Source organism: Streptomyces puniciscabiei, assembly GCF_006715785.1.
GTDB classification, from domain to species: domain Bacteria; phylum Actinomycetota; class Actinomycetes; order Streptomycetales; family Streptomycetaceae; genus Streptomyces; species Streptomyces puniciscabiei.
Genome location: NZ_VFNX01000001.1, coordinates 1,992,816 through 2,217,853 on the forward strand (window position 1 = coordinate 1,992,816; position 225,038 = coordinate 2,217,853).

Annotated in this window: 215 protein-coding genes, 5 pseudogenes and 1 riboswitch (2 of these 221 cut by a window edge); of the genes and pseudogenes, 102 read left to right on the top strand and 118 right to left on the bottom strand. The window is 71.2% G+C overall.

Annotated elements, in window-relative coordinates; all coding sequences use genetic code 11:
* Positions 1-2,649, bottom strand: the beginning of a protein-coding gene (locus FB563_RS08855) for a non-ribosomal peptide synthetase (protein ID WP_055705534.1). It extends 2,787 nt beyond the left edge of the window; only the first 2,649 of its 5,436 coding nucleotides appear in the window; the start codon lies at positions 2,647-2,649; the stop codon falls past the left edge of the window.
* Positions 2,650-2,790: 141 nt separating this feature from the next.
* Positions 2,791-3,873: a winged helix DNA-binding domain-containing protein gene (locus FB563_RS08860; protein ID WP_159045481.1), complete on the bottom strand. Its 1,083-nt coding sequence runs from the start codon at positions 3,871-3,873 to the stop codon at positions 2,791-2,793.
* A 400-nt stretch (positions 3,874-4,273) separates the two neighbouring features.
* Between FB563_RS08860 and FB563_RS42830 the strand changes: the two genes are divergently transcribed.
* Positions 4,274-4,441 carry a hypothetical protein gene (locus tag FB563_RS42830; protein ID WP_159045482.1) on the top strand — a complete coding sequence of 56 codons (168 nt, stop codon included), beginning with the start codon at positions 4,274-4,276 and terminating at the stop codon, positions 4,439-4,441.
* Positions 4,442-4,693: 252 nt separating this feature from the next.
* A complete protein-coding gene (locus tag FB563_RS08865; RefSeq protein WP_142218574.1) occupies positions 4,694-5,089 on the top strand; it encodes a hypothetical protein in 396 nt (131 codons plus the stop codon).
* 122 nt (positions 5,090-5,211) lie between these two features.
* Here the strand turns inward: FB563_RS08865 and FB563_RS08870 are convergent, their stop codons facing one another.
* Positions 5,212-5,778, bottom strand: a complete 567-nt coding sequence (locus FB563_RS08870; protein WP_280116576.1) for a LysR substrate-binding domain-containing protein — start codon at positions 5,776-5,778, stop codon at positions 5,212-5,214.
* Between the two features lie 29 nt (positions 5,779-5,807).
* On the opposite strand from FB563_RS08870, the gene FB563_RS08875 reads away from it, so the two are divergent.
* Positions 5,808-6,323 (top strand): YfbM family protein, encoded by a 516-nt coding sequence (locus tag FB563_RS08875; RefSeq protein ID WP_055710354.1) that lies wholly within the window; start codon positions 5,808-5,810, stop codon positions 6,321-6,323.
* A 26-nt stretch (positions 6,324-6,349) separates the two neighbouring features.
* On the opposite strand, the gene FB563_RS08880 is transcribed toward FB563_RS08875, so the two are convergent.
* A protein-coding gene (locus FB563_RS08880) for an IS5 family transposase (protein ID WP_411573236.1) occupies positions 6,350-7,158 on the bottom strand; the annotation gives its coding sequence in 2 pieces (ribosomal slippage) (positions 6,350-6,801 and positions 6,801-7,158; 810 coding nt in all).
* Between the two features lie 7 nt (positions 7,159-7,165).
* A complete protein-coding gene (locus FB563_RS08885) occupies positions 7,166-7,630 on the bottom strand; it encodes a LysR family transcriptional regulator (protein ID WP_142218575.1) in 465 nt (154 codons plus the stop codon).
* Positions 7,631-9,340: 1,710 nt separating this feature from the next.
* Here FB563_RS08885 and FB563_RS08895 point away from each other — a divergent pair.
* Positions 9,341-9,922, top strand: a complete 582-nt coding sequence (locus tag FB563_RS08895; RefSeq protein ID WP_055706895.1) for a Uma2 family endonuclease — start codon at positions 9,341-9,343, stop codon at positions 9,920-9,922.
* Between the two features lie 109 nt (positions 9,923-10,031).
* On the opposite strand, the gene ychF is transcribed toward FB563_RS08895, so the two are convergent.
* On the bottom strand, positions 10,032-11,120 hold the full coding sequence (ychF, locus tag FB563_RS08900; protein WP_055706896.1) for a redox-regulated ATPase YchF: 1,089 nt from the start codon (positions 11,118-11,120) through the stop codon (positions 10,032-10,034).
* 184 nt (positions 11,121-11,304) lie between these two features.
* Here ychF and FB563_RS43480 point away from each other — a divergent pair, with 184 nt between their 5' ends.
* The gene (locus tag FB563_RS43480; RefSeq protein ID WP_199832853.1) at positions 11,305-11,889 is read left to right on the top strand and encodes a DUF6542 domain-containing protein; all 585 of its coding nucleotides are present in this window, start codon (positions 11,305-11,307) and stop codon (positions 11,887-11,889) included.
* Between the two features lie 23 nt (positions 11,890-11,912).
* Here the strand turns inward: FB563_RS43480 and ppgK are convergent, their stop codons facing one another.
* Positions 11,913-12,659, bottom strand: a complete 747-nt coding sequence (ppgK, locus tag FB563_RS08910) for a polyphosphate--glucose phosphotransferase (RefSeq protein WP_055706898.1) — start codon at positions 12,657-12,659, stop codon at positions 11,913-11,915.
* 29 nt (positions 12,660-12,688) lie between these two features.
* Complete coding sequence (locus tag FB563_RS08915; RefSeq protein ID WP_055706902.1) at positions 12,689-13,696, bottom strand: 4-hydroxy-3-methylbut-2-enyl diphosphate reductase; 1,008 nt, start codon at positions 13,694-13,696, stop codon at positions 12,689-12,691.
* Positions 13,697-13,770: 74 nt separating this feature from the next.
* Here FB563_RS08915 and FB563_RS08920 point away from each other — a divergent pair.
* From FB563_RS08920 to FB563_RS08935, 4 genes and pseudogenes are all read left to right on the top strand, one after another.
* A pseudogene (locus FB563_RS08920) lies at positions 13,771-14,025 on the top strand (amino acid permease); the annotation flags it as partial.
* 125 nt (positions 14,026-14,150) lie between these two features.
* Positions 14,151-15,359, top strand: a complete 1,209-nt coding sequence (gene xseA, locus FB563_RS08925; RefSeq protein WP_055706900.1) for an exodeoxyribonuclease VII large subunit — start codon at positions 14,151-14,153, stop codon at positions 15,357-15,359.
* Positions 15,356-15,586, top strand: a complete 231-nt coding sequence (locus FB563_RS08930) for an exodeoxyribonuclease VII small subunit (RefSeq protein ID WP_055706901.1) — start codon at positions 15,356-15,358, stop codon at positions 15,584-15,586. The genes xseA and FB563_RS08930 overlap by 4 nt, the downstream gene beginning before the upstream one ends.
* A 149-nt stretch (positions 15,587-15,735) precedes the next feature.
* On the top strand, positions 15,736-16,326 hold the full coding sequence (locus FB563_RS08935) for a malonic semialdehyde reductase (RefSeq protein ID WP_055710551.1): 591 nt from the start codon (positions 15,736-15,738) through the stop codon (positions 16,324-16,326).
* A gap of 75 nt (positions 16,327-16,401) precedes the next feature.
* Here the strand turns inward: FB563_RS08935 and FB563_RS08940 are convergent, their stop codons facing one another.
* Positions 16,402-16,929: a DUF4245 domain-containing protein gene (locus FB563_RS08940; protein WP_055710550.1), complete on the bottom strand. Its 528-nt coding sequence runs from the start codon at positions 16,927-16,929 to the stop codon at positions 16,402-16,404.
* Positions 16,930-17,057: 128 nt separating this feature from the next.
* Between FB563_RS08940 and glpX the strand changes: the two genes are divergently transcribed.
* A complete protein-coding gene (glpX, locus tag FB563_RS08945) occupies positions 17,058-18,092 on the top strand; it encodes a class II fructose-bisphosphatase (RefSeq protein WP_055710549.1) in 1,035 nt (344 codons plus the stop codon).
* A 66-nt stretch (positions 18,093-18,158) separates the two neighbouring features.
* Here the strand turns inward: glpX and FB563_RS08950 are convergent, their stop codons facing one another.
* Together FB563_RS08950 and FB563_RS08955 are read right to left on the bottom strand one after the other, a co-directional pair.
* Positions 18,159-18,536, bottom strand: coding sequence for a WhiB family transcriptional regulator (locus FB563_RS08950; protein ID WP_055710548.1), 378 nt, complete (start codon positions 18,534-18,536; stop codon positions 18,159-18,161).
* Positions 18,537-18,708: 172 nt separating this feature from the next.
* Entirely contained in the window at positions 18,709-19,425 is a 717-nt protein-coding gene (locus FB563_RS08955; RefSeq protein WP_142218576.1) for a DUF1707 SHOCT-like domain-containing protein, read from the bottom strand.
* Positions 19,426-19,592: 167 nt separating this feature from the next.
* On the opposite strand from FB563_RS08955, the gene FB563_RS08960 reads away from it, so the two are divergent.
* The 4 genes from FB563_RS08960 to FB563_RS08975 all read left to right on the top strand — a co-directional run bounded on the left by FB563_RS08960 (position 19,593) and on the right by FB563_RS08975 (position 25,985).
* Entirely contained in the window at positions 19,593-21,263 is a 1,671-nt protein-coding gene (locus FB563_RS08960) for a fumarate hydratase (protein ID WP_055704796.1), read from the top strand.
* 114 nt (positions 21,264-21,377) lie between these two features.
* Positions 21,378-22,769 carry a class II fumarate hydratase gene (locus tag FB563_RS08965; RefSeq protein WP_055704795.1) on the top strand — a complete coding sequence of 464 codons (1,392 nt, stop codon included), beginning with the start codon at positions 21,378-21,380 and terminating at the stop codon, positions 22,767-22,769.
* 95 nt (positions 22,770-22,864) lie between these two features.
* Positions 22,865-23,581, top strand: coding sequence for a cytidylyl-2-hydroxypropylphosphonate hydrolase (gene fomD / locus FB563_RS08970; protein ID WP_079048606.1), 717 nt, complete (start codon positions 22,865-22,867; stop codon positions 23,579-23,581).
* 244 nt (positions 23,582-23,825) lie between these two features.
* Positions 23,826-25,985 (top strand): SpoIIE family protein phosphatase, encoded by a 2,160-nt coding sequence (locus FB563_RS08975; protein WP_411573167.1) that lies wholly within the window; start codon positions 23,826-23,828, stop codon positions 25,983-25,985.
* A gap of 89 nt (positions 25,986-26,074) precedes the next feature.
* Here FB563_RS08975 and FB563_RS08980 read toward each other — a convergent pair whose 3' ends face one another.
* The gene (locus tag FB563_RS08980; RefSeq protein WP_055704793.1) at positions 26,075-28,453 is read right to left on the bottom strand and encodes a transglycosylase domain-containing protein; all 2,379 of its coding nucleotides are present in this window, start codon (positions 28,451-28,453) and stop codon (positions 26,075-26,077) included.
* A 215-nt stretch (positions 28,454-28,668) separates the two neighbouring features.
* Here FB563_RS08980 and FB563_RS08985 point away from each other — a divergent pair, with 215 nt between their 5' ends.
* From FB563_RS08985 to FB563_RS09005, 5 genes are all read left to right on the top strand, one after another.
* Positions 28,669-29,598: an SPFH domain-containing protein gene (locus FB563_RS08985; protein WP_055704792.1), complete on the top strand. Its 930-nt coding sequence runs from the start codon at positions 28,669-28,671 to the stop codon at positions 29,596-29,598.
* The gene (locus FB563_RS08990; RefSeq protein WP_055704791.1) at positions 29,595-29,828 is read left to right on the top strand and encodes a type II toxin-antitoxin system antitoxin; all 234 of its coding nucleotides are present in this window, start codon (positions 29,595-29,597) and stop codon (positions 29,826-29,828) included. Before FB563_RS08985 ends, FB563_RS08990 begins: the two co-directional genes overlap by 4 nt.
* Positions 29,829-29,922: 94 nt before the next feature.
* Positions 29,923-30,447 carry a PadR family transcriptional regulator gene (locus FB563_RS08995; protein WP_055704790.1) on the top strand — a complete coding sequence of 175 codons (525 nt, stop codon included), beginning with the start codon at positions 29,923-29,925 and terminating at the stop codon, positions 30,445-30,447.
* A complete protein-coding gene (locus tag FB563_RS09000) occupies positions 30,444-31,133 on the top strand; it encodes an ABC transporter ATP-binding protein (RefSeq protein ID WP_055704789.1) in 690 nt (229 codons plus the stop codon). The genes FB563_RS08995 and FB563_RS09000 overlap by 4 nt, the downstream gene beginning before the upstream one ends.
* Positions 31,130-33,472 carry an ABC transporter permease gene (locus FB563_RS09005; protein ID WP_055704788.1) on the top strand — a complete coding sequence of 781 codons (2,343 nt, stop codon included), beginning with the start codon at positions 31,130-31,132 and terminating at the stop codon, positions 33,470-33,472. The genes FB563_RS09000 and FB563_RS09005 overlap by 4 nt, the downstream gene beginning before the upstream one ends.
* 116 nt (positions 33,473-33,588) lie before the next feature.
* Here the strand turns inward: FB563_RS09005 and FB563_RS09010 are convergent, their stop codons facing one another.
* Positions 33,589-34,527: a LysR substrate-binding domain-containing protein gene (locus tag FB563_RS09010; RefSeq protein WP_055704787.1), complete on the bottom strand. Its 939-nt coding sequence runs from the start codon at positions 34,525-34,527 to the stop codon at positions 33,589-33,591.
* Between the two features lie 138 nt (positions 34,528-34,665).
* Here FB563_RS09010 and FB563_RS09015 point away from each other — a divergent pair, with 138 nt between their 5' ends.
* The 3 genes from FB563_RS09015 (at position 34,666) to FB563_RS09025 (ending at position 36,326) form a co-directional block, all read left to right on the top strand.
* Positions 34,666-35,220 (top strand): peroxiredoxin, encoded by a 555-nt coding sequence (locus FB563_RS09015; protein WP_055704786.1) that lies wholly within the window; start codon positions 34,666-34,668, stop codon positions 35,218-35,220.
* 3 nt (positions 35,221-35,223) lie between these two features.
* Positions 35,224-35,757: an alkyl hydroperoxide reductase gene (locus tag FB563_RS09020; protein WP_055704785.1), complete on the top strand. Its 534-nt coding sequence runs from the start codon at positions 35,224-35,226 to the stop codon at positions 35,755-35,757.
* Between the two features lie 116 nt (positions 35,758-35,873).
* Positions 35,874-36,326 carry a hypothetical protein gene (locus FB563_RS09025; protein WP_142218577.1) on the top strand — a complete coding sequence of 151 codons (453 nt, stop codon included), beginning with the start codon at positions 35,874-35,876 and terminating at the stop codon, positions 36,324-36,326.
* Positions 36,327-36,349: 23 nt separating this feature from the next.
* On the opposite strand, the gene FB563_RS09030 is transcribed toward FB563_RS09025, so the two are convergent.
* From FB563_RS09030 to FB563_RS09050, 5 genes are all read right to left on the bottom strand, one after another.
* On the bottom strand, positions 36,350-37,690 hold the full coding sequence (locus tag FB563_RS09030; RefSeq protein WP_142218578.1) for an AI-2E family transporter: 1,341 nt from the start codon (positions 37,688-37,690) through the stop codon (positions 36,350-36,352).
* Positions 37,691-37,841: 151 nt separating this feature from the next.
* Positions 37,842-38,537 carry an aggregation-promoting factor C-terminal-like domain-containing protein gene (locus FB563_RS09035; RefSeq protein WP_234357757.1) on the bottom strand — a complete coding sequence of 232 codons (696 nt, stop codon included), beginning with the start codon at positions 38,535-38,537 and terminating at the stop codon, positions 37,842-37,844.
* A gap of 400 nt (positions 38,538-38,937) precedes the next feature.
* Entirely contained in the window at positions 38,938-40,263 is a 1,326-nt protein-coding gene (gene phoH2 / locus FB563_RS09040) for an RNA 5'-3' helicase PhoH2 (RefSeq protein WP_055706300.1), read from the bottom strand.
* A gap of 348 nt (positions 40,264-40,611) precedes the next feature.
* Entirely contained in the window at positions 40,612-41,385 is a 774-nt protein-coding gene (locus tag FB563_RS09045) for an isoprenyl transferase (protein ID WP_055706301.1), read from the bottom strand.
* A gap of 782 nt (positions 41,386-42,167) precedes the next feature.
* Positions 42,168-42,950, bottom strand: a complete 783-nt coding sequence (locus tag FB563_RS09050; RefSeq protein ID WP_167528476.1) for a methyltransferase domain-containing protein — start codon at positions 42,948-42,950, stop codon at positions 42,168-42,170.
* A 53-nt stretch (positions 42,951-43,003) separates the two neighbouring features.
* On the opposite strand from FB563_RS09050, the gene FB563_RS09055 reads away from it, so the two are divergent.
* Positions 43,004-43,501: a DinB family protein gene (locus FB563_RS09055; protein ID WP_055706303.1), complete on the top strand. Its 498-nt coding sequence runs from the start codon at positions 43,004-43,006 to the stop codon at positions 43,499-43,501.
* A gap of 25 nt (positions 43,502-43,526) precedes the next feature.
* Here FB563_RS09055 and FB563_RS09060 read toward each other — a convergent pair whose 3' ends face one another.
* Both FB563_RS09060 and FB563_RS09065 read right to left on the bottom strand, forming a co-directional pair.
* Positions 43,527-44,033, bottom strand: a complete 507-nt coding sequence (locus tag FB563_RS09060) for a GNAT family N-acetyltransferase (protein WP_055706304.1) — start codon at positions 44,031-44,033, stop codon at positions 43,527-43,529.
* Between the two features lie 47 nt (positions 44,034-44,080).
* Positions 44,081-44,989: an LLM class flavin-dependent oxidoreductase gene (locus tag FB563_RS09065; protein WP_267888647.1), complete on the bottom strand. Its 909-nt coding sequence runs from the start codon at positions 44,987-44,989 to the stop codon at positions 44,081-44,083.
* 60 nt (positions 44,990-45,049) lie between these two features.
* Here FB563_RS09065 and FB563_RS09070 point away from each other — a divergent pair, with 60 nt between their 5' ends.
* Positions 45,050-45,424, top strand: a complete 375-nt coding sequence (locus FB563_RS09070; protein ID WP_142218579.1) for a DUF192 domain-containing protein — start codon at positions 45,050-45,052, stop codon at positions 45,422-45,424.
* A 151-nt stretch (positions 45,425-45,575) separates the two neighbouring features.
* Positions 45,576-45,998, top strand: coding sequence for a DUF3224 domain-containing protein (locus FB563_RS09075; protein ID WP_055710005.1), 423 nt, complete (start codon positions 45,576-45,578; stop codon positions 45,996-45,998).
* Between the two features lie 136 nt (positions 45,999-46,134).
* Here FB563_RS09075 and FB563_RS09080 read toward each other — a convergent pair whose 3' ends face one another.
* From FB563_RS09080 to FB563_RS09145, 14 genes are all read right to left on the bottom strand, one after another.
* Positions 46,135-46,749, bottom strand: a complete 615-nt coding sequence (locus FB563_RS09080) for an OmpA family protein (protein ID WP_055710006.1) — start codon at positions 46,747-46,749, stop codon at positions 46,135-46,137.
* Positions 46,750-46,756: 7 nt separating this feature from the next.
* Positions 46,757-47,341 (bottom strand): hypothetical protein, encoded by a 585-nt coding sequence (locus FB563_RS09085; protein ID WP_055710007.1) that lies wholly within the window; start codon positions 47,339-47,341, stop codon positions 46,757-46,759.
* Between the two features lie 16 nt (positions 47,342-47,357).
* Entirely contained in the window at positions 47,358-47,954 is a 597-nt protein-coding gene (locus FB563_RS09090) for a pilus assembly protein TadG-related protein (RefSeq protein ID WP_079049102.1), read from the bottom strand.
* Positions 47,951-48,148, bottom strand: a complete 198-nt coding sequence (locus FB563_RS09095) for a Flp family type IVb pilin (RefSeq protein ID WP_055710009.1) — start codon at positions 48,146-48,148, stop codon at positions 47,951-47,953. Before FB563_RS09095 ends, FB563_RS09090 begins: the two co-directional genes overlap by 4 nt.
* 98 nt (positions 48,149-48,246) lie before the next feature.
* Positions 48,247-49,002: a response regulator gene (locus FB563_RS09100; RefSeq protein WP_142218580.1), complete on the bottom strand. Its 756-nt coding sequence runs from the start codon at positions 49,000-49,002 to the stop codon at positions 48,247-48,249.
* Between the two features lie 11 nt (positions 49,003-49,013).
* Positions 49,014-50,450 carry a sensor histidine kinase gene (locus tag FB563_RS09105; protein WP_079049143.1) on the bottom strand — a complete coding sequence of 479 codons (1,437 nt, stop codon included), beginning with the start codon at positions 50,448-50,450 and terminating at the stop codon, positions 49,014-49,016.
* Positions 50,451-50,457: 7 nt separating this feature from the next.
* A complete protein-coding gene (locus FB563_RS09110; protein ID WP_055710511.1) occupies positions 50,458-51,345 on the bottom strand; it encodes a DUF5936 domain-containing protein in 888 nt (295 codons plus the stop codon).
* Positions 51,346-51,361: 16 nt separating this feature from the next.
* Entirely contained in the window at positions 51,362-52,306 is a 945-nt protein-coding gene (locus FB563_RS09115; protein WP_055710509.1) for a type II secretion system F family protein, read from the bottom strand.
* A 7-nt stretch (positions 52,307-52,313) separates the two neighbouring features.
* Positions 52,314-53,651 carry a TadA family conjugal transfer-associated ATPase gene (locus FB563_RS09120; protein ID WP_055710508.1) on the bottom strand — a complete coding sequence of 446 codons (1,338 nt, stop codon included), beginning with the start codon at positions 53,649-53,651 and terminating at the stop codon, positions 52,314-52,316.
* A 16-nt stretch (positions 53,652-53,667) separates the two neighbouring features.
* The gene (locus FB563_RS09125) at positions 53,668-54,021 is read right to left on the bottom strand and encodes a TadE/TadG family type IV pilus assembly protein (protein WP_055710507.1); all 354 of its coding nucleotides are present in this window, start codon (positions 54,019-54,021) and stop codon (positions 53,668-53,670) included.
* 1 nt (position 54,022) lies between these two features.
* On the bottom strand, positions 54,023-54,352 hold the full coding sequence (locus tag FB563_RS09130; RefSeq protein ID WP_055710510.1) for a hypothetical protein: 330 nt from the start codon (positions 54,350-54,352) through the stop codon (positions 54,023-54,025).
* Positions 54,353-54,422: 70 nt separating this feature from the next.
* Positions 54,423-55,664, bottom strand: coding sequence for a CpaE/TadZ family protein (locus FB563_RS09135; RefSeq protein WP_142218581.1), 1,242 nt, complete (start codon positions 55,662-55,664; stop codon positions 54,423-54,425).
* Positions 55,665-55,679: 15 nt separating this feature from the next.
* The gene (cpaB, locus tag FB563_RS09140) at positions 55,680-56,387 is read right to left on the bottom strand and encodes a Flp pilus assembly protein CpaB (protein ID WP_055710117.1); all 708 of its coding nucleotides are present in this window, start codon (positions 56,385-56,387) and stop codon (positions 55,680-55,682) included.
* 58 nt (positions 56,388-56,445) lie between these two features.
* On the bottom strand, positions 56,446-57,327 hold the full coding sequence (locus tag FB563_RS09145) for a hypothetical protein (RefSeq protein ID WP_142218582.1): 882 nt from the start codon (positions 57,325-57,327) through the stop codon (positions 56,446-56,448).
* 309 nt (positions 57,328-57,636) lie between these two features.
* On the opposite strand from FB563_RS09145, the gene FB563_RS09155 reads away from it, so the two are divergent.
* On the top strand, positions 57,637-59,361 hold the full coding sequence (locus FB563_RS09155) for a chitinase (protein WP_055709397.1): 1,725 nt from the start codon (positions 57,637-57,639) through the stop codon (positions 59,359-59,361).
* An 82-nt stretch (positions 59,362-59,443) separates the two neighbouring features.
* Here FB563_RS09155 and FB563_RS09160 read toward each other — a convergent pair whose 3' ends face one another.
* The 5 genes from FB563_RS09160 to FB563_RS09180 all read right to left on the bottom strand — a co-directional run bounded on the left by FB563_RS09160 (position 59,444) and on the right by FB563_RS09180 (position 63,896).
* Positions 59,444-60,016: a hypothetical protein gene (locus tag FB563_RS09160; RefSeq protein ID WP_055709398.1), complete on the bottom strand. Its 573-nt coding sequence runs from the start codon at positions 60,014-60,016 to the stop codon at positions 59,444-59,446.
* Between the two features lie 73 nt (positions 60,017-60,089).
* Positions 60,090-61,568, bottom strand: coding sequence for a GntP family permease (locus FB563_RS09165; protein ID WP_055709399.1), 1,479 nt, complete (start codon positions 61,566-61,568; stop codon positions 60,090-60,092).
* A gap of 122 nt (positions 61,569-61,690) precedes the next feature.
* Complete coding sequence (locus tag FB563_RS09170; RefSeq protein ID WP_055710553.1) at positions 61,691-62,110, bottom strand: RidA family protein; 420 nt, start codon at positions 62,108-62,110, stop codon at positions 61,691-61,693.
* Positions 62,107-62,868, bottom strand: a complete 762-nt coding sequence (locus tag FB563_RS09175) for an IclR family transcriptional regulator (RefSeq protein WP_055710554.1) — start codon at positions 62,866-62,868, stop codon at positions 62,107-62,109. The genes FB563_RS09170 and FB563_RS09175 overlap by 4 nt, the downstream gene beginning before the upstream one ends.
* Positions 62,865-63,896 (bottom strand): sugar kinase, encoded by a 1,032-nt coding sequence (locus tag FB563_RS09180; protein ID WP_208766320.1) that lies wholly within the window; start codon positions 63,894-63,896, stop codon positions 62,865-62,867. Before FB563_RS09180 ends, FB563_RS09175 begins: the two co-directional genes overlap by 4 nt.
* 170 nt (positions 63,897-64,066) lie before the next feature.
* Here FB563_RS09180 and FB563_RS09185 point away from each other — a divergent pair, with 170 nt between their 5' ends.
* Positions 64,067-65,350 carry an amino acid deaminase gene (locus FB563_RS09185; RefSeq protein ID WP_055707259.1) on the top strand — a complete coding sequence of 428 codons (1,284 nt, stop codon included), beginning with the start codon at positions 64,067-64,069 and terminating at the stop codon, positions 65,348-65,350.
* A gap of 36 nt (positions 65,351-65,386) precedes the next feature.
* Positions 65,387-66,997: an N-acyl-D-amino-acid deacylase family protein gene (locus FB563_RS09190; RefSeq protein WP_055707258.1), complete on the top strand. Its 1,611-nt coding sequence runs from the start codon at positions 65,387-65,389 to the stop codon at positions 66,995-66,997.
* 3 nt (positions 66,998-67,000) lie between these two features.
* On the opposite strand, the gene FB563_RS09195 is transcribed toward FB563_RS09190, so the two are convergent.
* The 3 genes from FB563_RS09195 to FB563_RS09205 form a co-directional block, all read right to left on the bottom strand.
* Positions 67,001-67,840: a trypsin-like serine peptidase gene (locus FB563_RS09195; RefSeq protein ID WP_055707257.1), complete on the bottom strand. Its 840-nt coding sequence runs from the start codon at positions 67,838-67,840 to the stop codon at positions 67,001-67,003.
* Between the two features lie 151 nt (positions 67,841-67,991).
* A complete protein-coding gene (locus tag FB563_RS09200; RefSeq protein ID WP_055707256.1) occupies positions 67,992-68,276 on the bottom strand; it encodes a DUF1707 SHOCT-like domain-containing protein in 285 nt (94 codons plus the stop codon).
* 97 nt (positions 68,277-68,373) lie between these two features.
* Positions 68,374-68,985: a hypothetical protein gene (locus FB563_RS09205; RefSeq protein WP_055707255.1), complete on the bottom strand. Its 612-nt coding sequence runs from the start codon at positions 68,983-68,985 to the stop codon at positions 68,374-68,376.
* Positions 68,986-69,440: 455 nt separating this feature from the next.
* Between FB563_RS09205 and FB563_RS09210 the strand changes: the two genes are divergently transcribed.
* On the top strand, positions 69,441-70,652 hold the full coding sequence (locus FB563_RS09210; RefSeq protein ID WP_055707254.1) for a pyridoxal phosphate-dependent aminotransferase: 1,212 nt from the start codon (positions 69,441-69,443) through the stop codon (positions 70,650-70,652).
* A gap of 99 nt (positions 70,653-70,751) precedes the next feature.
* Positions 70,752-71,171 (top strand): SCO4983 family protein, encoded by a 420-nt coding sequence (locus FB563_RS09215; RefSeq protein WP_055707253.1) that lies wholly within the window; start codon positions 70,752-70,754, stop codon positions 71,169-71,171.
* A gap of 412 nt (positions 71,172-71,583) precedes the next feature.
* On the opposite strand, the gene FB563_RS09220 is transcribed toward FB563_RS09215, so the two are convergent.
* Positions 71,584-73,404, bottom strand: coding sequence for a phosphoenolpyruvate carboxykinase (GTP) (locus tag FB563_RS09220; protein WP_055707252.1), 1,821 nt, complete (start codon positions 73,402-73,404; stop codon positions 71,584-71,586).
* Positions 73,405-73,710: 306 nt separating this feature from the next.
* On the opposite strand from FB563_RS09220, the gene trhA reads away from it, so the two are divergent.
* From trhA to FB563_RS09240, 4 genes are all read left to right on the top strand, one after another.
* A complete protein-coding gene (trhA, locus tag FB563_RS09225; protein WP_055707251.1) occupies positions 73,711-74,421 on the top strand; it encodes a PAQR family membrane homeostasis protein TrhA in 711 nt (236 codons plus the stop codon).
* Positions 74,422-74,490: 69 nt separating this feature from the next.
* Positions 74,491-75,126, top strand: coding sequence for a TetR/AcrR family transcriptional regulator (locus FB563_RS09230; protein ID WP_079048865.1), 636 nt, complete (start codon positions 74,491-74,493; stop codon positions 75,124-75,126).
* Between the two features lie 33 nt (positions 75,127-75,159).
* Entirely contained in the window at positions 75,160-75,891 is a 732-nt protein-coding gene (locus FB563_RS09235) for a Mut7-C RNAse domain-containing protein (protein WP_055707249.1), read from the top strand.
* A gap of 48 nt (positions 75,892-75,939) precedes the next feature.
* Positions 75,940-76,272, top strand: a complete 333-nt coding sequence (locus FB563_RS09240) for a hypothetical protein (protein WP_055707248.1) — start codon at positions 75,940-75,942, stop codon at positions 76,270-76,272.
* Here the strand turns inward: FB563_RS09240 and FB563_RS09245 are convergent.
* The 6 genes from FB563_RS09245 to FB563_RS09270 form a co-directional block, all read right to left on the bottom strand.
* Positions 76,256-78,667, bottom strand: coding sequence for a galactose oxidase early set domain-containing protein (locus tag FB563_RS09245; RefSeq protein ID WP_055707247.1), 2,412 nt, complete (start codon positions 78,665-78,667; stop codon positions 76,256-76,258). The genes FB563_RS09240 and FB563_RS09245 overlap by 17 nt on opposite strands.
* Complete coding sequence (locus FB563_RS09250; RefSeq protein WP_055707246.1) at positions 78,664-79,833, bottom strand: glycosyltransferase; 1,170 nt, start codon at positions 79,831-79,833, stop codon at positions 78,664-78,666. The genes FB563_RS09245 and FB563_RS09250 overlap by 4 nt, the downstream gene beginning before the upstream one ends.
* The gene (locus tag FB563_RS09255; RefSeq protein WP_055707245.1) at positions 79,830-81,476 is read right to left on the bottom strand and encodes an ArnT family glycosyltransferase; all 1,647 of its coding nucleotides are present in this window, start codon (positions 81,474-81,476) and stop codon (positions 79,830-79,832) included. The genes FB563_RS09250 and FB563_RS09255 overlap by 4 nt, the downstream gene beginning before the upstream one ends.
* Positions 81,473-82,741: a glycosyltransferase gene (locus FB563_RS09260; protein WP_055707244.1), complete on the bottom strand. Its 1,269-nt coding sequence runs from the start codon at positions 82,739-82,741 to the stop codon at positions 81,473-81,475. The genes FB563_RS09255 and FB563_RS09260 overlap by 4 nt, the downstream gene beginning before the upstream one ends.
* Before the next feature lie 217 nt (positions 82,742-82,958).
* Positions 82,959-84,992 carry a thioredoxin domain-containing protein gene (locus FB563_RS09265; protein ID WP_055707243.1) on the bottom strand — a complete coding sequence of 678 codons (2,034 nt, stop codon included), beginning with the start codon at positions 84,990-84,992 and terminating at the stop codon, positions 82,959-82,961.
* Positions 84,973-85,563 (bottom strand): ArsR/SmtB family transcription factor, encoded by a 591-nt coding sequence (locus FB563_RS09270; RefSeq protein ID WP_055707242.1) that lies wholly within the window; start codon positions 85,561-85,563, stop codon positions 84,973-84,975. The genes FB563_RS09265 and FB563_RS09270 overlap by 20 nt, the downstream gene beginning before the upstream one ends.
* Before the next feature lie 134 nt (positions 85,564-85,697).
* Here FB563_RS09270 and FB563_RS09275 point away from each other — a divergent pair, with 134 nt between their 5' ends.
* Positions 85,698-86,093: a hypothetical protein gene (locus FB563_RS09275; RefSeq protein WP_055707241.1), complete on the top strand. Its 396-nt coding sequence runs from the start codon at positions 85,698-85,700 to the stop codon at positions 86,091-86,093.
* Between the two features lie 176 nt (positions 86,094-86,269).
* Positions 86,270-89,473, top strand: a complete 3,204-nt coding sequence (locus FB563_RS09280) for a tetratricopeptide repeat protein (protein WP_055707240.1) — start codon at positions 86,270-86,272, stop codon at positions 89,471-89,473.
* Between the two features lie 8 nt (positions 89,474-89,481).
* Here FB563_RS09280 and FB563_RS09285 read toward each other — a convergent pair whose 3' ends face one another.
* On the bottom strand, positions 89,482-89,724 hold the full coding sequence (locus FB563_RS09285) for a hypothetical protein (RefSeq protein ID WP_199832867.1): 243 nt from the start codon (positions 89,722-89,724) through the stop codon (positions 89,482-89,484).
* On the bottom strand, positions 89,717-90,577 hold the full coding sequence (mca, locus tag FB563_RS09290; protein ID WP_055707238.1) for a mycothiol conjugate amidase Mca: 861 nt from the start codon (positions 90,575-90,577) through the stop codon (positions 89,717-89,719). The genes FB563_RS09285 and mca overlap by 8 nt, the downstream gene beginning before the upstream one ends.
* Before the next feature lie 137 nt (positions 90,578-90,714).
* On the opposite strand from mca, the gene FB563_RS09295 reads away from it, so the two are divergent.
* Entirely contained in the window at positions 90,715-91,113 is a 399-nt protein-coding gene (locus tag FB563_RS09295; RefSeq protein ID WP_055707237.1) for a DUF4307 domain-containing protein, read from the top strand.
* 188 nt (positions 91,114-91,301) lie between these two features.
* Positions 91,302-91,802: a transcription elongation factor GreA gene (greA, locus tag FB563_RS09300; RefSeq protein ID WP_055707236.1), complete on the top strand. Its 501-nt coding sequence runs from the start codon at positions 91,302-91,304 to the stop codon at positions 91,800-91,802.
* A gap of 333 nt (positions 91,803-92,135) precedes the next feature.
* Here greA and FB563_RS43950 read toward each other — a convergent pair whose 3' ends face one another.
* A complete protein-coding gene (locus FB563_RS43950) occupies positions 92,136-94,751 on the bottom strand; it encodes an amino acid permease (protein WP_055707235.1) in 2,616 nt (871 codons plus the stop codon).
* A gap of 382 nt (positions 94,752-95,133) precedes the next feature.
* Between FB563_RS43950 and FB563_RS09310 the strand changes: the two genes are divergently transcribed.
* On the top strand, positions 95,134-95,472 hold the full coding sequence (locus FB563_RS09310) for an STAS domain-containing protein (RefSeq protein WP_159045544.1): 339 nt from the start codon (positions 95,134-95,136) through the stop codon (positions 95,470-95,472).
* Positions 95,473-95,506: 34 nt separating this feature from the next.
* Here FB563_RS09310 and FB563_RS09315 read toward each other — a convergent pair whose 3' ends face one another.
* From FB563_RS09315 to ilvA, 3 genes are all read right to left on the bottom strand, one after another.
* On the bottom strand, positions 95,507-96,307 hold the full coding sequence (locus FB563_RS09315) for an ABC transporter permease (RefSeq protein WP_055707233.1): 801 nt from the start codon (positions 96,305-96,307) through the stop codon (positions 95,507-95,509).
* Entirely contained in the window at positions 96,304-97,290 is a 987-nt protein-coding gene (locus FB563_RS09320; protein ID WP_055707232.1) for an ATP-binding cassette domain-containing protein, read from the bottom strand. The genes FB563_RS09315 and FB563_RS09320 overlap by 4 nt, the downstream gene beginning before the upstream one ends.
* A gap of 227 nt (positions 97,291-97,517) precedes the next feature.
* On the bottom strand, positions 97,518-98,747 hold the full coding sequence (ilvA, locus tag FB563_RS09325; RefSeq protein WP_055707231.1) for a threonine ammonia-lyase: 1,230 nt from the start codon (positions 98,745-98,747) through the stop codon (positions 97,518-97,520).
* 162 nt (positions 98,748-98,909) lie between these two features.
* Here ilvA and FB563_RS09330 point away from each other — a divergent pair, with 162 nt between their 5' ends.
* The 3 genes from FB563_RS09330 to FB563_RS09340 all read left to right on the top strand — a co-directional run bounded on the left by FB563_RS09330 (position 98,910) and on the right by FB563_RS09340 (position 100,496).
* Positions 98,910-99,416, top strand: a complete 507-nt coding sequence (locus FB563_RS09330; protein ID WP_199832868.1) for a MarR family winged helix-turn-helix transcriptional regulator — start codon at positions 98,910-98,912, stop codon at positions 99,414-99,416.
* A gap of 143 nt (positions 99,417-99,559) precedes the next feature.
* On the top strand, positions 99,560-100,063 hold the full coding sequence (locus tag FB563_RS09335; RefSeq protein WP_055707230.1) for a sigma factor-like helix-turn-helix DNA-binding protein: 504 nt from the start codon (positions 99,560-99,562) through the stop codon (positions 100,061-100,063).
* Between the two features lie 184 nt (positions 100,064-100,247).
* A complete protein-coding gene (locus FB563_RS09340) occupies positions 100,248-100,496 on the top strand; it encodes a hypothetical protein (RefSeq protein WP_142218583.1) in 249 nt (82 codons plus the stop codon).
* Between the two features lie 69 nt (positions 100,497-100,565).
* Here FB563_RS09340 and FB563_RS09345 read toward each other — a convergent pair whose 3' ends face one another.
* The gene (locus FB563_RS09345) at positions 100,566-101,720 is read right to left on the bottom strand and encodes a cystathionine gamma-synthase (RefSeq protein ID WP_142218584.1); all 1,155 of its coding nucleotides are present in this window, start codon (positions 101,718-101,720) and stop codon (positions 100,566-100,568) included.
* A gap of 186 nt (positions 101,721-101,906) precedes the next feature.
* On the opposite strand from FB563_RS09345, the gene FB563_RS09350 reads away from it, so the two are divergent.
* Positions 101,907-103,025 carry a hypothetical protein gene (locus FB563_RS09350; protein WP_055707044.1) on the top strand — a complete coding sequence of 373 codons (1,119 nt, stop codon included), beginning with the start codon at positions 101,907-101,909 and terminating at the stop codon, positions 103,023-103,025.
* 24 nt (positions 103,026-103,049) lie between these two features.
* Here the strand turns inward: FB563_RS09350 and FB563_RS09355 are convergent, their stop codons facing one another.
* Together FB563_RS09355 and FB563_RS09360 are read right to left on the bottom strand one after the other, a co-directional pair.
* Entirely contained in the window at positions 103,050-103,658 is a 609-nt protein-coding gene (locus FB563_RS09355) for a hypothetical protein (RefSeq protein ID WP_055707045.1), read from the bottom strand.
* A gap of 134 nt (positions 103,659-103,792) precedes the next feature.
* Positions 103,793-104,149, bottom strand: a complete 357-nt coding sequence (locus FB563_RS09360; RefSeq protein ID WP_142218585.1) for a MerR family transcriptional regulator — start codon at positions 104,147-104,149, stop codon at positions 103,793-103,795.
* A 101-nt stretch (positions 104,150-104,250) separates the two neighbouring features.
* Here FB563_RS09360 and FB563_RS09365 point away from each other — a divergent pair, with 101 nt between their 5' ends.
* On the top strand, positions 104,251-105,051 hold the full coding sequence (locus FB563_RS09365; protein ID WP_142218586.1) for an amidohydrolase family protein: 801 nt from the start codon (positions 104,251-104,253) through the stop codon (positions 105,049-105,051).
* Between the two features lie 129 nt (positions 105,052-105,180).
* Positions 105,181-105,903 (top strand): type 1 glutamine amidotransferase family protein, encoded by a 723-nt coding sequence (locus FB563_RS09370; RefSeq protein ID WP_055709512.1) that lies wholly within the window; start codon positions 105,181-105,183, stop codon positions 105,901-105,903.
* A gap of 306 nt (positions 105,904-106,209) precedes the next feature.
* Here the strand turns inward: FB563_RS09370 and FB563_RS09375 are convergent, their stop codons facing one another.
* Positions 106,210-107,250: an NAD(P)-dependent alcohol dehydrogenase gene (locus FB563_RS09375; protein WP_055709511.1), complete on the bottom strand. Its 1,041-nt coding sequence runs from the start codon at positions 107,248-107,250 to the stop codon at positions 106,210-106,212.
* 170 nt (positions 107,251-107,420) lie between these two features.
* On the opposite strand from FB563_RS09375, the gene FB563_RS09385 reads away from it, so the two are divergent.
* Positions 107,421-108,332 carry a helix-turn-helix transcriptional regulator gene (locus tag FB563_RS09385; RefSeq protein ID WP_055709510.1) on the top strand — a complete coding sequence of 304 codons (912 nt, stop codon included), beginning with the start codon at positions 107,421-107,423 and terminating at the stop codon, positions 108,330-108,332.
* A gap of 73 nt (positions 108,333-108,405) precedes the next feature.
* Here FB563_RS09385 and FB563_RS09390 read toward each other — a convergent pair whose 3' ends face one another.
* The 3 genes from FB563_RS09390 to FB563_RS09405 all read right to left on the bottom strand — a co-directional run bounded on the left by FB563_RS09390 (position 108,406) and on the right by FB563_RS09405 (position 113,937).
* A complete protein-coding gene (locus tag FB563_RS09390) occupies positions 108,406-111,705 on the bottom strand; it encodes a S8 family peptidase (protein WP_199832991.1) in 3,300 nt (1,099 codons plus the stop codon).
* 420 nt (positions 111,706-112,125) lie between these two features.
* Entirely contained in the window at positions 112,126-113,373 is a 1,248-nt protein-coding gene (locus FB563_RS09400) for a L,D-transpeptidase (protein WP_055709508.1), read from the bottom strand.
* A gap of 219 nt (positions 113,374-113,592) precedes the next feature.
* A complete protein-coding gene (locus tag FB563_RS09405; RefSeq protein WP_055709507.1) occupies positions 113,593-113,937 on the bottom strand; it encodes a hypothetical protein in 345 nt (114 codons plus the stop codon).
* Between the two features lie 109 nt (positions 113,938-114,046).
* Between FB563_RS09405 and FB563_RS09410 the strand changes: the two genes are divergently transcribed.
* Together FB563_RS09410 and FB563_RS09415 are read left to right on the top strand one after the other, a co-directional pair.
* Entirely contained in the window at positions 114,047-114,382 is a 336-nt protein-coding gene (locus FB563_RS09410; protein ID WP_055709506.1) for an LPXTG cell wall anchor domain-containing protein, read from the top strand.
* A gap of 42 nt (positions 114,383-114,424) precedes the next feature.
* Positions 114,425-115,201 carry a hypothetical protein gene (locus FB563_RS09415; protein ID WP_055709505.1) on the top strand — a complete coding sequence of 259 codons (777 nt, stop codon included), beginning with the start codon at positions 114,425-114,427 and terminating at the stop codon, positions 115,199-115,201.
* A gap of 53 nt (positions 115,202-115,254) precedes the next feature.
* Here the strand turns inward: FB563_RS09415 and hutH are convergent, their stop codons facing one another.
* From hutH to FB563_RS09430, 3 genes are all read right to left on the bottom strand, one after another.
* Positions 115,255-116,793 carry a histidine ammonia-lyase gene (gene hutH / locus FB563_RS09420; protein WP_055709504.1) on the bottom strand — a complete coding sequence of 513 codons (1,539 nt, stop codon included), beginning with the start codon at positions 116,791-116,793 and terminating at the stop codon, positions 115,255-115,257.
* Positions 116,794-116,901: 108 nt separating this feature from the next.
* Complete coding sequence (locus FB563_RS09425) at positions 116,902-118,047, bottom strand: GGDEF domain-containing protein (protein WP_055709503.1); 1,146 nt, start codon at positions 118,045-118,047, stop codon at positions 116,902-116,904.
* A 165-nt stretch (positions 118,048-118,212) separates the two neighbouring features.
* A complete protein-coding gene (locus tag FB563_RS09430) occupies positions 118,213-119,007 on the bottom strand; it encodes an enoyl-CoA hydratase/isomerase family protein (protein ID WP_055709502.1) in 795 nt (264 codons plus the stop codon).
* Positions 119,008-119,217: 210 nt separating this feature from the next.
* On the opposite strand from FB563_RS09430, the gene FB563_RS09435 reads away from it, so the two are divergent.
* On the top strand, positions 119,218-119,817 hold the full coding sequence (locus FB563_RS09435) for a hypothetical protein (RefSeq protein WP_234358005.1): 600 nt from the start codon (positions 119,218-119,220) through the stop codon (positions 119,815-119,817).
* A 19-nt stretch (positions 119,818-119,836) separates the two neighbouring features.
* On the opposite strand, the gene FB563_RS09440 is transcribed toward FB563_RS09435, so the two are convergent.
* Positions 119,837-120,982 (bottom strand): adenylate/guanylate cyclase domain-containing protein, encoded by a 1,146-nt coding sequence (locus tag FB563_RS09440; RefSeq protein ID WP_142218587.1) that lies wholly within the window; start codon positions 120,980-120,982, stop codon positions 119,837-119,839.
* Between the two features lie 349 nt (positions 120,983-121,331).
* Entirely contained in the window at positions 121,332-122,225 is an 894-nt protein-coding gene (locus FB563_RS09445; RefSeq protein ID WP_142218588.1) for a biotin--[acetyl-CoA-carboxylase] ligase, read from the bottom strand.
* Positions 122,226-122,336: 111 nt separating this feature from the next.
* On the opposite strand from FB563_RS09445, the gene FB563_RS09450 reads away from it, so the two are divergent.
* From FB563_RS09450 to FB563_RS09460, 4 genes are all read left to right on the top strand, one after another.
* Positions 122,337-123,938: an acyl-CoA carboxylase subunit beta gene (locus tag FB563_RS09450; RefSeq protein ID WP_055707877.1), complete on the top strand. Its 1,602-nt coding sequence runs from the start codon at positions 122,337-122,339 to the stop codon at positions 123,936-123,938.
* Between the two features lie 11 nt (positions 123,939-123,949).
* The gene (locus FB563_RS09455; protein ID WP_079048919.1) at positions 123,950-124,159 is read left to right on the top strand and encodes an acyl-CoA carboxylase epsilon subunit; all 210 of its coding nucleotides are present in this window, start codon (positions 123,950-123,952) and stop codon (positions 124,157-124,159) included.
* Between the two features lie 137 nt (positions 124,160-124,296).
* On the top strand, positions 124,297-124,425 hold the full coding sequence (gene mmpB / locus FB563_RS44890; protein ID WP_267888658.1) for a morphogenic membrane protein MmpB: 129 nt from the start codon (positions 124,297-124,299) through the stop codon (positions 124,423-124,425).
* Between the two features lie 56 nt (positions 124,426-124,481).
* Positions 124,482-125,099 carry a Maf family protein gene (locus FB563_RS09460; RefSeq protein WP_079048920.1) on the top strand — a complete coding sequence of 206 codons (618 nt, stop codon included), beginning with the start codon at positions 124,482-124,484 and terminating at the stop codon, positions 125,097-125,099.
* Between the two features lie 168 nt (positions 125,100-125,267).
* Here FB563_RS09460 and FB563_RS09465 read toward each other — a convergent pair.
* Positions 125,268-125,658 (bottom strand): annotated as a pseudogene (locus FB563_RS09465) (hypothetical protein); the annotation flags it as partial.
* A gap of 365 nt (positions 125,659-126,023) precedes the next feature.
* Between FB563_RS09465 and FB563_RS09470 the strand changes: the two are divergent.
* On the top strand, positions 126,024-127,796 hold the full coding sequence (locus FB563_RS09470; RefSeq protein WP_055707879.1) for an acetyl/propionyl/methylcrotonyl-CoA carboxylase subunit alpha: 1,773 nt from the start codon (positions 126,024-126,026) through the stop codon (positions 127,794-127,796).
* A gap of 92 nt (positions 127,797-127,888) precedes the next feature.
* On the opposite strand, the gene FB563_RS09475 is transcribed toward FB563_RS09470, so the two are convergent.
* Positions 127,889-128,824, bottom strand: a complete 936-nt coding sequence (locus tag FB563_RS09475; RefSeq protein ID WP_079048921.1) for a DeoR/GlpR family DNA-binding transcription regulator — start codon at positions 128,822-128,824, stop codon at positions 127,889-127,891.
* Between the two features lie 166 nt (positions 128,825-128,990).
* Complete coding sequence (locus FB563_RS09480; RefSeq protein ID WP_055707881.1) at positions 128,991-130,439, bottom strand: NAD(P)H-quinone dehydrogenase; 1,449 nt, start codon at positions 130,437-130,439, stop codon at positions 128,991-128,993.
* Between the two features lie 95 nt (positions 130,440-130,534).
* On the opposite strand from FB563_RS09480, the gene FB563_RS09485 reads away from it, so the two are divergent.
* From FB563_RS09485 to FB563_RS09510, 6 genes are all read left to right on the top strand, one after another.
* Positions 130,535-130,972 (top strand): gamma-glutamylcyclotransferase family protein, encoded by a 438-nt coding sequence (locus FB563_RS09485; protein WP_055707882.1) that lies wholly within the window; start codon positions 130,535-130,537, stop codon positions 130,970-130,972.
* A gap of 51 nt (positions 130,973-131,023) precedes the next feature.
* Entirely contained in the window at positions 131,024-131,305 is a 282-nt protein-coding gene (locus FB563_RS09490) for a type II toxin-antitoxin system RelE family toxin (protein ID WP_055707883.1), read from the top strand.
* A 108-nt stretch (positions 131,306-131,413) separates the two neighbouring features.
* Positions 131,414-132,238: a purine-nucleoside phosphorylase gene (locus FB563_RS09495; RefSeq protein ID WP_055707884.1), complete on the top strand. Its 825-nt coding sequence runs from the start codon at positions 131,414-131,416 to the stop codon at positions 132,236-132,238.
* A 125-nt stretch (positions 132,239-132,363) separates the two neighbouring features.
* Positions 132,364-133,995: a phospho-sugar mutase gene (locus tag FB563_RS09500; protein WP_055707885.1), complete on the top strand. Its 1,632-nt coding sequence runs from the start codon at positions 132,364-132,366 to the stop codon at positions 133,993-133,995.
* 465 nt (positions 133,996-134,460) lie between these two features.
* A complete protein-coding gene (locus tag FB563_RS09505; protein ID WP_055707886.1) occupies positions 134,461-134,997 on the top strand; it encodes a hypothetical protein in 537 nt (178 codons plus the stop codon).
* A 301-nt stretch (positions 134,998-135,298) separates the two neighbouring features.
* A complete protein-coding gene (locus FB563_RS09510; protein ID WP_142218589.1) occupies positions 135,299-135,778 on the top strand; it encodes a hypothetical protein in 480 nt (159 codons plus the stop codon).
* Positions 135,779-135,880: 102 nt separating this feature from the next.
* On the opposite strand, the gene FB563_RS09515 is transcribed toward FB563_RS09510, so the two are convergent.
* Positions 135,881-136,585 (bottom strand): PH domain-containing protein, encoded by a 705-nt coding sequence (locus FB563_RS09515; RefSeq protein WP_055710046.1) that lies wholly within the window; start codon positions 136,583-136,585, stop codon positions 135,881-135,883.
* 135 nt (positions 136,586-136,720) lie between these two features.
* On the opposite strand from FB563_RS09515, the gene deoC reads away from it, so the two are divergent.
* The 3 genes from deoC to FB563_RS09530 are packed head-to-tail and all read left to right on the top strand — an operon-like array spanning position 136,721 to position 139,994.
* On the top strand, positions 136,721-137,680 hold the full coding sequence (gene deoC / locus FB563_RS09520) for a deoxyribose-phosphate aldolase (RefSeq protein WP_055710045.1): 960 nt from the start codon (positions 136,721-136,723) through the stop codon (positions 137,678-137,680).
* Positions 137,681-137,686: 6 nt separating this feature from the next.
* Positions 137,687-139,117 carry an aldehyde dehydrogenase family protein gene (locus FB563_RS09525; protein ID WP_055710044.1) on the top strand — a complete coding sequence of 477 codons (1,431 nt, stop codon included), beginning with the start codon at positions 137,687-137,689 and terminating at the stop codon, positions 139,115-139,117.
* Entirely contained in the window at positions 139,110-139,994 is an 885-nt protein-coding gene (locus FB563_RS09530; RefSeq protein ID WP_055710043.1) for an aldehyde dehydrogenase family protein, read from the top strand. The genes FB563_RS09525 and FB563_RS09530 overlap by 8 nt, the downstream gene beginning before the upstream one ends.
* 66 nt (positions 139,995-140,060) lie before the next feature.
* On the opposite strand, the gene FB563_RS09535 is transcribed toward FB563_RS09530, so the two are convergent.
* The gene (locus tag FB563_RS09535) at positions 140,061-140,444 is read right to left on the bottom strand and encodes a hypothetical protein (RefSeq protein ID WP_055710042.1); all 384 of its coding nucleotides are present in this window, start codon (positions 140,442-140,444) and stop codon (positions 140,061-140,063) included.
* A 125-nt stretch (positions 140,445-140,569) separates the two neighbouring features.
* Here FB563_RS09535 and FB563_RS09540 point away from each other — a divergent pair, with 125 nt between their 5' ends.
* A complete protein-coding gene (locus FB563_RS09540; RefSeq protein WP_234358064.1) occupies positions 140,570-141,205 on the top strand; it encodes a uridine kinase family protein in 636 nt (211 codons plus the stop codon).
* Between the two features lie 141 nt (positions 141,206-141,346).
* Here FB563_RS09540 and FB563_RS09545 read toward each other — a convergent pair whose 3' ends face one another.
* Positions 141,347-142,087: a SigE family RNA polymerase sigma factor gene (locus FB563_RS09545; RefSeq protein ID WP_142218590.1), complete on the bottom strand. Its 741-nt coding sequence runs from the start codon at positions 142,085-142,087 to the stop codon at positions 141,347-141,349.
* Between the two features lie 242 nt (positions 142,088-142,329).
* On the opposite strand from FB563_RS09545, the gene afsQ1 reads away from it, so the two are divergent.
* The 5 genes from afsQ1 to FB563_RS09570 all read left to right on the top strand — a co-directional run bounded on the left by afsQ1 (position 142,330) and on the right by FB563_RS09570 (position 146,275).
* Positions 142,330-143,007 (top strand): two-component system response regulator AfsQ1, encoded by a 678-nt coding sequence (gene afsQ1 / locus FB563_RS09550; RefSeq protein ID WP_067041772.1) that lies wholly within the window; start codon positions 142,330-142,332, stop codon positions 143,005-143,007.
* Positions 143,004-144,617: a sensor histidine kinase gene (locus tag FB563_RS09555; protein WP_167528478.1), complete on the top strand. Its 1,614-nt coding sequence runs from the start codon at positions 143,004-143,006 to the stop codon at positions 144,615-144,617. The genes afsQ1 and FB563_RS09555 overlap by 4 nt, the downstream gene beginning before the upstream one ends.
* Complete coding sequence (locus tag FB563_RS09560; RefSeq protein ID WP_234357629.1) at positions 144,617-145,234, top strand: hypothetical protein; 618 nt, start codon at positions 144,617-144,619, stop codon at positions 145,232-145,234. Before FB563_RS09555 ends, FB563_RS09560 begins: the two co-directional genes overlap by 1 nt.
* A 142-nt stretch (positions 145,235-145,376) precedes the next feature.
* Positions 145,377-145,940: a VanZ family protein gene (locus FB563_RS09565; RefSeq protein ID WP_055704975.1), complete on the top strand. Its 564-nt coding sequence runs from the start codon at positions 145,377-145,379 to the stop codon at positions 145,938-145,940.
* Between the two features lie 77 nt (positions 145,941-146,017).
* Complete coding sequence (locus tag FB563_RS09570; protein ID WP_055704974.1) at positions 146,018-146,275, top strand: PspC domain-containing protein; 258 nt, start codon at positions 146,018-146,020, stop codon at positions 146,273-146,275.
* 92 nt (positions 146,276-146,367) lie between these two features.
* On the opposite strand, the gene FB563_RS09575 is transcribed toward FB563_RS09570, so the two are convergent.
* Positions 146,368-146,724 (bottom strand): hypothetical protein, encoded by a 357-nt coding sequence (locus FB563_RS09575; protein WP_055708512.1) that lies wholly within the window; start codon positions 146,722-146,724, stop codon positions 146,368-146,370.
* Positions 146,725-146,872: 148 nt separating this feature from the next.
* A complete protein-coding gene (locus tag FB563_RS09580) occupies positions 146,873-148,036 on the bottom strand; it encodes an adenosine deaminase (RefSeq protein WP_055708511.1) in 1,164 nt (387 codons plus the stop codon).
* Positions 148,037-148,170: 134 nt separating this feature from the next.
* On the opposite strand from FB563_RS09580, the gene FB563_RS09585 reads away from it, so the two are divergent.
* The gene (locus FB563_RS09585) at positions 148,171-148,932 is read left to right on the top strand and encodes an alpha/beta fold hydrolase (RefSeq protein WP_055708510.1); all 762 of its coding nucleotides are present in this window, start codon (positions 148,171-148,173) and stop codon (positions 148,930-148,932) included.
* Positions 148,933-148,935: 3 nt separating this feature from the next.
* Here FB563_RS09585 and FB563_RS09590 read toward each other — a convergent pair whose 3' ends face one another.
* A complete protein-coding gene (locus FB563_RS09590; RefSeq protein ID WP_055708509.1) occupies positions 148,936-149,898 on the bottom strand; it encodes a LysR family transcriptional regulator in 963 nt (320 codons plus the stop codon).
* A gap of 63 nt (positions 149,899-149,961) precedes the next feature.
* Here FB563_RS09590 and FB563_RS09595 point away from each other — a divergent pair, with 63 nt between their 5' ends.
* On the top strand, positions 149,962-151,257 hold the full coding sequence (locus FB563_RS09595) for an MFS transporter (protein WP_055708508.1): 1,296 nt from the start codon (positions 149,962-149,964) through the stop codon (positions 151,255-151,257).
* A 235-nt stretch (positions 151,258-151,492) separates the two neighbouring features.
* The gene (locus tag FB563_RS09600; protein ID WP_055708507.1) at positions 151,493-152,506 is read left to right on the top strand and encodes a sigma-70 family RNA polymerase sigma factor; all 1,014 of its coding nucleotides are present in this window, start codon (positions 151,493-151,495) and stop codon (positions 152,504-152,506) included.
* Here FB563_RS09600 and FB563_RS09605 read toward each other — a convergent pair.
* On the bottom strand, positions 152,390-152,776 hold the full coding sequence (locus tag FB563_RS09605; RefSeq protein WP_142218591.1) for an STAS domain-containing protein: 387 nt from the start codon (positions 152,774-152,776) through the stop codon (positions 152,390-152,392). The two genes, FB563_RS09600 and FB563_RS09605, sit on opposite strands and share 117 nt — an antisense overlap.
* A 67-nt stretch (positions 152,777-152,843) precedes the next feature.
* Between FB563_RS09605 and FB563_RS09610 the strand changes: the two genes are divergently transcribed.
* Complete coding sequence (locus FB563_RS09610) at positions 152,844-153,758, top strand: AEC family transporter (protein WP_055708506.1); 915 nt, start codon at positions 152,844-152,846, stop codon at positions 153,756-153,758.
* A 7-nt stretch (positions 153,759-153,765) separates the two neighbouring features.
* Here the strand turns inward: FB563_RS09610 and FB563_RS09615 are convergent, their stop codons facing one another.
* The 8 genes from FB563_RS09615 to FB563_RS09650 form a co-directional block, all read right to left on the bottom strand.
* Positions 153,766-154,359 carry a Uma2 family endonuclease gene (locus FB563_RS09615; RefSeq protein WP_055708505.1) on the bottom strand — a complete coding sequence of 198 codons (594 nt, stop codon included), beginning with the start codon at positions 154,357-154,359 and terminating at the stop codon, positions 153,766-153,768.
* Positions 154,360-154,452: 93 nt separating this feature from the next.
* Positions 154,453-155,730 (bottom strand): thymidine phosphorylase, encoded by a 1,278-nt coding sequence (locus tag FB563_RS09620; RefSeq protein WP_199832929.1) that lies wholly within the window; start codon positions 155,728-155,730, stop codon positions 154,453-154,455.
* Between the two features lie 80 nt (positions 155,731-155,810).
* Positions 155,811-156,215, bottom strand: a complete 405-nt coding sequence (locus tag FB563_RS09625; protein WP_055708503.1) for a cytidine deaminase — start codon at positions 156,213-156,215, stop codon at positions 155,811-155,813.
* Positions 156,212-157,498 carry an ABC transporter permease gene (locus tag FB563_RS09630; RefSeq protein WP_055708502.1) on the bottom strand — a complete coding sequence of 429 codons (1,287 nt, stop codon included), beginning with the start codon at positions 157,496-157,498 and terminating at the stop codon, positions 156,212-156,214. The genes FB563_RS09625 and FB563_RS09630 overlap by 4 nt, the downstream gene beginning before the upstream one ends.
* On the bottom strand, positions 157,498-158,625 hold the full coding sequence (locus FB563_RS09635) for an ABC transporter permease (protein ID WP_055708501.1): 1,128 nt from the start codon (positions 158,623-158,625) through the stop codon (positions 157,498-157,500). The genes FB563_RS09630 and FB563_RS09635 overlap by 1 nt, the downstream gene beginning before the upstream one ends.
* The gene (locus FB563_RS09640) at positions 158,622-160,148 is read right to left on the bottom strand and encodes an ABC transporter ATP-binding protein (protein WP_107100734.1); all 1,527 of its coding nucleotides are present in this window, start codon (positions 160,146-160,148) and stop codon (positions 158,622-158,624) included. Before FB563_RS09640 ends, FB563_RS09635 begins: the two co-directional genes overlap by 4 nt.
* 236 nt (positions 160,149-160,384) lie before the next feature.
* Positions 160,385-161,443, bottom strand: a complete 1,059-nt coding sequence (locus FB563_RS09645) for a BMP family lipoprotein (protein WP_055708499.1) — start codon at positions 161,441-161,443, stop codon at positions 160,385-160,387.
* Between the two features lie 287 nt (positions 161,444-161,730).
* The gene (locus tag FB563_RS09650) at positions 161,731-162,966 is read right to left on the bottom strand and encodes an amidohydrolase (RefSeq protein ID WP_199832928.1); all 1,236 of its coding nucleotides are present in this window, start codon (positions 162,964-162,966) and stop codon (positions 161,731-161,733) included.
* Between the two features lie 234 nt (positions 162,967-163,200).
* Here FB563_RS09650 and FB563_RS09655 point away from each other — a divergent pair, with 234 nt between their 5' ends.
* Together FB563_RS09655 and FB563_RS09660 are read left to right on the top strand one after the other, a co-directional pair.
* Positions 163,201-163,854: a class I SAM-dependent DNA methyltransferase gene (locus tag FB563_RS09655; RefSeq protein ID WP_055708498.1), complete on the top strand. Its 654-nt coding sequence runs from the start codon at positions 163,201-163,203 to the stop codon at positions 163,852-163,854.
* Between the two features lie 403 nt (positions 163,855-164,257).
* A pseudogene (locus tag FB563_RS09660) lies at positions 164,258-164,813 on the top strand (DUF5701 family protein).
* A gap of 21 nt (positions 164,814-164,834) precedes the next feature.
* Here the strand turns inward: FB563_RS09660 and FB563_RS09665 are convergent.
* The 4 genes from FB563_RS09665 to FB563_RS09680 all read right to left on the bottom strand — a co-directional run bounded on the left by FB563_RS09665 (position 164,835) and on the right by FB563_RS09680 (position 169,752).
* On the bottom strand, positions 164,835-165,986 hold the full coding sequence (locus FB563_RS09665) for a hypothetical protein (protein ID WP_055708497.1): 1,152 nt from the start codon (positions 165,984-165,986) through the stop codon (positions 164,835-164,837).
* A 67-nt stretch (positions 165,987-166,053) separates the two neighbouring features.
* The gene (locus FB563_RS09670; protein WP_055708496.1) at positions 166,054-166,992 is read right to left on the bottom strand and encodes an N-acetylneuraminate synthase family protein; all 939 of its coding nucleotides are present in this window, start codon (positions 166,990-166,992) and stop codon (positions 166,054-166,056) included.
* Positions 166,993-167,005: 13 nt separating this feature from the next.
* Positions 167,006-168,415, bottom strand: coding sequence for an N-acylneuraminate cytidylyltransferase (locus FB563_RS09675; RefSeq protein WP_055708495.1), 1,410 nt, complete (start codon positions 168,413-168,415; stop codon positions 167,006-167,008).
* A gap of 23 nt (positions 168,416-168,438) precedes the next feature.
* Positions 168,439-169,752 carry a DUF6716 putative glycosyltransferase gene (locus FB563_RS09680; RefSeq protein ID WP_055708494.1) on the bottom strand — a complete coding sequence of 438 codons (1,314 nt, stop codon included), beginning with the start codon at positions 169,750-169,752 and terminating at the stop codon, positions 168,439-168,441.
* A 198-nt stretch (positions 169,753-169,950) separates the two neighbouring features.
* Between FB563_RS09680 and FB563_RS09685 the strand changes: the two genes are divergently transcribed.
* The 3 genes from FB563_RS09685 to FB563_RS09695 are packed head-to-tail and all read left to right on the top strand — an operon-like array spanning position 169,951 to position 173,421.
* Positions 169,951-170,928: a glycosyltransferase family 2 protein gene (locus FB563_RS09685; RefSeq protein ID WP_055708493.1), complete on the top strand. Its 978-nt coding sequence runs from the start codon at positions 169,951-169,953 to the stop codon at positions 170,926-170,928.
* Positions 170,925-172,259, top strand: a complete 1,335-nt coding sequence (locus FB563_RS09690) for an alpha-2,8-polysialyltransferase family protein (RefSeq protein WP_055708492.1) — start codon at positions 170,925-170,927, stop codon at positions 172,257-172,259. The genes FB563_RS09685 and FB563_RS09690 overlap by 4 nt, the downstream gene beginning before the upstream one ends.
* A gap of 25 nt (positions 172,260-172,284) precedes the next feature.
* Positions 172,285-173,421 carry an acyltransferase family protein gene (locus FB563_RS09695; protein ID WP_199832927.1) on the top strand — a complete coding sequence of 379 codons (1,137 nt, stop codon included), beginning with the start codon at positions 172,285-172,287 and terminating at the stop codon, positions 173,419-173,421.
* Here FB563_RS09695 and FB563_RS09700 read toward each other — a convergent pair.
* A complete protein-coding gene (locus FB563_RS09700) occupies positions 173,414-174,064 on the bottom strand; it encodes a TetR/AcrR family transcriptional regulator C-terminal domain-containing protein (protein ID WP_055708491.1) in 651 nt (216 codons plus the stop codon). The genes FB563_RS09695 and FB563_RS09700 overlap by 8 nt on opposite strands.
* Positions 174,065-174,135: 71 nt before the next feature.
* Here FB563_RS09700 and FB563_RS09705 point away from each other — a divergent pair, with 71 nt between their 5' ends.
* On the top strand, positions 174,136-175,506 hold the full coding sequence (locus FB563_RS09705) for an FAD-dependent monooxygenase (RefSeq protein ID WP_055708490.1): 1,371 nt from the start codon (positions 174,136-174,138) through the stop codon (positions 175,504-175,506).
* 7 nt (positions 175,507-175,513) lie between these two features.
* Here FB563_RS09705 and leuE read toward each other — a convergent pair whose 3' ends face one another.
* Together leuE and FB563_RS09715 are read right to left on the bottom strand one after the other, a co-directional pair.
* Positions 175,514-176,170 (bottom strand): leucine efflux protein LeuE, encoded by a 657-nt coding sequence (leuE, locus tag FB563_RS09710; protein WP_055708489.1) that lies wholly within the window; start codon positions 176,168-176,170, stop codon positions 175,514-175,516.
* Positions 176,171-176,200: 30 nt separating this feature from the next.
* A complete protein-coding gene (locus tag FB563_RS09715; RefSeq protein ID WP_142218592.1) occupies positions 176,201-177,781 on the bottom strand; it encodes an acyl-CoA mutase large subunit family protein in 1,581 nt (526 codons plus the stop codon).
* A gap of 82 nt (positions 177,782-177,863) precedes the next feature.
* Between FB563_RS09715 and FB563_RS09720 the strand changes: the two genes are divergently transcribed.
* Entirely contained in the window at positions 177,864-178,703 is an 840-nt protein-coding gene (locus FB563_RS09720) for a L,D-transpeptidase family protein (RefSeq protein ID WP_142218593.1), read from the top strand.
* A 211-nt stretch (positions 178,704-178,914) separates the two neighbouring features.
* Here the strand turns inward: FB563_RS09720 and FB563_RS43485 are convergent, their stop codons facing one another.
* The 7 genes from FB563_RS43485 to FB563_RS09755 all read right to left on the bottom strand — a co-directional run bounded on the left by FB563_RS43485 (position 178,915) and on the right by FB563_RS09755 (position 185,559).
* Positions 178,915-180,063: a hypothetical protein gene (locus FB563_RS43485; RefSeq protein ID WP_208766288.1), complete on the bottom strand. Its 1,149-nt coding sequence runs from the start codon at positions 180,061-180,063 to the stop codon at positions 178,915-178,917.
* Positions 180,063-180,725 (bottom strand): RNA polymerase sigma factor, encoded by a 663-nt coding sequence (locus FB563_RS09730; protein ID WP_142218594.1) that lies wholly within the window; start codon positions 180,723-180,725, stop codon positions 180,063-180,065. Before FB563_RS09730 ends, FB563_RS43485 begins: the two co-directional genes overlap by 1 nt.
* Positions 180,726-181,096: 371 nt before the next feature.
* The gene (locus FB563_RS09735; protein WP_411573175.1) at positions 181,097-181,717 is read right to left on the bottom strand and encodes an RNA polymerase sigma factor; all 621 of its coding nucleotides are present in this window, start codon (positions 181,715-181,717) and stop codon (positions 181,097-181,099) included.
* 178 nt (positions 181,718-181,895) lie between these two features.
* The gene (locus FB563_RS09740; RefSeq protein ID WP_079048675.1) at positions 181,896-182,282 is read right to left on the bottom strand and encodes a hypothetical protein; all 387 of its coding nucleotides are present in this window, start codon (positions 182,280-182,282) and stop codon (positions 181,896-181,898) included.
* Between the two features lie 193 nt (positions 182,283-182,475).
* The gene (locus FB563_RS09745) at positions 182,476-183,030 is read right to left on the bottom strand and encodes a hypothetical protein (protein ID WP_055705350.1); all 555 of its coding nucleotides are present in this window, start codon (positions 183,028-183,030) and stop codon (positions 182,476-182,478) included.
* A 92-nt stretch (positions 183,031-183,122) separates the two neighbouring features.
* Positions 183,123-183,821 (bottom strand): DUF4328 domain-containing protein, encoded by a 699-nt coding sequence (locus FB563_RS09750; RefSeq protein ID WP_055705351.1) that lies wholly within the window; start codon positions 183,819-183,821, stop codon positions 183,123-183,125.
* Between the two features lie 127 nt (positions 183,822-183,948).
* The gene (locus FB563_RS09755) at positions 183,949-185,559 is read right to left on the bottom strand and encodes a beta-N-acetylhexosaminidase (protein WP_055705361.1); all 1,611 of its coding nucleotides are present in this window, start codon (positions 185,557-185,559) and stop codon (positions 183,949-183,951) included.
* A gap of 205 nt (positions 185,560-185,764) precedes the next feature.
* Here FB563_RS09755 and FB563_RS09760 point away from each other — a divergent pair, with 205 nt between their 5' ends.
* The 9 genes from FB563_RS09760 (at position 185,765) to FB563_RS09800 (ending at position 192,334) form a co-directional block, all read left to right on the top strand.
* Positions 185,765-186,337, top strand: a complete 573-nt coding sequence (locus FB563_RS09760) for a 2-oxo-4-hydroxy-4-carboxy-5-ureidoimidazoline decarboxylase (protein ID WP_055705352.1) — start codon at positions 185,765-185,767, stop codon at positions 186,335-186,337.
* A gap of 192 nt (positions 186,338-186,529) precedes the next feature.
* Positions 186,530-186,910, top strand: coding sequence for a succinate dehydrogenase, cytochrome b556 subunit (gene sdhC, locus FB563_RS09765; protein WP_079048673.1), 381 nt, complete (start codon positions 186,530-186,532; stop codon positions 186,908-186,910).
* Between the two features lie 5 nt (positions 186,911-186,915).
* On the top strand, positions 186,916-187,398 hold the full coding sequence (locus FB563_RS09770; RefSeq protein ID WP_055705354.1) for a succinate dehydrogenase hydrophobic membrane anchor subunit: 483 nt from the start codon (positions 186,916-186,918) through the stop codon (positions 187,396-187,398).
* 19 nt (positions 187,399-187,417) lie between these two features.
* Complete coding sequence (sdhA, locus tag FB563_RS09775; protein ID WP_055705355.1) at positions 187,418-189,172, top strand: succinate dehydrogenase flavoprotein subunit; 1,755 nt, start codon at positions 187,418-187,420, stop codon at positions 189,170-189,172.
* A complete protein-coding gene (locus tag FB563_RS09780) occupies positions 189,172-189,951 on the top strand; it encodes a succinate dehydrogenase iron-sulfur subunit (RefSeq protein WP_055705356.1) in 780 nt (259 codons plus the stop codon). Before sdhA ends, FB563_RS09780 begins: the two co-directional genes overlap by 1 nt.
* 124 nt (positions 189,952-190,075) lie before the next feature.
* Positions 190,076-190,486 carry a VOC family protein gene (locus FB563_RS09785; protein WP_055705357.1) on the top strand — a complete coding sequence of 137 codons (411 nt, stop codon included), beginning with the start codon at positions 190,076-190,078 and terminating at the stop codon, positions 190,484-190,486.
* An 83-nt stretch (positions 190,487-190,569) separates the two neighbouring features.
* A complete protein-coding gene (locus FB563_RS09790) occupies positions 190,570-190,977 on the top strand; it encodes a hypothetical protein (RefSeq protein WP_055705358.1) in 408 nt (135 codons plus the stop codon).
* 5 nt (positions 190,978-190,982) lie between these two features.
* Positions 190,983-191,522 carry a thiol-disulfide oxidoreductase DCC family protein gene (locus tag FB563_RS09795; RefSeq protein ID WP_055705362.1) on the top strand — a complete coding sequence of 180 codons (540 nt, stop codon included), beginning with the start codon at positions 190,983-190,985 and terminating at the stop codon, positions 191,520-191,522.
* 32 nt (positions 191,523-191,554) lie between these two features.
* Positions 191,555-192,334, top strand: coding sequence for a TetR/AcrR family transcriptional regulator (locus FB563_RS09800; RefSeq protein ID WP_055705359.1), 780 nt, complete (start codon positions 191,555-191,557; stop codon positions 192,332-192,334).
* Here FB563_RS09800 and FB563_RS09805 read toward each other — a convergent pair whose 3' ends face one another.
* The 3 genes from FB563_RS09805 to FB563_RS09815 all read right to left on the bottom strand — a co-directional run bounded on the left by FB563_RS09805 (position 192,335) and on the right by FB563_RS09815 (position 195,671).
* On the bottom strand, positions 192,335-193,879 hold the full coding sequence (locus FB563_RS09805) for an ABC transporter substrate-binding protein (RefSeq protein ID WP_079048674.1): 1,545 nt from the start codon (positions 193,877-193,879) through the stop codon (positions 192,335-192,337). It lies immediately after the preceding gene.
* A 245-nt stretch (positions 193,880-194,124) separates the two neighbouring features.
* Positions 194,125-195,423: a metallophosphoesterase gene (locus tag FB563_RS09810; RefSeq protein ID WP_142218595.1), complete on the bottom strand. Its 1,299-nt coding sequence runs from the start codon at positions 195,421-195,423 to the stop codon at positions 194,125-194,127.
* 8 nt (positions 195,424-195,431) lie between these two features.
* Positions 195,432-195,671 (bottom strand): SCO4848 family membrane protein, encoded by a 240-nt coding sequence (locus FB563_RS09815; protein WP_142218596.1) that lies wholly within the window; start codon positions 195,669-195,671, stop codon positions 195,432-195,434.
* A gap of 91 nt (positions 195,672-195,762) precedes the next feature.
* On the opposite strand from FB563_RS09815, the gene FB563_RS09820 reads away from it, so the two are divergent.
* The gene (locus FB563_RS09820) at positions 195,763-196,992 is read left to right on the top strand and encodes a D-alanyl-D-alanine carboxypeptidase family protein (RefSeq protein WP_341874413.1); all 1,230 of its coding nucleotides are present in this window, start codon (positions 195,763-195,765) and stop codon (positions 196,990-196,992) included.
* On the opposite strand, the gene FB563_RS09825 is transcribed toward FB563_RS09820, so the two are convergent.
* Positions 196,940-197,854, bottom strand: coding sequence for a YihY/virulence factor BrkB family protein (locus FB563_RS09825; protein ID WP_055705347.1), 915 nt, complete (start codon positions 197,852-197,854; stop codon positions 196,940-196,942). The genes FB563_RS09820 and FB563_RS09825 overlap by 53 nt on opposite strands.
* A gap of 116 nt (positions 197,855-197,970) precedes the next feature.
* On the opposite strand from FB563_RS09825, the gene dprE2 reads away from it, so the two are divergent.
* Positions 197,971-198,717 carry a decaprenylphospho-beta-D-erythro-pentofuranosid-2-ulose 2-reductase gene (gene dprE2 / locus FB563_RS09830; RefSeq protein WP_055705346.1) on the top strand — a complete coding sequence of 249 codons (747 nt, stop codon included), beginning with the start codon at positions 197,971-197,973 and terminating at the stop codon, positions 198,715-198,717.
* A 9-nt stretch (positions 198,718-198,726) separates the two neighbouring features.
* Here dprE2 and FB563_RS09835 read toward each other — a convergent pair whose 3' ends face one another.
* From FB563_RS09835 to FB563_RS09845, 3 genes are all read right to left on the bottom strand, one after another.
* Positions 198,727-199,308 (bottom strand): 2'-5' RNA ligase family protein, encoded by a 582-nt coding sequence (locus FB563_RS09835; RefSeq protein ID WP_055705345.1) that lies wholly within the window; start codon positions 199,306-199,308, stop codon positions 198,727-198,729.
* Positions 199,309-199,476: 168 nt separating this feature from the next.
* Positions 199,477-200,493: a tryptophan--tRNA ligase gene (gene trpS / locus FB563_RS09840; RefSeq protein ID WP_055705348.1), complete on the bottom strand. Its 1,017-nt coding sequence runs from the start codon at positions 200,491-200,493 to the stop codon at positions 199,477-199,479.
* Positions 200,494-200,662: 169 nt separating this feature from the next.
* On the bottom strand, positions 200,663-202,111 hold the full coding sequence (locus tag FB563_RS09845) for a glycine hydroxymethyltransferase (RefSeq protein ID WP_055705344.1): 1,449 nt from the start codon (positions 202,109-202,111) through the stop codon (positions 200,663-200,665).
* Between the two features lie 32 nt (positions 202,112-202,143).
* Positions 202,144-202,232: riboswitch (ZMP/ZTP riboswitch) on the bottom strand.
* Between the two features lie 93 nt (positions 202,233-202,325).
* Here FB563_RS09845 and rocD point away from each other — a divergent pair.
* Entirely contained in the window at positions 202,326-203,531 is a 1,206-nt protein-coding gene (rocD, locus tag FB563_RS09850) for an ornithine--oxo-acid transaminase (RefSeq protein WP_055705343.1), read from the top strand.
* Here the strand turns inward: rocD and FB563_RS09855 are convergent.
* Positions 203,528-204,712 carry a glutathionylspermidine synthase family protein gene (locus FB563_RS09855; RefSeq protein ID WP_055705342.1) on the bottom strand — a complete coding sequence of 395 codons (1,185 nt, stop codon included), beginning with the start codon at positions 204,710-204,712 and terminating at the stop codon, positions 203,528-203,530. The two genes, rocD and FB563_RS09855, sit on opposite strands and share 4 nt — an antisense overlap.
* 13 nt (positions 204,713-204,725) lie before the next feature.
* Complete coding sequence (locus FB563_RS09860) at positions 204,726-205,067, bottom strand: hypothetical protein (RefSeq protein ID WP_055705341.1); 342 nt, start codon at positions 205,065-205,067, stop codon at positions 204,726-204,728.
* A 129-nt stretch (positions 205,068-205,196) separates the two neighbouring features.
* On the opposite strand from FB563_RS09860, the gene FB563_RS09865 reads away from it, so the two are divergent.
* Positions 205,197-206,027 (top strand): DMT family protein, encoded by an 831-nt coding sequence (locus FB563_RS09865; protein ID WP_055705340.1) that lies wholly within the window; start codon positions 205,197-205,199, stop codon positions 206,025-206,027.
* A 106-nt stretch (positions 206,028-206,133) separates the two neighbouring features.
* On the top strand, positions 206,134-206,661 hold the full coding sequence (locus tag FB563_RS09870; protein ID WP_055705339.1) for a hypothetical protein: 528 nt from the start codon (positions 206,134-206,136) through the stop codon (positions 206,659-206,661).
* 15 nt (positions 206,662-206,676) lie between these two features.
* Here FB563_RS09870 and pdxR read toward each other — a convergent pair whose 3' ends face one another.
* On the bottom strand, positions 206,677-208,065 hold the full coding sequence (pdxR, locus tag FB563_RS09875; protein ID WP_142218598.1) for a MocR-like pyridoxine biosynthesis transcription factor PdxR: 1,389 nt from the start codon (positions 208,063-208,065) through the stop codon (positions 206,677-206,679).
* A 47-nt stretch (positions 208,066-208,112) separates the two neighbouring features.
* Between pdxR and FB563_RS09880 the strand changes: the two genes are divergently transcribed.
* The 3 genes and pseudogenes from FB563_RS09880 (at position 208,113) to FB563_RS09890 (ending at position 209,807) form a co-directional block, all read left to right on the top strand.
* A complete protein-coding gene (locus FB563_RS09880; protein WP_055710473.1) occupies positions 208,113-208,613 on the top strand; it encodes a carboxymuconolactone decarboxylase family protein in 501 nt (166 codons plus the stop codon).
* A 38-nt stretch (positions 208,614-208,651) separates the two neighbouring features.
* Positions 208,652-209,079 (top strand): annotated as a pseudogene (locus FB563_RS09885) (carboxymuconolactone decarboxylase family protein).
* Positions 209,076-209,807, top strand: coding sequence for an isocitrate lyase/PEP mutase family protein (locus tag FB563_RS09890; RefSeq protein ID WP_055710472.1), 732 nt, complete (start codon positions 209,076-209,078; stop codon positions 209,805-209,807). The pseudogene FB563_RS09885 and the gene FB563_RS09890 overlap by 4 nt, the downstream one beginning before the upstream one ends.
* Positions 209,808-209,813: 6 nt before the next feature.
* Here FB563_RS09890 and FB563_RS09895 read toward each other — a convergent pair whose 3' ends face one another.
* The 5 genes from FB563_RS09895 to FB563_RS09915 are packed head-to-tail and all read right to left on the bottom strand — an operon-like array spanning position 209,814 to position 216,914.
* Positions 209,814-210,779, bottom strand: a complete 966-nt coding sequence (locus FB563_RS09895) for an ABC transporter substrate-binding protein (protein ID WP_055710471.1) — start codon at positions 210,777-210,779, stop codon at positions 209,814-209,816.
* Position 210,780: 1 nt separating this feature from the next.
* A complete protein-coding gene (locus FB563_RS09900; protein ID WP_055710474.1) occupies positions 210,781-212,718 on the bottom strand; it encodes an ABC transporter permease in 1,938 nt (645 codons plus the stop codon).
* Positions 212,718-213,818 (bottom strand): quaternary amine ABC transporter ATP-binding protein, encoded by a 1,101-nt coding sequence (locus FB563_RS09905; protein ID WP_142218599.1) that lies wholly within the window; start codon positions 213,816-213,818, stop codon positions 212,718-212,720. Before FB563_RS09905 ends, FB563_RS09900 begins: the two co-directional genes overlap by 1 nt.
* A complete protein-coding gene (locus FB563_RS09910; protein ID WP_142218600.1) occupies positions 213,815-215,347 on the bottom strand; it encodes a GMC family oxidoreductase in 1,533 nt (510 codons plus the stop codon). Before FB563_RS09910 ends, FB563_RS09905 begins: the two co-directional genes overlap by 4 nt.
* A gap of 46 nt (positions 215,348-215,393) precedes the next feature.
* On the bottom strand, positions 215,394-216,914 hold the full coding sequence (locus tag FB563_RS09915) for an aldehyde dehydrogenase family protein (RefSeq protein WP_142218601.1): 1,521 nt from the start codon (positions 216,912-216,914) through the stop codon (positions 215,394-215,396).
* A gap of 263 nt (positions 216,915-217,177) precedes the next feature.
* On the opposite strand from FB563_RS09915, the gene FB563_RS42835 reads away from it, so the two are divergent.
* Together FB563_RS42835 and FB563_RS09920 are read left to right on the top strand one after the other, a co-directional pair.
* Positions 217,178-217,348, top strand: coding sequence for a hypothetical protein (locus FB563_RS42835; protein ID WP_167528479.1), 171 nt, complete (start codon positions 217,178-217,180; stop codon positions 217,346-217,348).
* A gap of 23 nt (positions 217,349-217,371) precedes the next feature.
* On the top strand, positions 217,372-217,983 hold the full coding sequence (locus FB563_RS09920) for a DUF2637 domain-containing protein (protein WP_055709601.1): 612 nt from the start codon (positions 217,372-217,374) through the stop codon (positions 217,981-217,983).
* A gap of 52 nt (positions 217,984-218,035) precedes the next feature.
* Here the strand turns inward: FB563_RS09920 and FB563_RS09925 are convergent, their stop codons facing one another.
* Positions 218,036-218,611, bottom strand: a complete 576-nt coding sequence (locus FB563_RS09925; RefSeq protein ID WP_142218602.1) for a mycothiol transferase — start codon at positions 218,609-218,611, stop codon at positions 218,036-218,038.
* Positions 218,612-218,721: 110 nt separating this feature from the next.
* Between FB563_RS09925 and FB563_RS09930 the strand changes: the two are divergent.
* Both FB563_RS09930 and FB563_RS09935 read left to right on the top strand, forming a co-directional pair.
* A pseudogene (locus tag FB563_RS09930) lies at positions 218,722-219,351 on the top strand (helix-turn-helix transcriptional regulator); the annotation flags it as partial.
* A gap of 420 nt (positions 219,352-219,771) precedes the next feature.
* On the top strand, positions 219,772-220,695 hold the full coding sequence (locus FB563_RS09935; RefSeq protein ID WP_055709262.1) for a bifunctional helix-turn-helix transcriptional regulator/GNAT family N-acetyltransferase: 924 nt from the start codon (positions 219,772-219,774) through the stop codon (positions 220,693-220,695).
* Here the strand turns inward: FB563_RS09935 and FB563_RS09940 are convergent.
* Complete coding sequence (locus tag FB563_RS09940) at positions 220,672-221,598, bottom strand: LysR family transcriptional regulator (RefSeq protein ID WP_055709260.1); 927 nt, start codon at positions 221,596-221,598, stop codon at positions 220,672-220,674. The genes FB563_RS09935 and FB563_RS09940 overlap by 24 nt on opposite strands.
* A 98-nt stretch (positions 221,599-221,696) precedes the next feature.
* Between FB563_RS09940 and FB563_RS09945 the strand changes: the two genes are divergently transcribed.
* Positions 221,697-223,178 carry an MFS transporter gene (locus FB563_RS09945; RefSeq protein ID WP_234357971.1) on the top strand — a complete coding sequence of 494 codons (1,482 nt, stop codon included), beginning with the start codon at positions 221,697-221,699 and terminating at the stop codon, positions 223,176-223,178.
* A gap of 12 nt (positions 223,179-223,190) precedes the next feature.
* Here FB563_RS09945 and FB563_RS09950 read toward each other — a convergent pair whose 3' ends face one another.
* Positions 223,191-224,180, bottom strand: coding sequence for a malate dehydrogenase (locus FB563_RS09950; RefSeq protein ID WP_055709261.1), 990 nt, complete (start codon positions 224,178-224,180; stop codon positions 223,191-223,193).
* Positions 224,181-224,686: 506 nt separating this feature from the next.
* Positions 224,687-225,038 carry the final stretch of a helix-turn-helix domain-containing protein gene (locus FB563_RS09955; RefSeq protein ID WP_142218603.1) on the bottom strand. 1,232 nt of this gene lie beyond the right edge of the window, so 352 of the gene's 1,584 nt are visible here — the last part of the coding sequence; its start codon lies beyond the right edge, outside the window — the gene reads right to left on this strand; its stop codon occupies positions 224,687-224,689.

Below are 225,038 nucleotides of genomic sequence, written 5' to 3' on the forward strand. Positions count from 1 at the left end.
GCCGACCAGCACGGCCTCGTCGCGGCCGTCGAGGGCCGCGAGAACCCGGGGCAGCAGGTCGGCGGCGGCCGCGGCCACCGTGCGGTGCGGCGGCTCGCCGAACCGCTTGTCGTGCCCGGCCAGGTCGGGCGCGATGATCTCGACGTCCCCGTGAACCTGCCAGGGGCGGAAGAACGACGCGCCGGCGCCGGTGTGCGGAAGACAGATGACCGGCAGCCGGGTCGCCGGGCCGGCGGGGGTCGTCGCGCTGATGACATCAGCCAGCTCCGCGGCATGGTCCCGGGCGAAGTAGTGACCGCCTCCCTCGACAAGGTCGAGCCGCACCGTGTCGGCGAACACCGACCAGCCGCGGTAGCCGTGTTCCGGATCCGGGGTGACCGGATCGGCGGTGCCGAGCACGCAGTGCAGCGGGGCGCGCAGCCGTGACCCCGGCGCGCTGTGCGCTGCGGCCTGGAACCTCGTCGCGCCCTCCATGTCGTGCCGTACCGCGGCGAGCACCTGCTCGCGATCGGCGTCGTCGAGCGGGCCGTCGAAGCCGCCGATGGCCTTGATGTAGCTGTAGAAATCGTCGCCGGAGCTGTCGGTGACGCGGGCCAGATTCACTTCGGCGTCCGGGTCGGTCAGGCTGGCACCGACATGGACGGCGCGCAGGTCGGCGCCCCGGGCCTCGAGTTCGCGGGCCACCGCCACCGCGAGGGACGCGCCCGCGCAGTGCCCGTAGACCATGACGGCTCCGGTCACGCGCTCCTGGACCTCGCCGACCAGTCGCGAGACGGCCGTGTCGAAGTCCAGGAAGTCACCGGCGTCGCCTTCATGTCCGGGCAGACTCGCCGCCCACAGCCGGAACCGCGGCGGCAGGGCGTCCGCGAGCGGCTGGTAGGCGGTCGCGGCCCCACCGGCGTAGGGAATCGCGATGACGGTGATGTCGGCCTCGGAGTCGTCGCTGGTGAGTGGCCAGAGCAGCTGGTCGGTCGACGGCCGTGCCCCATCGGCCAGATAGGCGGCGAGCGCGGCGGCGGTCCGGTGGCGGAACAGCGCGGCAAGCGGCACGTCGCCACCGAGCAGCCGGCGTACCTTGAGCGCGGCGAAGGAGTTGCCGCCCAGGTCGAAGAAGTCGCTGTGCGGCTGCACGTCGTCCGTGCCCAGGACTTCCTGCCAGGCGTGGCGAACTCGCTCCAGCATCTCCGGGGCCGTGGAGGAGACGGCCTCCGGCGCCTTCTTCTCGACGGCCTCCAGCTCCGGGGCGGCGGCCGACGCGGCCGTGGTCACCCGGGCCGGGGGGCGCGGCGGCTCGGGCAGCAGGAGGTCCTCGATCCCCAGATCCGGGTCGGCCGCCACCGCGTCGGCCACCCGCGCGTAGAACGCGGCGAGCCGATCGGCGGACGCCGGGGCGAACAGATCCCGGGCGTAGACGAGGTCCAGTACGAGCGCTCCCGCGTCGGCGCGCACCATGAAGTTGAGGTCGAACTTGGCGGCCCTCAGCTCCGGGACGAGCCCCTCCGCAGTCAGTCCGTCGTAGGCCGGCAGCTTTTGGTACGCGGTGGACTCGCCGTCCGACTCCTCGAGCTGGACGTGAACCCGGATCAGCGGCATCCGGGTACCGGACCGCTCCGTCCGCAGGGCGTCGACGAGCAGTCCGAACGGCAGCGCGCTGCCCTCGTAGTCGGCGATCAGGTCGCGCCGCGTACGCGCGAGCAGCTGCCGGAACGTCGGGTTTCCCGAGAGGTCGGCACGGACCGGGAACGCGTTGGTGAACAGCCCGATCAGGTGGCGCAGTTCAGGCTGCTCACGCTGGGCGACGGTGGAGCCGAACAGCAGGTCGCGCTGCCCCGTGTAGCGGGTGAGCAGCACACCGAGCAGCGCGGCGACGGTCATGAACCGGGACGCGCCCTCTCCCCGGGCGATCTCGTCGAGGCGGTCCACGGTGGGCTGGGGAATCGTCGCCCGGCACAGGTCGCCCTCGGCCGTCTGTGCCGGACCGGCGGGGCGGTCGGTCGGCAGCGTCATCTCCGCGCCATCGAGCCGGGTACGCCAGTAGCCGGTCAGACGGTCCAGTTCCGCCGCGTCGAGCCGGTCTCGTTGCCAGCAGGCGAAGTCCGCGTACTGGACGGGGAGCGGGGGCAGCGCCGAAGGGACGCCGCGCAGCGCCGAGTTGTAGCGGTCCGCCAGTTCGGCGTGCAGGAGCGGTACGGACCAACCGTCGCAGGCGATGTGATGCACGGTGAGCAGGAGCAGGTGCGCCTCCGGGCCGAGCCGGAGCAGCTCCGCCCGCAGGAGAGGACCGGCACCCAGGTCGAACCGGGCCGCCTGCGACGCGGCGACCCGCCGGGAGACCTCGCCGTCAGCCGCGCCGGTCAGGTCGAGGACCGGCAGCGGCACCGGAGCGGGCGCGCCGACGACCTGGTACAGCACGCCGTCCTGCTCGGTGAACGTGGTGCGCAGCGCCTCGTGCCGCTCGACCACCCCGGTCAGCGCGCTGCGCAGCGCGTCGGTGTCGAGGCGGCCGCGCAGCGACACGGGCAGCGGCACGTTGTACGCGGACGAGCCCTGCTCCAGCTCGGTGACCATCCACAGCCCGGCCTGCGCGTAGGAGGCGGGGACGAGCGCCCCGGCCGGGTTCCGCCGAGGAATGCCGGTCTGCCGGCTCACCCGGCGCTCTGCGAGAGCCTCCAGCAGCCGAGCACGTTCCGGTGATCGGGCCGGCGACCCTGGGCGAGGGGCGATCGTCACCTGTTCTCCTTGGACTCGGCAAGTCTCCCAAGACCGTAGAGAGGTGCGGTTAGCCCGAGGTTATGCAGCGAGAAAGCGGGAGATGTCGCGGAGCTCCCCGTCGAGGGCCTCTATGCCGACGCCGCCCAGATCGGCGTCGAACGGCTCCAGGGCGATGCCACGTGTCCGGTCCCGGCGCCAGACTCCGCGGACCAGACCGTCCACCACGATGGTGGGGCTGATCTGACCGCCGCCCGGCCAGACCTTGCGCTCGTGCTCGGGCTCGACGGACATCCGGCGATCCGTGAACCCCACCAGATAGTTGTCGTAGGCCGGCAGCAACCGGACGTCGCCGGTCGGCTCCGGGCAGGGCGCTGCGTCCGCCGGCAGAGCGTACTCGTCCAGACCTCCGACGCGGCACGGTTCGATCAGACCGCCCTCGAGCAGTTCCTTCCACACGGAGCGCACAGCAGGCAGCCCGAGCCCCGACCACGTGGCGAAGTCGGCCACCGTCGCCGGCCCGTGCGCCGCCAGGTACCTGAGCAGCAGCTCTCTGACCGCATCCGCCCCGGAAGGTCCGGCGGATGCAGGCAGCCAGTCCTTCGCGAGCACGTAGGTGGCGCAGCCGTCCTCCCTGACCGGACCAAAACAAACAACCCCGAGCAGAGCGGATCGGCGGACGAGGTGGAACGGCACCTGCCCAGAGGCGTCGAGGCCCTCCTCCTTCATCCGCACCGCGAGCTCGTCCCGGGTCAGGGGGCCGCCGGCAAGAGCCTCGGTGATCACCCGCTCCCCCAGTGCCAGCTCGGCCGCCCCGAGCCCCAGCTCCCGATACCGGCGCTCGCTGCGACGCAGCAGCTGCGGAGCGAGCAGTTCACGGAGCCAGCCCGCGTCGGCGGCCGGGACGATGTACAGCGTGCCGCGCATGAACCAGCCCCGGACCAGACTGCGTTCGGCACCGAGCGCCCGGAACACGTCCGCCTCGGTCAGCCCGGAGCCGCGCGCCCTGACTCCCAGCGCGGCCGCCCTCAGATCCTGCGCCTGCACCGCCAGGCACCGCTCCAGCACGGCGGACGCGGACGTCGCGCGCAGGTCGCCGCTTACGCCCTGCGACCATGCTCGGAGCAGTCTGGCCTGAGACGGGCCGAGCTCCCGCACGTTCATCCCCCTCATCGTTCCCCCAGCGCTGCCGCCGGTTCCCGAACCGTAGCCGATGGCCGTCTCCCACGAACAGTGAACGGGTCCAACCCCGGTCGCCGGACCTCGGGTTGCAGCCCTGACCAGGGCACGAGGCGAATTCCGGTGATGCTCCTGGCCGGGGCGTTCCGTCATGTCGTGCGTCAGTTCCAGGGCCCTGTCACCGTCGCGAACCAGGAGCGTGGTGATCTGGGCCTGCTGCCCGACCGGACCGGCGAGCATCGTGCGCGTCAGCGCCTCGTCGCCGAACCTCCGTGCCACCTCGAGCGGCTTGTGCGGATCACCGGCCGGTCCCACCACCTCTACAGGTATCTCCTGATCGCTGATGCTGACGGTCCACGAGGCGCACTGGGCGTACACCTGTCGCATGTCAGCCATCCAGCTCACGGCGGCCCCGGCCACCCGCCCTGACCAGCAGGCGCTCAAGGTCCCCGGACGGGTGGTCGTTGACGAAGCCTCAGGTGTGCTCACCGCCTACGAATCCGTACGCCTCCGCGACCTGGAAACCAGCAGACCGGCGTCGACCGTCGCCTGACGGTCAAGAGCACAGACTGCCGACCATCTCGCCGCCGACGTGTCATGAATTAAGGCTCTGTCCCATTGGCTGGACAGACCCGATTCATGCGGAGTCGCGACCGTCCAGAAACTTATGAACAACGGGCATAAGTTTCCACGCGGCCCTCGATAAGCACTCTTGATCGGCACTTCTCCGAAATCACTGGGCGGGGCAATGCATTCATGGTTGAGTGCTGGCAGCAACTCGACGAACCAAGGAAAGGAAGCAGTCATGTTTTCCAGGAAATGGATTGCCCGAGCGGTGGCAGTATGTGCGCCAGTAGCCTTCATGGCCGGCCTCTCCAATCCGGCGTACGCAACTGGCGACGACAAGGTCAACCTCGTCATGGACGGTCACACGGTCGGAAGCGTCGCCTACAAGGACTACGGCGACAAGTTCACTCTTTGCGACACCTATGCCGACGGTCATGGCGTCACGGGTGATATCTACATGTACTACGCCGGCCTGAATACCTGGCACAAGGAGAAGGAGTGGGGCGTGGGCGGCTCCGGCAACTGCAGCACCATCAGTTATGACATCCTGCAAAATCAGCGGTACTGGGTGACAATCCATCGGAATGGCAGCGATAAACTCGCGAGCTTCGAAGTTTATGGATCTGGTGAATAGTCGCTGACGGCATCTCACCGAACGAGCCCCCATTCAATGATTGAGTGGGGGCTGTCGGTGTACATGTGAACGTGGCGCTGGCGAGTTTTTGCAGCTGGAACTTGAGGTGAGGGTCGCCCGGATCATGGCGCCCGGTTCATGGTCGGTTTCGGTTTCGGGTTCACGGGCGGTGGCGTACTGGTGTGGCCGATCTCGGCGAACGGGTAGCCGTCCAGCGCTTGGCGGAAGGCCTTCTTCACGATCGCGGGGACACCTGAGGTTGTTGCTCCCGCGGGAAGCGCCATCATCACCGGGATGGGATCCGGTGGGGAGGGGAGCCCAAGCTTCGCCGCCCGCGGCAGCCCCCACAAGTCGTCACCGTTGGCAACGAGGCAGGCCAGCCCCAGCCCGGCCTTGACCGCTGCACGCAGCCCAACGAATTCAGCTCCCTCATACGAGATGCGCCAAGAGATGCCGGATGCGTCAAGGGCGTCCACCAGCCGGCCACGCAGGATGCAGGGCTCAGTGAAGAGCGCCAATGGCAGTCCAGCCTCCGTACCGTGGACCGGCTGCCCGAACCACGCCATCCGTATACGACCGAGTTCTTCCTCTGCGGCGACCGTCTCCGAGGTTTGCCGTCGAAACAGCAGGGCTAAGACGTCGTTTCTTATGGCTATCGGCAGGCAGTAGGCGGATGTGACCGGAGCGATGTCAGAGTCTGCGGTTAGGGTTCGCGTCCATGGGCATCCACTGCGAGTACGTCCGTCTCTCCCCTGCTGAGCTGCAGCGGTCGTTGAGCGATCCGTCCTGGGCGCAGGAACACATCGACGAGCTGGGTGATGCCTGGGCCGAAGAGGACCCGCTTCCACCCGAGAAGGCGCCCTACTTCAGCATCGAGAAGTCGTGGCACAAGCTGCACTACCTCATTGCCGCCCACGGTGGCATGCCGGTCGATGTCATCCACGGAGGGGCTGAGCTTCCGTTGGAGGACGACATGGACTTCGGCCCCGCCAGGTATTTGAGCCCCGAGGACGTCGCCCGGGCCAGCGGCTGCCTCGCCACCACACCGTTTGACGAGTTGGCCCGACACTACGACTTGGCGGCCATGCGCAGCGCCGAGATCTACCCCCTGCCGGAATCCGAAACCGAGGTCCCCTCGGACCTGGACACCCTGCAGCACCGCTACGAGGAGCTGACCCGGTTCTTGTCCGCTGCCGCCACCGCAGGCGATGGCGTAGTCCTCATGCTGGTCTGACGCGGCTCCCAGCCTGTCTGCTCGGATCATCTGTCCAGACGGCGTTGGCAGATGAGGGCTGCGGCTATGCCGACGAAGGCGAGGAAGTGCTCGGCCTTGCGTTCGTAGCGGCGGTGCAGGCGGCGGCATCCGGCCAGCCAGGAAACCGTCCTCTCGACCACCCAGCGGTGGCGGCCCAGCCGTGTGGAGGACTCGATGCCCTTGCGCGCGATGCGGTGACGGATGCCTCGCTTGCGGAGCCATCGGCGCAGGTGGTCGTAGTCGTATCCCTTGTCGCCATGGAGCTTGGCCGGTCGCCGGCGGCGCGGGCCGCGCCGGGAGCGGATGGGCGGTATCCCACGCACGAGCGGTTCCAGGCCGAGGCTGTCGTGCATGTTGGCGCCGGAGATGCCCAGTGACAGGGGCAGACCGTTCCGGTCGGTGATCAGGTGGATTTTCGATCCGCTCTTGCCGCGGTCGGTCGGATTCGGTCCGGTCAGTGGCCCCCTTTTGCCGCCCGGACACTGACAGAGTCGATCGCGCACCGCGACCAGTCCAGTTCACCGCGGGCGCCGAGTTCGTCGAGGACGACCCGGTGGAGACGAGCCCACACCCTGGCCCGGCTCCACTGGGCGAAGCGCCGGTAGACCGTGGGCCAGGCCGGACCGAACACGGGCGGCAGTTGACGCCAAGTGCAGCCCGAGGTGGCTACAAAGATGATCGCCGCCAGAGTCTCTCGGTCACCTGCCCGCCGTCGACCCCCGCCCTGCGGACGCTTCACCTCAGTCGGTGGGACCACCCGCCGGAACAGGACCCACAACTCATCCGGCACCAACCGCTCAACCAGATCCGTCATGCACGGTTCAACGAGCGACCACACCAAAAGAAACGACCTCTAAGTCAAGCTGCCCTGTGGTGACTTGACCGGCCAGCGACTCGCTGTGCCCGGTTCGCACGCTCACTTGGGCTTCAGGCAGGCTCGCTGATAGCAGCCGCAGGAACTCTGGTAGCACTTCGGCGAGTTGGTCCACTACGCCGATCGAAAGTCTGGTCGTGCCCGTTCTCGGCATCAAGCGGTCGACTACCTCGTCGTTGAGGGCCACAACGCGGCGTGCGTAGCCGAGCAGCTCCTCGCCCCGTTCGCTGAGCTGAAGGTTATGCCCGGTGGACGTAAAGACGGGTCCCTGGATGAAGCTCTCCAGCTGACGGATCTGTTGGCTGACAGCAGGCTGGGTGATGTGCAGGATCGCTGCAGCCCTCCGGAATCCACCGCATTCCACCACGGTCACCAGGGTTCGCAACCGAGTAATTTGCAGATCGTGGTACATGTCCCCCCTCGGAATCATGATGCGTTGACCTCGTCGCTGCCTGCAGGCGGCAATCTCGGCACGCAATTCCTGTTGGTGCGTTTGGATGGCCGCAGGCCCTCGGCGTTGAGCTGTTCGGCGATCTGGTTGACGGTCAGGCCCTGGTCGGCCAGGCCCTCCAACCGCTGAAGCAGGTGCGGAAAGTACGACAGGTGGTCATAGAGCTGAACCGGCCGGGAGGCGCGGCTTGCGGTGGTGTGCTCTCCGGCCCACCGCTACCGTGACAAGCCGGCGCCATCGCCGCGGCACAGATCTCTCACCACCGGGGGCCGCGACCAGTTCCGCAGACTCGGCCGCCGGTTCCTCGGCCCCCGAACTGGGGTGGGTAGATTCGGTCGCCCTGTCCAGGGCGCAACGCTAGGTCGCCACGACCGGCTCAGGGTTGCGGACGCAGCCGTCGACCATCTGCTCGTACGGTGCTTGGAATTAGGCTACGGTAGCTCGGCTCGTGGTACGGATCGATCTGGGGGATGCACCGAGGCCACCCCAGGGTTCCGGCCGGATCATTGCGGTTGGCTACCGTGCGGCGCGACGCCCCGAGGGCTTCCAGTACCTGGGACCGGTACCGTTGGCGACCCTCCTCGATCCAGTCGCCGGTGTCTTGGCCGAGACAGTCACCTCGGTAGAGGGCGATCGCCCAGAATAAATGAGCCACACCCCCCGCTTTCAGGTTCTCGACGGCCGTCGCGTTCTCGATTGAGACATAGTGAAACAGGCAGCCGAGAGTGTCGCGGCGAAACCGACGAACATCCCTTCGACTGAATTATCAACCAACAGACCGGAGGCTCGGCAGTTCGGTGTTACAGGAGTACGACACCGAGCCGTTCAGCCCCGCCGAGGCACCGCTTCCCCTTCGCGGGTTCGACCACGCCGTGTTGGCGCCGTGGTCGTAGCTCCACGTGCCACGACCCACGTCGACGGTGGTAGCCAAGGCCGGCGTGGCCGCGGCCATGATGATGACAGGGAGCCGTTGCAACGCTGGCCAACACCCGCCTTGAACCCACGCCCATGACACACCCTTTCCATGGACCGCCCCCCGTGGCGATCAGGCACTCAGACACTAGATTCACGCCATGCACGCAACAACCAATTGACCGTCGTTCTGAGGAAAAATTGAGCCTCGCGCGCTCCGACCGCCGCCGCGAACCGCTCCGGCCGCGCCGGAGGTGGCGCGGGTACGGGCCGCCTGCTGCCGGCGCTCCCACAGCCGGCATCCCAGAGCACGCCGCGGATGCGCTCCCGGTTGTTCGCCCGTCTCGCCGGCCCGGTAGGCGGGACGGTGGGATGCGGGAGAGGCGGCAGCCTCTGAGACGTCCTACCCGGAACAGGCCGAGGACACCCGAAACACTCGGCTCACGCGGGCATATGCGCCACCCCCTACGTCCAGCCACGATCCAGCCACGGGCACGCGAACGGGGTCGGCCCGAATCCGGGCCGACCCCGCTGACCTGGCGTTTTGCTAGTTCGCCGGAGCCACGGTAATGCGTGGCTTATACATTGAAGCGGAACGACTGCGGCAACGCTCTCACCCGCGGAAACGAGCTTCTGAGAGATCCCAGTCAGCACAGAATCAGCACGGGCGGCAGGCCCGAGGGTTCAGGACGGCCGGGAAGGCGGTCGCTCCTTGACGATCTCGTGGCCCGGACCTCGCCGAGTCGCTACGGTTTAGCCATGACCGCACTGCCCGACTGGATGCGCCCGCCGCGCGAGGAAGGCTGGTTCGCGGAGGACCTGGACCGCCTTCCCGAGGCACCCCGCCACACAGAGCTGATCGACGGAGCGCTTGTCTTCATGATGTCGCCGCAGAGGTGGTGGCACGGCCACCTCGTCACCATGCTCACCGTCGCTCTCATGGAGCAGGCGCCCGGCGATGTCAGGGTCAGCCGCGAGATGACCATAAAACTCGACGAGCGAAACCGGCCCGAGCCGGATCTGCTGTTGACGACGGCCGACTACGACGGAGACCGCACCTGGTTCGCGCCGGACGAGGTGCGACTCGTCATCGAGGTCGTCTCACCCGAGTCCGCGCACCGGGACCGCACGGTCAAGCTCCGCAAGTACGCGGAGGCCGGCATCCCGCACTACTGGTGCATCGAGGACGAGGCCGGCACCCCCGTCGTCCATGTCTATGAACTCGACGAACCGACTGGCGCCTACGCGCCCGCCGGCATCTTCCGGGGCACCCTGAAGCGGCCTGTGCCGTTCGAGATCAGCCTGGATCTCGACAAGCTCACCCCGCCGAGGAGCAAGTAGGAGTCAGCACCACGTCAGCACGGGAACGCAGATGGGGCCGGACTCACAGAGCCCGGCCCCATCTGGCCTGCACGTTTGACGAACCGTTTAGCTCACGGTAACGAACCACTCACACGTTGAAGCGGAACTCCGCCACGTCCCCGTCCTGCATGACGTAGTCCTTGCCCTCCATGCGGGCCTTGCCCTTGGCGCGGGCCTCGGCGACCGAACCGGTCTCGACCAGGTCGTCGAAGGAGATGACCTCGGCCTTGATGAAGCCCTTCTGGAAGTCGGTGTGGATGACACCGGCCGCCTCGGGGGCCGTGGCGCCCTTCTTGATCGTCCAGGCGCGGGACTCCTTGGGGCCGGCCGTCAGGTAGGTCTGCAGGCCGAGGGTGGCGAAGCCGACGCGGGCGAGGGTGGCGAGGCCGGGCTCGTGCTGGCCGACGGACTCCAGCAGCTCCAGGGCCTCCTCCTCGTCCAGCTCGGCGAGGTCCGCCTCCAGCTTGGCGTTGAGGAAGATGGCCTCGGCGGGGGCGACCAGGGCGCGCTGCTCGTTCTTGAAGTCCTCGTCGACCAGTTCGTCCTCATCGACGTTGAAGACGTAGAGGAAGGGCTTGGTGGTGAGCAGGTGCAGGTCGTGCAGGAGTTCGTTGCGCTCGGTGCCCTGGACGATGCCGTGCGCGAAGAGCGTGTCGCCCTTCTCCAGGATCTCCTTGGCCTCCTCGACCGCCTTGACCTTGGGGGCGACGTCCTTCTTGATGCGCGACTCCTTCTGGAGGCGCGGGAGGACCTTCTCGATCGTCTGGAGGTCCGCCAGGATCAGCTCGGTGTTGATCGTCTCGATGTCGTCCTTCGGCGAGACCTTGCCGTCGACATGCACGACGTTCTCGTCCTTGAAGGCGCGGATGACCTGGCAGATCGCATCGGACTCACGGATGTTCGCGAGGAACTTGTTGCCGAGGCCCTCGCCCTCGGAGGCGCCGCGCACGATACCGGCGATGTCGACGAAGTCGACCGTGGCCGGCAGGATGCGCTCGGAGCCGAAGATCGAGGCCAGCTTGGCCAGCCGCGCGTCGGGGACGCCGACCACACCGACGTTGGGCTCGATCGTGGCGAACGGGTAGTTGGCCGCCAGCACGTCGTTCTTGGTCAGGGCGTTGAACAGGGTCGACTTGCCGACATTGGGCAGGCCGACGATTCCGATCGTGAGCGACACGTTGCGACTTCCCGTAGATGAGTGGGCCAGGGGCTGCCAGGGGCCAGAGACTGACACTGACCGATCCACCAGTCTACGGCGTCCGCGCCGGGCGGCTCCCGGGAGCTTCGAACGCCCGGCCAAGCGCTCCCCACCGGCGTGTCTGATGGGCTATTCGGCACATAAACAGACCTAAGTTGGTCCAGTGGAGCAACACGGATCGCGACCCCCGAACGACGGACCGCGACGCGGCACGCCGCACCAGCCCGCGCACCTGCCTCCGCAGGGCCGCCGTGGGCCCGGCGGCGGGCGCGGGCCGGGCCAGGGGCAGGAGGCGCGGCGGTCGGGGCGGCAGGAGCGGGGCGGGCGACAGGCCTGGTCCGCCGCCCGGCCGTCCGCGCCCGAGCCACGGGTGCCCGGGCCCCGGCTCACCGGGCTCGGCAGCGGACTGTTCTGCGTCCTCGCGATGTTCCTGCTCGGCTGCCTGGATGCACTGTTCGGCGGGTCCCTGAGCGCGTACGGCGTACTGTTCCTGCCCGTGTGCGTACTGACCGCGCTGTGGGTGCGGGCGGGGGACGTGCTGACCGCTCCCGTGGTCGTGCCCATCGCGTTCGCCGTGGGCATGGTGCCCGTCGCCGAAGGTGGCGGGGGGGTGGTCGGGCGGCTGATGGGGCTGTTCACCGGGCTGGCGACCCAGGCCGGCTGGCTGTACTGCGGGACGCTGGTCGCCGGGGTGATCGTGCTCGTACGCCGGGTGCGGTGGGTACGGCGGCGCCGGCGGCGGAGCTGAGCCGACGCCTACGGACGCCCCGGTCATCTCTCCTGGGCCGCTCTCATCGCCGCCCCCACGATCCCCGCGTTGTTCTGCAGCTGCGCGGGGACGATCTCGGCCTTGATGCCGTCGATGAGGTGCAGGAACTTGTCGGCCTTGCGGCTGACCCCGCCGCCGACGATGATCAGCTCCGGCGAGAACAGCATCTCCACGTGCGCCAGGTACTTCTGGACGCGGCGGGCCCACTGCTCCCAGCTCAGGCCGTGGTCGTCCTTGGCCTTGCTGGAGGCCTTCTTCTCCGCGTCGTGGCCGCCCAGCTCCAGGTGGCCGAGCTCCGTGTTCGGCACGAGGAGGCCGTCCATGAAGAGGGCGCTGCCGATGCCGGTGCCGAAGGTGAGCAGGATGACCGTGCCCCTGCGGTCGCGGCCGGCGCCGAACTGCATCTCGGCGACGCCCGCCGCGTCCGCGTCGTTGACGACCGTCACCGGCAGGCCGCCCAGCTTGCCGCTGAACAACGCGCGCGCGTCGGTGTCGATCCAGCTCTTGTCGACGTTCGCCGCCGTACGGACCGTGGCGCCGCCGGTGACCACTCCCGGGAAGGTCAGGCCGACGGGGCCGGTCCAGCCGAAGTGGTCGATGACCTGTTTGACCCCGTCGGCCACGCCGTCCGGTGTCGCCGGATGGGGGGTGAGCACCTTGCAGCGCTCCTGCGCCAGGGCGCCCCTGTCCAGGTCCACAGGGGCGCCCTTGATCCCGGATCCGCCGATGTCCACGCCGAAGATCTGCATGGCACTACGTTACGACGGACCACTGACAGTCACGCCTGGGCCGTACCGCTTCCGCCGCGCTCGGCGACCATGGCGGCAGCCTCCTCGCGCAGGTCGCGGCGGAGCTCCTTGGGCAGCGAGAAGGTGATGGACTCCTCGGCGGCCTTGACGATCTCCACGTCGCCGTAGCCGCGCTCGGCGAGCCACTGAAGGACCTGCTCGACGAGGACCTCCGGGACGGAGGCGCCGGAGGTGACACCGACCGTCGTCACACCCTCCAGCCAGGCCTCGTCGATCTCGTCGGCGAAGTCCACCAGGTAGGCCTCGCGGGCACCGGCGAGCTTGGCGACCTCGACCAGCCGCTTGGAGTTGGAGGAGTTGCGCGAGCCGACGACGATGACCAGCTCGGCCTCGGCACCCATCTGCTTCACGGCGAGCTGCCGGTTCTGCGTGGCGTAGCAGATGTCGTCGCTGGGCGGGGAGACGAGACCGGGGAACTTCGTCTTCAGGGCGTCGACGGTCTCCATGGTCTCGTCCACGGACAGGGTGGTCTGGGACAGCCAGACGACCTTCGAGGGGTCGCGGACCTCGACCTTGTCGACGTCGCCGGGGCCGTCGACGAGCTGGATGTGCTCGGGGGCCTCGCCGGAGGTGCCGATGACCTCCTCGTGGCCCTCGTGGCCGATCAGGAGGATGTCGTAGTCCTCCTTGGCGTAGCGGACGGCTTCCTTGTGGACCTTGGTGACCAGCGGGCAGGTGGCGTCGATGGTGGCGAGGCGGCCCTGCTCGGCCTCCTCGTGCACGACGGGGGCGACGCCGTGCGCCGAGAACATGACGATGTTGCCCGGCGGCACCTCCTCCGTCCGCTCGACGAAGACGGCGCCCTTCTTCTCCAGGGTCTGCACGACGTACTTGTTGTGGACGATCTCGTGCCGGACGTAGATCGGGGCCCCGTACTGCTCGAGGGCCTTCTCGACGGCGATCACGGCGCGGTCCACACCGGCGCAGTAACCCCGGGGGGCGGCGAGCAGGACACGGCGGCCAGGCGAAGCGGTCATGCGTCCCATCGTAAGGCCGCGTTCGGCGGCGCCGAGATCGCGTGTCCGGCGCCGCGCGGGGAAGACTGAGGACCATGCCCGACCCGGACACGGCGACGCCGTCCCCGACTCCCTCTTCGAGCGCGGCCGACGAACACCACCGGCTGCGGCGCGGTCTCGGCCTGCGGGACCTCGTGGTCTACGGACTTCTCTTCATCGCCCCCATGGCGCCGGTCGGCGTGTTCGGCACGCTGGACGCCAGGTCGCACGGGGCGGTGGCGCTGGTGTACGTGGTGGCGACGGTCGCCATGGCGCTCACCGCTTTCAGCTACGCGCAGATGGTGCGGGTGGGGCAGCGGGGCCGGGTGCGGTCGCCCGAGTAGCTGAGCCGGGTCGGCTCCGGGCGGGGCCGGGTGGCTTGCCCGCAGCGGCGACGGGAGACCGGTTGTCGGCACCCCCCGTTACTCTCAACCGCATGGCTGCCAAAACCACCCCCGAAGCCCCGCTGCCCGTAGGTGAGGTCTCCCGGCTGATCGGGGGCTGGATCGACCGGCTCGGTGCGGTGTGGGTCGAGGGGCAGATCACGCAGTTGTCGCGGCGGCCGGGCGCCGGTGTCGTGTTCCTGACGCTGCGGGACCCGTCGTACGACATCTCCGTGAGCGTGACCTGCTACCGGCAGGTGTTCGACGCCGTCGCCGATGTCGTCGGGGAGGGCGCCCGGGTCGTCGTACTGGCGAAGCCGGAGTGGTACGCCCCGCGCGGGCAGCTGTCCCTGCGCGCCGCCGAGATGAGGCCCGTCGGCGTCGGTGAGCTGCTGGCCCGGCTGGAGCGGCTGAAGAAGGCGCTCGCGGCCGAGGGACTGTTCGCGCCGGAGCGGAAGAAGCCGCTGCCCTTTCTGCCGCAGCTGATCGGGCTCGTCTGCGGTCGCGCCTCCGCCGCGGAGCGGGACGTGCTGGAGAACGCCCGCCACCGCTGGCCCGCCGTCCGCTTCGAGGTGCGCAACGTCCCGGTGCAGGGCGTGCACGCGGTCCCGCAGGTCGTGCAGGCGGTGAAGGAGCTGGACGAGATCGAGGACGTCGATGTGATCATCGTCGCCCGAGGGGGCGGCAGCGTGGAGGATCTGCTGCCCTTCTCCGACGAGCAGCTGGTGCGGGCCGTGGCCGAGTGCCGTACGCCCGTGGTCTCCGCCATCGGGCACGAGCCCGACAACCCGTTGCTCGACCACGTGGCCGACCTGCGCGCCTCCACCCCCACCGACGCGGCCAAGAAGGTCGTGCCGGACGTGGGTGAGGAGTTCGAGCGGGTGCGGATGCTGCGGGACCGGGCCCGGCGCTGCGTGAACGCGTTCGTCGAACGGGAGGAGCGGGGGCTGGCGCATGCTCTCGCCCGGCCCTCGATAGAGGATCCGCACCGGATGATCGACGAGCGCGCCGACCAGGTGGCCTCCCTCGTCGAACGCAGCCGGCGGACCCTCGGTCATCTCCTGGACCGCGCGGACTCGGAGCTGACGCACACGCACGCGCGCGTGGTGGCCCTCTCCCCCGCGGCGACGCTCAAGCGCGGCTACGCCGTGCTGCAGAAGACGGACGGGCACGTGGTACGCGGTCCGGACGAGGTGACCGGAGGCGAGGCACTGCGGGCCCGCGTCGCCGACGGCGAATTCACAGTGAAGGTAGGCGAATGACCGGCAAGGTGGACGAGGCGCTCTCCTACGAGCAGGCGCGGGACGAGTTGATCGAGGTCGTACGGCGCCTGGAGGCGGGCGGTACGACGCTCGAGGAGTCCCTGGCGCTGTGGGAGCGCGGCGAGGAGCTGGCCAAGGTGTGCCGACGCTGGCTGGAGGGGGCGCGGGCGCGCCTGGACGCGGCGTTGGCGGAGGAGGAAGCGGAGGAGGAGGCGGACGCCGAGTAGGCGTCGGCGGCCGATGCCGCTGTGAAGAGGGTCACCGCACCCCGACCTTTGTTGAAACTTGAACTTCACTGTCGTAGGGTCATCACGTCAGCCGATCCGGACCGCGGTCCGGTACGTCGGATCAAAGGCGCCACCTAGGAAGTTCACGCATGTCTCTCGTTCTTGACCCCGCCGCCCAGGACCTGCTGTTCCGTGAGGCCCGCACCGCGAACGCCTTCACCGACGAGCCGGTCACCGACGAGCAGGTCCAGGCGATCTACGACCTCGTCAAGTACGGCCCCACCGCCTTCAACCAGAGCCCGCTGCGCATCACGCTGGTCCGCTCCCCCGAGGCCCGTGAGCGCCTGGTGAAGCACATGGCCGAGGGCAACCAGCCGAAGACGGCCGCCGCCCCGCTGGTCGCCATCCTCTCCGCGGACAACGAGTTCCACGAGGAGCTGCCGACCCTCTTCCCGCACTTCCCGCAGGCCAAGGACCTCTTCTTCAGCGAGCGCCCGGCCCGTGAGGGCGCCGCCGCGCTGAACGCCGCCCTGCAGGCCGCCTACTTCATCATCGGCGTCCGCGCCGCGGGCCTCGCCGCCGGCCCGATGACCGGCCTCGACTTCGAGGGCGTCCGCAAGGAGTTCCTGGACGGCGACCACACCCCGCTGATGGTGGTCAACATCGGCAAGCCGGGCCCGGACGCCTGGTTCCCGCGCTCGCCGCGCCTGGCGTACGAGGACGTCGTCACGACCGTCTGAGTCATCACCGTTCGAGCGGATCCGCATGTGCAGAGGCCCCCGGCACCGCCGGGGGCCTCTGCACATACGGGGAGGTCACTGCATCTTCAGCGCCGCCGCCATCTTCGTCAGCTCCGCGAAGGACGCCGTGCCGGCCACCACCGTGGTGGAGCCGTGCGTGCCGTTCAGGACCAGGGCGTCGTAGCGGCCGCCGCTGTAGCGGGTCCAGGTGCGGCCGTCGATCGTCTCCGTCCGCTTCGTCGCCGACGCGCCCTGGCTCGCCTGGTCGATGAAGTCGGCCGGCTTCTGCGTGGACTGCTCGATCTGCACGTACTGGCTGTCCGGGGTCTGGAAGCCCAGGTGCCAGCGGTCGCCGTTCTCGCCCTCGAAGCGTACGGAGGTCGCCTTCCAGGTACTCGGCAGGCCCTCGGGCGCGGCCACCGGGTAGCTCGCCGCGCGACGGGCGGTGAGCAGCTCGACCCGGTAGTCGACCCGCTTGAGGTCGGGAGCGTGATCGTCGTGCGGGATGGCGAGGAAGTACACGACCAACGCCGCGATGCCGATCAGGGCCAGGGAGAGAACCATGTCCCGGGCCGTCTTCTGCTTGCCGTTCGAACCTGCCACGCCCCCTATCGTCGCAGGTGCCCCAAGCGCTCATCCGTGGGGTCCCCTGCTCATTTTGTCTGCCTAACGATAGAGTCGGGTCCACAAACCCTCATCCGGCCGTCGTCGTATCAGAAAGGTGCGCTCCGATGACCGAAAATCATCACCTGCCGTCCGAGCTCGATGTTCCCTCCGAGGCTCCCGACCGCAACCTCGCCCTGGAACTCGTCCGGGTGACCGAAGCCGCCGCGATGGCCGCGGGCCGCTGGGTGGGGCGCGGTGACAAGAACGGCGCCGACGGTGCCGCGGTGCGCGCCATGCGGACCCTCGTCTCCACCGTGTCGATGAACGGCGTCGTCGTCATCGGCGAGGGTGAGAAGGACGAGGCCCCGATGCTCTTCAACGGGGAGCACGTGGGCGACGGCACCGGTCCGGAGGTCGACATCGCCGTCGACCCGATCGACGGCACCACGCTGACCGCCAAGGGCATGCCCAACGCGATCGCCGTCCTCGCCGCGGCCGAGCGGGGCGCCATGTTCGACCCGTCCGCCGTGTTCTACATGGACAAGCTGGTCACCGGCCCGGAGGCCGCCGAGTTCGTCGACATCGACGCGCCCGTGGCCGTGAACATCAAGCGGATCGCCAAGGCGAAGAAGGCCACGCCCGAGGACGTCACCGTCGTCATCCTCGACCGGCCGCGGCACGAGGGGCTGATCAGGGAGGTCCGCGAGGCCGGCGCGCGCATCAAGCTGATCTCCGACGGTGACGTGGCGGGCTCCGTCTACGCGCTGCGTGAGGGCACCGGCGTCGACCTGCTGCTCGGCATCGGCGGTACGCCGGAGGGCATCATCTCGGCCTGCGCCGTGAAGTGCCTGGGCGGGACCATCCAGGGCAAGCTGTGGCCCAAGGACGACGAGGAGCGGCAGCGGGCCATCGACGCCGGGCACGACCTCGACCGTGTGCTCACGACGGACGACCTGGTCTCCGGTGAGAACGTGTTCTTCGTGGCCACCGGTATCACCGACGGTGAGCTGCTGCGGGGTGTGCAGTACCGGTCGGAGACCGCGCTGACCGAGTCGATCGTGATGCGGTCGAAGTCCGGGACGGTGCGGAGGATCTATTCCGAGCACCGGCTCAGCAAGCTGCGGGCCTACAGCGCGATCGACTTCGACCGCGCCAAGTAGTTCCGGAGTCGAGCAGGAGGTGGGGACACGCCCTCTGTGCGGAGAGGGCGCCCCTCCTCCACTCTCCTAACCCGCTATGCGGTTGGCAGCCGTCGCCCGTGCCGCCTTCTTCAGTTCGAGCTCTCGCCTGCGCCGCCTTGCCAGGACCACGCGGCGCTCGGCCGCGGTGAGACCGCCCCAGACGCCGTACGGCTCGGGCTGGAGGAGGGCGTGTTCGCGGCACTCGACCATCACCGGGCAACGGGCGCAGACGCGCTTGGCCGCCTCCTCGCGGGACAGCCGGGCGGCGGTCGGCTCCTTCGACGGGGCGAAGAACAGGCCCGCCTCGTCGCGCCGGCACACGGCCTCGGTGTGCCAGGGAGCGTCTTGGTCCCTGTCTCGCACAGGCACCCGCTGGGCCGGAAGGGCAGCGACCTGCAGGGACGAATGCGGCGGTTGCAGCACGGTCTACTCCTGACGACGGCTTCGCGAGCGAGAGACGATGCAGCAAGCCCTACCCGCTGTGCGCGCGCCTATGCACAGCGTTCCCAGTCGCAGGCGCGCGGCGGCTTGTTCGCGCCCCTCGCGACAGCACAGGAGGAGCGGAACCTTCCACTCACCGGCGGATTCGCGACCGTCAACGGCCCAGGTGTTTGCGCATCTTCCGGTCGACCTTGTCCTGGACCCGCTCCAGCTTGCGGTCGATCCTGCTCTGCACCCGGTCCAGGATGTCCGCCACGCGCTTGCCGCGCCTCGGGCGGGCCTCGACATTGCCGAGCACGGCCCAGCCGTCGACGTAGACGACCGGTGCGTCGGAGTCGACCGAGTCCAGCGTGTCCACCTCGAAGTTGCCGAGGACGCCGCCTCCGGTGCCGCGCAGCGACACGTTCTCCGGGACGCGGATCTGGACGTCGCCGAAGACCGAGACGGCCTTGATCACGACCTGCTGGTACTCGAAGATCGCCTCGCTGAGGTCGATCTCGACGCTGCCGAAGACCGAGTACGCGTGGATCCGGCGGCCGGCCCGCCAGCGGCCCCGGCGCACCGCGCTGCTGAAGACCGCGACAACATTGGCGTCCGCCTCGTGCGGTATCGCACCCGGGGTGGGCCGGGGCGGGACGGGCGTGTAGGCGGGAGCGGCCGGGGGCTGGTGGGCCGCGGGCAGGTCCCGGATGAAGACCTCCAGCTCACCCACCGTCTTGGCGGCGAGCACGCCCTCGACCCGCTCGGCATGCTCGTCGGCGGTCAGCCGGCCCTCGGCCAGGGCCTCACGGAGGATCTCGGCGATGCGGTCACGGTCGGCGTCCGAGGCACGCAGCCCGGCGACAGGTGCGGTGTGCTTCTGAAGGTCCACGAACACAGCGTACCGAAACGCGATAGATCGCGACTAGGGGCTGTGGAAAACCTCGGCGTGTCGAACTGAGCCTTACCTCACAGGTCCCGTGTCGGCGGCAGGTTCTAGGCTGGTGAGGCCCGCCAGCGTCGGCGGGCGCCGTCCGTCAGAGTGAGGAATGGGCTGAGATGCCTGAGTTCGCGTACACCGATCTGCTCCCCCAGGGAGAGGACACCACCCCGTACCGGCTGGTGACGTCCGAGGGCGTCTCCACCGTCGAGGGCCCGGACGGGCGGACGTTCCTCAAGGTGGAGCCGGAGGCGCTGCGCAAGCTGGCCGAGGAGGCCATCCACGACATCCAGCACTACCTGCGCCCGGCCCACCTCGCCCAGCTGCGCCGGATCATCGACGACCCGGAGGCGTCCGGCAACGACAAGTTCGTGGCACTGGACCTGCTGAAGAACGCGAACATCGCGGCGGCCGGCGTGCTCCCGATGTGCCAGGACACCGGCACGGCGATCGTCATGGGCAAGCGCGGCCAGAACGTGCTGACGGAAGGCCGCGACGAGGAGGCACTCAGCCGCGGCATCTACGACGCCTACACCAAGCTGAACCTGCGCTACTCGCAGATGGCTCCGCTCACCATGTGGGAGGAGAAGAACACCGGCTCCAACCTGCCGGCCCAGATCGAGCTGTACGCCACCGACGGCGGCGCGTACAAGTTCCTGTTCATGGCGAAGGGCGGCGGCAGCGCCAACAAGTCCTTCCTCTACCAGGAGACGAAGGCCGTCCTGAACGAGGCCTCCATGATGAAGTTCCTGGAGGAGAAGATCCGTTCGCTCGGTACGGCCGCCTGCCCGCCGTACCACCTGGCGATCGTCGTCGGCGGCACCAGCGCCGAGTACGCCCTGAAGACCGCGAAGTACGCCTCCGCGCACTACCTGGACGAGATCCCGGCGGAGGGCTCGGAGCTCGGCCACGGCTTCCGCGACAAGGACCTCGAGCAGAAGGTCTTCGAGCTGACCCAGAAGATCGGCATCGGCGCGCAGTTCGGCGGCAAGTACTTCTGCCACGACGTCCGCGTGGTCCGCCTGCCCCGGCACGGCGCGTCCTGCCCCGTCGCCATCGCCGTCTCCTGCTCGGCCGACCGCCAGGCCGTCGCGAAGATCACCGCCGAGGGCGTCTTCCTGGAGCAGCTGGAGACGGACCCGGCGCGCTTCCTGCCGGAGACGACCGACGAGCACCTGGACGAATCCTCGGACGTCGTCAGGATCGACCTCAACCAGCCGATGGACACGATCCTCGCCGAGCTGACGAAGTACCCGGTGAAGACCCGCCTGTCCCTGACCGGCCCGCTGGTCGTGGCCCGTGACATCGCGCACGCCAAGATCAAGGAGCGGCTGGACGCGGGCGAGGAGATGCCGCAGTACCTGAAGGACCACCCGGTGTACTACGCGGGTCCGGCGAAGACCCCCGAGGGCTACGCCTCCGGTTCCTTCGGCCCGACGACGGCCGGCCGCATGGACTCCTACGTGGAGCAGTTCCAGGCGGCGGGCGGCTCGAAGGTGATGCTGGCGAAGGGCAACCGGTCGAAGCAGGTCACGGACGCGTGCGCGGCCCACGGCGGCTTCTACCTGGGTTCCATCGGCGGCCCCGCCGCCCGCCTCGCCCAGGACTGCATCAAGAAGGTCGAGGTCCTGGAGTACGAGGAGCTGGGCATGGAGGCCGTCTGGAAGATCGAGGTCGAGGACTTCCCGGCGTTCATCGTCGTGGACGACAAGGGCAACGACTTCTTCACCGACCCGGCCCCGCAGCCGACGTTCACGTCGATCCCGGTGCGGGGTCCCGGGCTCGCGTAGCCGCGTCCCAGCTGCCGTACCAGGGACTCCGCTCCCTGGTACGGCAGACCGCGACGTCGCTCACTCAGCGTAACGAAGGGGAACAACGCCGCGTGCCCGATCGCTATAGCTGCCATGAGCGACAGCGACTACCGCATCGAGCACGACTCCATGGGCGAGGTCCGCGTCCCCGCCACCGCCAAGTGGCGCGCCCAGACCCAGCGCGCCGTCGAGAACTTCCCGATCTCGGGCCAGCGTCTGGAACGCGCGCACATCGAGGCGCTGGCCCGGATCAAGGGCGCCGCCGCCAAGGTGAACGCCGAACTCGGCGTGCTCGACAAGGAGGTGGCCGAAGCGGTCCAGGAGGCCGCGGCCGAGGTCGCCGAAGGCCGATGGGACGAGCACTTCCCCATCGACGTCTTCCAGACCGGCTCCGGCACCTCGTCCAACATGAACACCAACGAGGTCATCGCCACCCTCGCCAGTGAGCGGTTGGGCCGGGACGTGCACCCGAACGACCACGTCAACGCCTCCCAGTCGTCCAACGACGTCTTCCCCTCCTCCCTCCACATCGCCGCCACCGCCGCCGTCACCCGCGACCTGATCCCGGCCCTGGAGCACCTCGCCGGCTCCCTGACCCGCAAGTCCGAGGAGTTCGCCGACGTGGTCAAGTCGGGGCGGACCCATCTCATGGACGCCACGCCGGTGACGCTCGGTCAGGAGTTCGGCGGATACGCCGCCCAGATTCGTTACGGAGTCGAGCGGCTGCGGGCCTCCCTTCCCCGGCTCGCCGAACTCCCCCTCGGCGGCACGGCCGTGGGCACCGGTATCAACACCCCGCCCGGTTTCTCCGCCGCCGTCATCCAGGAGGTCGCCCGGGCCACCGGGCTGCCGCTCACCGAGGCCCGTGACCACTTCGAGGCGCAGGGCGCCCGGGACGGGATCGTGGAGACCAGCGGGCAGCTCAGGACCATCGCGGTCGGACTGACGAAGATCGCCAATGACCTGCGGTGGATGGCGTCCGGGCCGCGCACCGGGCTCGCCGAGATCCGGCTGCCCGACCTGCAGCCGGGGTCGTCCATCATGCCGGGCAAGGTCAACCCGGTGATCCCCGAAGCCGTCCTCATGGTGGCCGCGCAGGTCATCGGCAACGACGCCACCATCGCCACGGCCGGCGCCGCCGGGAACTTCGAGCTGAACGTCATGCTGCCGGTCATCGCCAAGAACGTGCTCGAGTCCATCCGGCTGCTCGCCAACGTCTCCCGGCTGCTGGCCGACCGGACGGTCGACGGCATCACGGCCGACCGGGAGCGGACCCGGGAGTACGCGGAGTCGTCCCCGTCCGTGGTGACCCCGCTGAACAAGTACATCGGCTACGAGGAGGCCGCGAAGGTCGCCAAGAAGTCCCTCGCGGAGCGGAAGACGATCCGTGAGGTCGTCCTGGAGAGCGGCTATGTCGAGCGCGGCGACCTGACGCGGGAGCAGCTCGACGAGGCCCTGGATGTCCTGCGGATGACGCACCCGTAACCGCGAGCGAACCTTTTCGGCCACCGGTCACGCGGCCGTCCGGAACCGTGACGTGCACCGCAGCGTCGTATGCCTGCGGCACCTAATATCTGTCCATGACGGACGACGGAGCGACGACACACGTGGACACGGCGGACGCGGCGGGGACGGCGGGTACGGGACCTGCGGCCCACTGGGCCCCCGGGAGCCAGATCCTGTGGCGCTACCGGGCGAACGCCGGTGCGCGCATCCACATCGCCCGGCCCGTCACCGTCGTCCGTGACGACGCCGAGCTGCTGGCCGTGTGGATGGCCCCCGGCACCGAGTGCGTGAAGCCGGTCCTCGCCGACGGCACGCCCGTGCACCTGGAGCCGCTGCGGTCCCGCTACACCAAGCCGCGCTCGGTGCAGCGGGACCACTGGTTCGGCACGGGTGTGCTGAAGCTGGCCCAGCCGGGCCGGCCCTGGTCGGTGTGGCTGTTCTGGGAGCCGGGCTGGCGGTTCAAGAACTGGTACGTCAACCTCGAGCAGCCCCTGACCCGTTGGGCGGGCGGGGTGGACTCCGAGGACTACTTCCTGGACATCTCCGTGCATCCCGACCGCAGCTGGCACTGGCGCGACGAGGACGAGTTCGCCCAGGCCCAGCGGGACGGGCTGATGGACGCGGCCACCGCCGAGCGGGTCCGGGCGGCCGGGCGGGACGCGGTCGAGGTGATCGAGGCGTGGGGGACGCCGTTCTCGGACGGCTGGCAGCACTGGCGCCCGGATCCGTCCTGGGCGGTACCTTCTCTCCCGGAGGACTGGGACCGTACGCCCGCGCATGTGTCCTCATGAGACCCTTGATGCGCCCCCGGGCAAGAAACGTAGGATCGTCCTCCGCAAGGGCGCACAACAGCAACTCCCGGGGCATCTGCCGGGCTTGACCGATCGTCACCGAGGGGCGGCAGCACGTGAGCGAGGGGCACCAGGGCACAGGAACCACCTCTGACCACGCGGGAATTCCGTTCCTGGGGCACGTATTGCGGGTATCGGGACTTCTGCGGGAGCAACTGCGCGCCCGGCGCGCAGTGCCGTACGGATGGATGCGACACGCGTGACGGAGCAGCCCACCTCCTTCGAGCGCCCTCAGGGCGCCGACCCCGCGGAGGGCCGCGGGGCGCTCACGCGTGCCCCGAAACCGGCCGGCAGCCCGGCCTTACCGGCGCAGGCCCGGCCGGAGGGAGTGTCCTGCGCACCGGGCACGGCCACACCGTGTGGCCAGGGACAGGACGGCAGGGGGACGCAGTCCCCGGTCGGCAAGGGGAAGGAGCCCCCAGTCAACGGCCCCGAGCACTCCCAGCCCGCCACCACCGAGCCCGGCGCGCACCGCCCGCGTCCGGCGCCCGAGGCGGCCCTCCCGGCGCGCCCCGGGCCGGAGGCCATCCCGCCGCAGCCCGGCGCCGAGCAGGAGCGGGTGCCGGGCGGTCAGGAGCGCCGTACCGGGCGCGGTCTGCCGCCGGGCCGCCCGATGCCGATGCGGCGCGACGGCGACCGGCTGCGCTTCGTGGGCGCGGCCACCCGGCGGATCGCGCGCGGACTGGACCTGGACGAGATCGTGATGGGGCTGTGCCGGGCGACCGTGCCGACGTTCTCGGACGCGATCCTGGTCTATCTGCGCGACCCGCTGCCGGTCGGCGACGAGCGGCCCACCGGTCCGGTGGTGCTGCGGCTGCGCCGTACCGACCGGATTCCGGAGGACCGGGACACCGACGGGGTGCTGCTGCCGCCCGCCTTCGACCCCGAGCCGGAGCCGAGTGCGCTGGCCGAGCTGTCCGCGCTCACCACCGAGCTGTGCGAGGTGCGCCCCGGCGGTGCGCTGAACGAGGTGCTGCGCGGGGTGCGTCCGGTGTTCGCCGACTCGCCCGCCGCCCGGGCCGCGCTGCCGGAGCTGCTCGGCGAGTGCGCCGAGACGGTCGTGCCGTCGGGGCAGCACGCGATCCTCGCGCCGCTGCGCGGCCGGCGCCGGGTGATCGGGGCGGCCCTGTTCCTGCGCCGCCCGGAGCGGCTGGCGTTCGAGGCCGACGACCTGCTGGTGGCGGCCCAGCTGGCCACGCACAGCGCGCTCGGCATCGACAAGGCGGTGCTGTACGGCCGTGAGGCGTACATCGCCGACGAGCTGCAGCGCACCATGCTGCCGGAGACCCTGCCCCGGCCGACCGGCGTGCGGCTCGCCTCCCGGTATCTGCCGGCCGCGGAGACCGCGCGGGTCGGCGGGGACTGGTACGACGCGATCCCGCTGCCCGGCAGCCGGGTCGCGCTCGTGGTCGGTGACGTCATGGGGCACTCCATGACCTCGGCGGCGATCATGGGCCAGCTGCGGACGACCGCGCAGACCCTGGCCGGGCTCGACCTGCCGCCGCAGGAGGTGCTGCACCACCTGGACGAGCAGGCGCAGCGGCTCGGTACGGACCGCATGGCGACGTGTCTGTACGCCGTCTACGACCCGGTGACGCACCGCATCACCATCGCCAACGCCGGCCATCCGCCGCCCGTGCTGCTGCACCTGGGCGGCCGGGCCGAGGTGCTGCGGGTGCCGCCGGGGGCGCCGATCGGCGTCGGAGGTGTCGACTTCGAGGCCGTGGAGCTGGACGCGCCCGCCGGGGCCACGCTGCTGCTGTACACCGACGGGCTGGTGGAGTCCCGGCTGCGGGACGTGTGGACCGGCATAGAGCAGCTGCGGGAGAAGCTCGCCGCGACCGCGCGGCTGACCGGCCCGGACCATCCGCCGCCGCTGGAAGCCCTGTGCGACGAGGTGCTGGACATGCTCGGCCCGGGCGACCGGGACGACGACATCGCGCTGCTCGCGGCCCGCTTCGACGGGATCGCGCCGAGCGATGTCGCGTACTGGAAGCTGGAGCCGGACGACACGGCCCCCGGCCAGGCCCGCCGCCTGGCCCGGCGCGCACTCGCCCGCTGGGACCTGGAGGATCTGTCGGACTCGGTGGAGCTGCTGGTCAGCGAGGTCGTGACGAACGCCGTACGGTACGCGTCCCGGCCGGTGACGCTGCGGCTGCTGCGCACCGACGTGCTGCGCTGCGAGGTCGGTGACGACGTGCCGCAGCTGCCGCGGCTGCGGCAGGCCCGGGCCGACGACGAGGGCGGGCGCGGCCTGTACCTGGTCAACAAGCTGGCCCGGCGCTGGGGCGCGACCCGGCTGAGCACCGGCAAGTCGGTGTGGTTCGAGCTGAACCGGGGCTGAGCGAGCCGTAGCTGCGCGAAGGGCGCCCGGGGAGTTCCCGGGCGCCCTTCGCGTGTGCGCTCCACCGATCTACCGGCCTACCGGCGGGCCTACTGGCCGAAGTTCTGGCCGCCGCCCGGATCGAGCGGGTTGTCCGAGACGCCGCCTGTCGGCGTCTGCGTCGGCGTCTGCGTGGGGGTCTGCGTCGGCGTCTGCGTGGGCGTCTGGGTCGGCGTCTGCGTCGGCGTCCTCGACGGCGGCGCGGAGCTGGTCGGCGGCTTGCTGGTCGGCGTGTGCGACGGCGTCTGGGTCGGGGTCTGGCTGTGGGTCGGGGTCTGCGTCGGCTGGACGGCCGCGCCCTGGTCGGTCTCCAGGTCGAACTCGGCCCTGTGCGTCACCCCGAAGGTGTACGCGGCCCAGATCTGCGCCGGGTAGCCACCGCCGTTGACGCGACCGGGGGCGCCGGTGGAATCGAGCAGGCCGCCCGCGCCCGTCAGGGAGACATGTGCCTGGCTCTTCGCGTCCTCGCCGAAGAGGCCGACGGAAGTGACCAGGTCGGGCGTGTAGCCGGTGAACCAGGCGGACTTGTCCTCGTCGGAGGTACCGGTCTTGCCGGCCACCTGCTGGCCGTCGCGCAGCGGATTGTTGGCCACGTACTTCTGCGCCGTGCCGTCGTCGACCACGCCGGTCAGCACCGAGGTCACGGTGTCGGCGGCGTTCCGGCTGATCACCTCGCCGCCGATCGGGCTGGGCAGCTGTACGGAACGGGTGCTCTGCTGGGCCGACTTGAGGATGCTCGGTGTCACCTTGTTGCCGTGGTTGGCGAGGGTGGCGTAGATCCCGGCCATCTCCAGCGGGCTGGCGCCCATGGAGCCGAGGGTCTGCGCGTACACCGGCTGCATGCCGGTGGTGTCCATGCCGAGCTTGTCGGCGGTACTCATGACGTTCTTCATGCCCACGTCCACGCCCATCTGCGCGAAGACGGAGTTCACGGAGTTGTTCATGGCCTGCTGGACGGTGATCGGGCCGTAGTCGTGGTGGTCCTCGTTCGGCGGGCCGAAGCCGACCTTGCTGCCGTGGTCCACGACCTGGCGGCCGCTGGTGCCGTCGTAGACCGTGTTGGCGGTGATGGGCTTGCCGTCCTGCGTGGTGGAGCCGTTCTCGAGAGCGGCGGCGAGGATGACCGGCTTGAACGTCGAGGCGGGCTGGTAGTCCCGGCGGGTGGCGTTGTTGGTCCAGTGCTTGAAGAGGTCCTCACCGCCGTAGAGGGCGACGATCTTGCCGGTCTTGGGATCCACCGAGACCGCGCCGGCCTGCACGGCGCTGTCGACCTTGCGCTTCTTGGCATCCAGTTTGCCGGTCAGCTGGGACTTGACGGCCTGTTCCAGCTTGGCCTGCTTCTTCTTGTCGATGTTCAGCGTGATGGTCCAGCCGCGGTCGATCACCTCGGCCTCGGCCTGGGAACGGCTGATGTTCTCCTGCTTCATCAGCTGCTGTTCGAGCTGCTGGTTGGCGAGGTCGATCAGATAGCCCTTCCGCCCCTCCTGACCCGGCGTCCCCTTGGGGTCCTTGGGATACGGGAACTTCATGGCCTGCCGCTTGGCCGGGTCCAGCCAGTGCTGCTTGACCATGTTGTCCAGGACGTAGTTCCAGCGGGCCTGCACCAGCTTCTTGCCCGTGGAGGTCGCGACCGCCCAGTCGTACTGGCTCGGCGCCTGGAGGAGGGCGGCGAGGTAGGCGCCCTGCTCGACCGTCAGCTTCTGGGCGTCGGTGCGGTAGTAGGCCTGGGCGGCGGCCTGGATGCCGTAGGCGTTGCGGCCGTAGTAGCTGGTGTTGATGTAGCCCGCGAGGATCTGGTCCTTGGTCAGCTTCTGGTCCACCTTCAAGGAGATGACCATCTCCTTGAGCTTGCGGCTGACGGTCTGGTTCTGGTTGAGGTAGTAGTTCTTGACGTACTGCTGGGTGATCGTGGAGCCGCCCTGGGCGCCACGGCCCATCGCCGTGTTGTACAGACCGCGGGCCAGGCCTCTGAGGTCGATGCCGGAGTCGGTGTAGAAGGTCTTGTTCTCGGCGGCGACGAAGGTGTGCTGGACGTCCTTGGGCACGTTGGCCAGGTCCACGCTCTCGCGGTTGGTCTTGCCGACGCGGGCCATGATCGAGCCGTCGCTGTACTTGTAGATGTTGCTCTGCTGCCTGGCGGCGGCGTTGCCCTGGGGGATGTCGACCATCATGTACAGGGCGATGAAGCCGCCGATGCCGAGCAGGCACAGGCCGAAGAACGTGCCCAGGATCTTCTTCCAGGTGAACAGGCGGCGTATGCGGCCCTTGGGCGGCTTGGCGGCCTTGCCGGCGGCTCTGCGGCCCGGGGCGGGCCCGGCGCTGCCGCCGGGCGCGGGCGCGGCGCCGCCTGCGGGGGCGGAGCGGCGGCGCTTGGGCGCCGCGCGGTGGCCACCGCGCTGGCGCGCTCGTCTCTCTTCCGCTCGTCCCATGGGTTCCTTCGCTCCGCTTCCGTCTCAGTGGTCAGCTCCGAAAGCTAACACCCGTCTATATGACAAAGGGCGTCCGATCCGTTCTTTTACGGACGTGACAATCAGCACCTGCTCCAAGGGAACCGACGGATCTGGAGGTCATGGGGTTGCTTCCGGCCGGAAAAGTGATATCACTTAGCTAGACCGAAGTGAGCACAACCTGAACGGGGATCACCATGACCGCCAACGACTCCGCCCTCGACGTACCCGAGATGCCCGCGCCACAGGTGCGGGAGTTCACCGCGCACAGCATCGGCGGCGGGCTCGCCCTGCTGCTCGGCCTGCTCGGGCTCGGCGCCACCGCCGGACTGCTCGCCGCCGCCTCGGCCGTCTCCGCCGCCGGCGCCAAGGCCGGGCTCATCGTCACCGGGATCGTCGTGTTCCTCGCCGCGATCATCTCGCTGCGCGGCCTGAACACCGTCGCGCCCGGCGAGGCCCGGGTCGTCCAGCTCTTCGGGCGCTACCGGGGCACGGTCCGGCAGGACGGCCTGCGCTGGGTGAACCCCTTCACCTCGCGGACCCGGATCTCCACCCGGGTGCGCAACCACGAGACCGCCGTACTGAAGGTCAACGACGCCTACGGCAACCCGATCGAGCTGGCCGCCGTCGTGGTGTGGAAGGTCCAGGACACCGCGCAGGCCACCTTCGAGGTCGACGACTTCACCGAGTTCGTGGCCACGCAGACCGAGACGGCCGTACGGCACATCGCGATCGAGTACCCCTACGACGCCCACGACGAGGACGGCCTGTCGCTGCGCGGCAACGCCGAGGAGATCACCGAGAAGCTGGCCGTCGAGCTGCAGGCCCGGGTGGAGGCGGCCGGGGTGCGGATCGTCGAGTCGCGCTTCACGCACCTCGCGTACGCTCCCGAGATCGCCTCGGCGATGCTCCAGCGGCAGCAGGCCGGTGCGGTCGTGGCCGCGCGGCGGCAGATCGTGGACGGCGCGGTCGGCATGGTCGAGGCGGCGCTCGGCCGGATCGCGGAGGCGGACATCGTGGAACTGGACGAGGAGCGCAAGGCGGCGATGGTGTCCAACCTGATGGTGGTGCTGTGCGGTGACCGGGCCCCGCAGCCGGTCCTCAACACCGGGACGCTCTACCAGTGACGGAGCCTTCGGGGACTCCGAAGCGTCGGCCTCAGCAGCGCAAGCAGGTACTGCTGAGGCTCGACCCGTCGGTGTACGAGGCACTGGCGCGCTGGGCCGGGGACGAGCTGCGGTCGGCCAACGCGCAGATCGAGTTCCTGCTCAGGAAGGCACTGGCCGAGGCGGGACGGCTGCCGAAGGAGACGGGACCGCTGCCGCGCAGAGGCAGGCCACCTGTTTCGGAACCGTGACAATCGGTTCCCACCTGCACCCCCGTACACCCCGCCATGATCTACACACTGCGCGTATACATGCGACGTATACACCGTGTGTAGAGTGCGGTGCATGTCCATCGGTCACACTCTCCTGGGACTCCTGGAGTCCGGCCCGCGGCACGGTTACGACCTGAAGCGGGCCTTCGACGAGAAGTTCGGTCACGACCGGCCGCTGCACTACGGCCAGGTCTACTCCACGATGTCCCGACTGCTGAAGCACGGCCTCGTGGAGGTCGACGGGATCGAGGCGGGCGACGGCCCGGAGCGCAAGCGGTACGCCATCACCGGCGCCGGCATCACGGACGTCGAGCGCTGGCTCGGCACCCCGGAGAAGCCGGAGGAGTATCTGCAGTCGACCCTGTACAACAAGGTCGTCCTCGCCCTCCTCACCCACCGCGACGCCTCCGTCATCCTCGACACCCAGCGCGCCGAGCACCTGCGCAGCATGCGGATCCTGACCGACCGCAAGCGCAAGGGCGACCTCGCGGACCAGCTGATCTGCGACCACGCGCTGTTCCACCTGGAGGCCGACCTGCGCTGGCTGGAGCTGACCGCCGCGCGCCTCGACAAGCTCCGTGAGGCGGTGGCCAAGTGACTCCTCCCCCCGGCTCCCTGCTCGCCGCCGAGAACCTGCACAAGGCCTACGGTCCCACGGTCGCGCTCGACGGCGCCGAGTTCTCCATCCACCCCGGCGAGGTCGTCGCCGTGATGGGCCCCTCCGGCTCCGGCAAGTCGACGCTGCTGCACTGCCTCGCCGGCATCGTGCCGCCCGACTCCGGCTCCATCGTCTACAACGGCCGCGAACTGGCCGGCCTGAGCGACGCCGAGCGCAGCGCGCTGCGCCGGTCGGAGTTCGGTTTCGTCTTCCAGTTCGGCCAGTTGGTGCCCGAGCTGACGTGTGTGGAGAACGTGGCACTGCCGCTCCGGCTGAACGGCACCTCCCGCAAGCAGGCCGAGAAGGCCGCGCTCACCTGGATGGAACGCCTGGAGGTGGACGACCTCGGGGGCAAGCGGCCCGGCGAGGTCTCCGGCGGCCAGGGACAGCGCGTCGCGGTGGCGCGGGCCCTGGTCACCGGGCCCCGGGTGGTCTTCGCGGACGAGCCGACCGGCGCGCTCGACTCCCTCAACGGCGAGCGCGTGATGGAGCTGCTGACCGACGCGGCCCGCACCACCAACGCGGCCGTCGTGCTGGTCACGCACGAGCCCCGGGTGGCCGCCTACTCCGACCGCGAGATCGTCGTACGCGACGGGAAGTCCCGCGACATGGAGCGGGCCATATGAACGCCCGGCAATGGTGCCGAGACCTGGGAATGGGCGTGCGGTTCGCGTTCACCGGCGGGCGCGAGGGCTGGGTGCGGATGCTGCTGACCGCGGTCGGTGTCGGCCTCGGCGTGGCGCTGCTGCTGCTGACGACCGCGCTCCCGAACGCGATCGCGGTGCGGCACGACCGCGACCAGGCGCGCCTGGACTACACCTACGGCCCGCACCGGCCGAAGGCCGCGAACACGCTGGTGATCTCCGACGCCGACTCGACGTACCACGGCACGGACGTCCGCGGCCGGCTGGTGGAACCGGAGGGGCCGCGGGCACCGGTCGCGCCGGGCCTGACGGCGTATCCGGCGCCGGGTGACATGGTCGTCTCCCCCGCGCTGAAGAAGCTGCTCGGCTCCGCCGACGGCAAGCTGCTGCGCGAGCGGCTGCCGTACCGGATCGTCGGGACCATCGCCGAGCCCGGGCTGATCGGCTCGCACGAACTCGCCTACTACGCCGGCGCGAAGGACCTGGCCTCGCACATCAACAACTGGCGGACCGCCCGGATCGACCACTTCGGGCCCCCGCAGGCATCCCCGGCGGAAAAGGCCGACCCGGTGCTGATCCTGCTGGCGCTCGTCGTCTTCGCGGTGCTGCTGATGCCGGTCGCCGTGTTCATCGCCACCGCCGTACGGTTCGGCGGCGAGCGGCGCGACCGCAGGCTGGCCGCGCTGCGGCTGGTCGGCTCCGACAGCCGGATGACCCGGCGGATCGCGGCCGGGGAGGCACTCGCCGGATCGCTGGTCGGACTGGTCTTCGGCACCGTCTTCTTCCTGCTCGGCCGGCAGCTCGCGGCCTCGGTCGAGATCATGGACGTCAGCGTGTTCCCCAGCTATCTCAACCCCTCCCCGGCGCTGGCCGCCCTGGTCGCGGTCGCCGTCCCGGCGGCGGCGGTCCTGGTCACGCTGTTCGCGCTGCGCGGAGTGGTCATCGAGCCGCTGGGCGTGGTCCGTACGGCCAAGCCCGCGCGCCGCCGGCTGTGGTGGCGGCTGCTGCTGCCGGTCGGCGGACTGGCGTGCCTCGCGCCGATGATCGGCCAGGGCCGGAGCAACGGCACCTTCAACGAGTACCTGGTGATCGGCGGCGTCCTGCTGCTGCTCGTCGGCGTGACCGCGCTGCTGCCGTGGGTCGTCGAGGCGGTCGTGGCCCGGCTCGGGCGCGGCGGGGTGGCCTGGCAACTGGCCGTACGGCGGCTGCAGTTGAGCAGTGGCTCGGCGGCGCGCATGGTGAACGGCATCGCGGTCGCGGTGGCCGGTGCGATCGCGCTGCAGATGCTGTTCGCGGGCGTGCAGGGCGACTACACCAAGTCCACCGGCAAGGACACCGCCAGCGTTCAGATGCAGGTCAACCTGTCACGGGGCGTCCCCTTCGTGCCGGCCGCCGGCAAGTTCGCGGCGACCAAGGGGGTACGGGAGGCCACCGCGCTCGGCAGCACCGAACTGGGCGACCGGCCCTGGCGCCGGAATGCCGGTCCGGACAACACGGTGGGCCTCACCGTCGGCACCTGCGCCTCCCTGCGCAAGGTGGCCGCGCTGACCTCCTGCCGCGACGGGGACGTCTTCGTCGCGAAGGGCGGGGACGAGGACTCCGAGGTGGACACCTACGCCCGGCCGGGCCGCACGCTCCACGTCAACACGAGCGACGGCCTGGGCGACGGCCCGGACGTCGTCTGGACCGTGCCGCACGGGCTGAAGCAGGCCCGCGCGATCACCGGGCCGAACGGCACCAAGGACAGCGGGGTGCTGATGACGCCGGCGGCGCTGACCGGCCGGATGAGCAGCGCGCTGACCGGAGGGGTGTACCTCAGGCTCGACGAGTCGGTGCCGGACGTGCACGAGTACGTCCGCAACACGGCGGCGCGGATCGACCCGCTCGCGGACGCGATGGTGTGGTCGTCGACCGAGCAGTCGAACAAGTTCACCTCCATCCGCACCGGTACGTTCGTCGGCGCGGTCTGTGTGCTGGCGCTGATCGGCATGAGCCTGCTGGTCTCCCAGCTGGAGCAGTTGCGCGAGCGCCGCAAGCTGCTGTCCTCGCTGGTCGCCTTCGGCACCCGGCGGCGCACCCTGAGCATGTCGGTGCTGTGGCAGACGGCGATCCCCATCGCCCTGGGCCTGCTGCTCGCCTCGGCCGTGGGCCTGACGCTGGGCGGTGTGCTGCTGAAGATGGTGGGCGCGACGGTGAGCGTGGACTGGCCGGGCGTGCTGTCGATGACGGCGGTGGGCGCGGCGGTCGTCGTGGCCGTGACCTTGCTGAGCCTGCCGCCGCTGGTGCGGTTGATGCGGCCGGAGGGATTGCGTACCGAGTAGCTGAGCGCCCCGAAGGGGCGCGGGGCTGTGTCGATATGCGGCTCCGCCGCGTGGGCGCGAGAAACCACGACGCGGCCGCAGACGCTCGACCGCGTGGCGCGGCTCTTCGGCTGGCGCTACGCCAGCACCCGTACCGGCAACGAACCCAACGCCCCCCGCAGAGCCACGGCCAGCTCCTCGTACTCCGCGGAGCGCGCCGCCCCCGCCCGCATCGCGAAGGCGACCCGGCGGCTCGGGGCCGGGTCGGCGAAGGAGCCGGTGAGCAGCTGGCTGCTGCGCGCGGTCTCCAGCTTCAGGGCCGTACGGGGCAGCAGCGTGCAGCCGAGGCCGCCGGCGACCAGCTGGACCAGCGTCGACAGCCCGGCGGCGGTGGTCGTGACCGGGGCGTCCTCGCGGCCCGCCTCCCGGCAGATGTCGAGCGCCTGGTCCCGCAGGCAGTGGCCCTCGTCCAGGAGCAGCAGGTTCAGCTCCTTGAGCGCCGCGCGCGGGATGCCCTCGCGGCCGCCGAGCCAGTGGTCGAGCGGGGTGACGAGCACGAAGTCCTCGTCGAACAGCGGGAGTTCGACGACTCCGGGCACGCCGAGCGGGACGGCGAGCAACAGCAGGTCGAGGCGGCCGGAGCCCAGGCCGTCGATCAGGCTGGCGGTCTGCTCCTCGTGCACCTGGAGGTCGAGGTGCGGATAGCGCTCGTGGACCAGCCGCAGCACGGTCGGCAGGAGGTACGGCGCGACCGTGGGGATCACCCCGAGGCGCAGGACGCCCGTGAACGGCGCACGCACCGCCTCGGCCTCCTCCAGCAGCGCCCCGACCGCGTCCAGCACCGCCTTCGTCCGTACGGCGAGGCGCTCACCGGCGGGCGAGAGCAGCACCTTGCGCGTCGTACGCTCGAGGAGGGTCACCCCGAGGGTCTCCTCCAGCGCCGAGACCGCGCCGGACAGGGCGGGCTGGCTCATCCCGATGGCGGCCGCCGCGTCCCGGAAGTGCAGATGCTCGGCGACGGCGGCGAAGGCACGCAGCTGTGCGAGGCTCGGCTGCCTCCGCTTGCCGTTACTCATAGTCACTGATAACTACCTCCGATCAACATGACCGAGTGTAGCTATTTCACTAATCAATGCAGCCTGTGCCACCATCGACACAGTCCAACCCATGGGAAACGCCCCCAAAAGGGGTGTTCCTCGCTGCAAGGAGAGCGTGTGCTCACTGTCGGTGACAAGTTCCCCGAGTTCGAACTGACCGCCTGCGTCTCGCTGGAGAAGGGCAAGGAGTTCGAGCAGATCCACCACAAGTCCTACGAGGGCAAGTGGCTGGTCGTCTTCGCGTGGCCGAAGGACTTCACCTTCGTCTGCCCGACCGAGATCGCCGCGTTCGGGAAGCTGAACGACGAGTTCGCCGACCGCGACGCCCAGATCCTCGGCTTCTCCGGTGACTCCGAGTTCGTCCACCACGCCTGGCGCAAGGACCACCCGGACCTGACCGACCTGCCGTTCCCGATGATGGCCGACTCCAAGCACGAGCTGATGCGCGACCTGGGCATCGAGGGCGAGGACGGCTTCGCGCAGCGCGCCGTCTTCATCGTCGACCCGAACCGCGAGATCCAGTTCACGATGGTCACCGCCGGTTCCGTGGGCCGTAACCCCAAGGAGGTCCTGCGGGTCCTGGACGCCCTGCAGACCGACGAGCTGTGCCCGTGCAACTGGACCAAGGGTGAGGACACCCTGGACCCGGTCGCGCTGCTGGCCGGTGAGTGACCCATGTCGCTCGACTCGCTGAAGTCCCGCGTGCCGGACTACGCCAAGGACCTGAAGCTCAACCTGGGCTCGGTCATCGGCAACTCCGACCTCCCGGCGCAGCAGCTGTGGGGCACGGTGCTGGCGACCGCCATCGCCTCCCGTTCCCCGATCGTGCTGCGTGAGCTGGAGCCGGAGGCGAAGGCGAACCTCTCGCCGGAGGCGTACCAGGCCGCCAAGTCGGCCGCCGCGATCATGGCGATGAACAACGTCTTCTACCGGACGCGGCACCTGCTGTCCGACCACGAGTACGGCACCCTGCGCGCGGGCCTGCGGATGAACGTCATCGGCAACCCGGGCGTGGAGAAGGTCGACTTCGAGCTGTGGTCGTTCGCGGTCTCCGCGATCAACGGCTGCGGTATGTGCCTGGACTCGCACGAGCAGGTGCTGCGCAAGGCGGGCGTGGAGCGCGAGGTCGTCCAGGAGGCGTTCAAGATCGCCTCGGTGATCCAGGCGGTCGGCGTCACCCTCGAGGCCGAGGCCGTACTGGCCGAGTAGCCCGACCCGGCGCATCGCGACGGCCCCCTGCCCATCCGCTGGGCAGGGGGCCGTCGTCCGTCTTCTGAGTATCCGTACTCAGGTCCTGCGGCCGCCGGTTGCGGAAGGCTGCGGGAATGGACACTCCCCGCGCGGAACCAGGATCCGTGCTCCCGCGCCTGCTGGGCGCGGCCGCCACCGGAGCGCTGCTGGCCACCGGCGCCGACCGCTACCTCTCCTGGGCCATCCACCGCAACGACCTCGAGTGCGAGACGGTGGACACCCTCTGCTTCACCTGGTGGGGTCTGACGGCCGTCCCCCTCGTCCTCACCGTCTCCGCGATCGTCCTGAGCGTCGTCTACAAGCGGCTGGACATCCGGCCGCGGCTCGCCATCGTCCCGCCGACGGTGCTGCTGGGGGTAATTCCCCTCTCGGCCGCCCAGGTGCTGCACGGCCGGCCTGCCGTCGCCCTCACCGGCGGGGCGTGGGCATGCTCCCTCGCCCTCGCCGCGTGGCAACGCCACCGCGTGCCGGCGTTCGTGGCCTGCACCGCCCTGCTGCTCGCCGCCCTGACCGTCCTCTACGGATGAACACGCGCGCGGCGGCGGTCCGTCTAGGCGTCCGGGCTCTCGTCCGCGGCGGCCGGGGCCGGCTCTCCGGCGGTCTCGTCCACCGGTGCGACCCCGGCCTTCTGCCGCTGCAGCTCCTCCGAGTACTGCCGCAGATACCCCACGACTGTGTTGGCCACCGCCACCAGCGGTACGGCCACCACCGCGCCGCCGATGCCGGCCACCATGCCGCCGGCGGCGACCGTGAGGACGACCGCGAGCGGGTGGACGCGGACCGCGCGGCCCAGGATGAACGGCTGCAGGACGTGGCCCTCGATCTGCTGGACCGCGAGGACGACGATCAGGGTCATGACGGCCGTGAAGACGCCCTGGGTGACCAGCGCCACGATCACCGCGAGCGCGCCGGAGGCGACCGCGCCGACGAGCGGGATGAAGGAGAACAGGAAGATGAAGACGGCCAGCGGTACGGCCATCGGCACGTTGAGGAAGTAGATGCCGAAACCGATGAAGATCGCGTCTATCAGGGCGACCAGGACCGTGCCGCGCACATAGGCGGTCAGGGTGCGCCAGGCACGCGGGCCGGCGCCGGCCACGCCCGGACGGGCCGCGGCGGGCACCAGCTTCAGGAACCACTCCCAGATGCGCTTGCCGTCGTAGAGCAGGAACAGCGTCGAGAAGAACACCAGCAGGATGCTGGTGAGGGTCTCGATGACAACCTGGACGCCCTGCAGGCCGGCGGACGTTATCTGGTCGGCGTTGGCGCCGATCGCCTCGCGGAGGTTCTTGGCGATCTGGTTGATCTGCTTGTCGGTGACGTGCAACGGGCTCTTCAGCAGCCAGTTGCGCAGGTCGTCGATGCCGTGCTGGATCTGGTTGGAGAGCGTGTCGATGTTCTCCACGACCTGCCAGGTCACGAACCAGCCCATCAGCCCTATCACGACGAACCCGCTGATCGCGGTGAGCGCGGTGGCAGGGCCGCGCGGCACTCCGCGGCGGGTGAGCCGGGCGACCGTCGGCTGCAGCAGCGCGGTGACGAGCAGGGCGATGACGAAGGCGAACACCACGAGCTGCACGGCGCTGATGACCTTCATCAGCACCCAGACCGTGCCGGCGAGGACCAGCAGCCGCCAGCCGGCCTCGGCCGCGACCCGCACACCCCAGGGCACGGCCTCGGCGGGGTCGGGACGGGGGCCGGCCGCCGGCGTGGGCCGGCGGGCGGGCGGTACGGGAATCGGGTCGGGGCCCGGGGCGGCGGGTTCGGGCGGGGTGTCCGCGGAGGCCGCGGCGTCCTCGCGCGCCACCTCCGCACGGCGCTCGTCCAGGCGCTCGCTCATCTCGGTGAGACCGGCACCGAGCTTGCCGAGCCACCCTGGCACTCGCGACATGATCCGTCCTCTTCCCCCGCGTCCCCGCGTGCTCGCCACCTCTCCTCCCCCTGGAGGCGTTCGGCTACGACCGTACAGGGCGAAAGCCCCTCACCTGAGGACGGGGAGGGGCTGCGCGAGGTTGAGTACGACCGGTGCGGACCGGGCTGGTCTAGTACCAGTGGTTGGCCGCCCAGAACGACCAGGCCTGGCAGGGGCTGCCGTACCGGCTGTTCATGTAGTTGAGGCCCCACTTGATCTGGGTCGCCGGGTTCGTCTGCCAGTCGGCGCCGGCGGAGGCGTACTTGCCGGCGGGCAGGGCCTGGAAGAGGCCGTAGGCACCGGAGGAGGCGTTCGTCGCCTGGTAGTTCCAGCTGGACTCGTGGTCCACGATGTTGCTGAAGCACTGGAACTGGTCGGACGCCACCATCTGACGCGCCATCGCCTGGATCTGCGCGACGGTGTAGCTGCTCTGGACCGGGAAGCTGGAGGAGTCGCGGGCGCTGTCGCGGCTGGCCGCGGACTTGGCCTCGGCGCGCGCCTTGGCCTCCTTGGCCGCCTGCTCGGCCGCCGCCTTCTTCGCGATGGCGGTCTCGGCGGCTGCCTTGCGGGCCGCCTCCTCGGCGTCCTTCTTGGCGCTCGCGTCCGCGGCGATGGCCTGGGCGTCGGCCTGCTGCGTCAGGGACGCGGACTGTACCTGGGCCTGCTGGCCCGCGGGTATGTCCGCGAGGAGCGTGGTGTCGGCGGCCGTCGGCTCGGCGTCGTTGTTCTGCGCGACGCTGCCCGAGGCAACTCCGACGACGCTTCCGACGGCGGTGACCGCGGTGGCCGAGGCCACTGCGAATCCCCGGACCGAAATCCGGCTCACACGGTTTCCTTCCAGCATCGCCCGCTTCGGTGACCCTGGCGGACGCAATCGTGCCCCTGACACTGGCCTCCCAACTGCGGGGTCACGGGAGGCACGGGCCCGGTGGGCAACTCCCCCTCCGGGGAGCGCCGCGTGGTGCTCGGGCGGCATACGACGAACTCTATGGAGTTGGTGGTGCTTCTGTGGTGCTGTACCGCTGGGGGTACAGGTGTGTCGTATGCGGGGCCTGACAGGACTGAGACTCTGCCGTAACCGGACGCCGGGAGGCAATTCTGCGTTGAGTGTGAAAGCTCACATCCCGTTTGGCCCCGGGGATTTCCGGAAAGCTCCACACGCCGAGGCGCCGCCCGGCTAGGCTCTTGGCCTTTGCCGGACGGCGCCAACTGCCGTACGGGTGCGGTCAGATGTGACCGTCCTCCAGCATTTCGGTCACAAGCGCCGCAATCTGGGACCTCTCGGACCGGGTCAGCGTGACATGGGCGAAAAGCGGATGCCCCTTGAGCTTCTCGACGACGGCGACCACCCCGTCGTAGCGTCCCACGCGCAGATTGTCCCTTTGTGCCACGTCATGGGTGAGAACGACCCGTGAATTCGCGCCGATTCGGGACAGAACGGTGAGCAGCACATTCCGTTCGAGCGACTGCGCCTCGTCCACGATCACGAACGCGTCGTGCAGCGAGCGGCCGCGGATGTGGGTGAGCGGGAGCACCTCCAGCATCCCGCGCGCGGTGACCTCCTCGATGACCTCGCGGCTGGTGACCGCCGACAGCGTGTCGAAGACGGCCTGCGCCCACGGGCTCATCTTCTCCGCCTCGGTGCCGGGCAGATAGCCCAACTCCTGCCCGCCGACCGCGTACAGCGGCCGGAACACCATCACCTTCTGGTGCTGACGGCGCTCCAGGACCGCCTCCAGGCCCGCGCACAGCGCCAGCGCCGACTTGCCGGTGCCGGCCCGGCCGCCCATCGAGACGATGCCGACGTCCGGGTCGAGCAGCAGGTCGAGGGCGATCCGCTGCTCGGCACTGCGGCCCTTGATGCCGAACGCCTCACGGTCGCCGCGCACCAGACGGACATTGCCCTCGGCGGTGACCCGGCCGAGCGCCTTGCCGCGCTCGGAGTGAATGGTCAGCCCCGTGTGCACCGGCAGCTCGGTGACCTCGGGGACGTAGAGGTGCCCTTCCTCGAAGAGGATGTCCACCTGCTCGCCGGAGAGGGTCAGTTCGGACATTCCGGTCCAGCCGGAGTTCTCCGTGATGGCGAGCTCCGCGCGGTACTCCTCGGCGAGGAGACCGACGGAGGAGGCCTTGATCCTGAGCGGGAGGTCCTTCGACACGACGGTGACGTCGTACCCCTCGGCCTGCAGATTGCGGGCCACCGCGAGGATGCGGGAGTCGTTGTCCCCCAGGCGGTAGCCGGTGGGCAGCACGCTGGGGTCCGAGTGGTTGAGCTCGACACGGACGGTCCCGCCCAGGTCCCCGATGGGGATGGGGGCGTCGAGGCGACCGTTCTTCACCCGGTAGTCGTCCAGCAGGCGCAGGGCCTGGCGGGCGAAGTAGCCGAGTTCGGGATGGTGCCGCTTGGCCTCCAGCTCCGTGACCACCACGATGGGGAGCACGACCTCGTGCTCGTCGAAGCGGGTCAGGGCGTTCGGGTCGGCCAGCAGGACGCTGGTGTCGAGAACATAGGTGCGCCGGTCTGGCTTGTGGCGCTTTGTGCTGGTCACCACGGAAGGACGTACCCCCTCGGATGAGGTCGGGGAGCGACGAGGCTGAGCTGGACCGGTGTCTGGCCCCCGCGTACGGCGGGCCGTGAACCGGCCCTCCGCGGCTGCTTCCGTGCAGTGACCGCACGATCGGGCTGGTGCAAAGGGCCTCCCGGGCGGACGGCCCCGTGCCGCCCGCTGAGATCCGACACCCGTGGTTCGGGTGTCGACCTGACTGGCTTATGCCCTCGAACATGCACCGCCATGCAAAAGCGGCCAACGGCGTGCCGGTGAACTCCTTGTTAAGTCCGCCGGAACCGGGGTATACGAAGCGCCCCGCTGCCGTGGCGGCCAGCGGGGCGTCAGGCGAGTTCAGCCGCCGTAACGTCGGTGACGTGCGGCGTAGTCGCGCAGGGCGCGCAGGAAGTCGACCTTCCGGAAGGCGGGCCAGAAGACCTCGCAGAAGTAGTACTCGGAGTGCGCGGTCTGCCACAGCATGAATCCGGACAGCCTCTGCTCGCCGCTGGTGCGGATGACGAGGTCCGGGTCGGGCTGGTCGCCGGTGTAGAGGTGACGGCCGATCATGTCGACGTCGACGGACTCGGCGAGGTCCTCCATCGTCACGCCCTTGTCGCGGGCGTCGAGCAGCATGGCGCGCACGGCGTCGGCGATCTCCTGCCGGCCGCCGTAGCCGATGGCCACGTTGACGAGTATGCCGTCGATGTGGGCGGTGGCCTCCTCGGCCTCCTTCAGGGTGCGCTGCATGCCGCCCGGCAGCAGGTCCATCGTGCCGACGTGGTGCACGCGCCAGCGGCCGTCGGCGGCGAGCGTGCGGACGACGTCCTCGATGATGCCGAGCAGCGGGACGAGTTCCTCCTGCGGCCGGTCGAAGTTGTCCGTGGACAGCAGCCACAGGGTGACGACCTCGACGTCGGTCTCGGTGCACCAGCCGAGGAACTCCTCGATCTTTTCCGCACCGGCCCGGTGGCCGTGGACGGTGGTGGAGCCGGACGCCTTCGCCCAGCGGCGGTTGCCGTCCATGATGACGCCGATGTGCTTGGGCACCTGGGCGTGGTCCAGGTGGCCCTCCACCCGGCGTGCGTAGAGCCTGACGAGCAGGCTGCGCAGGTTGTCGCGCAGGTTCACGTGGCCCTCCGGGGGGTTGGCGGCGGGTTGGGGGTGCGGGAGTTGTTCGAGCCTACCCCCCCCTGGGGCCTTTGGTCCGGCCCGGGGTTTGGGGACGGGGGTTCGGGGGACGTGCGGTTTCGCCCTGTCCTGCCGCTGTGTGGGGGCTTGTCGCGGCCGCGCGGCGGCGCCGCGCGGGAGCCGCGTATGGAGCACAGCCCCGCGCCCCTTCGGGTGGGGACGCCGGACCGGTGCCGAGCGGTTCCCGGAGCCGCCGTCGAGGGTCCCGTCGCCCGGGGACGAAAAACGGGCCGGTCCGTGGGGGGGAGACGGACCGGCCCGAGGGGGGGTTTCCACCATAACCCTTCGTAAGGAATGGTGGGTGCATTGGCGGGACACAACTACTCTCCGGAATCATCCGGCGACGCCGTGGTGGGCGCGGAATGCTGGATTCAGGGGTGTCACATGGCCGGTTCACAGGGGAATCCCAGGGAAAACCGATCAGATGCGAAACGATTCGGAGAAATTCAGCCGATTTACGCCGTCTGGGCCCATGGCGGCGAGTCGCCCCCGGGTCCCCCCGACGGGCTACCCGGTCAGCGAACGGTGACTTGACGGTTCCGCTACGGCGGCGGGGGAGGATCCCTCGGTTTCACGGCACCGCGCAGCCCCCTCCACTGCGCGGTGCCACCCGCGCGGGTTTGCCGACGCGAATTACCTTGGTCTGAACTTATGTGGCAGATGAGGCTGACGTGAACCGCATCGGATAACGATGTGGAAACCGTTGGCAAACTCCGGGTGAATCAGCCGGGTTTACGGACGTCGAAGAGGTGCCGGGTGCTGTGCGCCACGAACGGCCCCTGCTTCTCGATCCGGTCATGCAGCGCCCGGAGCCGGGGCTCGTAGGCCTCCACCGTGAAGCCCGGCACCATCCACACCACCTTGCGCAGGAAGTGAACGACGGCGGCGATGTCATGGAACTCCATCCGCAGCCGCTCCGCCCGCAGCCCGGCCACCTCCAGGCCCGCCGCCTCCGCGTCGGCCCGCTCGCGCTCGGGGTCCCGGCCGGAGCGCACCTCCTGCGGCAGCGGCCCGAGGAAGTACTCCACCAGCTCGAAGACGCTGGCGGGCCCCACATGCTGGGCGAAGTACGTGCCACCCGGCCGCAGCACCCGGGCGATCTCGTCCCAGGACGGGCGCACCGGGTGCCGGCTGAGCACCAGGTCGAACGTCTCGTCGGCGAACGGCAGCGGCGCGTCGTCCGCGGCGGCGACGACCACCACCCCGCGCGGCCGCAGCAGCGCGGTGGCCCTGGCCACATTCGGCGGCCAGCCCTCCGTGGCGGCCGCCAGCACCGGCCGGGCGGGCTCCGCCCTGCCCAGCGCGAAGTCCAGCACCTCACCGCCGCCGGTCTGGATGTCCAGCACGGCCTCGGCCCGGGCCAGCCGCTCCCCCGCCGACACGGCGTACCCCCATGAGGGCCGCTCCTCACTGGCCCGCCCCTCGAACCAGGAGAAGTCCCATCCCTCGGTGGGGACGGCGGCACCCTCGGCCACGAGGTCCTCGAACGAGCGGTTCCCTGACATGCCCGCCATGATCGCAGGGTGACTACGGCGTGTGCCTGCTAATTTCCGCCCGCATGACGACTTACTCCGCCGGAGAGAAGCAGACCCTGCACGCGAGTCTGAACCGGCACCGCGACGCCGTGCTGTGGAAGCTGGACGGCCTGGACGACGAGCAGCTGCGCCGGCCGATGACACCGTCCGGAACCAATCTGCTGGGCCTGGTGAAACACCTGGCCAGCGTCGAGTACGGCTGGTTCGTGGAAACGTTCGGCGGCGAGCCCGAGCCGCTGTGGTTCGACCCGCACGACGACATGCGGGTCACCCCCGGAGAGACGACCGAGCGGATCGTCGCCTTCTACGGTCGCGCCCGCGCCGCCGCCGACGCCGTGATCACCGGGCTGCCGCTGGACGCCCAGGGCAGCCCGGCCTGGCGGGACATCACCGTCAGCCTGCGCTGGACCCTGGTCCACATGGTCGAGGAGACCGCCCGGCACGCCGGCCACATGGACATCCTGCGGGAGCTGATCGACGGCGCCACCGGCGACCACCCGCCCGCCGCCGACCGGCGCTAGCCGAGGAGCGGGGGCGAGGGCGCGGTCATGGGCTCTCGCTCCCTGCTCCGGTGAGGACGAGCAGCACGTGTTCGTCATCCCCGTGCCGGACCGTGCCGGCCCGCTCGAAGCCGCGTCTCTCCAGCAGTCGGACCGAGGCGGTGTTGCCGCCGAACGGGTCGGCGTACAGCGGCCGTACACGATCCAGCTCCAGGAAGAGGCCGAGCGCGCGGGTGCCGACGCCGCCGCCCCAGTACGGCCGCCCGAGCCAGTACCCGACGAACCGCCGCTCGCCCTCCGTCCAGGAGACGACGTGCCCGGCAACCTGATCCCCCACCGTGACGGTCCGCACCAGGCAGTCGGGATCACCCAGCACGCGCTTCCGCCAGTGCGTGAGGAAGGCCTCCCGCGGCCGGGGCGTGAATCTCGACCGGCGGACGGCTTCCGGGTCGTGCTCATAGGCGAGGAAGACGTACAGATCGTCGTCGGTGACGCCCCGCAGGCGCACTTCACGGTGCTCGCCGCTGTGCCGGCCACTGTGCTCGTCCGTCATGCCAGGCAGTGTGGCAGCCGCCACTGACAACGCCCCGCCACCTGCGGTCACGGCACCAGCGGCCGGACCTCCTCGGCGGCGAACCGAACGAACCCCTCCGGGTCGGGCTCGTCCCCGGTCGGCTGCAGCACGACGGTGTCGGCGCCGGCCTCGGCGAGCCGGCGTACCGCCGCGGCAACGGCGCCCGCGTCCCCCGCCACTCCCACGCCCGTGGCCGACTCCAGCCCCTCGTCGGACAGTTCGGCACGCAGCCGGGATTCGGCGCCGGGGCCCGTGGCGGCGAGCAGATAGACGACCACGGGGTGCTGCTCCCCACGCCCGGCCTCCTTCTGCCCCTCCTCGATGAGCTGCCGGGCCTGCCGTACGCCGTCCGGCGAGGTGGCGGAGGTGAGGACCGTACCGTCGGCCCTGGCGCCGGAGAGGCGGAGGGTGCGCGGCCCGGTGGCACCGGCGAGGACGGGCACCGCCCGCTGCGGCGGCCAGTCGAGCGCCACATCGTCGAGGGAGACGTACCGCCCCCGCACGGTGAGCCGCTCCCCGCCCAACAGGCGGCGCAGGGCGTCGAGATGCTCGCCGAGGAGCGTGAGGGGCGAGGCGGCGCGGGCCCCGACCTGCCCCATCCAGTCCTGCACCCCGTGCCCGACGACGACGGTCGCCCGCCCCGGGAACATCCGGTGCAGGGAGGCGACCTCCATGGCGGTGAGCGCCACGTTCCTCAGGGGCACGGGCAGCAGCCCGACGCCGACCCGAACCCGCTCGGTCCAGGCGAGTGCCGCGGCGGCGGTCGTCAATCCGCCCTCCCGGAAACAGTCCTCCCACAGCCACAGTTCTTCCAGCCCCACGTCGTCCGCCGTACGGGCCACGGCCCGCAGCCGCTCGGGCGGAAGCTGGGGGCGGAAGACGACACCGAGTCCAGTCATGGACTTCTTCCTAGTGGGGAGGAGGTGTGATGGCAACCGGCTTTCGCACTGGGAGAGTTGGCCGCACGTGGCGGATGTGGGAGGGGACGGGCGGATATGGGGCGACGCTGGCGGGACGGGTCCGGAAGGCTGATCGTGCCGGGAGACGGCGGAGGAAAAGACCCGGTCACCCTCCCCCTGGAGATCGCGGCCTCCTACCGGGCCCGGACGAGGGGTCTGCTGGGCCGGGACTCGGTCGCCGGGGCGATGCTGCTGTCACCGGCGAGCGGTGTGCACACCTTCGGCATGCGCATCCCGATCGACGTCGCCTACCTGGACCGCCGTCTGACCGTCCTCGCCGTCCGCACGATGAAGCCGGGCTGCCTGGGCCGACCCCGCCTGCGGGCGCGGCATGTGCTGGAGGCGGAGGCGGGGGTGATGGCGGCGTGGGGGCTGCAGGCGGGGGTGCGAGTGACGGTGGAGCTGGGATAGGGGCGTAGCCGGCCAAGAGGAAAACCACCTCGCCGACAGCCGTGACGCTCTCCGCGCCCTCAACCTGGAGACCGGGGCGGGGAAGGCAGACCACCTGCTGTGGCCGCCTGCGGACATCCCTGTTGTCAGTGGCGCGCCATAGCATCGCGGCATGAGAGCTTCAGGGACGTTCAAGGTCGAGGGGTTCACTCCGGCGGATGTGCGGCTGCCGGAGCCGGTGGTCGAGACGGCGGTGCCGGTCGGGGTGGCCACGATGTGGAAGCGGTACGAGGGTGAGGTCGCCGGGGTGTCGCAGACGCTGTTCACCGCGGCGTACGACCAGGCGAGCGGGACCGGCACGTATGTCGCCATGGAGTCCTTCGAGGGGACGCTGGGCGAGCTGAGCGGCTCCTTCAACTTCGCCCACTCGGCTACGACCCTCGGGGAGGGCAGAGAGGCCGAGTTCTTCGTGATCGTGCCGGGGAGCGGCACGGGGGCGCTGGCCGGGATCCGAGGGGCCGGTGGTCTGCGGATCGACACGGACGGCACCCATCGGATCTGGTTCGAGTACGAGCTGGGCGACGGCGGTTTCTAGCGGTCCGACGACCGCGACCGACGCGGAGATGGCTCGGCTGCACAGGGCGGCTCTGGCCAGGGAGTACGACCTGAGAGGCAGCGGGGCGGTTGCGCGCACGGCTGGGTCCGCGCTCCGCGTCCGCAATGGGCTCGTGTCAGTCCTTCGTACGCGGGAACGACACCTCCACCCGGCGGTTCTTCCTTCGGCCCTCCTCCGTGGAGTTGTCGGCGATCGGGTACTGCTCGCCGTAGCCCCGGACCTCGAAGGTGACGTTCGGGTCGTTCAGGTCCTGGTCCAGGACGGCCTGTACGGCGTTGGCGCGCTGCCTGGACAGGACGTCGCCGTGGGCGGACGAGCCGAGGTTGTCCGTGAAGCCGAAGACGCGGACCTGGGTCGCGTTCTGCTTCTTGATCTCCTCGGCGATGGTGGCGATGCGGGACTTCGCCTCGTCGCTGAGTTTCGCGCTGTCCTTGCTGAAGAGGACCTCGGCCTGGAGCGCGAACGTCACGTCGGCGTTGGTGTCCTCCCGCCGCTCGTCCCCGCTCTGGTCCTCCACGACCGACTTGATGTCCAGCACCTTGGGCGCGGCGAGAGTGGCGCCCTCCGGGAGCTTGAGGTCGGGATCGGTGGGGTCGATCTTCACCGGGGCGGCGGCGGAGGGCGCGGTGTCCGGGGGCTGACTGGGGTCCGTGCCGTCGGCCTGGGCCGGGGTGGCGGCGAGGAGGAGGGTGACGGCGGTGACGGTGAGGGCGAGACGGGTGGGGGTCACTTCGGCCTCACCCGGAGATCTTGATGGTGGCGGAGGAGAAGGTGGGCAGCTGGAACTCCACGTCAGTGGTGTTTGCGGGTGGGGCTGGGAACTGCATGAAGACAGCCAGGGTCTCGCCGGCCTTGAGTGTCGAGAAGCCGGTGGTTGTCAGCGGGCGGCCTTCGGTGTCCCGCAGCACGTAGTACCGCTTCTTGCCCTGCGCATCGACCAAGGTGGCCCCGCCCAGAGACCTGCCGTTCTTGATGATCTCGGTTTCGTTGCCGCTCAGGGCCGAGGGAATCGCAACGGTCTGGGCCCCGTCGTTTTTCAGGGCGCCGTTGATCGTGACGAAACCGCCCGTATCGCGCTGGGCCGAGGTGATCTGGAGCAGCAGGCCGTCCGAACCCTTCAACTCGGCAAGCGGCTGGTCCGACTGACCCTCCTGCGCGGTCGGGTTGGAGCCGCCTGTCCTGGAAGCGGACGCCGAGCTGCCCGGCTTCTTGTCGCCACCACCGCCGCTTCCACCGCAACCGGCCACACCGGCGGCCAGACCAGCCGCAACGACCAATGCGACCATCCCCCTGCGGGCCTTCGCAGTGAACCGAATGCTCATCGCTCCGCTTCCTTCGTCATTGATCGTTCGCTGGTGAGTCGGCCAGGTGGACGTCGAAGAGGTCATTGGGCTTGGGCAGTCCGGACGGATCATCCGGCTTCAGGTCCCACACCTTGTCCCGGCAGATGAGTTGGGGCAGATCATTGCCCTTGACGCCGGCATCGGGGGGTTTGCAGAGAGGTTCGATCACGGCCGTCGCGTGCGCGGTCGAATACACGTTCTCGGTGCCGGGCACGACGGAGTCGCCCACAGGCTTGTTCGTCTTGACCTCGACCGTGTAGCTCAGCGGTGGTTGGAAGTGGCACTGCGCCGTCGCGCCGTTCTGCTCTGCCAGTCGGTCGGCTCGCGAGCAGAAATCCACACCGCCGTCACCGGCGAAGATGGGCCCCCATTTGGCTGGGTCGCGTACGTCGTCCACCCACATGCCGGCGAGCTGGTCACGGGTCTTCTGAGCAGCCGCCAGAGCCGCCGCGTCCGCAGCGGTCTGCGCACCGCTGCGGTTCACCGTGGCCTGGCCGACCGCGAGGTAGGCCAACGCAAGAAAGAGCAGGCCTGCCACCACCGTGATGTAGATGGGGAAGGCCTGCCCGGCGTCGCTGCTCGGAAGGATCAGCCGCCGGTTACCTGAGCGATCTTGTTCGTGATCGCGTCGAAGATCGTCTGACCGATGCTCGTGCCCGTGATCGCCAGCACGATCGCCACCACCACCGCGATGATGCCCAGGTATTCCACCGCGGTCTGCCCCCTGTCGCTGCGAGCGGCTCGGGCCTGCAGATACGCGACGGTGGTGTTGAACCAGTTGTTCATGGTGGTCCCCTCCGGACTCGCCTCCGATCTCGGCAACGTACGACCCGGCGCTCCCGCCGCCCAAGGGCCCCAGGGCCCAACCGCGGACCCATTCCACCTCAGGCCACCCCCAACCACTTCGCCGCCGCCTGGGAGCGGGTGGTGGTCTGGAGCTTGGCGAAGATGCGGTTGATGTGGTTCTTGACCGTCTTCTCGGAGATGAAGCAGGCGGCGGCGATCTGCTGGTTGGTCATGCCGGACGCGATGAGGTCCATGATCTCCGCCTCCCTGGTACTCAGCCGGAAACTTGAACGGAATGACTGTCCCACGGTGGGTTGCAGTTGCGAAAGGCCTTTGATGGAGTTTTCCCCTAGGACGTCTGACTGTTGAGGTTCCGCGTGTGCAGGTGCACTTCCTCGCAACTCCGTCAGCAACGCCTTCGCCGCCCCCGGTGTCACATGCGGCCGGCCCTCCCGGACATCCCGTACCGCGCGCACCAGTTGCTCCGTCGTGAACTCGCCGTGGACCAGGTATCCCCCGGCCCCCAGCCGCAACGCCTCCCGCACGGTCTCCGTCTCGTGGCTGTAGGTGAGCATCATGACCGGCGCCAGCCGTACCAGGTGCGGCAACGCCGAGATTCCGTCGACCCCGGGCATGCGGACGTCGAGGAGGATGACGTCCGGCCGGTGTCGTACGGCCGCCTCGTACGCCTCGCGGCCGTCCGTCGCCTCCGCCACCACCGTGGTGTCCTCGCGGCCGGAGAGCAGTGCCGTCAGGCCCGCCCGGACCACGGGGTTGTCGTCGGCCACCAGCAGACGCAGCGGAGGGGGCGGCGGTGGCGTGGGGGCCTCCGGCCAGGGGTGGGTGTGCTGCATGGTGCCTCCTCTCAGGGGTTCCGGGATGCGGGGTCGGGGCCGCTCGGGGACGACAGGGACGACACGGGGAGTTCCACGCGCACCTCCGTGCCCCGTTCGTGGTCGCCCCTGCCGATGCGGATCCTCGCGCCCATCTGCGCCGCCCGCTCCACCATGCCGAGCAGGCCGAAGTGGCCGGCCTCGCGGAGCCGTTCGAGCGTGGTGCCGGGCGGGAGGCCGCGGCCGTCGTCGTGGATCGTCAGGCGCAGCAGGTTGCCGTGCACCTCCGCTCCCACCTCCACCCGGGTCGCGGACGCGTGGCGGTAGGCGTTCTCCAGCGCTTCCGTGGTGATGGCGAGGAGGTGCCGGGCCAGGGGGGCGGCCAGCGGGGGGAGACGGTTCGGGTCCAGGTCCGGGCAGGTGACCCGCAGGCCCGTGCGGGCCGTGAAGTCGTCGGCCGTCTCGGCAAGTTCGTGCCAGACCGTCGTGCCCCCGCCGTCGACGCCGCCCGCGTCCAGCCGGTCCGGCTGCTGTCGCCGCAGGTCCATGAGCAGTTCCCGCGACTCCGCCGCGGCCCTGCGCGCCGAGCGGGACACCAGTTCCGCCTGTTGCCGGATGCGGCCGGGGTCGGGGGCGTCGGCCGAGGCCGTGGCCGCCAGGCCGTCCGCGGCGAGGGCGACGCCGTACAGGGTCTTGGCCACGGAGTCGTGCATCTCGCGGGCCAGCCGGGCGCGTTCCGCGCTCACCGCCTCCGCCGCCGCGAGGCGCGCCTGGACCGTCGTCAGGGCGTGGGTCGCGGCGCCGAAGCGGAGCATCAGGTTGCGCAGTGTCGAGCCCATGGCACCGGCGATGACGCACAGGCCGGGAAGGAGGAGCGCTTCCGCCACCGGGGCGTGGCGGTCGGCCTTCAGGGTGGCGTGGACCAGCAGCAGGATCAGGGACTGGAGGGAGGCGAAGAACGCCGCGCCCCGCCAGCTGTAGACCAGGCCCGCCAGGAGGGGGGTGCAGACGCTGACGTAGGCGAGGGTGGTGTCCGGGCCCGCCGAGACGAGGAGGAACGAGCCGAAGAGGGTGTCGGCGGCCAGGAGGCTGGGGTGGCGCAGCAGGAGGGGGCCGAAGCGTTCCCAGTCGCGGAACAGGACGTACGACACCATGAAGGTGACGACCACCGCCGCGCCCACCAGGCGGGCGCCCAGGCCGGGGGCCGCGTGGAGCAGCGCGGCGGGGGCGGCCAGGGCGATCATGGCGAGGCGGAAACCGAAGACCTGCCGGCACATCGCCTGCAGCGCGCTGATCTGGATCTTCTCGGAGGGTTCGGGGGCGGGTGCGGTACGGGTCGTCGCCCTTCGGTGGCGCAGGAAGCGGCCCGTGGTGACCCTCGACCGCTCCCGGAGCCGGCCGAGGACCTCTCTCGCCCTGCCGCCGGAGAACGTCCCTCCCCCGCGCCCCGTCAGCCCCGTCACCGTCACGTCCGCCTCACTTCCCCGTCAGCGAGCCGAAGTCCACGCCGGAGCCGAGGATCAGGCCGGCGCCCAGCAACAGCATCGTGGCCGGGACCATGAAGGTGGTGATCATCAGCGTGGCCTTGGGCACCGCGCGGGCGGCCTTGCGGCGGGCGTTCTGCGCGTCGGTGCGGCGCATGTCCTTGGCGAGGGAGACGAGGGTGTCGACGATCGGTGCGCCCAGCTCCTCCCCCTGCTGCAGTGCCGTCACGAACATCGCGACCTGTTCGGAGTCGTTGCGCCGACGAAGCTCCGCGAAGGCCTGGCGGCGGCTCATGCCCAGGTCCATCTGGCGCAGCGTGATGCGCAGTTCGTCCGCCCAGGGACCCTCGTAGCGGGAAGCGACGCGGTCGAGGGCCTGGCGGAAGCCCAGCCCCGCGCTGACCACCACCGCCAGCACGTCCAGGAAGTCCGGCAGCGTGCGCTCGATGACGTCCTTGCGGACCCGGATCGCCGACCAGATGCCGACCTCCGTCCAGAACGCGCCGAAGAGCAACAGCAGCAGGGCCACGAACCACTGGCCCCGCAGCAGGAACACGAGGAATCCGACCGCGCCCAGCGCGCCGTACACCGCCCGCCGGGCCGCGTAGCGGTCGATGGTAAGGCCGCCGGGGTTGCCGGCGAGGTCGATCCTGCGGCGGTACTTGGCCACCAGGCGCGGGCCCATCAGGCGCAGCACGGCGGGGGCGTAGCGCATGCCCATCCGGTCGATGACCGAGCCGACCGCGCCGGTGCGGGTGGCGCCGACCTCCAGGGCCACCGCCAGGTCGCCGGGGAGTTTCGCGTCCGCCCGGTACATCCGGATGCCCGCGAAGGCACCCCAGACGCCGAGGCCCATCAGCAGGGCGAGCAGGAATCCGATCACCGGGCCGCCCTCCTCACACGTCGATCCGGCTCAGGCGCCGGATGAGGACGAATCCGACCGCGTACATCGCGAAGGCGATGAGCACGCAGGCCTGGCCGACGGGTGAGCCGGTCATGCGGGCCAGCGCTCCGTCCTTCACCCCGTTCATCAGGAACAGCGCGCCCACGCCGAGGACGGGGACGGCGTACGACGTCATCGTCACCTGGCTCAGCTGGGTGCGGATCTCGCGGCGGGTCTCCTTGCGTTCCTCCAGGGTCTCGGTCAGGTTCCGCAGCGCACTCACCACCTGGCCGCCCGCTCTGTTCGACAGCACCAGGGTGGTGACGAGGACGACCAGTTCGCGGGAGGGGAGGCGGTCGGCCAGCTCGCCGAGCGCGTCGTCGAGGGAGTGGCCGATGGCCAACTGGTCGGACACCTTGGCCAGTTCCTCGCCCGCCGGGGCCTCCAGCTCCTCGGCCGCCATGCCGATCGCGGTGCGCAGGGCGAGGCCCGCCTGGGTGGCGTTGGCCAGGATGCGGGCGAGTTCGGGGAGTTGGTTGATGAACCGCTCGATGCGTTTCTGGCGCTGCCAGTTGAGGAACTGGACCGCTGCCCAGATGCCGAGCAGGCCGGCGAGCGGGCCGAAGAAGGGGGCCAGGGTGGCCTGGCCGATCAGCCAGAGCGCGGCGACGGTGGCGACCATGTAGACGAAGAACTCGCCCGGGGTGACGTCCAGGCCGGTGGCCGCCAGGCGCAGCTCCAGCCGGCGGCCGAGGCGGGTGCGGCGCAGTCGCCGGTCCAGGTCGCGGAAGCGGCGCGTGCGGCCGGTCGCCGGGACCGGGCCGGTGTGGGTGAGGCGGTCCACGAGGGCGGCGCGATGGGCCCGGCCCGAGGCGTAGGTGTGCACGCCGGCCACCGCCAGGACGCAGGTCAGCAGCGTCACGCCGGTGGTGAGCTGTGCGAGGGTGTGGAGTTCCATGGGTGGCCTACCTGGCTTCTCGGGTGGCGAGCTGGTCCACGGAGTGGGCGACTCCGAAGGCCTGCGGGACGGGCTGGCTCGCCATGTAGAGACGGTCGGCGGTACGGCGGGGCAGCGGGAAGTACTGGAAGGTGCCGTACACGCGGCCGTCGGGCGTCATGGGCCGGGCGTCGAACCGGGCCGCGGTCGCGAGCCGGTACGGCTCTCCGCCGTGGCTGTCGAGCAGCGCGATCTCGGTGATCCGGCGGGCGCCGTCGGCGAACCGGGTGAGCTGGACGATGACGTCGACCGCGCTGTTGATCTGGTCGTGCAGGGCCACGAAGGGCACCTCGACGTCGGACATGGAGGCGAGGGTCTGCAGCCGGGTCAGCGCGTCCTCAGCGCTGTTGGCGTGCACGGTGGCCAGCGAGCCGTCGTGGCCCGTCGACATCGCCTGGAGCATGTCGAGGGACTCGCCGCCGCGGACCTCGCCGACCACGATCCGGTCCGGGCGCATGCGCAGGGAGTTGCGGACCAGGTCGCGGATGGTGACCTGGCCCTTGCCCTCGACGTTCGGCGGCCGCGACTCCAGGCGGACCACGTGTGTCTGCTGGAGCTGGAGCTCGGCGGAGTCCTCGATGGTGATGATGCGTTCGTGGGGCGGGATCAGCCCCGAGAGCGCATTCAGCAGGGTGGTCTTCCCGGTGCCGGTGGCGCCGGAGACGATGATGTTGAACTTCGCCTGCACCAGCCCCGCCAGCAGATACACCATGGGCTCGTCCAGCGAGCCGAAGGCGACCAGCTCCTGGAGGGTGAAGGAGCGCGGGAAGCGGCGGATGGTGAGGATCGGGCCGGTCAGTGACAGGGGCGGGATGATGACGTTGACGCGCTCGCCGGAGGGCAGGCGGGCGTCCACCATCGGGTTCGACTCGTCCACCCGCCGGTTGACGGTGGACACGATCCGCTCGATGGTCTGCATCAGCTGGTCCGAGGAGGCGAACCGGAGCGGCAGCTGCTCGACGCGGCCGCCGCGCTCGACGAAGATCGCGTCGGGGCCGTTCACCATGATCTCGGTGATCGACGCGTCCTCCAGCAGCGGCTCCAGGATGCCGAGGCCCAGCGCCTCGTCCACCACCCGGCGGATCAGCTGCGAGCGCTCGACCGTCGACAGCACCGGGCCCTCACGGCTGATGATGTGCCCGAGCACCCGCTCCAGGCGCGCCCGGCGCTCGGCGGCCGCGAGCGAACTCATCTCCGCGAGGTCGATCTCCTCCAGCAGCTTGGCCCGGTAGGAGGCGACCAGGTGTCCGTCCTCGCCCCGGCTGCCGTGGTCCTCCGGAGTGCTGATGCGTGCCCGCAGGCTCATGTCGGCACCTCCTCGGTCAGTGGTCGAGCGGCATGGTGGCGGACTTGACGGCGGGGTCGAAGGGCCAGCCGGGGACGATCCGGGGGATGTCCACCGTGGCGGTGACGGTCACGGAGCCGTCTCCTCCGCCCGCGGTCGAACAGGTCACGGTGAGTCCGCCGCTGACGGCCTCGGAGCACGCCTGCTGGGCGTCCTGCCGCAGAGAGGCCGCCCGCGCCCCCGCCCGGGCCGCCGTACTGGCCTGCTCGGCGGCGTAGGCGACGGCCCCGATCTGGATGCCGGCCAGGGCCACGATCAGGAGGACCGGGATGAAGCCGAGGTACTCGATGGCGACTTGGCCCCTGTCGCGCGGTTCTCGCCGATACGACATCTCAGCGCTTCACCTCCTCGACGGCACCGGCGTGGCCCGTCACGTGGGCCGGGAAGTCGATCAGGCCGGGGAAGAGGACGGGAACCCTGAGCCTCACGTCCACGCTCACATAGCCGGTCTGGTCGCACCCGCTCACCTCGGCACCCCCTTGCCACGCCCCCGACAGATGCTTCAGCGCCGCCTGCCGGCAGACCCCGGCCCGTTCCCCTCGCGGCGCCGCCGTCCCCGCCCGCACCCCCTCGTCCGCAGCATTCCCGGCGAGCGTGAAGGTGTACCCCACGAGCACGGCCTGCCACAGGAGCACCAGCGTCAGGATGATCAGCGGCGTCATACCGAGAAACTCGATGCTGACCTGCCCCCGGTCCCGATCCCGGTCCCCACCCGACCTGCTCACCGCCCCCTCACTCCTTCCGCCGCCGGAATCCGCCCGGACCACGCCCGCTCCCCCGGTGGCCCGCAGCACCCTCGGCCGCCTTCACCAGCCCCAGCTCCCCCGCGAGCCCCCACAGTGCCTGCTTCACCGTGCTCTTGCTGTCGAGCTCATGGACCCGGCCGGCGTCCACAACGGCCTGAAGTTCCTTGAAGTTGGCGGGAATCGCCGTACGCGCGAGCGCGGTCCCGGTGATGCGCTGCACGAGCGCGGGCTGGATCTCCGTACTGCGGCTGTGCCGGTTGACGACCACCGTGGTCTCCTCGGCCTTGCGGATCTGCAGCCGGTCCCACATCCGTACGGTCCGCTTGGCGGCGCGGACGGCGATGACGTCCGGCGTGGTGAGAAGCAGTGCGATGTCGGCCATCTCCACCACGGCGGCGCCCGCACCGCTCAGCTGGGCGCCGCAGTCGACGACGACCACCTCGTAGCGGGAGCGCAGGGCGCTGACGATCTGCCGGGCGGCGCGGTCGGTGACCTCCTCGCCGCGTTCGCCCTCGCCGGGCGCGAGGAGCAGGGCGAGCCCGGTGTCGTGGCGGAAGACGGCGTCGGCGAGGACGCGGGGGGAGATGTCGGTGATGGCGGCGAGGTCGACGACGGAGCGCCGGAACTGGATGTCCAGGTAGGAGGCGATGTCCCCGGTCTGCAGGTCGAGGTCGACCAGGGCCGTCGGCCGGCCGGAGGCCTGTGCGGCGAGGGCCAGTTGGAGCGCCGTCAGCGTCGCGCCGGTGCCCCCCTTGGCGCCGCTGACCGTGACGACCGTACCGCCGACTCCGCCGAGCATGTCGGAGGCGCCGTGCCCGAGATGGCGCCGTACGCCGGTCGACCACTGGGCGACCGCCTGGACCCGGCTGGCGAGTTCCTCGTACGACAGCGGGAGCGCGACCAGGCCGCGGGCGCCGGAGTCCATGGCGGCGGAGAACAGGCCGGGGCCGGCGTCGGTGGTGACGAGGATGACGCCGACGGCGGGGAAGCGCAGGGCGACCTCGCGGATCAGCTCCAGGGCCGGGACCGGTCCGATGCGCTCGTGGACGACGACGACTTCGGGGAGTTCGTCCACGGACTCGGCGGCGAGCCGGGCGAGGGTGTCGACGAGCTGGGTGGAGTCGCCGACCGGTGGCTGCGGTTCGGCGTCGGGGAGCTGGCTGAGCAGGGTGGTGAGGGAGCGTACGGCGTCCGGGTCGGCTCCCGCCGGGAGGATCCTGGTGGGCATGCGGGCCACCGCCTCTCACTTGTCCGTCGCGAGTTCGTAGGTGCGGTCCCGGTCCGGGACGCCGGTCTCGCTGCCGGGCGCCACCAGCGCGAGCCGGACGCGCTGGGCGAAGGACTCGGCGTAGGTGATGCGCTGGGCGTCGAGGGTGGACAGCGCGAAGGTGATGGGGACGGCCTCGCTGGGCTGCTGCTGGTTCTTGCTCTGGTCCGGGTCGAGGGCGGTGATCTGGCCGACGTCGAGGACACGGGCGTTGGCGACGATGATCTTCGACTGGTCCGGGTCGCCCTCCTTCTTTCCGGCGAAGGTGGCGTACACGTTGACGTGCGATCCCGGGGTGATCTTCCCTGCCACGCCGGTCGCCGCGTCGATCATGATGGCGACCTCCTGCTGTCCGGGCTGGAGGGCGGGCTGGTCGACGATCATGTCGGTCTGGAGCAGGGAGCCCGCGCGCAGGGTGGTGACGGCGATCTTGCCCTGGATCTGCCGCAGGTCGGTGACCGCGTTGCCGGACAGCCACCGCCTGGGCATCTTGATCTTCTCGAACTGGCCGGCGCCGAGGGTGGTGTACGGCTTCACGTCGGACCGCACCCGGTAGGCGGTGACCTCCGGCCCGACCTTGGAATCGACGTTGTGGACGACGGAGAGCACGCCGGCGAACGCGCCGAGAGCGCACAGGACCGAGAGGATCAGGAGTATCACGCCGCGGCGCTGACGGGAGTTCATGAACCGTGCAACCTCATTGGGGGAATCGGTCGAGCGGGCTGGGGACGTACGGGTCGGGTCAGGCGGGCGTGCGCTGTTCCAGGGCGCGGGGCGCGGCTGCTTCGCGGGCGGGCGGGGTGGCGGAGCAGAAGACGCAGCGGTCGCCGATGACGTCCAGGCCGCACCAGTGGCAGGTGGTCTGCCGCACCGAGGTCACCAGCTGATACAGGACGGACAGATCGGCGAGGTAGCTGCAGAACTCGGTCATGCGGCCCGTCCCCCACCACACCGGGGACTCGGCGGGCAGCGGGACCTCGCGCAGCCCGTGCACGCTCCACTGCCCCGCGAGACCGGCGACCCAGTCCCCCTGCAGCTGCCCCTTGGCGACGAGCATCCAGGTGTTGAACTCGGGGCCTTTGAGCGTGACACCGGGTCCGGTGCGCACGAGCTGCGGCTCGGGGTGCGCGAGCACGGCGAACTGGCTGCCGGGCACCCAGGACTTGGCGTGCGCCTTCAGTCCGACCGGCACCCGGTCCAGCCTGGAGACCGAGGCGAGTACGGCCCCGGCGTGGATGTAGTGGGTGAGCAGCCGCCCGGCGGAGGCGAGGACGCCCGGGCTGAGGTCGCAGGAGGCCAGCTGCCGCAGCTGCCGGGCGAGCACGGCGATGCCGAGGGGCGGCAGTTCAGGGCGGAAGACGGCGATGCGGTCGCTCTCCAGCAGCGAGCGCAGGGTGTGCAGCCGCCGTACGACGGGCTCGGGGGTCGCGGTCGAGCAGACGACGATGACGTATCCGTACTGCTCGGTCAGGGTGTGGAGTTCGGTGAGCGCGTGCTCCAGGGGCCGCTGGTCGAGGCCGCCGAGCACGACGGCCGGCATGGTCCGTTCGTCCTGCGCCGGCAGCGCCATGTCGGCACTGGTCACGGCAATGGCAGTTGGCACGCGCAGCTCCCCGCTCTTCACACCCGCCGGCCCACGGAGGTGACTCCCGTGCGCCAGGACGACTTCACTGCGTGACTACGTGAGCACTGTATCCACGGCCGTATGACCGGAGAACAGCGTTTGTGAAGCTCGCATGGAACTCTCCGGTCACAACTCAGGCCATATCCGGACAGCTTGAGCCGCGATCCGGAAACGGTTTTGGTCTGGACCTCTTGACACCCGGATTGGTCTGGACCAACTTGTATGCCCAACGGTGGCCACCGCATCTCTCCCCCTCCCTCCCTCGCCAAGGCTCCCTCGCCGACGCCCCCTTCCCCACCGGAGGCCCCAGTGGACCATGCACCAGGCATACCCAGACCCCGTGGACGGCGAATCACCCTGTGGTCCGCCGCCACGGCCCTCGCCCTGTCCGTAGCGGGCCTCACCGCGGCCGCGGGCCCGGCCTCCGCCGCGGACGTCAACAACGTCAGGAACGCGGGCTTCGAGTCGGGCCTGTCCAACTGGACCTGCACCGCCGGCAGCGGCACGACGGTCTCCTCCCCGGTGCACTCCGGCACCTCCGCACTGAAGGCGACCCCGGCCGGCCAGGACGACGCCCAGTGCACCCAGACGGTCGCGGTCAAGCCCAACTCGACGTACACCCTCGGCGCATGGGTCCAGGGCGGTTACTCCTACCTGGGCGTGACCGGCACGGGCACGACGGACGTGTCCACGTGGACGCCGGACACCTCCGCCTGGAAACAGCTGTCCACGACCTTCACCACAGGCGCGTCGACGACCTCGGTCACGGTCTACACGCACGGCTGGTACGGCCAGGCGGCCTACTACGCCGACGACGTCTCGGTCTACGGCCCCGACGGCGGCGGGGGCGGCGACCCGGCCCCCACCATCCCGGCGGCTCCGGCCGGCCTGACGGTCACCGGTACGACCTCCTCCTCCGCGTCCCTGTCCTGGTCCCCGGTGACGGGCGCGACGGGCTACAACGTCTACCGCGACGGCACGAAGGTGACGGCGGTGACGGGGACGTCGGCCACGGTGACGGGCCTGACGGCGTCCACGTCGTACTCCTTCCAGGTGACGGCGACGAACACGGCGGGCGAGTCGGCGAAGTCGGCAGCGGTGACCGCCACGACGTCCTCCGGAGGCAGCAGCGGTGGTGGCGGTGGCTCCCTGCCCAGGCACGCGGTGACCGGCTACTGGCAGAACTTCAACAACGGCGCGACGGTCCAGAAGCTGTCGGACGTCCCCTCGTCGTACGACATCATCGCGGTGGCCTTCGCGGACGCCACGTCGACTCCGGGTGCCGTGACCTTCAACCTGGACTCGTCCGGCCTGGGCGGCTACACGGTGGACCAGTTCAAGGCGGACATCAAGGCCAAGCAGGCGGCCGGCAAGAAGGTCGTCATCTCGATCGGCGGCCAGAACGGCACGGTGTCGATCAGCGATTCCGCCTCGGCGACGAACTTCGCGAACTCGGTGTACGGCCTGATGCAGACGTACGGCTTCGACGGCGTGGACATCGACCTGGAGAACGGCCTCGACGCGACCTACATGACACAGGCCCTGCGCGCCCTGTCGGCCAAGGCGGGCTCGTCCCTGATCATCACGATGGCCCCGCAGACGATCGACATGCAGTCGACGTCGAACGCGTACTTCCAGACGGCGCTGAACGTGAAGGACATCCTCACGGTCGTCAACATGCAGTACTACAACAGCGGTTCCATGCTGGGCTGTGACGGCAAGGTCTACAGCCAGGGATCGGTCGACTTCCTCACCGCCCTCGCCTGCATCCAGCTCCAGGGCGGTCTGGCCCCGTCCCAGGTGGGCCTCGGCCTCCCGGCTTCCACGAGCGCGGCGGGCAGCGGCTACGTGTCCCCCACCGTGGTGAACAACGCCCTGGACTGCCTGACGGCCGGCACCGGCTGCGGCACCTTCAAGCCGTCCAAGACCTATCCCGACCTGCGGGGCGCGATGACCTGGTCGACGAACTGGGACGCGTCGGCGGGCAACGCGTGGTCGAACGCGGTGGGGGCGCATGTGCACGCGCTGCCGTGACCCGAGATCCCTCTGGTGAGACGACGACGCCCGGGCCTTCAGCGGCCCGGGCGTGATCACCGGCAGGTTCGCGGCCGGACCCCTATGCGGACTCTTCGTCCGCGGAGCCTTCCTCGAAGTACGCGTCCAGCACCGCGTCCAACTGCTCGTCCCACTCCTTGAAGCGGGACCTCGTCGTCGCCTCGATCTCGATGGGGTACCAGCGCCGCTCGGGGGTGTGCACGGTGATCGTGTAGCGCTTGCCGAAGCGGGGAGTCTCCGTCTCCACCGCCGCGATCTCGTCCCAGCGGAACTCGCAGGACTCCTCGTCCAGACGGAGACGGACGCCCTTGCGGTCGGCCACGAACTTCGCCCGGCGGTCGGAGGCCTCGAAGGCCGGGCCGTCCTCGGGGCCGTCCTCCGGGCCGTCGTCAAGGCCGTCGACGTCCGTCGTCTCGCCGGGCTCCGCGGTCTCCTGGGGCGCCTTCGAGTCCTCCGGTTCCGACGACCCCGCCTCCGCCGGCACCGCCGCGTCCTCCGGCTCATCGGACTTCGCCGGTGCCGGGGCCGTGATTCCGGGGATGAACGCCGGGTCGAAACCGGCGCCCGTCACGGGCTCGGCCTTCAACGGCTCGGCCCCCGACGGCTTGCTGCTCGCTCCTATGCGCTGCTCCACGGCGGCAGTATGGACGACTTCCCTGTGCCGGAACCAGTCAGCCCGCTCATCCCCGGTTTCACTCACGTCACGTTCACACGAACAAACCGACCACCGCCGCCACCGTGAACCCCGTCACCGACAGCACCGACTCCAGGACCGTCCAGGTGCGCAGCGTGTCGCGTTCGGTGATGCCGAAGTACTTGGCCACCATCCAGAAGCCGCCGTCGTTGACATGTGACGCGAAGATGGATCCCGCGGAGATGGCCATGATGACCAGGGCCACGAAGGGCTGGGAGTGGTGGCCCTCCGAGAGCAGGGGCGCCACGATGCCCGCCGTGGTCACGATCGCCACCGTCGCCGAGCCCTGCGCCACCCGCAGGACCAGCGAGATCAGGTACGACAGCACGATCACCGGCAGACCCACGCCGTGGAACGTGTCCGACAGGGCCTGGGCCACGCCGCTCGCCTTCAGTACGGCGCCGAAGACCCCGCCCGCGCCCACCACCAGCAGGATGTTGCCGACCGGCTTGAGGGAGGAAGTGGACACCGCCTCCAGGGACTTGCGCGACCAGCCGCGGCGGATGCCCAGGAGGTAGTAGGCGAGGAGGAGGGCCAGGGTCAGGGCCAGGAAGGGGTGGCCGAAGAACTCCAGGACCGAGCGGGTGGGGGACGGGTCCAGGGCGATCGAGGAGAAGGTGGCCGCGAGGATCAGGACGAGGGGTGTGCCGATGATGGCCAGGACCGTGGCGAGCGGCACCGGACGCTCCTGCGGTTCCACTCCCTGGGCGCGCTGTTCGGCCACGACCGCCCGCTTCGCCTCCTGAGCCGCTTCGACCATGTCCTGCGGTACGGCGACGAAGATCCGCTGTCCGATCCAGGCGGAGTACGCCCAGGCGGCCAGTACGGCCGGGATGCCGCAGACGATGCCCATGAGGATGATCCAGCCGAGCTGGACGTGGAGGAGGCCGGCGGCGGCGACCGGGCCGGGGTGCGGGGGCAGGAAGGCGTGGGTCATGGAGAGGCCCGCCAGCAGGGGCAGGCAGTAGAGCAGGATCGACTTGCCGCCCCGCTTGGCCGCCGCGTAGACGAGCGGGGCCAGGACGAAGATGCCCACGTCGAAGAAGACCGGGATACCGAAGATCAGGCCCGTCATGCCCATGGCCAGGGGGGCACGCCGCTCGCCGAACAGACCCAGCAGGCGGGCCGCCAGCACCTCCGCGCCGCCGCTGACCTCGAGGATCGCGCCGAGCATCGTACCGAGCCCGATGATGATCGCGACATGGCCGAGGATGCCGCCCATGCCGGACTCGATGGTGGAGACGGCGTCGGAGCGCTGGACCGTGCCGAAGAGCTCGGTGACCGACAGGCCGGCCAGCAGGCCCACGGCCATGGAGACGGCCAGGAGGGCCACGAAGGGCTGCAGCCGGACCTTGATGATCAGGAACAGCAGCAGGGCTATGCCGAGGGCCGCGACCGTGAGGAGGCCGGGCGTGCCGTGCAGGAGGAGGAGCAGGCCTCCGGTGTGGGGTGGGGTGGCGGGCGCGGCAGCAGCCGCGGAAACATCGGACATACGGGGGTCCTCTGCGTGAGTTCATGGTGCTTTCGGGCAGGGGGGATCGCGGTGCGGCGGCCCGGGGGTGGGGGCCGTCGTACCGTGAGAGGACGTGCGGGAGGTGAGGGACCGTCAGGCGCTCAGCCGAGTACGGCGAGCGCGTCGATCTCGATGAGGAGGCCGGCCGGGAGACCGACGTACACCGTGGTCCGGGCAGCGGGCGGCTGGGTGAGGCCCTGCTCCTCGAAGTAGGCGTTGTAGATCTCGTTCATCTCGGCGAAGTGGTCCACGTCGGTGAGGTAGACGCGGATCATCATCACGTCGTCCCAGGTGGCGCCGCCCTCTTCGAGGATCGCCTTGACGTTGGCGAGGGTCTGGAGGGTCTGCTCGCGCAGGGTGGGACCGGCCGGTGTCGGGGGCTTGCCCTCCTCGGCGGGCAGGAAGCCGACCTGGCCGGCGACCTGGAGGATGTTGCCCTTCTTCACGCCGTGGGAGAACTTGGCGGGCGGGGTGGTGTGGGTCTTCGGGGTGAGGGCGGTCTTTTCCGTCGTGTCCGTCATTCGGGGTCCCTTACTGGCGTTCTTCCGGAGTACTCGCCGCTGATCGCGTCCGCGGTACGGCGGACCTGCGGGAGCAGGGTGAGGAGTTCCTCGGCGGTGACGACCACGTTCGGCGCGGACACCGACATCGCGGCGACCACGCGGCCGTCGGCGCCGCGGATGGGGGCGGCGACGCAGTTGATGGACTCCTCGTGGCCACCGAGGTCGGTGGCCCAGCCCTGTTCGCGGACCTTCTCCAACTCCCGCAGGAAGGCAGCGGCGTTGGCGGTCGAACGGGGCGTGTACAGGGGGTATTCGAGCTTGTCGGCGAGGGCGCGGCGCTCGGGTTCGGGCAGGTCGGCGAGGAGGAGTTTGGCCACGGCCGCGACGGTGATGGCGACGGGTTTGCCGATCCGCGAGTACATGCGGACCGGGTAGCGGCTGTCCACCTTGTCGATGTAGAGGACCTCGCCCTCCTCGTACACGGCGAGGTGCACGGTGTGGCCGCAGGCCTCGTTCAGCCGTACCAGGTGGGGGTGGGCGATCTCGCGGATGTCGAGGTTCTCCATGGCCTCCTGGGCGAGGGCGAAGAGGCGGGCGCCGAGGCGGTAGCGCTGGTCGGACTGGCGGTACACCAGGCCGTGCTCGTGCAGGGTGCGCAGGAGGCGGAGTGCCGTGGACTTGTGCACGCCCAGGCGGTCGGCGACCTGGCCGAGGTCGGCGGGGCCCTCGGCGAGGAGCGGCAGGATGCTCAGGGCGCGGTCTACGGTCTGGCTCATGGGGTGTTCGCCTCCTGTGTGGCCCGCTCGGCCTGCGTCCAGCCGGGGGCGAGTCGAAGTCTCCCCCATGCGGTGTCGTCCAGGGCGGCCAGGCGGTCGGCGTGGTCCCGGGCGGGGGGTGCGGCCAGGTCGCCGGGGGTGGTGAGGGCGGCGGCGGCGAAGAGGTGGCCGTGGCGGAGGCGGTCCCGGACGGGCAGGTCGCGGAGGGTGGCGGAAAGGAAGCCGGCGGCGAAGGCGTCTCCCGCGCCGACGTGGGCGACGACGTCCACTCGGGGAGCGCGGACGAACGTCGCGGTGCCGTCGGCGTCCTCCATGCCGTCGCTGGTCGTGCCGAAGGCGGTCGCGCCGCCCTTGCCCTGCTTGACGACGACCATCGCCGGCTCGGGCAGCGCCCCGACGATGGACCGTCCGCCGTGCAGCCCCCAGGCGTCACGTGCCTCGTCGTCCCCCACGAACACGATGTCCGCGCGCCGCGCCAGGTCCAGCAGGACGCGCGGTCCGTCGGTGCCGCGCCACAGCGCGGGCCGGTAGTTGACGTCGAAGGACACCAGCGGACGGCCGGGGCGGAGTGCCGTCAGCTCGCGCATCAGGTCCAGGCACTCGCCTGACAGTGCGGCCGTGATCCCCGACAGGTGCAGCACGCGGCCCGCCCGTACCGCGCCGAGGTCCACGTTGCCCACCGACATCGCCGAAGCCGCCGATCCCGCCCGGTAGTACGCCACCTCGTGGGCACCCGTGCCCCGGTCGCCGGCGGTACGGAAATACACCCCCGTCGGACGCTCGGGGTCGCGGGAGACGGACGAGACGTCGACGCCGTACCCGGCGATGCGCTCCACCAGGTGGTCGCCGAAGCCGTCCGCGCCGACCCGGCCGATCCAGCGGGCGCTGTGCCCGGCGGCGGCCAGCACGCAGGCCACGTTGGACTCGGCGCCGCCGATCGCGCGGTGGAAGGAGGGCACGTCCGCGAGGCGGCCCGGGCGGCTGGGCAGGAAGGTGACCATGGACTCGCCGAGCGCCACCACGTCCACGTCATGCACGGCCGAACCCTTCACGGGGTAAGCAGCGTCCTTGATGATGACTCCTGATCCGATACCCGGGTACGGCTCCGTTGACCCGGCGTCGGCGAGATGCTAGACACCAAGCAGCAACACACGCAATGACCGTTGCAGAGAGTGCAACGCGTCGAGAGAGGGGCTCCATGAGCAGCAGTGAAGCGCTCGCCCGGCTGGCCGAGGAACGCGTCGACCACCGCTTCAAGGGCCTCCCCCCGGACGCCGACGGCCTCACCGTCGGCGAGCTGACCGCCCAGCGCCGCAACCTCTTCTCGGAAGAACCCGGAAGCGGCGGCTTCACCACTCCCCTGCTCGTCCTCTCGGCGGAGCGGCTCGCGCACAACCTGGCGCTCATGGAGACGTACGCCGCCCGGCACGGTCTGGCCTTCGCCCCGCACGGCAAGACCTCCATGGCCCCGCAGCTCTTCCAGCGCCAGATCGAGCACGGCGCCTGGGGCATCACGCTGGCGGTCCCCCACCAGGTGCGGGTCGCCCGGGCGTTCGGCGTCCAGCGGGTCTTCCTCGCCAATGAGCTGGTCGACGCCCCGGCGCTGCGGTGGATCGCCGCGGAACTCGCCGCCGACCCGGACTTCCGGCTCGTCTGCTACGTCGACTCCGTGCGCGGCGTCGAGCTGATGGACGCGGCCCTGGAGGGCTCCGCGCGGCCCGTCGACGTCGTCGTGGAGCTCGGCGCCGGCGAGGGTGCGCGCACCGGGGTGCGCACGGAGGCCGAGGCCCTCGCGGTGGCCGGTGCCGTGGGCCGTACCCGGACGCTGCGGCTCGTGGGCGTCGCCGGTTACGAGGGCGAGGTGCCGCAGGCCGATCCGGAGCGGGTGCGGTCGTATCTGCGGCGGCTGGTCGCGCTGGCCGCCGGCCTCGACAGGGCCGGACACCTCAAGGACGCGGAGGAGATCGTGGTGAGCGCGGGCGGCAGCGCCTGGTTCGACGCGGTGGCCGACGTGTTCGAGGAGATCCCCGAGCTGTCCCTGCCCGTGCTGAAGCTGCTGCGCTCGGGGGCGTACGTCTCGCACGACGACGGGCACTACCGCAGGCTCACCCCCTTCACCCGCGTCCCCGAGGAGGGGGCCCTGGAGCCCGCCTTCCGGCTGTGGGCGCAGGTCGTCTCCCGGCCGACCCCGCAGCAGGCCTTCGCCGACGCGGGCAAGCGCGACGCGGCCCACGACCTGGACCTGCCGACCGCCCAGGTGGTACGCCGGAACGGTGCCGAGCGCCCGGCGGACGGCATCACGGTGACCGGCCTGTCCGACCAGCACGCCTGGCTGCGCACGGAGCCGGGCGCGGACGTCGAGGTCGGCGACTGGATCGGGCTCGGCCTGTCCCACCCGTGCACGTCGTTCGACAAGTGGCAGCTGATCCCGGTGGTCGAGGCCGACGGGACGGTCGTCGAGTACATCCGTACGTTCTTCTAGACCCTCGCTCGTGGACCTCGGGAGGAGGCACCGGCCGTGGAGCAACTCGTCATCCGGGACGCCGACGTCGTCGACGGCAGCGGCGAACCGTCGTACCGGGCCGATGTGGTGATCGACGGCGGCCGGATCGTCTCCCTCGTCAAGGAGGCCGCCGCGGCCGGCTGCCAGCGTCCGCGTGCCGTGCGGGAGCTGGACGCGGAGGGCCTGGTCCTCTCCCCCGGCTTCATCGACATGCACGCCCACTCCGACCTGGCCCTGCTGCGCGACCCCGACCACAGCGCGAAGGCCGCGCAGGGGGTCACGCTGGAGGTCCTCGGGCAGGACGGGCTGTCGTACGCGCCCGTCGACGACCGCACGCTTCAGGAGGTGCGGCGGGCGATCACCGGGTGGAACGGGTACGGCGACGACCTCGACTTCGACTGGAGGTCGGTCGGTGAGTACCTGGACCGGCTCGATCGGGGCATCGCCGTGAACGCCGCCTACCTCATCCCCCAGGGCACGGTCCGGGCGCTCGCCGTCGGCTGGGAGGACCGGGAGGCGACGCCCGAAGAGCTGGACCGGATGCGGCAGTTGGTCGCGGAGGGCATGGAGCAGGGTGCGGTCGGGCTGTCCTCCGGGCTGACGTACACGCCGGGCATGTACGCCCCCGACGCCGAACTGACCGAGCTGTGCCGGGTGGTGGCGTCGTACGGCGGCTACTACTGCCCGCACCACCGCTCCTACGGCGCGGGCGCCCTGCAGGCGTACGCCGAGATGGTCGCCCTGACGCGGGACGCCGGGTGTCCGCTCCATCTGGCCCACGCCACCATGAACTTCGGCGTCAACGAGGGCCGCGCGCCGGAGCTGCTGGCCCTGCTGGACCAGGCGCTGGACGCCGGCGCGGACATCACCCTCGACACCTATCCCTACACCCCCGGCTGCACCACCCTGGCCGCGCTGCTGCCGAGCTGGGCGAGCGAAGGCGGCCCGGAGGAGGTCCTGGCGCGGCTCGGCGACCCGGCGACGGCCGCGCGGATCCGGCACGACCTGGAGGTGACCGGCTCGGACGGCTGTCACGGCGTGCCCGTGGAGTGGGAGACGATCGAGATCGCCGGGGTCGGCGACCCGGCGCTCGCAGAGCACGTGGGCCGTACCGTACGGGAGTCGGCCGCCGTGCGCGGTGAAGCCCCGTGGGACACCGCCCGCCGGCTGCTGGTCGAGGACCGGCTCGGTACGACGATCCTCCAGCACGTCGGCCACGAGGACAACGTCCGCACGATCATGCGGCACCGCACCCACACCGGCGGCTCGGACGGCATCCTGCGGGGTGACAAGCCGCATCCGCGCGCCTACGGCACTTTCCCGCGCTATCTCGGCCACTACGTACGGGAGTTGGGGATCCTGTCGCTGGAGGAGTGCGTCGCCCATCTCACGTCCCGGCCCGCGGCCCGGCTGCGGCTGCCGGACCGGGGGCTGGTGCGCGAGGGGTACCGGGCCGACCTGGTGCTGTTCGACCCGGAGACGGTGGCGCCCGGCGCGACGTTCGCCGAGCCCCGCACGCTGCCGACCGGTATCCCGTACGTCCTGGTCGACGGCCGGTTCGTCATCGAGGACGGGAAGCGGACGGACGTGCTCGCGGGCCGGTCCGTCCGCCGTACGCCCGTGTGACCGTTACGGCTTGGGCAGGACGCAGCCGGCCGCACCGAGGTCCAGCTTGTTGCCCGTGGTGAAGCAGGCGGGGATCTGGTAGGTCTCCTCGGCGTAGTTGATGCCCTGGTGGATGGTGACATTGCCGCTCTCGTCGACCTCGCACGGGTTGTTCTCCGTGCAGGTCTCGCCGTCCTCGTTGCCCGTGTTGTTGACGGCGACGACCTTGCCGGTGGTGGTGTCGATCACCGGGGAGCCCGAGGTGCCGCCGATGGTGTTGCAGGAGGAGGTGTAGCGGACCGAGTCCTTCCAGGTCCAGTCGCCCTCCTTCAGCCGGTACACGAAGCCGTCGATGCTGCAGCTGTAGGTGCGCTTCCAGTAGCCGGAGACGACCTTGATGGCGGTGCCGGCGGTGGGGTGGGTGTCGTTCACGGTGAGCGGGCTGATGCCGTAGGCGCTCTTGATCTGCGCGTACGTGGTGGTCAGCCGGTAGATCGTGACGTCCGTGTCGGTCATGGTCGAGTAGACGACCTGGTTGGCGCGGAGGGTGGCGACCCTGCTGCCGGAGGCGTTCAGCAGACCGAAGGTACGGCTGGAGGACTGGCCGGTGATGACCTGGCCGGGGTCCGGGAAGCCGGTCTCCAGGCAGTGCCCGTTGGTGAGCACGAGCGCCGGGTCGCTGTCGGCGGAGTTGGGGAAGCGGATGACGGAGCCGGAGCAGTTGCTGAGCGCGACGGTGCCGGCGAAGTTGACGGTGGCCTTGGGCTTGGCGGCAGTGGTGGTGTGCGGCGCGGCGACCGCGGGGGTCGCGCCCAGCCCGGCTATGGCCAGGGAGGAGAGCGCGGCAAGGAGAGGCTTGTTCATGTGGGGGTCCCCTCTGACGACTTGGGCGACCGAAGTCCTCCGGCCGCCCGCTCGCTTGTCATGCACATCATCAGTGCACGAGGGGGACGGGAACAAGAAGCCCGCTCAGGTCATAGGGGTTTCCCTGTGCCTCCCGGCCCGAGCAACTCCGTTACCGGTCCGGGGGTTTGGTGACGACGGCCCCGAACAGGGCGAGACCCAGGGAGTCCCTGGGCCCGGGCTCGGGCAGTCCACACGCGGCCTCCGCCGGCTCGCCGAGAGTACGGGCGCCGTGGACCCGGTCCGGCCGGTCGTCCCGCCCGCTCAGCACCAGCCGGCCGTCCGCCACGGCGGCCCGGACCCGCTCGACGGCCCGCTCGCGGTCCTCGTCGGAGGCGAGCACGTCGGAGTGGGGCACCGGTTGCCGAGACGGGGAGAGGTGGGGCTGCTCGGTCATGCGGGCAGTCCTCGCCCGTCGGCGTGTCGGCACGGCTCACCGACAGGCCGAGCGGCCCGGACTGGACCGTGGCGGGCGAGAAAGTGATCTTCGCCGGTCAGTGCGGGTGTTTCGTGGCTCCGTGACCGTGCCCCTGGCCGCCGGGGAAGGCGGGCCCGGAGGTGGTCGGGGCGGCCGTGGTCGCCGTGGGTGCGGGCGCCTGGGACGTCGTGGGGGCCGGAGCGGACGCCGAGGCGGTCGGGCCGCCGGTCGCCCGGCCCCGGCCCTGGCTCTGGGACGCCTGGACGTCCGGGGAGGGGGACGAGGGGGACGGCGAGGACGAGGGGGAGCCGCCGGCCGCCGTCGACGTGCCCTGGGCCGCGGAGCCGGTGTCCGTGCCGGGGCTCGCGGTGGCGGACGTGCCGACGGCCGGACCGGACCCGTCCGGGGCGGGGGAGTCCGAGCCGCCCGCCAGAGCGGCGATCACCGCGACGGCGCCGGCCGCCCCCAGCGCCCCGGCGACGAGCACCACCCGGCGGCGGCCGCTCGGCTGCCGCCGTTGCTGACGCCGCCGCGCGGCGCGCCCCCCGACGGGCGCGCCCGGCTCGGCCGCCGCCGGGACCGTGGGCAGCTCGCGGGTCCGGTCGAAGGCGTTCTGCCAGCCGTGGGCGGCCGCGGGGTCGGCGTACTCGTCGTACGCCGGAGCAGAGACCGACTGCGGGAGGTACACGTTGGGCGGCGGCGAGCCGGGGGACGCGTGACCCGCCTGCGGCGGAACCGGGGCCGGAGCCGCATCCGGCCCTCGCTCGTGTCCCGGGTGGGGCCGGGCGTCCGGGAACGACCGGGGGTGCCCCGGGTCCGGCGTCGGGGCAGTCGGGAAGGGGTGCGCCGAAGGGCCGGCCGGCGGTGCCGGGAGCGGCTGTGTGGCGGCCGCGTCGGAGCCGTGCCGGGAGGCGGGACCCGGTGTCCCGCCGCCGTCCGGTCTGTGTCCGCCGTCCATCCCCATCCCTGTGTACCTCCCCGCCCCACTTCCGTCGCCGTGCGGGATCCGGCGCCCGGCGGCACCGCATTCTAGGGACGCGGGTGACCGCCGAGACAGCCGATGGAGATATCGGGGCAAACCGATGTGTCTCACGTGTCGGAAAACACGACCCATGAGGCATTACCGGGCCGTAAGCTCACGTCATGCAGGTGATCCAGTCGACCAAGCTCGCCAACGTCTGTTACGAGATCCGGGGCCCGGTTCTCGAGGAGGCCATGCGGCTTGAGGCGGCGGGCCACCGCATCCTCAAGCTCAACACGGGCAACCCGGCCGCCTTCGGCTTCGAGTGCCCCCCGGAGATCCTGGAGGACATCCTCCGCAACGTCTCCACGGCGCACGGCTACGGCGACGCCAAGGGCCTGCTGGCCGCCCGCCGCGCCGTCGTCATGCACAACCAGACGATCGGCATCGAGACGGACGTCGAGCACGTCTTCATCGGCAACGGCGTCTCCGAGCTGATCGTGATGGCGATGCAGGGCCTGCTGGACGACGGGGACGAGGTGCTCGTACCCGCCCCGGACTACCCGCTGTGGACCGCCGCCGTCTCCCTGTCCGGCGGTACGGCGGTGCACTACCGCTGCGACGAGCAGTCGGACTGGATGCCCGACCTCGCCGATGTCGAGCGCAAGGTCACCGACCGCACCAAGGCCATCGTCATCATCAACCCCAACAACCCGACGGGGGCCGTCTACGACGAGGCCATGCTCAAGGGGCTCACGGACATCGCCCGGCGGCACAACCTCCTCGTCTGCTCCGACGAGATCTACGACAAGATCCTCTACGACGGCGCCACGCACACCCCGACCGCCAAGATCGCCCCCGATCTGCTCACCCTCACCTTCAACGGCATGTCGAAGGCCTACCGGGTGGCCGGGTACCGGGTGGGGTGGATGTCGATCTCCGGGCCGCGCGCGCACGCCGACTCCTACATCGAGGGCCTGACGATCCTGGCGAACATGCGACTGTGCGCCAACATGCCGGGACAGCACGGGGTGGTCGCCGCGCTCAGCGGACGCCAGTCGATCAAGGACCTGGTGCTGCCGGGCGGGCGGCTGAAGGAGCAGGTGGACACGGCGTACGAGCTGCTGACGCAGATCCCGGGCGTCAGCTGCGTCCGCCCCAAGGGCGCGCTGTACCTCTTCCCGCGGCTCGACCCCCAGGCCTTCAAGATCAAGGACGACCGGCAGATGGTCCTGGACCTGCTGCGCCAGGAGAAGATCATGGTCGTCCAGGGCACGGGCTTCAACTGGCCCGAGCCGGATCACTTCCGGGTGGTGACCCTGCCGTCGGTCGGCGACCTCCGGGACGCGATCACCCGGATCGGCAACTTCCTGGACGGCTACAGCCAGCCGTAGCGGAGAGAGTCCCGGGGACTCCTTTCCGTGACTCGACTCAACTTTAGACGAAATCCAAGCTAGGATGGCTTCCTGTCAGAGCACAGGAGGCCATCCCCCATGTACGAACCGATCCGCAGCAAGTCGGTCCACAGCACGATGGCCGGCACCGCCTCCGACTTCCCCCACCGCTCGCGCGAGGAGGAGCTCGACATCCAGCTCGCCGGCCACCTCGCCGCGCTGCTCGCCGTGACGGACGAGCTGCGCGGGCTGACTCCGTCGGCCGACCTGGAGACCGCCGGTGAGCGGCTCGCCGAGCAGGTGGCCCGGCTCCGAGGAGGGCGCTCTCCGCTGCGGGCGACGCCGTCCGCGACCGGCGATCCCGCGGCGCTGCACCGGCGTGCGCACGCCCTGGCCGGACGCGCGCTCGTGGTCGCCGCGTCGCGCGCCGACACCGCGGCGGCCATCCTCGCGGCCGAGCGGATGGACGCGCACGCCGACGCGGGATCCGATCCGAAGGAACTCAGCTCCACCCACTGACCCCTGCCCGGGGTCCCCTCGACGGCCCCGGTCCGCGTGCACCCGCAGCGACGCGCGGACCGGGCGCCATGACACTGCGTTCGCTCCGGCCGACTTCTCGGGGTGCGGGGCGTGTCGTCGGTGCGGTGGGGCGGGCCGCGTTTCGCCGCGGGAGCCTGTGTCGTCCGGCGGCTGTCGGCCGTGCGTGGTTCTCGCGCAGTTCCCCGCGCCCCTTCGGGGCGCGTTGCAGTACACGGGCGAAGGCCTGCCGTCCTGCTCCCGCGGGCGAGCGGGAACGTGACGACAGGCCCAGAGCCCCCACGCCGTTGTGCGGGCCTCGCCGGTATGTCACCACGGCCGGCCGTGACGATCGCTGGTCAGGGCACGGCGGCCGGCCGTGGAGTCTTTCGGGATCTCTTCCGAGGTGCGGGCCTCAGCCCAGGCGCTCCACCAGCGCGTGGTACTGGTCCCACAGTTCCTTCGGGGTGTGGTCACCGAAGGTGCCCAGGTGCTCGGGGACCAGGGCGGCCTCCTCGCGCCAGACGTCCTTGTCGACCGTGAGCAGGAAGTCCAGGTCGGAGTCGGAGAGTTCCAGGCCCTTGGTGTCGAGGGCCGTCTTGGTCGGCAGCACGCCGATCGGGGTCTCGACGCCCTCGGCCTTGCCGTCCAGGCGCTCCACGATCCACTTCAGGACGCGGGAGTTCTCGCCGAAGCCGGGCCAGACGAACCTGCCCTCGTCGTTCTTGCGGAACCAGTTGACGTAGTAGATCTTCGGCAGCTTGGACTGGTCCTTGTCCTTGGCCACGTCGATCCAGTGGGCCATGTAGTCGCCCATGTTGTAGCCGCAGAACGGCAGCATCGCGAACGGGTCGCGGCGCAGCTCGCCGACCTTGCCCTCGGCGGCGGCGGTCTTCTCGGAGGCGACGTTGGCGCCGAGGAACACGCCGTGGTTCCAGTCGAAGGACTCCGTCACCAGCGGCACCGCGGAGGCGCGGCGGCCGCCGAAGAGGATCGCCGAGATCGGCACGCCCTTGGGGTCCTCCCACTCCGGCGCGATGATCGGGCACTGGGAGGCGGGGGTGGTGAAGCGGGCGTTGGGGTGCGCGGCGGGCTCGGCGGAGTCCGGGGTCCAGTCGCGGCCCTTCCAGTCCGTGAGGTGGGCCGGGGTCTCCTCCGTCATGCCCTCCCACCACACGTCGCCGTCGTCGGTGAGGGCGACGTTGGTGAAGACCGAGTTGCCCCACAGGGTCTTCATCGCGTTGGCGTTGGTGTGCTCGCCGGTGCCGGGCGCGACGCCGAAGAAGCCGGCCTCGGGGTTGATCGCGTACAGGCGGCCGTCCTCGCCGAAGCGCATCCAGGCGATGTCGTCGCCGATGGTCTCCACGGTCCAGCCGGAGATCATGGGCTCCAGCATGGCGAGGTTGGTCTTGCCGCAGGCGCTCGGGAAGGCGGCGGCGACGTACTTGGACTCGCCCTGCGGCGGGGTGAGCTTGAGGATCAGCATGTGCTCGGCCAGCCAGCCCTCGTCACGCGCCATGACGGAGGCGATACGCAGCGCGTAGCACTTCTTGCCGAGCAGGGCGTTGCCGCCGTAGCCGGAGCCGTAGGACCAGATCTCGCGCGACTCGGGGAAGTGCGAGATGTACTTGGTGGAGTTGCACGGCCACGGAACGTCCTCCTGGCCCTGCTCCAGCGGGGCGCCGAGGGAGTGGACGGCCTTCACGAAGAAGCCGTTGTCACCGAGCTCGTCCAGGACGGCCTGGCCCATGCGCGTCATCGTGCGCATCGAGACGGCGACGTAGGCGGAGTCGGTGATCTCCACGCCGATCGCGGACAGCGGGGAGCCGAGCGGGCCCATGCAGAACGGGACGACGTACATGGTGCGGCCCCGCATGGAGCCCCGGAACAGGCCCTTCTCGCCGCTGAAGATCTCCCGCATCTCGGCGGGGGCCTTCCAGTGGTTGGTGGGGCCGGCGTCCTCCTCCTTCTCGGAGCAGATGAAGGTGCGGTCCTCGACGCGCGCGACGTCGGTCGGGTCGGAGGCCGCGTAGTAGGAGTTGGGGCGCTTGATCGGGTCGAGCTTCTTGAAGGTGCCCTTCGCGACCAGCTCCTCGCACAGCCGGTCGTACTCGGCCTCGGAGCCGTCACACCAGACCACGTCGTCCGGCTGCGTGAGTTCGGCGATCTCGTTGACCCAGGAGATCAGTGCCTGGTGGTTGGTGGGAACGCTGGTAGCCGAGTTGTCGCGCGCCACGGTTGCTCCTAAGTGAGGGATTTATACCCTGGTGAGGGATTTTGTCCTGTTGCCCCGTGGGGGCTGCGACCCGGATGCTTCACGGGATGCTCATCCGGTGCCGACCGCACTCATTTGATCATCCGCCCAGAGTGCGCATCTGTCCAGGGGACCTCACAGGTGAGCGAAGTGAGGAAGACCACGGTTTCCAGGCCTGTTTGCGTTCCCTTTACGTCCAGGTTTGCGTCACCTGAAGGTCTTTTTGCGTTCGATCAACCAAGACCTCCCTGACACCCGACTTACGGCGCCGTAGGTACCATGCCGCCCATGACTGCGTCCGTCCCCGACGCGCCCACGGACACGCCGGCCCCCGCCCGCGGTCCCGCGCTCTCACTGCCGCAACAGGTCAAGCCCAGGCTCCGCGGCTGGCTGCACCTCGGTATGTTCCCGGCCGTACTCATCGCGGGCCTCGTGCTCACCGCCCTCGCCGACTCCACCAGAGGCCGGATCGCGTGCGGCATCTACGTCCTGACGGCCTGCCTGCTCTTCGGCGTCAGCGCGCTGTACCACCGGGGCAACTGGAGCCCCCGGATGGACGGCGTCCTGCGCCGCCTGGATCACGCCAACATCTTCCTGATCATCGCGGGCACCTACACCCCGCTGACCCTGCTGCTCCTGCCCGGGGCCAAGGGCCAGTGGCTGCTGTGGGGCATCTGGGCCGCCGCCGCGGCCGGCATCGTCTTCCGCGTCTTCTGGGTCGGCGCCCCACGGTGGCTCTATACGCCCTGCTACATCGCGATGGGCTGGGCGGCCGTGTTCTTCCTGCCCGACTTCATGCGTACCGGCGGCATAGCGGTCCTGGTCCTGGTGATCGTCGGAGGCCTGCTCTACAGCGCCGGTGGCGTGGTCTACGGCATCAAGCGCCCGAACCCGTCACCGCGCTGGTTCGGCTTCCACGAGGTCTTCCACTCCTTCACCCTCGCCGCGTTCGTCGTCCACTACGTCGGCATCTCGCTGGTGGCCTACCAGCACGCGTAAGCCCCTTCCGCCCCCACGGCCACGGCTCATCCGAGCCGTGGCCGTCTTTCGTGCCTGACAATGACCGGCATGACGGCCGCACGCACCCCCAGCACCTCCCCCGCCGACCGGCCCCGCCTCGGCCTGCGGGAACGCAAGAAGATCAAGACCCGGGAGGCGATCCGCGCGGCGACGTACGCACTGGTCCGGGAGCAGGGGTACGACGCCACCACGATCGACCAGATCGCCGAGCGGGCCGAGGTGTCGCCGTCGACCGTCTTCCGGTACTTCCCGACCAAGGAGGACATCGTCCTCACGGACGAGTACGACCTGATGATGGCCGAGGAGCTGCGGGCACGCCCGGCCGACGAACCGCTGATCCAGTCCCTGCGGTACGTCATGCACCGGGCGCTCGACCTGTCGCCGGCCGAGGACCCCGAGGTGACCCGGTTGCGCGTGCGCCTCGGGGTCGAGGTACCGGCCGTCCGCAGCCGGATGTCCGAGAGCATGGCGAGCACCGGCGTCCTGCTCCGCCAGGTCGTCGCGGACCGCACCGGCCTCGATCCGGAGAGTCTCGAGGTGCGGGTCTACGCCATGTCGCTCATCGGCGGGCTCATGGAGGTCATCCGGTACTGGGGCGAGAACGACCAGCAGGGCGACCTCAGCGAGCTGATGGAGCGTGCCCTCGACGTCCTGGAGCGCGGCCTGCCCAGGGAAAACCACTGAGGTCACGGCGGTCCGGCGTGCGATGCTGACGGGGTGAACGGACCCGAGATCCACGTCGAAGTCGCCCCCGCGCTCCATCTGTTCGTGCCGGCCGCCCGCCGCACCGGCGCCACGCCGCTCGGCACGGACGGTGTCTCGACGCTCGGCCATGTCATCGAGTCCCTCGGCGTCCCGCTGACCGAGGTCGGCGCGCTGGAGGTGGACGGCCGCGAGGTGCCGGTGTCGCACATCCCGCGGGCGGGCGAGACGGTGCGGGTACGCCCCGTCGACCGCCCCCAGCGGGTCCCCGGTGCCCCGCTCCGCTTCCTCCTCGACGTCCACCTGGGCACGCTCGCCCGCCGCCTGCGCCTGCTCGGCGTGGACACGGCGTACGAGTCGACGGACATCGGCGACGCGGCGCTGGCCGCGCGCTCGGCGTCGCAGAAGCGGGTGATGCTGAGCCGCGACCGGGGCCTGCTGCGCCGCCGCGAACTCTGGGCCGGCGCGTTCGTCTACAGCACCCGCCCCGACGACCAGCTGCGCGACGTCCTCGACCGCTTCGCCCCGGACCTGAACCCCTGGACCCGCTGCACCGCCTGCAACGGCCTGCTGAAACAGGCCACGAAGGCCGAGGTCGCCGACCAGCTCAAGCACGGCACCCAGCGCTCCTACGACGTCTTCGCCCAGTGCACGGAGTGCGGCCGCGCGTACTGGAAGGGCGCGCACCACGGCCAGCTGGAGGCGGTCGTGGAGCGGGCGTTGAGCATGCGTACCCAGGGGCACTGAGTACGCGCCCAGATTTCCGGGGCCGGGCCGGGCGGGTTGGCTGAGGGCATGACGACAGCGAACTCCGTGCGACCGCCGGCTCCCGGCCGCGCTCTGACCCGGTGGTCGGCCTGGGGCCTGGTCCTGCTCGTCCCGAGCGTGCTCGCGGCGGCGATCGCCACTCTGGCCACCGAACAGGGCACCCGGTGCTTCGAGTACAACGAGTGCCGCCCGATTCCGGGGGCGCTCACCGCCGGCTGTCTCATCACGGCCGTCGGCGCCGGCGTCGCGGCCCTCGTGTGGCCGCGACGCCGGTGGACCGGCGGGCGGACCTGGGCCGTGGTGCTCCAGTGGAGCGCCCAGGTCCTGCTCGTCCTGCTGGTCCTCAGCTCCGGCGCCTGACGTCCCCCTTCCCGCACGCCACCCCGTCCCGGTTCCGGTCCAAGCCCAGGGGGTCGTCCGTGCCGTTGACCTTCAGGCGGCCGTAGTTGTTCTCCTTGAGCCAGGCACACCGTGCGGCCGCCGTCCTCCTCACCTCGGGCGGGAACACCGTCGGCACGCACACGTTGGCCGAGCCGTAGTGCCGGTCGCAGCCGGAGATGGCCGGGCTGACCTGCTGTGAGGTCCTCTTCCTGCCCGGGCCCGACACCTTGCCGGACAGGGAGTCGGCGAAGGCGTGGACGTGCGGGGAGGCGGCGGTGAGGGCCGAGGGGCCGGTCAGATGGACCCACTTCGCCGCCGACGGCACCCCGTTCGCGTCGACCGCGAAGAGCATGTACCAGCCGGGCGGGGCGACGTTCGGGTTGTTCGTCACGTTCACGTCGACGTTGTCGCCGTCCACCGACAGGGGCAGGTCCACGAACCGCTGGTTCGGGTCGGAGGAGTGCGTGACCGCGGCCGGGCGGATGAGTTCCGCCTTGGCGATGGGGCGGTCGACGGTGATCCGCTGGGTGTCGCCGTACTTCCACTCCTGGTTGATCACGGAGGTGATCGTGGGGCGGGTGCCCTTGTAGAGGTAGGGCGGGGTGTAGATGGACACGTTGTGGTTCCAGCTGCCGTTGCCCGGGTTGTCGCCCGTCGCCATCACACGGCCGTCGGGGAGCAGGAACGCCGAGGAGTGGTAGCCGCGGGACTCGGGGTCGGCCGCGACCGGGTCGAAGGCGTTCGTGTCCGGGTCGTAGAGCGAGGACTCGTACACCGGGTCGGCCCGGTTGTGCAGGGCGCCGCCCGTCTCCAGCACCTTGCCGTCGGGCAGCAGGACCGCCGAGACGTACATCTTGCCCTGATTGCCGGTCTCCGGCCGGGGCCCGCCTCCGAGGTCGACGGTGCCCTGCGGGATCGGCGGCCCGGCGACGTACGACGGGTTGGCCTGCTTGAGGTCGATCAGGTCGGTGAGGCGGTTCGCGTCCGGGTTGGAGTCGATGTTGCCGCCGCCGATCGTCAGCACCCGCTGGTCCTGCGCCGGGGGCAGCAGGACGGACGCCGACTGGTCGCGCTCGTCCTTGTTCTGCAGGCCGGGGATCTGGGTGATCGTGTTGGCGCCGTAGTCGTAGACCGCCGAGCCGGTGCCGGGGATGTTGTTGCCGAAGACATGGCTGCCCGTGTAGAAGAGGCGGCCGTCCTGCATGAGGATCATCGCCGGGTACAGGCCCCAGTACGACCAGGTCTGGTTGACCTGCCACAGCGGCAGCCACTGGTTCTGCGCGTAACTGAACTTCTCGGCGGTCACCGAGCCGGTGGAGTCCTCGCGGAGTCCGCCGAAGGAGATGACGTCACCGTTGCCGAGCTCGGTCGCCGACGGGTACCAGTGGCCGTCGTTCAGGTCGTTGGTCTTGCTGTAGGTCTCGGTCTTCGGGTCGAAGACGTACGAGTCCTTGAACCCCTCGTAGCCGTGCCCGCCCGCGACCGGGTACGCCTTGTTGCCGCTCAGCACCAGCACCCGGCCGTCCTGCAGCTGGACATGGCCCGCGCAGAACATGTCCTTCGGGGTGGGGATGACCTTGTAGGTGCCGTTGGCCGGGTCGTACACCGCGCTGGTGAACGTGCCCGCGTTGAAGTTCTCCTCGCTGTTGCCGGAGCCGGCGATCAGCAGCACCTTGCCGTTGTTCAGCACGACGGAGTGCATGGAGCGGACCGGGTTCTGTGTCGGAAGCACCGACCAACTGCCGTTCGCGCACTGGTCGTTCGTGCCTGTGCACGGGGCGGGCGGAAGCGGGTCCGGGACCTGGTCCATGGTGTAGTCGTCGGTGGTCGCCGAGCCGGTGCCGTAGACGGAGACGCCCCAGGTGATGCGGTCGGTGCCGGCCGGGACCTCCGGGGTGCGGACGGTGGCCTGCGTCCAGGCCGACGCCATGCCGAGGGTCTTCAGGTCGGTCCAGTACTGCCAGCCGGCGGTGGTGTCGTACCGGAAGAGGGTGATGTTGGCGTCCGGGGTCGTCGTCTTGTACCAGAGCCCGAGGTCGTACTGCTTTCCGGCGGTCACGCCCGGCGCGCAGTCCGTCGACTCGGTGATCATCGCCTTGCGGTCGCCGGAGACGCGGCGGGTCAGCGTGACCTTCATGGCCCTGGCCCCGGAGTGCGCGTCCGACGTCGTCTCGAAGGTGAAGTCGTTGTCGCCCCAGCCGGATTTCTCCCAGCAGTACGGCATGCCGTCGCTGCCGGCGGTCTCGAAGCCGGGGTTCTTGATCAGGTTGGCGGCCTCGGCCGGCTGGGGCGCGGTCAGAAGCAGACCGGCGGTCAGGGCGCCCACCCCGGCCAGCGCGGTCCGTCTGCGGCGTCTTCGATACGTGGTCCTCACACGGCTCTCCTTGCTCGGCTCCCCCGGCGGCGGGGGAGGTAGACCAGCGCCTCGGTACCGACGAAGCGCAGGACGAACGTCATGACCAGCGCGAGCGCGGTGGCCGGCAGGGCGCCCATCCCGAACCGGCCGACGAGCAGGGCGATCAGCGGGATCCGCAGCACCAGGTCGGCGTTGGCGAGCAGCGCGAACCGGCCGAGCCGGTCCCACATGCGGCGGTGTGCCCGCCGGTCGCGGAACAGCAGCTGTTCGATGAGCAGGAAGTTCCAGGCGACCCCGAGCTGGTTGGCGAGGATCTCGGCCGTCAGGTAGTGCACTCCTGGCGCGGTCAGTGCCCACAGCCCGAGGAGGTTCGGTGCGAAGCCGCTGGCGCCGATCAGGCCGAAGCCGACCATCCGGGCGGCCGGGGAGGCGGTGCGCAGGCCCGCCAGGTGGCGCAGGAAGCGGAAGCCCTCCTTGGCGGTGGACTTGGACTCGCCGGCGAACCGGTCCTGGAAGACGAACGGCACCTCGGCGACCTGCCGGGGGCGGCTGCGGACGGCCAGTTCGAGGAGGATCTTGTAGCCGAGCGGTTGGAGCACGTCCGGCGTGACCGCGCTGCGCCGGATGGCGAAGAAGCCGCTCATCGGGTCGCTGATGCCGCGCAGCCGGCGCGGGAAGAGAGCCTTGGCGAGCCAGGTCGCGCCGCGCGAGACGGCCACCCGGTAGCCACCGGCGAGCCCGGCCCGGCTGCCGCCCTCGATGTACCGGGAGGCGACGACGAGCCCGGCGTTCGTCCGCTCCCCCGTGGCCACCAACTCCGGTATCAGCGACGGCGGATGCTGGCAGTCGCCGTCCATGACGACGATCCACTCGGAGGTCGCCGCCCTCAGCCCTTCGACGACCGCCCCGCCGAGCCCGCCGACGGGTTTCTCACGGTGCACCACGGCCACCGGGAACGGGCAGTCCTGTGCGGCCGCGCGGATCACCTCGGGGGTGTCGTCGGTGGAGTCGTCCACGAAGAGGACCTCGCAGGGCAGCCGCGCCGGCACCGACTCGGTGATCCGGTGCAGCAGCTGCCGGATGTTCGCGGACTCGTTGAAGGTCGGTACGACGACGGTGACGGCGCCCGGTTCCGGCACCTCGGTGGCGTCAAGACCGGAGACCGGCGCGGTGTACTCGCTCATCGGGTGCCCCCCGCCGCCTGGACCCGGCGGATCTCGATGCGGTCGGCTCCGGTGCCGAAGGTGGCGACCGGCGTCGAGTGCCGGATCGCGGCCCGCACATTGGGCAGGTCCTTGGCGTCGCGGCGGACGGTCGGCGAGGCGACGACGTAGTCGATGTCCCGCCAGCCGTGCGGCATCGTCCTGGTGACGGCCGGGTCGAGGTCGGCCTTGTAGAACCAGACGGCGCCGAGCCCGGGCCGGTATCCTGCGTGCACGAGGTCCAGCCAGAGGGCGTCGTCGACGAGCACGCGGGTGTCCTTCGGGTCCGCCACCTCCGTGCTGAGCCAGTGGGAGGCCTGCCGGTAGGACCGGTTGGCGTCGGCGGTGACGGCGGTGCGGTCGCCGTCGTACCAGTGCGGTACGACGTAGGCGCCGGCGGCGAGGGCGAGGGCGGCGGCGAGCGCGTACCGGCCGCCGGTGAGGTACCGCCGCTCGCCCTCCTCGCGCCACCTGGTGAGGACCGCGTGGGCGACGGAGGCGGCGCCGCCCGCGAGGACCAGGGCGAGGAAGGGCAGCGCGCCGATGATGTACATGGCGGGCAGATAGCCGCCCGGGCGCAGGGCCACCGCGGCCAGGATCGCCACGGTCAGGGCCGGTCCGGCGAGGGCGCGGGCGGTGACCGACCAGCGCCGGGTGAGCAGCAGGAGCAGGGCCGCGGCGAGGCCGCCGAGGGGCAGGACGCGGTCGTAGTACAGCCAGGAGTGCAGGACGCCGTAGGAGCCGGAGTGCTGGTCCAGGATGAATCCGGAGCCCGGTCTGGACATCTGGTAGGTGATGCCGTCCCACAGGGAGACGTGCCCGGCGCCCGGGAACAGCTCGCCCTTGAGCAGGGCGAACAGCGGGTAGGAGAAGCCGGTCAGGGCGCAGGCGGTGACGGCTCCGGTGAGGGCGAACTTGCGGGTGTCGCGGTGGCCGTGCCGCCACATGGTGACGAGCAGGGCGGGCAGGACGACGAGCATCGTCTCCTTGGTGAGCACGCCCGCGGCGGCGGCGAGGCCCGCGCCGAAGTGGTGCCAGAGGTGGCGGCTGGGCGAGGCGGCCAGGCAGAACGCCAGCAGCAGCCACATCACGGCGATGTTGTCGAGGAAGATCTCCCGGCTGAGGACGACCGCGAGCGGGGACAGCCCGAACAGCGCCATGCCGAGCCCGGCGGCCCAGCGGGGCAGGGAGAGCCGGCGGCCGAGGACGTAGACGAGGACCGCGCTGATGCCGCTGACCAGCAGCATGGTGAGCCGCATGGTGCCGACGGTCATCGAGCCGGGGCTGAGGGCCGAGGGGATCCAGCTGAGCAGGGCTATCTGGATCCAGCCGAGCGGCGGGTGGTCGTACCAGTAGGTGTAGTGGGCGAGGCCCCGGCCCTGCTGGACGGCCCAGGCCTGGGCGAGGTAGGTGCCCTCGTCGTCGCTGAGGGTCGGGTAGGCGGCGATGTTCCAGCCCTGGACGACGAGGATCGCCGTGAGCAGGAGGCCGCAGAGCAGCAGGTCGGGGCGGGAGGAGCGGAGCCGTACCGGCGGGTCCGTCCGACCGGTCGAACGGCCTTCCGGCACAGGTGGGCGCTGCGCGGGGACCTTCGGTACGGTCACCGCGGGAAGTGTGGAGGTCACGCAGGAACGTCCTCTCGGAGGGGCTCGGCCGCGGTGAGGTGTGCGCCGACGTGCGTGGTCAACTCCCAGTCGTTGCGGCCGCGTTGCTCGCGCCAGACGGCGCGGATCGCGGCACCGGCGAGGAGGACCTGGTAGAAGGGGCCGCCCACGATGAGCTTCACATAGTGGACGGGACGGACCTTCAGCCCGTACTGCGTGCCGAAGTCGTGCAGCCCGACCACCTCGAAGACGAACGTGACGGCGGCGGTGACCAGCGGCAGGAAGGTGAGGAAGGCGATCCCGACGGGCACGTCGAGGAAGAGCGCGACGGCCGCGTTGAGCGGGATGATCACGCCGGAGAAGGCCTGCATGAACGGGGTCATGAGGGTGTACCGGGCGAGCAACCGCTGTCCGAGTGCCGGGAGTTGCTTCCAGTCCTTCTTCCGGTACACCTGCAGGAAGCCCTGGTTCCAGCGGGTGCGCTGCTTGAGCAGCGACATGAGGGAACCCGGGGTCTCCTCCCTGGTCACCATGTCGGAGTCGTAGGCGACGACGACCTTCTTGCCGACGCTGGACAGCCGGACCCCCAGGTCGCAGTCCTCGGCGAGGCAGTTCGGGTCCCAGCCGTCCGCTTCCCTGAGGACGTCGGTCCGCACGAACACGGTGTTGCCGCCGAGCGGGATGAACCCCTTCTGGGCGTGCAGGTGCAGCCGGGAGCGGAACCAGAAGAAGTACTCCAGGCAGTTGCGCAGGCTGTACCAGCTGGAGTGGAAGTTGATGAGCTGGACCCCGCCCTGGACGACGTCCGCGCCGGTGGTGCGGAAGGCGTGGTCGACGTGGGCGAGCAGCTCCGGGTGGACCTGGTCCTCGGCGTCGAAGACCCCGACGACGTCACCGCGGCAGTGCGGCAGCGCCGTGTTCATGGCCTTCGGCTTGTTCTTCTTCTCGTGGGTGTCGACGACGACCCGGACGCGCGGGTCCCGTGCGGCGGCCTTCTCGGCCACCTCGGTGGTCTCCGGATCGTCGTGCCCGACGATCACGATGATCTCGAAGTCGGTGTGCGTGGATTCCAGCAGCCGCTGGATGGTGTGGTCCAGCACCGCCTGCTCGTGCCGGGCGGGCAGCAGCAGTGAGAACGACAGGTGTTCGTCGCCGTCCGGTCTGCCGAACCGGGTGGAGGCCAGCACCTCGGGCGTACGCCACGCGTGCATCTGCCACCACAAAGTGAACGCCGCCATCCAGAACAGGGCCAGTGAGACGGCGGCGATGAAGACGGACGTGAGCAAAAAGATCCCCCCAGATCCCCGATTACCCCCAGTGCGGGCGACGTTGAGTGACCACCCGTCGACCCGCTGTGGAGAGACTAGGGGGGATCTGTGAAGCGCGAGAGCTCTTCCGATAAAATGCTTGTTTCGTAACGGTGCTACGGGTACCGGTACTTAACCGAACACCCGCTCACACTCGGACACTTCACCCGTTCATGTTTTCGGACGTCTGCGCCGCTCACCGACTGCTGAGCGCCGCTCGCAGCCGTTCCGGATCGGGCGTCGGCGCGTCACAGGTGAAGTTACGGCAGACGTACGCGGCCGCTCCGCCTTGGTGCAGGGGCCGGTCGGCGAGGAGCGGGAACTCGTCACTGTCCGCGGTGCCGACGGCGACGACGGCGCCCGGTGCGGTGCCCAGAAGGGCCGTACGGTGCAGGGCGGCCGTCCTCTCCTCGTCGAGGCCGGGACCGACGACGGCGATTTCCCTCGGCCCGTCGAGCAGGGCCTCGGCGACGGCGAGTCCCCAGCCGATGAACCGGGGCACGCGCGGCCCGAGGGCCTTCACGACCCCCAACGCCCGCTCGGCCGCCGTACGGTGGGGCTCCGACCCGGTGTGCGCCGCATAGCTCAGCAGCGCGCCCGCCGCCGCGGTCCAGCCGGACGGGGTGGCGTTGTCGGTGGGGTCCTGCGGCCGGCGGATCAGCCGCTCGGCGTCGGCGGCGGTGTCGTAGAGCGCGCCGGTCCCGGGGTCGGTGAAGCGGGCGAGCACATGGTCCAGGAGCAGCCCGGCGAAATCGAGCCAGACGCCCTCGCCGGTCACGGACGCGAGCGCGAGGAAGCCCTCGGCGACGTCGGCGTAGTCCTCCAGCACGCCCGCGTTGGGGCCGACACGGCCGTCCTTGCTGGTCCGGGCGAGCCGGGCGTGCTCGTCGAGGTGCACCCGCACGAGCAGGTCGGCGGCGCCGACGGCGGCCTCGACCAGGTCGGGCCGGTCGAAGTAGGCACCGGTCTCGGCGAGCGCGGCGACGGCGAGGCCGTTCCAGGCGGCGACGACCTTGTCGTCCCGGCCGGGGGCGGGGCGTCCGGCGCGCTCGGCGAGCAGCCGTTCCCTGATGGATGCGATCTTCCCCGCCTCGAAGACGGCGTTGCTCTGCGGCAGTTGGAGAACGGACTGGCCGTGCTCGAAGGTGCCCTCGTCGGTGACGCCGAAGTACTGGGCGGCGAGGTCGCCGTCCGCGTCCCCGAGGACGGCGCGCAGCCGCTCGGGCGTCCACACGTAGTACGCGCCCTCGACGTGCCGCCCGCTCCCGTCGTCACTGTCGGCGTCGAGCGCCGAGGCGAACCCGCCTTCGTCCGTGCGCATTTCACGCACGAGGAAGTCGGCGGTCTCCAGGGCCACGCGCCGGGCGAGGTCCGATCCGGTGGCCCGCCAGAGATGGGCGTAGACGCGGCAGAGCAGCGCGTTGTCGTAGAGCATCTTCTCGAAGTGCGGCACGACCCAGTCGCGGTCGACCGAGTAGCGGGCGAACCCGCCGGCGAGCTGGTCGTAGATCCCGCCGCGGGCCATCCGCTCACACGTGTCCTGCGCCATCTGCAGCGCGCCCTCGGCGCCGGTACGGGCGTGGTGCCGCAGCAGGAACTCCAGCACCATGGACGGCGGGAACTTGGGCGCCCCGCCGAATCCGCCGCGCTGCGGGTCGTACTCACGGGTGAGCCCGAGGAGGGCCTGGGCGAGCTCCTGCTCGCCGGGCGGCTGCGCGGCCTGGTGGCCGATCTCCCGCTGGGCGAGGTCGCGGACGATCTTCCCGGCCACCTCGCTCACCTCGTCGCGCCGGGTGGCCCAGGCCTGCTGCACGCCCTCCAGCACCTGCCGGAAGGAGGGCATGCCGTGGCGGGGCGCGGGCGGGAAGTAGGTCCCGAAGTAGAAGGGCTCGGCGTCCGGGGTGAGGAACACGGTCATCGGCCAGCCGCCGTGCCCGGTGGCGGCCTGTACGGCCTCCATGTAGACGGCGTCGACGTCGGGGCGTTCTTCGCGGTCCACCTTGATGTTGACGAAGTGCTCGTTGAGGTAGTCGGCGGTGGCCCGGTCCTCGAAGGACTCGTGAGCCATGACATGACACCAGTGACAGCTCGAATACCCGACACTCAGCAGGACGGGTTTGTTCGCGGTGCGCGCCTCGTCGAAGGCCTCGGCCGACCAGGGCCACCAGTCGACGGGGTTGTCGGCGTGCTGGAGCAGGTACGGGGACGTCTCATGGGCCAGTCGGTTCACCGTTCCACTCTCCCACGGGCTCGGGGACGGCGTAGAAACGCATCAGTACCGGGCGTGCCCCGTCCGGGGCCTCCTCGCGCGGGTGGCCGTAGCGTTCCAGCAGGGCGCGGTACTCCCGCATGAAGGCGAGCAGTTCCTCCCTGGTCAGCCAGGTGCCGTGGCGCTGGACCTGGGCCCAGCCCTCGGGGCCGCGGTACTCCTGGTGGGCACGGCGGTACAGGGCGGTGTCGCACTCGATCTTCAGGTGGGCGAGCCGGGCGGCGGCCTGGTACTCCTCGGGAGTCATCGTCGCCGGGTCGGGCGTGGTGTGCCGGAAGGGCAGCGACCGCCACCAGCGCTCGCGCCCGCCGGACTTCTCCGGGATCTCCTCGATGAGCCGCTGCTCGGCGAGTTTGCGCAGGTGGTAGCTGGTGGTGCCGGAGCTCTCGCCGAGTTCTCGGGCGAGGACGGTGGAGTTCGCCTCGCCGTGCCGGCCGAGGTACTCGAGGATCCGGCGGCGCAGCGGGTTGCCGAGGGATTTGTAGAGGGCGGTGCGCTCCAGGCTGGTCATCTCGGACATGCCGTCGGTCATGCGGCCACGGTAGCCCTGAGAACCCCGAGAAGTCCCCGATGTCTGCCGAATTTTCTTTGCAGAGTTTTCTCTGCGGTCTACGGTGGTGACAGTCGACGGGACGCGTAGAGGGAGGACGGGATGGTGAAGGGACGATGAGGGCGACCGCGACCGTCCGGAAGAAATGGCCGTGGGTCCTGCTGGGGGCGGCGGCCCTGCTGGTGCCGTGGATGGTGGTGCTGGCGGTGACCCTGCCGGGCAGCGCGCGGGTCGACAACTGGCCGCTGGCCTGGATCGGCCTCGACGCCCTCATGGCGACGGGCTGCGCGGCAACGGCCCTGCTCGGCCTGCGCGGCGACCCGCGGGCCCGCCTCACGGCATCGGCGACGGCGTCGGTGGCGGTGCTGGACGCGTGGTTCGACATAACGACCTCGCCCACGGGCGCCCCGCTGGCCGAGGCGCTGTTGTGCGCGGTGGCGGAGGGGGCGCTGGCCGGGGCATGCGTGTGCCTGGCGGTGGGCAAGGGCCGGGGCCACCGGCAGGCGCCCTAGCTCTGCGCACGAGATCGGCCGGGCCACATGCCGAACGCCGCGGGGGGCTGGACCGCCGCGCTCCGACGCCGGTCACGAAACCCTCACCGCACCCGCTGATCGTCACCCCCTCGCCATCCCGCCTTCCCCGAAGGACACTCGTGGACAACGGAGTTGACGCCGGAGGGGGACGGGACATGCGGGACGGCCATCGGGTGGAGGCCGAGCGACTGCTGGTGCGGGCCGTCGAGGAGGAGGTACGGCGCTCGGGCGGGCGGATCGACGGGCAGGTGCTGCTGGCGCGGGCGCGCGGCGCGCTGGACACGATGGCGGGGGCGGCCGGGGAGGAGTACGAGGCCTACGTCCGCGCACTGGACGAGACTGAGGCGGGCCGGCTGACCTTCGGGCAGCGCTACGCGCGCGAGGGCGCCGGAACCGCCCTGCTGGCGGCGCTGGTTGCGGCGGTGGCCGCGGCCGTGGCCGACGTCTCCCTCGGCACCGGCGCCGGCACGGCCGTCGGCGCGGGTGTCGCCGCGGGCGTGGCCGGTGCCACCGCCTCCGTGGTGAAGGTGGCCGGCGCCCATCTGCCCGCCGCGCATCACCGCGCCGGCGCCGCCGGGCAGCCCGGCGGCCCCCAACAGCTGCGGCTGCAGTGGCTGACCGCGCTGGAAGTGCGCGGCATCCGCCCGTTCCTCGACCAGCAGCGGGTACTGACCGCGTCCACGGCCCCGAAGAAGAAGGGCGGCCCGGCGCTGCGCGGCACGGACAAGAGCGCGGCGGCCCGCCGGCGTTCGGTGCTGGAGCAGTCGTTCGGGCAACTCCCGGACGCGGACCGGGCGTTCGCGGGGCGGCGGGCGGAGCTGGCGCGGATCCGGCAGTGGGCGCAGGCCGCCCGGGCGGCCACGGAGACCCGGCCGACGGTGGTCGTGCTGCACGGCGAGCCCGGATCGGGCCGGACCACGCTCGCGGTGCGCGCGGCGCACGAGCTGCGGGACCACTTCCGCGGCGCGGTGGTCGTCGATCTGCGCGGCGGCAGGCGGGAGGAGGCCCCGCTCGCGACCCGGGACGCCCTGCTGCACCTGCTCAACCGGCTCGGCGCGCCCCGCGAGCAGCTGCTGTTCCGGGAGCGCTCCTCCCCCGACCAGCAGGTCAAGCGGCTCGGCGAGCTGTACCACCAGCATCTGTCCGGTCTGCCGGTGACGATCGTGCTGGACGACGCCGCGGACCCGGAGCAGGTGCGGGCACTGGTGCCCGAGCGCTCCGACAGCCTGGTCCTGGTCACCGCCCGCGACGCCCTGGAGCTGCCGGCGGACCTGCCGGCCTGGGTGCACCACCTGCCGGTCGAGGCACTGGACGCGGCAGGAGCCGAGGAACTGCTCGGCGCCGTCGCCGAGGACGCGTCGGGGCCGTACGACGCCGAGTCCGCCGACCGGATCCGGGACCTCACCGGCGGGCTGCCGCTGGCGCTGAGGATCGCGGGCTCCGCGCTCGGCCCGCGCTCACCCCGGCAGCTGGCCACGGACCTGGGCGCGTACGGCCCGGTGGAGCCGGTGGAGCGGGCCCTGTGGCTGCGCTACACCGACCAGCCGGAGCCCGCGCGCCGGCTGCTGCGCAGGCTCGCGCTCGCGGGCCGGGCCTCGCTGGGTGCCGCGGCGGCCGCCGCGCTGCTCGCCACGGACGAGGCCGAGGCCACCCGCCACCTGGTCGCCCTCGCCCGGGCCGGCCTCCTCGACCATGTGCGCGGCAGCCGCTACCGGCTGCACGACCTGGTGCGCGCCTTCGCCCAGGCCCGGCTGCTGGACGAGGAGGACCCGGCCGAGCGCGCGGCCGCGCAGGAACGGCTGATCGTGAACTACGCGGACCTGGCCGACTCGGTGCTGCGCCTGGTCGACGGGAACATGTCGACGCGCTCGCACCAGTTCGGCCCGCACGGCTTCACCTCGCTGGACGAGGCGCTGCGCTGGCTGGACGACGAGTCCAGCTTCATCACCGCGGCCCTGCGGCACGCCGAGGGCGTCAACCAGGCGGCGGTGCAGAACCTGCTGGGCGCGCTGTGCGACTACTGCCTGCTGCGCGGCGACCTGTACCGGCTCGGGGAGATCAGCGAGCTGGCCGAGGCCGTGGACCAGGGGCTGCTGGTGCGCTCGGTGCAGTGGCGTACCGGTATCGCGGCCCGGCAGCTGGGCGAGCTGGACAAGGCGCGCTCCACGCTGGCGTCGGTGGTGGACCTGTACCGGGAGGCGCACCACGAGGCGGGGGCGGCCCGGGCCCTGTGCTCGCTCGGGATCACCCTGCACCACCAGGGCAACCTCACGGACGCCGCCGCCAAGCTGCGGGAGGCGCTGGACATGCAGGCGGCCCCCGAGCTGGCCACCGACCGGGCCTGGACGATGCACGCCCTGGCCGCCGTCCAGCGCGACCGGGCCCGGCCGGCCGAGGCGCTCGAGCTGCTCACCCGCTCGCTGGTGCTGCACCGCGAGGGCGGCTCGGTGCACGGCGAGGCCTGGGCGTACTTCCAGCTCGGCCAGCTGGCGCTGCGGATGGGGGACGTGCCGCGTGCGGAGACCGAGCTGCGGGCGGCCCTGGAGCGGTACGGCCGGACACAGGACGCGCGCGGCGAGGCGTGGGCGCTGACCCAGCTGGCCCGGGCCCGGCTGGTGGCCGGCGACGCCTCACCGGCCGTGGAGGGCCTTGGGCAGGCAGCCGCCCGGCACCGGGAGAACGAGGACGCGCGCGGCGAGGCGTGGACGCTGTACTACCGGGGCCAGGCGCTGGAGGAGGCCGGGGACCTGGACCTGGCGGTGCGCGACCTGGAGCGGTCCCGCACGATGTTCTCCCGCATGCGGGACGTGTACGGCCTGGCCTGCGCCCGGCACCACTCGGCGCGGGTCACCCGCGACCAGCGGGCCGCGCAGACCGGCTCGTTGCGCAACTCCGGCTTCGCCCGGCAGCTCCTGGTGGACGCCCGCGCCGACTTCCAGCGCATCGGCGTCGCCCACGGCGAGGCGTGGACCTGCCTGGAGCTGGCCGTGGTCGACGCGGGCAACGCCCGTACGCAGGCCGCGCTGGCCCTCGCCGACGAGGCGCTGGACCTGTTCGCCTCCTACGGCGACCGGCGCGGCGAGGACTGGGCCCGCTTCCTGCGCTGCACCCTGCTGCCGTACGCGGCGCCGGGCGGGGCGGAGGTGGGCACGGCGGTCGCCCAGGAGGAGCTGGCCCAGCTGGCCCGCGCCGGCCATCCCCTGCGGGACGAGAAGCTGGCCGAGTACGTCCCGGCGTACGCCCTGCTGCTGGAACGCGGGGTCAGCCTGGAGGACGGCTGGCAGGCCTGGCGGCTGCACATGACACCGGACCGCCACGCCCGGGAGGTGATGGGGGTGGCGGTGGCGGCGGGGCGCTGACGCCCGGGTCAGTGCCGCCGTGTGGCGGAGTCGGCGTTCTCGGTCTGCTTCGCCTCGGAGTCCGGGGACTCCTTGAAGTCGACCTTGTTCATGTGCTTGCTCATCGACTTCATCAGGCCCCACACCGCCAGGGCCATCACCGCGAAGACGATGAATCCGAGGACACCGGGGGTGACCTTGTTCTGGTCGAGGTCGGCCAGGGGGACGAGGTGCGTCACTGCCGGGCTCACGCTTGCGCTCATGTCAGGCATTGTCCCGGATGCCCGCGAAGAGGTCGTCCTCGGGGAGGGAGGTGTCGACGAGGGACTTCGCCAGCTCGTACTCCTCCGTGGGCCAGACCTCCTTCTGCAGCTCCATCGGGACCTTGAACCAGCCGCCGTCGGGGTCGATCTGCGTGGCGTGCGCGATCAGCGCCTTGTCGCGGATCTCGAAGAAGTCCGCGCACGGGATGTGCGTGGTCAGGGTGCGTTCGACACGCTGCATCTCGTCCCAGCGCTTGAGCCACTCCCCGTACGGCGACTCCATGCCGCGCTCGAGCATCGCGTGGTGCAGCGCCTCGGTGCGGGGACGGTTGAAGCCCTGGTTGTAGTACAGCTTCAGCGGCTGGTAGGCGGGCCCGTACTCGGCCTCCGGGTACTTCTCGGTGTCCGCCGCACCCTCGAACGCCACCATGGAGATCTTGTGGGTCATGATGTGGTCGGGGTGCGGGTAGCCGCCGTTCTCGTCGTAGGTGGTGATCACCTGCGGCCGGAAGGAGCGGATCTGCTTCACCAGCTCGCCGGCCGCCTTGTCGACGTCCTCCAGGGCGAAGCAGCCCTCGGGCAGCGGCGGCAGCGGGTCGCCCTCGGGCAGGCCGGAGTCGACGAAGCCCAGCCACTCCTGCTTGACCCCGAGGATCTCGCGGGCCTCGTCCATCTCCTTCTTGCGTACCTCGTGGATGTGCTCCTCGATGTACCTGTCGCCCTGGAGCTTCGGGTTGAGGATGGACCCGCGCTCTCCGCCGGTGCACGTCACCACCAGCACGTCCACCCCCTCGGACACGTACTTCGCCATGGTGGCCGCGCCCTTGCTCGACTCGTCGTCGGGGTGCGCGTGAACGGCCATCAGTCGCAGCTGGTCAGTCAAGACTCAATCCTCGGTAAGTCGGCGCCCCCGTGGCTCCGGGCGCAGTCGGCGACTTCTATAGTGACGGAATCGGGGGGCGAATAATTCCGGGACCGGTTCCGGCCGAGAGGACGATCATGAGTACGGCGAGCACGCGGCTGCCCGAGGGCCGCTACGGCCGTTCCTCGGACGAGCGCACGGACCGCAGGCTCAAGGTCGCCGGTGCGGTGCTCGGTGCGGCCCTGCTCGCACTGGTCGGTTACTTCGCCTACCACTATGTCGCGGAGAGCAGGATCAGCGCCCAGGTGATCGCCTTCGACGCCACGGACAACGCGGTCGAGGTGCATCTGGAGGTCCGCAAGGACTCCGGCACCTCGGGCTACTGCACCCTGCGCTCCCAGGCGGCGGACGGCTCCGAGGTGGGCCGGGCCGACTTCCGCTTCACCGGGCCGGCCACGCGCATCGACCGGGTCGTCACGCTGCGTACGACGGCGAAGGGCACGACGGCGGAGCTGCTCGGCTGTCACACGGGCTGACGGGGCCGGACATCCCCGGCATCACCCGGAATACGTACGCGCTGACCTGCGTTGATGTAATTCTGATGGCTTATGTCCTCCCCCTTCCGGCCTCGAATTGTTAGGCTCGTGGTTTCGCCCACCCGAGAGGGAACATTCTTCTGGGTAGGGCGATGCTTTGTATTCCCAGTACCGACGAGGAGCACCCTGTGACCCAGACCAGCGAGAACGTCACCTGGCTGACCCAGGAGGCGTACAACAAGCTCAAGGACGAGCTTGAGTACCTTACTGGTCCTGCGCGCACGGAGATCGCCGCCAAGATCGCGGCCGCGCGCGAGGAGGGCGACCTGCGCGAGAACGGCGGGTACCACGCGGCCAAGGAGGAGCAGGGCAAGCAGGAGCTGCGCGTGCGGCAGCTGACCCAGCTTCTCGAGAACGCCAAGGTGGGCGAGGCTCCGGCCTCCGCCGACGGTGCCGTCGCGCCGGGCATGGTCGTCACGATCGCCTTCGACGGTGACGAGGACGACACGCTGACGTTCCTGCTCGCCTCCCGCGAGTACGCGAGCTCCGACATCGAGACGTACTCGCCGCAGTCCCCGCTCGGCGCGGGCGTGATCGGCCACAAGGTCGGCGAGGACGCGGAGTACGAACTGCCGAACGGCAAGAAGGCCTCGGTGCGGATCCTGAAGGCCGAGCCGTACTCGGGCTGAGCCCCCACCCGATGTGACCTCGGGCCCCCGGTGGCCGGCGGACCCCCGCCCGGCCCCGGGGGCTTCGCCGTGCCCGGCGCCGGGTGCCTAGGTCCTGTCGTCAAACTCCCGTCGTCGCCCGGAGGGCGGCCCTGCGGCGTCAGGTGCGTGCTCTGGGGGTCCCCCCGGCCGAAGGCTGGGGGAGTGCCGGGCGCTGACCCTCGTACTGGATGTACTTGGGTCTGCGCCCGGTGCGGCGAGTGGGGGTGCCCCCTTTGGGGGAGCGTGCATGGCGTCGCGGGGCTGGGGGCACCGCCCGGCCGAAGGCTGGGGGAGGGAGTTTGACGACAGGGCCTAGCGGACGCCCGGTCGCGGGAGGTCCTGTTCGGTCCAGATGGTCTTGCCGGCGCTGGTGTAGCGCGTGCCCCAGTGGTGGGTCATCTGGGCGATGATGAACAGGCCCCGCCCTCCCTCCTCGTCGCTCGCGGCGTGCCGCAGATTCGGCGAGGTGTGGCCGGTGTCGGAGACCTCGCAGATCAGGGCCCGGTCGCGGATCAGGCGTACCTGGATCGGACCGCCGACGTAGCGGATGGCGTTGGTGACCAGTTCGCTGACGACGAGTTCGGTGGTGAACGCCAGGTCGTCCAGCCCCCAGTCGCCGAGCTGCTTGCCGACGGCGGTGCGGATGGTGGCCACCGCCGCCGGGTCCGGGAGTACCGACCACTCGGCGAACTGGTTCCGGTCGAGCAGGCGGGTGCGGACCACGAGCAGCGTCGCGTCCACGTCCACCGGCCCGGGCAGCAGCGTGGCCACCGCCCTGTCGCACAGCTCCGCCAGGGACCCGTGGCCGCCGGTAAGGACGCGGGACAGCCGGGCGAGCCCGGCGGCACGGTCGTCGGCCGCCTGGAGGAGGCCGTCCGTGCAGAGGGCGAGGAGACTGCCCGGCGCGAGGTCCAGTTCCGTGCTCTGGTAGGGCGGCCCGCCGATTCCCAGCGGCGGCCCGCTCGGCAGCTCCGGAGAGTCGACGACGCCCGTGCGCGCGTCGACGACCGCCAGCACCGGCTCCCCGGCCCGCGCAAGCGCGCAGCTGCCCGAGACCGGGTCGTACACCGCGTACAGGCAGCTGACGCCCATGGCCTCGTCGGTCTGCGGTTTCGGGTGGCCCGGGCCCCGGTCGGCCCCGCCCTCGTACGAGGTCTGCTCGACCAGGTCGGCCAGGCGGGACAGCAGCTCGTCCGGGCTCAGGTCCAGCCGGGCCAGCACGCGCACCCCCGTACGCAGGCGTCCCATGGTGGCCGCGGCACGCAGGCCGTGCCCGAGCACGTCTCCGACGACCAGGCCGACGCGTGTGCCCGACAGGGGAATGACGTCGTACCAGTCGCCGCCCACCCCCGACCCGCTGTCGGCCGGCTGGTAGCAGCTCGCCGAGTCGACGGCGGCGTGGGCCGGCAGGCGGCGCGGCAGCAGGCTCCGCTGCAGCTTGAGGGCCACGGTGTGGCCACGGGTGACCACCGGCATGAGCAGCAGACCGATCAGCAGGGCGCCGAGGCCCAGGACGGTGACCCCGCCCGTCCTCCCGATCAGCGGCAGGTCGACGGCGGTCATGCCGTACCCGGGTTTCGCGTAGACGGCGAAGGCGGCGTAGAGGAACAGCGAGAACATCATCAGCGCGCCCAGCGCCGGCAGTACGCCCTTGAAGACCAGGTCCCTGGTGCTGCGGGTCAGGACCTTGCGGTAGTACCAGAGGCAGGCGAAGCCGGTCACTCCGTACTGGAACGCGATCGCGAGACCGACCGATTCGACCGAGTCGGCCAGGATGTTCTGGCTGAACGACGTCAGCAGGACGAACAGGGCGATCGAGGCCGCTCCCATGCCGACCGTGCCCCAGGTCGGGGTGAGAAACCTGCGGTGGAGCCGGGCGAACCGGGCGGGGACCGCCTTGTGGACCGCCATGGAGAAGACGGTCCTGGACAGGGGCAGGATGGTGGTCTCGGCGGAGGCCAGCGCGGAGGTCAGCACCATCAGGACGAGCATGCGCGACAGGAGCAGCCCGGTGCCGTCCGTCCCGAACACGGCCTCGCCCAGCTGGGAGAGCACATCGTCCGAGTTGCGCGTGTTGCCGAGCCCGATGCCCGAGGTGCCGACTCCCGCGAACGACTGCGCCGAGGTGGACACCAGGCCGTACATGACCAGCAGCAGCACGGTGGACATGACCGCGGCGCGCCCAGGGACGCGCGTGCTGTCGACGGTTTCCTCATTGACCGAGAATGCCGTGTCCCAGCCCCAGTAGATGAAGACCCCCGCGAGGATGCCCGAGGTCAGAGCCCTGGCCGAGGGCACCTCGAACGGGTTGAACCAGGAGGCGGAGACATGGATCGCCGTCGGGGGCGGGTCGGTGTAGACCCTGACCAGCGCCGCGACGGCGAACACGATCAGCATCAGCACTTCCAGGCACAGCAGCCAGCGCTGGACGGCCGCCGAGAACTCGATGCCGACGTAGCAGATCGCGGTGAGCACGGCGATCCAGGCGATGCCGACCACGGTGGTCCACAGCCGGCTCTCCGCCAGTGCGTCCAGGCCCACCAGCCGGAAGCCGTAGGCCGCGGAGATCTCGGCGAGGTTCGCCATGACGATGGTGTTGGCGACGATGAGTCCCCAGCCGCCCATCCAGCCGACGCGCGGTCCGAGGGCGCGCGTGGCCCAGGTGAAGGTGGTCCCGCAGTCCGCGTTGCTCGCGTTGAGCTCCCGGAAGGCGTACGCGATCAGCAGCATCGGGATGAACGCCAGCATCGTGACGATCGGGGCCTGCAGCCCGACCCCGGCCACGATGACGCCGAGCGTCGCGGCCAGGCTGTAGGCCGGGCCGGCGGAGGCAAGGCCCATGGCCACCGAGGAGAAGATGCCCAGGGCGTCGGTCTTCAGCCCCTTCCGGCCGGCGCCCGTCCCGGGAGCGGGGAGGTCTGCGGGCACGACGCCGCCAAAGTGCCTCACACTTGATTGCAACGCCGGGCCCTTGCCTCCGCAACAGCGCGGGGGCCGCGGAGGCCTCGGGAACGCCTTCGGTCACGCGTCCCGCGGCGCGGGTGATGCCCGTCGGCCGCCCGGCCGGGGCCGTCACCCGTCACCGTCACCAGGCACGAGGGCGGTCCGGCCGTTCTGCGGGACGAGCCTCGACCCGTGCCCGTGCCATGGGCCGAACGGCCTGCCGCACCAGGGACCTGCAGCACCCCGCCGGGGACCGGCCGCCCCTACCGGCACCCCTCGACCCGCATCAACCTACCGGTAGCGGCGTGAGCGGAGGTGCGCCATGGACAGCGAGGACCGACGGGGGGACGGGCACAGGGAGCTGAGGGTGTCCGTCGACCGCCTCGACGGCTGGACGTTCACCAGCCTGGCGGGCACGATCGACATCTTCACCGTGCCGGGGCTGCGGACGCACCTGGGAGCACTCGTGGCCGACCATGGCGGGCGTCCCCAGGTGATCATCGACCTCGGCGGCGTCACCTTCTGCGACGCGCATGGACTGGGTGCGCTCATCGGTGCCCACCGGACGGCCGTCCGGCGCGGAGGCACGGTGCGCGTGGTGGTTCCCCAGGGGCGCGTGCGCAGGCTGCTGCGCATCGCCAGACCGACGCATGACCTCGAGCTCCACGAGACCCTGAGCGACGCGGTCGCAGTCGGCCCCCGGTGACCGGGCTTCGGCTCCGGCAGGGCCCCCGGAGCCGTCAACCGGCGGCCCGGCGGTACTTGCGCACCGCGAGCGTGCGGAAGATCAGGATGATCACGACCGACCAGATCAGCGAGGCCGGCACGGGGTGCTGCATGGGCCAGGCGCCGGACGTCTGGAAGCCCGGGGGAAGGTTGCCGAACAGCTCGCGGCACGCCTGCACGGTGGCGCTGAACGGGTTCCACTCCGCTATGTGCCGCAGGAAGGCCGGCATCTTGTTCGCGTCCACGAACGCGTTGGAGATGAAGGTCAGCGGAAACAGCCAGATCAGACCGCCCGAGGTCGCCGCTTCGGGAGTGCGTACGGACAGGCCGATGAGCGCGCCGATCCACGAGAACGCGTACCCGAGCAGCAGGAGCAGGGCGAATCCGGCGAGCACCTTGCCGAGGTTCTCGTGCGTGCGCCAGCCGACGATCAGGGCGACGATCGCGAGAACGAGCAGGGTCAGAGCCGTCTGGACCAGGTCGGCGAGGGTGCGCCCGGTCAGCACCGCACCGCGCGCCATGGGCAGGGAGCGGAAGCGGTCGATGAGGCCCTTGTGCATGTCGTCGGCGATGCCCGCACCTGCGCCCGCCGTGGCGAACGTGACGGTCTGGGCGAAGATGCCGGCCATCAGGAACTCGCGGTACGCCTGGGTGGAGTGGGACGCGCCGACCTGGATCGAGCCGCCGAAGACATAGGTGAACAGCACCACGAACATGATCGGCTGGATCAGCCCGAAGACCAGCATCTCGGGAATCCGGCCCATGCGGATCAAGTTCCGGTGGGCGACCACCAGGGAATCGCTGACGGCGCTCATTTCACAGTCTCCTCGGCGGTCGTCTCGTCGTCCTGGGCGGCGGTCTCGGCCACGTGTCCCGTCAACGACAGGAAGACGTCGTCGAGGGTGGGGCGGCGCAGCCCGATGTCGTCTATCTCGATCCCGCGGGTGTCCAGCTCGCGGATGATCTCGGCGAGCAGCTTGGCACCGCCGGTCACCGGGACCGTGAGCCCGCGGGTGTGCTCCTCGACCGTGACCTCGCCCTTGCCCAAGCCGCTCAGCACCTCTGCGGCGCTCGCGATGTGCTCGCGCTCGTGCACCACGACCTCGACGCGCTCGCCGCCGGTGCGGGCCTTGAGCTGGTCGGAGGTGCCCTGGGCGATGACCCGGCCGTGGTCGACCACCGCGATGTCGTGGGCGAGGTGGTCGGCCTCCTCCAGGTACTGCGTGGTCAGGAGCAGGGTGGTGCCGCCGGAGACGAGCTGTTTGATGACCTCCCACAGCTGCTGGCGGTTGCGCGGGTCCAGGCCGGTCGTCGGCTCGTCCATGAACATCACCGGCGGCGAGACCACGAGGGCCGCGGCGAGGTCGAGCCGGCGGCGCATGCCTCCGGAGTAGGTCTTGGTGGGCCGGTCGGCGGCGTCCGCGAGGTTGAACTGCTCCAGCAGTTCGGCCGCGCGCGCCTTCGCCGCCCTGCCCTTCATCTGGTACAGCTGCCCGACCATCACCAGGTTCTCCCGGCCGGTCAGATACTCGTCGACCGCCGCGAACTGGCCGGACAGGCCGATGGAGCGGCGTACCGCGTCGGGGTCCTTGAGCACGTCCACACCCGCGACGACCGCCTTGCCGCTGTCGGGGCGCAGGAGCGTGGTCAGGCAGCGGACGGTCGTCGTCTTGCCTGCGCCGTTCGGCCCGAGGAGGCCGAGGACCGTGCCCTCGGGCACGTCCAGGTCTACGCCGTCTAGAGCCCTTACGTCACCGAAGGTCTTCACCAGGCCTTCGGCATGGATGGCGCCTGGCATGTCTGTCTCCACGTCATCGGGGATCGTCGTCCGGGATTCTTCGGAAAGGTTAGGTTTGCACGTTCAAACGCGCCTGCGTTTTTTCCGAGGACGGGCAAAGAACCCGCGAGCAGCGCGCCTTCAGCACACACCATAACGCGATATATCGCGTTCCTCAATGGACTTCACCTGATCGAGTGCCGAAGGGGTACGAGAGGCGGCCCGGCCTCAGTCGATGCGGCCCGGCCTCAGTCGATGACGGTGTAACCCGCGTCCCGCAGGGCCTGGCCGACCTCGGCGCAGTGCACCGGGCCCTTCGTCTCGAGGTGCAGCTCCACCTCCGCCTCCGTGAGCCCGAGCCGGGGGTCGGTGCGAACGTGGCTCACGTCGAGGACATTGGCGTCGACCGCCGACAGCACCCCGAGGAGCGTGGCGAGGGCGCCCGGGCGGTCGGTCAGCCGGAGCCGAACGGCCAGGTAGCGGCCCTGCGCGGCCATGCCGTGCCGCAGCACGCGCTGCATCAGCACCGGGTCCACGTTCCCGCCGGAGAGCACCGCGACGACCGGCCCCTCGAAGGTGTCCGGTGCGGCCAGCAGCGCCGCGACCGGGCTCGCCCCGGCCGGTTCCACGACCAGCTTGGCCCGTTCCAGGCACAGCAGCAGCGCGGCCGACAGCTGGTCCTCGCTGACCATGCGCACCTCGTCGACCAGGTCCCTGACGATCACGAACGGCACCAGGCCCGGCCGCCCCACCTTGATGCCGTCGGCCATCGTCGCCGGGTTCCGGACCGCCACCGGGTGCCCGGCGGCCAGCGAGGGCGGGTAGGCCGCCGCGCCCTCCGCCTGCACGCCCACGATCCTGACGTCCGGCCGGATCGCCTTGACCGCGACCGCGATCCCCGCCGCGAGCCCGCCGCCGCCGATGCCGACGACGATCGTGCGCACCTCCGGGCACTGCTCCAGGATCTCCAGGCCGACCGTACCCTGACCGGCGATGATGTCCGGGTGGTCGAAGGGGTGGATGAACACCGCGCCCGTCTCGGCCGCGTACTCCTCGGCGGCGGCCAGCGTCTCGTCGACCACCTGGCCGTGCAGGCGCACCTCGGCGCCGTAGTCGCGCGTAGCGCTGATCTTCGGCAGTGGCGCGCCCTTCGGCATGAACACCGTGGAGTGCACACCGAGCAGCGAGGAGGCCAGCGCCACACCCTGCGCGTGGTTCCCGGCGCTCGCGGCCACCACCCCGGCCGCCCGCTCCTCCGGCAGCAGCCCCGAGATCCGCACATAGGCGCCGCGCAGCTTGAACGAGCCGGTCCGCTGCAGGTTCTCGCACTTCAGATGCACCGGCGCGCCGACCAGCTGGGTCAGGTGCCGGCTGCCCTCCATCGCGGTCACCCGTGCCACGCCGGAGAGCATCTTCTGCGCTCCTCGCACATCGTCCAGGGTGACGGAACGCAAGGAGTCAGCCGTGCCGTAGCTCATGACTCCAGCATCGCAGTTCACGGTCGTACACGACGGGTGTGACCAAGCGGCGAGACCGGTTTGCGCAGCGCCGGTACGGTCCGCCGCCGGGCCGCGTACCCTGTCCCCCAACCCAGCAGCCCTTCATGAAGCGAGCCTCCGGCCATGCCCACAACACCTGAAATGTCGATGGACATGACGACCGTCGGTGACACCGGTCTCCTCGACACCCTCCAGCACGAGGTGGCGGTGTTCGCCCGCCGTGCCGAACAGACACGGCTCGGCGGCGTCGGGCAGGTGCGCAACTCCATGGACCGCGCGGCGTATCTGCTGCTCAACCGCCTCGACAAGGAAGGCCCGATGGGCGTCAAGGCGCTCGCCGCGAGCATGGGCATCGACTCCTCCACGGTCACCCGGCAGGTGGCTCCGCTGGTCGACACCGGGCTCGTCAAGCGCACCTCGCACCCCGAGGACGGGCGGGCGGTGGTCCTTCAGCTGTCCCCGCGCGGGACCGCGCGGCTGGAGGAGGTGCGCTCCTCCAGGCGTCAGCTGATGGCCGAGCTGACCCAGGACTGGGCACCGGAGGAGCGCGAGCAGTTCTGCACGCTCCTGACCCGGTTCAACCGCGCGCTGTCCGCACGGATGACGGTGCAGGGGCCCGCGCCGGCGGAACAGCAGCCGACGTCCTGAACCCCGTCGGCCACGCCCGGCATCGGTCGCTTCCGAAGGCTTGACCCCGGGCCGCCGCTGGCCTCATATGAGACCGGGTCCTGCGTCGTACGCGGTTCGCCTTTTCCCGTACCCGACGGGGCCCCGTCAAGGGGGGAGGCTCGGTGCGTGAGCGGCAGGTGTCCCGAAGTTCCCGCAGGGCCCGCGAGTTCGAGGCCTTCGTCGCGGGCGCGGCCGGACGTCTGCTGCATGCCGCCACGCTGCTGACCGCGGAGGCGCCGGACGCCAACCCGCGCGCGCGGCGCCTGCTGACGCTCGCGCTCGCGCACACCTACGCGCGCTGGGACCGGCTGCGCGGCGAGGACCCGTACGACTGCGCCCGCCAGTACCTCGCCACCCGCTTCGCACGCGCGACCTGGCACCAGTACGGCGCCTTCGGCCGCACCCGCCCGGATCCCGGCAGCCCGCTCGCCGCGCTCACCCCGCAGGAGCGGCTGATCCTGGTGCTGCGCCTGTACGAAGGCGTCGCCGAGCAACAGGCCGCGGCCCTCCTCGGGCTCCCCCGAGAGCGCGTCCACACCATCTGCGACCGCGCGACAGCCACCTTGCTCCACCCGCCGAGCCGCCCCACGCCGCGGGCGGCGGGCAGGGAGGTGGCACCGTCGTGAGGGGGCGCGGAGCGAACAGCGCGTGGCGTGTACCGGCCGTCGGGGGCGTTCCGGCCGTGGGGAATGCTCCGGCCGGGTGGAGTGCTCCGGCCGGGGGGAATGGACGGGGCGGGGGGAGCGCCCTGCGTGCGGGCGGGCCCGGCAGCGTGTGGATGTCGGGGCACCGGCGCAGCGGGAGGGCGGGATGAACCGGCCCCAACGGGAGGCCGCCGCGCGGCAGATCATGGAGCGGGCCCCGGCACCGGTGCCGCCGGACCTGTGCGCGGAGGCGGTGCGCCGCGGCGAGCGCCTGCTCAGGCGCCGGCAGCTCGTCCGCCGGGTGCTGTGGCTGCTGGCCTGCGCCGCGGTCGTCGCGTTCAGCGTGTGGGCGGCCCGAGTGCACCCGTGGACGGAGCCGCCCTCCCAGACGACTCCGCCGATCACCGGCTGGTGACGTCCGACAACCGTCCACCTGCCACGGGCCCGCCCCACGAGGCCCTGCGCCTTCCGGCGTTCGTCTCCGTCAGCCCAGCGCCTGCTGGAGGTCGGTCAGCAGGTCGTCGACGTTCTCGATGCCCACGGACAGGCGTACCAGGTCACCGGGTACCTCCAGCGCGGAGCCGGCCGCGGAGGCGTGCGTCATCCGGCCGGGGTGCTCGATGAGGGACTCGACGCCGCCGAGCGACTCGCCGAGGGTGAACACCTTGGCGCGGTTGCACACCTCGACGGCGGCCTCCTCGCCGCCCTGCACCCGGAAGGACACCATGCCGCCGAACGCCTTCATCTGCTTCGCGGCGACCTCGTGGCCGGGGTGCTCGGGCAGGCCCGGGTAGAGCACGCTGGTCACGCGCGGGTGCCGGGTCAGCATGTCGGCGATCTTGGTGGCGTTGTCGCTGTGCCGGTCCATCCGCACCGCGAGCGTCTTGGTGCCGCGCAGCACCAGCCAGGAGTCGAAGGGGCCGGCGACGGCGCCCATCGCGTTCTGGTGGTAGGCCAGCTCCTCGCCGAGGCCCTGGTCGGAGACGATCAGCGCGCCGCCCACGACGTCCGAGTGACCGCCCATGTACTTGGTCAGGGAGTGGACGACGACGTCCGCGCCGAGCGACAGCGGCTGCTGCAGGTAGGGCGTGGCGAAGGTGTTGTCGACGACGAGCTTCGCGCCCGCGTCGTGCGCGACAGAGGCGACGGCGGCGATGTCGGTGATGCCGAGCAGCGGATTGGAGGGGGTCTCCACCCAGACGGCCTTGGTCTTCGGGGTGATCGCGGCCCGTACGGCGGCCGGGTCGCTGGTGTCGGCGACGGACCACTCCACGCCCCAGCGGGTGACGACCTTGGCGAAGAGCCGGAAGGTGCCGCCGTAGGCGTCGTTCGGGATCACCACGTGGTCACCGGGGCTGAGCAGCGTGCGCAGCAGGGTGTCCTCGGCCGCCAGGCCGGACGCGAAGGCGAGGCCGCGGCGGCCGCCCTCCAGCGCGGCGAGGTTCTCCTCGAGGGCGGTGCGGGTGGGGTTGGCGCTGCGGCTGTACTCGTAGCCGCCGCGCAGCCCCCCGACGCCGTCCTGCTTGTAGGTCGAGACCTGGTAGATCGGCGGGACGACCGCGCCGGTGAGGGGATCCGCGGTGTTGCCCGCGTGGATCGCGAGGGTCTCGAAGTGCTGACTGATGTGCCTGTCGCTCATGTGCACCGAGCGTAGTGCGCCTGACCGGATCCTGACGCCCACCGGGCTCGAGCGGCACAGGACGAAGGGTTTCCCCTCGCTCTGTGCGCGCCCCGCGTCCCCGTGCCGTCATGAACAGACCCGGAGTTTTCCACAGCCTCGTGGCGGGGTTGGCCAATTGTCGGCGGCGTCTGGTTCGCTTGTGGCATGGCGATTCTCTGGCTGCTCATGGCGCTGCTCATGCTGAGCTTCGTGCTGCTGTCGTTCATGCGGCGCAGGCGCGGGGTGATCGAGCAGGTCCCCCCGGGACACCCCGACGCCGCCGACCCGGCGGCCTACGGCTTCGTGCGTCAGGAGGAGCTGGACCTGCGCATGCCGGGCCCCGACCAGGATCTGCTGGACGTGCTGGAACTGGTGCAGCGCACGCAGGACTATCACGCGGCCTCCCAGCTGCTGGCCGGCACCGAGACCGAGGGCGAGCCGCGCTGGCAGCGCGTGCAGGCCTTCGCGGGCGCGGCCGCGCTGGAACTGCAGCAGCGGCCCGGCGGGATACACGAGACGCCGGGCGGCCAGTGGCTGCGCGTGTGGCGGGCCGAGCGGCCCAAGGACGCGGGCTGCGCCGCCGTCTACGCGGAGTTCCTGGTCCAGCAGGCCTGGCGGACCTCGACGCCGGGCACGGACGACTTCCGGATCATCATGGAGGAGGCCCGGGACGCGTGCGCACAGGCCGCCCTGCTCGCTCCCGGCGACCCGGTGCCGTACATCGTCGAGCTGTCCATCGCCCGTGGACTCGCCTATTCCCAGGACGAGTTCGAGCAGCTGTGGCTGAAGATCCTCGACCGCGCCCCGCATCACATGGGCGCGCATCTGGCCGCGCTGCACTACTGGTGCGAGAAGTGGCACGGTTCGCGCGAGCAGGCGTACTCCTTCGCCGAGGCCGCCGCGGCCCGGGCACCGCAGGGCTCGCTGCTCGCCGCGCTGCCCCTGTTCGCGGTCTTCGAGCACCTCCCCGAGGTGAACCTGGTGGCGAGCTTCTACCAGAGCGAGGTCGTCACCAAGGCGATGCACGGCGCCCTGCACGCGGTGCACTCGGCCCGCCCCGACGACCCGATGCTCGCGCACGTCCGCCATCTGCTGATCTTCTTCCTGGTCCGCGCCGAGCGCTGGCAGGAGGCCATGCACCAGCTGATACACGTCGACGGGCACGTCGGGGCGCTGCCCTGGACGCTGTCCGCCGACCCGGCCGCCGAGTTCGCCCTCTACCGCGCCCTGGCGGTGGCCGGTTACGAGGCCAACGGCGGCAGCCCGGCCGCCCTCCCCGGCTGAGCCGCGACCCCGGCCCCCCAGCCGTCACTCCAGCGGCTCACGACGCGGTTCCGGCGGGAGGACGCGGTGGCTCGGTCCGGGCTCCCGGGCCGACCTGGCGGTGCGCCACAGCAGCAGGCAGCACAGAGCCGTCACGGTCAGACCGAGCAGCCATACGACGGCCAGGCCGACCGCCACAGCCAGCGGCCGCCGACCGTGGTCGGTCGTGAACGCGGCAGGAGCCGAGGCCCCGAGGGCGAGTACTGCCACACCCGGAAAGGTGACGAAGTACGCGTAGATCCACGACAACCACGGAATGCCGAAACTCACGGGGTTCCGGGCGATCCAGGACTCCCAGCCGAGGCCGCCCGGTATGCGGGGACCGAGATGCTCGCCGATGTAGCGGCCCAGCTGTCCGATGCCGACATGGTCCTCGACGAAGCGCGAGCACAGCATGTACGTGCTGACCGGAATGATCAGCAGGAACCCGCTCCGGGAGGTACCGGTGAGGGCGAAACTGAACACCGCCCCGGAGATGGTCAGTTGTAACGCGAGAACGTTGTGCTGAGTGGCCTGCCGCTGAATGATCTCCTGTCTCAGGGCCGCGAACTCCGCCAGCGGCCCTTCGGTCCCCTGATCCGCTGATGCGCTCACCCACTACCCCCGGTTGTCCGCCCGACAGCTCCCTCTGATCGCGCAGGGCCCAGCATCACCAGGCGGCGGGGGCTTCGCAAGACGACCATCAGCCGGTATCGGCACCTGGGCAGGGACGCCGGGTCGGACGGGACTCAGGTCAGGTCGGCGAGCAGGCGGCGTAGTTCGGTGCGCTCGGTCTCCAGCCGGGCGACCCGCTCGTCGAGTTCGGTCAACCGGTGGCGCAGGGCCTCGGGGACGCCGGGGCAGGGGGCTAGGGTGGGGCCGCTCGTGGGGTCGTCGGCGGTGCAGGGCAGCAGAGCGGCGACCACCCGGGTCGGCAGGCCCGCCGCGAGGAGGGTGCGGATGCGCCGGACCCGGGGGATGTCGGCCTCCGTGTACTCGCGGTAGCCGTTGACGCGGCGGTGCGGGGTGAGCAGGCCGGTGTGTTCGTAGTGACGCAGCAGGCGGGGGCTCGTGCCGGTGCGGGCGGAGAGTTCACCGATCAGCATTCGCCGCCGCCCCTCCCGCTCCGCCCGCCGCTTGACCTTCTCACGGTGTCAGGCTGCAACTCTCCCCCGGCGATCACTATTCCGCGTCCCGGAGGAGAGACATGATCATCGATGCGCACGGGCATGTGCACGACCCCGTCCGTCTTCACCTGGAGGCCCTCGACGCCGCCGGCGTCGACAAGGCCGTCCTGTTCCCCACTCGCCCCCATCCCGAGCGCGCCACCGATCTGGCGGGCCTGCGCCGTGAATTCGCCGTGCTCGACAGCGCGCTCGGCGGGACGGGCGGATCGCGGGAGGCCTTCGCCGGTGCTCTGGACGAGGTGAGCGCGGCGGTCACCGACCATCCGGAGCGGTTCATCGGATTCGGCTCCGTGCCCCTGGAGTTGCCGGACGCCCAGGTGGAGCGTGCCGTCGCCGAGGACGTGGTGGGGCGGGGGCTGCACGGCATCGGCGAGCTGACGCCCGCGCCAGGACGGGCGGACCGGCTGGAGCCGGTGCTGCGGGCCGCCGCCGATCACGGCGGGCTGCCGGTCGTCGTGCACGGGTTCGCCCCCACCACCGCCGAGGACCTGCGCACGCTCGCCGCCCTCTCCCGCCGCCACCCGCGCGTCCCCCTCGTCGTCAGCCAACTGGGCGGCCTGCACTGGATGGAGGCGGTCGAGCTGGTCCGGGACACGCCCGGCATGTACCTGGAGCTCTCCACCGCCTTCCTGGTCATCGCCGTACGGGTCGCCGTCCGCGAACTCCCCGAGCGCACGCTCTTCGGCTCCGACGCGCCGTACGGCGACCCGGTCGTGGCTCGCGCGATGGTGGAGCGGGCGACGGATTCCCCCGAGCTCCGAGAGCGCGTCCTCGGCGGCAACGCGGCCGAACTGCTGGGGCCGGCGGGGCGGGCCGGGTAAATCCGGCGACGGGTGCGGCCCCTCCCCCGTACATTCACCGTTCGCGAAGCCACGGAAGCCGCGGAAGCCACGGAAGCCGCGCAAGCCGCGCGAGCTGCCGGAAGCCGTACGACAAGGGGGAGGAAAGCGATGGGCACGTTTCTGATCGGTGGTGGATGGGACACGGCCGAGGTGTACGAGCCGTTCGTCCGCGCGCTCGGAGGGGACCGGCGCGTCGGGTGCCTGATCGTCGACGAGGGGGACGGGGCGGCACAGTTCGAGCGGTACGCCGAGGTGCTGCGGAAGGCGGGGGCCGGCACGCCCGTGCCGCTGCTCGTGCCGCTCGGCGGCCGGTTCGAGCCGGAGGCGAGGCTGGCCGGGGTCGACGGGCTGCTGGTGTGCGGTGGGCTGACGCCCGCGTACCAGGAGGCGCTCGGCGACTGTCTGGAGCGGCTGCCGGCGCTGCTCGCCGGGCGTGGGATGCCGTATGCCGGGTTCTCCGCCGGTGCCGCCGTCGCCGCGCGGCGGGCCGTGGTCGGCGGGTGGCTGGTGGACGGGGTGCCGGTGTGCCCGGAGGAGACCGGGGAGGACCTGGCGGAGGTCGAGGTACGGCCGGGGCTCGGGCTGGTGCCGTTCGCGGTGGACGTCCACGCCGCCCAGTGGGGGACGCTCGCGCGGCTGATCGCGGTGGTCGCGCGCGGAGCGGCACCGTACGGGGTCGCCGTGGACGAGAACACCCTGCTCCACGTGGTGGACGGCGAGGTCCGGGTGGCGGGGCTGGGCCGCGCCCACGTCGTACGGCCGGGCGCGGACGGGGGTGCGCTCGTGCGGGCCTACCGCGCCGGAGAGGGCTTCTCGATCGACCAGGGCTGACCGTGCTCGGTGTCGTCCTCGCGGGCACGCGACCGGTGCGACAGCAGGTGCGGCCGGGCCGGCCGGGTTCGGCCGCTGACCGCACCCCAGCTGCCCGCCGCCTCCCCCTCACTCGGCACCCGCACCGCCCCGCACCCGCCGATGCCGTGTCCGGCACCGACGGGTGCGGTGGTGGCCCGTCCCCGCTTCGGCTGCCCGGCCGCTCTCCGCACCAGGGCATCGGATGGCGGCCGTGCCGATCATGGACCCGGGACCACATGACCGCCGTGCCGATCACGACCCGGAGGACCAGGAGGGTCAGGAGGGTCAGATGGTCGCCGTGTCGATCACGAAGCGGTAGCGGACGTCGCTCGACAGCACCCGCTCGTACGCCTCGTTGATCTCCGCGGCGCTGATCAGCTCGATCTCGGCGCCCAGGCTGTGCTCGGCGCAGAAGTCGAGCATCTCCTGGGTCTCGGCGATACCGCCGATCATCGAGCCCGCGAGGGTCTTGCGGCCGCCGATCACCGAGAACAGGTTCAGGGCGATGGGCTCCTCGGGCGCACCCACGTTGACCAGCGCGCCGTCCACCTTCAGCAGCGACAGCAGCGCGCCGAAGTCCATCGGTGCCGAGACGGTGGAGACGATCAGGTCGAAGGTGCCGGCCAGCTCCTCGAAGGTCTTCGGGTCGCTGGTGGCGTGGTAGTGGTCGGCGCCCAGCTTCAGGCCGTCGTCCTTCTTGCGCAGGGACTGCGAGAGGACGGTCACCTCGGCGCCCATCGCGTGGGCGATCTTGACGGCCATGTGGCCCAGGCCGCCCAGTCCGACCACGGCGACCTTCTTGCCGGGGCCCGCGTTCCAGTGCTTGAGCGGGGAGTAGGTGGTGATGCCGGCGCAGAGCAGCGGGGCCGCCACGTCCAGCGACAGGCCGTCGGGGATGCGCACGACGTAGTTCTCGTCGACGACGATCTTCTCGGAGTAGCCGCCGTAGGTGGGCTCGCCGTCCTTGCCGACGGCGTTGTACGTGCCGACCATGCCCTTGAGGCAGTACTGCTCCAGACCCTTGAGACAGTTCTCGCACTCGCGGCAGGAGTCGACCATGCAGCCGACGCCCACCCGGTCGCCGACGGCGAACCTGGTCACACCGGGGCCGACCTCGGAGACCACCCCCGCGATCTCGTGGCCGGGCACCATCGGGAAGATGGCCTCGCCCCAGCCCTCGCGGGCCTGGTGGATGTCGGAGTGGCAGATGCCGGCGAACTTGATGTCGATCAGGACGTCGAACTCGCCGACCGCGCGCCGCTCGATGGTGGTCCGCTCCAGCGGAGCCTTCGCGGCGGGCGCGGCGTACGCAGCAACAGTGGTCATGCCGGGGTTCTCCTAGCAGGTGTTCCGTGCCCGGTTGCCTTCCGACCGGGTACGGCTCCCAGCCTGCCGCGATCCGGGCCGGCCACCCAGACCACGCCTTTGCGTACGACCGCTGTGCCTACCACTGGCGGGGTCAGGCTCGCGCACGTACGACCAGGAATACTGGACGTATGGAGCACAGGGACTCAGAACCGCTGGGCGCGGCCGCCACCGGAGGGCCGCTGGACCGGCGGGCCGAGCTGAGCGAGTTCCTGCGCAGCCGGCGGGCCCGGCTGAAGCCGGAGGACGTGGGGCTGCCGGACTTCGGACGGCACCGGCGGGTGCCGGGGCTGCGCCGCGAGGAGCTGGCACAGCTGGCCGGGGTGTCGGTGGCGTACTACACCCGGCTGGAACAGGGCAACGGGCGGAACGTCTCGGCTGAGGTCCTGGACTCGATCGCCCGGGCGCTCAGGCTGACGGACGCCGAACACGCGCATCTGACGCATCTGGCCAAGCCGAAGTCGCACAAGAAGAAGCCGGCGGCACGGCAGCAGCAGGTCCGGGTCGCGCTGCGGCAGCTGCTGGACACGATGGACGGCGTACCGGCGTACGTCGTCGGGCGCCGCTCGGAGATCCTCGCCTGGAACCGGATGGCGGCGGCGCTCTTCGGCGACTGGGCGGAGCTGCCGGCGGGCGAGCGCAACTGGGCGCGTCTGGTGTTCCTGCACCCGGACTACCGCGAGCTGTTCATCGACTGGGAGCAGAAGGCGATCGACATCGTCTGCGCCCTGCGGATGGACGCGGGCTGCCACCCGGACGACCCGAAGCTGTCGGCACTCGTCGGCGAACTCTCCGTCAAGAGCGAGGAGTTCCGCCGCCTGTGGGCGACGCACGACGTCAAGGAGAAGAGCCATGGCGTCAAGCGCTTGCACCACCCGCTGGTCGGCGATCTCTCCTTGAACTTCGAGGGCTTCCGCCTGGCGGCCGACTCCGAGCAGTCGCTGATCACCTATCACGCCGAGCCGGGCTCCCCGTCCGCCGACTCCCTGCGCCTGCTGGCCAGCTGGGGCACGGACGCGAGCCGGGCGGTGCCGTCGGCGTAGGCCCTCGTACGACGAAGGGGCACCCGGAGCCTGTGCTCCGGGTGCCCCTCGCTCGTTCAGCGGGCGCTACGGCTCACTTGCCGAAGTACGCGTCGTAGATGGTGATCTGCGACGTATTGCCCTTCTTGTCCGTGATCTCGGAGCGGAAGGAGAGGGACTTGCCCTTCGCCGGGTTCTTCACGGTGACCCTGCCACCTCGGACGTCGACCTTGGTGAAGGTCCTGCCGTCGTAGGAGACGTACACCGCGAGGGACTTCAGGTTGCCGCCCGCGGCGGAGCCCTCGACGGTGACCGGGAAGGTGACCGTCTTCCCGGCCGCGACCCGGCTGTCCAGGTCGGTCGTGACGCCATAGTGCAGGACGGAGGCCGGGAGCCGGCTCGCGGTGCCGGACGTCTTCCGGGAGCGGAAGGTCCAGGTCGCGTCGATCCGCGAGGAGGCCTGGGCGACCTTCGCCGAGCGCCTGACCGAAGTGGTCAGCCGGTACGCGGCGTCACCGGCCGGGACCTTGAAGGTCTGCTCACCGAACAGCGGGTCGTCGGTGGAGCCGACCTTGGCGCCGTCGCGGTACAGGGTCGTGTTCACCGAGGTGAACTCCGAGTACCCGGCGTGCCTGGCGGAGTCGGCGAACAGCGGCAGCGCACCGTAGATCTCGTTGCCGGTGCGGAACAGGCCGAGGTCCTTGCTGAGGTGCGGGCCGAAGACCGCGGTGCCGACCGTCTTCGTGTAGCTGTGGCCGGCCTTGTAGGAGGACTGGCCGAGCGTGTAGCCCGCGTCCTGGATCGGGAAGCCGTCCTGGTCGCGCCCGCCGTACTGGCTGAAGTCCAGGTTCCAGAGGACCCCGCCGCCCGCGGACAGGTGCAGGGTGCGGGTGCCGGGCAGCTGCTGCGGGATGTCGATGGAGGAGGCGCCGGAGCTGCCGGGCAGCCAGCCGGTCGCGGAGATCGAGCCGGTCTTGCCGCGCGCGGAGGCACCGAGCCGGGCCTTGACGGTGGCCAGCTCACTCGCCTTCCAGTGCTTGGTGTAGCCGGTGGCGAGCTGCTTGACGGGGCCGCCGGAGGTCACGTCGTACTCCTCGTTCGCCCCCTTGCTCCAGTGGCCGTCCCACTGCTGGAACAGCTCGCCGGTGGGCAGCCGCGGGCCCAGGTGGGCGGTGCGGAAGTTCTTGTACGAGTCCAGGAACCAGCTGTAGCTGTACTCGTTGTCGGCGAGCGTCAGGGAGTACCCCGGGGAGGCGAACTCCGGCTTCGCGCCCGGGGCCGGGACGGTGATGTCCACCGGCTTGGCCCTGCGCGCGTCGATCGTGACGGTCTGCTTCTTGGCGACGGTCAGCTTCGGCTGGACGATCCAGTCGGCGCCCTTGGTGCCGTCCTTGTCCACGAAGACCGCGGAGTTGAGCAGGTACGTGCCCTTCGGCAGGCGCACCTTCACCGTGCCGGACGGGTCGTACGGGCTCACCTGCGTGCCGCTCGCCAGGCCGGACACACCGCTGAGGTCGGCGTTGTAGTACCTGCCCGGCTTGCCGTCACGGCCGATGACCTTCACCGTGACGTCGTACGACTCCACCTCGCGCTGCACCGCGGCGGCCGTGCGGACCGTCTGGCCGGCGCCGGTCGCGGTGACGTACGCGGAGTAGGCGCCGTCGAGGGTGCCGCCCAGCCTGGTGTTCGCGGTGAGGCCGACGGAGGCCCTGCCGTGCGCCGGGACCGTCAGCGTGGTCGCGCCGAGCGTGAACAGGCCCGACGGTGCCGCGTGGCCCTTGGGGTCGAGGGCGGTGCTGCTCAGCGTGAGCGTGACGTCCTTGTCTCCGAGGTTGCGGTACGTCACCTTCTTGGTGACCGGCTTGTCGTCGGTGTGCGGCCACTGCTGCAGCCCGAAGTTCACCGACACCGGGTCGGCGATGACGGTCTGCCGGTAGGCCCTGTCCACCGCGATGCGGCCCGAACCCTGCTGGTACGGCGTGTAGTTGCCGCCCTTGGCGGAGCCGGTCAGCGCGCCCTTCAGCTCGGCGTAGCCCCAGTCGGGATGCTCCTGCTTCAGGATCGCGGCGGCGCCCGCGACGTGCGGGGTGGCCATCGAGGTGCCGGAGATGGTCAGGTAGCCCTCGGGCTTCTCGCCGACCTCCTGGTCGATGACGCTGCCCTTGGCCGCGGCGGCGGTGATGTCCACGCCGGGCGCGGTGACGTCCGGCTTGATGGCGTAGTCGCCGAGGCGCGGGCCGGTGGAGGAGAAGTCGGCGAGCTTGTCCTTCTTGTCGACGGCGCCGACGGTGAGCGCGGCGTCCGCGCTGCCCGGCGAGCCGATCGAGTGCGGGCCGTCGTTGCCCGCGGCGATCGCGAACAGGATGCCCTTGGTGGCGGACAGCTTGTTGACCTCGGCCTCGAGCGGGTCGATGCCCGGGCTGTCGTAGCCGCCGAGGCTGAGGTTGACGACGGACGCGCCCTGCTGGGCCGCCCACTCCATGCCGGCGAGGATGCCGGAGTCGTCACCGGAGCCGGTGTCGTCGAGGACCTTGCCGTTGAGGATCCTGGCGTCCGGGGCGACTCCCCTGTACGTGCCGCCGGACTTGGCGCCGGTGCCCGCCACGATCGAGGCGACGTGGGTGCCGTGCCCGTAGTGGTCCTTGGCGTCGGCGGCGCCGGAGAAGTTCTTGGACGCGATCACCTGGTCCTTGAGGTCCGGGTGGCTGGTGTCCACACCGGTGTCCAGGACGGCGACCTTCACGCCCTTGCCGGTGTATCCGGCCTTCCACGCGACCGGGGCGCCGATCTGCGGCACGGACTTGTCGAGGGAGGCCTTGCGGACGCCGTCGAGCCAGACGTGGGCGATGCCGGAGGCGGTGTCGTCCCCGTGGGTGACGGCGTGCCAGAGCGCGGCGGTGCCGTTGACCGGCGTCTGTACGGCGTCGGCGTCGAGGGCGCGCAGGGTGCGCCGCAGATGGCCCGTGCCCCGGACGCCGGCCTTGGCGGCCGCGGCGGAGCCGCGGTAGCCGACGATGACCTTCAGGCCGTTCTTCTGGGCCCGGCGGGTGGCCGCCTTGTTCAGCTCGGTGACGTCGAACAGGCGCTGGTCCAGCTTGCCGGAGGCGACCAGGTGGGCCGCGTCGGCCGGCACGACCAGCGTGTGGCCCTCGGTCCTGCGGATCTGGACGGGTATGTGCTCACGGCCCCTGGCCCGCTGAAGGCCGACGATCCGGCCCTCGGCGTCGAGGGCGACACGGTCACCGGTGATGAGCGTGACATGGGTCCTGGCGGTGAGCGCGGAGGCGGCGGCCGTGGTGGGCACCGCGGGCTTCGCCGACGCCGGGCTGGTCATACCCGCTGCGAGGGCGACGGCTGCGGCCGTGGCGACGCCGGCCGCAGCAGCTCTTTTCACTTGTCTGCGCAAGTTCTCCCCCTGGAGATGGAGTACCGGGCGAATTCCCCGTTCGCACGGTCGGGGGGAGTGTCGTGGATATATGAACGTCGACGATCGTCAACCCCCCGGGGTCACGCTGAGTATGCCGGGGGGTGATCAGACGGCTCAATAGACGAGAGGACGGTAAGAAATGATGAAGGAAAACTGTTACGCCGCGTCCGGGTCGCCGTTACACAACTGAGGGATCAGGCACCGGCGTTCTCCCTTACCGTGATCTTTCCCAACATGAGGGCGGCGCCTGGCACAAGGCCGAAGGAGGCGACGAGGGCTGCCCTTCTCCAGCTCCGCTGGGCGCGAAGGTGAAGGAGAAGGCCGGCCAGGCCCGGAAACACCGGTGCCGCCCACTGGGGGCGGCACCGGGTGGCTGTGGACGGGCCGTCAGACGGCCGAGCCGGCCTTCCACTGGGCCCAGTCCATGTTCCAGCCGTTGAGGCCGTTGTCCGGGGCGACGGTCTTGTCGCCGGTGTTCTGGACGACGACCACGTCACCGATCAGGGAGTGGCTGTAGAACCAGGCGGCCGGGGTGTTCGGGTCGCCGGCGCCCTTGGCGTCCTGCAGGCCGACACAGCCGTGGCTGGTGTTGACGTTGCCGAAGACGGACGGCGCACCCCAGTAGTTGCCGTGGATGAAGGTGCCGGAGGTGGTCAGGCGCATGGCGTGCGGCACGTCCTTGATGTCGTACTCGCCCTTGCCGTCGGAGTCCTTGAAGCCGACGGTCGCGCCGTTCATGCGGGTCTGCTTGAACTTCTCCGAGATCACCATCTGCCCCTGGTAGGTGGTGTGGCCGGGGGCCCCGGCGGAGATCGGGATGGTCTTGACGACCTTGCCGTCCTCCGTGACCTTCATCTGCTTGGTCTTCGCGTCGACGTAGGAGACCTGGTTGCGGCCGATGTGGAAGGTGACCGTCTTCTGCTGCACGCCGGTGATGCCGGGCGCGCCCTGGACGCCGTCGAGGGCGAGCTTCAGGGTGACGGTGGAGCCTTCCTTCCAGTACTGCTCCGGGCGGCAGTCCATGCGGTTGGCGTTGAACCAGTGGCAGGCGACCTCCTGGCCGCTGGTGGAGGTGACCGTGACGCCCTTCTGCACGGCCGCCTTGTTGGTGATCGCCTTGTCGAAGTTGATCGAGACCGGCATGCCGACGCCGACCGTGGAGCCGTCCTCCGGGGTGTAGGTGCCGATGAAGCTGTTGGCCGGGGAGACGGTGGTGAAGGTCGCGTTCTCGTTGGCTATGCGGCCCTGGGAGTCCTTGGCCTCCGCGGCGACCTTGTAGGTGGTGGAGCGCTGCAGCTGGACGGTGGGCTTCCAGCTCGTCCGGTCGGCGGAGAGCTGACCGGCGACGGCCTTGCCGTCCTGGGTGGTCATCGTGACGCCGGTGAGGGTACCCTTGCTGACGGTGACTGCGGCGGAGTTGTTGATCGAGGCGTTGTCGGTGCCGTCCTTCGGCGTGATCGTGATCTGCGCCTGCGAGGACTTCTTCGCCGCCGCCGCGTCGGCCTGGGCCTGTGAGGATTCGCCCTTGTCGGACGCCTTGGCGTTGCCGCCGCCGGAACAGCCCGTGAGGGCCAGGACACCACCGAGCAGAGCGGACGCGGCCATCAGGCCCTTGCGCCGCTTACTGTCCGTCATCACACGCTTCTCCATCGTTGCCGAGTCGCCAAAAACCCCGAGAGCCCCCGTAGAAACCGTCAACGCTACGGCCGTGCCGTCCCGTTCCACATCCTGAGGATCTGTGGGGCACACCACGTCCACGGTGCGCGGGTGTTGCGGGAGTCGGTCCGTGCGCCCCCCAGGACGACGAAACCCCGGACGGCGGTTGCCGTCCGGGGTCAGGGTGCCCCGGGACGCTCAGCCGATGCCGTCCTCTTCTTCGTCGTCCGCTCCATCTTCCTCATCCAGGTCCCAGTCCGGCGAGTCCGGGTCGTAGTCGATCCGCTCACTCGACCAGGACGCCTGCTGGAGTTCCACCCCGGGCACCTCGCTGACCAGGTCGAACGGGTCCACGAGATACGCCAGGGCCTCCGCGGTGTCTTCCGTCACAGCACCCTCGGCCTGGGCCCGCTCCGCCTCCGGCAGCTCCGGATCGGCGGCGAGCCGGCGCAGCGCGGCCTTGCTCACCTCGTCCTCGTCCTGCACCTCGAGGACGATCTCCACTCGAAGCCGTACATAACGTGATGTCTCTTCAGCGTTCATGGCGCGAGCGTACGACCGAAACCTCCCGTGACTTTCCTGTGACCCGCGACTTTCACTAACATCGCTCCCCACGGCCAATTCGCCAGCCTCACAAGGGGATCGATATTCCGTGTCATCCGCTCGCCGTCCGCTGCTGACCGCCACCGCCGCGGGCACTCTGCTGTGCGCGCTGTGGTTCGTCCCGTCCGCGAACGCGTCGCAGGACTCCCAGGCGGACACCACGGCGAGAGCGAGCGCGGAAGCCTCTGCCACGCACCTGACCGAGCAGGCCAGGGCCGTGTCGCAGGCGACCGCCGAGACCGCGCAGGAGGCGGCGGACGGCACCGAACTCGCCGACACCGGAAGCATCGACACCACGCCGTACGTCGTCGGCGGCACCCTCTTCCTCGGCGTGGGCGCCGGCTTCGTGGTCTATTCGGTGCGCCGCGAACGCATGGGGTTTTAATTCCCCTTGACGATCCTTTGACGGGCCGCACATAGTTCGGCCATGAAGAGATCATCGGGCGTACGGCTGTGCGCCGCCGCGGTTCTGGGTGCACTGTCGTTCGCCCTTGTCACGGGCTGTTCCGGCGGGGGTTCGGGCGGGGACGCGAAGGACTCCGGTACGGCCGCGAAGGCGCTGAGCGCCACGGAGTTGAAGAAGCTGATCGTCGCCCAGGGTGAGGTGCCCGGCTACAAGGTGGCACCGGTTCCCGCCACCCGCGCCGAGCCGATCACGACCGCCAGCGATCTGTGCCGGCCGCTGGCCCGCGTGATGAGCGGGCTCCCGCCGGTCGAGGCGGCGGCGCAGACCGACCGGCTGGCCACGGAGAACCAGGTGAAGGACCCCACGGACAAGGCGACTTCCATGAAGGACCTGGCCGACGGGAAGTTCGAGGAAGCGATCCACAAGTCCCTGGACCGGGACGTCACCACGGTCACCCTGGCCTCGTACGACGGGGCCGGCGCCGAGAAGGCGCTCGCCACGGTCCGCACCGCCGTGCAGGGCTGTGCGAGCGGCTTCCCCGCCGCACAGTCGGGCACGAGGACGAAGTTCACCAAGGTCGCCGAGGAGAAGGCCACGGCCACCGGGGACGGGTTGGTGGCGTTCACCGCGACCATGGACACCGGCGACGGGGACCCGGCGCCCGTCCACGCCGAGGTGGTCCGGACCGGGACCACCCTGTCGGTCTACTTCACGTCGAACCTGGGCGCGATGATGGACAAGAAGGCGTACGCGGTGTCACCGGAGGTCGTCAAGGCCCAGCAGGCGAAGCTGAAGTGACGTGACGACAGGGGCCCCGCACACGGCGGGGCCCCTCTTGTCCTGCCGGGACGTTACTGCAGCGGGCCGGTGACGGCCTCCACCGCGGCGACGAGGTGTCCGCCGCGCACGAACGCGTCGGCGGCGGCCAGGTCGGGCGCCAGGAACCGGTCCGGGCCCGGACCCTGCACCCCGGCGGCACGCACGGCCTCGATCACGGCCTGCGAGGCGGGCGCCGGGGCGAGGCCCTCACGCAGCTCGATGGCGCGGGTGGCCGCGTACAGCTCGATCGCGATGATCCGGGTGAGGTTGCCGACGGCGGTGCGCAGCTTGCGCGCGGCCGACCAGCCCATGGACACGTGGTCCTCCTGCATGGCGGAGGACGGGATGGAGTCCGCGGAGGCGGGTACGGCGAGCCGCTTCAGCTCGCTGACCAGCGCGGCCTGCGTGTACTGGGCGATCATCAGCCCGGAGTCGACCCCCGCGTCGTCGGCGAGGAACGGCGGCAGCCCGTGGCTGCGGTTCTTGTCCAGCAGCCGGTCGGTGCGGCGCTCGGCGATGGAGCCGAGGTCGGCCGCCGCGATGGCGAGGAAGTCCAGGACGTAGGCGACGGGCGCGCCGTGGAAGTTGCCGTTGGACTCCACGCGGCCGTCGGGCAGCACGACCGGGTTGTCGACGGCGGAGGCCAGCTCCCGCTCGGCGACCAGCCGGGCGTGCGCCATGGTGTCGCGCCCGGCGCCGGCGACCTGCGGGGCGCAGCGCACGGAGTAGGCGTCCTGGACGCGGGGGGCGTCGTCCTGGTGGTGCCCGGTGAGCTGCGAACCCTTCAGCACGGCCAGCATGTTGGCGGCGGAGGCACCCTGCCCCGGGTGCGGGCGGATCGCGTGCAGCTCGGGCGCCAGCACCTTGTCGGTGCCGAGCAGCGCCTCCAGGCTCAACGCGGCGGTCACATCGGCGGACTTGTACAGGGTGTCGAGGTCGGCGAGGGCCATGACCAGCATGCCGAGCATGCCGTCGGTGCCGTTGAGGAGGGCCAGGCCCTCCTTCTCGCGCAGTTCGACCGGCTTGATGCCGTGCGCGGCGAGCAGCTCACCGGCGGGGCGGACGGTGCCGTCGGGGCCCTCCGCGTCGCCCTCTCCCATGAGGGTCAGGGCGCAGTGGGAGAGCGGGGCCAGGTCGCCGGAGCAGCCGAGGGAGCCGTACTCGTGCACGACCGGGGTGATCCCGGCGTTGAGCACATCGGCCATGGTCTGCGCGACCTCGGGCCGCACGCCGGTGTGTCCGGAGCAGACGGTCTTCAGCCGCAGGAACATCAGCGCCCGTACGACCTCGCGCTCGACCCGCGGGCCCATGCCGGCGGCGTGCGAGCGGACGATGTTGCGCTGCAGCTGGGCGCGCAGTTCCTGGCTGATGTGCCGGGTCGCCAGGGCGCCGAAGCCGGTCGAGACGCCGTAGACCGGGTCCGGCTTGGCCGCCAGCGCGTCCACGATCTCGCGGGCCGCCGCGAGGGCCGTCACCGCCTCGGCCGACAACTCGACGCGGGCACCGCCGCGCGCCACGGCGAGCACGTCGGACGCCGTGACACCCGACGTCCCCACCACCACAGTGTGCATATCCATATTCAGGAGCGTACGCATTGAATGCCACGCTGTCACTAGTGGAGTACGGGAGCGACCCTTACCGGTCCGTGTGGGCTTCGCCTCACCCCGGGGAACCCCGCCCTACGGCCGGCGCCCCCGGAACCGGCGCCGCTCGGCGGGCGCCACGTGCGGCGGCTCGTCGGCCAGCCGTACGACCGGATCCTCCGGCCCCTCCCGGCCCGCCACCACCGGCCGGTCCGCCCGCAGGGCCTTGGCCCGGTACTGGGCGGCGTCGGCCAGCCGGAACAGCCGCCGCGCGTCACGCACCTCCCCGACCGGATCCTCGGTCGAGGCGACCCCGCAGGCCACGCCCTCCCCCAGCTCCAACTCCCCTGCCCTGCGGCACAGTTCGTCGGCCGCCTTGACGACCTCGTCGGCGGCCGGCCCGACGGCCAGCAGACAGAACTCGTCCCCGCCGAGCCGCGCGACCAGCGCGCCCGGCACCATGGCACCGCACAGCGACAGCACCGAGCCGAACCGCTCCAGCAGCCGGTCCCCGACGGCATGCCCCAGGGTGTCGTTGACCCGCTTGAGCCCGTTGAGATCGCAGACGACGAGACTGACGACGACGCCCTCCGTACGGTGCCGCTCGACCGCCTCCTCCAGGCGTACGTCCACGGCCCGCCGGTTGGCGAGTCCGGTGAGGGCGTCGGTGTACGCGAGCCGGCGGGCCTCCTCCAGCCGCTCGGTCTGCGCGAGCCCGGCGGCGGCGACGGCGGCCAGCACGGTGGCGAAGTCGGCGTCGGCCCGGCCGAACACGGGGTCACCGACGGCACGGGCGACGTACAACTCGCCCCATGCCCTGCCGTGCAGCAGGACCGGAGCGACGACACAACAGCCGCGCCCCCGGCGGCGCAGGGCGGCGACGCGCTGATGGAAATAGCCAGGGGTTCCGGCGGCGGTGCCCTCGGCGGTCTCCACCCACGCGTTCGGCCCGCCCCCGCCGGCCCACCGCTCGTGCAGGAACTCGGTGATCTCCGGGAACTGGTGCACCGGATAGGCCTCGGACTCGGGGAACTCCTCCTCGTCCGGGCGCCGGTCGCCCACGTTCACGAGGACCCGCAGCCGGCCCAGTTCGCGCTCCCACACCGACAGCGCGGCGAAGCTGCCGTCCAGCGCCCGGCAGGCGCCGAGCGCGGCGGCCTGCCACGAGTCCCGCGGGGTGTGCGCCGCCGCCATCCCCTGCGCCAGCGCCACGACCGCGGCCAGCCGCCTATCCTCGCCCATTACTCCAGGTTAGGGATGATTTGCCGGTTGCGGGACATTGATGCGGCGATCAGGGGGGAGTGCGCGGCCGACAGCTCGGGACCGCGGGCCGTCGCCGGGTGCGGTTCCGTCGCGGCCGGTCGCGCCCACGCGGCGGAGCCGCACATCGACACAGTCCCGCGCCCCCTACTCCCCCGGCCACTCCGGCTTGCGCTTCTCGTTGAAGGCCGCCACTCCCTCCGCGCGGTCGCCCGAGAAGGCCACCGAACGCCATGCGGCGTCCTCCACCTCCAGGCCCGCCCGGAGATCGAGCCCATGCCCCAGCCGAAGTGCGCGCTTGGCGGCGCGGAGGCCGACCGGGGAGTTGCCGGCGATGGCGGCGGCCAGGGCCAGCGCCTCCTCGCGGTCGCGGCCCTCGTCCACGAGCCGGTCGACGAGCCCCAGCCCGGCCGCCTCCGCCGCCTCCACCCGCCGCGCGGAGAAGATCAGCTCGGCCGCCCGCGCCGCCCCGACCCGCCGGGGCAGCAGCTGGGTACCGCCACCGCCCGGGATCACGCCCACGGACACCTCCGGCAGCCCGACCACCGCCGTACGGTCGGCCACGATCAGGTCGCAGGACAGGGCGAGTTCGAAACCCCCGCCCAGCGCGAAACCGTGCACCGCCGCGATCGTCGGCATCGGCAGCTCCAGCACCCCGGTGTACGCGCCGCGCGTCACCGGCCGCTGCCGCAGCAGATCCGGGTCGCTGAAGGAGTTGCGCTCCTTCAGGTCCGCGCCGACGCAGAACGCCCGCTCGTGGGACGAGGTCAGCACCACCACGCGCGCGTCCCGGTCGGCGGCCAGCGCCGCGCACGCGGCGGAGAGGGAGCGGGCCATCTCCGTCGAGACGGCGTTCATGGCCTTGGGCCGGTCCATGACCAGCTCCGCGACATGCCCGTGCCGCCGCACCAGCACGAACTCCCCGAACCGCTCCTCGCTCATGACACCCTCCGGCTCACGTGTTAACGCGGGTTAACGCACCGCTCGGACCGATCATCGCAGCCGAACCCGATCCCGGGAAAGTCCAGGGGGCTACGCCCGTTCGAGTGACATCCCGGCCGTCTCACCCCACATCGCCCACAGGAACGCATAGCGTGCGTCCGCCACGGCCCGCCCGGGGCGCGGCCGGGAGGGGAACCGGGGAGGGGAACCATGGCACCGATACCTGAAGAGGCCCGTACGGAAGACGGGGAAGAAGGGCCCGTACGGCGTGGGCGGCACCGCAAACCGCGCCCGCGCAAGGTGCTGCTCGCCGCCGGCGGTCTCGCCCTGGCGGCGGGCGTGCTCAGCCTGGTCCGTGTCTCGTCGGAGTCGGGGGTCGGCGCCCCGGGCACGGCGGAGGCCGAGCCCCGCTCCGGCGCGGGCGGCGGCGCCACGGACCACGCGGCGGACACCGCTGCCTCGGTCACCGCCGGCCCGACCGCGCTGCCCTCGGCGACCTCCGTCATGGGCGGCAGAAGCCTCGCGCCGACACCCACGGCCACACCCACCGGCCCGGCCTCGCCCAGCGCATCGGCAGAGACCACCGCCGTACCGACCGCGCCCGGCCTGCCGACCACCGCGGTCTCCACCCCGGGCAGCGCACCCCTGCCCTCGGGGACGACGTCCGCCCCGGACCCGGCCCCGACGACCGGCCGCCCGGCCCCGACCACCCCGACGCCCACCCACAGCACCACGGACCCGGGCCCGGGCGGGCTGTGCGTACCCGTGCTGGGCCTGTGCGTGAACACCACCCGCGGCACCGACCGCTAGCGAAGCGCCCGGAGAAGCGTCACGGCTGACTGTCGCGGCGGGCCAGCAACCAGGGCTCGACCACGCCGAGTCCGCGCACCGGGCGCTGCCACATCGGCTGGAGCGCGAAGCGGTACTTCGGCGGCTCCTCGCCCTCCTTCTCGGCGGCCGCCGCGGCCTCGGCCGCCTCCGCCTCGGAAGCGGGCGCCTCACCGGTGCGGATCAGCTCCTCGGCGAAGGCGCTGTCCACCAGCACGGCGTCCCGGGGGGCTATCGACGTCAGCCGGGAGGCCAGGTTCACCGTCGTACCGAACACATCACCCATACGAGTGGTGACCGTGCCGAACGCCATGCCGACCCGCAGCTCCGGCATCGTCTCGTCGTTCGACAGCGTCTCCACCAGCCGCAGCGCGATGTCCGCAGCCGTACCCGCGTCGTCCGCCGCGTACAGCACCTCGTCACCGAGGGTCTTGATGAGCCGGCCACCACGCGCCGCCACCAGATCCGCCGCGGTGGTCTCGAAGGCCTCGACCAGTTCCCCGAGCTCCTCCTCCTCCATCCGGCGGGTCAGCCGGGTGAACCCGACCAGATCGGCGAAGCCGACGGCGAGCCGCCGGTCCACCATCTCCTCGTCGTCCGCCGACTGCACGACCCGCCCGGCCGAGGCGGCGAGCTGGCGCCGCCACACATAGACCAGGAACTCCTCCAGCTCGGGCAGGAGCAGCTCGACGATCGGGTACGTCACCTCGGTGCGGGTCATCCCGGGCTCGGGCGGCTCGGTCAGGCCCTCCAGGAAGGAATCCATCTGCCACTCGGCCAAACGGGCGGTGGTCTGCCCGGTGGACCGGGCCACCTGCACCGCCATGGCCTCGCTGAGCAGCCCCGCCTCCACCAGACCCGCGAGCCGGCGCAGAGCCAGCACATCGGCCTCCGTCAGCGCCTTGGCCTGTCCGATGTCCGCGAAACCCATGGCCCGCCAGAACCGGGACGCCAGCTCCATGGAGACACCGGCGCTGCGGGCCGCCTGGAACGGCGTGTAACGGCGCTCGGCGCCCAGGATGAGCTGTTCGAGGCGCAGGGCCAGCGGGTCCTCGCCGGGACCGGCGGCATGGGCGTCCCCCCGCTCCTGGGGAGGGTCCACCCGGCCGTCCGCGTCCGCGCCGGAGCCCGTGTCGTCGACGGTCACGCCTGCTGCCCTTCCGATCTGCCGCGGTCAGGTATCGACCGGCCTCAACTCTACGGCAGGTGTGCGCCAGCTCACTCCGTTGGGTTCGGCCGCGGGTTCCCTTCCCGGTGCCGGGTGCGCGTGCGGGTGCCGCTGCCGGCCACCCCGGGGGCTGCCGCCCCCAGACCCCCGCATCGGGGCAGGTCCGGAGGCGCCCCCGCCGTCGCCGGCCGCGCGTCCGTCGTGGCCGGTCGCGCAGTTCCCCTCGCCCCCTACGGGGCGCTGCAGTGCAGGCGCGCTCGAAAGCACCGGCACCCCGCAAGCGCGGGCAAGCGACCCAACCCCCGCCCCGCACCGGCGCAGGGCACCGTCACGCAGGCCGCAGGTGCACGATGTCCCCCGCCCCCACCGGCTCCTGCACGCCGGCCTCCGTCGCGATGACGAGACGCCCGTCCCCGTCGACCGCCACCGCCTCGCCCACGATCGAACGCTCCCCCGGCAACTCGGCCCGCACGGTGCGCCCCAGCGTCGCGCACCCCGCCGCGTACGCCTCCTGGAGCCCGCTCACCGACGGATCACCCCCGGCCGAGCGCCACCGCCCGTACCAGTCCTCCAGCGCCCGCAGCACCGCCCGCAGCAGCGGATCCCGGTCCGTGCTCACCGCACCCGCCAGCGCCAGCGACCCCGCCTGCGGCACCGGCAGCTCCTCCGCCCGCAGCGTGACGTTGATGCCGACGCCGATGACCACACCGTCCGCACCGGCCCGCTCGGCGAGGATGCCCCCCGCCTTGCGCTCCTCTCCGCTCACGGTCACCAGCACGTCGTTCGGCCACTTCAGGGCCGTGTCCACGCCCGCCGCCCGGGCCAGCCCGGTCGCCACGGCGACACCCGTGAGCAGCGGCAGCCAGCCCCACCGGGCCACAGGCACCTCGGCGGGCCGCAGGTACACGGAGAAGAACAGGCCCGAGCGCGCCGGCGCCGTCCACCGGCGGTCCAGCCGCCCCTTGCCCGCGGTCTGCTCCTCCGCGACCAGCACCGCGCCCTCACCGGCCTGCCCCGCGGCGACCCGGGCGACCAGGTCCGAGTTGGTGGAGCCGGTGCGCTGCACCACGTCCACCGCGCTGTACAGGCTCCCCTCCCGGACCAGCCCGCGGCGCAGCGCCACGGTGTTCAGGGGCGGACGGTCCAGATCGGACCAGCGGCCGTCACCGGGACCACGGCTGTCATCGGAACGGCTGTCATCTGATGCATTGTGCGGCGTCATGCAAGTCACCCTAGGTGTGGGAAACGCCGCACTGCCGACACCCAGGCCCAGCACTACTCTACGGATGAGTAACCGTCCCCCCTTTTGAGCAGGCAGGGAGCCGCGATCCCGATGTCCGAGCCGGAAGAGCGCCACGAGATCGACATCCACACGACCGCGGGCAAGCTCGCGGATCTGCAGCGCCGTATCCATGAGGCGACGCACGCCGGCTCGGAGCGCGCCGTCGAAAAGCAGCACGCGAAGGGCAAGCTGACGGCCCGTGAGCGGATCGAGCTCCTCCTCGACGAGGGTTCCTTCGTCGAGCTGGACGAGTTCGCCCGCCACCGTTCCACGAACTTCGGCCTGGAGAAGAACCGCCCCTACGGCGACGGCGTGGTCACCGGCTACGGAACCGTGGACGGCCGGCCGGTCGCCGTGTTCTCCCAGGACTTCACCGTCTTCGGCGGCGCCCTCGGCGAGGTCTACGGCCAGAAGATCGTCAAGGTCATGGACTTCGCGCTGAAGACCGGCTGCCCGGTCATCGGCATCAACGACTCCGGCGGCGCCCGCATCCAGGAAGGTGTGGCCTCGCTCGGCGCGTACGGCGAGATCTTCCGCCGCAACACCCATGCCTCGGGTGTGATCCCGCAGATCAGCCTGGTCGTCGGCCCCTGCGCGGGCGGCGCGGTCTACTCCCCGGCCATCACCGACTTCACGGTCATGGTCGACCAGACCTCGCACATGTTCATCACCGGCCCGGACGTCATCAAGACCGTCACCGGCGAGGACGTCGGCTTCGAGGAACTGGGCGGCGCCCGCACCCACAACGCGACCTCCGGTGTCGCCCACCACATGGCCGGCGACGAGAAGGACGCCATCGAGTACGTCAAGCAGCTGCTGTCGTACCTGCCGTCCAACAACCTCTCCGAGCCCCCGGCCTTCCCCGAGGAGGCCGACCTCACGGTCAACGACGAGGACCGCGAGCTGGACACCCTGGTCCCGGACAGCGCGAACCAGCCGTACGACATCCGCACGGTGGTCGAACACGTCCTGGACGACGCCGAGTTCTTCGAGACGCAGGCCCTGTTCGCGCCGAACATGGTCACCGGGTTCGGCCGGGTCGAGGGCCACCCGGTCGGTGTCGTCGCCAACCAGCCGATGCAGTTCGCCGGCTGCCTGGACATCGACGCCTCCGAGAAGGCCGCCCGCTTCGTGCGCACCTGCGACGCCTTCAACGTCCCGGTGCTGACCTTCGTGGACGTCCCCGGCTTCCTGCCGGGCGTCGACCAGGAGCACACCGGCATCATCCGGCGCGGCGCCAAGCTGATCTACGCGTACGCCGAGGCCACCGTCCCGCTCATCACGGTCATCACCCGCAAGGCCTTCGGCGGCGCCTACGACGTCATGGGCTCCAAGCACCTGGGCGCCGACCTCAACCTGGCCTGGCCGACCGCCCAGATCGCCGTCATGGGCGCCCAGGGCGCGGTCAACATCCTGCACCGCCGCACCATCGCCGAGGCGGAGTCCGCCGGACAGGGTGAGGCCACCCGGGCCCGGCTGATCCAGGAGTACGAGGACACCCTCCTCAACCCCTACATCGCGGCCGAGCGCGGCTACATCGACGCCGTGATCATGCCGTCCGACACCCGCGCCCACATCGTCCGCGGCCTGCGTCAGCTGCGCACCAAGCGGGAATCCCTGCCTCCGAAGAAGCACGGCAACATCCCCCTGTAAAGGAGCCCGCTGTGACGATCAGAGTCGTACGGGGCAACCCGACCCCGGAGGAGCTGGCCGCCGCCCTGGCGGTGGTCCGCGCCCGCGCCGCGGCGGCAGCGGCAGCGCCGCCCGGCGCTCAGGGCCCGAGGGACGCGTGGTCCGACCCGAGCAGGATCGCCTCGGCCCGGCTTCCCCAGCCTGGGCCGGCGTCATGGACCCGCACCTACTGGCCAGGCTGAGGGGTATCACCCTCAGGGGCGCGAGGCTGTACCGCTGTGCGGCTCCGCCGCGTGGGCGCACAGGGGAGCGAACACGGGCGCCAACTTGAGTACGTCTACTCAGGCGCCCTCCACGGCCGAGGCCGCACGCTGGTGGCGTGCTGTGGTCAGACCCCGAAGACGAGCCGCCGGAGGACATGCGCGAAGCGCATGACATGCTCCGGCGGCTCGGCTTCCTCATGGCCCTGGCCATGATCCTGGCGATGCTGGTCATCGGCCTGAGATGACTCGGCCTGCGATGACTCGGCCTGAGCAAGCGCGGCGCCGCCGCTACCCTGACCGCATGACTGCCAAGCCACGCCGCCGCTTGATCCTCGCCTCCCAGTCCCCCGCCCGCCTGGGCCTGCTGAAGCAGGCCGGCCTCTCACCGGAGGTGATCGTGAGCGGCGTCGACGAGGACGCCGTCACCGCCCCCACCCCGGCGGAGCTGGCACTCGCCCTGGCCGAGGCGAAGGCCTCGGTCGTGGCGGCGAAGCCGGAGGTGCAGGGCGCCCTGGTGATCGGCTGCGACTCGGTGCTGGAGCTGGACGGGCAGGCCCTCGGCAAGCCCGCCGACGCCGAGGAGGCGACCGCCCGCTGGAAGGCGATGCGCGGGCGCGCCGGGACCCTCCAGACGGGGCACTGCATCTGGGACACGACCGCCAAGCGGTACGTGTCCGGGACCGCCTCCACCGTCGTCCGCTTCGGCGAACCGACCGACGAGGAGATCGCCGCGTACGTCGCCTCGGGCGAGCCCCTCTACGTCGCCGGCGCGTTCACCCTGGACGGCCTGTCGGCGCCGTTCATCGAGGGCATCGACGGCGACCACGGCAACGTGATCGGCATCAGCCTGCCCCTGGTGCGCAAGCTGCTGGCCGAACTGGGCGTCGGGATCACGGAGTTGTGGTCACCGGCCGAGTGACCTGGGCGGGCACGGCGTCCTGCGGCTCGTCGTCCCCGTCCTGGGGTTCGTCCGTACGGGGGGCCGGTACGGCCGCCGCATCCGGGGCCGTGGCCGGTTCGGGCCCGGCCTCGGCCTTCGGGTCACCGCCCTGCCCCGCGCCGCCGGGCCCGGCCGGCTCCGGCCCGCCGTCACGGTCGTACGTCACCAGCAGCAGGACGATGAGGCCGAGGACCACCACCATGAACAGGAACGCGCTCACGCCGACCGGGCCCCACGTGAAGGCGCCCAGCAGGCCGTGGACGACCGCCGCGCTGATCAGCAGGATCCGGCCGAAGCCCGCGGGGGCGCGGTCGCGCACGGCGACCAGGACGGCGACCAGCGCGCACAGCGCGAAGTAGAGGCCGAAGACGACGCCGCCGATCTTCGAGGACATCGACATCACGTGCGGATCGAGGCCGGCCAGCGACATCTTCTGCCGGTCGACGACCACTCCGAGGAACCAGTTCAGCGCCGCGATGAAGAACGCCTCCGCCAGGAGGACGATCGCCACGACCCATGCCACCGGTCTGCGCACCACCGGTCCCCACCCACTCTCGAGCCAGCGTCTTGTTACTGCAGGTACGTTCGAGTCGTCATGAACGCTACTAACGGGTAAACCGTGGGACAAGGGTTCGCGCGGCAGCAAAGAATCATTGGGCCATTCGTAGGGACTCGACAAAGAAACAGAGTGGGCCGCGGCACGCTCTCACAGAGACCTTGACCACATGACCGGGCTAGGGTTTTCCGGAGGACCCCTGCGTACAACCGGTGCGACACGGGTTTTCGCCGGTCGAGCGAGCCTCGAATCACGCTCCGTGTGGGCAAGCTCACCATTGGGGATGGGTCGAAGTGCCGTGTCGGCAGTCCCTAAACTCGGCTTGTTTCAAGGAGGGAGCCTCAATCGTGCGCAAGGTGCTCATCGCCAACCGTGGCGAAATCGCTGTCCGCGTGGCCCGGGCCTGCCGGGACGCCGGGATCGCGAGCGTGGCCGTCTACGCCGACCCGGACCGGGACGCTCTGCATGTCCGCGCCGCGGATGAGGCGTTCGCCCTGGGCGGTGACACCCCGGCCACCAGTTACCTGGTCATCGACAAGATCCTGAACGCCGCGCGCGAGTCCGGTGCGGACGCCGTCCATCCGGGCTACGGCTTCCTGTCGGAGAACGCCGACTTCGCGCAGGCGGTCCTGGACGCGGGCCTGATCTGGATCGGCCCGCCCCCGCAGGCCATCCGCGACCTGGGTGACAAGGTCGCAGCGCGGCACATCGCCCAGCGTGCCGGCGCCCCCCTCGTGGCCGGCACCCCCGACCCGGTCTCCGGCGCCGAGGAGGTCGTCGCCTTCGCCGAGCAGCACGGTCTGCCCATCGCGATCAAGGCGGCCTTCGGTGGCGGCGGCCGCGGCCTGAAGGTCGCCCGGACCCTCGAAGAGGTCCCCGAGCTGTACGACTCGGCGGTCCGCGAGGCGGTCGCCGCCTTCGGCCGCGGCGAGTGCTTCGTCGAGCGCTACCTGGACCGCCCGCGCCACGTGGAGACCCAGTGCCTGGCGGACAAGCACGGCAACGTGGTCGTCGTCTCCACCCGTGACTGCTCGCTGCAGCGCCGCCACCAGAAGCTCGTGGAGGAGGCCCCCGCGCCCTTCCTGTCCGACGAGCAGGTCGCCGAGCTGTACCGCGCCTCCAAGGCCATCCTGAAGGAGGCCGGCTACGAGGGCGCCGGCACCTGCGAGTTCCTGGTCGGCCAGGACGGCACGATCTCCTTCCTGGAGGTCAACACCCGCCTCCAGGTCGAGCACCCGGTCACCGAGGAGGTCGCCGGAATCGACCTGGTGCGCGAGATGTTCCGCATCGCCGACGGCGAGGAGCTCGGCTACGACGACCCGGCGCTGCGCGGCCACTCCTTCGAGTTCCGCATCAACGGCGAGGACCCCGGCCGCAACTTCCTGCCGGCCCCGGGTACGGTCACCAGGTTCGACGCGCCGTCCGGCCCCGGTGTCCGCCTGGACGCGGGCGTGGAGTCCGGCAGCGTGATCGGCCCGGCGTGGGACTCCCTGCTGGCCAAGCTGATCGTGACGGGCCGTACCCGCAAGGAGGCCCTGGAGCGCGCCGCCCGCGCCCTGGACGAGTTCCAGGTGGAGGGCATGGCCACGGCGATCCCCTTCCACCGCGCGGTGGTCAGGGACCCGGCGTTCGCCCCCGAACTCACCGGCTCCGCCGACCCGTTCACGGTCCACACCCGCTGGATCGAGACCGAGTTCGTCAACGAGATCAAGCCGTTCGCCGCCCCCGCCGACGTCGAGGCGGAGGAGGAGACGGGCCGCGAGACGGTCGTCGTCGAGGTCGGCGGCAAGCGCCTGGAGGTCTCCCTCCCGTCCTCCCTCGGCATGTCCCTGGCCCGCACCGGCCTCGCGGCCGGCGCCAAGCCCAAGCGCCGCGCGGCCAAGAAGTCCGGCCCCGCCGCCTCCGGTGACACCCTCGCCTCCCCGATGCAGGGCACGATCGTCAAGGTCGCGGTCGAGGAGGGCCAGGAGGTCAAGGAGGGCGACCTGGTCGTCGTCCTGGAGGCCATGAAGATGGAACAGCCCCTCAACGCCCACAAGGCGGGCACCATCAAGGGCCTCAGCGCGGAGGTCGGCGCGTCCGTCACCTCCGGCGCGGCGATCTGCGAGATCAAGGACTGAACAGCCGTCGTACGACGGTGAGTCGGCCCCCGGTACCCGCCGGGGGCCGACCCGTTTCCGGGTTCCGGGTTTGCGGCGCGGACGCCCGCCGGCTAACGCCGCCGCAGATCGGCGACGCGCCCCCGCTCGGCCCCCGCCGGCTGGTCCCCCAGCACTCCACGCAAACCACCTCCGGGGACGCCGCGCCTGGGCCCCGGCAGGGACGCGCGCCGCGCCGGGGCCTGCTCACCCCCCGGAGGGGCTCCGCTCGCCCCGGCCACGGCGATCTGCACCCCTTGGTCGGCAAGGGCCTGCAACTCGGTGGCCGCACGGTCGTCGTGAGGCGGGGGCTCGTCGGTGACGAGCCGCGTGATGAGGTCGGTCGGCACGGTCTGGAACATGGTGTCCGTGCCGAGCTTGGTGTGGTCCGCGAGGACCACGACCTCCGCGGCGGCCTGGACGAGGGCCCGGTCGACGGACGCCGAGAGCATGTTGGAGGTGGACAGCCCGCGCTCGGCCGTCAGACCGCTGCCCGACAGGAAGGCCTTGGACACCCGCAGCCCCTGCAGGGACTGCTCGGCACCGGAGCCCACGAGGGCGTAGTTGGAGCCGCGCAGGGTGCCGCCGGTCATCACGACCTCCACCCGGTTGGCATGGGCCAACGCCTGGGCGACCAGCAGGGAGTTGGTGACCACCGTCAGGCCGGGCACCCGTGCGAGCCGGCGGGCCAGCTCCTGCGTGGTGGTACCCGCGCCGACCACGATGGCCTCGCCCTCTTCGACGAGGCCCGCCGCGAGGTCGGCGATGGCCGTCTTCTCGGCGGTCGCGAGATGGGACTTCTGCGGGAAGCCCGACTCGCGGGTGAAACCGCCCGGCAGTACCGCACCGCCGTGCCGGCGGTCGAGGAGTCCTTCTGCCTCCAGTGCCCGCACGTCCCGCCGTACGGTCACTTCGGAGGTCTGGACGACGCGGGCGAGCTCACGGAGCGACACGGCTCCGTTCGCTCGCACCATTTCGAGGATCAATTGGCGACGTTCAGCAGCGAACACGAAACTGACAGTAACCCCAGCGACCGTCTGGTTTCAGCAGTTTGCGCCGAATAACAGAAGTTGTTCGCATGGCAGGGCGGGAAGTGGTATAGGACCTAGTCGCCCCGCCTATGCCGTACGCACACGCGGCAACTCCCCGTGACCAGCGGGAAGTCGGATCCGGCCGTCAGGCCTCCGCGCCCGCCTTGCGGGTGTGCAGCTGCCGGGCCACCTCCGCGATCGACCCCGAAAGGGAGGGGTACACCGTGAACGCGTTCGCGATCTGTTCGACCGTCAGATTGTTGTCGACGGCGATCGAGATGGGGTGGATCAGTTCCGAGGCGCGCGGTGCCACGACCACACCGCCGACGACGATGCCCGTGCCCGGCCGGCAGAAGATCTTCACGAAGCCGTCCCGGATGCCCTGCATCTTGGCGCGCGGGTTCCGCAGGAGGGGGAGCTTGACGACCCTCGCGTCGATCTTGCCCGCGTCCACGTCCGCCTGCGAGTAGCCGACGGTCGCGATCTCGGGGTCGGTGAAGACGTTCGAGGAGACGGTCTTCAGGTTCAGCGGGGCCACCGCGTCGCCGAGGAAGTGGTACATGGCGATACGTCCCTGCATGGCGGCGACGGAGGCCAGGGCGAAGACCCCGGTCACGTCACCGGCCGCGTACACGCCGGGAGCGGTCGTCCTGGACACCTTGTCGGTCCAGATGTGCCCGGAGTCGCGCAGCTTGACGCCCGCCTCCTCCAGGCCGAGCCCGGCGCTGTTCGGAATGGCGCCGACGGCCATGAGGCAGTGGCTGCCGCCGATGACCCGGCCGTCGGCCAGCGTCACCTCGACCCGGTCGCCGACGCGCTTGGCGGACTGCGCGCGGGAGCGGGCCATGACGTTCATGCCCCGGCGACGGAAGACGTCCTCCAGCACGGCGGCGGCGTCCGGGTCCTCGCCGGGCAGCACGCGGTCCCGGGAGGAGACGAGCGTGACCTTCGAGCCCAGGGCCTGGTAGGCGCCTGCGAACTCGGCACCCGTCACACCGGACCCGACCACGATCAGCTCTTCCGGCAGCTCGGTGAGGTCGTAGACCTGGGTCCAGTTCAGGATGCGCTCGCCGTCGGGCTGGGCGTCGGGCAGCTCGCGCGGGTGACCGCCGGTGGCGATGAGGACGGCGTCGGCGGTGAGGGTCTCCTCGGAGCCGTCGGCGGCGGTGACGACGACCTTCCGGGACCCGTCGAGGCCCTGCATGCCCTCCAGCCGGCCGCGTCCGCGCATGACCCGGGCGCCGGCCCGCGTGACGGAGGCGGTGATGTCGTGGGACTGCGCGAGAGCCAGCCGCTTCACCCGGCGGTTGACCTTCCCCAGGTCCACCCCGACCACCCGGGCCGCCTGCTCCAGCGGCGGGGTGTCGTCGGCGACGATGATGCCGAGCTCTTCGTACGACGAGTCGAAGGTGGTCATCACCTCGGCCGTGGCGATGAGCGTCTTCGACGGCACGCAGTCGGTCAGCACCGACGCTCCGCCCAGACCGTCGCAGTCGACGACGGTCACCTCCGCACCGAGCTGGGCGGCCACCAGGGCCGCTTCGTATCCGCCGGGTCCGCCACCGATGATCACGATCCGAGTCACGTACCCCATTGTCCCGCACGCTTCAAGGTGCTACTGCCCGGGGGCGCACGCGAGTGTCATACGGGGCGCGAGTGACGGGACTTTCCCTGCCGTACGCTCTCCCCATGTCGCTCTATGCCGCGTACGCCGGCAACCTCGACGCGCGCCTGATGTCCTTCCGCGCCCCGCACTCCCCGCTGCGCGCCACGGGCTGGCTGAACGGCTGGCGGCTGACGTTCGGCGGCGAGCACCTGGACTTCGAGGGGGCGCTGGCGACGATCGTCGAGGACCCGCTGGCACAGGTCTTCGTCGGCCTGTACGACATCGCACCCCTGGACGAGGAGTCCCTCGACCGGTGGGAGGGCGTGGGCGACGGCCTCTACCGCCGGGTACGCGTACGCGTGCACACCCTGGACGGCGAGGAGGCCGCGTGGACGTACGTCCTCAACGGCTACGAGGGCGGCCTGCCCTCCGCCCGCTACCTGGGCGAGATCGCGGACGCGGCGGAGTCGGCCGGGGCGCCCCACGACTATGTGATGGAGCTGCGGAAACGCCCCTGCTGAGCGGGCGCCGACTCTAGAATTGGCTGCACCGACGCACCAACGGGAGAGCGCATGCCCCCCACGACCACCTACGACGTCTACTACACGGTCCAGGCCGCACAGGCTCGCGATCGCCTCGACGACCGGCAGCGGAACGCGTTCGACAAGGGCATCGCCATGCTGGCCCGCGACCCCTTCCTTCCGGTGTCCCGGCCCATAGGGTCCACCGGCGACGACCGCACGATCCGTCTCACCCAGAACATCCTGGTGGAGTACACGGTGAGCCGCGGCCGTCTGCTCATCTTCATCGTCGAGGTGTTCAACGACAAGGACATCCTCATCACCGACGAGTGACGGCACCGCCCGCGCGGCTGCCTTCGTCGGAAACGACAAGACAACGATCGCGATCCCGTGACGTCTGTCATCTACGCGCGTAGGCGAACACCGGCTACCCTCGACCTCGTGAACGCATCTCTTCTTCCGGACGACATCCAGGGCGACCCGTACGCCGCCGCCGACGCCGCCGCCGCGCGCCTTCGCGCACTCACCGGCGCCGAGACCCACGACGTCGCCCTCGTGATGGGCTCCGGCTGGGCTCCGGCCGTCGACGCCCTGGGCGCACCCGACGCCGAGTTCCAGGTCACCGAGCTGCCCGGCTTCCCGCCGCCGGCCGTCGAGGGGCACGGCGGCAAGATCCGCTCGTACTCCTTCGGTGACAAGCGCGCCCTGGTCTTCCTGGGCCGCACCCACTACTACGAGGGCCGCGGCGTCGCCGCCGTCGCCCACGGCGTCCGCACCGCCGTCGCCGCCGGCTGCAAGACCGTGGTCCTCACCAACGGCTGCGGCGGCCTGCGCGAGGGCATGCGCCCCGGCCAGCCGGTCCTGATCAGCGACCACATCAACCTGACGGCGACGTCCCCGATCGTCGGCGCCAACTTCGTCGACCTGACCGACCTGTACTCGCCCCGCCTGCGCGCCCTGTGCAAGGAGATCGACCCCTCCCTGGAGGAGGGTGTCTACGCGCAGTTCCCCGGCCCGCACTACGAGACCCCGGCCGAGATCCGCATGGCCCGCGTCATCGGCGCGGACCTGGTCGGCATGTCCACGGTCCTGGAGGCCATCGCCGCCCGCGAGGCCGGCGCCGAGGTGCTGGGCATCTCCCTCGTCACCAACCTCGCGGCCGGCATGACCGGCGAGCCCCTCAACCACGAGGAGGTCCTCCAGGCGGGCCGCGACTCGGCGGCACGGATGGGGCAGCTGCTGGGCCAGGTGCTGGGCAAGCTGTAAGCGGACGCTGTACTCCTGCCCCGCCCGCCTTCCGGCCGGCGACAGTTTCCGGGCGGGCGGGAAACGGGGGTCTGGGGGCGGCGCCCCCAGTGGACCAGGCAAACCACGGAGAGGTTGATCCCAAGGTGCACGACGATCTCATGGCCAAGGCCAGCGCATGGCTCGCCGAGGACCCGGACCCGGAGACCCGGGACGAACTGGCCAAGCTGATCGAGGCCGGTGACGTCACGGAACTGTCGGCCCGTTTCAGCGGCACCCTCCAGTTCGGCACCGCGGGTCTCCGCGGCGAGCTGGGCGCCGGCCCGATGCGCATGAACCGCAGCGTCGTCATCAGGGCAGCCGCCGGCCTCGCCGCGTACCTGAAGAAGAACGGCCAGAGCGACGGACTCGTCGTCATCGGCTACGACGCCCGCCACAAGTCCGCCGACTTCGCCCGCGACACCGCCGCCGTGATGACCGGCGCCGGCCTGCGCGCCGCCGTACTCCCCCGCCCGCTGCCCACTCCGGTCCTGGCCTACGCCATCCGGCATCTCGGTGCGGTCGCGGGCGTCGAGGTCACCGCCAGCCACAACCCGCCCCGGGACAACGGCTACAAGGTCTACCTCGGCGACGGCTCCCAGATCGTGCCGCCCGCCGACGCGGGGATCGCCGCCGAGATCGACGCGATCGCCTCCCTGAACGACGTACCGCGACCGGACGCCGGCTGGGAGACCCTGGACGACGCGGTCCTGGACGCCTATCTGGCCCGTACGGACGCCGTGCTGGCCGAGGGCTCCCCGCGCACCGCCCGCACCGTCTACACGGCGATGCACGGCGTCGGCAAGGACGTCCTGCTGGCCGCCTTCGCCCGGGCCGGCTTCCCGGAGCCGGTGCTGGTCGCCGAGCAGGCCGACCCGGACCCGGACTTCCCTACGGTGGCCTTCCCGAACCCGGAGGAGCCGGGCGCGATGGACCTGGCCTTCGCCCGGGCCCGCGCCACGGACCCGGACCTGGTCATCGCCAACGACCCCGACGCCGACCGCTGCGCCGTGGCCGTCAAGGACGGCGCCGACTGGCGCATGCTGCGCGGTGACGAGGTGGGTGCCCTGCTCGGCGCCCACCTGGTCCGCCGGGGCGCGACCGGCGTGTTCGCCGAGTCGATCGTCTCCTCCTCCCTCCTCGGCCGGATCGCCGAGAAGGCGGGGCTGCCGTACGAGGAGACGCTGACCGGCTTCAAGTGGATCGCCCGCGTGGACGGCCTGCGCTACGGCTACGAGGAGGCCCTCGGCTACTGCGTGGACCCCGAGGGCGTGCGTGACAAGGACGGCATCACGGCGGCCCTGCTCGTCACCGAGCTGGCCTCGCAGCTCAAGGAGGAGGGCCGTACCCTCCTGGACCTCCTCGACGACCTCGCCGTCGACCACGGCCTGCACGCCACCGACCAGCTCTCCGTCCGCGTCCAGGACCTCTCCCTCATCGCGGACGCGATGCGCCGCCTGCGCGAGCAGCCGCCGACCGAGCTGGCGGGCCTGGCCGTCGTCCGGGCCGAGGACCTCACCCGGGGCACGCAGACGCTGCCGCCCACGGACGGCCTGCGCTACACCCTCGACGGCGCCCGCGTGATCGTCCGCCCGAGCGGCACGGAGCCGAAGCTGAAGTGCTACCTGGAGGTCGTCGTGCCGGTCGCGGACCACGCGGCGCTTCCGGCCGCCCGTGCCCGCGCGACGGAACTCCTCACCGCGATCAAGCGGGACCTGTCGGCGGCCGCCGGCATCTGACCCGTACGACACCGATCCCGTAAGACACCGATGGGGTGCCCCCGGCCCGGGGCACCCCATTCGTCGTTCCAGGGCCCCGGTTTCCCTCGACTCCCCGGAGGAGAACCGCCCTTCACCTCCCGCAAAGCCTTCGCGCGGCACCGAGCGGCGCGCCCCTCTTAGCACGACTCGCCCCCACCGCCACGGCGACACGCTGCGGCGCGGTGCGACACGCTGCGACACGACGGAGGTGAGCATGCGTCAGAAGATCCGCCGGAAGGCCTAATAGTCGGTCAATCTGCTTTTATTCACGGCAATTTGATGGACCGCCGAGGCTCCCCGGGAGAGCGGATACACCACTGAAAATACCCCTATTGGCCCCTCGTACCTGTCTTCCTATATGACCAATATGACTGGTGTGGGTACTTTTACTCACGAGCCGGCTGACGGGCCGGTATCTCTGAAACCGGAGACAGGAGAAGCGATATGAAGCTCCCCCGTTCCACCGTGGTCACTGCTGGTGTCGCATCCGCCGCCGCCCTGGCCGCGACCGGCATCACCTACGCCTCGGCGGCCTCCGCCCCGGCGCCCCAGTCAGCCCCGGCAGCTGCCGCCGCGGCGCCCCTCGGCGGCGACAACGGGCAGGGCAAGGGCAACGAGGGTTGGAGCAAGCGCGAGGAGGGCGACTGGGGCCGGATCCAGATCAACGAGCGGTCGTACTCCGCCCACCCGGGCGACTGCATCACCGTGGTCAGCGGCCTCGGCGCCCGGAGTCTGAACATCCGCAACGACAGCCACAAGACCGTCGAGGTCTTCCGCGGAGTGGTCTGCGACAACGGCGCCCCCATCGCCACCGTCGGCCCCCACAGCTCCGCGGACGGTGTCCACGTGGGGAAGGTCGACGACATCCGCATCAAGGACGGTGTGGTGGCCAGCTTCCGCGTGATCCACCGCGACGGCTGGGGCGGCGGCGACTGGGACGGCGGGAACTGGGGCGGCGGGAACTGGGGCGGCGGCAAGTAGCCCAGCACCCGCGATCTCGGGGAGCTCCGGCCCGCCGGAATCGGGCCGGAGCACCGGTTGTGCCCATTGTCCGACGGCCCACGCGCCGTGCGCATCCCACCATGGCCGGGCACCGGGCGCCGTACGCCGGGTGTCCGGACGGCCGTCCCTTCCGTCACCGGCCGATCCGCCGGTGGTGCCCGCCCGAACGCCTTCCGTCGGCGCCCGCGCCGACGGCACGGCCGTCGGCTTCCTTCCCATCGTTTCCCCACGCCCGAACGGGTGAAGGGGCGTTCGTATTCGACACTGCGGGGTGAGTGAGATGAGTGTGGCCCTGGTGGAGGACATCAGCGACGACACCTACGTCCTGGACCTCCTCACCATCACACTGACCCCCGCCCTGCCGTGGCTCGGTCACCAGGTCCGCTGCGAGATGGACGGCCACCTCAAGGAGACCGTCGACCTGACCCTGGTCACCTGCCACGTGATCATGAAGTTCGGTCCGGTGAAGATGCTGGACCGGTGGTACCGGCTGCCCGACCTGCTGGCGCGCATGGGCGCCAGCATGCCGCGGGACCTCAATCCCCCGGCCGGGCCCTGGAAGCAGGCCTGGATCCTGCAGCTGCCCGAGGCGGTGCCGGTGGCCGAGCACCAGATCCGCGTGCGCGCGCGGACGGGGGACGGAAAGAACTTCTTCGCGCTGGACATCCCGATGAACTTCAACCGCAGGTTCCATCCGTCCAGGGCGAACGGCGGCGGAGGCTCACGCATGTTCCAAAGCCCACGCTGCCGCGTGCCATGAGCCCCGGCCGACACCCCACGCCGCCGCGTGCCGCGAGCCCCGGCCCACCCCGGCCGGCCCCCGCTGATCCCTTCGACGCCGATCCCTTCGACCGGGACAGCCTCACCCCGCGGCGAGCAGGATCAGCAGCAGCACCGCACCCGCCAGCGTGGGCGCGATCACCTCGTACGCCCAGCGCACGGTGACCTCCCCCCGCGCCGACTCCGCCTCGCCACGCCGGTCCAGCAGGTCCCGCAGGTCGTCCATGGCCTGGTCGGCCTCCGCGCGGGTCGGTCCGGCCGCGACGTCCGCGGCGCCGGCGCCGCCGAAGCCGCCCGTGCCGCCGAAACCGAAGCCGAGGCCGCGGCGCGCCGGCGCCCCGCCGCGGCCCGGCTGACCCGCGGCCCGCGCCTTGCGCATCTCCGCCTTCTTGCGGGCCCGCAGCGATACCGGGATCGACCACAGCTGGTATTTGCCGCCGGACTTCACGACGACCTCGTTGGAGTAGCCGGAGCGCAGCGAGGCGATCTCTCCCCAGGGCAGGCTGATCACCCGGAACGGGTTGCGCACCCGCAGCCGGTCCTCGCCCGCGAAGACCGCCGGGCGGAGCGTGAAGGCGATCACCAGCGGCACGATCAGGATCATCGCGGCGAGCGCCAGCCACGGCGTGCGGCCATGGCCCCGGAACAGCGCGTCGAAGCCGAGCCAGCCGACGACGGCGAGCAGCAGCACGCCGCCCACGAGCGCCATGGGCGAGCGGTAGATCCGGTCCTTGACGGCGGGGCCCGGGGGCTGTGACGCGGGAGACTGGTGGTCGGGGGTGGTCATGGGCCCAGTCTGCACGACCCCGGCGGCGGTGCCGCCACGCGCCCCGGAACCGGCGCTCAGCTGTGATCTTCGGCCGGGATATGAGCACCGGGGCTATACATCTGCTACGCGCGTAGATATGCTCGTCTGGTGACCATGCCCACCACTGCACCCACAGCACACGCTCTCGCTGACGTCACCGCGTCCGACAGCACGCTGCGCCGCTTCCTGCACGGGCTGCCCGGCGTCGACGCGGTCGGCCTGGAGGCGCGCGCCGCGTCTCTCGGCACCCGTTCCATCAAGACCACCGCGAAGGCGTACGCCATCGACCTCGCCATCTCGATGGTCGACCTGACGACGCTGGAAGGCGCGGACACCCCGGGCAAGGTCCGGGCGCTCGGCGCCAAGGCGGTCCACCCCGACCCCACCGACCGTACGGCCCCGACGACGGCCGCGGTCTGCGTCTACCCGGACATGGTGGCCGTCGCCAAGGAGGCCGTCGCCGGTTCCGGCGTCAAGGTCGCCTCGGTCGCCACCGCGTTCCCGGCCGGCCGTGCCGCCCTCGACGTGAAGCTGGCCGACGTGCGGGACGCCGTCGCCGCGGGCGCCGACGAGATCGACATGGTCATCGACCGTGGCGCGTTCCTCGCCGGCAAGTACCTGAAGGTGTACGACGAGATCGTGGCCGTGAAGGACGCCTGCGGCGACAGCGCCCGGCTGAAGGTCATCTTCGAGACCGGCGAGCTGTCGACCTACGACAACATCCGCCGCGCCTCCTGGCTCGGCATGCTGGCCGGCGCCGACTTCATCAAGACCTCGACCGGCAAGGTGGCGGTGAACGCGACCCCCGCCAACACCCTGCTCATGCTGGAGGCCGTACGGGACTTCCGCGCCCAGACCGGCGTCCAGGTCGGCGTGAAGCCGGCCGGCGGCATCCGCACCTCCAAGGACGCCGTCAAGTTCCTGGTCCTGGTCAACGAGACCGCGGGCGAGGACTGGCTGGACAACCACTGGTTCCGCTTCGGCGCCTCCTCGCTGCTGAACGACCTGCTGATGCAGCGTCAGAAGCTGGCCACCGGCCGCTACTCCGGCCCCGACTACGTGACGGTGGACTGATCCCCCATGGCTTTTGAGTACGCACCCGCGCCCGAGTCCCGCGGAAACGTCGACATCGCTCCCTCGTACGGCCTGTTCATCGACGGGGAGTTCACGGAGGCGGCCGACGGCAAGGTCTTCAAGACGGTGTCGCCCAGCACCGAAGAAGTGCTGTCCGAGGTCGCGCAGGCCGGCGAGGCGGACGTCGACCGCGCGGTGAAGGCCGCCCGCAGGGCCTTCGAGAAGTGGTCGGCGCTGCCGGGCTCCGAGCGCGCCAAGTACCTGTTCCGCATCGCCCGGATCATCCAGGAGCGCAGCCGCGAGCTGGCCGTCCTGGAGACGCTGGACAACGGCAAGCCGATCAAGGAGACGAGGGACGCCGACCTCCCGCTGGTGGCGGCGCACTTCTTCTACTACGCGGGCTGGGCCGACAAGCTCGACCACGCCGGTTTCGGCGCGAACCCGAAGCCGCTGGGCGTGGCCGGCCAGGTCATCCCCTGGAACTTCCCCCTCCTCATGCTGGCGTGGAAGATCGCCCCGGCGCTGGCGACCGGCAACACGGTCGTGCTGAAGCCGGCGGAGACCACCCCGCTGAGCGCGCTGTTCTTCGCGGACATCTGCCGCCAGGCGGGCCTGCCCAAGGGTGTCGTGAACATCCTCCCGGGCTACGGCGACGCGGGCGCCGCGCTGGTCGCGCACCCGGACGTGAACAAGGTCGCCTTCACGGGCTCCACGGCCGTCGGCAAGGAGATCGCGCGCACGGTCGCGGGCACGCGGAAGAAGCTCACCCTGGAACTGGGCGGCAAGGGCGCCAACATCGTCTTCGACGACGCCCCGATCGACCAGGCCGTCGAGGGCATCGTGACCGGCATCTTCTTCAACCAGGGCCAGGTCTGCTGCGCGGGCAGCCGGCTGCTGGTCCAGGAGTCGATCCAGGACGAGCTGCTCGACTCCCTCAAGCGCCGCCTCACCACGCTCCGCCTCGGCGACCCGCTGGACAAGAACACCGACATCGGCGCGATCAACTCCGCCGAGCAGCTGGCCCGGATCACCGCGCTGGCCGAGCGGGGCGAGGCGGAGGGCGCCGAGCGCTGGTCCCCGGCCTGTGAACTCCCCTCCTCCGGCTACTGGTTCGCCCCGACGCTGTTCACGAACGTCACCCAGGCGCACACCATCGCCCGCGACGAGATCTTCGGCCCGGTGCTGTCGGTCCTCACCTTCCGCACCCCGGACGAGGCGGTCGCCAAGGCGAACAACACGCAGTACGGCCTGTCGGCGGGCATCTGGACCGAGAAGGGCTCGCGGATCCTGGCGGTCGCGAACAAGCTCCGCGCGGGCGTGATCTGGTCCAACACGTTCAACAAGTTCGACCCGACCTCGCCGTTCGGCGGCTACAAGGAGTCGGGCTTCGGCCGCGAGGGCGGCCGCCACGGCCTGGAGGCGTACCTCGATGTCTGACCGACTTTCTGTCTTCAAGACCTACAAGCTGTACGTCGGCGGGAAGTTCCCGCGTTCCGAGAGCGGCCGGGTGTACGAGGTGACCGACGCAAAGGGCAACTGGCTGGCCAACGCACCGCAGTCGAGCCGTAAGGACGCCCGGGACGCGGTGGTCGCCGCGCGCAAGGCGTTCGGCGGCTGGTCCGGTGCCACGGCGTACAACCGCGGCCAGGTCCTCTACCGCGTCGCGGAGATGCTGGAGGGCCGCAGGGACCAGTTCGTCCGGGAAGTGGCCGACGCCGAGGGCCTGTCGAAGTCGAAGGCCGCGGCGGTCGTGGACGCCACGATCGACCGCTGGGTCTGGTACGCCGGCTGGACCGACAAGATCGCCCAGGTGATCGGCGGCGCGAACCCGGTCGCGGGCCCGTTCTTCAACCTGTCCTCGCCGGAGCCGACGGGTGTGGTGGCCGTCGTGGCCCCGCAGGAGTCGTCCTTCCTGGGCCTGGTCTCGGTGCTCGCGCCCGTCATCGCCACCGGCAACACGGCGGTCGTCATCGCGAGCGAGAAGTCCCCGCTCCCGGCCCTCTCCCTGGCCGAGGTGCTGGCCACCTCCGACGTGCCGGGCGGTGTGGTGAACATCCTCTCCGGCCGTACGGCGGAGCTCGCGGCACCGCTGGCCGCGCACCAGGACGTCAACGCGATCGACCTCGCGGGCGCCGACGAGGAGTTGGCCAAGGAGCTGGAGGTCGCGGCGGCCGACAACCTGAAGCGCGTCCTGCGTCCACAGCCTGTGGATTACTCCGAGACGCCCGGCATCGACCGTCTGACGGCGTTCCTGGAGACCAAGACGGTGTGGCACCCGACGGGCTCCCTGGGCGCATCCGGCTCCTCCTACTGACGCCCACCACAGCCGAGAGCCGCGCCACCCCTCCGTCCAGGGGCGGCGCGGCTCTCTCACCCGTGGTCAGCCCTCGGCTCCGGTCAGGCCGCCCAGTACGCCGCTGAGGCCCTCCGCCGCCGGGGCGACGCCGATCGGGCCCATGCGGGCGACCGGGCCGGTCAGGCCGCCGAGGTCGCCGTCGTCGCCCGGCGCGACACGGGTGTGGGCGAGCGGGGTGTACCGGAGCGCCTGGACGGGGATGGCGGCGTAGTCGGTCAGCCCCGGCACCTCGGCGCCCGCCTGCGGGGTCATCGCCCCGAACGAGGCAGGCCGCCAGGGCACGTCCGGGACACGGGCGACGTCCGCGGATGCCGTCGCCACGCCCGCACCCAGCGCCGCCGAGGCGGTCGCGAGGACGATCAGGGCGCGCCGCGCGGTGTGGTGGCGGGGAGGCGTGTGTCGTGTCATGCGGGGTCACCTTCTGATACTCAGGGTGAAACGGTCGACACGAAGGGTAGTTGAGGCGGGAGTCACGCTCAAAAGCCGACCCGCGGGGTCGGCAGGCGGGCCGCCATGCGTCAAACTGGTGTTCCGTGAGCATTCATCCCCCGTCCCCCGCCCGCGTCGTGCTGCTGTGCGGCCCCTCGGGTTCGGGCAAGTCCCTCGTCGCCGCCCGTTCCGGGCTCCCCGTCCTGCGCCTGGACGACTTCTACAAGGAGGGCGACGACCCGACTCTGCCCTTGGTGGAGGGGAGTTCGGACATCGACTGGGACCATCCGGAGTCGTGGGACGCGGATGTCGCCGTCGAGGCCATCGCCCGGCTGTGTGCCACCGGCTCGACGCCGGTTCCGGTGTACGACATCGCGCTGAGCGCCCGCACCGGCGAGGAGACACTCCGCATCGGCCGTACCCCGCTGTTCATCGCGGAGGGCATCTTCGCCGCGGAGATCGTCGAGCGCTGCCGGGAACGGGGCCTGCTCGCGGACGCGCTGTGCCTGAGCCGCGGGCCGGTCACCACGTTCCGCCGGCGGTTCCTGCGGGATCTGAAGGAGGGCCGCAAGTCGGTGCCGTTCCTGCTGCGCCGCGGCTGGCGGCTCATGCGCGCGGAACGCTCGATCGTCGCCCGCCAGGTGTCGCTGGGTGCGCATCCCTGCGACCGCGACGAGGCGCTGGGGCGGCTCGCGGCAGCGGCGGCGGGGCGGCAGGCGCGTCGGCAGACGGTGGCGTAACCGCCGTACGGAAACGAGAACGCCGGACGGCGGAACGCGAAACGGGACTGGACAGGCCCCCCGGCCCTCCAGTCCCGCTTCTCGTGCTCCCCCGTTTCCCCCGTGTCCCCCCGCGGGTCACCCCCCAGTGACCCCGGACCTTCAGGCGACCAGCTCGCCGAAGGCGTTCTCCTCGTCACGGCCGAAGCTGAGGACCTCGTCCTCGCGCAGCCGGCGCAGCGAGCGCCAGATGCTGGACTTCACCGTGCCGACACTGATGCCGAGGATCTCCGCGATCTCCGGGTCCGTACGGCCCTCGTAGTAGCGCAGGACCAGCATGGTGCGCTGGAGCTCGGGCAGCCGGGCCAGCGCCTGCCACAGGACCGCGCGCAGCTCGGTGCCGCGCATCGCGTCCGTGTCGGAGGGCGTCTCCGGCAGTTCCTCGGTCGGGTACTCGTTGAGCTTGCGGCGCCGCCAGGCGCTGATGTGCAGGTTGGTCATGGTACGGCGGAGGTAACCGCCGACCGCGGCCTTGTCGCTGATCCGGTCCCAGGCCTTGTACGTCGAGAACAGCGCGCTCTGCAGCAGGTCCTCGGCCTCGAAGCGGTCGCCGGTGAGGTGGTAGGCGGTGGCGTACAGGGAGGCGCGGCGCTCCTGGACGTAGGCGGTGAACTCCGCCTCCGTCAGGGAGCGGCGCTGCTCCCCCGAGTCCTCCCTGTACGCGGATCCCCCGTGCGTGTCCCCCGTGTGCGCGTCGACCACCGTCATGTAGGCCGCGTGCTGGCGCCCGGTGCCGCGAGCGCACCCCCGCCCGCTCACGGCACCGGACTTCTCGGACCCCCGGTTCACATCGTGCAGACGCGTGACTACGGCGCTGGTGCTGATGCTGTGCAGCGTGTTCATCTCGCGCTCCCCCTGGTGGACTTCCGGTGGTTCGGTCTTGCCGGGCCGGCTCTCGGTTCCCCCGTCCGGCCCGTGCCCAAAAGACTGCCGGGGCGACTTCATCGCCGTGTCCGCCGACTGTCACAGACCTGTCACAGGGGTCGGGCCCAGGGCCGTCACAGGAAGTGCACAGATGGTGGCGGTGGGAAAGGCCCGGTGTCGGCGGGTCGTACGACGGCCCGTCCATGGGCCAGAATGAGCGCGTGCCTTCCCTGTTGCTGATCGAGGACGACGACGCCATCCGTACGGCCCTGGAGCTCTCCCTGACGCGCCAGGGACACCGGGTGGCGACCGCTGCCAGCGGTGAGGACGGTCTGAAGCTGCTGCGCGAGCAGCGGCCCGACCTGATCGTGCTGGACGTGATGCTGCCCGGCATCGACGGCTTCGAGGTGTGCCGTCGCATCCGGCGCACCGACCAGCTGCCGATCATCCTGCTGACCGCGCGCAGTGACGACATCGACGTGGTGGTCGGGCTGGAGTCCGGCGCCGACGACTATGTGGTCAAGCCGGTGCAGGGCCGGGTGCTGGACGCCCGGATCCGCGCCGTACTGCGGCGCGGGGAACGCGAGTCCAGCGACTCGGCGACGTTCGGCAACCTCGTCATCGACCGGTCGGCGATGACCGTGACGAAGAACGGCGAGGACCTGCAGCTGACCCCGACCGAGCTCAGGCTGCTGCTGGAGCTGAGCCGGCGGCCCGGTCAGGCGCTGTCCCGGCAGCAGCTGCTGCGGCTGGTGTGGGAGCACGACTACCTCGGTGACTCGCGGCTCGTGGACGCCTGTGTGCAGCGGCTGCGCGCGAAGGTCGAGGACGTGCCCTCGTCCCCGACGCTGATCCGTACCGTCCGTGGTGTCGGCTACCGCCTGGACACGCCTCAGTGACCGACACGCAAGGGGGGCTGCGCGGCTGGGCCGCGGGGCGCAGGGGAAATCTGTCACGGCTCAGGTTCACCAGCCTCAGGCTGCGCCTGGTCGTCGTCTTCGCGCTGGTGGCGCTGACGGCCGCCGTCTCGGCGTCCGGCATCGCCTACTGGCTCAACCGGGAAGCGGTGCTCACCCGGGCCCAGGACGCGGTGCTGCGCGACTTCCGGCAGGAGATGCAGAACCGCGCGGGCGCGCTGCCGGCCCACCCCACACAGGACCAACTCCAGCGCGCGGCGGGCCAGATGGCTGCGAGCAGCCAGCACTTCAGTGTGCTGCTGGTCGCCCAGGACGCGGCCGGAAAGACGGTGTACGGCAACTCCGGCGGCATCAACGGCTTCTCGCTGGAGGACGTGCCGAAGTCGCTGCGCGCCGCCGTGAACAAGCAGCAGAAGGTCACCGACGCCAACAAGGAGCCGTACCACCTGTACTGGCAGCGGGTCGTGGACCACGGCACGCCGTATCTGGTGGCCGGTTCGCGCGTGATCGGCGGCGGGCCCACGGGCTACATGGCCAAGTCGCTGGAGCCGGAGGCGAAGGACCTCAACTCGCTGGCCTGGTCGCTCGGCATCGCCACCGGGCTCGCGCTGATCGGCGCGGCGCTGCTCGCCCAGGCCGCCGCCTCGACCGTACTGAAGCCCGTGCAGCGGCTCGGGATCGCCGCCCGGCGGCTCGGCGAGGGCAGGCTGGACACGCGGCTGCGGGTGTCGGGTACCGACGAACTCGCCGACCTGTCCCGGACGTTCAACAACGCCGCCGAGGCGCTGGAGAAGCGGGTCGCGGAGATGGCCGCGCGGGACGAGGCGTCCCGCCGCTTCGTGGCGGACATGTCGCACGAGCTGCGGACCCCGCTGACCGCCATCACCGCCGTGACGGAGGTGCTGGAGGAGGAGCTGGAGGCCGAGTCCGGATCCATGGATCCGATGATCGAGCCCGCGGTCCGGCTGGTGGTCAGCGAGACCCGGCGCCTGAACGACCTGGTCGAGAACCTGATGGAGGTCACCCGCTTCGACGCGGGCACCGCCCGGCTGGTCCTGGACGACGTCGACATCGCCGACCAGATCACCGCCTGCATCGACGCCCGGGCCTGGCTGGACGCGGTCGAGCTGGACGCCGAGCGCGGCATCCACGCCCGCCTCGACCCGCGCCGCCTGGACGTCATACTCGCCAACCTGATCGGCAACGCGCTCAAACACGGCGGGTCGCCGGTACGGGTGTCGGTCCGCATAGACGGCGAAGACCTGGTCATCGCGGTGCGTGACCACGGACCGGGCATCCCCGAGGACGTGCTCCCCCACGTCTTCGACCGCTTCTACAAGGCGAGCGCCTCCCGGCCGCGCTCCGAGGGCAGCGGGCTGGGCCTGTCCATCGCCATGGAGAACGCCCACATCCACGGCGGCGGGATCACCGCCGCCAACTCGCCCGACGGGGGCGCGGTGTTCACCCTGCGGCTGCCGCGGGACGCCTCCCGGCTGACGGAGGAGACCGGCGAGGGCGGGAAGAGCGACAAGGACGCTTCCGGGAACTCCGGAAGCCCGGGAAGTCCAGGAAGTTCAGGAGAGGAGGGGTGATGTCCGTACGACGCCTGACCGTGCGACGCCTGCTGGCGCTGCCCCTCCTCGGCCTGCTGGTCTCCGGCTGCGGTATCCGGGCCACCCAGGTGCCGACCGACTTCGGGGCGGCGCCGTCCCGGGTTCCGTGCTCGCTGGCCGGGCCGGACCTGGCCACACAGTCCGCGCGGGGCGTGCCCGTGCAGGTCTTCCTGCTCTGCGGGGCGTCCCTGGTGGCCGTCGACCGGTCGGTACGGGTCCCCGAGGGCACCCCGGACGCGCGGCGCCGCGTGATCGTGGCCCAGGGACTTCTGGACCAGCTCGCCGCGTCCCCGTCCGCCGCGGAGCGCTCCGCGGGCTACACGACGTACGTGCCGGGCGGGCTCACCGTGCGCGGGCCCGGCCGCGGCGACCCCGAGGACGCGCTCCGCCTGAGCACGGCGCCGTCCCAGCTCACCTCCTACGCCCTGGCCCAGCTGGTGTGCACCCTCTCCGACTCGGCGGCGACCGAGGGCGACGGCTCGGTCACCCTCGGCGGCCCGGCGGGCGGACCGCTGCGCCGCTACGACTGCACCGCCGACGTCCGCGACCGCCCGGGCACCGCGGAGCCACCGTCGAGCGAGGTCCTGGGGCGGTGAGCGGCAGCGCCCCGATGGCGTCGCGGGGGCGGCAGCGCCCCGGCTTCCGCAGCACGGCGAGGCGCAACCGCTTCCACAGCACAGGGCAACCGAAGAGTTGCGGGGCGGAACCGATCGGCACCCCCGCTGCGTCTTGGGTGTCGTGCAGCGTCAAGGCTCCATCGGCGGCGACAGCGCCGCGATCCGTATCCGGGTGACAGGAGGTGTCCTCCTCGTCGCCCATCTCGCCCTCGTCGCCTGGCTGATGCTGCGACCCCTGGACGTCCCCTGGGTGGCACCCCCCAATCTGCACCCCCTCGCCGGCATCCGGGCCGATCTGGCCCTGGGCTGGCCGGCGGCCGCCAGACCCATCGGCGAGGGCCTGGCCCTGCTCGCCCCGCTCGGCGTGCTGCTGCCGATGGCGCACGGCAGGCTCACCGTCTCCCCGGTGTCCTCCCTGATCCGTACGACCGCGGCCGGCGCCCTCGTCTCCCTCGGCATCGCCCTGCTGCAGACCGGCGTCCCCGGCCGGGTCGTGGACGTCGACTCGCTGCTGCTGAACACGGCCGGCGTCGCGCTGGCCCACCTGGTGCTCGTACCGGCGGGCCGGGCCCGGGTACGGCGGTGGCAGCTGGACGACCGCGCCGGAGCCGGGGCCGTCACCGTCCAGGAGGAGCCGTCTCAGGGGCGTACCCCGACGATTCCCAGGGTCGGAATAGCTCCGTAGAGTGACGCTTCGTCCACTTCGTCTCCGTATCGTCGAAGACAGCTTGGAAGCCGGCTGAGAACAGCTGAAGAAAGCTGATGAAGCCGCTGACGAAGACAGCCGGCGACAGGGACCGACGACACGGAGGAGCCGACACGACCACCCTCGCCCGCCCCACCCACGGCCGCATGATCGGCGGAGTGTGCGCAGCCCTGGCGCGGCGCTTCGGCACCTCGGCGACGACGATGCGGGTGATCTTCCTGCTGTCCTGCCTGCTGCCCGGCCCCCAGTTCCTGCTCTACATAGCGCTGTGGATCCTGCTGCCGGCCGAGGACAAGCCGCGTACCGCCTGGTGACCACCCGGCTGCCCCGACCACCGCACGCGGGACGCCGTCGGGGCGCCCCGGACTGACCGGGGCGCCCCGACGGCGTGGTACGGCAGCCGGTGTCACCCGAGGGAGAGTCCGTTCACCGGCAGGCCGTGCACGGGCGCGCCCTGCACGGGCAGTCCGCCGATGCGGCTGTGGAGCGGCCCGGTCGGCCCGCCGTGCAGCGCGTTCTCGACGGCCGGCTGCGTGGCGGCCATCCCCGCGCCCAGGGCGTCCTGCCCCCGGCTGAGGGCGTCGGCGGCGGCCGGCTGGTTCATGCCGGTGTCCCCGGCCGGCAGCGCGCCGGCGACGGTGCCGAGCGCCGGGGCCGCGTCCGGGACGGCCGGGGCCGCCGCGTTGGCCGCCCCCGCGCCGACGGCGGCGAAAGCGGCACCGAGGGCGGCGACACCGAGAGTCCTGACGGCAGAGTGCTTCATGGTGAATGCGTCCTTGCAATAGGGGACGGAGAACAAAAACGATGAACGGTCCTTGACCGTAAACACGCCCGATCACCCGCCGCAAACACCGAAATGCGGACGGGTTGTGAACCGCCTTTCACAACCCACCCGCCGCGCCGAGCCGCCGCTATCCTTCCGAACCGGCAGACCCGCTGGTGGAGGCCGTCTGCCGGAACAGCCATTCGGATTTCAGTTCCGCATATCCGGGCTTGATGACGTCATTGATCATGCCGAGTCGTTCATCGAAAGGAATGAAGGCCGACTTCATTGCATTGACCGAAAACCACCCGAGATCGTCGAGCGTGTAACCGAACGCCTCGACGAGATGCTCGAATTCCTGGCTCATACTGGTGTGCGACATCAGCCGGTTGTCGGTGTTCACGGTGGCCCGGAAGTGCAGCCGGCGCAGCAGCCCGATCGGGTGCTCGGCGTAGGAGGGCGCCGCCCCGGTCTGCAGGTTGGAGCTGGGGCACAGCTCCAGCGGGATCCGCTTGTCGCGGACGTACGACGCCAGCCGGCCCAGGGTGACGGAGCCGTCCTCGTGGACCTCGATGTCGTCGATGATCCGCACCCCGTGCCCGAGCCGGTCGGCGCCGCACCACTGCAGGGCCTGCCAGATGGACGGCAGCCCGAAGGCCTCGCCGGCGTGGATGGTGAAGTGGTTGTTCTCCCGCTTGAGGTACTCGAAGGCGTCCAGGTGCCGGGTGGGCGGGTAGCCCGCCTCGGCGCCCGCGATGTCGAAGCCGACGACTCCGAAGTCCCGGTAGCGGTTGGCGAGTTCGGCGATCTCCAGGGAGCGGGCGGCGTGCCGCATGGCGGTCAGCAGGGCGCCCACCCGGATGCGGCGGCCGTCCTCCCGGGCGAGCCGCTCGCCCTGCCGGAACCCCTCGTTGACGGCCTCGACGACCTCTTCGAGGGTGAGCCCCTTTTCAAGGTGCTGTTCGGGGGCGTACCGCACCTCGGCGTAGACGACCCCGTCCTCGGCGAGGTCCTCGGCGCACTCGCGGGCGACCCGGACGAGCGCCTCCCGCGTCTGCATCACGCCGACGGTGTGCCTGAAGGTCTCCAGATACCGTTCCAGCGAGCCGGAGTCGGCGGCCTCGCGGAACCAGATGCCCAGCTTGTCCGGATCGGTCTCGGGCAGCTCCGAGTAACCGCTCTCCCGGGCCAGTTCGACGACGGTTCCGGGGCGGAGCCCGCCGTCGAGATGATCGTGCAGCAGAACCTTGGGTGCCCGGCGGATCTGGTCCGGCGTCGGAACGGCCCCACTTGGTGCAGTCTGGCTCGTCATTTCCGCACTGTAACGCCTACGCGCGTAGAGATGCTGGTGAACGCGACAGCTCCGCGGGGGCGGTTTTCCGTCGATACGCAACGGTGACCGCGCGTACGGGTTTCGTACACCGCCCCTTCTGACACTGTTCTGTCATGGGACAGCAAGCGACACCGGTCCGAACGGCCGGGCTGGGAAAGGCGGTCGGTCCGGTGCCGACGGCGGTGAGCGGAGCGGTGCTGTTGCTCCCCGGCGGAGAGGAGGTCTCCGCCCGCAGGCCGTCCCCCGTCCGGGCGACGCTCGCGCTGCGCTCGCTGGGCCGACGGCTCGCTCGCGCGGGCCGGGAGGAGGGGCTGGCCGTCCACACCGTCCACTACCGGTGCCGGGGCTGGAACGGCAGCGAGGCGCAGCTGGCCGCGGACGCCGAGTGGGCCGCCGACGAGGTCGTACGGCGGTACGGGGACGTTCCCGTGTGCCTGGTCGGGGTGGACATGGGCGGACGGGCGGCACTGCGGGCGGGCGGGCACGAGGCGGTCAACTCCGTTGTGGCGCTTGCCCCTTGGCTGCCCGAGGACGACGTGGCCGCGCCTGCCGAGCCGGTGAAGCAGCTGGTGGGGCGGCGGGTGCTGATCGTGCACGGCACGAATGACGAGCGGACCGATCCCGAGCTGTCGTTCCGGTTCGCGGCACGGGCGAAGAAGGTGAATCGGGAGGTGTGCCGGTTCGAAGTCCATTCCGACGGGCACCGGTTGCAGGGGCATCGGGATGAAGTCGCCTGTCTGGCCATTGATTTCATGAGGGGCGCGTTGTTCGGACACTCCTTGTCCCGCCCTGTCGAGGATGCGCTTGCGGCCCCGCCTCCCATCGGGCTCCGGATGCCGTTGGCTGCGGGGTTCGGCAAGTCGTTGAAGCGCTAGCGCTCAGGTGGGCAGCAAGTTGCCCCTTCTTGAAAGCAGGAACTTCTTGAACGCGGCCACCGGGGGTGTGTCCGGGCGGTCCGCCGGCCACGCCACGCCGATCTCCCGCACCGCTCTCGGGGCCGTGACCGTCAGTTCCACGACCCCCGGTCTCGGGACCGTCGGCGGCGGGAGCAGGGCGACTCCCAGGCCCGCCGCCACCAGGCCCCTCAGCGTCTCCGCCTCCTCTCCCTCGAAAGCGACCCTCGGACGGAAGCCGGCCTCCTGGCACAACGAGTCGAAGATGCGGCGCAGGCCGTAGCCGGGTTCCAGGGTGACGAAGGTTTCCTCGGACGCCTCGGCGAGGCGGATGCGGCGGCGGGTGGCCAGGCGGTGGTCGGCGGGGACGACGAGGCGGAGTTTCTGCTCGTCCAGGCGGCGGGCGACCAGGTCGGGGGCGTCGGGGACGGGTGAGGTGAGACAGAGGTCCAGTTCGCCGGCGCGCAGGCGTTCCAGCATGGCCTCGCCGTAGTTCTGGACCAGGCTGAAGCGCACACGCGGATGATCCTCGCGGAAGGCGTGCAGGAGGCCGGGGACCGTCTCGGCGCCCATGGTGTGCAGGAAGCCGAAGGCGACCTTGCCGGTGGACGGGTCGGCGTCGGCGCGCACCTCCTCGGCGGCCCGCTCGATCTCGGCGAGGGCGCGTTCGACCGAGGTGAGGAAGGTGCGGCCGGCCGGGGTGAGGGAGACCGTGCGGCCGTGCCGGGCGAACAGGTCGACGCCCAGGTCCTGCTCCAGGCGGGCCATCGCGCGGGAGAGGGTGGACTGGGGGACGTTCATCTCGTGGGCGGCGCGGGTGACGTGCTCGGTGCGGGCCACGCCGGCGAAGTACGCGAGGCGGGGCGCCAGCACCCTCGACATCCCGGACATGTCTTCTGTGTCACTGTTCGGTGACAGGCGAGGCTGTGAGCTCTGCTGATGCGGCATGGGAACGATTATGGCGATTCCATGCATTGGACGGATGAGACGGGTTGTCCATACGGTCGAGGCATGTCTCCCGCCAGTACCGGGGCGTCCACCACCGTGGGCGCCGCAACGACCGTCCCCGTCTCCGACACCTCCGCCGCCGACTCCCGTATGACCCCGGGCGGGCCCGGCTACCGCCGGATGAGCCTCGCCCTCTTCCTCGCCGGTGTGGCGACCTTCGCCCTCCTGTACTCCACGCAGGCCCTGCTGCCGCTGATCTCCGGCGAGTTCGGGGTCGCGGCGAGCGAGGCGAGCTGGACCGTGGCGGCCGCGACCGGCGGGCTGGCCCTGTTCGTGCTGCCGATGAGCGCCCTGTCCGAGCGCTTCGGCCGCCGTACGGTGATGACGGCCTCGCTGGCCGTCGCCGTGACCGTGGGACTGCTGGTGCCGTTCGCGCCGTCGCTCGGCGTGCTGGTGGTGCTGCGGGCGGTGCAGGGCGCGGCGCTGGCCGGTCTGCCGGCCTCGGCACAGGCCTATCTGGCCGAGGAGGTCCGGCCCAAGGCGCTGGTCACGGCGATCGGGCTGTTCGTCGCGGGCAACAGCGTGGGCGGCATGAGCGGCCGGGTGATCACCGGCTGGGTGGCCCAGGAGTGGGGCTGGCGGGTGGCCGTCGGCGTGATCGGCGTGGTCGCCGTCGGGTGCGCGCTCGCCTTCCGGCTGCTGCTGCCGGCGCCGCGGCACTTCACGGCCGGCTCGCTGCGGCCCCGGGTGCTGCTCGGCACGGTCCGCGAGCACCTCGCGAACCCGCTGCTGCGGAGGCTGTACGCGATCGGCGCGCTGTTCATGACGGTGTTCGGCGGCGTGTACACGGTGATCGGCTACCGGTTGACGGGCGCGCCGTTCGGGCTGCCGCAGGGCATCATCGGCTCGATCTTCCTGGTCTACCTGGTGGGTACGGCCTCGGCGTCCACGGCGGGCCGCCTGGTGGGCCGGCTCGGCCGCCGGGGCGCGCTGTACCTGGCCGGCGGTACGACGGCGGCGGGCCTGCTGCTCTCGCTGGTCCCCTCGCTGCCGCTGGTCCTGCTGGGCCTGGTGCTGATCACGGCGGGTTTCTTCGCGGGCCACGCGGTCGCCTCCTCGGCGGTCAGCAAGACGGCCACGCGGGGTCGCGCCCAGGCCTCGGCCCTGTACCAGTCCATGTACTACATCGGCTCCAGCGTCGGGAGCACGGTCGGCGCGATCGCGTTCCACGCGGACGGCTGGGGCGGCACGGTGGGGGTCGGTCTGCTGGCGGTCGTCGGCGTCGTGACGATCACGGTGCTCGGCACCCGCGCGGCCCGGGTGGCGGCGCGGCGCCCGGCCGTGGCCAACGCGCACTGAGGAGCACCCTGAAGGGGCGCGAGGCTGTGTCCGACAAGCGGCTCCGCCGCGTGGGCGCGAGCAACCACGACGGACCCTCGGCCGCCCGCGAACAGCACCACCCGAGTTCTGCGGCGCACCACCCTCACCTGCGCGTTTCCCGACTCCGGGCGCCATTGTCAGTGCCCTGCGGTAGCTTCCAAGTGCTGGGGCGCAAGGAAGCGCCGCAGGGAACGGCCACAGGGGTGGGTGGACGATGGGTGACAGCACGGCGACGGCGGACCTCGACGTCGCACTGGAGAAGCACCGGACCGAACTGACCGGCTACTGCTACCGCATGCTCGGCTCCTCCTTCGAGGCCGAGGACGCGGTGCAGGACACCCTGGTGCGGGCCTGGCGGAGCCATGAGAAGTTCGAGGGCCGCTCCAGCCTGCGCTCGTGGCTGTACCGGATCGCGACGAACGTGTGCCTGGACATGCTGACGGCGGGCAACAAGCGGGCGAGGCCGATGGACCTGACGGACTCGACACCGCTCGCGCAGGCCGCGCTCTCCCCGCGCCCCGACCACACCTGGCTGGAGCCGATGCCGGACGCGCGCGTGCTGCCCACGGTCGACGACCCGGCGGAGGCCGCCGTCGCCAAGGAGTCGATCCGGCTGGCCTTCATGGCGGCCCTGCAGCAGCTGCCGCCCAAGCAGCGGGCGGTGCTGATCCTGCGCGAGGTGCTGGCCTGGAAGGCGAGCGAGGTCGCCGAGCTGCTGGACACCTCGGTCGCCTCGGTCAACAGCGCGCTGCAGCGGGCACGGGCCACGCTCGCCGAGCGCGCGGACGCGAGCCCCGAGGGCGCGGTGTCCGATCCTCTCGACGAGGAGCAGCAAAAACTCCTGGAGCGCTATGTCAAGGCCTTCCAGGGCTACGACATGACGGCGCTGACGGCGCTGCTGCACGAGGACGCCGTCATGACGATGCCGCCGTTCGACCTGTGGCTGCGCGGCCATGCCGACATCACCGGTTTCATGTCGACGCTCGGTGCCTCCTGCGCCGGCTCGCGGCTGCTGCCGGTACAGGTCAACGGCCTGCCGGGGTTCGCGCACTACAAGCCGGACGAGGAGAAGGGCGGTTTTGCTCCCTGGGCCGTGCAGGTGCTGGAGCTGTCAGGGGGCCGGATCACCGGTTTCCACTGTTTCCTCGACACCAAGCGCTGGTTCCCGCTCTTCGGTCTGCCCCTCCACCTGGAAGCGGAGCCCGACGAGGTCGAGCAGGGCGGGTAGCGCCGGATCGGGGTCCCGCAGCCGGATCCGCCCGCCGGCCCGGCGGGCGGCCAGCTCCAGCCGCGCCAGCAGGTCCACGGCGGCCAGGCCCGGCGGCCCGAGCCCGCCCACGTCGCACACGACGACGCGGGCGCCCTCGCCCGCCAGCAGCGACTGCACCTGGGCGCACAGCCCCGCCACCTCGTCCCGGGTGACGGGGCCGGGCAGCACGAGCACGGCGGGTTCCTCGACGTCCACGTGCGGTAGACCGGCGGTCCGGGCGGAACTCATCGGTACGGATCATCATCGGCACAGATCACATTGACCGATTCCCTCTGCTCCTCGGAGGGTTGGCCGTGTGACGGGGGTGCTGAGCGGGTTCGCGGTGATCGCGGTCGTCATCGGGGTGGGCTATGTGCTCGGGCGGCGCGGGACGCTCGGGGCGCAGGGCGGCGAGGTGCTGACCCGGCTGGCCTTCACGGTGGCGGGCCCCGCGCTCCTGTTCACGACCCTCGCGCGCGCGGACCTGGCGGTGCTCTTCTCGGCACGGCTGCTGGTGACGGCGCTGAGCACGGCGGTGGTCGCCGGGGTGTTCGTGGCGGTCGGTGCCGTACGACGCTGGGGCGTGGGCCGTACGACGATCGGTGCCCTGTGCTCCGGTTACGTCAACTCGGGCAACCTCGGTATCCCGATCGCGGCGTACGTCCTGGGCGACGCCTCCCTGGTGGCGCCGGTGCTGCTCTTCCAGGTGGTGCTGGTGACGCCGGTCGCGCTGACGGTCCTGGACCTGTCCGGCATGGGCGAGAAGGGCACGGTGTGGCGGCGCCTGCTGACGCCGCTGCGGAATCCGATCGCGGTGGGCTCGCTGACGGGTGTGGTGGTGTCGGCGGCGGGCGTGCACGTCCCGGGCCCCCTCATGCACCCCCTCAGCCTGATCGGCGGCATGTCCGTCCCGGCGGCACTGCTGGCCTTCGGCATGTCACTGCACGGCAGTTCGGCCCCGGGCCGGGGACGGGACCGCCAACTGGTCCTGCTGTCCGTGGCGTTGAAGTCCGTGGGCCAGCCGCTGGTGGCGTGGGCGCTGGCGACGGCGGTCTTCGACCTGCACGGTGCCGCGCTGCTGGACGTGGTGGTCACCTCGGCCCTCCCCGCCGCGCAGAACCTCTTCACCTACGCCGGCCGCTATCGCGTGGCCGAGGGCCTGGCCCGCGAGTCGATCCTGCTGTCGACCGTGGTGCCGGTGTTGGTGGGGGTGGCGGCGGTATTGGGGTGAGGCCGGGTCAGCCGACGGGGAATTCGCTGGTGTCGAGCTTCAGGCTGAACGGCTCCGGAAGCAGGAACTCATCGCCGAACTTGCCGGCACGCAGAACGCGATAGACGTCACCGTGCGGCTCACCGTACAACGTGATGGTTGGGCCCCCGGGCGCCCAGTTGTCGATGAGAAGGTAGAGCGGAACGCCCGCCTGAGCGTATCCGGCGGCCTTCTTGATGCGGTCGTTGCTGGCGTTCGACTTCGAAGTGATCTCGACGACCAACTCAGCCGCAGCCGCCGGGATGTAGTTGCGCTTCTCCGCGCGCAGTACCTCCCTCGGTGCCACCGCAAGGTCGGGCATATAGAGCCCGCCGCGGGATGGCACGGCCGTGCCCAACGTCTGGTAGATGCCCCAATCCCTGGGGATGACCTGGTACAGCTCGCGCTGTACCAGGTCGGCAATGTCGTTGTGGGCGTTGGACGGCGGTGGTGCCACGGTGACGATCCCCTCGATGATCTCCACCTTGCAGCCCTCTGGCGCGTCCGTCTCCTGCCAGATCCGGACGACGTCGTCCCACTCGTGGCCGCTGGCCGTCGAGTGGTCAACGGTGAGTGCGCTCATGGCGGTCTCCTATCGGTGCGTCACCGATCTCAGCATGCCGAACGGGGCCGGTGGTGGTCCACCGGCCCCGTTCACCCGAACGATATCCCCTGGTCAGGCGATACGTTCCAGCACCACCGGCGATGCCGTGAAGTCCGTGCCCGGTGCCGCGATGTCGTACGAGCCCTGCACCGCCTGCAGCGCGTACTCGAAGCGCTCGGGGGTGTCCGTGTGCAGGGTCAGCAGGGGCTGGCCCTCCGTCACCGTGTCGCCCGGCTTGGCGTGCATCTCGACGCCCGCCGCCGCCTGCACCGGGTCCTCCTTGCGGGCGCGGCCGGCGCCCAGACGCCAGGCGGCGATACCGATGCCGTAGGCGTCCAGGCGGGTCAGGACACCGGAGGACGGCGCCTTGATCACGTGCTGTTCCTTCGACGTGGGCAGCACGGCCTCCGGGTCGCCGCCCTGGGCCGCGATCATGCGGCGCCAGACGTCCATCGCCGAGCCGTCGGCCAGGGCCTTCGCCGGGTCGGCGTCCTTGACCCCGGCCGCCTCCAGCATCTCGCGCGCCAGGGCCAGCGTCAGTTCCACCACGTCCGCCGGGCCGCCGCCCGCCAGCACCTCCACCGACTCGCGGACCTCGAGCGCGTTGCCGGCCGTCAGGCCCAGCGGGGTCGACATGTCGGTCAGCAGGGCCACCGTCTTCACGCCGTGGTCGGTGCCCAGGCCCACCATCGTGGTCGCCAGTTCGCGGGCGTCGTCCAGCGTCTTCATGAAGGCGCCGCTGCCGACCTTCACGTCCAGGACCAGGGAGCCCGTGCCCTCGGCGATCTTCTTCGACATGATCGAGGAGGCGATGAGCGGGATCGCCTCCACCGTGCCCGTCACGTCACGCAGCGCGTACAGCTTCTTGTCCGCCGGGGCCAGGCCGTCGCCCGCCGCGCAGATCACCGCGCCGGTCCCCTCCAGCACGGACAGCATCTCCTCGTTCGAGAGCAGCGCGCGCCAGCCCGGGATCGACTCCAGCTTGTCCAGCGTGCCGCCCGTGTGGCCGAGGCCCCGGCCCGAGAGCTGCGGGACCGCGGCACCGCAGGCCGCGACGAGGGGGGCCAGCGGGAGCGTGATCTTGTCGCCGACGCCGCCGGTCGAGTGCTTGTCGGCCGTCGGGCGGGACAGGGCCGAGAAGTCCATGCGCTCGCCGGAGGCGATCATGGCCGCCGTCCAGCGGGCGATCTCGCGGCGGTTCATGCCGTTCAGCAGGATCGCCATGGCGAGCGCGGACATCTGCTCGTCGGCGACCTCGCCGCGGGTGTACGCGTCGATGACCCAGTCGATCTGCTCGTCGGTCAGCTCGCCGCGGTCCCGCTTGGTGCGGATCACGGAGATGGCGTCCATGGCCATGGCGGGTGTGGTTCCTTCCGGGAGGTGCGAAGTGTGCGGCCCCCCTGCGAGCGGGGCAGGGGGGCCGTACGGCATTACTTGGTGAGATGGTCCGGGCCGAAGGCCTGGGGCAGCATCTCGGACAGCTTCAGGACGCCCGCGGGGGTGTCCAGGAGGAGCTCCGGGCCGCCGAACTCGTACAGCAGCTGGCGGCAGCGGCCGCAGGGGACCAGCAGGCCGCCGGTGCCGTCGACGCAGGTGAAGTGCGTCAGGCGGCCGCCGCCCGTGCGCTGCAGGTCGGAGACCAGGCCGCACTCGGCGCACAGGCCGAGCCCGTAGGAGGCGTTCTCCACGTTGCAGCCGGTGACCGTGCGGCCGTCGTCGACCCGGGCCGCCACGCCGACCGGGAAGCCGGAGTAGGGGGCGTACGCGTGGGTCATCGCCTCCCGCGCCACCTCCCGCAGCGCCTCCCAGTCGAATCCGGCGGCTTCCTGTGTCACTTGCCCTGACCCTTCCGGTAGCGCATGCCGTCCGCCTTCGGCATCCGCAGGCGCTGCGCCGACAGGGACAGCACCAGCAGGGTGACGACGTACGGCGTGGCGCCCACGAAGTCGCTCGGGACCTCGTCGGTGACCAGGTACCACACCAGGACGAGGGCAGCCACGATCAGGCTGATCGCGCCCTGCCACAGCGAGGTGCGGTACAGCTTCCAGCCGGCCAGGGCGACCAGCAGGATGACCAGCAGGAGCAGCAGCGCGTGGACGGTCGGACCGCCGTTGCGCAGCTGGAGGGCGTCGGAGTAGCCGAACAGGCCCGCGCCCATCGCGAGGCCGCCCGGACGCCAGTTGCCGAAGATCATCGCCGCGAGGCCGATGTAGCCGCGGCCGCCGGTCTGGCCCTCGAGGTAGGTGTGCGAGGTGACCAGCGCGAGGAAGGCGCCGCCGAGGCCGGCGAGTCCGCCGGATACGGCCACGGCCGCGTACTTGTACTTGTAGACGTTGACGCCGAGCGACTCGGCGGCGGTCGGGTTCTCGCCGCAGGAGCGCAGCCGCAGGCCGAACGGGGTGCGCCACAGCAGCCACCAGCTGCCGACGAACAGCACCGCGGCCAGGATCGTGATCACGGACAGGTTGGTGATCAGACCGCCGAGGATGCCGGCGAGGTCGGAGATCAGGAACCAGTGGTGGTTCTCCAGGGACTGCAGACCGTCGGAGAGGCCGGGCACGGTGACCTGCGGCAGCGAGTCCACGGGCGGGGACTGCTTGGGGTTGCCGCCCGCGTTCGCCGCCGCGCCGCCCGCGAAGAACAGCTTGGCGAGGTACTGGGTGGCGCCCAGCGCGAGCAGGTTGATCGCGACACCGGAGACGATGTGGTCGACGCCGAAGGTGACGGTGGCGACGGCGTGCAGCAGGCCGCCGAGGACGCCGAAGCCGATGCCGCACAGCAGGCCGAGCCAGGGGCTGGACTGCCAGCCGACCCAGCCGGCGCCGAAGGTGCCGAGGATCATCATGCCTTCGAGGCCGATGTTGACCACACCGGACCGCTCGGACCACAGACCGGCGAGGCCGGCGAGGCCGATCGGCACGGCGAGCCCGAGCGCGGCACTGACCTGGCCCGCGGAGTCGAGCTGCTGCGAGCCGGTGATCATGCGGACCGCGGCCAGGAGCACCAGCGCACCCGCGACGAGCAGGAGGATCTGGCCGAAGGAGCGGCCCGAGCGCTGCGGCGCGCCCGCCGCCTTGGGCGCCGCGGGCGGCGGCGTGTCGGTCATCGTGGCAGTCATCACGCCACCTCCTGCTTCTTCGTCGGAGCGGCGGCCTGCGCGGCGAGTTCGGCGCCGACCTTCTGCTGCTGGCGCTTGAGGCCGTAGCGGCGCACGACCTCGTAGGCGATCACGACGCACAGGACGATGACGCCCTGGATGACGCCGAGGATCTCCTTGTCGTAGCCCTGGAACTCCAGGTGGTTGGTGGTGCGCTCCAGGAAGCCCCAGAGCAGGGCGCCGAGCGCGATGCCGATCGGGTGGTTGCGGCCGAGCAGGGCGATGGCGATGCCGGTGAAGCCGATGCCGACCGGGAAGTCGTTGCTGAACGCGTAGGAGTCGTTGAGCAGGGTCGGCATGCCGATCAGACCGGCCACCGCACCCGAGATGATCATGCTGGTGACGATCATCTTCTTCACGGACACACCGCTCGCGGAGGCCGCGCTCTCGGACTGGCCGACGGTGCGCAGGTCGAAGCCGAACCGGGTGCGGCCGAGGACGAACCAGTACGCCACGCCGACGGCCGCGGCGATGAAGATGAAGCCCCACAGCTCACCGGCCGGGCCGGTGTTGATGCTGAAGAAGTAGGAGGACGACGGCAGCGGCTTGGTGGACACGACGGTGCCGCCCTGTTCCAGCTGGGCCAGCTTCCCGGGCTGCAGCAGATAGGCGATGATCGCGGTGGCGATCGAGTTCAGCATGATGGTCGAGATGACCTCGCTGACGCCTCGCGTGACCTTGAGGATGCCCGCGATGGCCGCCCACAGGGCGCCGGTCGCCATGGCGCAGATGAGGATCAGCGGGATGGCGATCCAGCCGGGCACGGTCAGCGCCCCGCCGAGGACGGCGGCGAAGAACGCGGCAAGCCGGTACTGGCCGTCGACACCGATGTTGAACAGGTTCATCCGGAAGCCGATGGCGACCGAGACACCCGCGAGGTAGTACGTCGTCGCCTTGTTCAGGATGTAGACCTGGCTGTCGCTGGCGAAACCGTAGGTCATCATGTCGCTGAACGCGGCGCCGGGGTTCTTGCCGGTCGCGAGGATCACCAGGGCGGTGACGACGACCGCGGCGACGACCGCCAGCACCGGTGCGGCGAGGCCGAGGAGCAGCCGCTCCTTGTCGATCCGTGAGGTCAGCTTGTTCATCGCTCGTCGTCCTCTGTGTGCTCCAGGTGGCCGGTGGCCGCACCCGTCATGGCGGAGCCCAGCTCTTCGGGGGTGATGGTGGCGGGATCGGCGTCGGCGACCAGGCGGCCGCGGTACATCACCCGCAGGGTGTCGGAGAGCCCGATGAGCTCGTCCAGGTCCGCGGAGATCAGCAGGACGGCCAGGCCCTCGCGGCGGGCGTCGCGGATGTAGTCCCAGATCGCGGCCTGCGCGCCGACGTCGACGCCGCGGGTGGGGTGGGCGGCGATGAGCAGCTTGGGGTCGTGGCTCATCTCGCGGCCGACGATCAGCTTCTGCTGGTTGCCGCCGGACAGCGAGGCCGCGGTCACGTCGATGCCGGGGGTGCGGACGTCGTACGCCTGCACGATCCGCTCGGTGTCGGCGCGGGCGGCCTTGATGTCGAGCAGCTGACCGCGCGCGTTGGGCTTCTCGGTGACGTGGCCGAGGATGCGGTTCTCCCACAGCGGGGCTTCCAGCAGCAGGCCGTGGCGGTGGCGGTCCTCGGGGATGTAGCCGATGCCGGCCTCGCGGCGGTCGCGGGTCGGGGTGTGGGAGATGTCGGTGCCGTCGAGGGTGACGACACCGGCGTCCGGGTGGCGCATGCCCATGATCGCTTCGACCAGCTCGGACTGGCCGTTGCCCTCCACACCGGCGATGCCGAGGACCTCGCCCTTGTGGATGGTGAAGGAGATCTGGTCCAGGATGATCCGCTCGATGCCCTCGAGGTCGGTCTGCGCGAGGTGCAGCCCCTCCACCTTCAGCATCGGGACGTCCGTGACGGTGGACTCCTCGGTCTCCGGGGTGGGCAGCTCGCTGCCGACCATCAGCTCGGCGAGCTGCTTGGGGGTGGTGCCCTCGGGAGAGACCGTGCCCACCGTCGTGCCCCGCCGGATGACGGTGATCTCGTCGGCGACCGACAGCACCTCGCCCAGCTTGTGGGAGATGAAGATGACGGTGAGGCCCTCGGACTTCAGCTCGCGCAGGTTGTCGAAGAGCGCGTCGACCTCCTGCGGCACGAGCACGGCCGTCGGCTCGTCGAGGATCAGGGTCCTGGCGCCGCGGTAGAGGACCTTGAGGATCTCCACGCGCTGGCGGTCGGCGACGCCCAGCTCCTCCACCAGCACGTCCGGGCGGACGTTCAGGCCGTACGCGTCCGAGATCTCCTTGATCCTGGTGCGGGCCTTGTTCCCGATGCCGTACAGCTTCTCCGCGCCGAGGACGACGTTCTCCAGCACGGTGAGGTTGTCGGCGAGCATGAAGTGCTGGTGCACCATGCCGATGCCGCGGGCGATGGCGTCGCCGGGGTTGTGGAAGGTGACCTGTTCGCCATTGACCGTGATGGTGCCCTCGTCCGGCTGCTGCATGCCGTAGAGGATCTTCATCAGGGTGGACTTGCCGGCGCCGTTCTCACCGCACAGGGCATGGACGGTGCCCGTGCGGACCGTGATGTCGATGTCGCGGTTGGCGACGACGCCGGGGAAGCGCTTGGTGATGCCGCGCAGTTCGACGGCAGCGGGAGGGCTGGACGCGTTGATGGCGCACTCTCCTCGGGGAAAGGGGCTGCGTAGGGGAGGGCTTGGGCGTCGGCGACGCTAGCGCGGCAACTCCATGCTACACGCGTAGAGTTGACACATTGTTATGGCTCGGCGGGGGGCTCCGGTGGGCGCCCCCGCGCCGAGCCTTGAGTCCCACGGTACGGCCGGACCGCCGGGTCGGCGGACCGGCCGTACCGCTCGGGTCACGGGGTCGTCTTGACCTTGATCTTGCCGTCGACGATGTCCTTCTTCGCGGCGTCCAGCTTGGGCTGGATGTCGGCGATGAAGCCGCCGCTGGTGGCCAGCGAGACGCCGTTCTTGGCGAGGGAGTAGGCGTTGAGGCCGGTCAGCGGCTTGCCGTCGTGGACGGACTTGATGAAGTCGTACACGCCGACGTCGACGTTCTTGACCATCGAGGTCAGGATCGAGTTCTTGTACTTGGCCAGACCCGGGATGTTGTACTGGTCCGAGTCCACGCCGATGGCCCAGGTGCCCTTCTTGCCGCTGACGGCCTCGATGGCACCGTTGCCGGAGGAGCCGGCCGCCGAGTAGATCACGTCGGCGCCGTTGTCCAGCATGCCCTGCGCGGCCGCCTTGCCCTTGTCGGGGCTGGCGAAGCCGGAGAAGTCCGAGCCGTGGCTCAGGTACTGGGTGTCGACCTTGATCTTCGGGTCGGTGGCCTTGGCGCCCTGGACGTAACCCGCCTCGAACTTCTTGATCAGCGGGACGTCGACGCCGCCGATGAAGCCGATGTGGTGCGCCTTGCTCTTCAGTGCCGCGGCGACACCGGCGAGGTAGGAGCCCTGCTCCTCGGTGAAGGTGATGCTGTCGGCGTTCGGCGCGTTCACGACCGAGTCGACGATGCCGAAGCTGGTCTTCGGGTACTGCTTGGAGATCGTCTCCACGGCCTTGGCGTAGGAGAAGCCGACCGCCACGACCGGGTTGTAGCCGGCCTGGGCCAGGTCCGACAGCCGCTGCTCGCGGTCGGCCTCGGTGTCGGAGGTCTTGGCGGTCAGCTCCTTGATGGAACCGCCGAACTCCTTCTCGGCCTTGTCGGCACCGCGCGCGGCGGAGTCGTTGAAGGAACGGTCACCACGGCCGCCGACGTCGTAGGCGAGGCCGATCTTGATGCCCTTGCCGCCGCCCGAGGAAGCGGAGGACGAGGCGTTGTTGTCGGAGGACGTGCTGCCACACGCGGTGGCAGTCAGTGCGAGGGCTGCGGTGGCGGCACACGCAGCGGAAAGCTTGGCTACCCGGCGCACGGGAGGCTCCTTCACCTGACCTGAGCGCCGTGTCGGCGCTTGATGTGAGCACCATGCCAGTGCTCGAGCCGAAACGCCCCGGCGGCGTCGGCTTCGCGGCATCGTAACGCGCGTAGATGTCGCAAAACACCCCCTCTCGAAGCCGTTATCGATTCGAGGCAAACAGCGTCTGAACACGTGGTCTCCACCTCTCGCACGGCGCTGTTGCGCTGCGTGTACGAATGGCTTACGACCGTGTTGCGCCGGCCAGGGGAAAGACCCCGCGGCACCGCCGCGGGGCCGCCGGCTCAGCCCTGTACGCCGTTCGGCTCCAGGAAGGCCGCCGCCGTGAACATCTCCACGCCGACCGTGATCGCGTGCTCGTCGGCGTCGAAGTCGCCCTGGTGAAGATCGCGCACGGTGCGCTCACCGGGCCGCCGGACCCCGAGCCGGGCCATGGCACCCGGGACGTGCTCCTGGTACCAGGAGAAGTCCTCGCCGCCGAGGCTCTGCTCGGTGCTCTCGACGGAGTCCCGGCCCCGGCGCGCGGCCATGGCCCGGCGCAGCAGCTCGGTGGACTCGCGGTCGTTGACGACGGGCGGGACCCCGCGCACGTAGGTGATCTCGGACTTGGCGCGGTGCATGGTGGCGACCTCGTCGATGGCCGCGTGCACGATGTCCGGGGCCTGCCGCCAGGCCTCCAGGTCCAGGCAGCGCACGGTCCCGGACAGCTCGGCGTGCTGCGGGATCACGTTCGGCGCGTGCCCCGACTCGATCCGCCCCCAGGTCAGGGCCAGCCCGGCCCGGGTGTCGACACGGCGGGCGATCAGCGCGGGCACGTCGGTGGCGACGCGGGCTGCGGCGGTGACCAGGTCGGTGGTCAGGTGCGGTCGGGCGGTGTGCCCGCCGGGCCCGTCGAGCGCGATCTCCAGCCGGTCGCACGCACTGGTGATGGCGCCGTGCCGCAGCCCGATCTTCCCGGCGTCGACGCGGGGGTCGCAGTGCACGGCGAGAATCCGCTCGACCCCCTTGAGCACCCCGTCCTCGATGGCGTCCAGCGCGCCGCCGGGCAGCACCTCCTCGGCGGGCTGGAAGATCAGCCGCACCGGCCGGGGCAGCAGGCCCTTGGCGCTCAGATCGGCCAGCACGAGCCCGGTCCCGAGCACGACGGTCGTGTGCACATCATGCCCGCACGCATGCGCCCGATCGGGCACGGTCGACCGGTACGGGCAGTCGCTCTTCGTGTCCGGGATGGGCAGGGCGTCGATGTCCGCGCGCAGGGCCAGCAGCGGTAGGGCCGGCCGCTCACCCTCCGCCACACCGATGTCACACACGAGTCCGGTTCCCTTGGCGAGCACCCGGGGCCGAAGCCCGGCCAGCTCCAGCCGCTCCTTGATCGCGGCGGTCGTACGGAACTCCTGATTGCCCAGCTCAGGGTGCATGTGCAAGTCGCGACGGAAGGCGACGAGTTCGGCGTGCAGGGCTTCGCTCAGCACGCCGGGGAGCACATCCCCCGCGAGGCCGGCCTCGGACTCTAGGGACATCAATTGCTTCACCCTCTGAAGGGTAGGACGCCCGGCTGGTCAACTACCCCTCGATCAACAAAAGTTCAGCCCGTTAGGGGAAGAAAATCTGACCGGCGGACGCATGGCGGCGGACTCTGATGGGTAAAACCCTTCTTTCCTTCTTCCACGGATACCACGCCTCGGTACAGTCACGCTCGCCATGTCCACGAACCGGACCACAGCGCGCGTCGCATCCGGCTAGGGTGCGCACCCGTGACGGACGCGACCGAGACCTTCCTGCAGACGACCCGCACCTCCTACGACGCGATCGCCAAGGACTACGCCGCCCAGTTCCCGGCCGGTGGCCGGCACCCGCTCGACCGCGCCCTGATCACGGCCTTCGCCGAGCTGGTCACCGAGCACGGCACGGCCCCCGTGGCCGACCTGGGCAGCGGCCCCGGCCACGTCACCGCGCTCCTCGACGAGCTGGGCGTCCCGGCCTTCGGCGTCGATCTCTCCCCCGCCATGGTGACGCTGGCCCGCGACACCTACCCCCAACTGCGCTTCCACATCGGCTCGATGACGTCCCTGGACCTGCCGGACGCCACCCTGGGCGGCATCCTCGCCCTGTACTCGACGATCCACGTCCCCGACGCCCACCTGCCGACGGCCTTCGCCGAGTTCCACCGCACCCTCCAGCCCGGCGGCCACGCCCTCCTCGCCTTCCAGACCACCGAGGAGCCCGGCCACATGCACCTGCCGGAACGCTTCGGCCACGAGATCGACCTCGACTACTACTGGCGCACCCCTGACCAGATCACTGCGCTGCTGGCGGAGGCCGGCCTGGACCTGGTGGCGACGGTCCGCCGGGAGCCGGCCGGCGAGGAGAAATGGGCACGGGCGTTCGTACTGGTCCGCAAGCCGTAACCCCACGCCGCGCCCGGAGACCCGCAGGCGCGGAGACCCGGAGGCACGAGCCGCAAGAGCCCGGAGGCGCGCAGGCCCGGAGGGCTGGCGTGCGGAGGGCCGGAGGCGCGGAGGGCCGGAGGCGCGGAGGGCCGGAGGCGCGGAGGGCCGGAGGCGCGGAGGGCCGGAGGCGCGCAGGCGCGGAGGGCCGGAGGCGCGGAGGGCCGGAGGCGCGCAGGCGCGGAGGGCCGGAGGCGCGGAGGGCCGGAGGCGCGCAGGCGCGGAGGGCCGTAGCGGGAACCTTCCGGCGGGCCGCCTCGTTGGTTCCGAGCCTGCCTCTGGGGCACCTCTGGGCCACTGGACCACCTCTGGGCCCTCCGCCAGGCCTGCCCCTGGCCCGTCCACAATCGCCGTACCCGGGAGGATGGCGTCCGCGACCACGCCTGCCGCCTCCGGCGTTCTTCCCTCGCTCCCGGCCCCGAGCGCACAGGCCGAGCGGCTGATCGAGCCGGGGGTGCACGAGAGCACCGGGGTGTCCGCCGAAGGGCTCCGTGGCTTCGCCGCTGCCGCCGGGGGCTCCGCGGCCCGCGACGGCGCCCCGCTCGCCGTGCACCCGGACCGGGCCCCGGCCTCCGCGCTCGCCCCGCTGCTCCGCCGCGAGGGCAAGCCGGGTTTCGTCGTCACCGGCATGGCCGATGTCGACCGGTTCGCCCCGCTCGACAGGGTCGCGCTGCCCGACGCCCCGCTCTGCCTCCTCACCGGCCTCGACCGAGGCGACAAGAGGGCAGGCGGCTGCTGAGCCGGGCTCACCGGGCGGCGCCCTGGACGCCCGTTCCCCGGCGATCCGGATCAGCAACGGCACCGGGCGCGACGGCCGCGAGCGCCGCGACGCCCCCGAGGTCGGCTGGTGCTGGGCGGGCAACCGGCACACCTGGCTGGGCTTCGCGTCCGCGGCGGGCCGGCGCGGCGAGGACCTGTGAGAGGCGCGCGGAAGACGGCGGCTAAGCCGGGCTGACCGCCGCCAGCCGGTGTACGTCCCGTGCCGTGCCCGTCACCCCCGACAGGAAACCCTGGGCCCGGGGGGACGCGGTCTCGGTCAGCCAGGTCGGGTCGATGTCGCACACCGCGACCCTCACCCCCGTGCCCACCAGCGCCAGCGGCAGGGTGTGGACGACCGTCGACGGGAAGCTGAGGATCGTACGGCCGATGGGGCCCCGGCGGGCGATCACCTCCAGCGGGAGGTCCGGGCGGACTATCTCCAGGCCGGTCTCGGCGGCCAGGCGGTGGAGTTTGTCCGCGCTCTCCCTGCGGTGCGCGAAGTAGCGGGTCGCGCCGTGGGCCTCGGCCAGCCGCCGGACCGCCTCCAGGTAGGCCACCGGGTCCACGACTCCCGTTTCCACCAGGGAGGTTCCGACCATGTCCGAGCCCTTGGTGATGCGCGGCGGACCGAAGCGGGCCCGGGTCCAGGAGAAGTCGTTCGCGGTGACCGTGACGCCGTCCGGGGTCTCGGTGACCGGCATCGAGGAGAAGACCTCCACCCTGCGGCGGGCGCTCGGAGTCAGGCGGCGGCGAGCCGAGGACGACACCGGGGCGAACAGCAGGTCGCGGGCACCCGGGCGGCCGCCCTTGCGGTGCCAGCGGACCAGCCGCTCGCCCCGGGCCAGCTGGGCGACGAACTCCATCGTCGCCGTGCCGTCGTCGACCACGACCAGGTCCTTCGCCCGGGTGATCGTCAACAGCAACTGCACATACCGGGAGAACGGGTCTCCCATGACGATCCGCTCCGCCCTTCTCAAGGGGCCCGCCAGGCCGCCGATCGTCGAGAAGGGCGCGGTCGGGCCGCCCCGCGCCTCCTCCCAGCGCACCCGGTACCCCTCGTCCCGGGCCAGGTCCGCCATGCGGCGCAGCTGGCCCCGGGTCATGGGGTCGGTCGGGGACAGGACGACGACCGTGAGGTCCGCGCCGGTCCGTGCCGGGCCGCCGGCCACGGTCCGCCGCACCTGCGCGGGCACGGACGGCAGGGGATCCGGCTGCTCCGGGCCGCTCAGTCCGTGCAGATGCGCCCACTCCAGCACGTTCAGCAGCTGGACGGGGCTCTCCACGAAGGCGAGCGTGCGGGGAAGGTGGCCGGCGTGACCGGCGCGGGGGCTCATCGGCGTACGACCGTCCCGTCGTGAAGGAATCCGAAGGGAATCCGCAAGGGGCTCAAGCGGCCGGTGCTCAGACCGAGACCGGCTCGCCCGCCGCCGCCGCGATCTCCGCCTCGGCGACGACACCGGCGACGCGGCGCAGCTTCTTCATCGGGCCGAGCTCGGAGTCGTAGACCTTCTTGACGCCGTCACCCAGGGACGCCTCGATCACGCGGATGTCGCGGACCAGGCGCTCCAGGCCCTGCGGCTCCACGGACGCGGCCTGGTCGGAGCCCCACATGGCGCGGTCGAGGGTGATGTGACGCTCGACGAAGACCGCGCCCAGCGCGACCGCCGCCAGCGTCGTCTGCAGGCCGGTCTCGTGGCCGGAGTAGCCGATCGGGACGTTCGGGTACTCCTTCTCCAGCGTGTTGATCACGCGGAGGTTCAGCTCGTCGGCCTTCGCGGGGTAGGTCGACGTGGCGTGGCACATCAGGATGTTTTCGCTGCCGAGGACCTCGACCGCGTGGCGGATCTGCTTCGGCGTCGACATGCCGGTGGAGAGGATGACCGAACGGCCCGTGGAGCGGAGCGCGCGCAGCAGCTCGTCGTCCGTCAGGGACGCGCTCGCCACCTTGTGGGCGGGGACGTCGAACTTCTCCAGGAAGGCGACGGCCTCGGTGTCCCACGGGGAGGCGAACCAGTCGATCCCCTTCTCCTTGCAGTACTCGTCGATCTGGCGGTACTCGTCCTCGCCGAACTCCACGCGGTGGCGGTAGTCGATGTAGGTCATCCGGCCCCAGGGGGTGTCGCGCTCGATGTCCCACTGGTCGCGCGGGGTGCAGATCTCCGGGGTGCGCTTCTGGAACTTGACCGCGTCGCAGCCGGCCGCGGCGGCCACGTCGATCAGCTTGAAGGCGTTCTCCAGCTCACCGTTGTGGTTGATGCCGATCTCGCCGCAGATGTAGACGGGCTTGCCGGGGCCGACCTCGCGGGAACCGAACGTACGCAGACGGGAGTTGGTGCTCATCAGGGGGATGTCCTTACTTGGGGAGGGAATCGAGAGAGGGGCCGAGGATCCAGCTGGCGATCTCTCGGATCGCGCCGTCACCGCCGGGGACGGTGGTGACCGCGCGTGCGGCGCCGCGTACGACGTCGTGGGCGCTCGCGACCGCCACGGGCCAGCCGACGAGGGCGAAGCACGGCAGGTCGTTGACGTCGTTGCCGACGTAGAGCACGCGCTCCGGCGCGATGCCCTGCTCCTCGCACCACTGCTTCAGCGCGAGGTCCTTGCGGTCGATGCCGTGCAGCACGGGAAGCTTGAGCTTCCGGGCGCGGGCGGCGACCACAGGGTTCTGTTCCGTGGACAGGATCAGCATCTTCAGGCCGCTCCTGCGGAGGGCCGCGATGCCGAGTCCGTCGCCGCGGTGCACGGAGACGAACTCCCGTCCCTCGGAGTCGATCAGCACCCGGTCGTCGGTCTGGGTGCCGTCGAAGTCGAGGACGACGGCGTCGATGTCGTCGTGGGTGGGGAGGGCGCCCGGGCGGTCCGCGTCGAAGAGGGGGGCCAGGGCCCGGGCGCGGGCGAGGTCGTGCGGGTCGTCGATCTCCAGGACCCGGGCGGGGTCGGTGCGGACGAGTTCCGTACGGCCGAAGAAGCGGTGCTGGTGCTTGCGGAAGCCGGCCGCGTCCATCGCGTAGGCGGCGCCGGTCTCCAGGAAGTCCTGCGGGCGGTCCTGGCGGCGCGGACGGTAGGACTTGTCGTGGTTGACGCCGTGGCCTCCGCCGGCCGGCGCGGGCACGGCGGGGCCGCCGCCCGGCGCCGCGGCCACCGGGACCGTGCCCGTCGCTGCCGCCGCCGAGGCCCTGCCGGGTCCGGCTGCCGGGCGCGGCACGCGCGTCGTCACCTCAGCTGCCGCCCGGCCTTCCGTCACCGTGACACCGGCCGCCGGCTCGCCGTGCGCGGTGAGTTGGTCGGCCGACTCCCGCCAGACGAAGCCGTGGAACGGCGCGACCGTCAGGGCGGTGTCGGCGCCGTCCTCGATCACCGCCGAGGCGACACCGTCGATGTCCTCACGGACGATGAACGGGCTGGTGCACTGCACGAGCAGGACCGCGTCGACCGCCGCGCCGTGCAGCGCCTCGTGGGCGTCCATGGCGTGCAGGACCGCGGCCTCGGAGGTCGCCGTGTCCCCGGCGATGGCGGCCGGCCGCAGCACGACCTCGGCGCCCGCCTCCCGGGCGGCGGCGGCGATGGCCTGGTCGTCGGTGGAGACGACGACGTCGGTGACCAGCCGGGCGGCCCGGCACTCGCGCACCGCGCGCGCGACCAGCGGGATGCCGCCGACGGGCGCGAGGTTCTTCGCGGGCACACCCTTGGAGCCGCCGCGGGCGGGGATCACCGCGAGCACCCGGCGCACCGTCGCGCCTTGGCCCGCTTCCGGGTTGGACATGGGATCTACTCCTTGCGGTGAGGTCACAGCTCCCCCATCCGGCGGATCACCGGGGCGACGCGCTGCACGCCGTGGCGGTAGGCGCCACGCGCGGCGCGGCGCACGATCTGGCGGACCGGTCCGGGCTCCTTGTCGGCGGCGGGCGCGCCGGGCAGCGGGACGCCGTCGGGGCCGAGGTGGTGCCGGGCGAGGATGCCGGGCAGATAGCCGGGCGCGGTCTCGGGGGTGTAGTAGGGGTTCAGGGGCGGCAGGCCGCCGGGGCGGTCGAGCAGCTTGGCGATGCGTTCACGGGCGGTGTCGAAGGCCGTCTCGTACGAGCCGTCGGCCGCCACGCCCTGCCGGGCCACCCACTCCTCGTCGGCCACCGGCCGGTGTCCGGCGTCCAGCTGGTCCCAGGAGGCGAGGCACCCGGAGCCGGTGAAGTGGTGGTTGCCGAGCACCTCGCGCACGCCCAGGTCGGTCAGGACCACCGTGGGGATACGGCGGTGCAGGGCCTCCAGGGCGGCCGTGGAGCTGACGGTGACGAGGAGGTCGGTGCGGTCCAGCACCTCGCCCATGTGGCCGTACACCAGGCGGAAGTTGGCGGGCAGGTCCGTGCCCTGTGCCAGCTTCTGGTACGGCAACTCCTCGATGTGCGTGGTGTGTTCGCCGGGCTTGGAGCGCAGCTTCAGCAGCACCTCGCGCTCGGGGTGCTTCCGGGCGTGCTCGATCAGCCGCTTCAGCAGGTAGGTGCGGTCCTTGCGGCTGTCCGGGACGGACGGCTGGGCCGCGAACACCACCGTGTACGGCTCGTGTTCACCGGTGTACGGCGCCCCGCCGAGGAAGGGCAGGGCGACCTCGGTGACCGAGGAGGAGTCGGCGCCCACGCCCTCGTACACGGCCCGGAACCGGTCCGCGTCGTGGCGGGAGTTGGCGAGGACGAGGTCGGCGCCGTGCCGCAGCAGCAGGCCGTCGGCGAGCTTCTCGTAGACGACACCGACGTACCCGGTGACGACGACGGGGCGCCTGCCGGCGCCCGCCCAGGTGGCGCGCAGCCCGTGCAGCATGGCCTGGACGCCGCCGCCGACCAGCGCCAGGACGAGGACGTCGTACGACGCTTCGTCCATGGCGCGCAGGAACTCGACGCCGGTGACCTCGCGCAGGGAGTCCGCCCGGACGCCGACCTCCTTCAGCTGGCGCGCTGTCGGGGTGGCGCGCCCGCGCAGGAGGTAGCCGTCGAGCCGGATCTCGGCGTCCGTGGGGGCGAGGCGCTGCGCGGTGAGCGCGCCCCACTTCCACCGGGTGTCGGAATCGGCGAGGACGGCGACCCGCAGGGACTTCGTAGCACTTGCTGGCACGCCGAAGACGCTAGGAAGCCATTCCGAGGTTCCGCCCAACCCGAATGCAACAAACGGTTAACAGCACATCGCCGAATGGCGAATCGGGCCGCTGGAGCACGGGAAAACAGCCCGGTTCACAGCTTCGCCACGTGCCGTTCACCCGGCATCAAGCGGCCGGTCAAGACGAATGACGGGGTTCGCCCTAACGTTCAAGCCGTGGTCAAGCTCTCCGTCATCGTGCCGTTCTACAACGTGCAGCAATACGCGCCCGACACGCTCAGGAGCCTGAAGGCGAACGCGCGTGAGGACTTCGAATTCATTCTCGTCGACGACTGTTCCCGTGACGGGACACCAGAGATTCTCGCGCGCGCGGAGCGCGAGCTGCCCGGAGCGGTCTACGTCCGGCACGAGCGGAACGGGGGGCTGGCTACCGCCCGCAACACCGGTATCGACCGGGCGCGCGGCGCGTACCTGACGTTCCTGGACGGCGACGACTGGCTCGCGCCCGGGTATTTCCCGCAGCTGGTCACGGCGATGGACGAACTCGGCTGCGACTTCATCCGCACCGACCATGTGCAGTGCACCGCGCGGTCGCGCGTCGTGAACCGGGTGCCCGTCGGCCGGCGGAACGTGGTGCTGGACCCGCGGGAGGCGATCCTGCCCGCCGACCGGTCCACCTCCGTCGACTACGCGTACGCGTGGGCGGGCGTCTACCACCGCCGGCTGCTCGACAAGGGGCTGCTGCACTTCACCGACGGACTGCGCACGGCCGAGGACCGGCCGTGGATCTGGAAACTGCACCGGGAGGCGGAATCCTTCGCCGCGGTGAGCCTGCTCGGGGTCTTCTACCGGCGTGGAGTTGCTTCCTCGCTCACCCAGATCGGCGATGTCCGGCAACTCGATTTCATTCGGGCATTCGATCAGGTCATCGCGGAAACCGACCAGGACCGGGACGCCGATCAGCTGCTGCCGAAGGCCGTCCGCACCTATTGCGCCATCATTTCCCATCATCTGGGATCCATCGAAAGGTTCGAGCCCGCGGTGGCGAAGAAACTGAAATCCATGAGTGCCGCTGCCCTGCGGCGCATGCCGCAGGACGTGCTGGACGACGCGCTGGACTCGATGGATCTCCAGCGCGCCACCAAGCTGCGCCGGCTGCGCCGCCGTCCCGCCTCCGCGGGGGCCGCCGCGTGACCACCCAGATCTTCCAGGCGTCGACGCTGTACGGCACGGCCACGCTCGCCGCCGCCCTGGACTCCGGCTGCTTCCGCCCGGCCGACCGGCGGATCCTGCTGGTGTGCAACAACGCGGCCACGCCCGAGACCACGCCCGCGCTGGACGAGGCGCCCGGCTTCGAGAAACTGCGCGACCGCTTCGACGACGTGATCCTGTACAACGACACGATCTTCCCCTTCCACCCGGGCGGCTGGGCGCCCCGCGTGGACGACATGCCGCTGTGGGAACGCTTCCTGCGGCACGAGTGGCAACTGGGCGACGAAGACGTGGAGTTGGCCGTCGAGTCCATCCAGGTCAACCCGGCCCACGCGCTCGCGCAGATCTTCAACGGCGCCCCGGTGACGGTCTACGCCGACGGCCTGATGAGCTACGGCCCCACCCGAAACAAGATCGACCCGCTGGTCGGCACCCGCGTGGACCGGGTGCTCCACCTGGACCTGGTGCCAGGCCTGAAGCCGCTGCTGCTCACCGAGTTCGACGTGCCCGCGGAACTCGTGCCGACGGCCGCCTTCACCAAGGTGCTCGCCGAACTCGCGCCCGCGGACGAGGAGTTGCCGCAGATCGAGGAGCCCGCGCTGCTGCTGGGCCAGTATCTGTCGGCGCTGGACATCCTCACCGCCGAGCAGGAGGAGAACCTGCATGTGCGGATGCTGAAGGGCGCGGCCGCGCTCGGGCACACCAAGGTCGTGTTCAAGCCGCACCCGTCCGCCCCGGCCCGCTTCACCCGCCTGCTGGAGCAGGAGGCGGAGCGACTGGAGGTCGAGCTGACCGTGCTCGACACCCCGGTCCTCGCCGAGGTGCTGTACCAGCGGATGCGTCCCGCGCTGGTCGTCGGCTGCTTCTCCACCGCCCTGCTCACCGCGCGGGCCCTGTACGGCCTGCCGGTCGCCCGCATCGGGACCGGGCCGCTGCTGGAGCAGCTGACGCCGTACGAGAACAGCAACCGGGTCCCGGTGACGATCGTCGACGCGCTGCTGCCCGACCTCGGCGACCGCGATGCGGTGACCGAGCAGCGCACCGGCATGGAGGTCGGGGCGCTCGGCGCGCTGATCCGCGCGGTGGGCTTCGCGATGCAGCCGAAGATCTACCCGGGGCTGCGCGCCGAGGCCGAGACCTGGCTCGCGCGGAACCTGAACCAGCACACCATGGGCTACTTCAAGCGCCGGCGTCTGACCTCGCTGGCCCTGCCCGGCGGGGTGCCCGCCCAGCTGGCGTTCATCCCGCGCAACGCGACGGTCCGCCGGATGGCGAAGAAGGCGCGGAGCCTGCGGCGCGGCGCCCGCGGCTGACCACGGACCAGGAAGGAAACCGCACATGGCCGCTCCACCCTCCGGCGTCGTCCCGGCGCCGGGCCCTCTCATAGGCCGGGCGGCCGAGCTACCGGCCGCCCCCGGCCCGCGCCGGGGCCGCCTGCTCGCCCTGGACGGGCTGCGGCTCGTCGCCGCGCTGATGGTCTGCTTCTACCACTACACCGGCCGGGGCGGCACGGTCTCGGCGTCCTGGCACGGCAGTCCGGCCCATCTCTTCCCGGGGCTGGCCCGGGCCGCCGTCTACGGCAACTTCGGTGTGCAGTTCTTCTTCGTCATCAGCGGTTTCGTGATCTGCATGAGCAGTTGGGGCCGCACCCTCGGCGACTTCTTCCGCTCCCGGGTCGCCCGCCTCTACCCCGCCTACTGGGTGGCCCTGTTCCTGGTCACGGGAGCCTCCCTCGCCCTGCCCGTGGTCGTTCACCCGGTGCGTCTCGACGAGTTCCTGGTCAACCTGACGATGCTGCAGCAGCCCATGGGCGCGACCCGCGTCCTCGGCGTGTGCTGGACGCTCTGGGTCGAGGTCCGCTTCTACGCCCTCTTCGCGCTGCTCGTCGTCCTGCGCGGGGTGACCTACCGCCGGGTGGTGCTGTTCTGCTGCGTGTGGGCGCTCGCGGCGGTGCTGTGCCGTACGTCGGGCAACGAGCTGCTGAACCAGGTGGTCATGCCGGACTACGCCTTCTACTTCATCGGCGGTCTGGCGCTGTACCTGATCCACCGCTTCGGCAGGGACCTGCTGGCGTGGGGCATCGTGGCGATGTCCTGGCTGCTCGCGCAGAGCGCGGCCACGCGCGGCCTGTGGGGCCCCCACCCGCACCGCGACCCGTACGTCGTCATCCTGATCGTCACGGTCGCCTTCGCGGCCGTCGCCGCCGTGGCGCTGGGCTGGACGCGCCGGGCCTCCTGGCCGTGGCTGGTCACGGCGGGCGCGCTGACGTACCCCTTCTACCTGGTCCACGAGCACCTGGGCTGGTTCGTCATCCGGGTGCTGCACCGGGGCCTCGGCCTGCCCGCGTGGCCGACGCTCGCGGTGACCGTGCTGGGCATGCTGGCGCTGGCGTGGCTGATCCACCGGTTCGTGGAGAGGCCGTTCGGTCCGCTGCTGAAGAGGGCGCTGAAGCGCACGCCGCCCGCGCTCAGCTGATCCCGTACCGCGCCCCGATGCCCGCGATCACGATCGCGAGTCCCTCCTCGTACTGCTCGTCGTAACCGTCGAAGAGCAGCGTTCCGGCCTCGGCGGCGAGGGGGTGGTCGGCCAGGCGCCGGGCGCGTTCCGCGACGTCGTACCCCTCCCGGCGCTCGCCCGGGAGGGGCTCCACGCCCTGTTCCTCGGTGACGAAGCCGATGGTGTACGCGTTCACGGTGCGGCCCGCGTGGACCGCCTGGGCGAGGGTGAACCCGGCGTCCGTCAGAAGCCGCAGGTGGGCCTCCAGGACCGGGGCGTGGTCCGTGCCGGTGAAACGCGAGCCGCTGAACACCTTGGCGCCGTCGCGGTAGCCGAGCAGCGCGGCGCGCAGTCCGCGGCCGGACCCCCGCAGCCGCTCCTGCCAGGTGTCGGCGGGGTCGAGCACGGTGCCGGCGAGCATCCGCCGGTACATCTCCGTCGCCATCTCGTCCAGCAGCGCCTGTTTGTCCTTGAAGTGCCAGTACAGCGCGGGCGCCTTGACGTCCAGCTCCTTGGCGATGGCACGCAGGGTCAGGCCGTCCAGACCGACCTCGTTCAGCAGCCGCAGGGCGGTGTCCGCGACGCGTCGGCGGTCGAGGGGGGCGCGTTTCTCGGGGCTCACACTTGACAGCTTAACAGCGTTAAGGGCACCCTCATGAGCGACGGCACTTAACGACGTTAAGGAGATTTGGCATGGATGTCCTGATCGTGGGCGCGGGCCCCACCGGCCTGACCCTCGGCATCGACCTGGCCCGCCGCGGCGTGGACGCGCTGGTCGTGGAGCGGGCGGAGGGGCTGTTCCCCGGCTCGCGCGGCAAGGGGCTCCAGCCGCGCACCCTGGAGGTCTTCGACGACCTGGGCGTGCTGGACGCGATCCGGGCGGCCGGCGGTCCCTATCCGAACCGGGTGACCTGGAAGGACGGCGAACGGGTCGGCCTGCAGACGATGTTCGAGAGGATCGAGGCCGACGACGGCACGCCATACGCCGAACCGTGGATGGTCGCGCAGTGGCGGACGCAGGAGATCCTGTACGCGCGGCTGCTGGAGCTGGGCGGCCGGGTGGACTTCGGGCGCGAGGTGACCGGCCTGGAGCAGGACGCCGAGGGCGTGACCGCGCGGTTCGCCGACGGTACGGCCGTGCGCGCCGCCTACCTCGTCGCGGCCGACGGCGGACGCTCGGTGGTCCGGCGCGCGGTGGGCGTGGGCATGGCCGGAGAGACGGTCGACCCGGCGCCGTTCCTGGTGGCGGACATACGGCTGACGGGCCTGGACCGGGACTCCTGGCACGTCTTCCCCAAGGACGACGGCACCGCCGTGGGCCTGTGCCCGCTGGCCGGCACGGACGACTTCCAGCTGCAGGCACGTCTCGCGGAGGGCACGGAACCCGGCCTGACCCTGGACGGCATCGGCAAACTGGTCGCCGCGTACACCCACCTGGACGCCGAGGACGTCACCGCGTTGCGCTGGTCCTCCGGCTTCCGCCCGCGCGCCGCCCTCGCGGACCGCTTCCGGGAGGGCCGGGTCCTCCTCGCCGGCGACGCGGCCCACCTCCACTCCCCGGCCGGCGGCCAGGGCCTGAACACCAGCGTCCAGGACGCCTACAACCTGGGCTGGAAGCTGGGCGCGGTACTGCGCGGCGGGGCGCCGGAGGCGTTGCTGGACACCTACGAGGAGGAGCGCCGGGCGAACGCGGCCGCCATGCTGGACCTGTCGACGGGCGTCCACCGCGGCGAGGTGCGGCGCGGAAGGGCGACGGTGCAGCTGGGGCTGGGCTACCGGGAGTCGCCCCTGACCGTGGAGACCCGGCAGAGCCCGACCGGAATCCGGGCGGGCGACCGCGCCCCCGACGGCACGGTGTCCGGGATCCGCCTCTTCGACGCGTTCCGCGGCCCGCACTGGACGCTACTGGGCGCGGACACCTCCGCTGCCGGTGTGCGAGCGCTCCCGGCGGCGCCGCAGTCCTACGGCCCGGGCATCTTCCTGATCCGCCCGGACGGCTATGTGGGCTGGGCGGGAGACGCCCCGGACGGCCTCGCGGCCTACTTGGCCGAGGCCGGCGTCTGACCCCGCCCTACGCGCTGGCCAGCGTCAGCTTCACCGCGAACCCCAGGAACAGCGCGCCCGCCACCGAAGTGGCCGTCGCCGACAGGCGCTTGCGGCGGCGGAACGCGGCGGCGAGCCGCGTCCCGCTGAATATCAGCGCGCTGAGGTAGAGGAAGCTGGCCAGCTGGGCGAACGCCCCGAGGACGACGAAGGACAGGGCCGGGTAGGCGTAGTCCGGGTCGACGAACTGCACGAAGAAGGCGACGAAGAACAGGATCGCCTTGGGATTGAAGAGGCTGACGACGAACGCGCGCCGGAAGGGCCGCTCGTCGGTGACGGCAGCGGTGGCGGGCGCGGAGTCCTCCTCGGCCCGCTCCCGCCGCGTCCGCCACATCTGCAGGGCGGCCCGCAGCATGCCGATCGCCAGCCAGGTCAGGTACCCGGCGCCGGCGTACTTCACGATCCCGAACAGCACGGCGTTGGCCTTGAGCAGCGAGGCGACCCCGGCGGCGGACAGCGTCATCAGCACGGTGTCCCCGCACCACACGCCGGCGGCCGCGGTGTAACCGGCCCGCACCCCGCGCCGGGCGGCGACGGAGAGGACGTAGAGGGAGTTGGGCCCGGGCAGCAGGACGATCAGGACGAGGCCTGCCAGATAGGTGGGGAGATCGATGACGCCGAACATGGAAAGGAGTGTCGCACGGGGGTACGACAGTCAGAACGCCTCCGACGGCTCGTAAGCCCCCCAGACCCCCCGCAGCGCGTTGCAGACCTCCCCCACCGTCGCCCGCCCGCGCAGCGCCTCCTTCATCGGGTACAGGACGTTGTCCTCCCCCTCGGCCGCCTTCCGCAGCGCGTCCAGGGCCGAGTCCACCGCCCGCTGGTCCCGCTCCGCCCGGAGCTTCTCCAGGCGTTCCGCCTGCCGGGCCTCGATGGCGGGATCGACGCGCAGGGGCTCGTACGGCTCCTCCTCGTCCAGCCGGAAGCGGTTCACGCCGACGACCACGCGCTCCCCGGAGTCCGTCTCCTGGGCGATCCGGTACGCGTTCCGCTCGATCTCGGACTTCTGGAAGCCCTGTTCGATCGCCGCGACCGCCCCGCCCAGGTCCTCGACCCTGCGCATCAGGTCGACGGCCGCCTCCTCCGCGTCGTCCGTCATCCGCTCCACCGCGTAGGAACCCGCGAACGGGTCCACCGTGGCCGTCACGTCCGTCTCGTGCGCCAGCACCTGCTGGGTGCGCAGGGCCAGCCGGGCGGACTTGTCGGTCGGCAGCGCGATCGCCTCGTCGAAGGAGTTGGTGTGCAGGGACTGGGTGCCGCCGAGCACCGCGGCCAGGGCCTGTACGGCGACCCGGACCAGGTTCACCTCCGGCTGCTGGGCCGTCAGCTGGACGCCCGCCGTCTGGGTGTGGAAGCGGAGCATCAGGGACTTGGGGTTCCGGGCGCCGAACTCCTCCCGCATCACACGCGCCCAGATCCTGCGGGCTGCGCGGAACTTGGCCACTTCCTCCAGCAGCGTCGTACGGGCCACGAAGAAGAAGGACAGGCGGGGCGCGAAGTCGTCCACGTTCATCCCCGCCGCCACCGCCGTACGGACGTACTCGATCCCGTCCGCCAGCGTGAACGCGATCTCCTGGACGGGCGAGGCTCCCGCCTCCGCCATGTGGTAGCCGGAGATCGAGATCGTGTTCCACTTCGGGATCTCGGCGGTGCAGTACTTGAAGATGTCGGCCGTCAGGCGCAGGGAGGGCTTCGGCGGGAAGATGTACGTCCCCCGCGCGATGTACTCCTTCAGCACGTCGTTCTGGATCGTGCCCGTCAGCTGGTCGGCGCGCGCTCCCTGCTCCTCGGCCACCAGCTGGTAGAGGAGCAGCAGGAGGGCCGCCGGGGCGTTGATCGTCATCGAGGTCGACACCTGGTCGAGCGGGATGCCGTCGAACAGCACCCGCATGTCCTCGATCGAGTCGATCGCCACGCCCACCTTGCCGACCTCGCCGTGCGCGAGGGGCGCGTCGGAGTCGTGGCCCATCTGGGTGGGCAGGTCGAAGGCGACCGAGAGGCCCGTGGTGCCGTGGGCGATCAGCTGCCGGTAGCGGGCGTTCGATTCGGCGGCGGTGCCGAAGCCGGCGTACTGGCGCATGGTCCAGGGCCGGCCGGTGTACATCGTCGGGTAGACCCCGCGGGTGAAGGGGTACGTGCCCGGTTCGCCCAGTTTCTCCGCCGGGTCCCAACCCTGCAGATCCTGCGGCCCGTAGACCTGCTCGATGGGCAGTCCCGACTCCGACTCACGCGTCATGGATGCCTCCGGGGTGCGCTTCCTGTCACCCCCTCACCATGCCCCGTCGTTCGGCGGCGGTCACGCGGGGAAGCATTCCGGCATGACGATCTCGCGAAGACCCGCCGCCGTGCTCGCCTCGGCCACCGCCCTCGCCGCCCTCACCGCCCTGTGCGGCTGCACCGTGCAGCCCGCGGACGCCGACGGCAAGCCCCGGGCCCCGGTGCACGCCCAGCGCCCGGCACGACTCCCGGCAAGCCGGCCGGCCGAGCCCGCCCGGCCGGAGCAGTCCTCTTCGCCCGCGCCCGCTCCCCGGATCCTGTACGCGCGCGGTGACAGCGGGCCGGGCGTGCGGGAGCTGCAGGCCCGGCTGCGCCAGGTGGCGTGGCTGTTCGACGGGCCGACGGGGTCGTACGACGATCCGACCGAGCAGGCCGTGCGGGGCTTCCAGGGCAAGCGCGGGCTGCCGCGGACCGGGCGTACGGACAGCGTCACATGGCAGCGGCTGGTGGAGATGACGCACACGCCGGGCAAGTGGGAGCTGTATCTGATGGGCGGTCAGCCGGCCGGCGCGCCCGACCCGCGCTGTCTGACCGGACGTGTGCTGTGCATCGACAAGACGACGCGGACGCTGCGCTGGATGGTCGACGGGCGGACGCTCGCCACGACGGCGGTGCGGTTCGGGGCGCAGTACACGCCGACTCGGGAGGGTGTCTTCCACGTCTACCGGAAGGCGCGGACCTGGGTGTCGGCGCTCTACCACTCGCCGATGCCGTACGCGATGTTCTTCAGCGGTGGCGAGGCTGTGCACTATTCGTACGACTTCGCGGCGCGCGGTTACGCGGGAGCCTCGCACGGGTGCGTGAACGTCCGGGACGAGGCCGCGATCCAGCAGCTCTTCGCTCAGGTGCGGGTGGGCGACAAGGTCGTCGTCCATTGGTGAGGCGGGAGTGCGGGGCGCGGGCGGGACCGGGGGAACGTGTCCCGCCCGCGCCAGGTGCACGAGCCGTGGGTACGGGGGGAACCCCGGCTCAGTGCGACGGCCGATGACCAGTCGGCTCACTCAGTACTGCGTACGGGGCTCCAAAAACGTCACACCCCGCGCGAAAAATTTTTTGTGACCCGCGAAACCGCAGGTCAGACGGGCAATAGGGTCAGAGCGCGGTGTACGTCGGGCTCGGTGCCGGGCCGAGCACGGTGCCGGTCGTCCGGGTGTGACGGACCGGGGAGAGGGCCGAGGGAGCGGGCGCGACCTCGTCGCCGTGCCGGCCCTTGCCGCCGCCGTTGCCCTTGCCGCCGTTGCCCTTGCCGCCGTTGCCCTTGCCGCCGCCGTTGCCCTTGCCGGGGTTGCCGCCCCAGCCGGGGTGACCGTCGCCGCCGTGGCCGGGGTGGCCCTCGTCGTCGCCCTGGCCGCTTCCCTTGCCCTTGCCCTTGTCGCCCTTGTCGTCGCCCTTGCCACCGCTCGCCGCGCCCTCGGCCGAGTCGACGGTGGCCAGGACGACCTTGCAGTACCGGCTCACCCGGGCGCTGCCGCCCGCCAGGTTCTCCAGTGCGCGCCGGCGGCCGGCGTCCAGTTCCTTGCCGTCCCGGATGTCCCGGCAGGCCGAGGCCGCGTCCTTCCACCGGCTGCCCGGAGTGCCGGAGGGGTCGCCGCTGCCCGGCGCGGTGCTCTTGCCGGTGTGGTCGCCCGGTCCGACGGCCGCGCCGGAGGTGCCGCCGGGGTTCGTGCCCGCGCTGCCGCTCGGCGCGCCCGGGCTCACGGTCGCCCCCGGGGTGCCCTGCGGGACCGAGGCGAGCGGCGATCCGGAGGTCGGGTCGGCGGAGACCGAGGCGGAGGAGGCGGGCTGCTCGGGCCCGAACGGCGTGGGCAGCATCCCGGTACCGGCGGCCATGGCGACCCCGCCGACCGTGCCCACAGCCACCGCCGCGGCCAGCGCCAGCCGCACCGGGCGGCCCCAGCGGGGGCGGCGGCGGGCCGGGATTCCGGTACGGGCCGGGGTGCCGATGCGGACCAGGCCCGCGTCGGCGCCGGGCGCGGGCAGGCCGGCGGTGCCGTCGGCCCGGCCGGCGGCGGCGCCTTCGGTACCGGCGGCCTCGCGGGCCTTGCGGAACGCGGCGAGGGCGGCCTGCTCACCGGGCAGTTCGTCGTCGGCGGGGGCCGTCTGCGAGGTCAGTGCGCCTAGCGCCCGGGAGAGTCGTTCGGCCTGGTCACGGGCGGTGGCGTCGACGGCTTCCAGCGACTCACCGCGCAGCAGGCGTTCCGCCGTCTCCCGGTTCAGCCACTCGTACTGCTCGTCGGCCATCACATGTCCTTCTGCGTCCGCGCACGCGTATCCGTCACACTCGCGGACGACACCGCGCGGCCGCGCGGTTCTCGCTGGGGCGGGAGCGCGTCGAGCACGCCGGCCGATTCCGGATCGTCGCCGAGCAGCTCCGCGAGCCGCTTCAGGCCGCGGTGCGCCGCGGTGCGTACGGCACCGGCGCGTTTGCCGAGGGTCTCGGCGGCGCTCTTGGCGTCGAGGCCGACCACGACACGCAGGACGACCGCCTCGGCCTGGTCCTGGGGCAGCCGCGCGATGAGAGAGAGGGTGCTGCCGGTGGCCAGGGCCTCGATGGCCTCGCCGGCCGTGTCGGACTCGGCTGGCCGGCCGGTGAGTTCCGTCTCGTCGCCGCCTATGGCGGGGCGGCGGCCGCGCATGCGTATGTGGTCCAGGGCGCGGTTGCGGGCTATGCGGGCCGCCCAGCCGCGGAAGCGGTCGGCGTCCCCGCTGAACCGGTCGAGGTCGCGGGCGATCTGCAGCCAGGCCTCGGACGCCACGTCCTCGGCGTCCGCATCGCCGACCAGCGTGCGTACGTATCCGAGCAGGCGTGGATGCACCGCGCGGTACACAGTACGGAACGCGGTCTCGTCACCGTCCTGTGCCGATCGCACCGCGGCGGTCAGCTCCGCGTCGTCCCCCAGCACCTGACTCCCTTACGCCCTGTTCCCGGTCGGCGCGAAAGGCACGTTACGGCGTGAAACCGCTCCACGTCCATGTCTGTAGAAGATGCAACTAACTCGTGACCGGGTGCGGATGTGCGCAGGGTGAGGATCGGCGGTGGCCGGGTGTGACAGAAACAGCACGCTCGGCGCTGTAGAGAGTACGGGCCGCGCGCGGCCCGACAGCGCGACGGCCGGGGCCTCTCCTGTGGGGGGTGGCGGCCCCGGCCGTTGCCTTTGGCGGGTACGCCCGGGGGACGAGGATCACTTCTTCCCGGACCGGGGCCTCGCGCCTGCTCCGGAACCGTGGGCGCTCACCCACTCATACGGCTCACGCCCGGCGTCGTTCATTCGACTCACCCAGTGTCCGGGTGCCGTGTTCCGTCACCGCCTCGGTTCGGTTCCTGGACGCCCAGTTGGTGGGCGAGGCGTTTCAGCCCGCGGTGCGCGGCCGTGCGGACGGCGCCGGGGCGCTTGCCGAGGACGCGTGCGGCGGCCGGGCCGTCGAGGCCGACGACCACCCGGAGCAGTACGGCCTCGGCCTGGTCGCGCGGCAGCCCGCGCAGCAGCTCCAGCGCCCGTGCGGTGGACAGCGACTCCAGGGCCTGGTCATGGGTGTCGAGCCGGCCGGGCAGCTCCAGCGCGTCCTGCTCCAGCGCCGCGGCCTGGGGCCGTACCCGGCGGCGGCGCAGATGGTCCAGGGCGCGGTGCCGGGCGATGGTCGCGGTCCAGCCGCGGAAGCCGGCGCCGTCGCCCTTGAACCGGCCCAGGTCGCGGGCTATCTCCAGCCAGGCCTCGGACGCCACGTCCTCGGCGTCCTCGCCGACCAGGCCCCGCAGATAGCCGAGCAGGCCCGGCTGCACGATCCGGTAGGCCACCGCGAAGGCCGTCTCGTCGCCGTCCTGGGCCCGCACGACGGCCGCGCCCAGCTCCCCGTCGTACGCCTGCCGGCGGCGGGGTTCCCCTCCGTGGCCCAAGAACCGTCCTCGTCCGTACCGAGCGACACGACTTTCGGCGTCCCGCGTCCCAGGGACATCAGCGTCACGGCTCACAGAAGTGTCACAGCATCCCGTCCGCCCCGCCCGTCGGCCCGCGCGGGTCCGGCCGCTCTTCGTTCCCACCCTTGACGTGCGCGAAGAGCAGGGCGTCCGCCGGTCAGCGGGAGCCGGTCGCGTCCCGGCAGAGCAGGCGCAGCGAGCCGCTGCCGCCGTAGGCACGCCGGGCCTCGTCGAAGGGGTCCCAGAGCCGCCCGTCCGGCGTGCGCACCCAGTGGTCGCCTCCCGACGCCCACCACTCGGCGCCGCTCTGCCTGACGATCACCTCACCGGCGTAGGCGCCGAAGCCGCGCAGCACGCTCTCGACAGCGGCGTACGGCGGCCCCTCGCGCCGGATCTCCTCGATCATCCGGTCCACCCGCCACAGGCTCTGCGCCGAGTAGTCGAGCCGCACCCGGGCACCCTCGCGCATGGCCGCCACGGCGTCCGCGGCCCACCGCACGGGCTTCGCCGCGGCGTGCGGCCTGGTCTCCTGCTGTGCTGTCACGTACTGGGCTGTCACATAGGGAAGAGCGAGCCGCCGCGGCCAACTGTCACGCCATTCAGTACGGTTCCGCCAACCACCGCAGAACCGCCCCAGGCCGACCGCACGACGGTCACAGGACTCGCGCAATCGAGGGGTTTGGACGGCCCGAGGGCGAGTGCGTCCGGCGCACTGCCCACCGCTCCGGCCCTACGTCTCAGGACCCGGCGCGCTCCCGGCGCGACACCACCGCGCGCAGCACCCGCCGGCCCTCGATCGACAGGTCCAGTGCCCGGCGCAGGCCGTTGGAGCCGTGCTCGGCGAGGACGTCCAGCACCGCCGTCTGCCGCCGCAGCTCCGCCGCGACCAGGGGAGGCAGGTCCGCCGTCTCCCCCGCCCGCCCCGCGTCGAGCCCGTCGGTCGCGGACGTGCCGTCCGCCGCGGGGTCGAGCAGCCGGTGGATCCGCAGGGAGGCGACCGAGCAGGCGTCGGCCCAGGCCCGTACCGCGTCGGCACCGCGCTCGGCCGGCACCGCGTCCAGCATGCGCCGGGCGAGCAGCGCGGCCTCGTCGTCCGGCTGCCCGGCACCGAGCGCACCCCGCGCCTTCTCCAGGCTCGCCCCCCAGTCGGAGCCGTCGGCGAGGCACGCCCACAGGGGTCGCAGCAGCTCGTCGTCGGCGCCGAGCAGCGGCAGGCACCGATCCAAACAAGCCAGCCCGCTGGCAGCCAGTCCGCGTGCGTCGGCCTGTGCGATCCGTTCCACCAGGCTCATGAAATGTCTCCCTCGCCGGGGCGCCGACCGTTACGGAGCCCGCACTTCCCTTTACTGCGTGATACGGCGCGGGAGTGTCACAGCAGAGGTTTTCAGCCAAGGACCGGGGCCGGCAGCGGACCCGCGAGGGCCTTGCGGTCCTGCATCCGGGTCAGCCGGACGACCACCACGATCGCGAGGACGGCGGCCGCGCTGTCGACCATGTCGGAGAAGAGCATCTGCCCGGCGGCGCCGTACAGCAGTCTCGCCGTGTGGGCCTGCCCCCAGCTCGTGTACGCGAGCCAGCTGGTGAGGATGCTGATGATCCACAGGGTCCACCAGGCGTTGACCGCCCGGTGGCGGTAAGGCTCGCCCCAGGGCACGCTGGCGTCCCAGACGTTCAGCACGATCCGGCGCGGAAACCAGAGGTTGACGATCGGGCAGAACCAGGCGCCGATCGTCCAGCCGCGCCCCAGGTCGTGCGCGGACTGGTCGAACACCTCGGCGTTCACCCGCACCCGCCACAGCCAGCACAGGTAGACGACGGCCGTCGCGACCAGCGCCCACTCCTGGACGAAGCCGGCCCAGGCGTAGACGGCGTCGGCGTGATCGGCCCGCTGCACCACACCGACGCCCCTGGCGCCGTCTGCGACGTCACCGGCGACGTTCCTCTCCAGCAGGTCCGCGTAGCAGCCGAACACGTCGGCGGCGGCGACGACCGAGAGCAGAACGGCGGTGGCCCGGCCGAGCTTCACGGGCGAGCGGAGCACGGCACCGGGCACGAACGGTGGTGCGGGCATGGGCGTGGTCATGAAGAGATTCCCCCCGAGATGACGATGACGACCGACGCGCGGCCTTCCCCTGGCCGCACACGTGGAGACCGGAACATACGGCCGCACGGCGCCGCGCGTCCACCCGATTGCGATCAGCCCGGTTCCGTCAGCCCAGCCGGTTCGCCAGGTTCCGGAAGCCGGCCCAGGACAACGCGGGCCTGCCCGGGTCCCACAGCTTCTGGACGGTGGCCCGCAGGGGCATCCGGATGCCGGCCGCGACCTGGGCCTCGCTCTGCGCGTTCGGGAAGTCGCACCAGACCGCGAACGAGCCGCCGAGGATCTGGCCGTCGTAGCTCGCCGGTACGGCGGCCGTGCCGCGCACCACCCGCGGGTTCCACTGCTCGTAGATCCGCTGTCCGGTCGGATAGACGAAGGTCTGCGGCTGGCCGAGGACGTAGTAGAGGAACTCGTCGTTGTAGTTGATGACCTTGCGGCCCGCGCTCAGGTAGTCGACCGGCTGCCGGGCGCCGATCTCCTTGCCGGTCCAGTAGGCGACCTGGAGGTCCTTGGCCGCCTGCACGGACGTACCGCGGTAGAAGCCGTCGTTCCAGGCGCGCATGGTCCTGCCGTGGGCGCGGACGGTGGCGGCGCGGTCGTTCAGCCAGCCGGTGGCGAGGTCGGCGACCGTGCCGCCGGAGCCGTACTTCCGCCGGGCGGCCGCCGCGAGCTGCGGATAGGAGGCCTGCGGGTTCTTCACGGTGAGCGCCTGGTACTCGTCGCCGCCGAGGTGCCACTGGTTGCCGGTGAACAGGCCCGCGTACTCGTTCAGCAGATCGTCCACGAGCTTCGCGGAGGCGGGCTTGGAGATGTCGATCGCGCCCTTGGTGGCGACCCCGCTCGCGTTGCGCAGCTTCAGGTCGGGGTGGGCGGCGAGGACGGCGCCCAGATGCCCCGGCGAGTCGATCTCGGGCACGACGGTGATGTGCCGGCTGTTCGCCAGGCCCACGATCCGCCTGACCTGCGCCTTGCTGAGATGGTCCTTGGAGACGATCTCGGGGTGGGTGCTGGACTCGATCCGGAAGGCCTGGTCGTCGGAGAAGTGCAGCCCCAGTTCGTTGAACTTGAGGTCCCCCAGCTCCCGTATCCGGTCCTCTATCCAGGACTCGGAGAACGGTTTGCGCGCGATGTCCAGGCTGAACCCGCGCACCGGCTTGGCCGGCTCGTCCCGTACGACCCCCTCCGGGGCCGTGCCGCCGCCCTTGATCTCCTGCTTGAGGGTGCGGGTGCCGTAGAAGACGCCGGCCTCGCCGGGCCCGCTGATGTCGACCCGTCCCCCGCGGACGGTCATGGTGTACGACTCCTGGTTCCCGCCGCCGCCACCGAGCGCCAGCCGGAGGTCCCCCGCCCGTACGTCGTCCTTCTCCCCCGCGTAGGTCAGGCCCAGCTCCCCGGCTATCAGCCGCCCCTCGTCGGCCAGTTCGCCGTCGCTGATCACCACCCGGTCCGCCTTCCGCGGCTTCCAGCCGGGACCGCGCGCCGGAGTGTGGGAGCGAACCGCGGGTATCGTGCGCGGCGCACGGGACAGCGGATAGGAGCGGCTGGGCGCCGGACTCGCCGAGGGCGTGGCCGCCCCGCTGGGGGAACTGCCGGCCACCCGGCCGGACGACGACTGCCGCGCACCGCCTTCCGGCTTCCCGCCGCCCCCGCCCGCCGAGGCCCACACGCCGACCCCCGTGCCGAGCGCGACGGTCCCGACGACCGCGGCGGCAACCACCATCCGCTTCCGCATCACCTGCTGCGCCGGAGCACGGCGCTTGTGCTGGGTCACCCTGCCAACGTACGACCGTTTGGCACTTCGTTCGTCATCCAGGCGCTTTGAAACTCTGCCGTCCGGGTGAATTTCAGGCACCTCGCGGACACACAGTGACCACTCTCGATAACCTGACGACACACCTTTCACAGCATCCCCTGCCACGCCACATGTGACGCGAGGACCCACGCTGCCCGCCCACCGTCTCCCGTATCTCCCCAACCCCCTCGACGCCTTCAACGCGGCACCCGCCGACGAGGCACGCGCCCTCCTGCTGCACTGCCTGCGCAGCCTGCGCTGGTCCCACCGCGTCGCGGACCACCGCCCCTACCCCGACCTGGACTCCCTCCTGGCCGCGGCGGACGAGGCGGCGTACGACCTGTCGCCGAGCGACATGGCGGAGGCGTTGGCCGGAGAGTCCCTCCCCGAGCTCCCCGAGGACACGTACTCCGCGGCCCACATGGCCCTGAGCGCGGCACAGGCGGCATACGAGGCCAGGTTCGGACACGCGTTCGTCATCTACCTGGGGGACACCCACCCGGACGAATCCCTCGACCGCATCCTCGAAGCGATCCGATCACGATTGACAAACGATCCGGAGGAGGAACGGGTGATAGCGGCGGAGGAACTCCGGCGCCTGGCGAGAGGACGGCTCCTGTCCCTCCTCAGGGGCGCGAGGCTGTATCCCTCAGCGGCTCCGCCGCGGGGCGCGACCAGCCACGACGCACCCGCACACGGCAAATAACAGGACACACCGCCCCAGCAGCCGCCCGGCGCCTAACCCATCCGGTGCCAATTTGATCACACAAGGTAGGCCCCCCGTAAAGCACAGCGCAGCGCATCGCTACGATGCTGGGGGCCGGTGGACCGTACCCGGCCGGGCCCGCCCGACACCGAAGCCGGCGCGGCCCCAATCCCCGCTCCCGGAGGGACTTCCGTGCCGGCTGGAACGCTGTACCGCGGCCGGGAAGGAATGTGGTCCTGGGTGGCTCACCGAGTCACCGGCGTCCTCATTTTCTTCTTCCTGTTCGTTCACGTGCTGGACACCGCTCTCGTGCGTGTCTCCCCCGAGGACTACGACAAGGTCGTAGCCACGTACAAGACGCCGATCGTCGCGCTGCTGGAGTACGGCCTCGTCGCCGCCATCCTCTTCCACGCGCTCAACGGCCTGCGCGTCATCGCCGTCGACTTCTGGTCGAAGGGCCCGCGCTACCAGAAGCAGATGTTCTGGACCGTGATGGGTGTCTGGATCGTGCTGATGGTCGGGGCGATCTACCCGGTCCTCGGTCACGCGTACCGCGTTCTCTTTGGGAGCTGACGCCGATGTCCACCACTGAAACCGCCGCGTCCGGAGTCGGCCCCGTCGAGGGCGCCCCCGTCTACACCGTCGACAACCCGGCCCCGCTGATCGAGGCGCCGCGCAAGCGCACCAAGAAGTCCCCGAAGTCGACCCGGGGCAACTTCGAGCTGGCGGCCTGGCTGTTCATGCGCCTGTCCGGCATCGTGCTGGTCGTCCTGGTCCTCGGCCACCTGCTGATCCAGCTCGTGCTGGACGGCGGTGTCTCCAAGATCGGCTTCGCCTTCGTGGCCGGCCGCTGGGCGTCCCCCTGGTGGCAGGTCTGGGACCTGCTGATGCTGTGGCTCGCGATGCTGCACGGCGCCAACGGCCTGCGCACGGTCATCAACGACTACGCCGAGCGGCCTGCGTCCCGCATGTGGCTGAAGGCCCTGCTGTACACCGCCACGGTGTGGACCATCCTGCTGGGCACGCTGGTGATCTTCACCTTCGACCCGAACATCCGCTAGGCACGGGGCTGCGAGAATCATGAAGATCCACAAGTACGACACCGTCATCGTCGGCGCCGGTGGCGCGGGCATGCGCGCCGCCATCGAGGCGACGAAGCGCAGCCGCACCGCCGTGCTGACCAAGCTCTACCCCACCCGCTCCCACACGGGCGCCGCGCAGGGCGGCATGGCCGCCGCGCTCGCCAACGTGGAGGAGGACAACTGGGAGTGGCACACCTTCGACACGGTCAAGGGCGGTGACTACCTGGTCGACCAGGACGCCGCCGAGATCCTCGCGAAGGAGGCCATCGACGCCGTCCTCGACCTGGAGAAGATGGGCCTGCCGTTCAACCGGACGCCGAACGGCACCATCGACCAGCGCCGATTCGGCGGTCACAGCCGCAACCACGGCGAGGCCCCGGTCCGCCGGTCCTGCTACGCCGCGGACCGCACCGGCCACATGATCCTCCAGACGCTGTACCAGAACTGCGTCAAGGAGGGCGTGGAGTTCTTCAACGAGTTCTACGTCCTGGACCAGCTGATCACCGAGGTCGACGGCGTCAAGAAGTCGGCCGGTGTCGTCGCCTACGAGCTGGCGACCGGTGAGATCCACATCTTCCAGGCGAAGGCCGTCATCTACGCCTCTGGCGGCTGCGGCAAGTTCTTCAAGGTGACCTCCAACGCGCACACCCTCACCGGTGACGGCCAGGCCGCCGTCTACCGCCGGGGTCTGCCGCTGGAGGACATGGAGTTCTTCCAGTTCCACCCGACCGGCATCTGGCGCATGGGCATCCTCCTCACCGAGGGAGCGCGCGGCGAGGGCGGCATCCTGCGCAACAAGGACGGCGAGCGCTTCATGGAGAAGTACGCTCCCGTCATGAAGGACCTGGCGTCCCGTGACGTCGTGTCCCGCTCCATCTACACCGAGATCCGCGAGGGCCGCGGCTGTGGTCCCGAGGGCGACCACGTCTACCTGGACCTCACCCACCTGCCGCCGGAGCAGCTGGACGCCAAGCTGCCGGACATCACCGAGTTCGCGCGCACCTACCTCGGTATCGAGCCGTACACGGACCCGATCCCGATCCAGCCGACCGCGCACTACGCGATGGGCGGCATCCCGACGAACGTCGAGGGTGAGGTCCTGGCGGACAACACCACGGTCGTCCCGGGTCTGTACGCGGCCGGCGAGGTCGCCTGTGTCTCCGTGCACGGCGCCAACCGGCTCGGCACCAACTCGCTGCTGGACATCAACGTGTTCGGCCGCCGCGCGGGCATCGCCGCCGCCGAGTACGCCCACAAGGCGGACTTCGTCGAGCTGCCGGAGAACCCGGAGTCGTTCGTCGTCGAGCAGATCGAGCGGCTGCGCAACTCCACCGGCAACGAGCGGGTGGCCACGCTCCGTCGTGAGCTGCAGGAGACCATGGACGCCAACGTCATGGTGTTCCGCACCGAGCAGACGATCAAGACGGCCGTCGAGAAGATCGCCGAGCTCAGGGAGCGCTACAAGAACGTGGCGGTCCAGGACAAGGGCAAGCGGTTCAACACCGACCTGCTGGAGGCCATCGAGCTGGGCAACCTGCTGGACCTGGCCGAGGTCATGGCCGTCTCGGCGCTGGCCCGCAAGGAGTCCCGCGGCGGTCACTACCGCGAGGACTACCCGAACCGCGACGACGTCAACTTCATGCGCCACACCATGGCGTACCGCGAGGTCGGCGCCGACGGCTCGGAAACCGTCCGTCTCGACTACAAGCCGGTCGTCCAGACCCGCTACCAGCCGATGGAGCGTAAGTACTGATGGCTACCCCCGTTCTGGACAAGGAAGAGGCGGCCGGCAAGCCCGAGCCCGGTTTCGCCGACTCCCCCTACATCACGGTCACCTTCCGGGTCCGCCGGTTCAACCCGGAGGTCGCGGCGGAGGCCGCCTGGGAAGACTTCCAGCTGGAGATCGACCCGAAGGAGCGTGTCCTCGACGGCCTCCACAAGATCAAGTGGGACCTCGACGGCACCCTCACCTTCCGCCGCAGTTGCGCGCACGGCATCTGCGGCTCGGACGCGATGCGGATCAACGGCAAGAACCGCCTTGCCTGCAAGACGCTGATCAAGGACATCAACCCCGAGAAGCCGATCACGATCGAGCCCATCAAGGGCCTGACGGTCCTGAAGGACCTGGTCGTGGACATGGAGCCGTTCTTCCAGGCGTACCGGGACGTCATGCCGTTCCTGGTCACCAAGGACACGAACGAGCCGACGCGTGAGCGGCTGCAGTCGGCCGAGGACCGCGAGCGCTTCGACGACACCACCAAGTGCATCCTGTGCGCCGCGTGCACGTCGTCCTGCCCGGTGTTCTGGAACGACGGCCAGTACTTCGGTCCGGCCGCGATCGTGAACGCCCACCGCTTCATCTTCGACAGCCGTGACGAGGCGGGCGAGCAGCGCCTGGAGATCCTCAACGACCGTGACGGCGTGTGGCGTTGCCGTACGACGTTCAACTGCACGGACGCCTGCCCGCGCGGTATCGAGGTCACCAAGGCGATCCAGGAGGTCAAGCGCGCGCTGATCACGCGTCGCTACTGATCCGTCCGCCGGTCTCGCCGGCGCTGCCGGTCCGGCCCGAGGGCCCTGTCTTCCGATCCTCCGGAAGCAGGGCCCTCGGGCGTTTTTGTCGGGTTTCCTCACCAGGCGGTTCTAATGTGACGACATGTCAGACGAAGAGTCCTACGAGCTGCTCGGTTTCGACAACGTTCTGCTTCCCGTCGGAGACCTCGGCGAGGCCGTCGGGTTCTACAAGCGGGCCGGGTTCAGTGTCGGGTTCCGGTTCGACGAGGGCGGGCTCGCCCTGCTGAAGGTCGGCGCGGAGACGCCCGGGATCCTGCTGTGCGCCGAGGAGCAACTGGGCCACCGGTCGCCGCCCTGGCCCTCGGCGCGGGTCTGGCTGGAGGTGCCGGACGCGCGGACGGCGGCACGGGAGCTGGCCGCGGCCGGGATCCAGCCGCTGGACGAGGCGTTTCAGGGGGCCACCGGGTGGACGGTGGAGATCGCCGATCCCTGGGGCAACATCCTCGGCTTCACGGACTACACCAAGCGCAGGGAACTGGGCCGCAGAAGCTGACCGCTCTTGAGTTGAACACGTTCAAAAAGAGGTCTACAGTCATCCCTGTCAGCGTTTTGAACGCGTTCAACAAGGGGTGGGGTATGGACCGCACGGTCATCGCCTACGTCATCTACCTGGTCGTCAGCATCGCCCTGACCGTCTGGGTGGCCCGCACGCTCAGCCGCAACGGACGGATCTTCCTCGCCGACGTGCTGCGCGGCAACGAGAAGCTCGCGGACGCCGTCAACCATCTCCTGGTCGTCGGCTTCTACCTGGTCAACCTCGGCTTCGTGGCGCTGTATCTGAGCGGGGACGAGACGATCGAGGACACCCGCGGCATCTTCGAGGCCCTGTCGACCAAGCTGGGCGTGGTCCTGCTGGTGCTCGGCGTGATGCACCTGGGCAACGTGTACGTGCTCAACCGGATCCGCCGGCGCGGGGTCATGGAGCGCGAGCAGCTGCCCCCGGTCGGCCCGCAGGAGTGGACCGCCCCGGCGGCCGGGGCGTGACCGCCGTGACCACCACTGGGGACCGGGGCGTCACGGGGGGCGTCCCGGTCCGCGGGCTGACCGTGCTGTACGACGCCGAGTGCGGACTGTGCACCCATGTACGGGACTGGCTCGCCCGGCAGCCGAAGCTGGTGCCGCTGGACCTGGTGCCGGCCGGCTCGGACCGGGCCCGGGCCCGCTTCCCCGGGCTCGACCACGCCGCCACGCTCGACGAGGTCACCGTCGTCGGCGACTCCGGGCAGGTCTACCGGGGTTCGCGCGCCTGGATCGTCGTCCTGTGGGCCCTGCGCGAGCACCGGCCCCTCGCCCGCCGGCTGAGCACCCCGTCCGGCGCCCGGCTCGCCCGCGGCGCGGTGCTGGCTGCGGCGAAGTGGCGGGGTGCGCGGCAGAACAACGGCGCGCGGTGGGGCAACGGCGCGCCGGGCGGCGCATGGAACTGGGGCGGGACGGCCTACCGGCGGGCGGACGGGTGGACATACCGTCCCGACACCGGCTGGAGCTACGAGCCGCCCTCCTGCTCCGGCGGAGCCTGCGCCACCGGTTAGGCCCCTCCGCCGTACTCGTTAGGCTCTTCACCGTGCCCGCGAAGAACGACGGCCCCGAGACGGCCGGCTCCCCCAGCAGCAAGTCCGAGCAGACCCGCGCGCTGATCCTTGAGACCGCGATGCGGTTGTTCCAGGAGCGCGGGTACGACAAGACCACCATGCGGGCCATCGCCAAGGAGGCCGGGGTCTCCGTCGGCAACGCCTACTACTACTTCGAGGGCAAGGAACACCTGATCCAGGGCTTCTACGACCGGATCGCCGCCGAGCACCAGGCGGCGGTCCGCGAGGTCCTGGAGCGGGAGACCGACCTGGAGGCGCGGCTCGCGGGCGTGCTGACCGTCTGGCTCGACATCGCCCGCCCCTACCACGAGTTCGCCGTGCAGTTCTTCAAGAACGCCGCCGACCCCGACAGCCCGCTCAGCCCCTTCTCCCCGGAGAGCGAGCACGCCCGCGAGCAGGCCATCGCCGTCCACCGCGAGGTGCTGGCGGGCTCCAAGTCCAAGGTCGCCCCCGAACTGCGGGAGGTGCTCCCGGAGTTGATGTGGCTCTCCCAGATGGGCCTGGTCCTGTACTGGGTCTTCGACCGGACGGAAGGGCGCGAGCGCAGTTACCGCCTGGCCCGCCGGGGCGCCCGGCTGACCGCACGCGGCGTGGCGCTCGCCCGCTTCCGCGTGTTGCGCCCCCTGGTCCTGGAGGTCCATGAGCTGTTCACGGACTTCCTGCCCGGCATGACGAAGGCACTGCCGGATCCCCGTACCAAGGGGACCGGGGGAACCAGGGGGGCCAAGGGGCGCGGCGAGCCGGCCGGCTGATCAGATCCACTGCAGACGCCACAGACGGAACACGCCCGTGCCGTCGTCCAGGTACTGACTGCCGCCCACGTCCTCGGTGCTGACCACGTACTCCTTGCGCTGCCACAGCGGGATCAGCGGGACGTCCTGGGCTACGTCCGCCTGGATGTCCTTGAAGTCGTTCGCGGCCCGGCTGCGGTCGGCGTACCGCTGGCTGTCCTGGATGAGACTGTCGACCAGCTTGTTGCTGTACCCGGTGCTCATCGTGGAGCCCGTGCCGACGAGCGCGGCGCCGAAGGTGTCCGGGTCGGGATAGTCGGGCACCCAGCCGACCGCCCACGCGTCCATCTTCCCGGCGGCCCAGCGCTTCTGGAAGTCGGTCCACTCGTACCCCTGGACGTCCACCTTGAACAGGCCGCCGGCCTCCAGCTGCCGCTTCAGCGCCGCGGCCTCCTGCTCGCCCACGCCCCGGTTCCTGCCGTAGCCGAACGTGAAGCGCACCGGCAGGCTGACCCCGGCCTGGCTGAGCAGCGCCCGCGCCTTCTGGACGCTCTGCGTCGGGTAGTCGTCGAAGTACGACGTGGTGTGGCCGGTGATGCCGGTCGGGATCAGCGAGTACAGCGGGTCGACCGTGCCCTCGTAGACGGTCGAGGCGAGCTGCTCGCGGTTGACCAGCCAGGCCATCGCGCGCCGCACCCGCACGTCGTGCAGGGGGGAGTCGGCGCGCGTGTTGAGGTACAGGTTGCGGGTCTCGGCGCTGTCGGACTCGGTGACCCGCTGGTTGGGGTCGCTCGGGTTCAGCTGGGAGAGCACGTCCGGCGGCAGCTCCCGGGTGGCGACGTCGACCTGCCCCGCCTTCCAGGCGCTGTCGAGCTTCGCGGAGTCGGCGTAGTACCGCAGCTCGATCGGGCGGCCGGTGCCGGTGAGATAGCCCCGGTAGTGGCCGTTCGGCTCCAGGACGGCCTTGTCGTTGCTGGTGTACGACGTCAGGGTGTACGGGCCGGTGCCGTCGACGTCGGTGCCCTTGCGCAGGGAGTCGGCCGGGTACTTCTCCTTGTCCACGATCGCCCCGGCGCCCGTGGCGACCTTCAGCGGCCAGGTGGCGTCCGGGGACGACAGATGGAACGTGACGGTCGTCGCGCTGTCGGCGGTCACCGAGCCGAGCGTGGAGAACAGCGAGGCCGGGCCGACATCGGAGTTGATCTTCTTGACCCGGTCGAAGGAGTACTTCACGTCCTCGGCCGTCATCGCGCGTCCGCTCGGGAAGGTGATCCCGGAGCGCAGCGTGCACCGGTACGTCCGCAGACCGCCGCCCTCGAAGGCGCAGCTCCGCGCCGCGTCCGGGACCGGCTCGACGCCGCCCGTCTCGAACGTCAGCAGCGACTGGAAGACATTGCTGAACAAGGCCCAGGAACCGGCGTCGTAGGCGCCCGCCGGGTCGAGGTCCGTGACGGCGTCCGTCGTACCGACCGCGATGGTCTTGTTCTGGTTGTCCTGCGACGGCAGCAGCTGCCAGCCGCCGATTCCCGCGATCGCGAGCACGAGCAGTGCCACGAGAACGCGCATGCGAACAGATCGCATGGTGGTGCCCTCCCCAGGCCCTTCAAAGGCCCTACCCCTGGCCAGCACGATTTCGCCACCCCCTAGTGGCGCGGCTCACCTAATCACACGGGTTTCGCCCGGGGGAAGGGCTTTCTGACCAGATGGGGAAAGAACTTACCGAGGCGTTGTTTCCCCCGGGTTTCACAGCGTCTTCACAGGTGTGGGAGCGGTTTCGGCCAGGGGGCGGCGCGGCTCGGGGCTGGTGCGGCTCACGCGCGCGTGGCGGCCAGCTGGACGACCGTCACGTCCGACGGTGCCCCCACACGGGTGGGCGGCCCCCAGGCGCCGGCGCCCCGGCTGACGTACAGCTGGGTGTCGCCGTAGCGGTCGAGACCGGCGACGGTCGGATTGGCGGCGGCCGCGAGGAGGTTGCCGGGCCAGAGCTGGCCGCCGTGGGTGTGCCCGGACAGCTGCAGGTCGACGCCGTACCGGACGGCCTCGTGGATCTGCGCCGGCTGGTGCGCGAGCAGCACGCACGCGCGTGCCGGGTCCCGGTCGCCGAGCGCCTTGCCGAAGTCCGGTCCCTGGCCCTCGCTCTCGCCCGCCAGGTCGTTCACCCCGGCCAGGTCGAAGTACGGCAACTCGGTGCGGGCGTTCTCCAACGGGTGCAGGCCGAAAGACCGCACCTCGGCCACCCACTGCTCGGCGCCGGAGAGGTACTCGTGGTTGCCGGTGACGAAGTAGGCGCCGTGCCGCGCGCTGAGCCGTGCGAGGGGTGCTGCGGCCGGGCCCAGGTTCTTGACGCTGCCGTCCACCAGGTCGCCGACGACCGCGATCAGGTCGGGCCGGGTGGCGTTGACGGTGTCGACGACCCGCTGCGCGAAGTCGCGGCCGAGGATGGGGCCGAGGTGGATGTCGCTGACGACCGCGATGCGGAAACCGTGGGCCGCGCGCGGGAGTTTGGCCAGGGGGACGGCGACGTGTCGCACGCGCGGTCCGCGGAGCACTCCGTAGGTTCCGCAGCCGACGGTCGCTGTGGCTGCGGTTGTGGCTGCGGCGGCTACGACTCTGGATACGAAGAGGCGGCGCGTGGGAGCCGTTGTCGCAGTGGGCGTACCAGGGGGCTCCGCCCCCTGGACCCCCGGCCTTTGCCCACCCGCCACCCGACTCGGTTGGCCGAGAGGTGAAGCGACAAGGTTCTCGCTCGGTTCGCTGAGAGGCGCTGCCGTCTCGTCCTGACGTCTGCTGCGGTGTTCCAAGAAGCGGCGGAGAAGGGGGCGTACGACCTCTCCCGCCAGTACCGCCGGCAGCAGGTACAGGGCGACGGCCATCCACAGGAAGCCGGGCCAGGCGAGGGTGCGCTGGAGCCAGAAGGGGGCGGCGGAGTGCTCGGTGAGCAGGGCCGCGAGCATCAGGAGCGGGCCGGTGACGAAGAGCACCGTGCCGGCGCGGCGGGCCGGGCCGGGGCCTCGCGTGGTGTCGCGGACCAGGCGCCGCCAGACGTACCTGTGCAGGCCCGCCACGACGGCCAGGGCGGCGACGGCGACGAGCGCGAGGACGACGACCATCCCGGAGGCTATGACGCGCGGCGCAGTGCGCGCAGTCCGCGCAACCCGATGCCCCCGATGACCGTCCCCAATACGAAGGAAACGACCGCCAGCAGCAGGTGCACCCAGAAGTAAGCGGTCGGGTGGCCGTGATCGAAGGCGAGCCCGCTGCTGTCCTTGACCAGGTTCTTGACGAAAGTGACCCAGATGACCCAGGACCACACCCCGAAGGCGAGCAGGAACCAGGAGACCGGGCGGCTGAGCTTCATGCGACCAGTATCGCCGTTCGCCGTCCGGTTCCGTGTCGGGGGTGAGGTGGGTCATGGGACTTCGCAGCCGACAAAAGGTACGTTCTCGACCGTGTCCGCACCGAAGACGACCGGCCGGCGATCCCTGCTGGTCACCTCAGCCACCCTGCTGTCGCTGTCCGCCACCGCGCCCGCCGCCCTCGCCGCCCCCGCCCCCTCCGCAGACCCGACGGCCACGCCCCCGGCCCGGATGTCGACCGTGGGCGGTGTTCGGCTGGGCCAGCCGGGCACGCAGGTCAACCTCGCGCCGGGTGTCCCGGTGCTGCCGAAGGACATCACCGCGCGCTCCTGGATCGTCACCGACGCCGAGTCCGGCGAGGTGCTCGCCGCACACAACGCGCACTGGCGGCTGCCCCCGGCGAGCACGCTGAAGATGCTGTTCGCCGACACCCTGCTGCCCCGCTTCCCGAAGGACGAGAAGCACAAGGTGGTGCCGGCCGACCTCGCGGGCATGGGCGTCGGCTCCAGCGTGGTCGGGATAAAGGAGGGGCACACCTACTCCGTCCACGACCTGTGGCTCGGGGTCTTCCTGCGCTCGGGCAACGACGCCGTGCACACGCTGGCCTCGATGAACAACGGCGTCGCGCAGACCGTCAAGGACATGCAGGACCACGCCGACGAACTGCAGGCCCTGGACACGCACGTGGTCTCGCCCGACGGCTACGACGAGCCGGGGCAGGTGTCGTCGGCGTACGACCTGACGCTGATCGCCCGGTCCGGGCTGCAGAAGAAGGACTTCCGCGACTACTGCTCGACCGTCAGCGCCAGGTTCGAGTCGCGCGAGATCCGCAACACCAACCGGCTGCTGAGCGGTGACCCGGACGTGCCCGTCTACCAGGGCATCGCGGGCGTGAAGAACGGCAACACCACCAACGCGGGCGCCACCTTCACCGGGGTCGCCGAGCGGGGCGGCAGGGTGCTGCTCGTCACGGTGATGCATCCGGAGAAGGCCGAGCACAACGAGGTCTACAAGGAGACGGCCAGGCTGTTCGACTGGGGTTTCCAGGCGGCCGGCAAGGTCAATCCGGTGGGCGAGCTGGTGCCGCCGAAGAGCGTCCTGCCGAGCCCGGGGGCAAGCGCGTCCGCCGGGGACTCCGCGAAGGGCGGCGGATCCGGCGCCAGGCCGGTGGCCGGTGCCACCGCCGGCTCCGGCTCCGGCTCCGGCATCGGCACCGCCGCCGCCATCACGGGCGGCGTGCTGGTGCTGCTCGCGGGCGCGGCGTTCCTGGTCAACCGCCGGTGGCCGCTGCCGGACCTGATGCGCCGTCGGCCGCGCCCCTAGGGCCCCGGTCCTCCTTGCTGCGCGTCGCCGTCCAGGAGGCGCAGAACAGCGCGAGTTTGGCGGTGAGGTTGAGCCACAGCAGCAGCGCCACGGGGACGCCGAAGGCACCGTACATGCTCTTCGCGGCGACCCCCTGGATATAGCCGCTGAGCAGCAGTTTCAGCAGTTCGAAGCCGACCGCGCCGAGCAGGGCCGCCACCAGCAGGCGGCGGCGCGGCGGCTCGACGCCGGGCAGCAGGGTCAGGACGTAGAGCAGGACGAGGAAGTCGGCGAGCGCGGCGACGGCGAACGCGGCGATCCGCAGCAGCACACTGCCCCAGCCGTGCTCGGCCAGACCGAGGGTGCGCGACACGAGTCCGACGGCGGCCGAGGCGAGCGTGGACACGGCGAGCGTGACCAGCACGGCCCCGCCTAGGCCGAGGAGGATGCCGGCGTCCTTGGCCTTGGCCACCACCGGATTCTGCTGCTGGTCCGGCAGCTCCCACACCGCGCGCAGGCAGTCCCGCATCTGGCCGACCCAGCTGATGCCGGTCAACAGCAGCAGGGCGCCCGCGATGACGCCGACGGATCCGGCGTTGTCCACGAGCGAGGTCAGGTCCAGGCGGCTGGAGAGGACGCCCGGGAACTGCTCGGCGATCTTGTGCTCGACGGTCTTCTGCCGGGCCGGGCTGAGCGTGGCGGCGCTGACCGCGGCGACCAGGGTCAGCAGCGGGAACAGCGCCACGAAGCTGATGAACGTCATCGCGGCGGCCAGTCGCGTCCACTTCACCCGGTCCAGCCGTTCGTAGCAGTGCCACGCGTGCGTCTCCGTCAGCCGGGCCACGAGCGGCCCGATGCCGGGGAGTCTCTTCAGCCAGTCCATGATCCGTACCTGCCCCCGACCGCGCGCTCGTAAGACATCCCACTAATCACCCATTGTGTGGAGCGGCCGAATGTTCAGTAACTAATCCCTCATATAGGGACGATACGGTCAGCAGCATGCGACGATCCGACGTCACGGAACACGGTCTCCCCCACTCCCTGCTCGTCCTCGGCGGCACGTCCGACATCGCGCTGGCCACCGCGCGCCGGCTGATCGCCCGCCGCACCCGCACGGTATGGCTGGCGGGCCGCCCCTCACCGGCCCTGGAACAGGCTGCCGAGAGCCTGCGCGCACTCGGCGCGGACACCCGTACCGTCGCCTTCGACGCCCTCGACCCCGAGTCCCACGAGACCGCCCTCGGCAAGGTGTTCGCCGAGGGCGACATCGACCTGGTGCTGCTCGCCTTCGGCATCCTCGGCGACCAGGCCCACGACGAGCGGGACCCGGTACGCGCCGTCCAGGTCGCCCGGACCAACTACACCGGAGCCGTCTCCGCCGGCCTGGTCGCCGGCCGCGCCCTGCAGGCCCAGGGGCACGGCTCCCTCGTGGTCCTCTCCGCCGCCGTCGGCGAGCGGGCCCGCCGCACCGACTTCATCTACGGCTCCAGCAAGGCCGGCCTCGACGCCTTCGCCCAGGGCCTCGGCGACGCCCTCCACGGCACGGGCGCCCACGTCATGGTCGTACGGCCCGGGTACCTGCGGGACGCAGGGCCGCTGTCGACGACTCCGGAGGCGGTGGCGACGGCCATCGAACTGGGGCTGCGCAGACGCTCGGAGGTGGTGTGGGTGCCGGGGGCGCTGCGGGTGGTCATGTCGGCGCTGCGGCACACGCCACGGGCTCTGTTCCGAAGGCTGCCCGTTTAGCCTCCGGCCCTACGACACCGCGCTACGGCCCAATCCCCGAACCGCACCGGCCTGCGACGGCACCACGGACCCCCCGAACGTGAACTCCCGCAGCTTGCGCCACACCCCGTCGGCCCCCTGCTCGTACAGCGCGAAACCCGTGCACGGCCACTGCGCGTCGAAGCCGGCCAGCTCCTCGAACGCCCGGTCCATCGCCGCCTCGTCGATGCCGTGCGCGACGGTGACATGAGGGTGGTACGGGAACTGCAGGTCACGCGCCACCGGCCCGGAGGCGTCCCGGACCCGCTGCTGCAACAGGGTGCACTCCTCGGCGCCCTGGACGACGCGGACGTAGACCACCGGGGAGAGCGGACGGAACGTGCCGGTGCCGGACAGCCGCATCGGGAACGGCCGCCCGCTCGCGGCGACCTCGGTGAGGTGCCTCTCGACGGCCGGCAACTCGCTCTCGTCGACCTCGGTCGGCGGCAGCAGCGTGACATGCGTGGGGATGCCGTGAGCCGCGGCGTCGCCGAAGCCCGCGCGCCGCTCCTGGAGCAGGCGGCCGTGAGGCTCCGGGACCGCGATCGACACGCCGATCGTTACGGTCCCCACGTCGTCTCCTGTCGTCGCGTCTGTTGTGTTCTCAGTCGTCCGGGTATCGACTGTACGACCACGGTCGTCCTCGGGGCAGGCGCAGCGGAAGTGATGTGCAGCGCTCTGCCCGACAGGACGTGTGTACGGTCGTGCGCCTCGGCGCCGGTCCGTGCGTCTGCGTGCCCCTCAGTGCTTCGCCGACAGGAAGCCCACCCGGTCGTACGCCTGCGCGAGCGTCTCCGCGGCGACGGCGCGCGCCTTCTCCGCGCCCTTGGCCAGGATCGAGTCGAGGGTCTCGGAGTCGTCCAGGTACTGCTGGGTGCGCTCCCGGAACGGCGTCACGAACTCGACCATGACCTCGGCGAGGTCGGTCTTGAGGGCGCCGTACATCTTGCCCTCGTACTCCCGCTCCAGCTCCGCGACCGACTTGCCGGTGAGGGTGGAGTAGATGGTGAGCAGGTTCGACACGCCCGGCTTGTTCTCCGTGTCGTAGCGGATCACGGTGTCGGTGTCGGTGACGGCGCTCTTGACCTTCTTGGCGGTGGTCTTCGGCTCGTCGAGCAGGTTGATCAGGCCCTTCGGCGTGGACGCCGACTTGCTCATCTTGATCGACGGGTCCTGCAGGTCGTAGATCTTCGCCGTCTCCTTGAGGATGTACGGCGACGGGATCGTGAACGTCTGCCCGAAGCGGCCGTTGAAACGCTCGGCCAGGTCGCGGGTCAGCTCGATGTGCTGGCGCTGGTCCTCGCCCACCGGCACCTCGTTCGCCTGGTAGAGGAGGATGTCGGCGACCTGCAGGATCGGGTACGTGAACAGGCCGACGCTCGCCCGGTCGGCGCCCTGCTTGGCGGACTTGTCCTTGAACTGGGTCATGCGGCTGGCCTCGCCGAAGCCGGTGAGGCAGTTCATGATCCAGGCGAGCTGGGCGTGCTCGGGGACGTGGCTCTGGACGAACAGCGTGCAGCGGTCGGGGTCCAGACCGGCCGCGAGGAGCTGGGCGGCGGCCAGGCGGGTGTTGGCGCGCAGCTCCTTCGGGTCCTGGGGGACCGTGATCGCGTGCAGGTCGACGACCATGTAGAACGCGTCGTGGGACTCCTGCAGGGCCACCCACTGGCGGACGGCGCCGAGGTAGTTGCCGAGGTGGAACGAGCCGGCGGTGGGCTGGATGCCGGAGAGCACGCGGGGTTCGTCAGCAGTGGCCATGTTGCCCATTCTCGCAGAGGCGCAGGGTGTCATCGGCCCGTGAGGTGGGGGGTGGATCGGGTGCGTCGGGGACTGCGGACCGGGGTGGGCCGGTCGCGCCCCGCGGCGGAGCCGCATATCGATGCGGCCCCGCGCCCCTTCCGGGGCCGCTGCCCCTGACCGGGGTTGATCAGCCCAGGTCGATTTCCGGGTAGAGCGGGAACGCCGCCACCAGGTCCGTCGCGCGCTGGGCGATCTCCTGGGAGACCTTCTCGTCCAGGACGTGGGCCGCCTTGGACGGGGCGCCCGACTTGGTGGTGCCCGGCTCGGTGGTGGTGAGGACGCGGTCGATCAGGCCCGCCACCTCGTCCATCTCCGCCGTGCCGAGACCGCGGGTGGTGAGCGCGGGGGTGCCGATGCGGATGCCGGAGGTGTACCAGGCGCCGTTGGGGTCGGCCGGGATGGCGTTGCGGTTGGTGACGATGCCCGAGTCCAGGAGGGCGGCCTCGGCCTGGCGGCCGGTGAGGCCGTAGGAGGTGGCGACGTCGATCAGGTTGAGGTGGTTGTCCGTGCCGCCCGTCACCAGGGTGGCGCCGCGCCGCATAAGGCCCTCGGCCAGCGCCTTCGAGTTGTCGACGATGCGCTGGGCGTAGTCCTGGAAGGCGGGCTGACGGGCCTCGGCGAGGGCGACGGCCTTGGCGGCCATGACGTGCGGGAGCGGGCCGCCGAGGACCATCGGGCAGCCGCGGTCGACCTGGTCCTTCAGGGAGTCGTCGCACAGGACCATGCCGCCGCGCGGGCCGCGCAGGGACTTGTGGGTGGTGGTCGTCACGATCTGGGCGTGCGGGACCGGGTCGAAGTCGCCGGTCAGGACCTTGCCGGCGACCAGGCCCGCGAAGTGGGCCATGTCGACCATGAGGGTCGCGCCGACCTCGTCGGCGATCTCGCGCATGATCCGGAAGTTCACCAGACGGGGGTACGCCGAGTAGCCGGCGACGATGATCAGCGGCTTGAACTCGCGGGCCTGGGCGCGCAGGGCGTCGTAGTCGATGAGGCCGGTGGCCGGGTCGGTGCCGTAGGAGCGCTGGTCGAACATCTTGCCGGAGATGTTCGGGCGGAAGCCGTGGGTGAGGTGGCCGCCGGCGTCCAGGGACATGCCGAGCATGCGCTGGTTGCCGAAGGCCTGGCGCAGCTCGGCCCAGTCGGCCTCGGTCAGGTCGTTGACCTGGCGGGCGCCGGCCTTCTCCAGGAAGGGGGCCTCGACCCGGTCGGCGAGGACGGCCCAGAAGGCGACGAGGTTGGCGTCGATGCCGGAGTGCGGCTGGACGTAGGCGTGGCGGGCGCCGAAGAGCTCCTTGGCGTGCTCGGCGGCCAGGGACTCCACCGTGTCGACGTTGCGGCAGCCGGCGTAGAAGCGGCGGCCGACGGTGCCCTCGGCGTACTTGTCGCTGAACCAGTTGCCCATCGCCAGCAGGGTGGCCGGGGAGGCGTAGTTCTCGGAGGCGATCAGCTTGAGCATCGCGCGCTGGTCGGTCACCTCCTGGCCGATGGCGTCGGCCACGCGCGGTTCCACGGCGCGGATGACGTCGAGGGCGGCGCGGAAGGCGGTGGACTCGGTGGAGAGGTGCTGCTTCGACATGGGGACCTCCGGACGGCGTGCGTACAGCGTTCACGTTCGGCCCAGGCGCACGGCACACATCAGACTCGGGCCGCTCCCCGATGGTCCGTCCCATCCCAGCGCGCCAGTCACGGCCCGCTGATCAGCCTACCGGGCGGAGCACGCGGCCAGGTTCCTCGGTCCACCATGCGAGCGACGGTAGGAAGGAGGTCCCCCCTCGTCACCGGAGGCCGCCGTGACCACTGCGGAAGACCTGATCGCCGCCGCCGACGCGCACAGCGCGCACACCTACCACCCGCTGCCGGTCGTCGTCGCCACCGCCGAGGGGGCCTGGATGACGGACGTGTCGGGCCGCCGCTACCTGGACTTCCTGGCCGGCTACTCGGCGCTGAACTTCGGGCACCGCCACCCGCGGCTGGTGGCGGCGGCGCGGGCCCAGCTGGAGCGGGTGACGCTGACCTCCCGGGCCTTCCACCACGACCGGTTCGCCGCGTTCTGCACCGAGCTGGCGGAGCTGTGCGGGATGGAGTCGGTGCTGCCCATGAACACGGGGGCGGAGGCCGTCGAGAGCGCGGTGAAGACGGCCCGGAAGTGGGGGTACCGGGTGAAGGGGGTGCCCGCGGAGATGGCGAAGATCGTCGTCGCGGGCGGCAACTTCCACGGCCGTACGACGACGATCATCAGCTTCTCCACCGACCCCGATTCCCGGGCGGACTTCGGGCCGTACACGCCGGGGTTCCAGATCGTCCCGTACGGCGATCTGACCGCGATGCGTCAGGCGATGACGGAGAACACCGTGGCGGTGCTGCTGGAGCCGATCCAGGGCGAGAACGGGGTGGTCGTGCCGCCGGAGGGCTATCTGGCCGCCGTCCGTGAGCTGACCCGCGAGCGGAACGTGCTCTTCGTCGCCGACGAGGTCCAGTCGGGTCTCGGCCGCACCGGGCGGACCTTCGCGTGCGAGCACGAGGGGGTGGTCCCGGACATGTACGTGCTGGGCAAGGCGCTGGGCGGCGGGATCGTGCCGGTGTCGGCGGTGGTGTCGAGCGCGGAGGTGCTCGGGGTGTTCCGGCCGGGCGAGCACGGCTCGACGTTCGGCGGGAATCCGCTGGCCTGCGCGGTGGCGCTGGAGGTGATCGCGATGCTGCGCACGGGCGAGTTCCAGGCGCGGGCGGCCGAGCTGGGCGAGCGGTTGCACCGGGACCTGGGCGCGCTGCTCGACACGGGCGCGGTGACGGCGGTGCGCGGGCGCGGGCTGTGGGCGGGCGTGGACATCGCGCCGAAGGCCGGCACGGCGCGGCAGGTCTCCGAGCGGCTGATGGAGCGCGGGGTGCTGGTGAAGGACACCCACCGCGCCACCGTACGCCTCGCTCCGCCGCTGGTGATCGGCGAGGAGGAACTGGAGTGGGGGCTGGAGCAGCTGCGGACCGTCCTGGGGACCTAGAGGATCACATGCGGCAGGAAGCGGGCGTACTCGTCGGTGATCAGGCCCGAGGACTCGCGGATGCCCAGGCCGGCGGCCTCGTCCTGGACGACCCACGCGCCGAGGACGACGTGGTTGCCGTCGAAGGCGGGCAGGGGCGCGAGCTGCTGGTAGCAGCAGGGCTCTTCGCGGAGTACGGGGGGTGCGCCCGGCCGGTGCACGGTGACGCCCTCGCCCTCGCGGCCGAGCAGCGGCTTGGCGACGTAGCCGGGTGCACCGGCCAGCTCGCGGGGGCCGTCGAGGTAGGCGGGGAGGAGGTTGGGGTGGCCGGGGTACAGCTCCCAGAGGACCGCCAGCAGGGCCTTGTTGCTGAGCAGCATCTTCCAGGCGGGTTCGATCCACAGGGTGCTGCCGGTGCCGCCGCCGTTGTCGAGGGTGTCCAGGACGTGCCCGCCGAACGCGTCGGTGGTGAGCCACTCCCAGGGGTAGAGCTTGAAGATGCCGCGGATGAAACGGAGCTGGTTGTCGACGAAGCGGCCGGAGAGGGTGTCCCAGCCGATCTCCTCCATGGACAGCCAGTCGGTGTCGAGGCCGGCCTGTTCCGCGGTCTCCTTCAGATAGGCGACCGTCATCAGGTCCTCGCCGAGTTCGTCGGCCGAGGAATGGGCGAAGTGCAACGGGCTGCCGGGGGGCAGCAGCGCGGCCTGGGTCCGCCAGGCCTCGACGAGGCGTTCGTGCAGGGAGTTCCACTGGTCGGCGCCGGGGAAGCGATCCTCCATCCAGAACCACTGCGGCGAGGCCGCCTCGACCAGCGAGGTCGGGGTGTCGGCGTTGTACTCGAGCAGCTTCGCGGGGCCGGTGCCGTCGTAGCGGAGGTCGAACCGGCCGTAGACGGAAGGGAGTTCGGCGCGGCGCCGCCAGGCCTCGGTGACGGCGGCGGTCACGCGCGGATCGGTGATGCCGAGGTCGGCGAGCCGGTCGCGCGCCACGATGTGCTCGGCGGCCGCGAGGCACATGCGGTGCAGCTCCTCGACGGTCTCCTCCAGCGCCTCGACCTCCGCCAGGGAGAAGACGTAGTAGGCGCTCTCGTCCCAGTAGGGGCGCAGGGAACCGTCGGGGTGGCGGGTGAGGGGGTGGACGAGCCCCTGCGCCTCGACGGTCTGCTGCCAGCCGGGGCGGGGAGTGGTGGTACGGCGTTCCATGGCCCGGTACCGGTCAGCCGCCGGAGCTGTGGTGGCCGCCGCCGAAGCCGCCGCGGTGCACCCCGCTGCCGCCGTGGCTGCCGCCCGAACCCGACCTGGGCCTGGTGAAGGAGCCACCGCTCACCCAGGAGCCCTTCTTCTTGCCGCCGTAGTACCAGCCGCCGTCGACGGACGCCTTGACGGACGTGCAGTTCTTGTCGGAGACGACCTTGTAGCCCTTGGCGTAGGTGTAGCTGTCGCGGTCGACGCAGCGCTTGTCCGGGTCGGACGAGCAGGCGGTGAGGGCGGCGGCCAGCAGGCCCACGCCGCCGAGGACGACCGTGCCCGAGCGCAACCGCCGCTGGGTGTCAGCCATGTTCGTGTCTCCCCCGTGTCCGGATACGAGTGGCCTGATGCCGGCCGCCAGCCTAGAGAACGGTAAGAGCGCAGGCCACAGGGGGTGGCCGGATCAGCCGTCTCCTAGAGTCCCTTTGTGGTCTTTGGAATGGTGTGCGCCCTTGGCGCGGCGGTCTGCTTCGGCACCGCGACGGTGTTGCAGGCGGTGGCCGCGCGGGCGGCGGGCACGGACGGGGGTGGCGGCGAGGCGGCACTGCTGCTGCGGGCGCTCAGGCAGTGGCGGTACATCGCCGGACTCGCGCTGGACGGGCTCGGCTTCCTGTTCCAGATCGCGGCGCTGCGGTCGCTGCCGATCTATGCGGTCAGCGCGGCCCTGGCGGCGAGTCTGGCGGTGACCGCGGTGGTGGCGGCGCGCCTGCTGCGGGTGCGGCTGAACGGCACGGAGTGGAGCGCGGTGGCCGTGGTCTGCGCCGGGCTCGCCATGCTGGGGCTGGCGTCCGGGCCGGAGGGCGGCGAGGGCGGCTCGGACGGGTTGCGGTACGTGATGCTCGCCGTGGCGGTCGGGATGCTGCTGCTCGCGTTCGCGGCCGGGCGGCTGTCCGGACCGGCGCGGCCGCTGGTGCTCGGCCTGGGGGCCGGGTTCGGGTTCGGGGTGGTGGAGGTGTCGGTGCGGCTGATCGACAGTCTGGCGCCGGTGGATCTTGTGACCAACCCGGCGGCCTACGCGCTGCTGATCGGCGGGGGCGCCGCGTTCATGCTGCTGACGTCGGCACTGCAGCGGGGGTCCGTGACGACCGCCACCGCCGGCATGGTGATCGGCGAGACCATCGGTCCGGCCGCGGTGGGCGTGGTGTGGCTGGGGGACCGTACGCGCGAGGGGCTGACCTGGCTGGCGGTGCTGGGGTTCCTGGTGGCCGTGGCGGGTGCGTTGGCGTTGGCGCGGTTCGGGGAGGCCCCGGTGGCGGCCGAGGAGGGCTGACCTCCTGGCCGGCCTCGCGCCTGACCTCCTGGCCGGCGTATGGGGCGCCGTCGGACCCAACAACCTTATGCGGCAAGGCTGTTGACACGCCCGTAGGGTCACGGGCATGCGCCCCGTCGACGACCCCTCCTACCGGGACAACCCGCACCTGAACGCCTGGCTGGACACCGCCCGAGCCGACTTCACGGCCCTCGCCGAACGGACCGGCGGCCAGTGGGACTTCTCCCCCGGCTCCCTCCCCCGCCTCGAACGCCTGGTCCTGGACCGCTACACCACCTGGGAAGAGCAGTACGACGACCGGCGGGGCCCGTTCCTGCGGGCGGTCGCCTGGTACCTGGGCGAAGTCCTCGTACGGCACCACGGTGCGGTCTGGGTGTGGCCGCCCGGCATCCCCTGCCCCGGCCGGGAACGGTCGTGCCCGTCCCTGACCCACCCGTACGACCGGCTCACCGGGCCGGAGGCCGAAGCCGTCGCCGCGTCGGAGGAGGAGGGCGAGTCCCTGCTGCCGACCGTCGACCCGCACCAGATCGTCGGCGCCCTCCACCGGGCGGAGAACTCCCGTCTGGGTGACGCCCTGGAGCACTTCGGGGGATGGCGCGACGGCCTCGCGCCCTGGCTGCCGTCGGGCACCTGAGCGGCCGGAGCGCGGCTACGGCAGCACCCTGCACAGCGCGTCCAACGCCCCGGCCCACGCACTGTCCGGGGGTGTCGCATACCCCACGACCAGCGCGTCCAGCGGCTCGGTGACGGCCTCCGGGTGGCGGTGGAAGGCGAGGCCGTGCAGGGCCAGCCCCTGCCAGGTCGCGGCCTGGATCACCGGCTGTTCCATGCCGGCCGGCAACCGCAGTACCGCGTGCAGGCCGGCGGCGATGCCGGTGACCGTCACCTCGGTGGCGCGGGCGGAGACGGCGGCGGCGAGGGCGTCGCGGCGGCGCCGGTAGCGCAGCCGGGAGGAGCGGACGTGACGGTCGTACGCGCCGGAGGTGATGAACTCGCCGAGGGTGAGCTGGTCCAGCGCGCCCACCGTGTCGATGCGGCCCTTGGCCGCGACCACCTCCTCCGTCAGGGCCGTCGGCAGCACCATCCAGCCCAGCCGCAGGCCGGGGGCCAGGGACTTGCTGGCGGTGCCGAGGTAGATCACGCGATCGGGGTCGAGGCCCTGGAGGGCGCCGACGGGCTGGCGGTCGTAGCGGAACTCGCCGTCGTAGTCGTCCTCCAGGACCAGGCCGCCGGTCCGCCGCGCCCAGTCCACGACGGCCGTGCGCCGGTCCGGGTGCAGGGGCGTGCCCATGGGGAACTGGTGGGCGGGGGTGAGGAGGACCGCGTCGGCGTCCGTCAACGCGCCGGTGTCCGTGCCCAGTCGGTCGTACGGGAGGGCGGGAGTCGCCAGGCCCGCGGCGCGCAGCAGGTCCCGGTGCGCGTCCAGGCCGTACGACTCGACCGCCACCGAGCGCGCCCCGCGCGCCCGCAGCACCGTGCCGAGCAGCCCCAGGGCGTGCGAGAAACCTGCGGTGATCAGGACGGAGTCCGGGTGGGCGCGCACGCCGCGGGCGCGGGCGAGATAGCCGGCGACGGCTTCGCGCAGCTCGGGGCGGCCGCGCGGGTCGCCGTAGCCGAGGGCTTGGTAGGGGGCCGTGGTCAGGGCGCGGCGGGCGGCCTTGAGCCATTCCGTGCGGGGGAAGGCGGCCAGGTCCGGGGTGCCGGGGATGAGGCTGTGGGTGGGGCGGGCGGCTTCCCGGCGCGGGGGTGCCGAGTCCGCCGGCGGGACGACGGCCCGGTCCGCCACGCGTGTGCCGGAGCCCTGGCGGGCGGTGAGCCAGCCCTCCGCCACCAGGTCGGCGTACGCCTCGGCCACGGTGTTGCGGGCGATGCCGAGGTCGGCGGCGAGGGAGCGGGAGGAGGGCAACCGGGTGCCGGGGGCGAGGCGGCCGGTGCGGACGGCGTCGCGCAGGGCGTCGGTCAGGCCCCGGCGCAGTCCGCCGGAGCCGGCCGGTTCGAGGTGCAGGTCGACGCCCAGAGTGGCCCAGGATTCCACCATGGAAATGGACCATACTCCTGGGCTGCCTCGCTCCTAGGGTCGAGGGCATGACCACTGCACAGGAAAGCACCGAGTACGCCACCGAGCAGGCCCCGCGACTGGCCTGGGCCAAGCACGCCCCCGAGGTCTACAAGGCGATGATCCGGCTGGAGACCGCCGCCAGGCAGGGGCTGGACCCCAAGCTGTACGAGCTGGTGAAGATCCGCGCCTCGCAGCTCAACCACTGCGCGTTCTGCCTCGACATGCACACCAAGGACGCGCTCGCGGCCGGTGAGAGCGTGCAGCGGATCGTCCAGCTCGGCGCGTGGGAGGAGTCGCGGCACTTCTACACCGAGAAGGAGCTGGCCGCGATCGAGCTGACCGAGGCGGTCACCGTCCTGACCGACGGCTTCGTGCCGGACGAGGTGTACGAGCGCGCCGCCGAGCACTTCGAGGAGGCCGAGCTGGCCCAGCTGATCGCCGCCATCGCGGTGATCAACACCTGGAACCGGTTCGGGGTGACCACCCGGATGGCCCCGGGCCACTACCAGCCCGGGCAGCACACGTGAGCCGTACACAACTGCTGGACCGCGAGGTCGGCCGGGCGATGTCCGCGCTCAGCGCGGCCGCGAAAAAGGGGCTCGGTGATCCGTCCTCGCCGAGCTGGTGATGATCCGCGCCTCGCAGATCAACCACTGCGCCTTCTGCCTCGACATGCACCTGCGGCTGGCCCGGAAGCACGGTGAGTCCGAGGACCGGATCCAGCTCCTCAACGCCTGGGAGGAGACCGAGGACCTCTACAGCGAGCGGGAGCGCGCCGCGCTCGCACTGACCGAGGCGGTCACCGTGCTGACTGGGGGCACCTCCCGGACGAAGTCCGGGGGAGGCTTCGTGCCGGACGAGGTGTACGAGCACGCCGCCAAGCACTTCGACGAGGCCGAACTCGCCCATCTCATCGGCCTGATCACCGCCATCAACGGCTGGAACCGGATCATGGTCAGCCGCCGGATCGTACCAGGGGGCTACCAGCCGTGAGCAAGGTGGACGCGTTCCGCGCACTGCACCGCAACCGCCCCCAGGGCGATCCGCTGATCCTGCCCGGCCCCTGGGACGCCGCCAGCGCGCGGGTGCTGGCGGAGGCCGGGTTCCCGGCGCTGGCCACGCCGAGCGCCGGGGTGGCCGCCTCGCTCGGGTACGCGGACGGGGCCACGCCGGCCGACGAGATGTTCGCCGCGGTCGCCCGGATCGCGCGGGCGGTGGACGTGCCGGTCTCGGCGGACGTCGAGGGCGGGTACGGCCTCGCGCCGAAGGAACTGGTGGAACGGCTGCTGGAGGCGGGTGCCGTCGGCTGCAACCTCGAGGACTCCGACGGGGGTGTCCTCAAGGACCCGCACGAGCAGGCCGAGTTCCTCGCCGAGGTCCGCTCGGCCGCCGCCGACCGGCTGTTCGTCAACGCCCGCGTGGACGTCTTCGTGCACGGCGACCAGGATCCCGAGCGGGCCATCGAGCGGGCCGCGCTGTACGTGGCCGCGGGCGCGGACTGCGTCTATCCGATCCTCGCCCCGGCCGGCGTACTGCCCCTGCTGCGGGCCGGCATCCAGGGCCCGCTGAACGCCCTGGCCCGGCTGGACGGCGACGGCTGGGCCGGCCCCTCGCCCGCCGAACTCGGCGAACTCGGGGCCGGCCGCGTCACGTTCGGACCGGGACTCCAGCGGCGGGCCATCGCCGCGGTCCAGGACATCGCCAACCTCCTCAAGAGGTAAGGGCGTTCAGGACAGCCACTGCCTCCACACCTCGGGGTGGCTGTCCACCCACCTCTTCGCCGCGTCCTGGGGCGACAGCTTCTGGTCGGCGATCATCAGGGAGACCTCGTTCTGGTCCTCGGTCGTCCACCGGAACTTCTTCAGGAAGGCCGCCGCCTTGCCGCCGGACTTGGCGAAGCCGGCGTTGAGGTACTTCTGCAGCGGGGTGTGCGGGTAGGCGCAGGCGACCTTCGCCGCGTCCGCGTCGCAGCCCTCCTTGTACGGCGGCAGCTTCACCTCCGTCATGGGGACCTTCTTGAACAGCCACTGGGGGGCGTACCAGTAGGTCAGGAAGGGCTTCTTCGCCTTGGCGAACTGTTTCATCTGGGTGATCTGGGCGGCCTCGGAGCCGGCGAAGACGACCTGGTAGTCCAGCTTCAGGTTCTTCACCAGGGCCTTGTCGTTGGTGACGTAGGACGGGGAGCCGTCCATCAGCTGGCCCTTGCCGCCGCTCTCCGCGGTGCGGAAGAGGGAGGCGTACCTGTCGAGGTTCTTCCAGTCGGTGATGTCCGGGTGCTGCTTGGCCAGGTAGGTGGGGACGTACCAGCCGATGTGGCCGGTCACGCCGAGGCCGCCGCCGCGCCGAATCGTCTTCTTGTCCTCGACGTACCGCTTCTCCTGGTCCGGGTGTCCCCAGTCCTCCAGGATGGCGTCGACCCGGCCCTGGCTGAGCGCGTCCCAGGCGGGCACCTCGTCGACCTGGACGGTGTCGACGCGGTAGCCCAGCTTGTGCTCCAGGAGGTACTGGGCGACGGCCACGTTGGACTGCGCGCCCACCCAGGACTGCACGGACAGGGTGACGGTCTTCGAGCCCTTGGCGTTCGCGAACGGGCTGGCCTGCTTGGTCATGTCGGCGGCACCGCAGCCGGTGAGCAGCGACACGGTGGCCGCTCCGGCGGCGATCAGTGCCGTCCTGCGCTTGAGCTTCGTCATGTCACGCTCCCTTCCTCGCGCGTCGCCCCGTCGGCTGGGTCACCCGGTCGAGCATCAGGCCCAGGCAGACGATCGCGGCGCCGGCCACCAGACCGGTCGCCAGGTCGCCCTGGGCGAGGCCGAAGGCCACGTTGTAGCCGAGGGCGCCGCCGCCGACCAGGCCGCCGATGATGACGACGGCGAGCACCAGGACCACGCCCTGGTTGACGGCGAGCAGCAACGACCGTTTGGCCAGCGGGAGTTGGACCTGCCACAGCTGCTGCCGGCCGGTCGCGCCGAGCGAGCGCGCCGACTCCAGCGCGGCCGGGTCGACCTGGCGCAGGCCCTGCGCGGTGATCCGGACGACGGCGGGCAGCGCGTAGACGACGGCCGCGGCGACGGCGGGAGCACGGCCGACGCCGAACAGGGCGACGACCGGGATCAGGTACACGAACTGCGGCATGGTCTGGAACACGTCCAGGACCGGGCGCAGGGCCCGTTCGACGCGGTCGCTGCGGGCGGCGGCGATGCCGGTCGCGAAACCGAGGACGAGGGTGACGGCCACGGCGGCGAGCACCTGGGAGAGCGTGTCGAGGGCCGGCTCCCAGACCCCGAGCACCCCGATCGCGGCCATCGCGAGGACGGCGGTCAGGGCGGTGCGCCAGGTGCCGATCGACCAGGCCAGGGCGGCGACGATCAGCAGCACCGACCACCAGGGCAGCCACTGCAGGCCGCCGCGCACGGGGTCCAGGATCCAGGTGGTGAAGTGGCCCGCCCAGTCGGCCGTACCGCCGATGACCGGGACGCCGGAGTAGAGGTGGTTGGTCATCCAGTCGACGGCGCGGTTGACCGGTTCGGCGATGTCCAGGGTCCAGCCGGAGGGCCAGTCGAGGCGGCCGATGAGCCGGGCGGCCAGGGCGACGGCCACGGTGACGGGCAGGGCGTAGGCCCAGCCGATGGTCCTCGGGCGCGTGGTGCCCCCGCCGGCGCCCGCGCCCGCCGCCGCGGTCACGCGGTCCAGGACGATCGCCAGCAGCACGATCGGGATGCCCGCGGCGAGGGCCTGGCCGACGTCGACCGAGGCGAGCGCCTGGTAGACGCGGTCACCGAGGCCGCCGGCGCCGATGACCGATGCGATGACGGCCATGGACAGCGCCATCATGATCGTCTGGTTGAGCCCGAGGAGGAGTTCTCCCCGGGCGAGCGGGATGCGGGCGGTCAGCAGCCGCTGGCGGCGGGTCGCGCCGAGCGACTCCACGGCCTCCAGGACCTCGGGGTCGGCGCCGCGCAGTCCGAGCGCGGTGAGGCGGGCCATCGGCGGTGCGGCGTACACCACGGTGGCGAGCACGGCCGCGGGGACGCCGATGCCGAAGACCAGGACGACGGGGAGGAGGTAGGCGAAGGCCGGGAGCACCTGCATGGTGTCCAGGACCGGGCGCAGGGCGCGGTCCAGGCGGTCGGACAGGCCGGCGGCGAGGCCGAGCAGCGCGCCGACGGCCACGGAGGCGAGGACCGCGACGACCATGAGCGCGAGGGTCTGCATGGTCGGCACCCACATGCCCAGGGCGCCGCACGCCAGGAAGGCGAGCGCCGTGCCGGCGGCGAGACGGGGGCCCGCGAAGCGCCAGGCGAGCAGGGCGCCGAACGCCGTGACCCCGGCCCAGCCCGCGGCGAGCAGCGTGAGGTAGACGGCGCGTACGGCCATGACGACGGCGTTGCTGATGTAGCCGAAGAAGTACAGGAACAGGGGGTGGCTGTCGCGGTTGTCGATGACCCAGTTGCTGGCGCCGGTGAGGGGCTTGTCCAGGCTGACGGTGAGGTGCTGCGGCCACGACCCGCCGTGCAGGAGCGGGAGCAGTACGGCGGTGATCAGCGCGAGGAGGAGCAGTTTCGCCGTGGTTCTGCTCCTGAGGACGCGGGGGATGTTCGTGCGGGAGGCCGGGACGGTGAGCGTTGCCATCAGACCGCCTCCGGGCTGGTGCGGGGGGCGGGTACGCACGCGTCGATGCCTGCCACGACGTCCAGCAGGAGTTCGTGGTCCACGGTCCCGACGCAAGTGCCGTCCTCCACCACGCACGCCGGTGTGCCGGTCTCGGCCACGGTCCTGATGGCGTCCGCGACCACCGCGTCCGGGGTGAGGGCGCCCGGGTGCTCCGTGCCGCCGCAGTCGCCCGGCTTCATCGCCGTACGGACCGTCATCACCTGCTCGCGCGGGACGTCCCGGACGAACTCGCGGACGTAGTCGTCGGCCGGGGAGCCCACGATCTCCTCCGGGGTGCCGAGCTGGACGACCCTGCCGTCGCGCATCAGGGCGATGCGGTCGCCCAGCTTGAGCGCCTCGGACAGGTCGTGGGTGATGAAGACCATCGTGCGGCCCTCCTCGCGGTGCAGGCGGGCCACCTCGTCCTGCATGTCGCGCCGGATGAGCGGGTCGAGGGCGCTGAAGGGCTCGTCGAAGAGCAGGACCTCGGGATCGACGGCCAGAGCCCGGGCCAGGCCCACGCGCTGGCGCTGGCCGCCGGAGAGTTCGGCGGGGCGGCGGTGTTCCATGCCTTCGAGGCCGACCTTGGTGACGACCTCGGCGGCCCGCTCGCGCCGCTCGGCCTTGCCGACGCCCTGGATTTCCAGGCCGTAGGCCACGTTGTCGAGGACCGTGCGGTGCGGGAGCAGGCCGAAGTGCTGGAAGACCATGGCGGCCCGGTGCCGCCGCAGTTCGCGCAGGCGGCCCTTGTCCATCGCGCGGACGTCCTCGCCGTCGATGGAGATCGTGCCGGCCGTCGGTTCGATCAGCCGGGTGAGGCAGCGGACCAGGGTGGACTTGCCGGAGCCGGACAGGCCCATGACCACGAAGACCTCGCCCTTGCGGACGTCGAAGGAGACGTCACGGACGGCCGCCGTGCAGCCCGTGCGGGCGCGCAGGTCGGCGGGTTCCAGGGTGCTGAGCTCCGCGTCGGCGGGGATCCGCTGCGGCTTGGGACCGAAGACCTTCCACAGGCCGTTGACGGAGAAGACGGGCGCGGCGGTGGTGGGCGGCTTGCGGGTGGGGACGGTGCGGGTCATCGGGCGTCACCTCCGATCAGGTCGACGGCCTTCTCCCCGACCATGAGCACCCCGATCATCGGGTTCACGGCGGTCATGGTCGGGAAGACGGACGCGTCGGCGATGCGAATGCCGTCGAGGCCACGGATCCTCAACTCCGGGTCCACTACGGCCAGTTCGTCGTCGGCGGCGCCCATCCTGCAGGTGCCGGCCGGGTGGTACACGGTATGCGCGACCTTGCGGGCGTACTCGCCGAGTTCGGCGTCGCCCCGGACCTCGGGACCGGGACACACCTCGCGCTTGAGCCAGCCCGCGAGCGGCTCGGTCTTCGCGATCTCACGGGCGATACGGATGCCGTCGACCAGGGTCCGGCCGTCGTAGTCGTCCTCGTCGGTGAAGTAGCGGAAGTCGAGGGCGGGCTTGACGGACGGGTCGGCGCTGGTCAGGTAGAGGCGGCCGCGGGACTTCGGCTTGGGGATGTTCGGGGTCATCGAGACGCCGTACCGCGGGCGTTCGTAGCCGAGCCGCTCCGGGTTGTCCGTGAACGGGATCTGGTAGAAGTGGAACATCAGGTCGGGGCCCGCGTGTCCGGGGTCGCGGCGCACGAACAGGCCCGCGTCGGAGTCCATCGCGGAGTTCTCCGGAATCGGGCCGTGGGTCTCCCAGACGATGACCGACTCGGGGTGGTCCAGGAGGTTCTCGCCGACGCCGGGCAGGTCGTGGACGACCGGGATACCGAGGGCCTCGAGGTCGCCCCGGGGGCCGATGCCCGAGTGGAGGAGCAGACGCGGGGAGTCGACGGCGCCCGCGCACAGGACCACCTCGTTCCGGGCCCGGATCAGCAGCTCCTCGCCGTCCTTGGTGCGCACGTGGACGCCCTCGGCCCGGCCCCCGGTGAGCTCCAGCCGGTACGCCCAGGTCTCCAGGAGGATCGTCAGGTTCGGGCGCTCGTCCATCACCGGGTGCAGGTACGCCACCGACGCCGAGGACCGCTTGTTGTTCTCGGGGTGGTAGGCGAGGTCGAAGAAGCCGACGCCCTCGGTGAACGGCTTGCGGTTGAAGCCCTCGATGCGGGGTACCCCGAGCGCGGCCTGGGCGGCGTCGACGAAGTCGCGGGCGATGGCGTTCCGGTCCTTCTCGTCGACGGAGACGATGTTGTTCTTCAGGCGGGCGAAGTAGGCCTCCATGGGCACGGCGCCCCACCCCTTGGCGCCGGCCTCCTCCCACTCGTCCCAGTCGGACGGCAGCGGCTTGAAGGAGATCAGCGTGTTGTGGGAGGAGCAGCCGCCGAGGACGCGGGCGCGGCTGTGCCGGATGTGGGAGTTGCCGCGCGGCTGCTCCACGGTCGGGTAGTCGTAGTCGAGGTCGCCGCCGAGCAGGCCCATCCAGCGGCGCAGGGTGAGGACGTCGTCGCGGCCGACGTCGCTCGGGCCGCCCTCGATGACGGCGACGGTGACGTCCGGGTTCTCGGTGAGGCGGGAGGCGATGACGGAGCCCGCGGTGCCGCCGCCGATGACGACGTAGTCGTAGACGTGGGGGGTGTGGGGCATGGGGGTACTACTCCAGGGGGTGTTTCCGGGGGCGAAGAGGTGGGGCTCAGCCGGCGAACCAGCGCACCGGCTTCGGCGCGAGGTTCTGGTAGACGTGCTTGGTCTCGCGGTACTCGGCGAGTCCGGCGGGCCCCAGCTCACGGCCGGTGCCGCTCTTGCCGAAGCCTCCCCACTCCGCCTGCGGCAGGTAGGGGTGGAAGTCGTTGATCCAGACGGTGCCGTGGCGCAGCCGGCCGGCGACGCGGCGGGCCCTGCCCGCGTCGGCGGTCCAGACGGCGCCGGCGAGGCCGTACTCGGTGTCGTTGGCGAGGAGTACGGCCTCCTCCTCGGTGCGGAAGGTCTCGACGGTGAGGACCGGGCCGAAGACCTCCTCGCGGACGACCCGCATCTCGCGGTGGCAGGCGTCGAGGACGGTCGGCTCGTAGAAGTAGCCGGACTCGGGGCGCTCCGGTGACGGCTCGGGCCGCTTGCCGCCGCAGCGCAGTACGGCGCCCTCCGCGAGCGCGGAGGCGACGTACGCCTCGACCTTGGCGCGCTGCTGCTCGGAGACGAGCGGGCCGCACTCGACGCCGTCCGCGGTGCCGCGCCCGAGCCTGATCCTCCGGGCCCGGCGGGCGAGTTCGGCGACGAAGCGGTCCCTGACCGACTCCTCGACGATGAGCCGGGCGCCGGCCGAGCAGACCTGGCCGCTGTGGATGAAGGCGGCGTTGAGGGCCTGGTCGACGGCGGTGTCGAAGCCTTCCTCGGTGGCGCAGGCGTCGGCGAAGACGACGTTGGGGTTCTTGCCGCCGAGTTCGAGGGCGACCTTCTTCACCGTCGGGGCGGCGGCCTGGGCCACCTTGGTGCCGCTGACCAGGCCGCCGGTGAAGGAGACCAGGTCGACGTCGGGGTGCTCGGCGAGGCGGGCGCCGACGGTGTGGCCGGGGCCGGTGACGATGTTGGCCACTCCGGCGGGCAGGCCTGCCTCCGCCAGCAGCTCGATCAGCGCGACGGTGGTCATCGGGGTGATCTCGCTGGGCTTGATCACGAAGGTGTTGCCGGCGGCGAGCGCCGGGGCGATCTTCCAACTGGCCTGGAGAAGCGGGTAGTTCCAGGGGGTGATCAGCGCGCAGACGCCGACCGGCTCGTGCACGACGACGCTGTGGATGTCGGGGGAACCCGCGTCCACGACCCGGCCCGGCGCCTCGGCGGCGACCACGTCGGCGAAGTAGCGGAAGGCGTCGGCGACACAGTCGATGTCGATCCGCCCCTCCTCGACCGTCTTGCCCGCGTCCCGGCTCTCCAGCAGCCCGAGCTCCTCGCGGTCGCGTACGAGGAGGTCGGCGACGCGGCGCAGCAGGGCGGCGCGCTCGGCGACCGGGGTGTGCGGCCAGGGGCCGTGGTCGAAGGCCCGCCGGGCCGCGGCCACCGCGCGCTCGGTGTCCTTCTCGTCACCCTCGGCGACCACGGCGAACGGCCGGGCGTCCGCGGGGTCGAGGATCTCGCGCGTCGCGCCGGAGATCGCCGCCAGCCACTCGCCTCCCGCGTGGATGGTCGCCTGGGCCTGTCGTGCCGTTCTGTCCGCCATGATCGGTGTTGCCTTCCGTTCCTGATCCATGTCCCTGTGTCACTGACGTGTCACGCTCGGGGACCGTCGCCGCCTGCCCAGGACCGGCACCTCGCATGCGCAATCGATGGCGGAAAGTGCGCGGGGTCACATCAACGCGCACCAGATCACTCAACCCGTCGACCATTTAATTGCAGTAATTACGGAATACAATTGCCTGTGTATTTACAATTCCCCCGAATGCCCCAAAGCCCACCTCCATCGGCCGTCGTTAGGTGACCGTGATGCGATTGGACTGGCACGCGGCCGAGGATCATAAGACGACCATGCTGCGCTGGAGCGGCGACGCGGACGTCACGTCATGCTCGGACCTGCTCGATGATTTCCTTACGAAAATCAACTCGATGGAAAATGAATACCGGCGGACGATGGCAGCTCTGTACAGGGCGTCCTGAGGCGGGGGTACGGAGGTAGAACGATGGAGACCTGGAACGTCCCGGACCAGGACATCGCGCCGAACGACTGGGACCCGGTCGAGGAACTGGCCCAGATACTGTCCACGCCGACCAGCGTGAGCCCCGTCACCCCCCTGGACCTGCCGTCCCCGCGCAGGAACAACCGCCGACGGGTCCGTCACGAGTCCCATCTGCTCGACGGCGGCCGCAGCCTCACCCACATCACGCTGCTGATCGCGACGGTGACCGTCTGCGCGCTGTGCATGCTGGGCTGGTCCGTCTGCTACTCGTACTGGCAACTGCGCGGAATCGCGTCGTCGGTGCTGCCGACGAGACTGGCGCAATGCTGGCCGCTGACGGTGTACGGGCCGTGGTTCGTGGCCGCCCTGTCCGTACTGCGGGCCACCGCTCAGCGCCGCAGTGCGCGGCGTTCCTGGTGCGTGGTGCTGGCCGCTTCGGCGCTGGCCGTGGGGCTGTGCGTCAGCCACTCGTCGCATGCGCTGCTCTCGTTAGTGATCTTCGGAATTCCGCCGGTCACCGCTCTGGTGTGTTTCTGGGAGCTCGTCGGCCAGATCTCGACCAGGAACCGTCCCCGGCACGCCACGAACACCGATCCGCCGGACCCCACGCCGTGACCGGGTGCACCGCTTGCCCGCAGTGAGGCGTTCATGAGGACCCGCCGGCCGGCTACCACGCCCGGTAGCCGGCCGGCGGGTCCTCGCTCACGCGGCCGTCGAGCGACTCCCGGATCAGGTCGGCCTGGCCCACGTGACGGGCGTACTCCTCGATCATGTCGACCAGGAACCGGCGCAGGCTCGGCCGCTCGCCCCGGCGTGAGGTGTACGCGACCAGGCAGCCGGCGCCGCCCTCCGCCACCGCCCGCCGGATGTGCGCACGGGACCGCGCGACGGACGCCCGCCAGAGCGCGTACAGCTCCTCGGGAGTGTCCTCGGCGGCCGAACGCCACTCCCAGTCGGGCTCGGCGTCCCAGTCCACCCCGGCCCAGGGGGCGGGGAGCTCCTCCCCCAGCAGCCGCGCGGTGAAGTACTCGTCCTCGACCAGGGCGAGATGCTTCAGCAGTCCGCCCAGCGTGACGGAGGAAGGGGGCAGGGTCGCGGCCAGGGCGGTCGCGTCCAGGTCCGCGCACTTCCAGGCCAGCGTCCTGCGCTGCCGTTCCAGGGAGCCCAGCAGGGTGTCGATCTCGGTGCCGGCGACGGGCGGTTCGTACGCGACGGGTGCGGTGTCGTCTGTCTCGATCGTCATGCCCGGCACGCTACGGTCGGTTCCGGACGACCAACTGCCGCAATACGGAGGGCTTTTCGGTGGGTTACGACTCGACGCCGTACGACACGGTGTCACACGTGGACGACCCGGTGCCGTACGACACACCGGCGCGCGACGACAGCCCGACCGCCCGTGCCCTGATCGCCCTGGAGCTGCTGCAGGGCAGCCCGGGCATCACCGCCGCCCGGCTCGCGGAGCGGCTCGGGGTGTCCGAGCGGGCCGCCCGGCGGTACGTCGCCATCCTGCGCGAGGCCGGGATCCCGGTGGAGTCGGCGCGCGGCCCGTACGGCGGTTACCGGCTCGGCAGGGGCGTCCGGCTGCCACCGCTGGTGTTCTCGGCGCGGGAGGCGCTCGCCCTGGTGATGGCGGTGCTGGACGGCCATCACGACGCGGCGGATCCGGCCGGGCCGGTGGGCGCGGCGCTCGGCAAGCTGCTGCGGGCGCTGCCGGAGCCGGTCGCCGCGCCCGCCGCCGCGGTCCGCACGGTGGACACCCGCGGCGGCGATCCCCACGCCTCCGCCCCCGCTCCGGACACCACGGCCGCCCTCGTCGGGGCCGCGGCCGGCCGGCGACGGCTGCGCCTCGGCTACGACCTCGGGCGCAGGGGCGTACGGGAGATGGAGGTGGACCCGTGGGCGGTGGTGGTCCGGCACGGCCGCTGGTATCTGCTGTGCTGGTCGCACACGGCTCACGCGCGCCGGGTGCTGCGGCTGGACCGGGTCACCTCGGTCGCCGCGCTGGACTCCGGCTTCACTCCCCCGCCCGGCCTGGACCCCCTGGAGACCGTCGAGGAGCATCTCTCGGAGGGCTGGGCACACGCGGTGGAGGTGCTGATCGACGCGCCGGCCGCGGAGGTCGCCGAGTGGCTGCCCCGCAGTCTGGGCCGGCCCGAACCCCTCCCGGACGGTGGCACCCGCCTGGTGGCCACGACCGATGAGCCGGCCTGGTACGTCCGGCAGATCGGCCTGCTCCCGGTGCCGTACCGGATCGCCGGCTCGGCGGAGGTGCGCCGGGCCGCTCGGGAGCTGGGCAGCCGGCTGCTGTCCGCGGCGGGGGGCGAGGGCGTGCGGGCCGACCAGGGCACGGGGATCGACGGCACGGGGATCGACGGCACGGAGGTCTCTGACTACAGTCAAAGAATGACAGCCTTTGACCAGGGTGAAGGAACACCGGTCCGGGCGGAGGACGTGGCCGCCTTCCGCCGCTTCAACCGGTACTTCACACGCCGTATCGGCGTCCTGGACGACCATTACCTCGGCCAGGACCGCCCGCTCGGCGAGGCCCGGCTGCTGTTCGAGATCGGTGACGGGGTGTCGCTGCGGGAGCTGCGCGGGCGGCTCGGTCTGGACGCCGGGTATCTCAGCCGGATGGTGAAGGCGCTCCAGGCGCAGGGCATGGTCCGGCTCGCGGTGCCCGCGCACGACAACCGACTGCGGATGGCCGAGCTCACCCCGGCCGGACACGCGGAGGTCGCCGAGCAGCAGCGCCGGGCCGATGCCCTGGCCGCCGGCGTCCTCGAAGGCCTCACCCCGGCCCAGCGGGCCGAGCTGGCCGGGGCCATGGCGACCACGGAGCGGCTGCTGCGGCTGGCCGGGATCACCGTGGAGAGCGTCGACGGCGCCTCGCCGGACGCGCGGGCCTGCCTGGACGCCTACGCGGCGGACATCGACGCGCGCTTCCCCGAGGGCTACGACAAGGCGGCCCTGGTACGTCCCGAGGAGGTGACCGGGGAGGCCGGCGCCTTCCTGGTGGCGTACGAGGAGCGGCGGCCGGTGGGGTGCGGGGCGCTCAGAAGCCTGGCACCCGGGGCCGGTGAGATCCGGCACGTGTGGGTGCACCCGGAGGCGCGCCGGCTGGGGCTCGCGCGGCGGCTGCTGGCGGGGCTGGAGCGGGAGGCACTGCGGCGGGGCCTCGCGGTCGTACGCCTGGACACGCACACCGTGCTCACCGAGGCACAGGCGATGTACCGGGCGTGCGGGTACACCGAGATCCCGCGCTACAACGACGACGTCTACGGCGGGCACTGGTTCGAGAAGCGGCTACTTCCCGGCGGCGGCGCCTGACACCTCGGTCATCAACTCCCGTACGCAGGCGCGCAGCCAGGCGTGGGCGGGATCGGCGTCGTGCCGGGGGTGCCAGGCGAGACCCACCTCGACCTTGGGGAGTTCCAGGGGGACCTCGAAGACGACGAGGCCGAGGGCGTCCGCCATCGGGCGGCCGTAGGCGGTGGTCAGCCCGATCAGGTCGGTCTCGCGCAGCACGAACAGCGAGGCCGGGAAGGTACCGACGCTGCCCACCACCCGGCGGCTGAGGCCGAGTTCGGCCAGGGCGTCGTCGACCGGGCCGCGCTGCCTGCCGCGCCGGGAGACGACGAGGTGACCGGCCTGCCCGGCGAACCGCTCGGGCGTCAACTCCCCCTCCAGCAGGGGGTGTCCGGACCGTACGACGCCCAGCATGCGCTCCTCGTACACCGTCTCCACATGCACCTCGGGGGCGGTGGTGTCGATCACCCCGACCTCCAGGTCGGCGGTGCCCTGGCGCAGGAACGGAGCGTCCACATGGCTCTCGGACAGGAAGCGCAGACGGACGCCGGGGGCCTCGCGGGCGACGCGGGCGAAGAGGGCGGCGCCGTGCGTGGCCCAGACGGCGTCGTGGCCGAGGATCGTGAAGGTACGGGAAACCATCCGCAGGTCGGTGTCGCGGCCCGGCGCGAACAGGGCCCGTGCCCGCTCCACCACCGCGCCCACCTCGGCCCGTACGGCCAGCGCGTGCGGAGTGGGCACCATCCGGCGTCCGGCCCGCACCAGGATCGGATCGCCGAGCGCCTTGCGGATGCGGCCGAGCGTGCGGCTCATGGCGGGCTCGGACAGATGCAGCCGGCGGGCGGCACCCTGCACGCTCTGTTCCTCCAGCAGCACGTCCAGCGCGACCAGCAGATTCAGGTCCAGCCCGGTGGATTGCGTCATGTGCAGGTATCCCTTGCGAAGGTTGCACTGGAATGCAGGTCACCGCTGAGCCTACGGTGAGGGCGATCCCACCACCTCCGAAGCTCCCGGGAGGAGCCGTGCCCGCGCACGCCCTGAAACGCCCCACCCTGCTCGCGCTGTGCGCCTGCGTCCTGGTCGCCCAGAGCATGGTCGCCGCCATCAACCTCCTCATCCCGCAACTGAGTTCGTCGTCGCTGCACCCCTCGCACACCGAGATCCTGTGGACCGTCGACGCCTACGTCATCGTCTTCGCGGGCCTGCTCATCCCGGCCGGCGCGCTCGGCGACCGGTACGGCCGCAAGGGCGCCCTGCTCACCGGGCTCGCCCTGTTCGCGGCGGGCGCCGCCACCAGCGCGCTCGCGACCGGCCCCGCCATGCTGATAGCGGGCCGGGGGCTGTCCGGCGCCGGAGCGGCCCTGATCACCCCGGCCACCCTCTCGATCCTGATGCAGCTGTCCGCGCCGGAACGCCGCGTCCGCTCGATGGGCGCCTGGACGCTGTCGATCGGCCTGGGCGGCGCGGCCGGCAACCTGGGCGGCGGACTGGCCGGGCAGTTCCTCACCTGGCGCGCCCTGTTCGCGGTGATGGTCCCGCTGGCCGCCGTACTCGCCGCGGCCGCCGCGCTCACGGTCCCGCGCACCGAACGCGCCACCGCCGCCCGCCCCGACCCGCTCGGCACCCTGCTGCTCACCGCGGGCCTGGTCGCGGTCCTGTTCGGCATCATCGAGGGCCCGACGTACGGCTGGGGCTCCGCGCGCATCCTCGGTGCCTTCGCGGCGGGCGCGCTGCTGATCGCGGCCTTCACCCTGCACGCCCTGCGCTCGGCGGCGCCCCTCTTCGACCCGCGGGTCTTCGCCTCGCCCCGCCTGCGCTCGGCCTCCCTCGGCACGGCCACCGCGTTCTTCGGCCTGTTCTCCCTGTTCTTCGTCAACTCGCAGTACCTGCAGGGCGTGAAGGGCTTCGGCCCCGCCGTCACGGGGGTGGCGATCATGCCCCTGGTCTTCGGGATGGCCGCGTCCCAGAAGCTGGCCACCCGCTGGGCCGGCCACCCGCGCGCGGTCATCGGCGTCGGCCTCGCCCTCATCGGCCTCGGCCTGCTCGGCGCGTCCACGGCCGACGCCGGCACGCCCTACGCGGTGTTCGTCTGCTGGCTCCTGGTCATCTCCGCCGGCGCCGGCCTCTCCATGCCGGCCCTGACCATCGGCGTGGTCACTTCCCTCCCCGCCCACCAGGCGGGCCTCGGCTCCGGCCTCGGCACGACGGCCCGGGAGACGGGGGCCGCGCTGGGCGTCGCCGTCACCGGCACGGTGCTGTCGGCCCACGCCGACCTGCTCCACGGCATGGGCCCGGCGCTGCGGACGGTGGGGGTGGTGGTGCTGGGGGCCACGGCGCTGGTGGTGGCGGGATATGGAAAGCGCCCTGAAGGGAAGCGCCCCAAAGGGGCGCGGGGCTCTGCCGGATGTGCGGCTACCGCCGCGCGGGCGCGAGCAACCCACCGCATACCCGCAGACGGCAAACGCCCGGCACCCCTACCGCGGGATGCCGAGCGTTTGCCGTAGCTCCGGAACTTCTTAGATGAGGCCGAGGCCGCGAACCGCCTCGCGCTCCTCCTCGAGCTCCTTGACGGACGCGTCGATGCGCGCACGGGAGAACTCGTTGATGTCCAGGCCCTGGACGATCTCGTACTTGCCGTCCTTGGTGGTGACCGGGAAGGAGGAGATCAGGCCCTCCGGCACGCCGTACGAACCGTCCGACGGGATACCCATGGACGTCCAGTCGCCCTCGGCCGTGCCGTTGACCCAGGTGTACACGTGGTCGATCGCGGCGTTGGCGGCGGAGGCCGCGGACGACGCCCCGCGGGCCTCGATGATCGCGGCACCGCGCTTGGCGACGGTCGGGATGAAGTCCTCGGCCAGCCACTTCTCGTCGTTCACGACCTCGGCGGCGTTCTTGCCTGCGACGGTGGCGTGGAAGATGTCCGGGTACTGGGTGGCGGAGTGGTTGCCCCAGATGGTCAGCCGCTTGATGTCGGCGACCGTCGAACCCGTCTTCTTCGCGAGCTGCGTCAGCGCGCGGTTGTGGTCCAGGCGGGTCATCGCGGTGAAGCGCTCGGCCGGGACGTCCGGCGCGGCGGCCTGCGCGATGAGCGCGTTGGTGTTGGCCGGGTTGCCGACGACCAGGACCTTGATGTCGTCCGCGGCGTGGTCGTTGATGGCCTTGCCCTGCGGCTTGAAGATGCCGCCGTTGGCCTCGAGCAGGTCGCCGCGCTCCATGCCCTTGGTGCGGGGCCGGGCGCCGACCAGGAGGGCTACGTTGGCGCCGTCGAAGGCGACGTTCGGGTCGTCCGTGATGTCGATGCCCTGCAGGAGCGGGAACGCGCAGTCGTCCAGCTCCATGGCGGTGCCCTCGGCGGCCTTCAAGGCCGGGGTGATCTCGAGCAGGCGCAGCTTGACCGGCACGTCCGCGCCGAGCAGCTGGCCGGAGGCGATGCGGAAGAGCAGGGCGTAACCGATCTGGCCGGCCGCGCCGGTGACGGTGACGTTCACGGGAGTGCGGGTCATGGCGTTCTCCGTATGACAGCTGGCGGTGGGGCGTCCCGGCCCCGGGCGGATGATCGATCTCTTGGCGTCAAGAGATCGATCCAGCGGTCAGGCTATCGCGCATCCGGCATGCGAGACGTCCCGGGCCGTGTGGATCACCCCACAAGTCGGGGATGCGTCGAACGAAAGGGCGGCCGCCCGTCCGGGAGAGGGGGAGAGGACGGAGGCGGCCGCCAGGTGGGGGTACCGAACGTGCCGGACTCCCGTGGGGGGTATTGGGCCGCCTGCCCAGAATCCGGCCCGCCATGCACCCGGTCCCGGAATTTCATCCTCCCGATTCCCCGCACGTCGTACGCCGGATGTGCCGCGGCCCGTATGCGCTGCTCAGAGCGGCCGTATGCGCTGCTCGGGGCGCCCGCCGGCCCTCCTCGGGGCGCCCGTCGGCCCTGCTCGGGGCGCCCGTTCCGCCACACGCCGGGCGGCGGGAGTGCCCCGGCCCGCCCCGTTCGGCGTCGGTCGCCGATCCCCTATGTGGTGCACCCCGTGCGCCCGGACGCCAGGATCGCGCAGGCCTTGGCCTCTGCCGCGTTCTTCACGGCGACCATCGGGGTGTAGGCGATGGTGTCGCCGGCGCCGGAGGTCTGGCCGGTCTGCCGGGCCTTCCCGGCGGACACCTGGACCTCGTCGCCCTGGGCGGCACCGGTGATGCGGCCCCAGGCGGTGCCGCAGGCCTTGCTGTAGCGGACCTCCAGGGTGGTGGTGCCGACGGTGGCGGTCTTGGCGGTGGTCACCAGTTCGCCGCTGCACCCCATGGCCTCGGCGTCCTTGCCGTCACAGGCGGAGCCGGCGCACTTGACCCCGGGCGGCGGGGTCGCGTGC

Excerpts from the sequence above, each read along its gene's own strand:
- FB563_RS08860 (WP_159045481.1), bottom strand. The coding sequence starts at position 3,873 with ATGAACGTGCGGGAGCTCGGCCCGTCTCAGGCCAGACTGCTCCGAGCA.
- FB563_RS42830 (WP_159045482.1), top strand. The coding sequence starts at position 4,274 with ATGTCAGCCATCCAGCTCACGGCGGCCCCGGCCACCCGCCCTGACCAG.
- FB563_RS08865 (WP_142218574.1), top strand. The coding sequence starts at position 4,694 with ATGTTTTCCAGGAAATGGATTGCCCGAGCGGTGGCAGTATGTGCGCCA.
- FB563_RS08875 (WP_055710354.1), top strand. The coding sequence starts at position 5,808 with ATGGGCATCCACTGCGAGTACGTCCGTCTCTCCCCTGCTGAGCTGCAG.
- FB563_RS08885 (WP_142218575.1), bottom strand. The coding sequence starts at position 7,630 with ATGTACCACGATCTGCAAATTACTCGGTTGCGAACCCTGGTGACCGTG.
- FB563_RS08895 (WP_055706895.1), top strand. The coding sequence starts at position 9,341 with ATGACCGCACTGCCCGACTGGATGCGCCCGCCGCGCGAGGAAGGCTGG.
- ppgK (WP_055706898.1), bottom strand. The coding sequence starts at position 12,659 with ATGCAGATCTTCGGCGTGGACATCGGCGGATCCGGGATCAAGGGCGCC.
- FB563_RS08915 (WP_055706902.1), bottom strand. The coding sequence starts at position 13,696 with ATGACCGCTTCGCCTGGCCGCCGTGTCCTGCTCGCCGCCCCCCGGGGT.
- xseA (WP_055706900.1), top strand. The coding sequence starts at position 14,151 with ATGGCTGCCAAAACCACCCCCGAAGCCCCGCTGCCCGTAGGTGAGGTC.
- FB563_RS08930 (WP_055706901.1), top strand. The coding sequence starts at position 15,356 with ATGACCGGCAAGGTGGACGAGGCGCTCTCCTACGAGCAGGCGCGGGAC.
- FB563_RS08935 (WP_055710551.1), top strand. The coding sequence starts at position 15,736 with ATGTCTCTCGTTCTTGACCCCGCCGCCCAGGACCTGCTGTTCCGTGAG.
- glpX (WP_055710549.1), top strand. The coding sequence starts at position 17,058 with ATGACCGAAAATCATCACCTGCCGTCCGAGCTCGATGTTCCCTCCGAG.
- FB563_RS08960 (WP_055704796.1), top strand. The coding sequence starts at position 19,593 with ATGCCTGAGTTCGCGTACACCGATCTGCTCCCCCAGGGAGAGGACACC.
- FB563_RS08965 (WP_055704795.1), top strand. The coding sequence starts at position 21,378 with ATGAGCGACAGCGACTACCGCATCGAGCACGACTCCATGGGCGAGGTC.
- fomD (WP_079048606.1), top strand. The coding sequence starts at position 22,865 with ATGACGGACGACGGAGCGACGACACACGTGGACACGGCGGACGCGGCG.
- FB563_RS08975 (WP_411573167.1), top strand. The coding sequence starts at position 23,826 with ATGGATGCGACACGCGTGACGGAGCAGCCCACCTCCTTCGAGCGCCCT.
- FB563_RS08980 (WP_055704793.1), bottom strand. The coding sequence starts at position 28,453 with ATGGGACGAGCGGAAGAGAGACGAGCGCGCCAGCGCGGTGGCCACCGC.
- FB563_RS08985 (WP_055704792.1), top strand. The coding sequence starts at position 28,669 with ATGACCGCCAACGACTCCGCCCTCGACGTACCCGAGATGCCCGCGCCA.
- FB563_RS08995 (WP_055704790.1), top strand. The coding sequence starts at position 29,923 with ATGTCCATCGGTCACACTCTCCTGGGACTCCTGGAGTCCGGCCCGCGG.
- FB563_RS09005 (WP_055704788.1), top strand. The coding sequence starts at position 31,130 with ATGAACGCCCGGCAATGGTGCCGAGACCTGGGAATGGGCGTGCGGTTC.
- FB563_RS09010 (WP_055704787.1), bottom strand. The coding sequence starts at position 34,527 with ATGAGTAACGGCAAGCGGAGGCAGCCGAGCCTCGCACAGCTGCGTGCC.
- FB563_RS09020 (WP_055704785.1), top strand. The coding sequence starts at position 35,224 with ATGTCGCTCGACTCGCTGAAGTCCCGCGTGCCGGACTACGCCAAGGAC.
- FB563_RS09025 (WP_142218577.1), top strand. The coding sequence starts at position 35,874 with ATGGACACTCCCCGCGCGGAACCAGGATCCGTGCTCCCGCGCCTGCTG.
- FB563_RS09030 (WP_142218578.1), bottom strand. The coding sequence starts at position 37,690 with ATGTCGCGAGTGCCAGGGTGGCTCGGCAAGCTCGGTGCCGGTCTCACC.
- FB563_RS09050 (WP_167528476.1), bottom strand. The coding sequence starts at position 42,950 with ATGTCAGGGAACCGCTCGTTCGAGGACCTCGTGGCCGAGGGTGCCGCC.
- FB563_RS09055 (WP_055706303.1), top strand. The coding sequence starts at position 43,004 with ATGACGACTTACTCCGCCGGAGAGAAGCAGACCCTGCACGCGAGTCTG.
- FB563_RS09060 (WP_055706304.1), bottom strand. The coding sequence starts at position 44,033 with ATGACGGACGAGCACAGTGGCCGGCACAGCGGCGAGCACCGTGAAGTG.
- FB563_RS09070 (WP_142218579.1), top strand. The coding sequence starts at position 45,050 with ATGGGGCGACGCTGGCGGGACGGGTCCGGAAGGCTGATCGTGCCGGGA.
- FB563_RS09075 (WP_055710005.1), top strand. The coding sequence starts at position 45,576 with ATGAGAGCTTCAGGGACGTTCAAGGTCGAGGGGTTCACTCCGGCGGAT.
- FB563_RS09085 (WP_055710007.1), bottom strand. The coding sequence starts at position 47,341 with ATGAGCATTCGGTTCACTGCGAAGGCCCGCAGGGGGATGGTCGCATTG.
- FB563_RS09095 (WP_055710009.1), bottom strand. The coding sequence starts at position 48,148 with ATGAACAACTGGTTCAACACCACCGTCGCGTATCTGCAGGCCCGAGCC.
- FB563_RS09100 (WP_142218580.1), bottom strand. The coding sequence starts at position 49,002 with ATGCAGCACACCCACCCCTGGCCGGAGGCCCCCACGCCACCGCCGCCC.
- FB563_RS09115 (WP_055710509.1), bottom strand. The coding sequence starts at position 52,306 with ATGGAACTCCACACCCTCGCACAGCTCACCACCGGCGTGACGCTGCTG.
- FB563_RS09120 (WP_055710508.1), bottom strand. The coding sequence starts at position 53,651 with ATGAGCCTGCGGGCACGCATCAGCACTCCGGAGGACCACGGCAGCCGG.
- FB563_RS09125 (WP_055710507.1), bottom strand. The coding sequence starts at position 54,021 with ATGTCGTATCGGCGAGAACCGCGCGACAGGGGCCAAGTCGCCATCGAG.
- FB563_RS09130 (WP_055710510.1), bottom strand. The coding sequence starts at position 54,352 with ATGACGCCGCTGATCATCCTGACGCTGGTGCTCCTGTGGCAGGCCGTG.
- FB563_RS09135 (WP_142218581.1), bottom strand. The coding sequence starts at position 55,664 with ATGCCCACCAGGATCCTCCCGGCGGGAGCCGACCCGGACGCCGTACGC.
- cpaB (WP_055710117.1), bottom strand. The coding sequence starts at position 56,387 with ATGAACTCCCGTCAGCGCCGCGGCGTGATACTCCTGATCCTCTCGGTC.
- FB563_RS09165 (WP_055709399.1), bottom strand. The coding sequence starts at position 61,568 with ATGTCCGATGTTTCCGCGGCTGCTGCCGCGCCCGCCACCCCACCCCAC.
- FB563_RS09170 (WP_055710553.1), bottom strand. The coding sequence starts at position 62,110 with ATGACGGACACGACGGAAAAGACCGCCCTCACCCCGAAGACCCACACC.
- FB563_RS09175 (WP_055710554.1), bottom strand. The coding sequence starts at position 62,868 with ATGAGCCAGACCGTAGACCGCGCCCTGAGCATCCTGCCGCTCCTCGCC.
- FB563_RS09185 (WP_055707259.1), top strand. The coding sequence starts at position 64,067 with ATGAGCAGCAGTGAAGCGCTCGCCCGGCTGGCCGAGGAACGCGTCGAC.
- FB563_RS09195 (WP_055707257.1), bottom strand. The coding sequence starts at position 67,840 with ATGAACAAGCCTCTCCTTGCCGCGCTCTCCTCCCTGGCCATAGCCGGG.
- FB563_RS09200 (WP_055707256.1), bottom strand. The coding sequence starts at position 68,276 with ATGACCGAGCAGCCCCACCTCTCCCCGTCTCGGCAACCGGTGCCCCAC.
- FB563_RS09210 (WP_055707254.1), top strand. The coding sequence starts at position 69,441 with ATGCAGGTGATCCAGTCGACCAAGCTCGCCAACGTCTGTTACGAGATC.
- FB563_RS09215 (WP_055707253.1), top strand. The coding sequence starts at position 70,752 with ATGTACGAACCGATCCGCAGCAAGTCGGTCCACAGCACGATGGCCGGC.
- trhA (WP_055707251.1), top strand. The coding sequence starts at position 73,711 with ATGACTGCGTCCGTCCCCGACGCGCCCACGGACACGCCGGCCCCCGCC.
- FB563_RS09230 (WP_079048865.1), top strand. The coding sequence starts at position 74,491 with ATGACGGCCGCACGCACCCCCAGCACCTCCCCCGCCGACCGGCCCCGC.
- FB563_RS09240 (WP_055707248.1), top strand. The coding sequence starts at position 75,940 with ATGACGACAGCGAACTCCGTGCGACCGCCGGCTCCCGGCCGCGCTCTG.
- FB563_RS09250 (WP_055707246.1), bottom strand. The coding sequence starts at position 79,833 with ATGAGCGAGTACACCGCGCCGGTCTCCGGTCTTGACGCCACCGAGGTG.
- FB563_RS09270 (WP_055707242.1), bottom strand. The coding sequence starts at position 85,563 with ATGACCGACGGCATGTCCGAGATGACCAGCCTGGAGCGCACCGCCCTC.
- FB563_RS09275 (WP_055707241.1), top strand. The coding sequence starts at position 85,698 with ATGAGGGCGACCGCGACCGTCCGGAAGAAATGGCCGTGGGTCCTGCTG.
- FB563_RS09280 (WP_055707240.1), top strand. The coding sequence starts at position 86,270 with ATGCGGGACGGCCATCGGGTGGAGGCCGAGCGACTGCTGGTGCGGGCC.
- FB563_RS09285 (WP_199832867.1), bottom strand. The coding sequence starts at position 89,724 with ATGCCTGACATGAGCGCAAGCGTGAGCCCGGCAGTGACGCACCTCGTC.
- mca (WP_055707238.1), bottom strand. The coding sequence starts at position 90,577 with ATGGCCGTTCACGCGCACCCCGACGACGAGTCGAGCAAGGGCGCGGCC.
- FB563_RS09295 (WP_055707237.1), top strand. The coding sequence starts at position 90,715 with ATGAGTACGGCGAGCACGCGGCTGCCCGAGGGCCGCTACGGCCGTTCC.
- FB563_RS09315 (WP_055707233.1), bottom strand. The coding sequence starts at position 96,307 with ATGAGCGCCGTCAGCGATTCCCTGGTGGTCGCCCACCGGAACTTGATC.
- FB563_RS09320 (WP_055707232.1), bottom strand. The coding sequence starts at position 97,290 with ATGCCAGGCGCCATCCATGCCGAAGGCCTGGTGAAGACCTTCGGTGAC.
- ilvA (WP_055707231.1), bottom strand. The coding sequence starts at position 98,747 with ATGAGCTACGGCACGGCTGACTCCTTGCGTTCCGTCACCCTGGACGAT.
- FB563_RS09330 (WP_199832868.1), top strand. The coding sequence starts at position 98,910 with ATGTCGATGGACATGACGACCGTCGGTGACACCGGTCTCCTCGACACC.
- FB563_RS09340 (WP_142218583.1), top strand. The coding sequence starts at position 100,248 with ATGAACCGGCCCCAACGGGAGGCCGCCGCGCGGCAGATCATGGAGCGG.
- FB563_RS09345 (WP_142218584.1), bottom strand. The coding sequence starts at position 101,720 with ATGAGCGACAGGCACATCAGTCAGCACTTCGAGACCCTCGCGATCCAC.
- FB563_RS09350 (WP_055707044.1), top strand. The coding sequence starts at position 101,907 with ATGGCGATTCTCTGGCTGCTCATGGCGCTGCTCATGCTGAGCTTCGTG.
- FB563_RS09360 (WP_142218585.1), bottom strand. The coding sequence starts at position 104,149 with ATGCTGATCGGTGAACTCTCCGCCCGCACCGGCACGAGCCCCCGCCTG.
- FB563_RS09365 (WP_142218586.1), top strand. The coding sequence starts at position 104,251 with ATGATCATCGATGCGCACGGGCATGTGCACGACCCCGTCCGTCTTCAC.
- FB563_RS09370 (WP_055709512.1), top strand. The coding sequence starts at position 105,181 with ATGGGCACGTTTCTGATCGGTGGTGGATGGGACACGGCCGAGGTGTAC.
- FB563_RS09375 (WP_055709511.1), bottom strand. The coding sequence starts at position 107,250 with ATGACCACTGTTGCTGCGTACGCCGCGCCCGCCGCGAAGGCTCCGCTG.
- FB563_RS09385 (WP_055709510.1), top strand. The coding sequence starts at position 107,421 with ATGGAGCACAGGGACTCAGAACCGCTGGGCGCGGCCGCCACCGGAGGG.
- FB563_RS09400 (WP_055709508.1), bottom strand. The coding sequence starts at position 113,373 with ATGACGGACAGTAAGCGGCGCAAGGGCCTGATGGCCGCGTCCGCTCTG.
- FB563_RS09405 (WP_055709507.1), bottom strand. The coding sequence starts at position 113,937 with ATGAACGCTGAAGAGACATCACGTTATGTACGGCTTCGAGTGGAGATC.
- FB563_RS09415 (WP_055709505.1), top strand. The coding sequence starts at position 114,425 with ATGAAGAGATCATCGGGCGTACGGCTGTGCGCCGCCGCGGTTCTGGGT.
- hutH (WP_055709504.1), bottom strand. The coding sequence starts at position 116,793 with ATGCACACTGTGGTGGTGGGGACGTCGGGTGTCACGGCGTCCGACGTG.
- FB563_RS09425 (WP_055709503.1), bottom strand. The coding sequence starts at position 118,047 with ATGGGCGAGGATAGGCGGCTGGCCGCGGTCGTGGCGCTGGCGCAGGGG.
- FB563_RS09430 (WP_055709502.1), bottom strand. The coding sequence starts at position 119,007 with ATGAGCGAGGAGCGGTTCGGGGAGTTCGTGCTGGTGCGGCGGCACGGG.
- FB563_RS09435 (WP_234358005.1), top strand. The coding sequence starts at position 119,218 with ATGGCACCGATACCTGAAGAGGCCCGTACGGAAGACGGGGAAGAAGGG.
- FB563_RS09445 (WP_142218588.1), bottom strand. The coding sequence starts at position 122,225 with ATGACGCCGCACAATGCATCAGATGACAGCCGTTCCGATGACAGCCGT.
- FB563_RS09450 (WP_055707877.1), top strand. The coding sequence starts at position 122,337 with ATGTCCGAGCCGGAAGAGCGCCACGAGATCGACATCCACACGACCGCG.
- FB563_RS09460 (WP_079048920.1), top strand. The coding sequence starts at position 124,482 with ATGACTGCCAAGCCACGCCGCCGCTTGATCCTCGCCTCCCAGTCCCCC.
- FB563_RS09480 (WP_055707881.1), bottom strand. The coding sequence starts at position 130,439 with ATGGGGTACGTGACTCGGATCGTGATCATCGGTGGCGGACCCGGCGGA.
- FB563_RS09485 (WP_055707882.1), top strand. The coding sequence starts at position 130,535 with ATGTCGCTCTATGCCGCGTACGCCGGCAACCTCGACGCGCGCCTGATG.
- FB563_RS09490 (WP_055707883.1), top strand. The coding sequence starts at position 131,024 with ATGCCCCCCACGACCACCTACGACGTCTACTACACGGTCCAGGCCGCA.
- FB563_RS09505 (WP_055707886.1), top strand. The coding sequence starts at position 134,461 with ATGAAGCTCCCCCGTTCCACCGTGGTCACTGCTGGTGTCGCATCCGCC.
- FB563_RS09510 (WP_142218589.1), top strand. The coding sequence starts at position 135,299 with ATGAGTGTGGCCCTGGTGGAGGACATCAGCGACGACACCTACGTCCTG.
- FB563_RS09515 (WP_055710046.1), bottom strand. The coding sequence starts at position 136,585 with ATGACCACCCCCGACCACCAGTCTCCCGCGTCACAGCCCCCGGGCCCC.
- deoC (WP_055710045.1), top strand. The coding sequence starts at position 136,721 with ATGCCCACCACTGCACCCACAGCACACGCTCTCGCTGACGTCACCGCG.
- FB563_RS09525 (WP_055710044.1), top strand. The coding sequence starts at position 137,687 with ATGGCTTTTGAGTACGCACCCGCGCCCGAGTCCCGCGGAAACGTCGAC.
- FB563_RS09530 (WP_055710043.1), top strand. The coding sequence starts at position 139,110 with ATGTCTGACCGACTTTCTGTCTTCAAGACCTACAAGCTGTACGTCGGC.
- FB563_RS09535 (WP_055710042.1), bottom strand. The coding sequence starts at position 140,444 with ATGACACGACACACGCCTCCCCGCCACCACACCGCGCGGCGCGCCCTG.
- FB563_RS09545 (WP_142218590.1), bottom strand. The coding sequence starts at position 142,087 with ATGAACACGCTGCACAGCATCAGCACCAGCGCCGTAGTCACGCGTCTG.
- FB563_RS09560 (WP_234357629.1), top strand. The coding sequence starts at position 144,617 with ATGTCCGTACGACGCCTGACCGTGCGACGCCTGCTGGCGCTGCCCCTC.
- FB563_RS09570 (WP_055704974.1), top strand. The coding sequence starts at position 146,018 with ATGAAGCCGCTGACGAAGACAGCCGGCGACAGGGACCGACGACACGGA.
- FB563_RS09575 (WP_055708512.1), bottom strand. The coding sequence starts at position 146,724 with ATGAAGCACTCTGCCGTCAGGACTCTCGGTGTCGCCGCCCTCGGTGCC.
- FB563_RS09580 (WP_055708511.1), bottom strand. The coding sequence starts at position 148,036 with ATGACGAGCCAGACTGCACCAAGTGGGGCCGTTCCGACGCCGGACCAG.
- FB563_RS09585 (WP_055708510.1), top strand. The coding sequence starts at position 148,171 with ATGGGACAGCAAGCGACACCGGTCCGAACGGCCGGGCTGGGAAAGGCG.
- FB563_RS09590 (WP_055708509.1), bottom strand. The coding sequence starts at position 149,898 with ATGCCGCATCAGCAGAGCTCACAGCCTCGCCTGTCACCGAACAGTGAC.
- FB563_RS09595 (WP_055708508.1), top strand. The coding sequence starts at position 149,962 with ATGTCTCCCGCCAGTACCGGGGCGTCCACCACCGTGGGCGCCGCAACG.
- FB563_RS09600 (WP_055708507.1), top strand. The coding sequence starts at position 151,493 with ATGGGTGACAGCACGGCGACGGCGGACCTCGACGTCGCACTGGAGAAG.
- FB563_RS09605 (WP_142218591.1), bottom strand. The coding sequence starts at position 152,776 with ATGAGTTCCGCCCGGACCGCCGGTCTACCGCACGTGGACGTCGAGGAA.
- FB563_RS09615 (WP_055708505.1), bottom strand. The coding sequence starts at position 154,359 with ATGAGCGCACTCACCGTTGACCACTCGACGGCCAGCGGCCACGAGTGG.
- FB563_RS09620 (WP_199832929.1), bottom strand. The coding sequence starts at position 155,730 with ATGGACGCCATCTCCGTGATCCGCACCAAGCGGGACCGCGGCGAGCTG.
- FB563_RS09630 (WP_055708502.1), bottom strand. The coding sequence starts at position 157,498 with ATGACTGCCACGATGACCGACACGCCGCCGCCCGCGGCGCCCAAGGCG.
- FB563_RS09635 (WP_055708501.1), bottom strand. The coding sequence starts at position 158,625 with ATGAACAAGCTGACCTCACGGATCGACAAGGAGCGGCTGCTCCTCGGC.
- FB563_RS09650 (WP_199832928.1), bottom strand. The coding sequence starts at position 162,966 with ATGTCCCTAGAGTCCGAGGCCGGCCTCGCGGGGGATGTGCTCCCCGGC.
- FB563_RS09665 (WP_055708497.1), bottom strand. The coding sequence starts at position 165,986 with ATGAGCCCCCGCGCCGGTCACGCCGGCCACCTTCCCCGCACGCTCGCC.
- FB563_RS09670 (WP_055708496.1), bottom strand. The coding sequence starts at position 166,992 with ATGAGCACCAACTCCCGTCTGCGTACGTTCGGTTCCCGCGAGGTCGGC.
- FB563_RS09675 (WP_055708495.1), bottom strand. The coding sequence starts at position 168,415 with ATGTCCAACCCGGAAGCGGGCCAAGGCGCGACGGTGCGCCGGGTGCTC.
- FB563_RS09695 (WP_199832927.1), top strand. The coding sequence starts at position 172,285 with ATGGCCGCTCCACCCTCCGGCGTCGTCCCGGCGCCGGGCCCTCTCATA.
- FB563_RS09705 (WP_055708490.1), top strand. The coding sequence starts at position 174,136 with ATGGATGTCCTGATCGTGGGCGCGGGCCCCACCGGCCTGACCCTCGGC.
- leuE (WP_055708489.1), bottom strand. The coding sequence starts at position 176,170 with ATGTTCGGCGTCATCGATCTCCCCACCTATCTGGCAGGCCTCGTCCTG.
- FB563_RS09715 (WP_142218592.1), bottom strand. The coding sequence starts at position 177,781 with ATGACGCGTGAGTCGGAGTCGGGACTGCCCATCGAGCAGGTCTACGGG.
- FB563_RS09720 (WP_142218593.1), top strand. The coding sequence starts at position 177,864 with ATGACGATCTCGCGAAGACCCGCCGCCGTGCTCGCCTCGGCCACCGCC.
- FB563_RS43485 (WP_208766288.1), bottom strand. The coding sequence starts at position 180,063 with ATGGCCGACGAGCAGTACGAGTGGCTGAACCGGGAGACGGCGGAACGC.
- FB563_RS09745 (WP_055705350.1), bottom strand. The coding sequence starts at position 183,030 with ATGAGCCTGGTGGAACGGATCGCACAGGCCGACGCACGCGGACTGGCT.
- FB563_RS09750 (WP_055705351.1), bottom strand. The coding sequence starts at position 183,821 with ATGACCACGCCCATGCCCGCACCACCGTTCGTGCCCGGTGCCGTGCTC.
- FB563_RS09755 (WP_055705361.1), bottom strand. The coding sequence starts at position 185,559 with ATGGTGGTTGCCGCCGCGGTCGTCGGGACCGTCGCGCTCGGCACGGGG.
- FB563_RS09770 (WP_055705354.1), top strand. The coding sequence starts at position 186,916 with ATGTCCACCACTGAAACCGCCGCGTCCGGAGTCGGCCCCGTCGAGGGC.
- sdhA (WP_055705355.1), top strand. The coding sequence starts at position 187,418 with ATGAAGATCCACAAGTACGACACCGTCATCGTCGGCGCCGGTGGCGCG.
- FB563_RS09780 (WP_055705356.1), top strand. The coding sequence starts at position 189,172 with ATGGCTACCCCCGTTCTGGACAAGGAAGAGGCGGCCGGCAAGCCCGAG.
- FB563_RS09785 (WP_055705357.1), top strand. The coding sequence starts at position 190,076 with ATGTCAGACGAAGAGTCCTACGAGCTGCTCGGTTTCGACAACGTTCTG.
- FB563_RS09790 (WP_055705358.1), top strand. The coding sequence starts at position 190,570 with ATGGACCGCACGGTCATCGCCTACGTCATCTACCTGGTCGTCAGCATC.
- FB563_RS09805 (WP_079048674.1), bottom strand. The coding sequence starts at position 193,879 with ATGCGCGTTCTCGTGGCACTGCTCGTGCTCGCGATCGCGGGAATCGGC.
- FB563_RS09810 (WP_142218595.1), bottom strand. The coding sequence starts at position 195,423 with ATGGTCGTCGTCCTCGCGCTCGTCGCCGTCGCCGCCCTGGCCGTCGTG.
- FB563_RS09815 (WP_142218596.1), bottom strand. The coding sequence starts at position 195,671 with ATGAAGCTCAGCCGCCCGGTCTCCTGGTTCCTGCTCGCCTTCGGGGTG.
- FB563_RS09825 (WP_055705347.1), bottom strand. The coding sequence starts at position 197,854 with ATGGACTGGCTGAAGAGACTCCCCGGCATCGGGCCGCTCGTGGCCCGG.
- dprE2 (WP_055705346.1), top strand. The coding sequence starts at position 197,971 with ATGCGACGATCCGACGTCACGGAACACGGTCTCCCCCACTCCCTGCTC.
- trpS (WP_055705348.1), bottom strand. The coding sequence starts at position 200,493 with ATGGCCACTGCTGACGAACCCCGCGTGCTCTCCGGCATCCAGCCCACC.
- FB563_RS09845 (WP_055705344.1), bottom strand. The coding sequence starts at position 202,111 with ATGTCGAAGCAGCACCTCTCCACCGAGTCCACCGCCTTCCGCGCCGCC.
- FB563_RS09855 (WP_055705342.1), bottom strand. The coding sequence starts at position 204,712 with ATGGAACGCCGTACCACCACTCCCCGCCCCGGCTGGCAGCAGACCGTC.
- FB563_RS09860 (WP_055705341.1), bottom strand. The coding sequence starts at position 205,067 with ATGGCTGACACCCAGCGGCGGTTGCGCTCGGGCACGGTCGTCCTCGGC.
- FB563_RS09865 (WP_055705340.1), top strand. The coding sequence starts at position 205,197 with ATGGTGTGCGCCCTTGGCGCGGCGGTCTGCTTCGGCACCGCGACGGTG.
- FB563_RS09870 (WP_055705339.1), top strand. The coding sequence starts at position 206,134 with ATGCGCCCCGTCGACGACCCCTCCTACCGGGACAACCCGCACCTGAAC.
- pdxR (WP_142218598.1), bottom strand. The coding sequence starts at position 208,065 with ATGGTGGAATCCTGGGCCACTCTGGGCGTCGACCTGCACCTCGAACCG.
- FB563_RS09880 (WP_055710473.1), top strand. The coding sequence starts at position 208,113 with ATGACCACTGCACAGGAAAGCACCGAGTACGCCACCGAGCAGGCCCCG.
- FB563_RS09895 (WP_055710471.1), bottom strand. The coding sequence starts at position 210,779 with ATGACGAAGCTCAAGCGCAGGACGGCACTGATCGCCGCCGGAGCGGCC.
- FB563_RS09900 (WP_055710474.1), bottom strand. The coding sequence starts at position 212,718 with ATGGCAACGCTCACCGTCCCGGCCTCCCGCACGAACATCCCCCGCGTC.
- FB563_RS09905 (WP_142218599.1), bottom strand. The coding sequence starts at position 213,818 with ATGACCCGCACCGTCCCCACCCGCAAGCCGCCCACCACCGCCGCGCCC.
- FB563_RS09910 (WP_142218600.1), bottom strand. The coding sequence starts at position 215,347 with ATGCCCCACACCCCCCACGTCTACGACTACGTCGTCATCGGCGGCGGC.
- FB563_RS09915 (WP_142218601.1), bottom strand. The coding sequence starts at position 216,914 with ATGGCGGACAGAACGGCACGACAGGCCCAGGCGACCATCCACGCGGGA.
- FB563_RS42835 (WP_167528479.1), top strand. The coding sequence starts at position 217,178 with ATGCGATTGGACTGGCACGCGGCCGAGGATCATAAGACGACCATGCTG.
- FB563_RS09920 (WP_055709601.1), top strand. The coding sequence starts at position 217,372 with ATGGAGACCTGGAACGTCCCGGACCAGGACATCGCGCCGAACGACTGG.
- FB563_RS09925 (WP_142218602.1), bottom strand. The coding sequence starts at position 218,611 with ATGACGATCGAGACAGACGACACCGCACCCGTCGCGTACGAACCGCCC.
- FB563_RS09935 (WP_055709262.1), top strand. The coding sequence starts at position 219,772 with ATGACAGCCTTTGACCAGGGTGAAGGAACACCGGTCCGGGCGGAGGAC.
- FB563_RS09940 (WP_055709260.1), bottom strand. The coding sequence starts at position 221,598 with ATGACGCAATCCACCGGGCTGGACCTGAATCTGCTGGTCGCGCTGGAC.
- FB563_RS09950 (WP_055709261.1), bottom strand. The coding sequence starts at position 224,180 with ATGACCCGCACTCCCGTGAACGTCACCGTCACCGGCGCGGCCGGCCAG.